General features: G+C 57.3%; 131 protein-coding genes and 3 pseudogenes (1 of these 134 cut by a window edge). 64 read left to right on the forward strand and 70 right to left on the reverse strand.

Translation table 11 applies throughout. The features are described from left to right. A protein-coding gene (cobA, locus tag Poly21_RS22890; protein WP_302120258.1) for a uroporphyrinogen-III C-methyltransferase crosses the window boundary here: on the reverse strand, positions 1-475 show its 5' end (the start). 1,055 nt of this gene lie to the left of the window's left edge; the window shows 475 of its 1,530 coding nt (coding positions 1-475); its start codon is at positions 473-475; the stop codon falls past the left edge of the window. Positions 476-831: 356 nt separating this feature from the next. On the opposite strand from cobA, the gene rpsT reads away from it, so the two are divergent. The 6 genes from rpsT to Poly21_RS28495 all read left to right on the forward strand — a co-directional run bounded on the left by rpsT (position 832) and on the right by Poly21_RS28495 (position 6,766). After that, positions 832-1,104: a 30S ribosomal protein S20 gene (gene rpsT, locus Poly21_RS22895; protein WP_146409335.1), complete on the forward strand. Its 273-nt coding sequence runs from the start codon at positions 832-834 to the stop codon at positions 1,102-1,104. A 154-nt stretch (positions 1,105-1,258) separates the two neighbouring features. After that, a complete protein-coding gene (gene ispD, locus Poly21_RS22900) occupies positions 1,259-1,972 on the forward strand; it encodes a 2-C-methyl-D-erythritol 4-phosphate cytidylyltransferase (RefSeq protein ID WP_146409336.1) in 714 nt (237 codons plus the stop codon). Positions 1,973-2,047: 75 nt separating this feature from the next. Next, a complete protein-coding gene (tyrS, locus tag Poly21_RS22905) occupies positions 2,048-3,436 on the forward strand; it encodes a tyrosine--tRNA ligase (RefSeq protein ID WP_146409337.1) in 1,389 nt (462 codons plus the stop codon). Next, positions 3,420-3,677 (forward strand): DUF4404 family protein, encoded by a 258-nt coding sequence (locus Poly21_RS22910; protein WP_146409338.1) that lies wholly within the window; start codon positions 3,420-3,422, stop codon positions 3,675-3,677. Before tyrS ends, Poly21_RS22910 begins: the two co-directional genes overlap by 17 nt. Before the next feature lie 95 nt (positions 3,678-3,772). Then, positions 3,773-4,597 carry a GntR family transcriptional regulator gene (locus Poly21_RS22915; protein ID WP_302120260.1) on the forward strand — a complete coding sequence of 275 codons (825 nt, stop codon included), beginning with the start codon at positions 3,773-3,775 and terminating at the stop codon, positions 4,595-4,597. A 3-nt stretch (positions 4,598-4,600) separates the two neighbouring features. Then, a complete protein-coding gene (locus tag Poly21_RS28495) occupies positions 4,601-6,766 on the forward strand; it encodes an adenylate/guanylate cyclase domain-containing protein (RefSeq protein ID WP_146409340.1) in 2,166 nt (721 codons plus the stop codon). A 270-nt stretch (positions 6,767-7,036) separates the two neighbouring features. On the opposite strand, the gene Poly21_RS22925 is transcribed toward Poly21_RS28495, so the two are convergent. Then, positions 7,037-7,231 carry a hypothetical protein gene (locus tag Poly21_RS22925; RefSeq protein ID WP_146409341.1) on the reverse strand — a complete coding sequence of 65 codons (195 nt, stop codon included), beginning with the start codon at positions 7,229-7,231 and terminating at the stop codon, positions 7,037-7,039. 64 nt (positions 7,232-7,295) lie between these two features. Continuing rightward, positions 7,296-8,462 (reverse strand): DUF1559 domain-containing protein, encoded by a 1,167-nt coding sequence (locus Poly21_RS22930; RefSeq protein ID WP_146409342.1) that lies wholly within the window; start codon positions 8,460-8,462, stop codon positions 7,296-7,298. Between the two features lie 335 nt (positions 8,463-8,797). On the opposite strand from Poly21_RS22930, the gene rph reads away from it, so the two are divergent. Continuing rightward, entirely contained in the window at positions 8,798-9,547 is a 750-nt protein-coding gene (gene rph / locus Poly21_RS22935) for a ribonuclease PH (RefSeq protein WP_146409343.1), read from the forward strand. 30 nt (positions 9,548-9,577) lie between these two features. After that, on the forward strand, positions 9,578-10,942 hold the full coding sequence (locus tag Poly21_RS22940) for a hypothetical protein (protein ID WP_146409344.1): 1,365 nt from the start codon (positions 9,578-9,580) through the stop codon (positions 10,940-10,942). Between the two features lie 119 nt (positions 10,943-11,061). Here the strand turns inward: Poly21_RS22940 and dapA are convergent, their stop codons facing one another. Next, positions 11,062-11,964 (reverse strand): 4-hydroxy-tetrahydrodipicolinate synthase, encoded by a 903-nt coding sequence (gene dapA / locus Poly21_RS22945; RefSeq protein ID WP_146409345.1) that lies wholly within the window; start codon positions 11,962-11,964, stop codon positions 11,062-11,064. A 252-nt stretch (positions 11,965-12,216) separates the two neighbouring features. Here dapA and rpsL point away from each other — a divergent pair, with 252 nt between their 5' ends. The 6 genes from rpsL to Poly21_RS22975 all read left to right on the forward strand — a co-directional run bounded on the left by rpsL (position 12,217) and on the right by Poly21_RS22975 (position 21,017). Beyond that, positions 12,217-12,582, forward strand: a complete 366-nt coding sequence (gene rpsL, locus Poly21_RS22950; RefSeq protein ID WP_008676202.1) for a 30S ribosomal protein S12 — start codon at positions 12,217-12,219, stop codon at positions 12,580-12,582. An 86-nt stretch (positions 12,583-12,668) separates the two neighbouring features. Then, positions 12,669-13,142 carry a 30S ribosomal protein S7 gene (rpsG, locus tag Poly21_RS22955; protein ID WP_146409346.1) on the forward strand — a complete coding sequence of 158 codons (474 nt, stop codon included), beginning with the start codon at positions 12,669-12,671 and terminating at the stop codon, positions 13,140-13,142. 373 nt (positions 13,143-13,515) lie between these two features. Continuing rightward, positions 13,516-15,609, forward strand: a complete 2,094-nt coding sequence (fusA, locus tag Poly21_RS22960) for an elongation factor G (protein WP_146409347.1) — start codon at positions 13,516-13,518, stop codon at positions 15,607-15,609. 86 nt (positions 15,610-15,695) lie between these two features. Next, positions 15,696-17,054, forward strand: coding sequence for a 3-keto-disaccharide hydrolase (locus Poly21_RS22965; RefSeq protein ID WP_302120268.1), 1,359 nt, complete (start codon positions 15,696-15,698; stop codon positions 17,052-17,054). Between the two features lie 277 nt (positions 17,055-17,331). Beyond that, on the forward strand, positions 17,332-20,625 hold the full coding sequence (locus Poly21_RS22970) for an LPS-assembly protein LptD (RefSeq protein ID WP_302120270.1): 3,294 nt from the start codon (positions 17,332-17,334) through the stop codon (positions 20,623-20,625). A 23-nt stretch (positions 20,626-20,648) separates the two neighbouring features. Next, positions 20,649-21,017: a diacylglycerol kinase gene (locus Poly21_RS22975; RefSeq protein WP_146409348.1), complete on the forward strand. Its 369-nt coding sequence runs from the start codon at positions 20,649-20,651 to the stop codon at positions 21,015-21,017. A gap of 216 nt (positions 21,018-21,233) precedes the next feature. On the opposite strand, the gene Poly21_RS22980 is transcribed toward Poly21_RS22975, so the two are convergent. From Poly21_RS22980 to Poly21_RS23000, 5 genes are all read right to left on the reverse strand, one after another. Then, positions 21,234-22,523, reverse strand: a complete 1,290-nt coding sequence (locus Poly21_RS22980; protein ID WP_146409349.1) for an alkaline phosphatase family protein — start codon at positions 22,521-22,523, stop codon at positions 21,234-21,236. Next, complete coding sequence (locus Poly21_RS22985; protein WP_146409350.1) at positions 22,523-22,750, reverse strand: hypothetical protein; 228 nt, start codon at positions 22,748-22,750, stop codon at positions 22,523-22,525. Before Poly21_RS22985 ends, Poly21_RS22980 begins: the two co-directional genes overlap by 1 nt. Next, entirely contained in the window at positions 22,747-24,522 is a 1,776-nt protein-coding gene (locus Poly21_RS22990; RefSeq protein ID WP_146409351.1) for a sodium:neurotransmitter symporter family protein, read from the reverse strand. Before Poly21_RS22990 ends, Poly21_RS22985 begins: the two co-directional genes overlap by 4 nt. 138 nt (positions 24,523-24,660) lie before the next feature. After that, the gene (locus Poly21_RS22995) at positions 24,661-26,325 is read right to left on the reverse strand and encodes a putative porin (protein WP_146409352.1); all 1,665 of its coding nucleotides are present in this window, start codon (positions 26,323-26,325) and stop codon (positions 24,661-24,663) included. Between the two features lie 94 nt (positions 26,326-26,419). After that, positions 26,420-28,267 (reverse strand): cupredoxin domain-containing protein, encoded by a 1,848-nt coding sequence (locus tag Poly21_RS23000; RefSeq protein WP_146409353.1) that lies wholly within the window; start codon positions 28,265-28,267, stop codon positions 26,420-26,422. A 784-nt stretch (positions 28,268-29,051) separates the two neighbouring features. On the opposite strand from Poly21_RS23000, the gene Poly21_RS23005 reads away from it, so the two are divergent. The 5 genes from Poly21_RS23005 (at position 29,052) to Poly21_RS23025 (ending at position 35,463) form a co-directional block, all read left to right on the forward strand. After that, complete coding sequence (locus Poly21_RS23005; protein ID WP_146409354.1) at positions 29,052-31,721, forward strand: NHL repeat-containing protein; 2,670 nt, start codon at positions 29,052-29,054, stop codon at positions 31,719-31,721. Positions 31,722-32,326: 605 nt separating this feature from the next. Further along, complete coding sequence (locus Poly21_RS23010; protein WP_146409355.1) at positions 32,327-33,358, forward strand: DPP IV N-terminal domain-containing protein; 1,032 nt, start codon at positions 32,327-32,329, stop codon at positions 33,356-33,358. 73 nt (positions 33,359-33,431) lie between these two features. Further along, a complete protein-coding gene (locus Poly21_RS23015; protein WP_146409356.1) occupies positions 33,432-33,887 on the forward strand; it encodes a hypothetical protein in 456 nt (151 codons plus the stop codon). 162 nt (positions 33,888-34,049) lie between these two features. After that, a complete protein-coding gene (locus Poly21_RS23020) occupies positions 34,050-34,856 on the forward strand; it encodes a DUF4062 domain-containing protein (RefSeq protein ID WP_302120274.1) in 807 nt (268 codons plus the stop codon). 118 nt (positions 34,857-34,974) lie between these two features. Beyond that, entirely contained in the window at positions 34,975-35,463 is a 489-nt protein-coding gene (locus Poly21_RS23025) for a molybdate metabolism regulator (protein WP_302120276.1), read from the forward strand. A gap of 407 nt (positions 35,464-35,870) precedes the next feature. On the opposite strand, the pseudogene Poly21_RS23030 reads toward Poly21_RS23025, so the two are convergent. Together Poly21_RS23030 and Poly21_RS28500 are read right to left on the reverse strand one after the other, a co-directional pair. Further along, positions 35,871-36,107 (reverse strand): annotated as a pseudogene (locus tag Poly21_RS23030) (IS91 family transposase); the annotation flags it as partial. Next, a pseudogene (locus Poly21_RS28500) lies at positions 36,100-36,198 on the reverse strand (transposase); the annotation flags it as partial. The pseudogenes Poly21_RS28500 and Poly21_RS23030, both read right to left, overlap by 8 nt. A 733-nt stretch (positions 36,199-36,931) precedes the next feature. On the opposite strand from Poly21_RS28500, the gene Poly21_RS23040 reads away from it, so the two are divergent. After that, on the forward strand, positions 36,932-38,053 hold the full coding sequence (locus tag Poly21_RS23040; RefSeq protein WP_146409359.1) for an ROK family protein: 1,122 nt from the start codon (positions 36,932-36,934) through the stop codon (positions 38,051-38,053). Positions 38,054-38,066: 13 nt separating this feature from the next. Here the strand turns inward: Poly21_RS23040 and Poly21_RS23045 are convergent, their stop codons facing one another. Together Poly21_RS23045 and Poly21_RS23050 are read right to left on the reverse strand one after the other, a co-directional pair. Then, a complete protein-coding gene (locus Poly21_RS23045) occupies positions 38,067-38,984 on the reverse strand; it encodes a hypothetical protein (protein WP_302120278.1) in 918 nt (305 codons plus the stop codon). 123 nt (positions 38,985-39,107) lie between these two features. Then, complete coding sequence (locus Poly21_RS23050) at positions 39,108-39,671, reverse strand: type 1 glutamine amidotransferase domain-containing protein (protein WP_146409360.1); 564 nt, start codon at positions 39,669-39,671, stop codon at positions 39,108-39,110. A gap of 123 nt (positions 39,672-39,794) precedes the next feature. Here Poly21_RS23050 and tatC point away from each other — a divergent pair, with 123 nt between their 5' ends. Then, positions 39,795-40,940, forward strand: coding sequence for a twin-arginine translocase subunit TatC (gene tatC, locus Poly21_RS23055; RefSeq protein WP_146409361.1), 1,146 nt, complete (start codon positions 39,795-39,797; stop codon positions 40,938-40,940). A gap of 73 nt (positions 40,941-41,013) precedes the next feature. Beyond that, positions 41,014-41,415: a hypothetical protein gene (locus Poly21_RS23060; RefSeq protein ID WP_302120280.1), complete on the forward strand. Its 402-nt coding sequence runs from the start codon at positions 41,014-41,016 to the stop codon at positions 41,413-41,415. A gap of 29 nt (positions 41,416-41,444) precedes the next feature. On the opposite strand, the gene Poly21_RS23065 is transcribed toward Poly21_RS23060, so the two are convergent. Next, positions 41,445-42,023, reverse strand: a complete 579-nt coding sequence (locus Poly21_RS23065; protein WP_302120281.1) for an NYN domain-containing protein — start codon at positions 42,021-42,023, stop codon at positions 41,445-41,447. Positions 42,024-42,358: 335 nt separating this feature from the next. Between Poly21_RS23065 and Poly21_RS23070 the strand changes: the two genes are divergently transcribed. After that, positions 42,359-42,649 carry a hypothetical protein gene (locus Poly21_RS23070; RefSeq protein ID WP_146409363.1) on the forward strand — a complete coding sequence of 97 codons (291 nt, stop codon included), beginning with the start codon at positions 42,359-42,361 and terminating at the stop codon, positions 42,647-42,649. 3 nt (positions 42,650-42,652) lie between these two features. On the opposite strand, the gene Poly21_RS23075 is transcribed toward Poly21_RS23070, so the two are convergent. Further along, on the reverse strand, positions 42,653-43,906 hold the full coding sequence (locus Poly21_RS23075) for a hypothetical protein (RefSeq protein WP_146409364.1): 1,254 nt from the start codon (positions 43,904-43,906) through the stop codon (positions 42,653-42,655). A gap of 834 nt (positions 43,907-44,740) precedes the next feature. Here Poly21_RS23075 and rho point away from each other — a divergent pair. From rho to Poly21_RS23095, 4 genes are all read left to right on the forward strand, one after another. Further along, a complete protein-coding gene (gene rho / locus Poly21_RS23080) occupies positions 44,741-46,159 on the forward strand; it encodes a transcription termination factor Rho (protein WP_146409365.1) in 1,419 nt (472 codons plus the stop codon). Positions 46,160-46,245: 86 nt separating this feature from the next. Beyond that, complete coding sequence (gene ribH, locus Poly21_RS23085) at positions 46,246-46,716, forward strand: 6,7-dimethyl-8-ribityllumazine synthase (protein WP_146409366.1); 471 nt, start codon at positions 46,246-46,248, stop codon at positions 46,714-46,716. A gap of 20 nt (positions 46,717-46,736) precedes the next feature. Then, positions 46,737-47,672 carry a thiamine-phosphate kinase gene (locus Poly21_RS23090; protein WP_146409367.1) on the forward strand — a complete coding sequence of 312 codons (936 nt, stop codon included), beginning with the start codon at positions 46,737-46,739 and terminating at the stop codon, positions 47,670-47,672. Next, on the forward strand, positions 47,665-48,153 hold the full coding sequence (locus Poly21_RS23095) for a glycine cleavage system protein H (protein ID WP_146409368.1): 489 nt from the start codon (positions 47,665-47,667) through the stop codon (positions 48,151-48,153). The genes Poly21_RS23090 and Poly21_RS23095 overlap by 8 nt, the downstream gene beginning before the upstream one ends. A 184-nt stretch (positions 48,154-48,337) precedes the next feature. On the opposite strand, the gene Poly21_RS23100 is transcribed toward Poly21_RS23095, so the two are convergent. The 14 genes from Poly21_RS23100 to Poly21_RS23165 all read right to left on the reverse strand — a co-directional run bounded on the left by Poly21_RS23100 (position 48,338) and on the right by Poly21_RS23165 (position 68,767). Then, positions 48,338-49,183 (reverse strand): hypothetical protein, encoded by an 846-nt coding sequence (locus tag Poly21_RS23100; protein ID WP_146409369.1) that lies wholly within the window; start codon positions 49,181-49,183, stop codon positions 48,338-48,340. A 35-nt stretch (positions 49,184-49,218) separates the two neighbouring features. Then, positions 49,219-50,268: a hypothetical protein gene (locus Poly21_RS23105; RefSeq protein ID WP_146409370.1), complete on the reverse strand. Its 1,050-nt coding sequence runs from the start codon at positions 50,266-50,268 to the stop codon at positions 49,219-49,221. Further along, positions 50,265-51,998 carry a M56 family metallopeptidase gene (locus Poly21_RS23110; protein WP_146409371.1) on the reverse strand — a complete coding sequence of 578 codons (1,734 nt, stop codon included), beginning with the start codon at positions 51,996-51,998 and terminating at the stop codon, positions 50,265-50,267. Before Poly21_RS23110 ends, Poly21_RS23105 begins: the two co-directional genes overlap by 4 nt. Continuing rightward, the gene (locus Poly21_RS23115) at positions 51,995-52,378 is read right to left on the reverse strand and encodes a BlaI/MecI/CopY family transcriptional regulator (protein ID WP_146409372.1); all 384 of its coding nucleotides are present in this window, start codon (positions 52,376-52,378) and stop codon (positions 51,995-51,997) included. Before Poly21_RS23115 ends, Poly21_RS23110 begins: the two co-directional genes overlap by 4 nt. Positions 52,379-52,398: 20 nt before the next feature. Next, positions 52,399-54,921, reverse strand: coding sequence for a hypothetical protein (locus tag Poly21_RS23120; RefSeq protein WP_146409373.1), 2,523 nt, complete (start codon positions 54,919-54,921; stop codon positions 52,399-52,401). After that, on the reverse strand, positions 54,918-58,400 hold the full coding sequence (locus tag Poly21_RS23125) for a DUF4175 family protein (protein WP_146409374.1): 3,483 nt from the start codon (positions 58,398-58,400) through the stop codon (positions 54,918-54,920). Before Poly21_RS23125 ends, Poly21_RS23120 begins: the two co-directional genes overlap by 4 nt. Before the next feature lie 148 nt (positions 58,401-58,548). Beyond that, a complete protein-coding gene (locus tag Poly21_RS23130; protein ID WP_146409375.1) occupies positions 58,549-60,609 on the reverse strand; it encodes a BatA domain-containing protein in 2,061 nt (686 codons plus the stop codon). Between the two features lie 3 nt (positions 60,610-60,612). After that, positions 60,613-61,518, reverse strand: coding sequence for a DUF58 domain-containing protein (locus tag Poly21_RS23135; protein WP_146409376.1), 906 nt, complete (start codon positions 61,516-61,518; stop codon positions 60,613-60,615). A gap of 73 nt (positions 61,519-61,591) precedes the next feature. Then, positions 61,592-62,638: an AAA family ATPase gene (locus Poly21_RS23140; RefSeq protein WP_146409377.1), complete on the reverse strand. Its 1,047-nt coding sequence runs from the start codon at positions 62,636-62,638 to the stop codon at positions 61,592-61,594. After that, positions 62,635-64,221 (reverse strand): CREC-EF hand family protein, encoded by a 1,587-nt coding sequence (locus Poly21_RS23145; RefSeq protein ID WP_146409378.1) that lies wholly within the window; start codon positions 64,219-64,221, stop codon positions 62,635-62,637. The genes Poly21_RS23140 and Poly21_RS23145 overlap by 4 nt, the downstream gene beginning before the upstream one ends. After that, positions 64,218-65,528 (reverse strand): DUF1501 domain-containing protein, encoded by a 1,311-nt coding sequence (locus Poly21_RS23150; RefSeq protein ID WP_146409379.1) that lies wholly within the window; start codon positions 65,526-65,528, stop codon positions 64,218-64,220. The genes Poly21_RS23145 and Poly21_RS23150 overlap by 4 nt, the downstream gene beginning before the upstream one ends. Beyond that, a complete protein-coding gene (locus Poly21_RS23155; protein WP_146409380.1) occupies positions 65,519-67,033 on the reverse strand; it encodes a DUF1553 domain-containing protein in 1,515 nt (504 codons plus the stop codon). The genes Poly21_RS23150 and Poly21_RS23155 overlap by 10 nt, the downstream gene beginning before the upstream one ends. Positions 67,034-67,241: 208 nt before the next feature. Continuing rightward, on the reverse strand, positions 67,242-68,165 hold the full coding sequence (locus Poly21_RS23160; protein ID WP_146409381.1) for an SMC-Scp complex subunit ScpB: 924 nt from the start codon (positions 68,163-68,165) through the stop codon (positions 67,242-67,244). Next, positions 68,162-68,767: a sigma-70 family RNA polymerase sigma factor gene (locus Poly21_RS23165; protein WP_146409382.1), complete on the reverse strand. Its 606-nt coding sequence runs from the start codon at positions 68,765-68,767 to the stop codon at positions 68,162-68,164. The genes Poly21_RS23160 and Poly21_RS23165 overlap by 4 nt, the downstream gene beginning before the upstream one ends. Positions 68,768-68,977: 210 nt before the next feature. Here Poly21_RS23165 and ruvB point away from each other — a divergent pair, with 210 nt between their 5' ends. Continuing rightward, a complete protein-coding gene (ruvB, locus tag Poly21_RS23170) occupies positions 68,978-70,162 on the forward strand; it encodes a Holliday junction branch migration DNA helicase RuvB (protein ID WP_146409383.1) in 1,185 nt (394 codons plus the stop codon). Positions 70,163-70,245: 83 nt separating this feature from the next. Here the strand turns inward: ruvB and Poly21_RS23175 are convergent, their stop codons facing one another. From Poly21_RS23175 to Poly21_RS23185, 3 genes are all read right to left on the reverse strand, one after another. Continuing rightward, positions 70,246-71,493, reverse strand: a complete 1,248-nt coding sequence (locus tag Poly21_RS23175; RefSeq protein ID WP_146409384.1) for a DUF1559 domain-containing protein — start codon at positions 71,491-71,493, stop codon at positions 70,246-70,248. Positions 71,494-71,755: 262 nt separating this feature from the next. Then, on the reverse strand, positions 71,756-72,199 hold the full coding sequence (locus tag Poly21_RS23180; protein ID WP_146409385.1) for a hypothetical protein: 444 nt from the start codon (positions 72,197-72,199) through the stop codon (positions 71,756-71,758). 290 nt (positions 72,200-72,489) lie between these two features. Then, positions 72,490-75,075 (reverse strand): protein kinase domain-containing protein, encoded by a 2,586-nt coding sequence (locus tag Poly21_RS23185; protein ID WP_302120286.1) that lies wholly within the window; start codon positions 75,073-75,075, stop codon positions 72,490-72,492. A gap of 186 nt (positions 75,076-75,261) precedes the next feature. On the opposite strand from Poly21_RS23185, the gene Poly21_RS23190 reads away from it, so the two are divergent. From Poly21_RS23190 to Poly21_RS23205, 5 genes are all read left to right on the forward strand, one after another. Then, positions 75,262-75,870: an RNA polymerase sigma factor gene (locus Poly21_RS23190; RefSeq protein WP_146409387.1), complete on the forward strand. Its 609-nt coding sequence runs from the start codon at positions 75,262-75,264 to the stop codon at positions 75,868-75,870. 393 nt (positions 75,871-76,263) lie between these two features. Further along, positions 76,264-76,440 (forward strand): DUF6800 family protein, encoded by a 177-nt coding sequence (locus Poly21_RS27860; RefSeq protein WP_302120288.1) that lies wholly within the window; start codon positions 76,264-76,266, stop codon positions 76,438-76,440. Positions 76,441-76,604: 164 nt separating this feature from the next. Next, entirely contained in the window at positions 76,605-77,324 is a 720-nt protein-coding gene (locus Poly21_RS23195; protein WP_146409526.1) for an ABC transporter ATP-binding protein, read from the forward strand. 95 nt (positions 77,325-77,419) lie between these two features. Then, a complete protein-coding gene (locus Poly21_RS23200) occupies positions 77,420-80,299 on the forward strand; it encodes a Gldg family protein (RefSeq protein WP_146409388.1) in 2,880 nt (959 codons plus the stop codon). Between the two features lie 138 nt (positions 80,300-80,437). Continuing rightward, entirely contained in the window at positions 80,438-82,675 is a 2,238-nt protein-coding gene (locus Poly21_RS23205) for a DUF4340 domain-containing protein (protein WP_146409389.1), read from the forward strand. 88 nt (positions 82,676-82,763) lie between these two features. Here the strand turns inward: Poly21_RS23205 and Poly21_RS23210 are convergent, their stop codons facing one another. The 4 genes from Poly21_RS23210 to mnmA form a co-directional block, all read right to left on the reverse strand. Next, on the reverse strand, positions 82,764-83,819 hold the full coding sequence (locus Poly21_RS23210; RefSeq protein WP_302120290.1) for a ThuA domain-containing protein: 1,056 nt from the start codon (positions 83,817-83,819) through the stop codon (positions 82,764-82,766). A gap of 308 nt (positions 83,820-84,127) precedes the next feature. Further along, positions 84,128-84,343 carry a dodecin gene (locus tag Poly21_RS23215; RefSeq protein WP_146409390.1) on the reverse strand — a complete coding sequence of 72 codons (216 nt, stop codon included), beginning with the start codon at positions 84,341-84,343 and terminating at the stop codon, positions 84,128-84,130. Positions 84,344-84,599: 256 nt separating this feature from the next. Beyond that, positions 84,600-85,514 carry a PEP-CTERM sorting domain-containing protein gene (locus Poly21_RS23220; RefSeq protein ID WP_146409391.1) on the reverse strand — a complete coding sequence of 305 codons (915 nt, stop codon included), beginning with the start codon at positions 85,512-85,514 and terminating at the stop codon, positions 84,600-84,602. 395 nt (positions 85,515-85,909) lie between these two features. Next, positions 85,910-87,091, reverse strand: a complete 1,182-nt coding sequence (gene mnmA / locus Poly21_RS23225) for a tRNA 2-thiouridine(34) synthase MnmA (RefSeq protein ID WP_146409392.1) — start codon at positions 87,089-87,091, stop codon at positions 85,910-85,912. A gap of 76 nt (positions 87,092-87,167) precedes the next feature. On the opposite strand from mnmA, the gene prfB reads away from it, so the two are divergent. Further along, a protein-coding gene (prfB, locus tag Poly21_RS23230) for a peptide chain release factor 2 (protein WP_367302566.1) occupies positions 87,168-88,293 on the forward strand; the annotation gives its coding sequence in 2 pieces (ribosomal slippage) (positions 87,168-87,236 and positions 87,238-88,293; 1,125 coding nt in all). Positions 88,294-88,334: 41 nt separating this feature from the next. On the opposite strand, the gene mqnC is transcribed toward prfB, so the two are convergent. The 7 genes and pseudogenes from mqnC to moaC form a co-directional block, all read right to left on the reverse strand. Then, positions 88,335-89,498 (reverse strand): cyclic dehypoxanthinyl futalosine synthase, encoded by a 1,164-nt coding sequence (mqnC, locus tag Poly21_RS27865; RefSeq protein ID WP_436967521.1) that lies wholly within the window; start codon positions 89,496-89,498, stop codon positions 88,335-88,337. Positions 89,499-89,540: 42 nt separating this feature from the next. Beyond that, positions 89,541-90,284: pseudogene (locus Poly21_RS27870) on the reverse strand (menaquinone biosynthetic enzyme MqnA/MqnD family protein); the annotation flags it as partial. 41 nt (positions 90,285-90,325) lie between these two features. After that, a complete protein-coding gene (locus tag Poly21_RS23240; protein WP_146409528.1) occupies positions 90,326-91,351 on the reverse strand; it encodes a polyprenyl synthetase family protein in 1,026 nt (341 codons plus the stop codon). 712 nt (positions 91,352-92,063) lie between these two features. Beyond that, the gene (locus tag Poly21_RS23245) at positions 92,064-93,509 is read right to left on the reverse strand and encodes an IS4 family transposase (protein WP_146409395.1); all 1,446 of its coding nucleotides are present in this window, start codon (positions 93,507-93,509) and stop codon (positions 92,064-92,066) included. A 368-nt stretch (positions 93,510-93,877) separates the two neighbouring features. Further along, positions 93,878-96,832: a CRTAC1 family protein gene (locus Poly21_RS23250; RefSeq protein ID WP_302120293.1), complete on the reverse strand. Its 2,955-nt coding sequence runs from the start codon at positions 96,830-96,832 to the stop codon at positions 93,878-93,880. Between the two features lie 81 nt (positions 96,833-96,913). Continuing rightward, positions 96,914-98,128: a DUF1559 domain-containing protein gene (locus tag Poly21_RS23255; protein WP_146409529.1), complete on the reverse strand. Its 1,215-nt coding sequence runs from the start codon at positions 98,126-98,128 to the stop codon at positions 96,914-96,916. An 830-nt stretch (positions 98,129-98,958) separates the two neighbouring features. Beyond that, the gene (moaC, locus tag Poly21_RS23260; RefSeq protein ID WP_146409397.1) at positions 98,959-99,471 is read right to left on the reverse strand and encodes a cyclic pyranopterin monophosphate synthase MoaC; all 513 of its coding nucleotides are present in this window, start codon (positions 99,469-99,471) and stop codon (positions 98,959-98,961) included. Positions 99,472-100,315: 844 nt separating this feature from the next. Here moaC and Poly21_RS23265 point away from each other — a divergent pair. The 10 genes from Poly21_RS23265 (at position 100,316) to Poly21_RS23310 (ending at position 111,162) form a co-directional block, all read left to right on the forward strand. Further along, positions 100,316-100,888 carry a helix-turn-helix domain-containing protein gene (locus Poly21_RS23265; protein ID WP_007329551.1) on the forward strand — a complete coding sequence of 191 codons (573 nt, stop codon included), beginning with the start codon at positions 100,316-100,318 and terminating at the stop codon, positions 100,886-100,888. Positions 100,889-101,149: 261 nt separating this feature from the next. Next, on the forward strand, positions 101,150-102,247 hold the full coding sequence (locus Poly21_RS23270; RefSeq protein WP_146409398.1) for a M24 family metallopeptidase: 1,098 nt from the start codon (positions 101,150-101,152) through the stop codon (positions 102,245-102,247). Positions 102,248-102,306: 59 nt separating this feature from the next. Continuing rightward, positions 102,307-102,891, forward strand: a complete 585-nt coding sequence (gene accB / locus Poly21_RS23275) for an acetyl-CoA carboxylase biotin carboxyl carrier protein (protein WP_146409399.1) — start codon at positions 102,307-102,309, stop codon at positions 102,889-102,891. A 3-nt stretch (positions 102,892-102,894) separates the two neighbouring features. Further along, entirely contained in the window at positions 102,895-104,241 is a 1,347-nt protein-coding gene (gene accC, locus Poly21_RS23280) for an acetyl-CoA carboxylase biotin carboxylase subunit (protein WP_146409400.1), read from the forward strand. A gap of 142 nt (positions 104,242-104,383) precedes the next feature. Continuing rightward, positions 104,384-105,223, forward strand: coding sequence for a sugar phosphate isomerase/epimerase family protein (locus Poly21_RS23285; protein WP_146409401.1), 840 nt, complete (start codon positions 104,384-104,386; stop codon positions 105,221-105,223). Positions 105,224-105,478: 255 nt separating this feature from the next. Next, the gene (locus tag Poly21_RS23290) at positions 105,479-106,606 is read left to right on the forward strand and encodes a Re/Si-specific NAD(P)(+) transhydrogenase subunit alpha (protein ID WP_146409402.1); all 1,128 of its coding nucleotides are present in this window, start codon (positions 105,479-105,481) and stop codon (positions 106,604-106,606) included. A gap of 17 nt (positions 106,607-106,623) precedes the next feature. Next, positions 106,624-106,920 carry an NAD(P) transhydrogenase subunit alpha part 2 gene (locus Poly21_RS23295; protein WP_146409403.1) on the forward strand — a complete coding sequence of 99 codons (297 nt, stop codon included), beginning with the start codon at positions 106,624-106,626 and terminating at the stop codon, positions 106,918-106,920. Then, the gene (locus tag Poly21_RS23300) at positions 106,917-108,302 is read left to right on the forward strand and encodes an NAD(P)(+) transhydrogenase (Re/Si-specific) subunit beta (protein ID WP_146409404.1); all 1,386 of its coding nucleotides are present in this window, start codon (positions 106,917-106,919) and stop codon (positions 108,300-108,302) included. The genes Poly21_RS23295 and Poly21_RS23300 overlap by 4 nt, the downstream gene beginning before the upstream one ends. A gap of 134 nt (positions 108,303-108,436) precedes the next feature. Next, positions 108,437-109,786 carry a magnesium transporter gene (mgtE, locus tag Poly21_RS23305; RefSeq protein ID WP_146409405.1) on the forward strand — a complete coding sequence of 450 codons (1,350 nt, stop codon included), beginning with the start codon at positions 108,437-108,439 and terminating at the stop codon, positions 109,784-109,786. A 20-nt stretch (positions 109,787-109,806) separates the two neighbouring features. Beyond that, positions 109,807-111,162 carry a right-handed parallel beta-helix repeat-containing protein gene (locus Poly21_RS23310; RefSeq protein ID WP_302120300.1) on the forward strand — a complete coding sequence of 452 codons (1,356 nt, stop codon included), beginning with the start codon at positions 109,807-109,809 and terminating at the stop codon, positions 111,160-111,162. 195 nt (positions 111,163-111,357) lie between these two features. Here Poly21_RS23310 and Poly21_RS23315 read toward each other — a convergent pair whose 3' ends face one another. Further along, positions 111,358-112,962 carry a 2-isopropylmalate synthase gene (locus tag Poly21_RS23315; protein ID WP_146409406.1) on the reverse strand — a complete coding sequence of 535 codons (1,605 nt, stop codon included), beginning with the start codon at positions 112,960-112,962 and terminating at the stop codon, positions 111,358-111,360. Between the two features lie 561 nt (positions 112,963-113,523). Between Poly21_RS23315 and Poly21_RS23320 the strand changes: the two genes are divergently transcribed. The 9 genes from Poly21_RS23320 to Poly21_RS23360 all read left to right on the forward strand — a co-directional run bounded on the left by Poly21_RS23320 (position 113,524) and on the right by Poly21_RS23360 (position 121,784). After that, a complete protein-coding gene (locus tag Poly21_RS23320) occupies positions 113,524-114,993 on the forward strand; it encodes a sulfatase-like hydrolase/transferase (protein ID WP_302120301.1) in 1,470 nt (489 codons plus the stop codon). Positions 114,994-115,157: 164 nt separating this feature from the next. After that, on the forward strand, positions 115,158-116,123 hold the full coding sequence (locus tag Poly21_RS23325; protein ID WP_146409407.1) for a sugar phosphate isomerase/epimerase family protein: 966 nt from the start codon (positions 115,158-115,160) through the stop codon (positions 116,121-116,123). Beyond that, the gene (locus Poly21_RS23330) at positions 116,120-116,689 is read left to right on the forward strand and encodes a DJ-1/PfpI family protein (RefSeq protein WP_146409408.1); all 570 of its coding nucleotides are present in this window, start codon (positions 116,120-116,122) and stop codon (positions 116,687-116,689) included. The genes Poly21_RS23325 and Poly21_RS23330 overlap by 4 nt, the downstream gene beginning before the upstream one ends. Before the next feature lie 172 nt (positions 116,690-116,861). Then, a complete protein-coding gene (gene argB, locus Poly21_RS23335; protein ID WP_146409409.1) occupies positions 116,862-117,725 on the forward strand; it encodes an acetylglutamate kinase in 864 nt (287 codons plus the stop codon). Further along, complete coding sequence (locus Poly21_RS23340) at positions 117,722-119,101, forward strand: aminotransferase class III-fold pyridoxal phosphate-dependent enzyme (RefSeq protein WP_146409410.1); 1,380 nt, start codon at positions 117,722-117,724, stop codon at positions 119,099-119,101. Before argB ends, Poly21_RS23340 begins: the two co-directional genes overlap by 4 nt. Next, entirely contained in the window at positions 119,098-120,054 is a 957-nt protein-coding gene (gene argF / locus Poly21_RS23345; RefSeq protein WP_146409411.1) for an ornithine carbamoyltransferase, read from the forward strand. Before Poly21_RS23340 ends, argF begins: the two co-directional genes overlap by 4 nt. A 472-nt stretch (positions 120,055-120,526) precedes the next feature. Then, on the forward strand, positions 120,527-121,246 hold the full coding sequence (pgl, locus tag Poly21_RS23350) for a 6-phosphogluconolactonase (protein ID WP_146409412.1): 720 nt from the start codon (positions 120,527-120,529) through the stop codon (positions 121,244-121,246). A 42-nt stretch (positions 121,247-121,288) separates the two neighbouring features. Next, positions 121,289-121,582 carry a hypothetical protein gene (locus tag Poly21_RS23355; protein ID WP_302120304.1) on the forward strand — a complete coding sequence of 98 codons (294 nt, stop codon included), beginning with the start codon at positions 121,289-121,291 and terminating at the stop codon, positions 121,580-121,582. A 10-nt stretch (positions 121,583-121,592) separates the two neighbouring features. Then, entirely contained in the window at positions 121,593-121,784 is a 192-nt protein-coding gene (locus Poly21_RS23360; protein ID WP_146409413.1) for a hypothetical protein, read from the forward strand. Positions 121,785-121,834: 50 nt separating this feature from the next. On the opposite strand, the gene Poly21_RS23365 is transcribed toward Poly21_RS23360, so the two are convergent. After that, entirely contained in the window at positions 121,835-122,053 is a 219-nt protein-coding gene (locus tag Poly21_RS23365) for a hypothetical protein (protein ID WP_146409414.1), read from the reverse strand. A gap of 208 nt (positions 122,054-122,261) precedes the next feature. Here Poly21_RS23365 and Poly21_RS23370 point away from each other — a divergent pair, with 208 nt between their 5' ends. Together Poly21_RS23370 and Poly21_RS23375 are read left to right on the forward strand one after the other, a co-directional pair. Next, the gene (locus Poly21_RS23370; protein ID WP_146409415.1) at positions 122,262-122,468 is read left to right on the forward strand and encodes a DUF542 domain-containing protein; all 207 of its coding nucleotides are present in this window, start codon (positions 122,262-122,264) and stop codon (positions 122,466-122,468) included. Positions 122,469-122,602: 134 nt separating this feature from the next. Further along, entirely contained in the window at positions 122,603-122,941 is a 339-nt protein-coding gene (locus tag Poly21_RS23375) for a cupin domain-containing protein (RefSeq protein WP_146409416.1), read from the forward strand. 81 nt (positions 122,942-123,022) lie between these two features. On the opposite strand, the gene Poly21_RS23380 is transcribed toward Poly21_RS23375, so the two are convergent. The 7 genes from Poly21_RS23380 to Poly21_RS23410 all read right to left on the reverse strand — a co-directional run bounded on the left by Poly21_RS23380 (position 123,023) and on the right by Poly21_RS23410 (position 129,631). Beyond that, positions 123,023-123,691, reverse strand: coding sequence for a hypothetical protein (locus tag Poly21_RS23380; RefSeq protein WP_146409417.1), 669 nt, complete (start codon positions 123,689-123,691; stop codon positions 123,023-123,025). Between the two features lie 77 nt (positions 123,692-123,768). Continuing rightward, positions 123,769-124,209, reverse strand: coding sequence for a molybdopterin synthase catalytic subunit (locus Poly21_RS23385; protein WP_146409533.1), 441 nt, complete (start codon positions 124,207-124,209; stop codon positions 123,769-123,771). A 1-nt stretch (position 124,210) separates the two neighbouring features. Beyond that, a complete protein-coding gene (locus Poly21_RS23390; RefSeq protein WP_146409418.1) occupies positions 124,211-124,495 on the reverse strand; it encodes a MoaD/ThiS family protein in 285 nt (94 codons plus the stop codon). A gap of 2 nt (positions 124,496-124,497) precedes the next feature. Beyond that, entirely contained in the window at positions 124,498-125,511 is a 1,014-nt protein-coding gene (gene moaA, locus Poly21_RS23395) for a GTP 3',8-cyclase MoaA (RefSeq protein WP_146409419.1), read from the reverse strand. Continuing rightward, complete coding sequence (locus Poly21_RS23400) at positions 125,490-126,524, reverse strand: SMP-30/gluconolactonase/LRE family protein (RefSeq protein ID WP_146409420.1); 1,035 nt, start codon at positions 126,522-126,524, stop codon at positions 125,490-125,492. The genes moaA and Poly21_RS23400 overlap by 22 nt, the downstream gene beginning before the upstream one ends. A gap of 287 nt (positions 126,525-126,811) precedes the next feature. After that, complete coding sequence (locus Poly21_RS23405; RefSeq protein ID WP_146409421.1) at positions 126,812-127,723, reverse strand: TIM barrel protein; 912 nt, start codon at positions 127,721-127,723, stop codon at positions 126,812-126,814. A 153-nt stretch (positions 127,724-127,876) separates the two neighbouring features. After that, positions 127,877-129,631 carry a hypothetical protein gene (locus Poly21_RS23410; RefSeq protein ID WP_146409422.1) on the reverse strand — a complete coding sequence of 585 codons (1,755 nt, stop codon included), beginning with the start codon at positions 129,629-129,631 and terminating at the stop codon, positions 127,877-127,879. Positions 129,632-129,972: 341 nt separating this feature from the next. Between Poly21_RS23410 and rpe the strand changes: the two genes are divergently transcribed. Together rpe and Poly21_RS23420 are read left to right on the forward strand one after the other, a co-directional pair. Next, positions 129,973-130,668 (forward strand): ribulose-phosphate 3-epimerase, encoded by a 696-nt coding sequence (rpe, locus tag Poly21_RS23415; protein ID WP_146409423.1) that lies wholly within the window; start codon positions 129,973-129,975, stop codon positions 130,666-130,668. Further along, positions 130,668-131,252 (forward strand): histidine phosphatase family protein, encoded by a 585-nt coding sequence (locus tag Poly21_RS23420; protein ID WP_146409424.1) that lies wholly within the window; start codon positions 130,668-130,670, stop codon positions 131,250-131,252. Before rpe ends, Poly21_RS23420 begins: the two co-directional genes overlap by 1 nt. Here the strand turns inward: Poly21_RS23420 and Poly21_RS23425 are convergent. Further along, the gene (locus Poly21_RS23425; RefSeq protein WP_302120308.1) at positions 131,249-131,998 is read right to left on the reverse strand and encodes an OB-fold-containig protein; all 750 of its coding nucleotides are present in this window, start codon (positions 131,996-131,998) and stop codon (positions 131,249-131,251) included. The genes Poly21_RS23420 and Poly21_RS23425 overlap by 4 nt on opposite strands. Before the next feature lie 267 nt (positions 131,999-132,265). On the opposite strand from Poly21_RS23425, the gene Poly21_RS23430 reads away from it, so the two are divergent. From Poly21_RS23430 to Poly21_RS23440, 3 genes are read left to right on the forward strand one after another with little or no spacing between them, the layout of a single operon-like run. Beyond that, complete coding sequence (locus Poly21_RS23430; RefSeq protein ID WP_146409425.1) at positions 132,266-133,300, forward strand: hypothetical protein; 1,035 nt, start codon at positions 132,266-132,268, stop codon at positions 133,298-133,300. Then, complete coding sequence (locus tag Poly21_RS23435) at positions 133,297-133,830, forward strand: ATP-dependent metallopeptidase FtsH/Yme1/Tma family protein (protein ID WP_146409426.1); 534 nt, start codon at positions 133,297-133,299, stop codon at positions 133,828-133,830. Before Poly21_RS23430 ends, Poly21_RS23435 begins: the two co-directional genes overlap by 4 nt. Before the next feature lie 15 nt (positions 133,831-133,845). Beyond that, positions 133,846-136,008 (forward strand): Tex family protein, encoded by a 2,163-nt coding sequence (locus Poly21_RS23440; protein WP_146409427.1) that lies wholly within the window; start codon positions 133,846-133,848, stop codon positions 136,006-136,008. 5 nt (positions 136,009-136,013) lie between these two features. Here the strand turns inward: Poly21_RS23440 and Poly21_RS23445 are convergent, their stop codons facing one another. Further along, positions 136,014-137,474, reverse strand: coding sequence for an SLC13 family permease (locus tag Poly21_RS23445; RefSeq protein WP_146409428.1), 1,461 nt, complete (start codon positions 137,472-137,474; stop codon positions 136,014-136,016). Between the two features lie 220 nt (positions 137,475-137,694). Here Poly21_RS23445 and Poly21_RS23450 point away from each other — a divergent pair, with 220 nt between their 5' ends. Next, positions 137,695-138,909, forward strand: a complete 1,215-nt coding sequence (locus tag Poly21_RS23450; protein ID WP_146409429.1) for an alkaline phosphatase family protein — start codon at positions 137,695-137,697, stop codon at positions 138,907-138,909. A gap of 46 nt (positions 138,910-138,955) precedes the next feature. Here Poly21_RS23450 and egtB read toward each other — a convergent pair whose 3' ends face one another. The 4 genes from egtB to Poly21_RS23470 all read right to left on the reverse strand — a co-directional run bounded on the left by egtB (position 138,956) and on the right by Poly21_RS23470 (position 145,044). Continuing rightward, a complete protein-coding gene (gene egtB / locus Poly21_RS23455; RefSeq protein ID WP_367302567.1) occupies positions 138,956-140,245 on the reverse strand; it encodes an ergothioneine biosynthesis protein EgtB in 1,290 nt (429 codons plus the stop codon). Then, positions 140,229-141,236 carry an L-histidine N(alpha)-methyltransferase gene (egtD, locus tag Poly21_RS23460; RefSeq protein WP_302120311.1) on the reverse strand — a complete coding sequence of 336 codons (1,008 nt, stop codon included), beginning with the start codon at positions 141,234-141,236 and terminating at the stop codon, positions 140,229-140,231. Before egtD ends, egtB begins: the two co-directional genes overlap by 17 nt. Before the next feature lie 188 nt (positions 141,237-141,424). After that, on the reverse strand, positions 141,425-142,600 hold the full coding sequence (locus tag Poly21_RS23465) for a CynX/NimT family MFS transporter (RefSeq protein WP_146409430.1): 1,176 nt from the start codon (positions 142,598-142,600) through the stop codon (positions 141,425-141,427). Next, complete coding sequence (locus Poly21_RS23470; protein ID WP_146409431.1) at positions 142,597-145,044, reverse strand: heavy metal translocating P-type ATPase; 2,448 nt, start codon at positions 145,042-145,044, stop codon at positions 142,597-142,599. Before Poly21_RS23470 ends, Poly21_RS23465 begins: the two co-directional genes overlap by 4 nt. A 273-nt stretch (positions 145,045-145,317) precedes the next feature. Here Poly21_RS23470 and Poly21_RS23475 point away from each other — a divergent pair, with 273 nt between their 5' ends. Further along, entirely contained in the window at positions 145,318-145,668 is a 351-nt protein-coding gene (locus Poly21_RS23475; RefSeq protein WP_146409432.1) for a hypothetical protein, read from the forward strand. 268 nt (positions 145,669-145,936) lie between these two features. After that, positions 145,937-146,749: a hypothetical protein gene (locus Poly21_RS23480; RefSeq protein WP_146409433.1), complete on the forward strand. Its 813-nt coding sequence runs from the start codon at positions 145,937-145,939 to the stop codon at positions 146,747-146,749. 162 nt (positions 146,750-146,911) lie between these two features. On the opposite strand, the gene Poly21_RS23485 is transcribed toward Poly21_RS23480, so the two are convergent. The 6 genes from Poly21_RS23485 to Poly21_RS23510 form a co-directional block, all read right to left on the reverse strand. Next, a complete protein-coding gene (locus Poly21_RS23485; RefSeq protein ID WP_302120315.1) occupies positions 146,912-147,772 on the reverse strand; it encodes a DMT family transporter in 861 nt (286 codons plus the stop codon). Positions 147,773-147,940: 168 nt separating this feature from the next. Beyond that, on the reverse strand, positions 147,941-148,882 hold the full coding sequence (gene cysK, locus Poly21_RS23490; protein ID WP_146409434.1) for a cysteine synthase A: 942 nt from the start codon (positions 148,880-148,882) through the stop codon (positions 147,941-147,943). A gap of 83 nt (positions 148,883-148,965) precedes the next feature. Then, positions 148,966-149,976: a 2-oxoacid:ferredoxin oxidoreductase subunit beta gene (locus Poly21_RS23495; RefSeq protein WP_146409435.1), complete on the reverse strand. Its 1,011-nt coding sequence runs from the start codon at positions 149,974-149,976 to the stop codon at positions 148,966-148,968. 143 nt (positions 149,977-150,119) lie between these two features. Continuing rightward, positions 150,120-152,009, reverse strand: a complete 1,890-nt coding sequence (locus Poly21_RS23500) for a 2-oxoacid:acceptor oxidoreductase subunit alpha (RefSeq protein ID WP_146409436.1) — start codon at positions 152,007-152,009, stop codon at positions 150,120-150,122. 159 nt (positions 152,010-152,168) lie between these two features. After that, positions 152,169-153,671, reverse strand: a complete 1,503-nt coding sequence (locus Poly21_RS23505; RefSeq protein WP_146409437.1) for a hypothetical protein — start codon at positions 153,669-153,671, stop codon at positions 152,169-152,171. A gap of 12 nt (positions 153,672-153,683) precedes the next feature. Further along, complete coding sequence (locus Poly21_RS23510; protein ID WP_302120318.1) at positions 153,684-154,346, reverse strand: gluconolactonase; 663 nt, start codon at positions 154,344-154,346, stop codon at positions 153,684-153,686. A gap of 360 nt (positions 154,347-154,706) precedes the next feature. Between Poly21_RS23510 and Poly21_RS23515 the strand changes: the two genes are divergently transcribed. Then, on the forward strand, positions 154,707-155,720 hold the full coding sequence (locus Poly21_RS23515; protein WP_302120319.1) for a site-2 protease family protein: 1,014 nt from the start codon (positions 154,707-154,709) through the stop codon (positions 155,718-155,720). A gap of 568 nt (positions 155,721-156,288) precedes the next feature. Here the strand turns inward: Poly21_RS23515 and Poly21_RS23520 are convergent. The 6 genes from Poly21_RS23520 to Poly21_RS23540 form a co-directional block, all read right to left on the reverse strand. Beyond that, positions 156,289-156,885, reverse strand: a complete 597-nt coding sequence (locus Poly21_RS23520; RefSeq protein WP_146409438.1) for a hypothetical protein — start codon at positions 156,883-156,885, stop codon at positions 156,289-156,291. 286 nt (positions 156,886-157,171) lie between these two features. Then, positions 157,172-157,855 (reverse strand): iron-containing redox enzyme family protein, encoded by a 684-nt coding sequence (locus Poly21_RS23525; protein WP_302120322.1) that lies wholly within the window; start codon positions 157,853-157,855, stop codon positions 157,172-157,174. 2 nt (positions 157,856-157,857) lie between these two features. Continuing rightward, a complete protein-coding gene (locus Poly21_RS27875; RefSeq protein WP_302120324.1) occupies positions 157,858-158,808 on the reverse strand; it encodes a hypothetical protein in 951 nt (316 codons plus the stop codon). Beyond that, the gene (locus Poly21_RS23530) at positions 158,805-159,911 is read right to left on the reverse strand and encodes a DUF3419 family protein (RefSeq protein ID WP_146409440.1); all 1,107 of its coding nucleotides are present in this window, start codon (positions 159,909-159,911) and stop codon (positions 158,805-158,807) included. The genes Poly21_RS27875 and Poly21_RS23530 overlap by 4 nt, the downstream gene beginning before the upstream one ends. Next, positions 159,892-160,749 carry a phosphatase PAP2 family protein gene (locus Poly21_RS23535; protein WP_302120325.1) on the reverse strand — a complete coding sequence of 286 codons (858 nt, stop codon included), beginning with the start codon at positions 160,747-160,749 and terminating at the stop codon, positions 159,892-159,894. The genes Poly21_RS23530 and Poly21_RS23535 overlap by 20 nt, the downstream gene beginning before the upstream one ends. Beyond that, the gene (locus Poly21_RS23540) at positions 160,742-161,731 is read right to left on the reverse strand and encodes a fatty acid desaturase family protein (RefSeq protein WP_146409442.1); all 990 of its coding nucleotides are present in this window, start codon (positions 161,729-161,731) and stop codon (positions 160,742-160,744) included. The genes Poly21_RS23535 and Poly21_RS23540 overlap by 8 nt, the downstream gene beginning before the upstream one ends. Between the last annotated feature and the right edge of the window lie 772 nt (positions 161,732-162,503).

Raw genomic sequence — 162,503 nt, forward strand, 5'->3', positions numbered from 1 at the left:
CCTCGTGCCCGGTCACCAAGGCGACTGCGGATGCGATTCCGCGATGGGTGATGGGGATGCCTGCATAGGATCCTGCCGCCAACGCGGCGGTGATCCCGGGCACAATCTCGTAACGTATTTTTGCGGCGACGAGCGCGTCGACCTCTTCGCTGGTCCGTGCAAATACCGCCGGATCGCCTCCCTTGAGCCTCACCACGCACTTGCCCTCAGAGGCATGACGGAGTGTTTCGGCAATGATCTCGGGTTGGGTCCAGATTCGAGTTTGCCCATGCTTGCCAACACAAATGCACTCAGCTTGAGGTGCATGGGCCAACATGTCGGCATTGGTGAGCCCATCGTAGAGCACCACGTCGCAGCGGCGCAGCCAGTGTTCGCCGCGGAGGGTCAGCAATTCAGGGTGGCCGGGCCCCGCCCCCACCAGAGCGACGAATCCGGGAGCGGTGTGGGCGATGGGATTTTTCTGAGGTGAGATCACGAAAGGTGGTTTCCAGACATAGGTTTTCCAAAATATCGGGGGAGCGGGCGGGCGACGTGCGAACCCTACACAGCAGGTAGGTCGCTTTGACCGTCCCCCGGGCTGTGTTGCGGGCGAGTATTCGCACATTCAGACCGATTCCGCCATGCACGCAGCGCCGAGGGGAGCGGGGACGATGCATTCATCACTCCTTCCGGTGGCACCGATTATGGAAGTTTTGCTTGGATCTGGACAGCCGCCCGTCCGATGGGCATAATACGCCGCTTGCCAATTCACTCGCAGGCGGACGCCCGCCGCGAAATCAACATTTTCTGTAGTCTCCAACGGGGCGGCGCGCGATTGCCGCTGCCAAACACATGCCAAATACCCAGAGCGCCAAGAAACGACTCCGTCAAAGCGAAGTCCGCCGTCTCCGAAATCGCGGCGTCCGCAGTAACATGCGTGGCGCTGTCCGCCGTGTCCGCGAAGCAGTTGCTGCTGGCGAGCACGAAAAGGCTCAGAGCGAGTTTCGGTTGGCGTGCAAAAAGCTCGACCAAGCTGCGGCTCGTAATGTCATCCACCGCAACGCCGCCGCTCGGACCAAGAGCCGACTCGCTGCAGCGGTGAAAAAGGTCGCACAAGCCGCCTAATTGGCCCACCGATTTCGTTGATCTCCGCCATCGGTAGCTTGGAACACCGTCCCGAGCGTGCCCAATCGCAGATCAGCTCAATGTGGTGGTATCTCGGACGGGAGAACGCTCCCATCCTACGGTCGCATCTCGGGAACCAGTGAAAACGAGCGACATGACATCACTCCCGGTCGCGAGCGTTGCTGTCGTCTTGCCCGCCGCTGGCAGCGGCCAGCGATTTGGTGATCACGCCAATAAACTCTTTGCTCATTTGGACGGGCGTCCGCTCTGGACGCATGCCGCCGAAACGCTGCTGCGCCGAGTTGAGGTGAACCTCATCTGGCTGGTCGTGTCCCCACAGGATCACGATCGTTTTGCGGATCAGGTATCGAGTTTGTCGCAGCCCGACAGGGTTCGGCTTGTTATTGGCGGTGCCCAACGCAGCGACAGCGTTGCTGCGGCGCTCGCGGAAATCAATCGCTCCAGTAGTGAAGCGACTCGTTGGATAGCGATCCATGACGCCGCTCGCCCGTTGCTGAAGGACTCCGACGTATCGGCCGTGTTCGAGTGTGCGGCGCAGACGGGTGCGGCGATCTTGGCCACGCCCGTGACCGGAACACTCAAGCGTGGCTCTGGCGACAATTCCGCTTGCCAGACCATCGATCGCAGAGGAGTATGGGTAGCCCAGACACCGCAGGTGTTTGCCGTCGACGTTGTGAGTCAAGCATATGCTCGCCATCGGGGCCGGCCTGCGACGGACGACGCGGAGTTGGTCGAGCGAACAGGTCATCCCGTTTCGCTAATCAGCGGCGCTGCAGACAATCTAAAAATCACTTATCCCGAAGACTTGGCGGTCGCCGCAGCATTGATGCAAACCCGGTTATCGTAATTCCCCACTGACGCAACGGGGTATCGTTCTTGCCGCCCGAAGTTATCCGAATCAACAACACAAAAACTAATTAGCATGACGCAGTCGAACTCCGAAGCGGTCGCCGAGACATCAGCGGGAACGTCCTCAACTGAAAACCTGCTTGAGGAACTGCGGTGGCGTGGCTTGATCCACCAGACCACCGATGAAGATGGACTTGGCAAACTACTAGCTTCGGGGCCGCAAAGTATCTACATCGGTTTTGATCCGACCGCCTCGAGTCTGCACGTGGGTGGGTTGATGCAGTTGATGATGCTGCGTCGGTTCCAGCGAGCGGGGCATCGCCCGATCGCATTGGTCGGAGGTGCCACAGGGATGATCGGCGACCCGAGTGGCAAGAGTGAAGAACGCAATTTGCTCTCTGCGGAACAGTTGCAATGCAATGTCGACGGGGTCGCTGCACAAATGCGGCGCTTCCTGGACTTCGCGGGCGAGGCGGGGTTCAGCGGCCAGAATGGCGCGCTGTTGTTAAACAATTTTGATTGGATGAAGGGCTACTCGTACCTCGAATTTCTGCGGGATGTTGGTAAGAACTTCCCCATCGGCACGATGATGGGCAAAGAATCGGTGCGGAGCCGTATCAATAGCGATGCGGGATTAAGCTACACCGAATTCAGCTACATGTTGTTGCAGGCGTATGACTTTGTGCATTTATCGCGGACTCATGGCTGCCGTATCCAGGCCGGCGGTAGCGACCAGTGGGGCAACATTACTGCTGGCATTGATCTGGGTCGGCGGATGACAGGTGACCAGCTCTTTGGGCTGACCGCACCGCTGCTGACGACCAGCGATGGCAAAAAAATGGGTAAGACTGAGAAGGGTGCGATTTGGTTGGATGCGGATCGCACCAGCCCCTATGCGTTCTACCAGTACTGGGTCCATGTCAACGACGAAGATGTGATGCGATGCATCGCTTACCTGACCGAGATCGATAAAGATGAGTACGACGAGTTAGCTGAGCGAACCGACAAGGCAGCTGGAGAACGGGCGGCTCAAAAACGCTTGGCCCAGTGGATGACCGAGTTGGTGCATGGCAGTGAGGGTCTGCAGTCGGCCGAGCGAGCGACGACCATTCTCTTCGGCGGTGACATTGGAAATACGCCCGATGCGGAACTGCAGGAAATCTTTGCTGATGTGCCCAGTTGTGATGTCACGACGGAGCAGATTGCCGGTGATGGATTGTGGATCATCGAGGCGTTGCAGCTGGCTGGGCTATGCTCGAGCGGCGGAGACGCACGTCGTAGCGTCAAGGAAAACAGCATCTCGCTCAATAGCGTTCGCGTTGGAGATGAACAGAAGCGGATCTCACGCGAAGATTTTGCGGGGCGAAGTGTCGTTGTGCTGCGTCGTGGGAAGCGAAAATATGCACTGTTAAAACTCATGCCCGATGCATCCTTAGGTGAAAAAAATGCGAACGCAACTTGAAGAAACGCTCCAGCAGCTCCGCGCTCAGCTTGCTGGTCTCGAAAGCTTAGCTCCCGAGCAGCGGCGGCAACTGCAGACGACCGTTGATGAAATCGAGCATAGTCTCGACGAGCAAGATGTCAGTTCCCACTCGATTGCTACTCGATTGAGCGATGCCACTGCGGAGTTCCAGGAGTCGCATCCATCGTTGACCAATAGTGTCGGGCGCATAGCGGACATGCTCGCGCAAATGGGAATCTGAATTTCCTGGCGATCGGTTGCTCGGTGACTCCTGCCACCGCCTTTCATAGCGGTGGGTGGTCGGTGGGGGACGCTCGTCCCACGCTAATCCACCCCATGTTGATACGCAGAGCGTCGAGTACAATCAGTCGCACTCCGATCCAGATGGGTGCATCACAGGATGCGAAACGCAACGAAGTATCTGCTAGAACGAGAGAGCCCGTGGGCCAAGAGATTCATTCCATTCGTGCGTATCAGTATCTGCGCAACCGATTGATTTCGGGAGATTTTGAACCAGGAACTCGGTTGCTCTATGGGCCCATCGGAAAGGAACTCGGTGTCAGTGCAACGCCCGTGCGTGAGGCTGCCGGGCGACTGGCTAATGAAGGATTGGTCGATCTCGTTCCTCAAATCGGTGCCGTGGTCCGTACGATTGGACGCGCCGAACTGATTGAGATTTACGAGGTGCGCGAGATTATCGAACCTGGTGCAGCGGCGATTGCTGCTCGCAAGGCGACCGCGGACCAAATCGCGAGCATCGAAGCGGAGCTCACGAAAATGTACGCCGCGGCCGCTGATCAGGAGCGTTCAGGGACTGACGTTGCGGGGCGTGAAATCAAGCGGGAGTTTGACCGTGCCGATTTATCGTTTCATATGCGATCTCTCGAGGCGACAGGCAACCGCGCGATCGTGCAAACGGCCACGCACTCACATGCCTTGATCCGCGTATTTGGAATTCGGAAGAATATTCACGACGCCGACTCAATGAAATTGACTTGCGCTCAACATCAAGCGATCTTGGATGCCATCGCCAGCCATGATGCGGACGCGGCAGCGGCGGCCGCGCTCGAGCACATCCAATACGGGCTGATGCTGTATCTGAAATTGATGGAACAGCTCGGTATGGAATCTGATATTGGCCAGGCATCCGAGGTCGAGTGATTCATGCCTGACCTCATCGCGCAAGGGGCTGTCGAATCCCAGGGAACCACGCCCGGCTCAGGCCGTTGGCGACGCGGGTTGCCGGAGATCGCCGCTGGTCGCGACGTGTTGCTCGGACGTCAGCCGCAGTCGTCTCCACCGCCGGAGCGGTCATCTTTGCTGGGCGGTCCCGCCCATGTCGATGTGCGTGCGGCCACAGCGCCGGGACAGCGTCAGAAACGCCATGTTGCCGCGATCCCATGGGCGGTTCCTTGGGACAGTTCCATCTCGCGGCACCATGCGATCCTGACACCACTGAGTGGTGATCGATTGCAGGTCGAGCGTGATCCGCGTGCCCGCAACCCGATCTTCTACCGCGGTAAGCCACGCGATCAGTTTGTCCTCGTTCCCGGCGAGCACTTTGTGATTGGGAAGACCACCTTCACACTCGCTCGCCGTCCAGGGTTTTCTGTCGAACCGAACCGAGACTCCCGGCCTGCTGAGCTTGCAGGAGGTCCCGCAATTTCTGATTCATCCACTTCACCGACGCCTGACTACATGGTCGGATCCGACAGCGGTGAGGTGACGGAAATGGCGTTTGCTGAGTCGGCTCTCCGACAGAAGAACTTTTATGATTCGCAGGCCCGCATCGAACTGTTAGCTCGACTGCCTGATCTGGTTGCAGGAAGTGTCAGTGACGATGAGCTATTTGCTCGGGTCACCGATGTTTTGCTGCGGGCGACTCCCTCTGCATCGGCTGTCGCAATTGTGCGAGCAAATGTCCGCGACCCAGATTTGCAAGCATCTGAGTCGATGTCGGACGCATCTGCCATGCAGATCCTGCACTACGATGTTCGTGACAATCAGTCGAACTCGCACGACGTGAGCACGAAGTTGGTCAACGCTACGCTGCGCCGCCGTGATAGCGTCCTGCATCTCTGGGAGACGTTGCCCTCGCGGCCGTCCGCCGGCCAGCACGGGGCGGAGGCTGAGGTTCCTGAGTACACCGTGAACGAGAACGTTGATTGGGCGTTTTGTGTTCCCCTGCGGAGCGAGGCGTGCCGTGGTTGGGTGCTCTACGTGACCGGCAGCCGAGCGGGCGTGATGGCGGCCGGGACCCGCATGTCGGGAAGTTCGGCGAGCGATGCGAGAACGCTTGTCGATCGACTGAGTGACGACGTCAAATTCGCTGAAGTCGTCGGCTCGCTGGTGTCGGGAATCCGTCAGGCCAATCAGTTTCAGCAACGGCATGCGGCGATGCGCCGATTCTTTGCGCCGGTCGTACTCGATGCGATCGCTGGCACCGATTCAGAGAATTGGCTGCAGCCGCGTGAATGCAGTCTGTCGGTCATGTTTTGTGACCTGCGTGGGTTTTCTCTGACGTCCGAAATTCAGGGCGGCCAATTGCTCACGTTGCTCGAACAGGTCAGTGATGCTCTCGGCGTGATGACCAAGCACATCCTTAATACCGAAGGGGTCATCGGCGATTTTCACGGGGATGCTGCGATGGGGTTTTGGGGTTGGCCATTGCCCCTGCCACACGGCACCGATCCAATGATTGCTGCGAGCGCTGCGGCCGCTCAAGCAGCAGCCGATATTCGTCGCGATTATGCCAGAGGCGAGACTGAGTTTCGCTGTGGAATTGGGATCGCATCGGGTCGCGCGGTCGCGGGAAGGATTGGCACGGTCGATCAAGTCAAGGTGACGGCGTTCGGCCCCGTGGTGAATCTGGCCAGCCGACTCGAAGGGCTGACGAAGGTGTTTGGTGTCGAGATCATTGTTGATCACCTCACGGCGAAACATTTGCGAGGTCCAGCGTCGGAGGCTCAGCCGATCGATTCGAGCGTTTTATCCGTAGCGGAGGGGCCTGGTGTGATCCATGGTAGCTCCGGTGCAGGGTTTCGGTTGCGAACACTCGGCCGGGTGCGTGCGGCAGGGACGCGGACACCCGTCGAGATCTATCAGCTGATTGTCCCGCTCGAAGGCCATCCACAGCTCAGCCAGGATGAACTGGAGCTATCGCGTGCCGCCTTTGCCGCATTCGGAGAGGGGCGGTGGGACGATGCCTATCAGCAGTTGCACGAATTGCCTGCGTGGGATCGACCGAAAGATGTGCTATTGCAACGAATTCTAGAGCATCACCGCGTCGCACCACCAGGCTGGGATGGCGTGCTCGCTTTTGCGAAGTAGCGAGTTCAAACGCGCCGACCGGCTACTGCGGTGATTCACGCCACGTCAAACTGTTGGGTTGCCATGACTTGACGGGCTTCTCTGCGTCGCGGGGCACGTCCATGTTCTGAATCTCAACAGGCAAACGCAGGTTCATAATAAAAGAGAGCGGAGACTCATGTCGCCGCTCTCTTTGTGTTCATGTTTTCGAACAGAGGATTGCACTCCGGCGTGGGTGCTGCGCTGGGGTGTGGTGTCAGCGCATTGGCTTACCCCGAACGACCCGTTTTGTTACGCACCGCTCGGTTTTACCGGCGTGCGCTCTTCTTCGAGTTGTTCAGGAGTCATGGTCGCCGGTGCGACTTTCTCCGTACTGTTGTCTGGGCCGCAACCGACCATTGGGACAATCAATCCGCCGACCAGCAGAAAGAGGGCGAGCGGGAGCGAGGTTGCGGGAGATGCGCTGCAGGTTGTCGTTATCTTCATTCAAAAAATGCTATGGTTGAAAGGAAGGTTGAAGAGGTGTGAGATTCCAATCGGAAAGACTGGATCAAATCTCGCTTTCGAGGACTTCGTTGGAAGCTCGCGTGCCGATGCTCCCGAATAAGCCATAAGGGCTGGCCGAACCAGCTGGTAGCGCGGAAGCGTCCGTCGGCATGATTGCGGGCGAATTGCTGTTACCGCAATCGACTGAATCGGTAATGAATTTAACAGCGCCGTCGCCCATCACGATATGGGCGCCGCCTTGGTGGTGGCTGCTCGGTGGGCACTGGCCCGAGTTTTCCCAGTCGGCACCGAAACACATTTCTCGGTTCGGGCCCGTTGAATAGCTCACGCTCGTGAAAAGCGGCAACGAATACGCCCAGCGGGCGCCGCGGCTGCGGGACGCGGTCGTGTCGAGCGTGACACCAGTCGTCCGCCAGAACAGCGGACGGGTGGGGTCGACGTCGTCGCTGCAAGCGTGCGAGGTACCGCGTGCTCCGGCCGCTCCGCCCCAGCCCTTGCCTAGGCTGGGGAGCGATCGTTTGTCGCGGTCTTGCAATCCATTGATCATTTCGCCCAGCATCGCCGTGTTGCTCAAGCCGTCGAGGATGTCCCGGAATTTGCTGGCGTGTCGCGGTACGAAGAAGCCGCGGCAGCTTCCCGTGGCAGCTTGGATGAATTTCCATTGCCCACCGTTGAATTCGTGATATCCAGCTTGACCGTAGCTCGGTGAATCGCCCAGCGCATTGGCTCCATAGTTCGTGGTTCCCAATCCCCAGCTCGACACGGCCGGGTCGCTGGGGCACTTGAATGCTTGCAACTGCGTTGCCCAAGGATCGTAGGCACCCTGCCAGCCCGCACAGCCCATCGCAGCCCAGCCCTGGTGAGGGTTGCTGATCTGTTGCCATAAGGCCTGCTGCTCGATGAAGGGAAGCATGCCGACCAGAAAGCTCAGGCGACGTGCATTGTGTCCCGGTGCGACGTCGCAGGTTCCCTTGTCAACGTTCTCTAGATAGGTACCGCCTGCCTGCATCGGCAATTGGTCGTACGCCGAATGGTAATTGTGAACGGCAAGACCCAGCTGTTTCAGATTATTGCTGCAGCTCATTCGCCGTGCTGCTTCGCGGGCAGCTTGAACGGCGGGCAACAGTAAACCAACCAACACGCCAATGATAGCGATGACGACGAGCAGCTCGACAAGCGTGAAACCACGCCGAGCAGAATGGAATTTCATGAAAAGAACTCTAAGAGAAAGAGGCGGTAGACGAACAGCGCAAGTGGATTCTCACGCAGCGCATGTGCAGCGGTGGGGAATTCTACACCACGTTCCAGACTCGGTCTACGGCAAATAACAGCGCGTTGCAGTGGTTTTCGGGGGCGTCCGCTCGCCAAGCAGGGCGTGTCTCCTGTCCGTCGCCCTTTCCGTGCCTCTCCCTGGAGATAGCTTGGCGGCGCCCCGCTTGGACCGATGAGTCCATCTAGCGATGACCCCCGTCTGAAAATAGACTGCTTCACCCCCGACGACTCCACATCCAACAACTTCACTCTTTGTACAGCGATCCTATTCTTATGACTGCAGCCGCATCCGAATCCATCAAGTCCCGCCCTCACGATGCCCTCCGTGATGTGCGGGTTGAGTGTGGCTATCTGGAGTCGAATCCCGCCAGCGTGCTGTATCGCAGCGGCAAGACGATCGTGCTGTGCACGGCATCGGTGGAGACCACCGTGCCGCCGTGGATGGCCGGTCGTGGCAAGGGCTGGGTAACGGCCGAGTACAACATGCTGCCAGGCAGTACGAGTCCGCGCAAGAGTCGCGATCGCGGCGGCAAAGTGGACGGCCGAACCACTGAAATTCAAAGACTGATCGGACGCAGTCTCCGTGCGGTCGTGGATCTCGAGGCGCTCGGCGAACGATCGATTACGGTGGACTGCGACGTCTTGCAAGCCGATGGCGGCACCCGCACCGCATCCATCACAGGCGGGTTCATTGCCTTGTCGCTCGCCGTCACCAGGCTGGCGGCAACGCCACTGCTCGATCCGCCGATCGTTGTCGCTGATGTCCTGCCACGTAGCGTTGCAGCCATTAGTGTGGGAGTGATCGGAAGCGACGTCGTTTTGGACCTCGACTATCAACTTGACTCTGCCGCCGATGTCGACATGAATGTTGTGATGACGGGGGACGGTCGGTTCATCGAAATCCAAGGCACTGGGGAAGAGGCCACCTTTGACGACGATCAGCTCGCCCGCATGCTGGCGTTGGCAAAAAAAGGCATCCGCGAATTGACTCAAAAACAAGTGCATGCAATCGGGGTACAATGAGCCCTTTGTGCTCATACTCAGGAGTGTTCGATGTTGCGTCTCCCTGGCTCGAGGGTCACGTGGTTGTTGGTGAGCTTGGTCGGTGTCGCTGCAGGCTGTGCCCGCAAGGAATACGACCTGCGTCTGGTCCCGGACGGCGGATCGATGCAGCGAACCTTGACGGTCACGGCCAAGCCGAGCAGCGAGGGCAGCGATCATTCATCGTTGTCGGATGCCGAGTTGGCTCACATGCGGGAGTTCTACCAGCCTGCCTTGGAGCAGATTCAGGACGGCTCGCACACATTCGTGGGCACCTTTCATGGCGAGATGCCCGCCGATGTGGGAGGCGCAGGTGAATATGTCTGCTTGGCATCGCCTCTCGGATCGGCCTCGCTCTACGTCGAACGGTTTCGCGGTGAGGACGATTTACAGCAGAGCGAGAGGGATCGTCATGCCGCGATCGACCAATCCGTCGACTTGCTGCTGAATTGGGCGCACGAGGAATTTGCTGGTCAGGCAATCCTGGCTCGCCTTGAGAGGTTGATCGACCAGGACATCCGTCGCGATTTGAAAAACGTCTCCGGCTACTGCTGGGCCTATGGGATGGTTTTCGACATGGGCGGAGAGCTGGGCGGGCAACGATTGATGGCCCGCGTGGGACAGTATCTCGTCGAGCGAAATTACTTCTCCCTTGCCGACCTGCCGAACATGGTCGCGGTGTTCCAGAGCGAGGACCAGGCGGCGATGGCCGGCTTGCTTCGCGACACCGTCATCCGCAAACTGCAAGTCGAGGGAGACGAGCCGGCGGTCGCATCGCTAGCTATTTTCGGCAATGCTAAGGAGCTGGGGGCGTCGCTGCGTGCATCGATTCGGAGAACAGAGTTTTATCAGTCGGAACTCACGAAATATAAAAGCACACATAATCTGGACGATGGTACTGAAGTCAGCGACCGCGACTTTGATCCGCTGGGTTTGCTTGTCGAGGGGGCGTTTCAAGCGATGCTACCTACTGCTTTCAGGAATGCGAGTGTCAGCGTGACGTTGCAGAGCAAGGTCGAACCGTTCGCCACCAATGGGTCGTGGGACACCGGGGCGGCGGCAGTCCAGTGGTCGTCGCCGATCGCCGACAGCGACATCCCGGCGGTGTTCTTCGCTGCCTGGAGCGAGCCCGATCACGATGCGCAGCAGCGACATTTTGGGGAAACGATTCTCACAGGAGAGCCGCTGGCTCAATTTGCGTTGTGGTATCGCGGTCTCGCCGACCCGCACCGGCAACAATACGCTGAATTCCTCCGCACGCTCACGCCCGGGAGAACCTTGGTCGAAAAAATCAACGCATTCACCTTCGTTGGCGACGATCAGCCGGTGGAGTTGCCTCGCTCGTTATTAACAGAGGCAATTGACAGGGCGCGTTAGGGTGAGAGGCAGCTGTCCCTCGGACGGGACCATCGTCCCGTCGCTAACCTAACTTTTGCACACTCGGGACACACCCTCAGTGCAATGGTCTCGAGCTACGAATCCAAGCCACCATGGGCTCACACCACGGCGGAGCCGATGCCAAATTTGAGCAGGGTCTCCTGTAGGATGCTGCGTTCGGCATCATCGAGTGCGACCATGGGCAGACGCAGTTCCCCGGTGTCGCGGCCAAGCATCTGCATCGCGGCTTTGACAGGAATCGGGTTGGTCGAGAGACCAAGCATGGTGTTGCAGAAGGCATAGAGGCGATGATGGAGTTCTGCGGCCGTGGTGTAGTCACCCGCGGTGGCGGCCTGGACCATCTCCAGCATCACGCTGGGCACGACATTGCCGGCGACAGAGATCACGCCTTCGGCACCAACACTCATCATGGGGAGAGTCAGGGAGTCGTCGCCGGAGAGCACTGTCAGATCGGTCGTACCTAAAATGGCGGAGCATTGGTCGAGCGATCCGGTAGCTTCCTTGACCATCGTGATGCCTGGCAGCTCAGCGAGTCGTTGGATCGTTTCGACCTCGATGTTTTTCGAGGTACGGCCAGGAATATTGTAGACGCAGACGGGAATATCAACCTCTTCCGCGATCGCGCGGAAGTGCTGGTACATGCCCTCTTGAGTCGGCTTGTTGTAATACGGTGCCACCTGCAGGACGGCGTCGGCTCCCTCGGCAGCGGCACGGCGGGAGAGTCGCAGGGCTTCGGCGGTATTGTTGCTGCCAGCGCCCGCCATGACCTTCACCCGCCCCGCGACGCATGCAATGGTCTCGGCAATGACCCGTTCGTGTTCTTCGTGCGAGAGCGTGGGTGATTCGCCCGTCGTGCCAGCAGGCACGATGCAATTCGTACCGGCATCGATTTGAAACTCAATTTGCTCTCGCAAACGGGACACATCGAGTTGATTGTCGCGAAATGGGGTAATAATGGCGACGGCCAATCCAGCGAATTGACTCCCTTTTCGTTGACGCATGTGCGGTGGACCTTGATGTGTGGAGAGGGTATTTGCGGCCGCCAGTGTAACCGTTGGTGGGTAAGTTTCACGAGGGCTAATGGGATTCCCAAGGAGCGAAAAATCTCTATGCAGGTTCGGACTTGACAAATCTGCCTCACACGCGATACTTCGCCCCTTGCCGCATTGACGTGCGTCATACTGCAAATAAGTTGCCCGTGTCACCCTTTCGTTGTCGATCGCCTTGGCGGTCTTACGTTCTGACTTCTATTTATGCCCACAATCAACCAGCTCGTCCGCAAGAATCGCAAGCTCAAGAAGAGCCAGAGTAAGTCGCCGGTTCTCGAGAAATGCCCTCAAAAGCAGGGCGTTTGCCTGCAAGTTCGGACGATGACTCCGAAAAAACCGAACTCGGCACTGCGAAAAATCACGCGGGTGCGGTTGAGCAACGGCAAAGAAGTCACCGTGTACATCCCTGGCGAAGGTCACAACCTGCAGGAGCACTCGATCGTGCTCGTTCGCGGCGGTCGTGTTCGCGATTTGCCGGGTGTGCGTTATCAGGTCGTTCGCGGATCGCGTGACGCCCTGGGCGTTGATGGCCGCAAGCAATCTCGCAGTCGTTATGGTGCGAAAAAATAATTTTCGCCCCGTTTGCGAGTAGTTTTTCCTGCCGCACCCAGCATTCCCCCACCCAAAAACACTTTTTTTAAACCGACGTATCTTTCATGGGACGAATCACCTCCAGTCGCTCGCAGCTCAAAGGCGACCCACGGCACCAGTCGCTGTTGGCGAGCAAGTTCATCAATTGCCTCATGCTCGACGGCAAGAAGACCACGGCTCAACGAGTTTTCTACGATGCACTCGAGGAAATCGGCAAGCGGCACGAGGGCGAAGAAACGCCCTTCGAAGTCTTTGAAGCCGCGCTGGAAAATATCAAGCCGTACATCGAAGTTCGCAGCAAGCGAGTGGGTGGTGCGAGTTACCAGGTGCCGATGCAGGTCAACAAGGCTCGTCAGCAAAGCCTCGCCATTCGCTGGGTTCTGATGGCGGTGCGTGACAAAAAAGGACGCCCGATGCACTTGAAGCTTGCTGATGAGTTTTTGGCGGGCTTTAAGAAAGAGGGTGCCGCCTACACCCGTCGCGAAAATACGCACCGGATGGCCGACGCTAACAAGGCGTTCGCTCACTTCGCATGGTAGAGACATAGCGATTGGTGGTTGACGGCTAGCCGATCGCCATTTCCTTGCTCTGGCTGACACTGTTAAGAATACCTGAAACGCTGGTGACCCGTTGGGTTAGCAGCGTTTTTGCTTAGGTGGTAGCGAGTAAGTCTCCCGCCGCACTGCGTTTGCTAGAACGTGGATTCCACGCTTTCGCGCACCTCGCTACATTTGTTGCGACCGCCTCGGACGGGCCAAAGGTCACCATCTGCGAGGATTCTCACCGCCGGCAGGCCCATTGCCCGGTGGCAAACCGCATTTTATTGTTTGGCCTGTCCTCTCTCTCGTCGCTTTCAGCTAGTAGCTTTCAGCTAGTGGCTTACCGCTCACCGCTAACCGCTGTCTTCCACTCATGGCCGCCGACATATCCAAGCTCCGCAATATTGGCATCATCGCTCATATTGACGCTGGCAAAACCACTGTCACCGAGCGGATGCTCTATCTCAGCGGCCAAAAGCACCGTGTCGGCCGCGTCGATCACGGCACCACGGACACCGATGATGATCCTGAAGAGCAGGAACGCGGGATCACAATTTTCAGTGCTTGCGTGAAGTACAAGTGGGGCGATTACAACGTCAATCTGCTCGATACGCCCGGCCACGTCGATTTCACGGCTGAGGTGGAGCGATGTCTCCGCGTGCTCGATGGCGCCGTCGTGGTGTTTTCTGCTCGAGAAGGTGTCGAAGCACAGAGCGAAACGGTTTGGCGACAGGCGGATCGGTACGAAGTGCCTCGCATTGTGTTCATCAATAAGATGGATCGAGAGGGGGCGAGCTTTGACGATGTCTTCGGCGACATCGGACCGCGCCTCGGCGGACGACCTGTGGCAGTGGAGATCCCCGTCGGCCAGGGACCGACCCACGTTGCCGATCCGTTTCGGGGGGTGATCGATCTGATCGATATGAAATTGTTGCAGTTTGATCCCGAAACCGAAGGCAAAACGGTGACGGAAGTCGAACTGCCCGATGAGCTTCGCGACGACGCAACCATTTGGCGGGAGCAGTTGATGGAAGTTGTCTACGAGCTCAGCGAAGAAGCGATGGCCTTGGCGATGGAAGAAAAGGAGGTGCCTCGTGAAGTCGTGATCGCAGCACTTCGTAAGGGATGCATCGAGCGGGCTATCCAGCCGGTGTTCTGTGGCTCGGCCCTGCACGGCATCGGCGTGCAGCCGCTCATGACCGGCGTCGGTAATTTCTTGCCCAGTCCACTTGATCGGCCGCCTGTCGAAGGGATCACACCGGGGAAGGAAGACAGTTCACAAACGCGTAAACCGGACGTTAAGGAACCATTCTGCGGCCTGGTATTCAAGATTCTGCCGGCCAAAACTGGGGATAATTATTGGATTCGCGTCTACAGCGGCAAACTCGAGCAGAACTCACGGGTGTACTGTCCTAATCGAGATAAAAAGGAAAACGTAGCGCAAATCTGGCAGATCCACGCGACTAAGAAGGAACGTGACGGCCAAAGCGACACCGTCGGCGCAGGCGACATCTGCTGTGTGATTGGGCCTCGATTCGCGATTACAGGCGACACGGTCTGCGACGCCAAGGCGCCCATCCAGCTGCCCACTATTCAGTTTGCTGAAACGGTACTGTCGATGGCGATCGAGCCGGAGAGCACGGCCGATCGGAAGAAGCTCGAAGAAACGCTCGACATGCTCCGCCGGCAAGATCCCACGTTCCGGGCTGTTGAGAACGAGGAACTCGGGCAAACCATCATCAGTGGGATGGGCGAGTTGCACCTCGAGGTGATCCAGCATCGACTGACACGAGATTTCAATCTCAACGTGAAGTTTTACAAGCCGCGGGTTAACTACCGCGAAACGATTGGTGGCACCGCCGATGTGACGGGCCAGTGCAACCGGATCGTTGGAGCCAATGCGATGTTTGCCCGCTTGAAAACCCGCGTTCTCCCCGCGGACGATCCTGCTGCACCCGTCGTTGTCTTTGACCGCTTGCCGCCCGATTGTGGATTGCCCAATGCCGTCCGAACGGCAGCGATCGAGGAGATTCGTGAGCGGGCGAACGGGGGCGGGGTCATCGCTGGGTTCCCGCTGTCGGGAGTTCGGTTCGAAGTCTACGACGCCGAGATGCACGAAGATGGCAGCGACGAAGTCGCTTTTCGAATCGCGGCGGGTGATGCGTTTGAATCCGGCATCGAGGCCGCCGGCCCGGTCTTGCTCGAACCGGTGATGCGGGTGGAGGTCACGACGCCGGACGACTATATGGGTGAAATTGTCGGTGACCTGCAGCAGCGACGCGCGATCATCGCGTCGACCGAAACACGCGGTGCGATGACGGTGATCGTCGCCCACGCGCCGCTCAAGGAAATGTTCGGGTATAGCAGTGCGGTCCGCAGCCTCAGCCAAGGACGGGCCGGCGGCAGCATGGAACCCTACGGGTATCAAGCGGCGCCAAAAGAAGACGCCGAGAGCTTTCAGTTCTAAACGCCGACAAGGGCCTGGCAGGCAACTACAATAAGGGACGTTTTCCGTCTCTGTTCCCCCCAGCATGTTTGTGCAACCCTATGACCATGAGTTTTTCCCTTTCCCAGAACAAACGCCCGACCGCCGTCTCGGCGTTGATTTTGAGCGGCAGTCTGCTCGTATGCTCCATGATCCTGCCTGCTCGTGCGACGTTCGGGCAGGATGATCAGTCCGCCGAGTCGCCGGCAGCCCCTGCCGACGAAAAGCCAGACGCCAGCGCCCCCGAGTCGAAGGACCCGGCGCCCGAAAAGCCTGATGCGGATGCTAAAAAAACTAACGCCGCGCCCGAGCAAACGGATGCGGACCCCGCCACTGAGCCCGCTGAGCCTGCCGCGCCCGCTGCTGAGCCCGCCGCCGACCCCGAATGGGTTGCCAAAGGTGTGTGGACGCTGCCGCCGACCGAAGGTGAAGTTGCCGTCGATTTCTCGCTGATCGGCGAGTACGTGGGGGATCTGAAAGCGGGGCAATCGTCCCAGGAGGATGATGCCTCCGGCGACGAATCCGACGACGAATCCGAGGGCGAATCCGAGGGCGGGCGCCGTGGCGTGCAGATTCGTAATCTCGGTGACGGCGAATTCGAGGCGCGGGTTTATGTCGGTGGATTACCCGGCCAGGATGGATATCAACCCAAGAAGCCGATGGTTCTGCTCGGCCGGCGCAACGGGCAGACACTCGTACTCTCGGGTGGACCGTGGGCCATGTTCGTAACGCCCGAGAGTTGTCGAATCATCGATGCTTCGGGAACCTCACTGGCGACCTTGGAGCGTGCCCACCGCGAGAGTCCAACTCTCGGAGCGACGCCGCCCCAAGGGGCAACGGTGCTGTTTGATGGCAGCGACACGTCCGCGTTTTCCAATGGTGAGATGACCGAGGACGGATTGCTCAAGCAGGGTGCCGACATCCGCGAGATGCTGGGCGACTTCGATTTGCATGTGGAGTTTCGGATCCCCCATATGCCCAACGCCATCGATCAGAAACGAGGCAACAGTGGCCTGTATCTGCAGAGCCGCTACGAGTGTCAGGTACTCGATTCGTTCGGTGACGCCAATGTATTCAACGGTCTCGGTGCGTTGTATCGATACAAGGCTCCGAAGATGAATATGGCGTTCCCACCGCTGACCTGGCAAACCTATGACGTGCACTTCACTGCCGCTCGCTTCGCTGCGGACGGCACCAAGGTGCGGAATGCTCGCGTCACCTCGTGGGTGAATGGCGTGATGGTACAGGACGACGAAGAACTACCAGGTCCAACAGGTGCAGGGAAAGAGGAATCTCCCACCTTGCTGCCCACGAAGATCCAAAATCATAACGATCCCGTTCGTTATCGTAACATTTGGGTGATCGACCGTGGGCTGACGAGCGGCATTGAATTCCCGCAGCTGACAAAGCCCGCAGAAAAAGAGTAGCCCGACGCGACAGCATGCCCCGCCGCCGCTGAAAAATAGTGGACAGAGGTGGGTGGAATTTGGCTTGTGGACGAGTGGCTGGCTTTCGTAATGTCGCTTGCGGACGGTCTACCCTGGGGTGGACCGTCCGCGCATCGAGTGCCTTTCGACCACCATTGTATTGCAAAGTCGCCTGTTGGCTGCTGTTGTCCACTCCATCGTTATGCCGCCGCGTCCCCTGCAAAAGAATTGCTTTGCCAGGACGCGGTTGGTTGCTGCGCTACCTGCACTGGCCAGGATGATGGGCATTTGGCTGGTGCTGGCGCTGCACGCGCTAACGAGCCATGGCCAAGATTTTGCTGCTGAGCCCCCCGATACCCCGCCTCTTGCCGCGCATAGTAACGATCAAATATTGCGGGTTCGCGGCGGCACCGTGTTTCGATGGGAGCGTGATCAAGCGTCGCTCCAACCCACATCCGGAGCCGCCACGGCGACAACCATTGGGGCCCAAACACCCGTCGCAATGGCTCAGGACTGCACCGTGCTGCGAGGCGACTGTGTGCTCGAGTATCAAGGCAAGCGATTCGAGGCGGAGTCGATTCTATTGGTCGTCGATGGCTATGGAGATGCCATTAACGTGCGGTTATTAATGGATCGGGTTGCGCTCGGTTCAGGGAAAGCGACGCGTGAGCCGATTGTGGCAACTCTTCGTTTGTCAGCACCGCCCGAAATCCGGGCCCAACAGTACCGCGGCAAAACCGATGTCCCAGCGCAGTGGTGGGTCAAGTGCGGTTTGACGCCGTCCGACCGTCAACAAGCAAGCGATTCTCCAGTCATCGCCCCTGTGCAGTACAGCGAACCGATTCCGCCGGGCGAGCCGATGCAATTGGTCCAGCCGTTGCCTATGCCGGCACCTGATCCAAACACGCAGACGGTGCCCCCGTCTGGATTGATCTGGGATGAGTCAGGAGTGGTCTCCGACCCGTCATTGCGCACACCTTTGACGCTCGAGGATCCGGTGACGAGTTACTCGTCCCCGTCGCTGACTGATTCGATCGATCTGGGGCCCGCGATGTCGCTGCCGGAGCCGCCAATCATGACTGATAGCGGTGGCACGACAGGCGGATGGGCCTATTCCATCGGTGGCGGCAGCAAGAGCATTGAGCTGCTCTCGCGCGGGACATCTCGACCAACTGATTTTCAAACGATCGCTCGCGCTGAGAACAACGAAAATATCGTGGTTGCCACAGGCGGAGTGACCGTTTTGGTGCGGGACGTCATGGCCCAAACGCCGACGGGACTGCGAGTGCCGATCGGAACGGTGTCATTGTCGGCTGATCGCATTGTCGCGTGGACGCCTCCACTCGGGGATATCCTCACCGGTGCCGCCAGTGTCTCAGACGCCGAAGGCGAGCTGTACCTTGAGGGCGACATTGTCGTTCGCCAGGGCGACCAGATTGTTTATGCCAATGCGATGTACTACAACGCGGCCCGGGAGGTAGGCGTGATCCTAGACGCCGAGGTAATCGCCACCATTCCGCAAACCCACGGTACCGCACGAGTCAAAGCCGAGGTAATGCGGCAAGTCGCTCGTGGTCACTATGTTGCCAATAATGCGGCCGTCACGAGCAGCCGGCTCGGCGTGCCTCGTTACTGGCTGCAGAGTAAAGAATTGTCGCTGACTCAGCGTCCGATTGCGACGGTAGACCCTGCCACAGGTCAGGTCATCCCAGACACTGAGCCGTATGTCTCAAGTAGCGGGAATTTCGTCTATGCCGGAGGATTTCCGGTGCTGTACTGGCCTCGTTTCTCCACGCCCCTGCGCAAACCAACATCCTATCTCAATGGCGCGAGCATCAAGAGCGACCAGATTTTTGGTCGACAGGTGATGCTCCAGTGGGACACGTTCCAACTCCTCGGTTGGGATGCTCCCGCAGGTGTCGAATCGAGCTTGTTGACGGACTACCTAAGCTATCGCGGACCGGCACTGGGGTCACACACGACCTATAGTCTGCCGAGTCTGTTTGGTGTCTCCGGGCCCGTCGTGGGTAGCTATGACAGCTACATCATCAAAGATCACGGCCTCGATAATCTTGGCAATGGTCGTGATAACTTGGTGCCCGAAACCGACGTGCGCGGGGCCGCCGTGCTGAGTCATCGGCACTACCTACCCAACAACTGGGAATTCATTGCTGAGGTGGGATACATCAGTGATCGCAATTTCCTGGAACAGTATTTTGAGAACCGTTGGGATCAACGGGCAAATCGAAACACCGGCATGCGTCTGCGGAAGTACGCGGGCTCGCAATTGTTTGATGCGAACTTCAATGTTCAAGTCAATGATTTCTTTGAAGAAACCGAACGGCTACCGGAAGTCAATCACTATGCTCTGGGTGGCTCACTATTGGGCGACCATTTAACGTGGTCGATGCATAATCAGGTTGGTTATGAACGGCTCAACCCTGCCGACCCGCCAACCGACCCTGCGACCGCGGCGGTCACGGCAACGTTGCCCGGCGAAATCGCCAGCGAAGGGATTGTAGCGCGATCGCGGCAGGAATTAGCGATGCCTATCCAGGCGGGCGTATTCAAGTTTGTACCGTTTGCGATCGGCGAAGCAGCACAGTACGGTGAAGATATCAATGGAGACAGTCTCACCCGGTTGTGGGGTGGGGGCGGTCTGCGCGTGAACCTGCCGCTCTCACGCGTCGACCAGACGATCCAGAGCAGTCTGCTCAACGTTCGCGGTCTCGCTCACAAGATTGATTTTTCGGCGGAATATTTTTATGCCGACAGCAACACCAACTATGATGAGCTGCCGTACTATGATCCGCTGGATGATCACACCCAAGAGCAGTTTCGCCGGTCGTTCATTTACACGACCTTTGGCGGTTCACTACCCACTCAGTTCGATCCACGCAGCTACGCGCTCCGGCAGGGTATTCAGCGCAACGTAACGAGTCCAAGTGATACGGTCGTGGACGATGTCAGCCAGTTACGACTGGGGATGAACCATCGCTTCCAAACCAAGCGTGGACTACCGGGACGTGAACGGATCGTAGATCTATTTCGTTTTGACATGCAAACGATCCTGATGCCTCAGGCCGACCGTGATAACTTTGGCGAGACTGTGGGCCCGACGCTGTTCGATGCCCAGTACAATTTGGGAGACCGCGTGACACTGCTAGGCGACGGGTATATCGATTTCTTTGATGAGGGATTGCGATCACTTAGCGGAGGTGTCCGCACGAGTCGGCCTGGACTCGGGGATCTGTATGTCGGTCTGTTGTCACTGGAAGGTCCAATCAGTAGCACGGTTCTGCAAGCGAAGCTGGACCATCGCTTGAACGAGAAATGGATCGTCTCGGCTGGCACCGTGTACGATTTCGGCCCCACCGGCAGTAACACGCAAACGTTTGGGCTGACTCGAATCGGCGAGTCGTTCCTGTTCCAAATCGGGGCGAATATTGATGAGGGTCGCGACAATACGAGTATTGGGTTCTCGTTTGAACCACGATTCCTGCCATCTTCGCGGTTGGGACTCCTGGGCGGGCAGATGATCCCGCCGCCTGGTGTGGAAGGCCTGGAGTAACTCGACATGCTTCAGACACACCAATGAGTCAAACGTGGTCCAACAAATTCCGAGTCGCTGTGGGAGGGTTGTTGTGGGCGCTGCGTGATCAGACCAGTTTTCACGTTCACTTGGCCTTCACCGCAGCCGTGATCACCCTGGCGGTATTATTGCGATTGCAACTCTGGCAATGGATCGGTCTGGTCTTTGCCATTGGCTTGGTTCTAGCCGCCGAACTATTCAATACTGCGATGGAGCTACTCGTCGCAGTTCTTCATCCCGAATATGACCCACGTATCGGCCGCGCCCTTGACGTTGCCGCTGCCGCAGTTCTCGTCTCCGCATTGACTGCCGCTACTATCGGGATCGCGATTCTGGGCCCTGAGCTCTACTGCTGGCTGATGCAGGTTTGAGTATTGCCGCACGTTACAAAGGCGAGTCACCACACTGCTTGTTTGCGGCTGGATGGGGCGCGAGGAACGCTGAAATGCGCAGCCGTTACATGCTAATCCCATTACCCCACGCACCCCATCGAGACGCAAAGCGAAGCAGGTTTGCTGGTGATGTGATTGACAGTGTAACTAGGCGTTACGCAGGTGACATCAGGAACCCAGATAAAATTGCCGAATCTAGGGAGACGGTGATAGCAACGAGTGGACGTAGTCGGCGAAGCCGGTCATCGCACCTGGCGGTTCGCCGGGGCCGATCACCAGTGGTCCGCTGCCCGGGTCGCTGGCGAGCAGACCATGGCTGCCGCGAACGAGCGTCGAGTCGAGCGGGATAACGTCCATTTTATATCGCAGGCCGAGTTTCTTTTGCAGCAATCTCGCTGCCGCCCGTGGGCGACTGGTCATGAACAGCTCACAGGGGTCATAACCCGGTTTGCGGTGGATATCGACCGTACGTGCGAAATCGGGGGCGTCGAGATCATCGTTCCAGTAATAGTACGTGAACCATGCGTCTTGGTCGGCCAGCGCGATCAATTCACCGCTACGTGGATGGTCTAATTCGAGTTCCGCTGGCGTAACGACAGCCGCCACGCCAGGCACGCTGCGTAAGCATGCTGCAACGTCATCCATCATGGCAGGATTTCGCACGTAGACGTGGGCGACCTGGTGATCGGCCACCGCGACGGCATCACATTCGCCCACCAACAAGACTTCACCAAATGGTCCTCGGCGAGTGCGGAGGAAACCGCCTGCTCGCAAGACGCGATTCAGATGCACCGGGCGTTGCACCTTCGTCAAACCATACTCACTCACGACGACGACCGTGGCTCCGATGGCGTCCGCGGCATCGATCACACGGCCAGCGGCGGCGTCGACTTCGGCCACTCGCTCCGGATCCTGATGATCCAACCGCTGAAAATCATAGTCCAAGTGAGGGAGGTAGCAGAGTGTCAGCTGAGGCTGTTGCTGGCGTAAGACGATCGCCGTGGCATCGGCAATCCAGTCGCTCGACGCGATACCGGCTCCCGGTCCCCAAAACGCGAAAAACGGAAATGGACCGAGGCGTTTGGTGAGCTCGCAGCCGGTCCAGTCCAGGACGTCGAAGACCTTGCTGCCGTCGCACCCATAATGCGGTTTGGGCGTGGCCCCGTACTGTGCGGTCGTCGCTTGGTTAAACCACCAGAACATCTTGGCGGTTTGATACCGTTCGTAAAAGAGCTCGCCCTGAATCAAAGTGCGAGACTGCTGCCAGAAGCGGATTTCTTGGGTGTCGCGATACAGCCAGCCATTGGCGACAATCCCGTGCTCCCGCGGCGGCAGACCCGTCAGCATGGTCGCCTGACTCGTTGCCGTCACCGCAGGCACAGGGCTGGTCCAGGGCTGAGCCGTACCGATCTGTGAAAGGCGTGGTGCGTGCGGCAATAGTTCTGGCGTCAGTCCGACGACGTTAAGAATGCATAGTCGCTGCATCAAAGATCTTTGTCTGGGTCGATCGTCGTTCTCGCGAGTTCCGCTTCACTGACCTCCTCTACCGGCGGTAGGGAGAGAGTCGTGTACAGGCTGAAAAATAACAGAGCTAACACAGACGTGATGGAGATGACCATCACGCACCATCCTGCCGGCGTCATATTGTTTTCAGCAATCTCTTCGGGAGTGAGTCCGAGTGCCAGTAGGCATGCCTGAGCGATAACGATCATTTTTCTACTCCCGAGTCATGGGTAACATCTGACTGAACCGCGGTTTCGGGCTGCTCCGCACTAACGCCCTGCCCTGATGCATTGAGTAGTGGATCCTCGGGCGCGTCAAGGAAATCGAACTTACCGTCTCGGATCCAGTTCTCGCCTGCCAAGTGAATCAGCACCAAGAGTAGGCCAGTGACACCGATGATGAATAGCACCGACATCATGACTACGGGGTCGTCCATGATTTGATCCCAGTAGCCCGGGATGTATTCCCCTGTCTTGGGATCGTTCGATCCCAGCACATTCAGATAACAGAAGGCGATGAAGATCGCGCCGAGATAGACCGGAACGACGTACTTGAGGAGCAATTGGACGAAGTGAGGAATGCGAATGTGAGCACCCACGTGGGCCTCGCGCTCACCGCGATCGATTCCAAGGACCCAACCGTAAATCACTGCTTGGATCATCGCGAGCACGAAAATCAGCACCGTACCGACCCAGAAATCCAGCGTGTCGAGCGCCTTGAGTTCTTTTGAAAAATAGATGACGAAGAAGGAACCCGTCAGGGCAATGATGCCCAGCACGGCGGTGGAGGCGTGCCGCTCCAGATTGAATCCATCTTCAAAGAACGCGAGCACCGGTTGGAGCATCGAAAGGCTACTGGTGATCGCCGCCAGGAAGAGCATGAAGAACCATAGGAACCCAAAAAACTGACCCGCTGGCATCTGGGCAAATACATTGGGCAACGCATTGAATCCCAGCCCGAACGTGCTAAACGTCGCCACGCTCACACCGAGGAACATGAACGCCGCTGGCAACGTGATCAAACCACCCAAGCAGACCTCAAAGAACTCGTTCATGCTGCTCGCCGTTAAGCCACTCAACACCACGTCATCCTTCTTCGACAGATAACTCGAGTAGTTGATGATGACTCCAAAGCCGACCGATAGGCTGAAGAAAATCTGACCGGATGCTGCCAACCAAGTCTTAGGATTGAGCAGCGCTTCGGGTTGGGGGTTCCACATGAACCCCAATCCCGCGACGACCTTGTCGCTCGGTAGCGTCAGCACGCGTACCAACACACAGAGGGCACATACGACCATCAGTGGGATGGCGATCTTGCAGAACTTTTCGATCCCGCCGGCGACACCACGATAGATCAGGATGAAGTTCAATATGAATGTGATGCCGATAAAGATCAGCAACGATGAACCTCTACCGAAGACGTGCCCGTCAGCTTTCGCTCCAACGGTGTTGTCAAAAAATGCGTTGTAAGCGTCCGGGTCAGCTCCGAGCATTAAGTCGCCAGTTAAATAGCTCCATGCATAGCTCAAACACCACGCCTCGATCACAATGTAATACATGTAGATCACCAGCGGGATCAACAATGCGAACACGCTCAAATAGCGAGCCTTGGGGGTCCGGCAGACGACACTGAAAACGCCCGGCGCCGAATGAAAACCACGCAACCCTGCGAACCGGCCCATCGTCCACTCCGCCCAGCACAGCGGGATGCCGAGCACGAGTAGCGAGATAAAGTAGGGCAGCAGGAACGCCCCGCCACCATTCTGGGCGGCTTGGCCAGGGAATCGCAGGAAATTCCCCAACCCGACGGCGCTGCCCGCGACCGCCAGGATCACGCCGATGCGGCTGCCCCACTGTTCTTTGGAAACATACTCTCCCTCAGTCGCCGGCGACCCCGTTGGGCCGGAATCGGTCTCGCCGAGTGGCGAGGGTGTTTTGGCGGCTGACTGATAAGGATCTGGGGCGTCGGGTGACTCATTCATCTCGTTGCCTCGGTCTTGCGTTCGGCGGTAGCGTTTTCACAATGCCCTTACCGTTGTAGGGATTGCGACGGATTCAATCGACCGTGGGGAGGCCACTTTATACCTAAAAAAGCGGAAAAAACCTAGAGAATTGAGGCATTAGAAGCTGAATTGTAGCTGCGTGCGATAGAGCCACCCATCATCGCCAGGGGCAATATCGAGCGTCGCGGAGTTAATCGAAGCCCCGTTCAGATGAGTGGCGTCCATCGTCAGCTTGATATGCTGGTTGCGGAAGTAGCGGACGAACCCAGCAGCCACTTCATCGCTGCTCTGGTCACGTGCTCCTAAGGTTCCCGAGTTTCCCTGCACGCGCGACCATCGGGCTAGAACCTGCCACTCGTGTGGGGTGAGGAAATATCCTGCCTCCAGCCAAAACCCTTGGTCGAACAACGTCGGCAGCAGCGTGCCTTCGATGTTGCTGATACTGCGGAAATAGTATTCGCTCGTGAAGGACAGGCCGCGATACTTCATCGACGCATCAATGCTATAGAGCGATGCCGTGTAGCTGCTGGCACTCGCCGGGAGAAGATTGGCCAACGGTAAACCGGAATCAACGACCAGTGGCTCGGAGAACTCGGTCATGCCAGTGCGATCAATGGTCGAGACCGCAAATCCGGCACCGACTCGCGTCGCCAGCTGCTCGTGAAATTCGAGGTCCGCAATATCGTTGGCGCCCCACGTGCCGATGGGGAAGCTGCTCAGGCGGATGGAGACGGCCGGATTATTGTCCAGCTGTCCGCTGCTGCCCGTTTCCGCTCCACCGGTCACCAAGCCGTTGAAAAGCGCCACTTCCCAGTCCAGCGGTGCCAGCGGGGTATCGATGCGGCCGTATAGCCCCCACGCAAGACTTCGGTTGACATCGAAAAAAGCGCTGGCCATCGAGCGGTCGGCAAATTGAAACTCCTTGCCGCTGGTCCACCGCGCAAAGGAAAACGGCATTTTATACAAACCGGTCTTGAACCCGAGCCTGTGCTCGGTCAACCCCAACCAGCGGTGGCCGATGTCGAAGTCGAGATAGTAATCCAGTAGCCGCAACGCATCGCCAGCGGTACTACGGCCGTCGAGCTGGACGAAGTACGTGAGATCGGTGGAAAATGCGTGGCCAGACAGAATGATCCGAGCGCGTTTGAGTTGCAGTTGATTCAAACTGGGGTTGGTACTGCGGGAATCAAACACGGTGTGTCGCAGTTGACCGTAGCCGTTGATCCGTAGACTGTACGGCTGGCGATCGACGTCCAGTCCCGTATTGGCTCCGCTGGCGATCACAAACCCGTCGTCGTAGCCCGCGTACACACTCGGTAGCGGTTGCAGCTCGTCACCAGCGGCGTTCGGCTCAGGCATTTTTCCTGCCTCCCAGTCCTGGCCAGACCAGCCGTCCTGTCCAGGCCGGTCATGTTTGGCGACCCAGTGATCGTCCTCATGCCAGCCACTCACCTCAGGTCTGCCGTTTTGCCAGAGCCAGTCATCGCTGACCTCCTCGGGCTGCTGCAGCAACATTGAAAAACTCGACTCCGGACTCGTTCCTGACGGGCTCTCCAGTGAAACCTGGCGAATTGGCAAAATCTCTCGAGAAATAGTCAAGTCTTCCGCCGATACGGTCGGTGCCCAGAGAATCGGCGCAGCCAACAACCATTTGGCGATGGTGCCTCTCTGCTGGATGTTCCGATCTGCCCGCATGGCCGTTCGTCGTAAGATTGTCGCCCCCGTTTGGCGGATCACAACCGACGCGACCGCTACACACTCTTCTATCGACATAACCGTCATGGATCCCCACTGGGGATTTGCGATTTGTCACAACGAATTCGGCCATCACGGTTGGGGCAACGACGTTGAAGGTCTCTGTTTTGAATTCCAAGATTCAATCCACTGGCACGCCTCCGGTGATGCGAATGTCCAGTTGATTCGACTCGATGGGAACTTCGATTCGAGACCGATTGTTCTCAACAACCTGTCGATTGACAGTCATCGTAGCATTTCGCAAGTCGAGGTCTGGATGCGTGAGTCTCACGACTTGGTCCCCAATCGGCCATTGACGCAGGCGGGCAACGCCGTCGGCGTCCGTTACTGACACCCAGCCGTGATCTTGCACGACCAGATAGCCGACTTCATCGTCGTGGATGTTGCACGTCATCGGAATCAATCCCGGCTCTGGCTTTCGAAAACGGCTTCGATGCTTGAGCGAATCTGCTGCAGGAAGCATCAGCCCCGGCGGAGAATTGGCAACGCAGGCAACATTCACGATGTGATCGAGTACCGAACGCTCGCCATCAATCGCAAGGACATCCAGTGTATCGCCGACACGGGCGACGCTCACTCGCGGAACAAACCCCCCATCACCCAACATTGTTTTCACTGTTTGACCTCGATACGCGTCAATGTTCGGCGTCGGCGGGGGGCTGTGGCGCTCGTCCCAGATCAAAACTAGGTCGCCTAGCGGAGCAAAGGGGGCCATCCCGAATGGACGGTAAGACACGTCGACGACAAGCGTTTCAAAGTCTTTCCCCCAACCTTTTGATCGACGGTACCACGGATGCTCGTGCGGAAAATCATGGACCGTCAGCATGTTCGACTGACGCACAAATTCAGTGCCATCAATCAAGCGAAACGAGTCCTCCGAGAACTTCGCCACTTTTTCATCGAGTAGGTCCACGGGCCACTGATTCCACGACCAACCTGGATGCCTGGACCAACCGCTGATGGAGTGCGTCAAATTAAGATCAAGCTTCGTATCACTGCCACGCCAAATGCCCGCGCCCAGTCCGACTCCAGCAGGCTTCGGCAAAGATTCACCCACAAAATTTTTCTTGGGCTCGATCAATGTCAGCAGCGTTCCACGGGGACCCATTGCGATGGTCATGAAGCGATCCTCCCACTCGGCTCGCCAAGTGCCCAGGTATCGAGATGGCTTCAACGGTGGTGGATCGATCGCGCGGACGCGTTCGAAATAGATTGAGGGAATGCTCAGGTACCGCTCGTCAAGTACGCGGATGATGCGGTGATCGTCGGCGGCAGATTCCGGGACATCGCTGGGGACAAGCAGCGATGTAACAAAGGTATCATGATCCTGCCCGAGCTCGTTTGCTTCGTCCCACAGCTCAATATTGACGGCCAGCAATTTTCCGCCGATCCGAGAGGCGATGGGCAGGTGATTGCTGGAGCGAGTGATGACTAGCTCGTCCGTCAGATCCGCATCACAGTCGATCGGAATGGTGTGATGCTCAGCGATTCGCTGTTGAACAAAAGCCATGATCGCGTCGGCATCCTTCAGGACGCGCTGGTCGGCTTTCGCAAATGCGGTGATTGCGGCGGTGGCCCAAGCATGCGTTGGGTATGTCAGGTTGACCGCACCTGAGACCCTGGCGTTCTTGGCCGAACCACGTACGAATAACAGCCATTGGGTACCCACCCCGTCGAGTTTCGCGAAAGCGCCCGGTCGGAAGAGATCCACAAGCAAGCATTGCTGGATTGTTCCTGCTGGAAAAGATTCGAGATCGCGATTGCCTTTCAAGGCTTTGAGCGGTCGAAACCGAATCGGTTCGGAGTCGGCACCGACAATCGCCTCGGCCAGGAAAATCTCATCCGCCGAATCGACCTTCCATTCGATTGACATCGCGGCGGTTGTGTACAAGTCGGCGAGTATGTACTCGTTCACCGTCAAGTTACCAACAACGAACAGAAAGCCAATCAGCAGCCGGTAAAACATCATATTAATCTCAAACGCCGTTTAAGGTATCGAATGCGGACGGAACCCAGATGCTGTCTTCGCAAGATGATACCTGCGCTGGACGAGTGAAGCACTCAAGGTCCGTTGTGACGATGCGAATTAGATGGCCCCACACGGTGCGTCGTTCCCTCAACGTGCAACTCGGCTATCACTTGATCCAATTCACCAGCCGTGAAGGCTAACGATCGTGTAGGAAAGAGAGGTCCCTCCGGGTTGGGCGTCGGTGCATCCAGCATGTTGGATTTTAGAGGCGATGCTTGGAATGGAGTAGACTCCAGCTGACAAAGATGTGAGCCGAGGGCCGTCAAGCACCGGGCGACACGGCTAGCCCGGCCGCCACCACGTCTCGGCTCGCCAAGTCCACGCTGACTGCAATTGCTTCCGTCGCTCTCGACACAACGATGCTACTGTAATTGCACCAGCTTGACGAAAATTGCGGATTCCACCGCCATGCCATGAAAATCCCGCACGCCTGGCTTACCTTTGCGAAACCCACGATCAACCCGGACGGACCATCATTCGGCATCCACGAAAGCAGTTTGGTGAAGTGTGCGTGCAGCGGTACAATCAACAGCAATTGAGCTTTCGTCCGAAGTGGTCTCCTCTCCAGTTGACGAGCGATCCTACCGTGTCTTTCACCCAATTTCGGAACGCGACCCGAAAAGATCTTGCAATTCAATGCGGTTTTGCTCTGTTCATTTTGATCGGTATCGCAGCGGCTTTTTGGGGGATGGCAGGTACGAGGGGTGTTTCTCAGACTTCAAGCGTGCAGTTTCATTCGCTGGACCGTAGCGGTGACACGCCCAGCGTCGACCCGACATGGTATCTGTCGCATTCGGATGAGTTTAAGCTCCATGTTGATCCGTCAGATCGCGATGGGAAGGGTGCCGCAGAGTATCGGATGCAGCGTGGGGAGGAACTCCTGTGGTCGGTTCGCTTGCCGATGACGCTCGCCGAAGCGGTGGTCACCGATCGCGGAGAGACGATCGGTTATTACTACAGCACGGGATTCGAGGGACTCGACGCGGGCGTTTCGAAAGGTGTCTTTGGCGTCATGATTCTGGCTGCTGACGGAACCCTTCGAACCAACGAATCGACGCCACGCTCGTCGAGCCGATATCTCCATGAGGCTCCGAACCCTAAGTGCAGCGGTCTGATCGCGGACGAGGAACACGATCGAGCGATTTTTCGCATCGTTGATCCAGACGTGAATCGCCGCCAGGAAGCTTGGTGGGTCTATCAAATCTCAACGGGCGAGAAACGGAAGACGCTTTTTCCGCTAGAGAAAATGCCCGCGTCTGAACACGTACGCACCCTTATCGCGGCACGGCCGATCAAGGGCACTCCGCTGTTGGCGCTGCATTGGTGGAGGCATGAATATCTAAACCCTCAAGTATCGACTGACTCAATCGCTGGTGCGGCACTTACGGTAGTCGATGACGACGCGAACCCACTGTGGCAGGTGGCGTTTCCAGACGACTACGAGGGCAAAGATGGCAAGGACTTTTCCGATGTTCTACGCAATCGAATCCTGCAACACGGCGCGTTATTGGAATCAAATGAGCCTGGAGGGATTGAGTTTCTCGTCGCGTCAGAAATGCAAGCGGTGAGATTCCAGGTGCGGCAGGAAGCTGACGCATGGGATGTAACGCGATTAGGCAGTCGCGATATTTCTATGGCAGAAGCGTTCCCTCCGAAACGGAACGGGATACAGGCAATGCCATTACCAGTGGAGATTCCGGAACCACTTGAGCGACTTGCTCCGATCGATTTGGAACTGGCGGGCTCCGCTCCGGTAGTGCGGAAAGTTTTTGACTTCACCATCGACGATCAAAATCGGATCGCATGGATACGTGCCAGTGATCGAGAGGCCGATGAGTTTGTGCTGATCAACGAGCAGGGTGACGTGCTCGTTGAGATTCCCATGCCCGTTGGCCCTGACCCGGTTGCCTCAGACAATGGTCCTGAGCGTCAATTTACATGGTCGGCTTGTGTCTGGAACCGCAAAAATCGATTTATCGTGACTCGTTCAGAGTACGGCACTGAAACCCAATCGCAAGCGTGGTGGGTGGATGTTGATACGAGGTCCGTGACTCCGATCGATAAGTTGGCTGCCCCGTACGTCGAGCAGATCGCCTGCTTCTCAGATGGCGGTTTTGTCGTTTTGGGAACAATTCATTACCAGCACACCATCACGGATTCGATCGTCGGCTACGATCCCCAGGGAAGTCCGACATGGCAAATCGTTGCCGATCGCAACAGAGACAAAAGTGACGTCTTCAGTCCCGTGTCTATCGCCGTGACGCCCGACGATCAGATCATCCTCCTTGACAACATTCGCGAAACGCTGCAGTGGTTTGACCGGCGAGGACAGTTCATTCGTAGCATTAATTTAGAAGAAGCTTGGGGGCGACAACCGAGTTATCCCACAGGCGTTTTTGCGATCGCCGACGGCAACTATTTTGTGCATGATTTTCGCGGGAGGCCGCCCTATGTTTTTATGGGCCAAAGCGGCAAAGTGATCGGTGAGTTCAGTCCGAAGTTCGATACCGGGCGTGCTGTCAATGACAACCGCGTCGTAGTCGCGCCTGACCAGCGAGTTTGGATGACGGACTTTGCTGCGATATATCGACTGGGGACAACGGGGATAGTCGACCTGGTTCTGGGGACTGACCCCCGAAACGATCCGATGACTGAAATGTCCGGAAGTGCGGTCGGTCACGGTGGGTGGATATATCTCGTCGACGGTCGGACTGCATCCACTCATGTGTTTGAATCGTCAGGACGCTACGTGCAGACAAGGAGCATGCCAGCGGAATACTACCACGGGCAGATCCATTTCCCCTCGATTTCGATCGATGGCCAAGGCGACTCTGCGTTGCTCGCCCGAAAGGACAGGAATTCTTCGGTACTGGTCCGGTTCAGTCACGAGGGTCAATTGATCGAACCGTTACGGTTTCCCTTAGAAATTGAACAGTTTCAGTACTTACCAGGCACCGACCATCTTGTCTTGGCTCTGTACAATGAGGTCAAGATCATCGATGGAACTGGACGGGTACTACGTACCATTCGGCGTCGCTCAGACGATCGGTGGTTGGAACGCATCGACGATTTGGCAGTCGCGACCGATGGATCATTTGCTGTTTTGGTCAATGGAATCGTATCGATTTACGATGTGAATGGTGATTCACTCGGTGTCGTGCCCTTGCCGACCACGGTAGATGGTTATGTGAACATCGCGTTAAGTCCTACCCATGTCGCTGCGATCGGGAATGGCAAGTTGGTGGTTCTCGACCGGCAGTTTCGAACAATGCGGTGGGGGATCCTCGAAGACGAGATGCAGTATGGGCTCATTCATTTCGTGGCCAAGGACAGTGAGCTACTTCTAATCCCGCAATTCGGACGAGCGCTGACGCGATACCGAATAACAAGGTAAGCATTTTCGCAGCACGCCTCGAGGACTCTCATCCGAGAGCACAGGAGGGAAGAACACATGAGGGACACGACCACATGTGAGGGACAAGCACTATCGTGCCGAACATTGGTGCCGAACATTGGGACACGGTGCCGAACATTGGGACACAGCACTCTTGCGGATAGTTTGACTCCATTCATGCGGGGGAACGGCGACTAACCTGACAAGATGCTGTGTCCCCAGGGTGGCGGGAGCACCCGACTCCAACAACATGCGAGAAAAGTGCAGCGTAGTATCGCGATTCACAGCTAAATCGTTCACCGTGCCTTTGGGGAACATCATCGCGTAACGTCGCAGCCACTTCGGGAACCAAACCCGGTCGCTCTCCCCCCCCGCCATCGGCAGACGCCACCGCGATCTCAAATTCCAAAAGTGTCATCAGAATGATCCTTCGAGTTAGCGAGGTTGCTTTTGCGTCCCGAGAAGACTATCATCGACTACCACCACAGCGGCCTGCGGGATATTGGTCAAACACCCCAACTCACTCAGGTCGTATTGGCAAAATTCCCGAATACGACCCTACTGACAAGGGTTGAAACTATTGTTCTGCTCATCAAACATCAGCCATGCATCGTTGCGTTACTGTAATCGCGATTGTCAGCTTGGTATTGATGCTCGGTTGTCCGAGCGTCGAAAACGCTGGCGTTGAGCACAACAACGTATGCATCGATTTGTCGCCAGACGGAGACACGCTCGTCTTTGCTTCCGCTGACGGTGATCTCTACCTTTTTGACATCGCCGAATCGATCGCAACGCGATTGACCGCTACGGACCGTATCGAGAGCTATCCCTCATTTTCGCCCGATGGAACGCAGATTGTTTTCGCAGCCACTGAGGACGAAATGGCACCGTCGCGGATCTACATACGTGATTTAGGCGATCATTCAATCATTGCCGTAACGGAGGACAACGAACAATCCGACATCCTGCCGCGATTCACACCGGACGGTAAACGGATCGTTTTTGCACGTGCCTACCGGCACCGGCCGTATAGTCTTGGGGGCTGGACTTGGGATATGTGGGATGTTTGCAGCATCGGCACCGATGGTGCGGGGTTTGCACGACTGACCGAGGAAGGTTACTACCAGCTTTACCGAATTGTTCCACGCGCAGATGGAGATTTCGTTTACGCCGCTGATCGGATCGGACTTGAAAATCCAGCCGCCCTGTACACGGTTTCGCCGAACAACCAACCCACTCAACTCATCCCGAAAGCCGGTACGAACAACACGGATGTTCATGCTTGGGTATCGGACCCGATGGTAGGCCCAGACGGCAAAACCCTGACTTTTTGCTCTGACTTCACTAAGCCATTTTGGTATGACGTCTGTATTAAGATGGGCGATGCTAAATCGCAAGGTCTTGTAGGGTCGAAGTCACGATACAACCGGTACCCAGACTTCTTCCCTAGCGGTGAACGGATCGTGTTCCTCGCCGGAACTGAGTTTAATGCTGGCAATCGGGCAATTTACAGCTTGTGGGAAGTGTCCCTATCCGGTCAAACCAAAGAGCTCGCCACGTCAGACCTGTTCACGAATCCGACCAATTGGCTGGCACCGAAAAGAGCAGAACCATCCGATGCAACCGAGTCGCGGTAGCCAGGCGTTTCGAAATGGAAGGTCAACCGCCGCGACCGGCTGATCGGCAACGTTATCCGACTGAAACTCGAGCATGGCCGTAAGCTCCAAGCGTCGCAATCGAATCAACGTTGACGATCGGGGCTACCTTTGGTGGGTCGTTCCCGACAACGATTCGCTCGACGTCGTCTTGCACGTCATTTCCGAAGACAAACGTTTCAACGTTCTCTATGTGCTTGGGCAACCTGCCGCGACACGTTACGTCACCGTGATTGGCAACGAATTTGGGACGATCGTGACTGGTGGTTCTTGGCGGCGGTTTCTATGCCCTCGTTTTGACACCGAGGGTCAGGTGACACCACGACACATTCGTTTCCTTCTTGAATGGGCGGCCGCGGCTGACCCCACTATCCACGAAGTCGATGCTGCTGGATTGCCGGTCCCATTTGGAGGACTATGCGACGCTTGCGGCCGTGATCTTCGCGGCATGCTCCGTCTCGATGCTGTATCTTGTTGCTACTGCGATCGCCCTGTGGCCGGACGAACTTAATGCTGCGGATAACCATGGCATTCACACGGAGCGGGGCTTGCGGCCGAATTTGAAATGGACAACTTTACTCTCCCCGCCCGGTGATGCCGGCCGTTATCCGACAGAGGCCAATACGCGAGCAAATCGAAACCTATGTCATACACCGCTACGGTCTTCAATATAATGATCGCTTCGCCAGGCGATGTTCAAAGTGAACGCAATATAGTGCGCGAAGTTGTACACGAATGGAACGCAACACATGCTCAATCGCGAAATGCCGTTCTGTTGCCAGTAGGCTGGGAAACACATTCAACACCTTTGATGGGCGCTGAACCACAGGCGATAATCAACTGGCAGGTTCTTGAGCAAAGCGATTTGCTTATCGCCGTTTTCTGGACACGGTTAGGAACTCCAACTGCCAGTGCAAGCAGTGGAACTGTAGAAGAAATAGACAAACATATTGCGGCTGGAAAACCAGCCATGATCTATTTTTCCAGTGCACCTGTTGCACTCGATAGCGTCGATCGCGACCAATATGATGCGCTTACTGCATTCAAGAAATCGTGTCAAACGAAGGGACTTTACGAAACTTACGAATCACCGACACAGTTTCACGATAAAGTCCGGCGACAACTTTCCCAAACCTTGAACTCTAATCCTTACTTTACAAATCTCTTGTCGCCTTCTTCCGAAGGCACAATGACAGGTGCTGCGACCCCTATTGTTCCCGAACTTTCACGAGAGGCCTCGGAACTACTTAAATCTGCCGTTGCCTCCGGTGGAGATATTATGGTTCTCGCTTTTTTGGGCGGGTCAGCTGTTCAGGCCGGTGGTCGCAATTTCGTAGAGCCCGGCAATCCAAGATCACGAGCGATTTGGGAAGGAGCGGTTGACGAACTGGAACGAAAGGGATTTGCTCAATCTTCAGATCCGAAACGGCAGGTTTTCAGAGTGACCCGCGAGGGATACGATGCGGCAGACTTGATCTGAATCGCAACGGGAACGGATAACTATCCCGATGCACGGGAGCGGGCCAGTGACCGGATTGGCCGTTAGAGACTTTTTCACCGCCCGCCCCGTGATCGGCGGTGTTCTGCCACTGAATCATATGACTGAACACGACCCATTCAACGAACCGGAGATCGCCCATCCTCGCGCACGCGAACTGATGCGTGAGCCATTGTTCTGGGACTGCGTTGACGAGGGTGCGCCGTTTGGGAGTGACGAGGGCAGCGACGCTTACTATGAATGGCGAAATTGGCGATCCGAGAATCCGGATGCTCCTCTTACCGACTGCTTCGATTGGATTCTCGATGGGAATCTCGATGCCTACAATGAAACTCTGGCATCGGACGCCCAGATCGAGATTGACTTGGCTAATCCGGATGATGCGTTTCTCAGCGACCAATTCGATATGTTCACATTGGACACGACAATCATCGCAACTGGGCTTGGACAATTGATGGACGAGGGAAGGATCGACGAGGACGCAAAACCATTCATTTACGTGGCAATTAAACGGCAACGTAATCCTAAGGCTGGCCACTACGATTCAACAACGCTTGATGCCATTGCTCGCGTGGTGGACGAATCATGACCCAACCAAACGTGGCAGAACCAATGAGGATTTGACTTCGCGTAAACGCGACGGTTGAGTCACTTTCTGATTCGATTTACTTCGTTCGTCGCAGGCGGAATTGCGAATGCCTAGCCGAAGCTCAAGTCCTTTGTTCAGGAAGCCCGGTGTTTACCCAGCGCCCCTTGAACTTTGCTTCCACGCGGACAGCCCAGGTGCAGGCGGTGGTGCGGTTTGCGAGTTCCGTGCGACGGATGACGACACCAATAATCGCCTCCCGTCTGCTTTGCAGATCGGTGATCGTCGGTTTGTTCCTTGATATTTGCGCTCCTGTGACGCCTTCGGATGTGATTGGCGCATCGCTTCATCGATCGCCCTCCCGCAGACGTTTCGATTCTCGCGGTCTTGTCAACTCGATGCCACATCGCTTACCCGCTGTCGTAGAAGGTCTGTCCGTGTTCGGGTCGAACGCCCATCGAACCGAGTGAGCGGTAGGTCACTTCGGTCACCCGCATCTCGCCGCCACAATCGATGCACTTCATCGGTGCCGTCAACTTCTCAGGCTGCGGCGCGTAGCCGCTGGCTAGCCAGAACGTCCAGCCCAACAGGATCCATGCGAGCCGCTTCACTTCGTCAACCGAGATCTTGCTGTTTCCGCTCATCCAACTTCACTCCGCCACCAGGAACGACGCAGTGAATGTGTGGATGATAGACCGCTGGATCACGGCCCCAATTATGCAGGACTCCGAAGGAGCCAAAATGGTTCATCCGACGGAAGCGTACTCCGTGGTGACTGGGGCCATCTAATTGGTCCATCCGAGATTGTCGTGGGTAAATCCAGCATGTTGGAGTTTAGAGGCATGGCGGTGGCGTCCGAAATGAGCGATGCCGTCCCAGGATAAATGCCGACGGCGGACGCATCCGCCGCCAGCCGAAGGCACCTTTCGGCTCACCCCGACCGAGATATTCCTCGGCAAGTTGCTTCCCAGCAGAGCTTGCTTCCGCCTCTCCCGGCAAAACGATCCTACCACCGTTGTATCAGCCTGACAAAGATTTCGGACGCCACCGACATGCCTTGAAAATCCCGCACACCTGGCTCACCGCTGCGAAACCCACGATAAACCCGGATGGACCCTTTTTTCAGGCATGACTCAGGTGTTCGATCATTTTATGTAAGAACGCCCTCGGCGAACTGGAATCCGCCGGGGACCGGCCACGCTATTCGAGCATGACGCCATTTGTCCCGGCAGTGCGCGTCGAGGGTCAATGGAATTCACGTGCAAATCATCGTTGGGCACTTGCGTTATCCGTCGCGAGCTGCCGGCGCAAGGTTCCGTTGGATGAGCCCCGAAAGTGACGCTTTTGAAACGGTCCCGCCGTCCTGACCAGATCACCAGCCCCCCGGGCCTGGAAATTCACTGCCAAATCGCTAGTCTCATGCCTATTCTGTTTTTTGGCTGTGACGGTTTATTTTGGGAGACGACGCGACGTGGGGATATTCATAGGAGTGGATGTGGGCGGAACGACGTCCACGGTGTGTTTGGGTGATGCCAAGGGTCGCTTGCTTGAAATCACACCACAGTTTGCCACCCGCAGTGACGAGGGGCCTGCGGCGACCATCGCTGACATTGCGGCCGAGATCGTGCGTGCGCTCGGGGCCCATCGCCGACAGCTCCAGGACGTGAAAATGGTGACGATTGCGACGCCTGGGCCCGCAACGAGTGAAGGCGTCTTGCTGTCCACGCCGAACCTAAAGCACGCCGACTGGAACAATTGTCCGGTGCGAGAGTTGCTCGAAACAAAACTGCGTGCTGAGGCTCGTCAGGATCCCCGAGTGGATGCGACGATCGATGAACTCGCTGTACGGTATCTCGGCGATGGCCAGGCGGCGGCGCTGGGGGAATTCGCGGTCCGCCGGGGTGACATTCAAATTCGTCCTGAGTTGGCTTCGAAATACAATATTCAAATTCAAAGTCCGGAGCCCGAGCTAAACTCGCTATTCATGGTGGCCGTGGGCACGGGCCTCGGTGGTGGTGAGGTTCGGAATCGCGAAGCGGTTCGTGGTAGCGAGGGCCGCGCCGGTCATGCTGGGCACTTGATGTTGCCGGCCGATGCGTTCCGTTATCCCCATGACCAAGAATTGCAAGTTGGCAATGCATTTTGTACCGTGGAATCCGCTGTCTCCCTGACCGCGTTGACCCATCAACTCGGTTATCGCCTGGAACTCGAACAGTGGAAGGATCACGCGCTGCACCAGGTGGCCGGGACCTCGAAGGATCGCGCTAAAAAGCTCCGTGAGTTGGCGGCAGCCGGCGACGAACTGGCATTGGAACTGTTTGATGATCAAGCGACGGCGCTGGGCATCGCTTTGTTGATGATCCAGTACATCGGTGATTATGACGAACTCGTTATCGGCGGCGGTGTGTGCGATATGACGCCGAAGATGCGCGACCGTTATCTCGCGACCGTCAAGGCTGCGTTTTTCCAGCGAGCGTTGAACGGATTTCGCAGTTTTGACTCAATCACGTTTTCGCATTGTGGCGATCAGGCGTCAGTCATCGGGGCGTACGTCGACGCCTTGGTGCAGACAGGCGCAGGCTCGTGCGTGTGAACAGCGGCCGGGCTCATTCGATTTGGAGAAATGCGACGATGTGCTGATCATCGACAAGATGGTCAGTATCTCGCAGCATTTGGCGGCCTAAACCAAACGTGGGCTCGCTCTCGGAGGGCTGAACCACGGGCGCAATGACGAGCGTGGCTCCCGGTTGGGCCGCCCAAGTTAGATTCAGCTCACTGAGCTCCCACCGATCGCGACCCGCTTGGATGCGCACAGCAGTGTCGCTGCTGATGAATTTTTGATGGACGGCACCGTGCTGGATTTCGGGACGAATCTGTATTTTCGATTGTCCGTGTCGAGGTCCTTTCTCAGCCGTCAGGGCAAGGAGCAGTTGAGGCGCATCGAGATCGCGACCCATCAAGCCTCCGGTGTCCTGGAATAGCACAGTTTCAGTATCGCCAAGTGCTGGGGCCAACGGCAGTTCATGTCGTCGGGTGGGACGCAGCGGGATGACCTTACGTCCATCGGGCTGGCCGCCGAGAATCTTTGCGCCGGCAAAGAGCTCATTGACCGGGTCGAGTTGGGCGTCGCCATCCAATCCCGTGGGATTCGCTCCAGCGGTTTCGGTCTGATTGAGCACGCCGATCCGTAGACCGTTGGTCAGCCATGCTTGACGAACTCGCGCGTCGAATACGGTTTCATCAATGCTCCGCCACATCGATTCGCCCAGCTCCGAGGAGGGCACATGGCGAAACTCGACAGCCAACGAGACGGAGTCGCGGGATTGATGGGTGAGCGTAGAACTATTGTGTGTTGCCGCGATCGGCTGCTGATCGGCCTCATCGGATGGTTCGCTGGATCCTGGTAGGAACGCCGATTCCGACCATGCGCCGGAACTCCAGATCGAGCAGCCGCTGCCTGCCGACACAATGAACCAGACCGCGATGAGCCCGAGGAATTGCATTTCGAACGTCGAAGATTTCATCGCGGAGGGCTTCGTTGGTCGAAAAGGAGGGATGGAGGATGGAATGGGCCGTCCGGGCGTGGAGCAAACCTGGGCCCATGTGCGAGCGGATGAACCGTCTATACGAGTCCCCCTTCCCCTGTGTCAACGTCCAGCGGCGAGCAGGGCAAGGAATTGCGCACAAAAATCAGGTAAATCGTCCGGTCGACGGCTCGATACGTGATGGCGATCGACAACCACGGCAGCATCCTGGAAGATCGCCCCAGCATTCACCAGATCATCTTGGATCCCCGGCGAGCCTGTGACGCGGACGCCTCGATAGACACCTGCCGAGATCGGGATCCACCCCCCGTGGCAGATCGCCGCGATCGGTTTGCCCGCGGCGTCGAATTCCCGGACCAGCCGCAGAACATCGGGATCACGTCGCAATTTATCCGGCATAAAGCCACCTGGGACGAGTAATCCGTGAAAATCATCGCTACGAACGCTCGAAATCGCGACGTCACTTTGACACGGGTACCCCAGTTTTCCCTGGTAGGTTGTCGCGGCGTTCGGCCCCGCGACGACGACGTCGGCGCCCGCTTCGATCAGCCGCAATTTGGGGTACCAGAGTTCAAGATCCTCGTAGATCTCGCCAACAAAGGCGAGAATTCGGCAGCCTTGGAGGGTGACGGGGGATACGTGGTCAGTGGCGGGGAGGGCAGTCATGGATTGTTTTTTCAATTCGAAGACGACGGAATCGCAAAGTGATCGTGCGACTTTGCCGGAAACAGTTAAACTAGTAGATTCGTGAGATACAAGTCGACCTTCCTTTTTTCGATAAAGACCGCCGTGGACGCCCTGGCTCGCCCCAAAGACGACCTGTTTGATAATTCGACCATGACTGTGCGTGAGCACCTCGAAGAGCTTCGTGGTGCACTGGTCAAAGCCATTATTTGGCTGGCGATTGGGCTGGCTTTTGGATTGATGTTCGCCAGTCAGGTGGTCCGGTATGTTCAGGAACCACTCAAGCAGGCGATTGTCAAATACAACGCTGATCGCGATCTCGTGTTGCTCGGTTTGCCCAACCGCGACGATCCGGAAATCGAGCGTTTGCACGCCTTTTTGAGCCACAATGCTCTCGTGGCTGAGTTGGTCTATGCGTTGCCCGAACCCATCAGCAAATCCGCAGCTGCCGAATTGATGGAGACGGGCAAGGCGTTGCCTGCCGGATCGGCAAATGCCGCAGAAAAAGATGGGGAGGAACGTGATGGAGGGGTGACCGACACCGCGTCGCCGGAAGCACTCGATTCGACGCGTCGCATCTTTACGGCGGACCTGATTGCGGCAATTGGGGCGGTTCCTAATCCAGAGGTGATGGTGCCGACGATCCAATTCCGGCGGAGCGAACGGGGGGTTAGCGCGTTGAAGGTCGAAGAGACGTTCATGATTTGGTTCAAGGCTGGATTGATCGTCGGCGCTGTGCTGGCTTCCCCTATGATTTTCTATCACCTATGGAACTTCGTCGCTGCGGGTCTGCACTCTCATGAGCGACGCTACGTCCACGTCTACCTCCCTTTCAGCGTGGCATTGTTTGTTGCCGGTGTGTCTCTCGCGTTTTTCCTGGTGTTGCAGTATGTGCTGAAGTTTTTGCTCGATTTCAATAGCAGCATGGATGTTGAGATCGAACCGCGTCTGTCGTACTACATCAATTTCGTGCTGATGTTGCCGCTCGGATTTGGCGTCGCGTTCCAGTTGCCGTTGGTAATGTTGTTTCTGCAACGCATCGATTTGATTCAAACCCAGGACTACATTAGCAGTTGGCGAATCGCCACCCTGGTCATCTTCGTCATCTCGATGGTCGTCACGCCTGCGGACGTCACGAGCATGATTGCATTAGCCATTCCGCTGATGTTCCTGTATTTTCTCGGGATTGTCCTGTGCACGTACATGCCGCGGGGGCGAGGAATGGGCCGTGGTGCCTATGACCCCACGTAAGATGGCGCATCGCATTCGATTACGGAAACCTTGGCAACGGTACGACGAGACGGTAAGCCGGGATGATCAACGCATGGTCGCTATTTCCCGGGCTCAAGCAACTCGCGTGGACGTGCCGGATTGTCTTGCCGACGACGATGGGCCCGCAGGTGTCGATCGCATCCACCGGGCTGTCTATCAGCGTCAGTTTCATCGGCCCAGCGGGATCGAATTGGGCCAGCGGGTGTTGCTTGAGGTAGGCGAGGTGGTGGGGGAAATTGTTCAGATCCGCGTTAACACGTTCGCAGTCAGCGCCGTAGACGATGGCCACGCGAACCCGTCGACCGCTGGAGGGGGCTCTTCCCTACGATTGGATCTGAGCGGTCGTTTAGCGGACCACAATGAGTTGGAGATTGAGCTGGAGTCGACGCTGGATGCGGAGGGTCGGCCCCGCTTAGTCGGTGGAGTGAATTTGTGGATTCTCGAGTCCGAGTGACTTCAGAATGCGGAATCGACAGCGCCAAACTATTTGAGCTTGCCGAGCAAGTTTTCGAGCAGATCATCGCTGATCATGGACTCGACTTGCACATCAATGGGGTCGGCTCCATCGTTGTGGGCATCCGTGGGTGGACTGCCTGCAAGCTCGGGGGCGGCAGCGGATGCCCGCTTTTTTGATTTTGGAACCTTGATCAAGGGTGGCCTGCCGTCGAGCAGCAGGTCGAGCCACGTGTCGGAGTCAAAGCAACCTGCCCGGCGTCGCCGGGCTGACGTGGCGATCCGGTGGTCTGATGACACCACACTCAGGGTCTTCGGCGCTGCATGTTGGGCGATGATTTCTTCCAGGAGATCATCCGCTTCGGGGTAGTCGACTGCAAATCGAACGTCGATGCCTTGATACAGGTATTGCGAGGCAAGATGCGTCGGTGCGTCCTTGGCATCAAAGACCACACAGGTCCGCAGCCGGACATTTTCATCGAGATGTTCGACAAGTCGATCGAGTAAACGCTGACGCTCGACATCGAGCCAACGCCGGCTTGCTCCCCGACCCGGCGGCGCGACAGGCGCAATCACGTTATATCCGTCGATCAGTAGGACGACCGACACGGGAAGATCTCCGGAAACGCGTAGTGAGGTGAGGGCGTTAGGATCTGAATAAACGATCCAGCCTTCATCATAGCAGTAAACCAGAGAATCGCGACAACACAAATTCGGTGAGCAGAGTTGTGTCGCGATGCGGTCCTGCGTCGATCTCACTGATTGAACCGCGTGCCCATTGGGAGGCGTTTCTTCAATCGATCGCGGGGCGTAATCCACGCGGTTTACCGAATCCGTCGCGGGACGATGTTCCGGCGGCGAAACGTATTGATCGTGGGGTATCGCCCGCGTGACTAAACGAAGTTGCTACTCGCCCAATCGCTCTTCCCGGATGGATCGACCCCATGAAATTGAATCGCAATCGCTGCTTCCTCGTCGGTCTGCTGCTCGTTTTGCTGGGTGTTCAGTTCCGGATGATCGATTCCTTCGTGCTCAATGAGAACACGACGCGAACCTTGGCAAAGGTGAGCCGCAAGGCGGCGATCACGCCCGAAAACTCGTTGGATAACATGATGCTTCAGGTTCATCCCAATCCAACCAAACGTATTCATCCACCACGCTGGCTCGGCTTGGCGATGATCGCCGTCGGCAGTGTGGTCAGCCTGCACGCCGTGGCGATGCCTCGCCATGAGTGAGGGCTATCGATTGAGTTCGATTCCGAACGTGTAGCCGAAGGCAATGTAGCCTTGATCTTGGCGTCCAGTTTCGATCGAAGGAGTCACGAGGCCCCCGGTCTGCTCGACCAGGTTGTGGCTCGAACGCCACACCCCGCGGGCAATGTCAATGACTTGGAGACCGCATCGTACGTTGATCATTTTCGTCAGTTGGTACCCAAGCTCTGCACGGGCATCGAAGCCGATCACAAACTCTGCGTTACTGTCGAACTGAGTGGTGCTGGCGGTCGTGGTATCCAAAATCACGTCAGCGGATTCTTCGAAGCCGTCATAGACCGTCGTCGCTTCGGTGCGTCGATTCGAGTAGGCCTGGGAGTTGACACCGGTAAAGCCACGGAATTCAGCCGAATATCGCCACCGATTCTGGAACTTGAAGTACCGGAAGCCGGCTTGCAGTGCATAGATATCATTCTGAATTTCCACACCAAACGTGTTCAGACGGTCCAACGGCGTGGGGTCGGTTCCAGGCGGATTGGGAATCAAGTACACGTAGGGTGACGTGCCAATGCCGATATTCGCCAGATTGGGATCATCGAAGGTGTAGCCATAGGTCTTCAGCGAAGCTTGATCCTGAGCTCGAATGAAACGAGCGCCTATCATCGGTTCGAGGATGCCACCGTAGTGGTAGGGTTCCATTCGCCAGGTCTTGCTCAATTCATAGCTTCGCATCTGCATGGAGTTGAGCGTCAACCCGATGTTATAGAATCGAGTTCCATATCCCAACACGTTACCGTCAGTGTCGCGAAACACGGACAAATTGAAACGGTTAGGGTCCGGGTAAGTCGCGTTTCCCGTGAAGTCGTCGCCGTTGATGCGGTTGAGCCGGTCTACAGTCAGCGAGTCGGCTGCGGTGGCGTCGTTGCGGAGATACGTGAACAGCATCCCAGTGTCCTGATCGGGTCGCATGTACCCGACTTCGTAACGCTGTCCACCACCGGAGTCCAGCCGATTGCCGTCACCAATGTCATCACTGTTGGACGGCCGTGAGCCGTACAAATTAATGCGATCGTAGGTTGCAAACCATCCGGTATGAGCCCGTTTCTTGGGCTTCATATCGAGGATGTCCGCATCATAGACCGGCTCGAACCATTGAAAGTCCGGGTCAAATGCGAACGGATCCGCAAGTGCATGGTTGTGCTCTTGTGCCGATGCGGAAACGCCTCCGGTCGCCAAGACCAGCAACATCGTCAGTTTCGTCGTCAGCTTCCGTACCGACATCGTATTTCCACCGTCATGCTAGGAGTTGCCGCCCGCGCCTTGAGAACCGATCACGAGGTAGTTCCACCGGTATGGTGGCTGCTACTCACGTCATCGACTCTACCCCGCGTGGCTGCGGGTCGCTTAAATCAAACCACAATCCGGCACGCTGTTGTGTGCCTTTTATATCGGGTTGTGCAGGTAGTATCGGCCAGGACACCCCCGTAGGCTTAGCCGGATTACTGGAGGAAACCGTAAATCCGCCAAAAAGCTTAGAAGCCGAATAATCACCGCCAATCCCCATATTTTACGCTGCCTGCATGTTCGGATTTCCGCCGCGAAATTCACGGCGCTCCCTGCTGGAGCGAAAAAGTGGCGTGTCGCCGAGGCACTTGGCCCTCCGCCGCAGTTCTTCAATGGGCCCGCCACAACCTCTGTTTCGTGGTGTGCCGCCATGCTGCGATTCCGCCGACGCTCGCCAGAGCATGAAATTTGACGTACAGAGGGGGTGTTCCCCGCGCGGTGACCACCGAGGACAGCACACCAGGGCCGCATGGCCCCCCCCACAGGCAAAAACGGGCTGGATTTCATCTTATAAGGGCGTATGAGCGAACCCAGCCAGGAAGAACCCAAAAAAGAGGCTGACGAACGGCCTCTGGTCAGGTAGACTAATGTTAATGTGCTGGGGGTCCGTATTCGGCCCGCCCTGAACCCCTCCCGGATGCCGCCTGTCTTTTCCAAACTAGGCATCTGAAACACTCCTCTCTCCTCGCCCTCCTCCGACCGGTTCTCCTCCTCATGGAACCCTCCACCCCGCCTCGGTCGGCGCGCGACTCGCGTCGCAAGCCGCCCCGCATGCGCCATCCCGATCAAGCCGTCGATCAGCGCGTGCGCGAACTGGACGCTGAACGCGATCCGCTCTCACTGCCTGAAGAAATTGTCAGCGAAGTCACCAAGGCCGGTGGCCGCGTTGGGATTCCACAGCCCGACGCTAATGGCACAGCGGTCAATCTGGTCCAATTGCAGCAGATGTCTCACCCCGAGCTGATTGCAATGGCGGAGCAGGCGGGGCTCGACGATATCGCTGGCATCACTCGCCAGGAGCTCGTGTTTCGCTTGCTCAAGGCGAAGATGAGCGCAAATGGTTTGATGTACGGTGAGGGTACGCTCGAAATACTGCCCGACGGGTTTGGCTTTCTGCGCAGTGCCCAGTACCACTACCTGTCTTGTCCTGATGACATTTACGTCTCGCCGAGTCAAATCCGTCGTTTTGGATTGCATACCGGCAGCCATGTGGCCGGCCAAATCCGACCGCCCAAGGAGAACGAACGATACTTTGCGCTGTTGCGGATCGAAGCGATTAACCACAGCGAGCCATCGCGTCGCGGTCGGCAGATTCCGTTTGATGAACTCACGCCGCTGCATCCTCGCACCCGCATTGTGATGGAACATGTCGCCGATGAGATGAGCACGCGAGTCGTCGATCTGTTTACACCGATCGGTTTTGGCCAACGAGGTTTGATCGTCAGCCCACCACGGGCTGGTAAGACAATCTTGATGCAACAACTCGCCCATGGCGTGTTGGCGAACTACCCGTCGGCCTATGTGTTCGTGTTATTAATTGACGAGCGGCCGGAAGAGGTCACCGATATGGAGCGGGAGATTCGCTCGCATCAATGTGAGGTGATCAGCAGCACGTTTGACGAACCGGCCTCGCGACACATCCAAGTCGCTCAAATGGTCATCGAAAAAGCGAAACGGATGGTAGAGTCTGGCACGGACGTTGTTATTTTCCTCGATTCGATCACGCGTCTGGCAAGAGCCTTCAATAGCGACGCGGAATCGGCGACCGGGAAGATTTTGAGTGGCGGTTTGGACGCCGGTGCGATGCAAAAACCCAAATCCATTTTTGGCTCGGCCCGCAAGGTCGAAGAGGGCGGTTCGCTCACGATTCTCGCAACCGCCTTGGTCGATACCGGCAGCCGGATGGATGATGTCATTTTCGAGGAATTCAAAGGTACGGGCAATCTCGAGATCGTGCTCGATCAAGAGCTCGTGCAGCGGCGGGTGTGGCCGGCGATCGATCTGTATCGCAGCGGGACCCGGCGGGAAGAAATCCTGTTCGACGACGACGAGTACCAGCGGATTCAAACGCTCCGCCGCTCGCTCGCCGAACTCTCGCCCACCGACGCCATGACGACGCTCACTAAGAAACTCGCTGCCACTCAGAACAATGTTGAGTTCCTGATGAGTATCCCACCTGAGTCACTCTGACCAGTTCGATTTCCCAACTCCCGTTTGGGAACGAGTCAGAATTCTGCATCACCACACAATTGATACCCACCGAGAGATCTTAATTCGTGTCAGCATCTATTGATGGAACTACCGGTTCGCTGCCTTCCGGCCGGATCGCAATCGTCGTTAGCCGATACAACCCAGGCATTTGCGATTCGATGTGTGAAGCCGCAGTTGAAACCTTGACCCAAGCCGGCATTGCTCCGGAACGTCACTGGATCATCCGCGTCCCCGGCGCATGGGAATTGTGCTGGGCGGTCGAGCAAGCCCTCCAGCACGCCGACGTTGCTGCAGCGATTGCACTGGGCTGCGTCATCCGCGGCGAAACCACCCACGATGAACACATCAACCGTACAGTGAGTGCCTCGTTGATGAATCAGAGCATCTGCAGCGGCCGGCCCGTTGGCTTTGGGTTGTTGACCTGCAACACTCTCGAGCAAGCAATCCAACGCAGTGGTGGCAATGTCGGCAACAAGGGGCATGAAGCCGCCGACGCCGTGCTGGAACTTTTACGTCTCGCCCCGAAACTCCGCTGATTGACGACATCGAAGCCAACATGGAACAGTCCTTTCTTGCGTATTTACGCGGTCGTACCCGCAGTCTGCCCGCCGTCGCGGTCGGCATCGGTGATGATGCTGCTGTCATGGATCTGCCGGCAGGCGATGCGGGGATTCAGCAGGTCGCATGCACCGACCAAATTATTGACGGGGTCGATTTCGATAGCCAGTCCCAACCGCTCGCATCGATCGGCTATAAGTCCATCGCAATCAACCTCAGCGACATCGCGGCGATGGGCGCGGCACCGACAGCGGCTCTCGTCACGTTGGCGCTCCCCGCCGATAACGCGACCGAAATCGCTGGCGAAGTCTACGAAGGTATTCTCGAGGCCTGCGGGCAGTTCGGGATCGCCATCGCGGGTGGAGACCTGTCGACCTACGACGGCCCTCTTGCGATCAGCGTCTGCCTACTCGGCACTGTCACGGATCCGTGGCTGCGTAGTGGCGCCGCGGAAGGTGACGTGATCTTTGTCACCGGCTCACTCGGCGGCAGTCTGCTCGGCCGGCACCTGCGTCCAACGCCACGCGTCGAATTCGCAAAACGCCTGCGTCAACACGCCCAGGTGCACGCCGCGATCGATGTCAGCGACGGATTCAGTCTCGACCTCGATCGGCTGCTCGCCGCCAGCCGTGTGGGGGCCGAACTCGATCTCGAATGCATCCCCATTTCGGACGCTGCTGTCAAAATGTCCGCTGACAGCGGCCGTACTCCACTGCAGCACGCGTGGAGTGACGGAGAAGATTTTGAGTTGATCTTCACGGTGAGCGAGTCCGACGCAGCAAGCATCGAGAAACTGTCTGCTGATGAACTGACAGTGGAGATCACCCGCGTCGGTACGGTGGTCGGACGTACCGGACTATGGAAGCGGATCACCGGTAGCAAACTCGAGCGTGTCTTCCCCCAGGGTTATGTGCACGGCGAAACCGATGCCTGAGTCGTTCACATTCGCCATGGGAGAGTTCGATGCCGAATTCCCCACCGATTATCTTTACGCCAAAAACCACATGTGGGCATTGCCAATGCCCACCCAGGAGAACGTGGTCGGGCCCCTACGATACCGCTTCGGCCTCACGGCATATGCAGTTCGGTTGCTTCAAGATGTGTACTTTCTGGAATGGACCGTCGATGCACCGGCGCCGCTCACAGCTCGCATGCTGATCGGCTCCATCGAGAGCAAGAAGGCAGAGAGTGATCTCTTCACACCGCTGCCCGGCCAACTCACCGAGATCAACCAGGATGTGCTCAGCGACCCATCGCTTATCAATGCGGACCCTTATGGTGCCGCGTGGCTGATTGAAATCGAAGCCAATCTCGCAGCAGCAGCGATACTGCTCTCGCCCTCGGAGTACGCTGATCATCTCGTCGAAGCCTGGGAAGTCGCCCAGCGAACGATCAAAGGCCAAGCCAACACGTAGCTGGGGAACATTGTCCCGAGCGGGCCGTTTCGTGAATGTTCACCGCAACGCAGCCCATGGCGAGATAATACGCTCGGCATCCATTAGCTGATCTGTGTGAGCCCTCGGGAGGTGCGCGGTACCCGATGTTTGACGGCAGCGGGCTCACCATCGCCGGTCGAGCTTTGATTGAATCAACAGCTCGTTAAGGTACAGGTTCGGTTAAACCGGTCAGGTACGGAGTGGTTTGCTGCGGTGAGTCGCGTTGAAAAAACTCTCCTTGCTGCCAAACGTCCTGGCCATTGTGCTGTAGTTTCAGTGCACGCCATGTGAAGCGGATGGGTTGGTAGTTCCAGGTGGGAACCCCGTCTCGGGTTACCGATTCAACTCGCAGAACCAACTCGGGATCCGTGCCGTTGTCCCATACGAAGGCAAACAATGCTCCGTCTCGTTCAGGCGTTGAATCGGAGTAGCGATAGAGTGGATGAGGCAGTAGACGCAGTTGGTTGGTCTGATTGTTGTGGATCATCTGCGCGGTGAACTGCCTCGCTAGCGAACGCATCTGCGTTAACCTCATGCGCGCATTGGCAGCGACCGCGGGCGCCTCGTCAAGCGGATTGAGTTGCAGTTCGTCGATATTGGGATCCCAGCGTTTGACTGGAAAACCGGGTAGGATCAGCGGCGAAATACGCTCCGGTTTCAACAGATGCAGTTCCACGAACTGGATGTCGGTGCCGTTGATGGGCAGCGAGCCAATCGTGCCGATCAGGGCCAGTCGTGAGTCCGCATCGTGCCATACAAACACGCTGCCAAAGACGGTCCCCTCTGTGGCAAATCGAAACAGGGGTGTGGGAGCGAGTTTGAACGGTTTATCGCTGTCGATAGGCATGATCTCAAGTGATTCGGCCTGCTCCAAGAACAGGTTCGAGAGCTTCTCGGCACGCTCATTCGTAGCGTCGGCTGAGGATGATTCGGTGGCGTCCTGAGCATGACAGATTGTCATCAACGACAACACCGTTGTGACAATCCCGGTCAAAAGGAAGGATTTCATCGTCGTTGTTCCGTATTGGAAGGATAGTGGACGCGTTACTGGTCGGCAGGTTCATCCAGGAGGACCTGGCGAGCCCGGTAGCCGTCCATGGATTCATTCGTGATTGGTTTGGGGGCGGTCAGCGACTTGGGCTCGGTGGGAAGGACTTGTTCGCCATCGACCGGCACCACTTCCTGGGTGACGTCTTCATCGTCGGGCTGGTCGTCCGCGGCTACCTCTTCGGTCTCCACTGGATCGGCGGGAATGTAAGGTGATTGGACTTCACTACCGCGACCGTCACCGTTGTCCTCCAATTGCGCATGTTCGGTCTGTAGTCGTTCGAGCGATTTAAAACGTCCGTGAATTTCGAGATTCACGATGACGTATAAATCAAACAGCGAGAATTCGCCATCACCGTCGGCATCCCTCAATTTCTCATGCTCGCCACGGCCAGTCAGCACATCCGCCAGAGCGTAGGGCATCTCCGTGCCCGTGTATTCCTGATCGGCTTCGGTTGCGCTCACTACGATCCGATTTGCGCCAGCGAGAGGTTTCAACCAAAAGCCGCTGACGGGCATGGTGACTAAAACGATTTGGCGTTTCGCCTGTAGCGGTTGTAGCCAAGCCGCCATGTCTGTCTGGTCTAAATCCGGACCTTGGACGTTGAAGCGACTCTTTCCAGCGTACAGATCGGCGTGGCCGAGCAGGATTATCCAGCAATCCGCATTGGCTGGGACGGTTTCGCAAAGCGTGGTGACCGCGTCTTGAAGAGATTCGCGAGTGCAGATTTCCAGCGTTCGATCAAGCGTCGGTTGCAGTGTTTCCTGCATCGCTTCGTCACCGACCAGGGCTGTCACGTTTTCCGCAGGAACCTGTAACACGGATGTCGCTGCCGACATGATTTGTTCGACCGCGCCACTCAGGCGTTCGCGGTGAGCATCGTCTCCCGGCAGTCCACAGACGACGAGCAACCACGATGGCTTGGCCGAATCTGCGACCGCGGACGCTGCGTCGGCAGCTAAGCCATCGACCGTCGCCGTCGCATCGGTATAGCCCGATACGCTCGCCAGGCAACAGGCTAGGAAAATCGAGCGAGAAAACATCACGGTAGAACCTCGGCGTTGGGATGAGTGTCCTGGGACAAAACCAGGGACGAAACGTCGTCTTTGGACAGCATGGCCGCGAGCGTTTCGGTTTCCAGTCGGCGGACGTGCCCCGACCAATCGACTGCCACCCAACCGCACTCGGGCCGTTCGAGCACGACTGCCGCTGGACCGTGGACGGGCCACGATTGGATGAGCGCGAGCGATCGACTGTCGACAAGACGAGCGGTTTGCTCGGTTCCACAGTGACGCCATCCGCCTGAAAGAATCATCATCGTTTTGCCGTCAGCGGCATAGCGGATTGATTGAACGCCGGAATCTGAACCAGACCAGCTGGCCAGAATCTGTCCGGACTGCAGATCCCAGCGGTTGACGGTCCCCGATGAATCGCCAGAGACCAATCCATGGGTCGGATGGTAGGCCACGCTTGTGACCCCGCTGGCATGCTTGCCAATCAGCGAGACTGGCATGCCCGCAGTTAGATCCCATAGGCGAAGATTGCCTGCGGCGGTGCCGATCACGACCCGCTGTGTCGACGGTATTTCTGCGATTGCAGACACGTCTGAGTTTGAGAACGAAATCGTGGGGTAGCGACCGCCATCGACGCGGATGCCATGATCGACATCGGCGACCAAATGAGCACCCGGCAGGCTAAGAGGAATGTTCGCCCAGCGGCGCGGCGGTGGTTGGTTCCAAAATCCACGTGGCGTTCCCGGCAAGGGTTCTGGCACGATCATCAACGACTGGCTTCCTGACGCCGAGCTGGCGATCGATGGTTCCAACGTGTCGGCACCAAGCTGGTGCGTCGCGAGCGAGTCGACGCGAAAGGTTCGGATCCGTCGCTCAGCAGGATGGACCAGCATCAGAGCCACACATCCAATTCCCACGGCCATGTTCAGCGGCGCGGTGGCATGCTCGAGCCCTCTTGCGCACATCAGTAACCGGATGCGTTCTTCCAGCGAATCGGTTGGACGCATACCGTTGGCGAGTCGCGGCATTCCGATCGAGTGTTCGCTGATAAAATCGACCACCCGCAACAGCGCTTCGGCGTATTGACGCGGCGTTGAGTTCAGTCGTGCGACCGCCCAGGCATCACAACAAGCTTCCTCATGCCGCTCGAGTTGGCGATGAGCGAGATGGACACCTGGGAACCACCAATAGATGCACCCGACCAACCATTCCAGCCAGCGAACCCAATGATCGTGGCGATGGTAGTGAGCGGTTTCGTGTGCCAAGAATGCGTGCCGCTCGGGATCTGACAAAATGGCCCATAGCGACTCCGGACAGACGATGACAGGACGCAGCGCGAAGCCGAACAACATGGGGGATAGACGCAGCGGCAGTCGTACGACTTCGGGGGCACTCGCTCGTCGACTGTCGGCCAACAGCGAGGCGACGAACGCAGTGGCTTCCGGATCGGAAGTTCCTTCTCGCTTGATCAGCAGATGAAAACGTATCGAACGGACCAGGCCACGCGCGACGAAGAAGGCGAATCCTGCCAGCCAGAGAACGCCCAGACCAATCCACCAATCCATGTCCATCGCCGGGCCCGCCTGACTGGGCAGAATCCGCAATTGCAGCAGGGGTGGAGTGATCAGTTTGATCAGAAAGGCGACCCATAGCAGGTGCGCCAGAACCGCTCGCCGACCTGAGCGACCCACGCTCCACGCGAGCCCGCCGATCAGTGAAGCAATCAAAACATTGCTAACAATCGTCTGCGCGGCGAACATCATTGGGCGTCTAACTCATCGAGTAGTTTGCGAAGATGGTCGCGCTGGGTCGAGGTGAATTTTTTCGAACCGACCAAGTGGTTCAATAGCGACGACATCGTTCCATCGCACAGCTCGTCGGCAGTCGTTTGCAATCGCTGGTTAATTAACTCTTCACGTGCGACGACGGCATGAAAAAGATGTGGCCACTCGTTCCGATCCCGTTCCACATGCTTTTTCGCTTCCAGACGCGACAGGAGTTTTTGCACGGTCGCAATATCCGATGGTGTGGAGGCACCGTACAAAGATTGCGAAAGGGTCTTCACACTTGACGGGCCATGTTCCCACAGTTGCTCCAGAATCGCCAGCTCCGCAGCGGTGGGTTCTTTGGTGGTTTTTACCATTTATCAATTTGCCTCAATGCTCATAGTCCAATTGCCTTACGCCAAACCCACTCTGCGGTCAGCAACCCGAGTAAAGTCAACCACAACCACCATCGACTCCACGCCGGAGTGAGATCGCGATGGGGCGGTCCCGAGGTCACTTTACGGTCTTTCAGTAATTGTGCTAGTTGTCGTGGCTGGTTTAAGACGTCGCCACCGGAGAGCGATGCCAGTCTCGCCATCAACTCGTGATTGGGCAGTGGGTTTTGCAGTTCGAAGGGATCGCTCAAGATTTGAATCGCCAGCGAGGTACTATCAACTTGCGTCCCATGGTCGAAGGCGTTTTGGGAGCCGGTTCCTTCGTAAGCCGTCATTTCGATTCGTAAACCGCCATCGCCGACTCCCCCACTTTCGCTGAGCAGCAAATCGAGACGATACCCTTCCTCGGTGCGGTCAGTATCGAGCATCAGCTCTTCACCCCACGCCAGCTTCGGACTCACTTCGCCACTGTCGCGTACGACATTGTCGGGCCATAGCAATGGCGAGTAGAGCGATAGATCCTCTAAGGACGCTGGTTCGAACATGGCCCACACGGAGTACTTGTTCGTCCGCCGGGCACCCTCATCGTACGCCATCGCCAGGATCGACAACGGTTCCCCTGGGCGATAGAAACGCTTGTCGGAATGGGCCACCAGTCGCCTACGGCCGGTCGAGGACCCCTCGGTTACCCAGTAGACGAGATTTCGCCAGAACTTGCTTGCAACGCGTTCTGGCTGCGGTCCCCAACGCTCGCTCAAGTCCGTCAAGGCGGTGCCCCCGAGGGAGGCCGTCGACACCAAGACGCGCCCGCGGCCGACACGATGGGCGACTATCGTTGGTGTTCCATCGTCGCGATTTTTTGCCAAGACATCGGCGGTTGATTTGGCACTGGCGACTGCACCGCTTTCCGCCAGGGACGGCAATGCTCCCAGGAGCTGGTCGTTGGACGCCTGCTCCCAACGCAACCGCCAGATCGGATGTTGCGGCATCGTGACATCCACTTCTCGCGGCTGCGGGTAGCTGCGCGGGCGATCCAGTAGATTCGTCGGTAGCAACGGCAGCAAGGGGGAATCAGACCAATCCGCGAGTATCAGGGCGTCCCCACCGGCGACAATCAAACCACCGCCGCGGCCCTCGATCCACTGTGCCAACCAACTGACCTGCTCTTCATCCAGGACGCTGGGACTGACGTCGCTGAACACGACGCAGTCATATGCGAATAGCTCCGCGCGAGTTTTCGGAAACCCGACTAGCTCTGAATTCGACGTGCTGTCTCGGAGCCCGCGAGGGGCGCTGCCTCCCGTGCTCGTGAGGACGACGCATTCGACATCTTCATCAGACTGCAATGCATTTTGAACCGTCACGATGTCCGCCTCCGCAGGCGTCGACGCGGAGCCTCCAAAGGATAGGATTTGGTTCAGAAAACTGGGGGTCGATCGAGTCGCTGTTGCGGCATTTTCAACATACAGTACACGAACCTTAGTGCGGTCAATGTCGACATGGGTTTCCACACGATTGTTTCGCTCGGTGACTTCACCTTCGAGCGGGTCGACGACTACGACTAGGTCTTCGGGATGCTCATCAACACGAAACTTCAGTGAAACGGATTGGGCGCCGCCACTGAGGGTGATCGGTACAGTCGCCAACGTCGCCGAGTCAAGGTCCGAGATTTTGCTGCGGCTGATAATCCGCACAGTCGTCTGCTGTTGTGTGAAACCGTAACTGCGCAAGAACACCTGCAGCTCATTTTCGGTGTACTTGCGGACGCGAGCTGGGACCACCAACGAGACCACCGCGATATCGCCATTCCCACTGGCCCGCCCCACGGGGACGACATGCAGTGGAACTCGCGCCGCGGCGAACAGCTCGGCTAAACGTTCGACCGATTCGGTTCCCCGTACTCGTCCATCGGAGAACATAACGACGCCTGCCGTTTGACGTTCGTTGACCTGCGGCAATAGCTGACGGAGTGCTTCGCCCAAACGCGAATCGGAAGCATCTGGCGGTGCGATCGAGCCCACTTCGCCGGCGGTCGCCGAATTCGATGTCAGCGTGAGGGATTCAGGCGAACTTTGGGTATTGTCATTAGGTTTCGCTAGCGGTTCCAAGCGATGTCCGAAACGGAATGCTTGCTCGTCCCCAGTCTGCAGCGCACCGGCAGTGGATTGTGCTTCGGTCAGGAACCGTAAACTCTCTTCCCAGCGAGTTTCGTCTTGTCCGAGCTGCATGCTCTGCGAGCCATCGAATAGGTACAGCATGCTCGGCCGCATGATCGCACCGCTGCGTTCATCGATGATGGTGGGCCCGAACAGAATCAACACCAGTATCACCACGGCCGCGGCGCGGAGAGCCCACAATCCCCAGTGCCGATGCACCTGCGATGCTCCCCAAAAATACCGCACGCAGGCCCACATCAACAAACACGCTATACCGATCGCGATGAACCCTTGGATCTGCCATGCGGGCAGCCAAGTCAGAGAGACGTCGGCCGGTATCAACCGGTTCAATAGCATGCAGTCACTCATGGCGTCAGGGTTCCTGTCATCTCTCCGTTGTCGTCCGAGATGGCGCGAAAGTATTGATCGACGGCGCTCCGATACTGCACCGGAACGGGCGCATCGCGATCCGTGGAGACTTCCAATAAAATCATTTCCTGGATTCTACGCCGCAGTTCGCGCACCACCGTATTTGCCCTCCCAGCGAGCGTATGCTGGTCAGCAACTGAAAACCGGCCGGCCCCAGATCCGTCACCGGGCTCCGGATCGGTGACATCGCTACTTCCACCGCCGGGCGGTTTACCTGCTAACGTTTCGGCCAGTTCGCTCATCCCTTCTTGCTCCAGTTCTCGTTCCAGGACGCCCGCTTCCGCCTTGGCTTCGGGCGTTTGCTCAGCAGCCTTTCCACCCTTGCCCAGTGCTTGGGCGAGTGCGTTAGCACGTTTTTCAATTGCCTTGAGTCGCGCCAATCGGGGCTCGACCAGTTGGCGATACAACGTATCAAGTTGCAGAGCCGCGTCAGCGTACGCACGAGCTCGCTCGTAGCCCTCATCGTCTATGAGCGATTTACCGCCAGGCGTATCCTGCAGTACCTCCTGCGCGGCCGATTGGGTCGCATCAAGTTGTTCGAGGAAGCCGTTCTCCTCGATGAATTCGGCGAGGTAGTCGCTAACCTCACTGCCTTCGACATCGCCCGCACTGATGGGCGCCTTCAACACGTCTTCGATCGTCTCGGCACGTCGTTGGAGCTGACGACCGAGCCGTTGGGTGTCTTCGCTCAACTCCCGACGCTGATCGGCAAGTTCCGGTTCCATGTTGGCAAGTGACGTTGTCATGTCACGTAGCGCCGAGACTCGATTCACCGGTTCGGGGGCCGCGATGGCATCGAGCTGAAAGCCCATCTCGCGCAGTTGATCGGTAGCATCCTGACTATCGGTGGCGAACGACTCGAGTGATCCGTCACGAGCGGACAGTGCCAGTCCATCGAGTGCTTTTTGCGCGTCCTGCATGCGTTGTCGTAGTAACGGCGAGTCCGTCAGCCGATCTTGAATTCGTTCCTCAATTGCACTCAGACGTTCGAGCAGATCCAGCTCAGCCGCAAACAATTCATCGCGACGTTCTTGTTGGCTGAGTTGGTCAACCCCGCCGTTCTCCATCGCCTCGTTGGCTGCGGTGCTACTCTCGTTATCGGCTGGTGAGGCTTGCTCGGCATCCGATTGATCGGTCGGTATCGTTTCGTCACTTGCTGTCTGTGACTCGCCTGAGGTTGGTGCAGCGGATGGATTACCGGAAGTCTGGCCTAGTCCGCTGCCATCGGTTGCGGTGGCGTTGGAACTCGTCATCTGGCCTGCTGATCCCTTTCCGGTTGGAGGGGATGTCATCCGCTGCGCCTGTTGACCCAGTTGGGACTGGGCCGCGGCGATCTGTTCGAGTTCGTCGGCCAATTCCTGCTCAGTCGCACTTCGCTCTCGGCGAAGCTTCTGTTGCATCTGACGCGAGAACTGCTGCATTGCACGTTGCTGTGCGGCAGTGGGGTTTTTAATGAAAAAGATCTCCAGAGTTCGTCGTGCTTCGGCGAGTGAGCGGAGCGCGTCTTCCTCCTGTGCGAGGGCGAGATCAAAGCTCGCCGCCGCGAGTGAGTCGGCCGCTTGCAGCATCGCCGACTCGGCCTGATTGAGAGCCTCCACATCGTCGTTGCCCCGTGACACGAGGAACTCAGTGAGGAACCGCGTTAATCCAGCCAGCTCACTCTGACTGGAGACCATTCGATCGAGCGTGCCGAGTTGCGACGCCAAGTCGATGCTGGACCGACCCCCCATTCGTCGCGTTCGATTGATCAGAAAACGCTGCCGCCGAATCAGTTCGTCTAACTGGACGAGAATGCGACCGCCGCCCGTTCCCGGCTCAAGTTCTATCTCTCCGAAAAATTGGCGCAGCGGGCGAATGTCGATGTAGCGAATATCGCTCTCAGCACGCTGCGGATGCGGGTCTCGATTATCAACGGCGAACGCGTAGTAGCTGATGTAGTCTCGCTCTGATAAGGCGAAGGATTCCAGCGGCAGGATCTCTTCCAATCGCAAACGAGTCGTGAGGGCAGCCTCTCTAGAGTCTTGTGTCGACACGTCCCAATCGGTCAAGACATACTCATCGTTGTCGCCGATCTGAAATACGATCCCCGCCGACGTCACGCCATAGTCGTCAGCAATCTGCGCTCGCATCGGCAACTCTGCCAAGGGCTGGACGCGGATTTCGTCGTAAGGATCACGCCAGGCAATTCGCGGTGCCGCGTCTTGGCGAACACGCACCCTTCCTGTTACGGGCTTCATTGGCGTTTCATCTCGACCATCACCTGAGAATCTCCATACCAATGAATCGTCGCTCGGCAGGGAAAACGTCCAGAGTGTGGGATCGTCACCTGCAGCAATTGACACACTTTGCAATCGAGAAGCCTTGGGGCCGATCTCGAGCTGGGCTCGACCGAGTGGGTGATTGGTTTCAATGACGACTTGCACATCGGAAGATTGCAAGACGGCGACATCTGCAGTCCCAAACTTTCGCTGCTCCAATTGCGTATATGCGGGAGGTTGCACCGTAACTTCGATGTGCTGGGCCTCGATGAGTGGTTGAACATCGATGCGATAGACGCGCGTATCACCGATACTGGTCAGAAACTGATATTCAATTGCACGATTCGTCTTGCCCAAGTTGAGTTGGAACAGCTCCGGTCTGGATTCCGTGGGTGACAGCTCTGTTTCCACCCAAGCCGATTCGGACTCGGATTGACTATCGGTCTCGGCGGCAACTGGAGCGTCTACTACCGGCACATCTCGATATCGCAGAACCACATCGCGATCGAGCCGCCCCTGTAGTTCCAAGGACACGCTGACGTCACTGCCTTCGAGCACACGCGTATCTTCTGGACTAACCGTCATCGTCGTATAAGGAAGATTCATCCCGAGCGAGCGCAACAAGGCTGTTCGCCATTGGTTACTGGCAAAGAACGTACACACAGCCGCCATCGACACGAACAGCAGACCGCAGCCACCGATCACCAAGGCTCTCGATGGGATCAGCGTGGTGGGTGTGAGGGTTTCCCAGCGGCCGAGGGTTTGATGCCCCAGGGCCGCTAGCATGGCTTGCGGTCCTTGAACGCGACCCTCGACGGTATCGAGTACGGTTCGAATGCGCTGTCCAAAGTCACCGAAGACGTGTTCGAGCCGGTTGGCAAAAGGACGTTCACGCGTGCCGATAAACCCAGCTATCAGGCGGCGGATCCACCATGCAAAAATCACGAGACCTCCCCCGGCGAGTCCAATCATGCGTACTCGCTGGGACCACTCCCAAACATAGTCGCCCGCAGCCAGCAGCAGCCAGAGACAGCCGATCATGATCCCAGCCAAGACGGTTGCAATGGCGGTGTCGACAGCAAAGTAACGTCGCCGCAGGGAGTGAAAACGCTCAGCGACTTCCCAGGAGACTGGAGGGATAGAAACCGGAGAGGTACTCATGAGGACTTCCGTTGCATAGGAGGGAGCTCAGAATAAAGGAAGTCATCAAGACTGTCGTGTTTTCGATGTCGAACGAAGCACTGCCGAACCTCTTGGTGAGATTCGCTACGAGTGGACTTTCGATGCAGGGGGATATCACTGCTGACCATCATGACACCGTTCGATTTGCGAGCGCGAATTCGCCAATCAATAACACACAGGCGGCAGCAGCCAGCCATGGCCACAACTCATTTGGTTTTCGCGTTGCGACCGATTGGCTCTGAGGTCGATTCGTGGCATCAGCAAGGTTGAGACCAAAGTGGTTTGCCAACGCGGACGCTTCCATACGCGTTGGATCCGATTCACGCGACGATCCATTGATGACGTACAGCGCGTGGGGCTGTTGCTCGAAACCGGCATGTTCAAAAACAGGTTCCGCGATTGGTGGTGACGCTGGATTGAGGGCCGCCTGGGTTACTACCAACCGGGAAGGTCGTTCAAAATCGAGTGGCTCCCCGATGCGACGAAATCGAATGGGGCCCTCTCCGGTGAGATTCAAAAGGTCGCCCGCCATCTGTTGTACCAGCGGTAGATACAACGGATTGGTCGTCCAGTTACTCCAACTTGAATCGGCACTGGACAGAAACCACACGACACTCCCTTGTCCGACAGGTTGTCGGGTCATCGCAGGTCGATCACCATCAAATCTCGCCAGGACTTTGGTTTGATCCGCGACGCTGACAGGGAGTAGCTTTCGAAATGCCAACCGAGTCAAGTCGCCGTGCTGAGGATCCGCAAAGGGTGATAGCATCTCGGTGCGAGTTGCTAGGGTCTTGATGCGGAATGGGGTCACGCCGCTGGGCTGCGGTAGCCGCAGCGTGCCGGGCACCAACTTAGATTGATTCCATGCGTCCAGCGTCGCGGTGTCGACAGCGTCGCCAGCGAATACCAACAGTCGACCACCTCCACTGACGTACGATTCCAGGTCCGCGATCAACTGGGCCGATAGGGCCCCAGCGTCGGAGACCACTACCAGCGGATACTGGTGCCCGTCCAAGCTCGACATTGATTGATCTTCTAAGAACAGCACCTCGACCGCAAAGCGACTCGGTGGAGCGGATTCACGGGCAGCGTCTCCCTCAATGCTCGATGGTGGGCTCGATTGCCGGCCGAGCGCAGCGGCCAAGTAGTAACTCGCGGAGTTTGAACCGTCCTCGGCGGCCCCTCCATCGATGACCAGCAAGTTCAGCGGTTGGGCGACTTGTACGGCGGTCAATCGGCGATTGTCGGCGGCCAAGTCATCGGCCACGTCGATCGAGGCGGTGACCTGCCACAATCCTGCATCCAAGTTTCCTAAATCAAATTGAACATCTTCGGCTTGGCCGCTGGGCACACTGATCGACTTTTTCAAGCGGACCTGACGAGTGCCATTGGATGCTGACACCACCATCGGCACCTCTTCTTGAGGGAGGTTGCCAAAATTAAACAATGTGGCGCCGAAGCGACTGGCTGTTTTGGTGTCCAACCGCGTTTGGAGCGGTGCAAACTGGGTAATCGCCAAATTGTTTGCCGCAGCCCGACCGACATCGACAATGCGAACAGGAACGTTGTCAGAAAACCCCAGCGACTCGCTAGCCGATGGAGCCATGGCGAGGCCGCTCTGCTGGAGGTCGGTGACGATCATGACCTCCGCCAGTGATTCTGGGAAGGCTCCGATCCGGTCCCGAGCCCACTCGACTGCGGCCTGGTAATTGGTATCGCCGTCGAGAGCACGCGGGACTGTCGGCCGCGTCGTTGACGCAGGCAATGGCTCGACCTGGCCATCAAACCAAGCCCACAACACCGTGGCTCCCTCGCCATATTCGGCAACGCCATCGGCAGCCGCGGTCAGAGCATCGTCAATCACGCGGCCACTATTGCCAGGCATTCCCATACTCGCCGAGCGATCAATGAGAACAATCTGCAAGTGGTCGCCATCACGCTGGGATCTTCCAGGCAGAAACGGTCGTGCGAATAAGCATGCCAGGAGGGCCACCAACGCCATCCGCGTCAGCAGCAGCAGCCAGCGACGGATCCGTCGACGCTGCGCGCCATCGCGAATGACTTCGTTCAGGAATCGCATCGTTCCGAGCTCAACGCGTCGTACCTGCCAACGATTCAATAGATGGATGATCAGTGGAATGGCAACGGTGGCCGAGCCGATCAAGAATCCCGTTTGGATGAAGTTCATGGGCTATCGAGTCCGCCTCACTAGGTAGTCGACCAAGGCACCTGTTGGCGGCTGGTCCGTGGTCAGCTCCAAGCGATCGACGCCCTGGTGTCGGCATACGTCCTCCAGCTCATCGCACCACTGCTCGATCCGGTGGAGGTAATCGCCGCGGATGCTCTCCACATCCGTTGTCACGTCGGCGCTCCCTTCCATATCTAGCACCCGCACACGACCCTGTTTGGCGAGATAACGCTCGAACGGATCGAGGATATGAAACAAAACAACCTCATGGCCGCGATGCCGCAATTGCTGCAGTCCGCGTTGGATCCCAGCGACGTCGTCGACCATGTCGCTCAACACAATCACGATGCCTCGATGGCGGGCAACCGCAGCGGCCTGCTCGAGCGACTTGGCGAGTTCCGTGACGGGACGCTCGGGCGTCTGCGCCAGCATCCTCAGGCAGTCCTCCCAACGTCCTGGTTTGACCGACGGATCGAGATACTGTCGGACGCCATCGTCCATCAAACCCAAGGCCACAGCATCGCGTTGTTTCAGCGCCAGGAATGCCATCGCGGCAGCGAGTGTGGCGGCATATTCATACTTGGTCATCGCTCCATCAATTTTGCACTGCATCGAACGACTGGCATCGACGAGCAGGTACAGATTTAAATTGGTCTCGGCATCGAATTCTTTGACGTACAGCTTGCGTTGACGGGCGAATACTTTCCAATTGACGTGCCGCAAATCGTCGCCGGGACCATAGCGACGATGTGACGAGAACTCGACGCTGTAGCCCACGAATGGACTGCGGTGGAGACCCTGCAGAAAACCTTCCACCACACCCCGCGCGCGCAATTCCAACGAACTGAGTCGTGCCAGTTCATCGGGCCGCAGCCAGTTCGGTGCCGTTGTTTGCGGAGAGGATTTCATGGAGCTAAGCGTGCTTGCCACGTATCGAGTTTTCGTTCTGGTTAAATGTTCATGACGACTTCAAGGCAGCGGATCATCGACCCGCTACTTCGTCTTTGACATTCTCTAGCAGCGCATCGACCACGTCATCTGAATCCACATTGTCGGCCCGGCCGTGAAAATTCAGCACCAACCGGTGCCGTAGGACGGGATGCGCCAGCGCCCGGACGTCTTCGAAGTCGACGTGATAGCGGCCTTCGAGCACGGCGCGAGCTTTCCCTGCGAGGATCAGCGATTGCCCCGCTCGGGGACTCGCCCCATAGGTGACATACTTGCTAACCATGTCGACACGCGACTGGGAGTCGCCAGAGTTTTTCACCGGTCGGCTGGCGTTGACCAATCGGGCCGCGTACATGACCACATCGTCCGCCACCGGCACACTCCGGACGATCCCCTGAAGTTTCAAAAGGTCGGCCGACTCCAGCACTGCGGCGGGTGATGAGATGTCGGTACCCGTCGTCCCTCGGATGATTTCGGCCTCCTCCTGGACCGTGGGATATCCCACGCGGATGTTGAACATGAAGCGGTCAACCTGGGCCTCTGGCAAGGGGTAGGTGCCCTCCATCTCAATTGGGTTCTGCGTCGCGACAACGAAGAACGGTGGATCAAGCGAATAGGTCGTATTGCCGATACTCACCTCCCTTTCCTGCATCGCCTGCAGCAGCGCGGCTTGGGTTTTGGGAGGCGTGCGGTTGATCTCGTCGGCGAGTAAGAAATTGGTAAAGATCGGGCCGGGGACAAATTTGAGTCGATACCCACCGCTCTCTAATTCCTCCATCACGTCGGTACCGGTGATGTCCGATGGCATCAGGTCGGGCGTGAACTGAACTCGTTTGAATTTCAGATCCAAGGTTTGCGACAGCGTCCGGGCCATCAGGGTCTTACCCAGTCCCGGGACACCGTGCAGTAAAACGTGACCTCGACAGAGCAGTGCGAGCAACAGTAGGTCGACAACATCCTGTTGGCCGACGATGACTTTGGCGACCTCCTCACGCAGTTGCCGTCGCGCTTCACGAAGTTTTTCGACCTCCTCGAGCAGTTGCTTGTCATGGTTGACGGTCGAGTTCATCGTGGTGCTCATGTTGCATCCTTCGTGGCTTGAGTGGCTTCGGCTTCGTCAATTAAATCGTCGTGATCGGCATCGGTTTGATGAAACACATCTCGCGGGCCGAGAAACTCGTCCCAGGTCAAGTCGCCGTCTCCATTGCGGTCCATCCGTTGGAACCAAATCGGACCACTCGGCGGTTTCAGGAATGCCTCAGGCGTATCCATCGTGGGCCGGTCAACGCGTCCGAACAGCCCCACGCCCCCACGTTGAATTTCAATCCGGTATGACTTGGTCAATCGCGACGGATTGATCGCAGATTCGTTCCCAGCGACGTTCAGTAATTGAGTTTCACATTGTCGCAGCTCGCGAATTGAGATGCGACCGTCGGCGTTGGTATCGAGAATCTGAAAAAAACCATTGCCATTGTCGAGCAATGTCACCTGGCACGTTGTCGATGCGGGTTCGGTGTACTGCTTGACATACGACATCATCTCCTCGGCAAACACTCGGTCGTCGTCGTCTTGATCCATCGCGTCGAAGAGGTAGCGAGCGAAACGCTGGTGTTCGGCGATTTCGTCGCGGTCGAGGTATCCGTTGGCATCAACATCGATCGCGTTGAACGTGTCTGCTGCGTTGGCGTTGGCTTCGGCCATGGGGTCTCGATGCCGGTAACTGACGCTGAGCGACAAGCCGCCGCGTTGCAGGCGGATCAAATCGGATCTCGCTACTTCCACATCAGCTGCATGGGCTGAGACGAGCTGCATGGCGTCGCTGGAGGATTGATGCAAGTCGACCGTCAAAGACATGTCGGGTTCAGCGGTCGCGAGCCGACTCATCTCTTGCATGCTCAGCTTGCCGTCCTGGTCCACGTCGAGCGACTCGAGCCGCTCTGCCTTCCAGCCCAATTCGTCAGCGGTGAGGTGGGCATCGCGATCGGTGTCGTACCGGCGAACCAAGCGGGCGGCCAGAATCGGCTCGGTGGCATCGCGAAGCATCTCGGAGTGCACCGCCCCAGGGGGTTCGTCAAGGAGAGGGCTAACGAGAGCACCTTGCATGGTCGTCGGTGCGGTGGTCAAGAATTCGTCGAACGTCACGCATTGATCAAAATCGCTGTCACGCTCGGCGATTCGCGCGGGGGACAACTGCATTTCAACGCGGTCGATCAATCCTGACTCGTCTCGGTCGAGTACGCGAAAGACACTCAGGTCTTGGTCGGCGAGCGCATTATTTTGGCGGTAGGTTACCAGCTGTCCCGCGGCGCGATCGACCGCCAGTTCGAGGTCTTGAGTTGTGTATGGGCGACTCGAGCGTAAGGAGTCGAGGAACTTGTTGCCTTCAAATCTTCGTCCGCTGACGAACAACGGATGCTTTTGAGTTTCAGTGCGACTGAGTTTTCCATCCTGGTCCGTGTCCAGCGACGCGACCAAGCGAGTCAAATAGTCCGCGCGGGTTTGTTCCAATGTCTTGGCATCGTCCATGATCTGGACACGCAGATGTACGGGACCACCGGGTAACAACAACAGCATGTCGTGTCGGCCTGCATCCTCGGCTTGCACGGTTGACGAGCAGACGATCGTCAGGAACATCACGGAAAGTCGCCGCGGATATCGCATCATCCCACGAGCTCCTTGATCGGGGTGCCTCCTTCATCGACAATCGGGATCGGCCGATCGCCCAATGAATTACTCGATGATGATGAGATACCGATTGATTCCAGCACTGTGGCAAATAGATCTGCGGCACTGACAGGACGATCCTTGACCTCCATCGCATCCGCGGTTGTCTCACCAATCACCTGCCCGCCCGCGATCGAGGCACCCGCCAGAGCGACGCTCCAGGCATCGGGGAAATGGTCGCGTCCGCTATTCGGGTTGATCTTGGGGGTGCGCCCAAACTCGCCCATCCACACGACCAGGGTCGATTCCAGCAACCCGCGCTGACGCAAGTCGGTGAGCAGTGTTGACCACGCCGGATCGAGCGTGCCGCACATGGATGTCACCGCCCGGAAATTGTTTAGGTGTGAGTCCCAGCTGGCGTCACCGGTGGCATCGAGCGAGACCTCGACAAAGGGCACTCCCCGTTCGACCAACCGCCGAGCCAGCAAACAGCCTTGCCCGAACCGACTGCGGCCATACGCATCACGCAGTTCGGCAGGCTCTTCGTCTAAGTTGAAAGCGCCTTCGCCCCGGGTTTCCACCATCCGCATCGCTTGGTCGTAGACGGCAGCGTGCTTGAGCGCCGATGCCGATTCCCCAGCCATGCCCGCACGCATCAATTGGAGCAATTGCTGGCGATTGTCCAATCCGTCTCGTGGGATGCCGACCGGTTCAAGGTTTTCCACAGTCAAATTCGCACGTGTGGTCGGGTTGTTGCTCGCGCCGGAAACCAGCAGCGGTGAGTAACGCGGTCCCAAAAAACCGCTCCCTAAATTTCCAAACCGGAAAGGTGCGATCGACACGAAGCCGGGCAACGGTGAGTCATGGGGCGCATTTCGCTGGGCAACCAACGAGCCGAGAACGGGATATTCGGTCCCACCGCCCATCGGTCGGTAACCGGTCTGCATCAGTTGGGTGGCCCGGCCGTGGTCGCCTTCGCGCGTTTTCATCGATCGAATCAGAGCGACGTCCCGCATCTGTTTCGCGAGCAGAGGCAGATTGTCGCTCAGTGAGATGCCCGGTACCGCAGTCGCAATGGCCTTGGTCGGCCCGCCGTTACGATGCCCCGGCTTCGGATCGAGTGTCTCCAGTTGGCTAGGCCCACCCGACATCCAGAGCAGAATGCATGCTTTGGGAGGTCGTTTGCCGGCAGCAGCGTGAGCCAATCTTGGCAGCCATCCCGAGCAACTCGTCCCCGCCAACGACGCCGCGGCGATTCGCATGATGTCGCGGCGTGAATAATGATCGAACTGAAACCTTATCGACATAGCACAAACTCCGGGCTGTTTAACAAGGCCCAGAGAATCTCGCCATAGGCGTGCTCCCGGGCCGTCTCAGTGGACTGTGTTTCCAAATAGTCGCTCAGCGATGAGAGCTCCGCCGCGGACGGCTCCCGCGTCAACACCGCTAAATACAATGTTTTGATGCGATCCTGCTGATTGAAGAAAGGTGAGTCGAGCACGGCGCGGAGCAACCGGCTACGCTCCGAGCTGATCGCGTCACTGGTCATTTTGCCGTTCATCAGCATCAGCGCTTGCGGAATACCAGCGGCATAGTCTTCAGGAGTCGTGCCGGTTGTTTCGCTCAGTCGGCTGACTAATTGCAGGCGATCGCCGGACCACCGCGACGAGGCAGGATCGATCCGACTGACAGGTAAGATCAGAGACTGTTCGAGAGAGTCGAATACCTGCTCGGGACTGATCACTTTCAATGTCCGTGTGAACCTCTGTGACGTAGGTGCGACTTCACTCGCCGCACTCTCAGCTTGGTACCACGCCGATTTGCATATGGCTGCCGTCAACTGATCCACGCTGAAACCGGTTGCGGCGAACCGCTGACCGAACTCGTCCAGCACTTCACGTTCGTCTGGCATGGCCAAATCGAGGTTTTCGACATCAGGGAATAACCCACGGCCCACCAAGAGCTGCCAAAAACGATTGACCGCCGTTGCCGAAAAGTTCGGATTCGCTGCCGATGTCAGCCAGGCGGCAAACCGCGTTCGCGCTGCTCGTTCAGGTTTCTCGATCGCGGCTGGATCCCAGAGGAACTTGGCAGCATATTCAGTCCCTTCATACCATATCGATCCAGGCGTCTTCGCTTGCCGCGAAGCGTTCGCAACGTCTCCCACGCGAGGCATGTCACCATAGAACGCAGCCAGACCCCAGAAATCAGATTGCTTCCAATCCACGAACGGATGGTCGTGACACTGGGCACATTCCATCCGCACGCCGAGGGCGACCCGTGAGATGTGAGCGGCATAATTCTCCGGCAGACTCCCCAGTAATTGGTAATAGCCGGACGTGTCCGCACTGGTCAGCCGTCGCATCATTTCGTCAAACGGTACCTTTCGAGCGAAGGCGTCTTGCAACCAGAGTTCGAGCGTCTCCGGCGCACCGTTCACCGTCGTTCCCGGCGGCAGCAGGACACGGCGCCACTGACGAGCAAGATTGGCAGCCGCGAGTCGCTGATAGACCTCCGCCCGGGTTCCTTCGCCAAAGACCAATTGATCGATCAACGTGTGCCGACGCCGATCGCCCAACGCCTCAAAATCCCGTAGCTCCGAGACACTCGGTACCCGCCCCAATACATCCAGATAGACTCGCCGCGCAAACGTCAGGTCGTCACATCGTGTGGGGAGCGGACCAAACAATTCCTGGCCGCGTTGATCAAGCCAGGCCGCTAAATCCTCGCCCCGTGAGTCAGCCTGGGCCAGTCGCGAGGAGCCGAGCACACCGCTCAAGACGACCAGTAGAAGGACTGCCAACGATCGCATGCTTCGCTCTCCTGTCACAGGGATCAACTCATCACGATGGCCAATATAGACATTGTGTCTAAGTAAGTCAAGCTTTCGTGTCGAGATTCCTGAGCGGCGCTGACCTCGCCGAGACGACAAGCGATTCCGCAAAGGTGTCGGTTGTCATGATACCGTTAAAAAAGGAGGCGTGACGCGTGTCGTCGCTTTGCGACCTAGGGGCAATGTTCTATTGGAGGTGTCCTTCTTCGACCTGAGGTAGATCGTCAAGTGAGTCCAATCCGAGGAGCACGAGCAGGCGTTCGGCGGGGTAAAATCTGGACACCAGTTTCGGCTTCTTCTTACTCGAGGCCGAGTTTGCGTCTGTGGAGCTGTCTGGCGCAGCGACTGGTTCACGTTTCATCTCAATTAGCCGGCGGCGAACCATTTGGTTTAGCAAAGGTCCGCTATCACGACCGCGTTTGTCGGTGCATTCGACGGCGGTGATGCCCGGTTGGTAGGCGACCATGGCGAGCACCTCGATCGCGGGTTGGGCGAGTTTGGTCTCGCGAACCTTGCCTGTGAACACGTGGCGGATCGATTCAACCTCCGGTGCAACGACGAGGCGATATCCCGATTCGTCCTCGGCGATTCGGATGCCTTGGCGGTGTTCGCGATAAGAGGCTTGGAGGCGATCGAGGGTTTCGATTACTTCCTCGGGGGTCATGCCTCGCATGATCGACGCCAGGCGTGCTGCGGTGATCCCATTGCCATTGGGGTTGCCCACGAACAGCGCCGCTTCGATGATCGCCTCGGGTGACGCGGCAATCTCTTCTGCTGGCTGCTCGGCGACGTCCGCCTGCCAGGCCTCGTCTGTGTCTGGGGCGTCATCGTCGGGTGCGTCATCGGTGTTTTGACGGCTGTTAGTTTGAGCTGCAACCAAGTGTTCACGCTGGAGCACTTCGCCGATCTCCAGTCCAACGCCGTGCTCATTGGATTCGCCGTCACCGACAAGGTGTTGATAGGCCGCCCCGAGTTCCTCAAGTGAGAACGCATCCTCGTCGTCGTCGAAATCCGCGTCAGGGTCGAGTTCCTCATGTTCGAATGGCTCGCGTTCCTCGCCTGCCACGGCATCGGGATCGGCTGCATTCTCGTCACCGGTTGGATTGCTCATGTGGCATCGCCTCGGAACTGAGACGCGGTCCAGTCGGCACGCAATTGTTTCATGCCGCGGTGCAGTAGGCCTGCGACAGCGCCGGTGGTTTTGTCGAGTACCTCGGCCACCTCGGCTAATTTCAGACCTTCGAGGTAGTGCAGTTCGATCGCTTGGCGTTGGCCTTCAGGCAGTCGTTCTACGGCCGCGGCAAGAGCGGTGACATTCTCGCCGACGACTGCCACCTGGCTCGGCGTGGCTTGATCGGCCGCTAAGAGTCCCTCCAGCCGCATCGATGACTGGGCGAGTTTCTGTTCCATCGACCGCTCGCGGCGGACATCGCGTTTTTCGCGGTGCAAATCGCGGTCAAGATGGCAGATTTGCCGTACGAGTATTTGACGCAGCCACGCTCGCAGTTCGGCCTCGGTACCGCCGCGAAACTGATCGATGGCACCGACGGCGTTGAGCATCGTCTGTTGGACAATGTCGGAGTCGCCGATCTTGGCTCGGTACGCGGCCCGCATGTGGGTCCGAGCCAGCATTCGCAGATACGGCTCGTAACGGCCAATCCACTCGGGGTCAGACAGCGATGGCGGGGGATTGGAGGTGGCGTCAGATGACATGATAAGACTCAAAAAAGCAACGATTTGAGCAGTCTGGACGAGGTCCAGGCGGCACCCCTCTATCGTACCACAAACTCCTGCTCGCGAACTGAACTACCACCGATCGGGTCTGGCCCGCTACAGTAAATAGAGCCGAGCGGCGAAGTTTGCTCGGTACCACTCGTGGCGTCGAGGCAGTCGCTCAGCGAGAACGTCTATACGGAATTCAGCATGGCACGCGAAGCAATCTACCAACAATCCGATCCTGAGCGACGCGGTGACGCGTTGGGGGACCACGTGTCGGGTGGGCGAAATCCATCCCATGCGGGGACCGACCGCTCGGCACGCCCCGATGCCGGCGCGGCCAGCAAACGCCCCGGTACACTGCCAAATGGAGATTCTCGGGTCCCCGAGGGCCCCGTCTCGGAGGATCCCGAGGGTCAGGTTCCGGGACGGTCGGAAGCGGACGGGAGGCTGCGTCCTCGCCGCATGGATGAAATGGTCGGGCAGAAGGATGTGATCGAGCGGCTGAAGATCGCCATTGACGCGGCTCAGTCCCGCGGCGAGCCACTCGGGCATATCCTCTTCGATGGTCCACCCGGGCTCGGTAAGACGACGTTTGCCACGGTCATTCCGGCCGAGATGAACACCAGCGTGCAGATGGCAAATGGCGCTGGTCTCCGCGCCCCCAAGGATCTGTTGCCGTATCTCACCAATGTGTCTGAGGGGTCCGTGCTCTTTATCGACGAAATTCACCGGGTTCCCAAGGCCGTCGAAGAGTACCTCTATACGGCCATGGAAGACTTTCGAATTGACGTGGTACTGGGCGACGGCGTCAACGCCCGCACGCTCAACCTCGAGCTGAAGCCATTCACGCTGATCGGCGCGACGACGCGGGCGGGCATGCTCAGCGCGCCGCTGCGAGATCGCTTTCAAATTCGTGAACATCTCGGTTGGTATACCCCACAAGAACTTGCCGAAATCGTTCATCGCAACGCGAAGAAACTATCGATCGAGGTCGACGACGCGTCCGCCTCCGTGATCGCAGATCGGTCCCGCAGCACGCCCCGACTGGCTAATAATCGCCTGCTCTGGGTGCGTGACTATGCCCAGAGCAAAGCGGGGGGGAAGGTCGACCGGGAGATTACCCGCGCCGCGTTGGACATGATCGGGATCGATCACCTCGGACTCGACAAGCAGGACCGAAATTATCTCGACACGCTGATGCGGGTGTTTTTGGGTGGTCCTGCTGGGCTCGATGCGATTGCGCACACCATGAATGTCAGCGGCGACACGCTCGAGGACGAAGTCGAGCCGTTTTTACTCCGCAGTGAACTGCTCGTTCGCACCCGTCGCGGTCGACTGGCGACGCCCAACGCCTACGAGCATATGCGTCGTCCGCTGCCAGCGAGTTGAACGCTGATCGGCTGGCTGAATGGAACGTGCTGAGTAGAAAGTGTCTCGAAATCCGCTGGCGGGATCGGCGAGCCGCGGCAAGATTAAAAACCGTCGCTGACAATTTCGTGCGACGCTCGGGTTCCCAAGGCGCCCCACAAATCGTACGGGCTCGGCGAGCCAGGGGCGTTGTCTCCAGTGCCACCGAGCCACACGTTGCTGTGGTGATGGACGCCGCCCACGATCGACTCCGTGATGAATTTGATCGCGCCGTCGCCCATCAGTACGTGGACGCCGCCCTGGTGTCGACTACTCGCCGATGCCACACCGTGCGAGCTCGCCGAGTTGCCACCGAAGCAGACCTCTTGGTTCGGTGGGCGGATCGTGTTGAATCCACTGAATGCTGCGCCGCTGGCGGCCCAGCGAAAACCGCGTCCCTCTTCATTCGGAGCGAGCGTGATCGCACCCGGCAGCCAGAATTGCGGTCGTGTAGCGTCATTAAAGCCTTCGTCGAGACAGGCATCCGGATCGTCCCGGAGCATCTCGCCGGGTGGGGAATCAAAACCAATCCCCGGGCGTGTGCGAATGTCATTGTCGCCGAGATCGGTCGCGATCTCGCCGACGAAAATCGTATTGGACAGCCCGTCGAGCACATCGCGAAGTCTCGTCGATTGATGCGAGATAAACGCTCCCCGGCAGGCCGCGGCAGCCTGTTGAGCGTGGGTGCTCAAATTGCTCATCGAGTACACGGTGCGATTGACGATGCCGAGCGGGCCTTGATCCATGTAGTGCAGCGAGTCGCCCAGGCAGGCGGCATAGTTGGTGCGTCCGAAACTAGGCAAACCGACACCCGGATCGCTCGGGCAACGCAGAGTGGCAATCTCGGTGGTCCAGGGTGCGTAAGCTACCGCAGTTGTTTCGGGGCCCATCGCGGGCCACGGATTGGGCGCCCCGCCATTGTTTGCCAAAGGATTGCTGATTTGTTGCCACAACGCCTGTTGTTCCATGAACGGGGTCAGCCCGACCCAGATCGAAAGGTCCATGCGATTGGTGGTATTGGTGTCCAACGCGGCACCGTCACGCCAAGTGCCGCCGCCGTGCATCGGTAGTTGCTGATAGGCGGATTGATAGTTGTGGATGCTCAGCCCGAGTTGTTTCAGATTGTTGCTACAGCTCATCCGCCGGGCCGCCTCACGTGCAGCCTGAACGGCGGGCAGCAGGAGACCGACGAGGACGCCAATGATGGCGATCACGACCAGAAGTTCGACGAGCGTGAAAGCGCGGCGAGATCCGGTGTTGATGGGTTGAGCGGGCTGGTCAGGCACCTGCAAATGGGGAAGCGACGTGTGCATAAAATGGCTCTCTGATGAATATTGTGTGGATAAATGTTCAGGTGATTGGCGGTCGATCGTTCGACTTTGTTGCCGCAGTCGTGAGCCGAGTGCCGTCAGGCACCGGGCAATAACTCCTGCCCGGTCGCTTACGCATTTCGGTTCACTCAATCGATGTGCCCCTAGCCATGGGCAATAAAATGGGCCGGGCTAGGCCGATGGGGGCGGATCTCGAATGCACGCGGCGCACGAACATCCAGCAATCACTCAGGGCAGCGGCGACTCAAACCGCAGCAGGTGGTCCACGCGAGAGTGCGAAGCCATAACGCTCCGCAGGCAGCCAGCAAGACTCAGCCAAGACGCCCGACTTAGCGTCAACGTCGAAGCTCCAGGCGGCTTGATCGGTGATCTGCGACGCCACCAAGCTCTGAGCCACACAGCCAGCACAGAGTGCAGCGCAGTGATGTGAATGGGTGCGGGATTGTTCGATGAAGCCATCGGCATCCGTTGGATGCTCGGCCGCATCGTGCTCGCAACCGCAGGCGTGCGCCGGTTCGCATTTACTAAGAACCGGATGGAGATGCTGGTGAGCGAGCGAATCACAACATGCGCCACCAACGGCGTGACTGTGCGTCTCAACCTGACTCGCATGATGGTGGGCGGCTGGCAATAACCAGCCCCCGACCAGATAGGCGATGAGCGTCAGGTGGGTGAGAAACCGCTGCACGAAAGGTGGCCTGTCAGAACTCAGGAGAGAGGGATTTTTGCGGGTGCGCGCAGGTGCAACCCGCGCAACCCCCACAATATGTCACGCACCTACTACGACGAGAAGTCCAAAATCGTTCTAAATCGTGAGGATTTACTAGATTATCACGAAACAACGATTCCTCTAGCAGGTGCGAGGATCTCCAGTTCTCAGTAAGTCTGCGGGCCAAAGGTCCAGCAATTTGCCTGGCCCCGTCTGCAGCCCCGTCTGCAGGGCTGAGGAAATCTGAACACGTTTCCTGCGACGGCGAATCACCGCTCACCTCCATCGATCGTGATCATATTCTGAATCTGCTCGCGGTCAGGTTGCTCTTCTGAGTTCACACTGCCGTCGGCCCGAGCGTACATCGCGGGTGAAAAGAATTCGGGGTATTCATTCAGGTCCTCAGGGGCCGTCCAAGGAACGGTCTTTTTTGATTCCACGACCAAGATCGTGTTTGAGGTGCCGTCGGTGATGTCCCGCAGTTTGGTACCGCCTTTCTTTTCCATCAACGCATTCTCGGTGGTGAGGCCGAGATAGTTTGTGTGGCCCTGGGGTTGGTCACGGGGGGCCCGGGGGCTGCGGTAGATTTCCGGCATTCTATCCAGCAGGGTGAGGTTATACGTGCTGTCCCACGGTTCGGTGAATCGATAGGACTCAAATAGCTCCGCTTGATCAATTAAGGGCAGGATCGCCACACGCCAGCTGAACGGCTGGATTTGTTTCCCTTCCTCCACCGGACCGGCTCCGAGCACATTCTCCGTTCCAGGAAATTGATCATATCTGGCGGTGAAGTTATGGAAGCCAATCGCGATCTGCTTCAAGTTGTTTGAAGATCTTGTGGTTTTGATCGCAGCGTCGGACTTGCTCACAACGTCGCGCATCTGCTTGGGCCCCATGGATTGTGACTGGACGATGAACATCAATGCTTTGACATAGGGATCGTTGTAGTTGAGGCGGTGGTCCCCGAGTACGGCGCGATTATCGGCTTGCGTTACTGGAAAATGGCCGACGCGTTTGAAGTTCAGCGTGTTGGGTCGAACCGTCTGCGCTGGGGGCAGACCCATCACATCGCCATCGGTTTTGACGGGCTGCGTGATGACCGAAAAGGACTGATCGATATCCTGAGGGGTTGGTTGGCTCAGTATGAGAGGCGTCTTCGCGGACTCAAACTCGAGGCGAATCAACGTGTCGCGACTATCGTGTTGAGTGCCGAAGTTACCATAGGAAAAATCTTGCAGGTCCGTGCTGACTGTCGCCACGTAGAACTGGAAACCATCAAAGTAGGCGAGTACTGCTTTCTCCGTTTCCGGCGTCCTGTCGCTGGGGGAGGTAATTCGCCAGATGCCCTGCAGTTGGTCGGTAAGTTGTTGGGCCGCGTTCACGCCCCGCGAAAGTGTATCGTTCCCGGAGTGCGGTTTGGGTTGCGGGTGCGGCACCTCCTCCGCATCCGGTTGGATGGCCTGCTCGTCGGCGGCTATATCCGTCCCTGCCACAAGCTCGATATTTGTGCCCGGTCCGATGGGCAGCGTGACTTCGCTTCCGTCGGGATATTTGATCTTGAGGAACATGCCCAGCATGAGCCCTGCCAAAAGTCCGAAGAATCCGCAAGCGATCGCCATCACTCGCGGAACAGGACGGCGCAGCCAAGATTGGGAGGCGGCTGCAGTCGAAATTGGTAGTGGACGTGGGCTCGGTAGGGAAGCGTCCGCTTGCCTGACGAGTTGCTGCAGATCACTGCCGCGAGCGAAACGAGAAAGGGTCTTGGCGACTTCGCCGGGTGTGCTTGGCCGTCGGTCAGGTGATTTTTCCAACATCGTGTCGACGAGCTTGGCGACTTCGTTTGGGCAATTCGGCAATCGCGATTGGAGACTCGGTGGTCGCGCCGAGACGTGTGCGGTCAGCTTGGCAAACGAGGTCGGGTATTCTTCGGATTCAAATGGAGCGTGTCCGGTCAGCAGCTTGAAGAACGTGCAGCCGAGGGCGTAAACGTCGCTGCGACTGTCGGCATCGTGAGCATTGGCAACCTGTTCGGGAGCGACGTAATCCGCGGTTCCCATTGTTTGACCAGTGGCCGTCAGCTCGACTTCGGGGCCCACATGAAATCGTGCTAAGCCCAGGTCGAGGAGTTTCACTTCGCCACTGCGACTGATCATGATGTTGGATGGTTTGACATCGCGATGCACAAAGCCTTGGTCGCTGGTGTATTCCAGAGCGGCGGCTACTTTCAAAATCACCTCGGACGCATTGGCAAGTGACAGTGGGCCCGTCCTCGCGACGATTTGATGCAGGTTTCTGCCATCAATGAATTCGGTCACCAACACGGCCAGCCCGTCGACTTCTCGGGCATCGTGGGCCGTGACGATATTCGGATGGCTGAGTTGTCCGACTGCGCGCATTTCCGCATCGAACCGGCTGCGGGTCTGGGAATCGGTAAAACGATGATCGGCGATGACTTTGAGGGCCACTTCACGCCCCAGTTTGGTGTGGCGAGCCAGCAGGACGCGGCCCATGCCCCCGTGCCCGATCTGCCGAATGATTTCATATTCGCCGAGCTGCGCGGGGAGCTCCATCAGCGGCAAGCCGTCGTCGGTTTCATCGGCTTTTGCGAGTGCGCCGAGCGCCTTGGCCAAGGCGATTCTGCATTCGGGTTCGCGGCCGAACTCCGCGTGCTGGTCGTCGGCGCGAAGATCGACAATCAGCGAATCCTTCCCGTCATCGACGGCGTTCAGCTCCGATTGGCACTCCATACAGTCCTGCAGGTGCTCGTAGATCAGCTGGGAATCGTCGTCCGGCAGACGCCCGCAGGAATACGCGTGGAGGAGATCGTGGGAGGGGCAGTGAGTGGCGGTCATCATGGTATTCTCCAGGGAATGCGTGTCGAACTCAAGCGACGGGGAAAACCGTCTGGATGATGAACGACGGGCGCTGACACCACTTTTGCAAGAATTTCGTAATCGAGGTCTTGAATTAATCGAGGTTGTGATCCCGGCCGCTGGCCCGTCGTGACTCACTCCAGCAACCGTCCGTGTTAGGATCTCGGTATGAGTGACACCCGATTTCCAACGCCGCCCGAGCATCCGACGCTGTCGACGTTCTGCTTGGACGGTGTTCAGCAACTCGATCCGCGGCAGTGGAGCCGTCTGGTGGAGACATTTGGACCGATTGTCTATCGTTGGTGCCGTGTCGCCGGCGTCCCCGAGTCGGAGGCCGCTGACTTAGTCCAGAACGTCTTCGTTTCGGTCGCCCGCAAGATCCCAGCGTTTGAGCGGCAAAAAGATGCGGGCAGCTTCCGATCCTGGCTGGCCACGATCACACGCAACCAAGTCCGCGATTTTTTTCGCCAAGCATCGCGGCGAGCGGATGCTCAGGGCGGCACCGCCGCGCAGCGGTGGATGCTCGATCAGGTCGATCACCTGGGTGACTCGATCGATGGCGGTTCCATTAGCGCACCCCTGTTAAAGTCAATCTTAGAGACTGTCAGAGCGGAGTTTGAGGACGTCACATGGCAGGCCTTCTGGCTGACGACGATTGAGAATCAACAACCGTCGTTGGTGGCCGAGCGAACGGGGCTCTCGTTGGTGAGCGTGTACCAGGCAAAGTCTCGGGTGCTGAAGCGTTTGCGAGCGGCGGCTAGCCAGTGGCTGGAGTGAGCCGAGACGCGTAAGCGGCCGGGCCGACCACCTTACCCGGTGCCTGACGGCACGCAGCGCAATCTACCCAGTGCCTGACGGCACGCAGCGCAATCTACCCGATGCCTGACGGCACGCAGCGCAATCTACCCGGTGCCTGACGGCACGCAGCGCAAAATCACAGGGAATTGGCGGGGCCGGGCAGCGAACAAAATGGCAACGGCCTGCGTCCACTGGAAAATCGGATTTGGTTGCAGGGAAATTGACACGTGGGCAAAAACTGTCTGGTGGGAAGCGGTTGCTGCCCGCCTCCCCCCTTCCCCAATCGCCCGATCGCATGATAATCCTGCACCGAAGGCGCGATCGGAATGCGCCTGCAACCCATTTTAACCCCACTGCTGATCGATAAAGACCATGCCTGGAACTGAACGTCGTCGTGAAATCTCCCGCTTGCGGGCCCGTCGCAAAAAAACCTCCCAACTGCTCAATCGCGTCAAGGCAGGCACGATCGATAAGGCGGAAGCGGCTCGCAAGCTCCGGCGCATGACCCCTGGCGCCGATGCGATCATCAAGCGTGAAGGCCTGGCGTAACAACGCGGCCCAGTTTCATTTCATCTGATCCTCTTTCCCCTTCGGACATCGACTCGATGGCAGAACCTGCACGCCAACCCGATTCGGCCGCAATCGAGCTTTCCAAACAATCGTCTCCCACTGCCGGGGCCTCGGCAGCGAAAACGGCATCCCCGTCGACCACGATGATCGAGGCGGTGGGGCTGAGCAAGTTCTACGGCCCGTTTGCTGCCGCCCGTGACGTATCGTTTAGCGTCAAGCAGGGTGAGCTGGTTGCTTTTCTCGGCCCCAATGGGGCGGGCAAGAGCACCACGATGAAAATGTTGACCGGCTACATCGCCCCGAGCGAAGGCTTCGCCAGGATCGCTGGGCATAACATGATGGACGACCGCATCGCCGGCAGCCATCGGTTGGGGTACCTGCCCGAAAACGGGCCGCTGTATCCCGAGATGACGCCGATGGGCATGCTGGAGTTCTTTGCCGATGCTCGCGGGCTGCCGAGTGCGACCAAGAAGGATCAAATCGACAAGGTCATTGATATTTGTGACCTCAGTTCAGTGATCTACAAGCCCATCAGCAAGCTATCCAAGGGCTTCAAGCAGCGCGTCGGGATGAGCCAAGCATTGTTGCACGAGCCCGATGTGTTGATTCTTGACGAGCCGACCGCTGGACTGGATCCCAACCAAATTCGCGGTGTTCGCCGAACGATGCGGAAGCTCAGCGAGACCAAGACCATCCTGCTCTCGACCCACATCCTCCAGGAAGTCGAAGCGATGGCGGACCGCGTTATCCTGATCAACGAAGGTCGCAAGGTTTATGACGGTGAGGTGGAAGGCCTTCGCGCGGCCGGTCACGGTGACGTCAACGAAGCCTTCCATGAACTGACCGGTCACAGCGAGAGCTGACCCCGGCCTGGTCTCTCGCAGCGAGTTTATCTCTCGTTCGCAGCGAGTCGTTGCTTCTCATTCGATCCCACCTCTCCACTTTTTCAATCGTCCCCATGGCGCTCAACTACGTTTCGATGTCCCTACTCAGTGTACTGCTCTACGATGCAGTATTTCTGTTGTTGTTGCTCGCGATCGTCCTGCTGCTGTCGTACACCAACCGGGCCGCCTTTGCGGTCATGAAACGCAACTTTGTTGGTTACTTCAGCAACCCGACGGGGTATGTTTTTCTGTGCATTTTCGTCTTCCTGACCTCGGTTGCCGCGTTCTGGCCGTACGAGTTCTTCAATTCGAATCTCGCGACGCTCGACCAGCTCAACTACTGGTTTCCGATGATCATGCTGGTGTTCATCCCCGCGATCACGATGAGCATTTGGGCGGAGGAAAAACGCCAAGGGACCGACGAATTGTTGCTCACGCTGCCGGCGAGCGATTTTGATATCGTGATTGGTAAGTACATGGCGGCGGCGGCAATTTTCACGTTTTCGCTGCTTTTCAGCCAATTCAGCACCTTCACAACCCTAGCGGTGTTAACCGAGGGTTCGCTCGATGTGGGGCTGATTTTCACGACCTATCTAGGCTATTGGTTTGTTGGTTTGGCGATGATTGCGATCGGGATGATCGCGTCGTTCTTGACTGGCAACCTCACCGTTGGCTTCATTTTGGGGGCGTTGTTTAACGCTCCCTTGGCCTTTGCCTCGTTGGCTGACTCGGTTAGCCCAAGCCGGCGGTTTGCCGAATGGGTCAAGGACAGTGGTATCGCTCGGCCGTTTGATGATTTTGGACGTGGCGTGATCAGCTCTTCTTCGATCATCTACTTTTTGCTGGTCGCCGCCGTGGCGTTGTACGTTTGCATGATCTTGATCGGACGTCGACATTGGACCGGCGGGAAAGATGGCAATCAAATGGCCTGGCAATACGTGGTCCGTGCGATCGCGTTGGTTGTGTTCACGGTCGGCGCAGTAATGCTCTTTCGTGCCCACGAGATCGGCCGCAGGGACATGACCGAGGGACACGTCAGTTCGCTCGCCGGTGCGACCAAGGATCTGATTCAGAACCTCAATGACGATCGCCCGATCGTGATCGATGCTTTCATCAGCGATGAGGTTCCCGAACTCTACGCCCAGACTCGCTATGAGCTGATTAATTTACTGAAGGAATTTCGCGCCGAGGCAGCCAAGAAGAACCGTACCATTGAAGTGAACCTCCACGACGGTATCGATCTTTCGAGCGATGAAGCGGCTCTGGCGGCCAAGCGATTTGGAATTGAGCCGGTGACGCGCACGTTCCGCGAGAAAGGTGCCTACACGCAAAAGAAATTAATTCTGGGGGCCGCATTCCGCTCGGGGCTGGAGAAGGTCACCGTGCCTATTTTTGAATACGGCATCCCGGTTGAGTATGAACTGGTCCGTTCGATCAATACCGTCGCCAGCGGCACCCGCAAACGGCTCGGGATTGTTAAATCCGATGCCAATTTGATGGGCGGCGTCTCGATGGCGGGCATGCAGATGCAACGAATCGATAAGCACCGGCTGATCGACGAGTTGGCGAAGCAGTACGAAGTCGAGGAAGTGGATTTGAGCGGTCCCGTGTCACCCGACATGTACGACGCGTTGTTCGTCGTCCAGCCGTCCTCGCTCGGGCCACCGGAATTTGATCGGCTCGTGACCGCAATTCAAGCTGGAATTCCCACTGCTATTTTTGAAGACCCGCGTCCGGTCGGTGCCTCGTACATCACCGCTACTGGCGATGCGAAGGAAGCTGGCGGCGGTTTCATGGGCATGGGCGGCGGTGGTCCTCAGCCCAAAGGTGACATCCGTCGTCTGTGGGATGTGCTCGAACTCAATGTCCCCGGTACGCCAGCGGCACAAGGACTCTACGATCCCGACCTCGTGTGGCAGCAACATAACCCGTACCCAGCGCTCGAAGCAGCGAACGAATTGTGGCTGTTCATCGACGAAGCCATCGCGCAGAAACCGGGCGAATGTCTGAGCGATGAGAGCCCCATCACGGCCGGACTCAAACAGGTCTTGGCAATCTTTTCGGGAGGCGTTCAAGCCAAGCCCGATAGCACGCTGAAACACACCCCGCTGTTACGAACCGGCCCTCTTTCGGGCACCCTCGATGCCAATGCTATCCGTCAGATCCTATCCGGTGGTGCCACGCTCGCGCAAGAAATCCAGGGGCTCGACCCTTATATGCCAATCGCAATGTCGATTGAGGGAGCAACTCTGACCGCTGATGAAGACGCGGCAGCAGCGACCAGCGAGAATGCAAACAAGGCAATCAAGGTCGTCTACGTCGCCGACTCCGACATTATCTTGCCGGAGTTCTTGGTCATTCGCGCCGACCCCAAGCAGATGGAACTGCGATTGCAACTGCAGAACGTCACCTTTGCACTGAACGCAGTGGACTGGTTGACCGGCCAGACCGATTTCATCGACGTGCGAAGCCACCAGATGAACTTTGCTAGCCTGAAAATGATCGATGCCCGCCAAGAACAAGCCAATGAGCAGGTTCGCAAACGCAGTCGTGAGTTCCAGAAGGAATTTGATGAAACGATCCGGACTGCTCAAGAAGAAATCGATCAGGAACTGCAGTCGCTTCGCGAAGACGTCGAGAAACTGCAGGAAGAGCGTGAGGATGGCACGGTGCCGCAAAGCGTGCTGCAAGAAAAGCTGATCGCGTTCCAGATCAAACAGGACAATCAACAGCGGATTCTCAATGTGCGTCGCAAGAGCATGGAGAACGAGCGTGACCAGAAAATCGCCACGGTTCGCCGCGAAGCCGATCGGGACGTGACCGCGATCCAAAACCAAGTCAAGACTTTGGCTGTCGCGTTGCCTTGTATCCCACCGCTGATTGTCGGGATCATGGTGTTTGCCTCGCGCCGACTGCGTGAACGCGAGCACATCAGCAAGAGCCGACTCAAGTAAAGATTCGATTCCACCTTTCAATGAAGGCGACTCGCTGTGAATTCAGTGTCCCCAGGCACCTCGCGGCGTCGCCAGCCCGGTCGCTGACGCGGCTGGTCTCAATCTCCCTGAAACTCTCCTCATAAAAACGATTTCAAAGTGAACGAAGGACAAAAAACCGGGCTGTTCTGTGTGATCGGTGCCGTCATGCTGGCCATCGGTCTATTTGTTTCCTGGCCCGATTCGCCCACTGGCGAAACTTCCATTGCCGCTGGCAAGCCGCTGTTTCCAAGTTTCAAAGATCCGTTGGCAGCCGCCAGCGTGAAAATCGTTTCGTTTGATGAGGCCCAGGGCCAGGTTGATACGTTCGAGGTGCGGAAGGATCGCGAATCGGGCCTGTGGACGATCCCGTCCCGCAAAGGATATCCAGCCGACGCCGTTGAGCAGATGAAGGACGCTGCCAATGCCTTGGTGGGGCTGCAGATTCTCGACGTGCAGACCAGTAACCCGGAGGATCACGTGGCCCTCGGTGTGGTTGAACCCAAACTCGAAGTTCTCGAGGCTGGTGACATCGGCGTCGGTCGCTTAGTAACCTTCCGAGATGAGTCGCAAAAAGACCTCGCCTCGTTGATCATCGGAGAGCCTGTCAAGGACGAAGAAGGTCGACGATACGTACGCAAACCCGGACAAGATCCAGTTTATGTGGTCGAGCTCGACGAAGCCGCCTTGTCGACCAAGTTCCAAGTCTGGATCGAGAACGATTTGTTGCAGCTCAGCAGCATCGACATCAAATCCATGCGAATGGAAGATTACGCTGCGTCGATGACCGCGCGAGGATTTTCGCTTGATCGTAACTACACCGCCGAAGTGCTTGCAGACGGCAGCGATTGGAAACTGGAGCAATTGCTCGAGTACCCGTCGGATGATCCGTTGGCCGATCCCGTCGAGGTGAAGGTGGGTGCAGATCAGGTTGTTAACAAAGAAAAACTCAACGACCTCAAGAACGCTCTCGATGATTTGAAGATCGTCGATGTGGCACGAAAGCCTGAAGGCATGAGTGCCAACCTCCGGGCTGACAAGGACCTGGTTTCGGACAATGAGGCGGTCACGTCACTTGCGACGCGCGGCTTCTTTCCGGTGCAGCGAGGGACCGGTTCCGAAGTCGAAGTATTGTCCGCCAATGGTGAGCTCGATGTTACCCTTGCCGATGGTGTGCAGTATGTGCTGCGTTTCGGCAACGTTTTTGGATTGGCCGATGAGGATTCGGGAGATATCGAAGACGAGTCGTCGGACACCGCGGTCAATCGTTATCTGCTCGTCACCGCTCGGGTCGACGAATCGCAATTCCCCGCCCCCGAGCTGAGCGTCGTCCCTCAGACAATCGAAGAGCTCGCCGCGATGCTCGACGAGTCTGCCAGCGGGGAGGGACAAGATAAGGAGTCGGGACAAGCTGAGTCGGGCGAGACAGCGGATGAGCCGGCGGCTGATGAAACCGAAATGACGGAAAGTGCATCTGCTGAACCGGTTGATTCCGGCGAAACCCCCGCGGAAACCGCAGAGCCCGCCGAAGCAGCAACCGGTGAAGAGATGACGCCCGCCGAGGAACCTGCCGCCAGTGAACCTGCGGCCAACGAACCTGCCGCCGAGGAACCTGCTGAAATGAATGATGCCGGTGACGGCGAGCAGCCTGCCACCGCGGAAGACGCCCCCGAGAGCGAGACGCCAGCCGACGAGGGCGAGACGCCAGCGGACGAGGGCGAGACGCCTGCGGAGGCAGATGAGGCCATGCCTGCTGAGCAAGCCGAATCCTCGGAAGACGCACCTGCTGCGGAAGAGAAGCCTGCCGATAGTGGTGATTCCGCCGCCGAAAGTGAGGATTCCGATAGCGAGACGCCAGCGACGGAGGAGGTCGAAGTGGAAGGTGGTGGTGAGGCCACCGGTGAAGGTCAAGGGCAAGCGGCTGATGACGCCGCCGCAACCGAGACTGCTGACGAGCCCGCAGAATCCGGTGACACCACCCCCGAGCCGGCTGCTGCCGCGACAGCGGCACCCGAGTCGGCGGACAACGAGTCGGGAGAGCTCGCCTTCGCTGATCTGACCCAGGAAGAGAAGGTCGAACGGCTCGAGGCCGAGCAAGAGAAAATCCTCAAAGCGAACACGCGTCTACTCGACGCTCGCAAGGATCGGCTGAACGCTGCGAAACGCCGTGTCAGCGATCTCAATGCCCGATTCGCCGATTGGTATTACGTGATTCCCGAGGCCACCTATCGCGAGTTGCGGATCAGTCGCGACGAGTTGCTGACGGCACCGGAATCCGCCGCCGCAGCCACCCCGCCGGCTGGCCAGGGCGGCCCGAGCATGCCATTTCAAATCCCCGGCCTGAACGCACCTCGCTGAGTTGCGAAGCGGCTAGGAAATCACCATCGGCGTGTGCCGATGGTGGGCTGGATTCAATTCTGCCTGGAGTCTCGCAGGCTCCCGGCGATTAGGGCCACTCAGGGCTGCCAGGTGGATCGGGCAGCTCAGGTGTCTTCCCCAGTCCGTAATCGCTCGGCTGGCGATCCGCGTTCTTCCAGAAGTCTGGATCTTTGATGAAGCCAAAGAACGTGGGATGAAAGGGATCCACAAATTCCACGTTGGCCTTCGCGGGAACGTCATGTCCTGTCAAGAAAAATGCTGCGTTGACGATCATCCGCCGGAGGTCCTCGTTGAGGAAATCGACCGAGGCACCCGACGTAGTCGCGAACGCTTGTCCGTGATTTCCGCTGGGTGATTCATAGGTGTGCAACCAAGCAAAAGGTTGCATTGGATCGTTCTTGGCACCTGTGATGTTTTTGGACTGAGGATCCAATGACTCGGTGACGGCTGCTCGCAGCAAGATTTTGTCATCGTCAGTCAAGTGAATCACGCCATAGACGTCACTCGGTGCAAAGACGTCCTCGACGGAGTTCAAAATAGGGTGATCCGCGTTGGCGTCAACGATCACACCTCGGGCTCCTTGCGATTTGTGGCGGCCGTGGTGGCTGACCCACTGCTCGCCAAGAATCTGACGTCCCCATTGTCCAAACGGGATCTTGCCGCCGAACTCACCCTTTCCGGTGAACGCGTGTGTGGCGGTGCGAATGCCGATCACTGGCTTGCCGTCATTGAGGAATTTCGTGATGTGCTCCGCTTCGTCCTTGTTGGGATGGCGGAAACGGGTGCCGATGATCATCAAATCGGCATCATCGAGCGCCGCCAACCCTCGCAATCCCTCGGCATCATTGGGGTCAATGTAGCTGCCATCTGCCGAAAGCGAGAAGATTACCGTGCATTTGAAACCATGCCGTTGGCTCAGGATTTTACCGAGCATCGGCATCGATTCTTCGCTGCGATATTCCTCGTCACCGGAGACCAACACGATGTGTCCGATGGCTGGCGATGATGGTTCGAAGACAAGTGTCGTGTCGTCGCCCTGGGCGATGGAAGCGGTGCAAATACATAGAAACAGCGTGCTGAGTATGCTGGTTCGTATTCGCACCCACATGGAAGTCGTTGTCATGAATGTCCTTCAGAGTAGAGGTAAGTTTGGTGGTCACGTCACACCAGATGGGTCGAGTATTCTAACCCAAATGAAGCTCGCTCCTGATCGAAGCGATGGACGACACCAAAAAAACGCCGCATCCGGTATGCCTGAGAGTTCCCCGGCGTGAGCTGGATGGGCCGAGCAGATGCTCGATTCTTACTCTGAGCGACGCACCAACTTGGCGACGTCGTGAACAAAGATTGCGATTGCCGCAAATGTGCTGATCATGGGCGGTTGTCGTCCGCCAAAGCGCGAGCGTTTCGCACGCAAACCCTGGGTTCAGTTCACGAGTCCGATTCCAATGTGAATCCGACTTTCAGGGTAACCTGCCAGTGCGCCACCTTTCCGTCGACGATATGACCGCGCGTTTCGATCACTTCGAACCATCGCATGTCGCGAATTGACTTCGAGGCGAGCGAGATGGCGTTGGTGGTGGCTTCCTCGATCGAGTTTGGCGATGTGCCGACAAGTTCAATCTTCTTATAGATATGATCCGACATGACAGACTCCTGGTGAATGCGGGGAGGTACGATACTTGAGCGGTACTTGGGCTAGCCTGGATCTACAAAGGCTCTTGCGATCAAAGCGATGTTACCACAAACCTCTCCACCGTTCCGCCGTCAACGCTACCTCCCGCACCCAAGTGGCTCCACCGTCGCAGGCGACTCGGTGCTCCCAGCATGGTCGCCAATACGGCGCGTCGATACTCGGTTCGCGACGTTTACGGCGACCATGCGAAAACCTTAGGCAGTGGCTCTAACTCGCAAGAGTCAAAGCTGTTTTCTGTTTTACCCGACGTCGCACCCAGACGCCGCCCGCACACACGAGGCTCAGCAAAATTGCCGACGAGGGCTCGGGAACTGCCGAAGCCTGAAGGCTAGCAGAAGTTGGACCGACCGTGACGGTGCCAGTGAGGGCACCGACAAGGTCAATGTTGATTGCGCTAACATCAAGGCTGATCGCATTTGTTGTCAGCGATAAGCTATTGATGCCATCGCCCGTCTCGATTTGTTGGTTCAGAATTAGCGACGTCCCTAGCAGCGGGCCGGTGAGCGCTACGCCGGTGTTCGCCGCAATAAAACCGGTGACACCGAGACCGCCATATCCCGGAATGGCGATTCCAGCCACGGAGATGATCAGATCTTCCACGTAGAGCGACCCGACCGATCCTAGCCCCCCATAGTCTCCCGATACTTCCGACGAAACCTCAAGGGTGGTTGCGGAAATCGAAAGAAGATCAGCAACCCCCAGTGTTTCGACAATCGATAGATCCAGGCCGTTGATGACGTGTTCGCCCGTAGCCGTTCGAGAACCAGATAGCCCGTCGACATTGGACGTAGCCGTTGAGGTTACTAGTCCCGTCTGCACATCTGCCACTGTAACGAGGGGGGGAGAAAATGGGACCGGATTTGCTAAGACCCCAGAGCTAATGTCAACAGTCAGCACTGAATCTGACGCAATGTAGGGCGCTGGCGCAGTTCCCGATGCCGGAGCCACGTTGTCGATACTAGCATTGAGAATGATCCCCCCTCCAAGTTCGGGCACAAGATCCAACGACAAACCCAAATCAATCAAATCAGCTGAACTGCTGCCGGTGACGACCTCCCCCCTGGCCGTTCCACACAATGCTAGCAACACACACGCCAGAAAAGTACTCCGAGTCAAAGTCATGATTCATCCTCTAGATTGAGATACATTAAGCCCGGCAGGGAAGCCCACAGGGAGACCTGCGTCACATTGTAATACCTTACCGTGACTTATGGCCCCGTTGTTGAAAAAAATATAAAATTCCCGTTGCGCACCCAGTTTTTTTTGTTAAGTGGAGCGATCCCGCTAGGGAGACTAGTGCTATGGACGTTCAAAAACCGTAGCAGTCACGCAAAATCGTGTGACTTTCCGGATTGCGTAAGCCTGGCGAGAAGATCCACGCGTTTTCTGAGGCTCAATTCGGCGCGCGAGTGTCCTGAGTTTGCTAGCATTCTGCCGCCACCGAACCCGCTGCGACGTTTTAGTCACCCGTGGCACAACTCAAGTTCACAAGAGAAGCGGCTACCAGCAGAGGCATTTCATCTGGTCGTAGCAGCTACGATCCAGCCACCGCCGAGAACTCGCGCGCCGTCGTAGACGACGGCGGCTTGGCCGGGTGCGACGGCGGATTGAGGTTCACAAAAGTGAACGGCGAATTTTGCCGGGTCATCGGCATGGAGCTGTATGCGGGCGGCGTGCGGACGGCCGTTGTAACGAATCTGCACGCTGACCAGGCCGGGAATATCATGCGGATCGATCAACCAATTCGCTTGGTCGGCTTCGAGTCCCGGGGCGAGCAGTTCGTCCGGGCTGCCGAGGACCACGCGTCGCGTGTCGGCTTCGATCCGGACGACGAAATGGGGGGTCCCTAACGCGATCCCCAATCCTTTTCGCTGGCCGATCGTGAATGCTTCAAAGCCGTTGTGCTGTCCGACAATTTTGCCATCGGTGGTCACGAAATCGCCGGCCGTGGTGCCAATTCGGTCAGGCCGCCGCGACTTCACGAAATCGCTGTGGTGTCCTTGGGTCACGAAGCAGATTTCCTGGCTATCCTTCTTCTCTGACACGCCCAATCCCAGCGACGCAGCGATTTCGCGAATTTTGGATTTCTCAAAATCTCCTACCGGCAGCATCATTCGGGATAATCGCTCGCGGCCGATCCCGAATAGCGCGTAGGACTGATCTTTGCCGTCATCGAGTCCCCGCAGCAGGTGCTGTTTGCCATCCTCGTGCTGCATTCTGGCGTAGTGGCCGGTGGCGACAAAATCGGCATCGATGCCGTCGGCGTAGTCAAATAGCTTGCCAAATTTGATCCAGTGATTGCATTTGACGCACGGATTCGGGGTGCGAGCGTTGAGGTAGTCATCGACAAAGTAATCGACGATTTTACGAAAGTCTTCCTGCAGATCGAGCGAGTAGAAGGGAATGTCCATCGACATCGCCACCCGGCGGGCGTCCGCAGCGTCAGTGGCGCTGCAGCAACCCTGTTTGTGATCTGCTCGTTTGCCCGCTGTGGCGGTCCCCGCTGGGCCACTTCCGAGCACAGGCAAGCCGAGTGGATTGGGGTCGGAAGCATCGTCGCTGCTGATCCGGCAGGCCGACGCGGAGGCCTCCCCATGCCGCATGAACACGCCGATCACCTCGTGACCAGCCTGGGTGAGCAGGTGGGCCGCGACGGACGAATCCACCCCGCCACTCATCGCAAGAACGACACGAGACATGTATAAATAACCCGGTGAGAGAACCACACAAACATTGAAAAACTATCCCTATCATACCCACTGAGCCTGATTCGTCATGGACGCTGAACTGACCCAACGAAGTAAATCGATCGTCGCTCGCCTGAAACAACTACAGGACTCTCTTTGACCACGCTGGCAAGAATGAGAAGATTCGAGGGATTGAGACTCAGATGGCGGCTCCCGATTTCTGGGATAACAGCGAATCCGCACAGAAAGTCGTGATGCAGCTGAAGGCGCTCAAAGGCATCGTAGGACCACTCGACGACCTGTCCGCATCAGCTGCCGACCTCGGTGCATTGTTTGAGATGGCAGACGAAGACCCCTCCGTCGAGCAGGAGGTTGCCGCTGAGGTCAAGCGGCTCGAAGCCGTGCTCGATGATTTGGAGCTGAAGGCCCTCTTGAACGGTCCCCACGATGCGGCTGGCGCGATCCTGCAGATCAATGCCCGCGATGGCGGCACCGACGCCAACGACTGGGCCGACATGATGCTCCGGATGTATTCTGCGTGGGCCGTCGGGGAGGGCTACAAAATTGAATTGCTCGACCGACACGAGAATGAGGAGGCGGGCATCAACCGCGCTTCGATCGCCATTCGGGGGCCGATGGCGTACGGATACCTCAAGGGCGAAGAAGGTATGCACCGACTCGTCCGAATCAGTCCGTTCAACAGCGAAAGCAAACGCCAAACCAGCTTTGCGGCCGTCAGTGTGTCGCCAGAAATCGATGACTCCATCACGATTGATATCGAGAAAAAGGATGTGCGTGAGGATACCTATCGGGCTGGTGGTGCGGGCGGACAACACGTCAACAAAACCGATAGCGCGGTCCGTTTGACCCACATTCCCACCAACACCGTCGTGCAGTGCCAGAACGAACGTAGCCAGCACCAGAACCGTGATACGGCGTGGAAGATGCTGCGTGCGAAGATGGCACGTATCGAAGAAGATCGCCGTGAAGCCGAGGAAGCATCGAAATATGCCGGCCAAGCCAAGACGGGGTTCGGCAGCCAAATCCGCAATTATTTTCTGCATCCTGATCAACGCGTCAAAGATTCTCGCACCGGACACTATGTCGGGAATTTCGAAAGCGTGATCAATGGCAGCGAGCTACAAGGATTTCTCGATGCATTTCTGCGACTCAAAGCCGGTAAGACCGAAGCAGTGACGGACGACGACAATTAGGCAGGCGTATCGACCTGCCAACCGACTACCCTGCAAACCGACTATAGCGACATTTGGACTAACTCACGGGCGCTGGCGTTCGCGTTGGCTGTGATCGCTTTCTGCTCGAGTTCCTCGTCAACGAGGTTGTAAAACACGTCGCGTTGGCGTGCTTCGAAGCCATGTTCTTCAATCGCCTCGCGGATCTGTTGCAAGGACAGGTAGTGCACCGTGCCAGCTTCGGCGACGACGTTCTCCTCGATCATCAGGCTGCCCATGTCGTTGGCACCGAACATCAACGCCATCTGACCGATCTTCATTCCTTGGGTCACCCAGCTGCTCTGCAGATTCGGAATGTTGTCGAGATAGAGTCGTGACACGGCCAGCATCTTCAAGTACTCGAACGAGCCGATCTTGGGGAGTTCGCTCATCTGCGTATGTTCGGGCTGGAACGTCCAGCAGATAAAGGCAGTGAAACCGTCGGTTTCATCCTGCAGATCGCGTAGTCGACGCAGGTGCTCGACACGTTCGGCAAGGGTTTCAACATGACCGAACATCATCGTTGCCGAGCTGACCCCGCCGAGTTCATGCCAAGCTCGCATGACGCCCAGCCAATCGTCCGTCATCACCTTGCCACGCGTGATCTCGCCACGTACCCGATCGGTCAGGATTTCCGCACCGCCACCGGGGATACTACCCAGACCCGCTGCCTTTAGGCGGGTCAGGACTTCCGTGATCGACAATCGATTGAGCTTGGTAAAGTGATGCAGTTCGGGCGGAGAGAACCCATGAATGTTGACGCTGGGGAACTTGGATTTGATATCGCCAAGCATCTCCTCGTACCAATCGAGTTTGTATTTCGGGTGCAGACCGCCCTGTAGCAAGATCTGATTGCCGCCGAGATCGACGGTTTCCTGGATCTTCTGCAACAGCACTTCTCGGGGCAGCACATAGCCCTCATCGCTCTTCGGGCCACGATAGAACGCACAGAAATCGCAGACGGCCGTGCAGACGTTCGTGTAGTTGATGTTCCGGTCGATATTATAGGTTCGATACGGCTCAGGATGCTTTTGCCGCGACACCGTTTCGGCGGCCGCGCCCAGGGCGGCGAGGTCATGAGACTGCAGCAGGGCGATGGCATCGGCATCGTCCAGACGCTCACCCGCAACGGCTTTATCGAGGATGTGACGAACCGAGGAAGAATTGGAGACGGTTGCGATGGTCATAGGTGGGGTCGGGATCAATCCCGTGGCCTCTGATTTCTGGCGGAAGAGGTCAAGCCCCGCTCGCTCGCGGGGGCCAAGGTGGAAATGCAAGTTTTCAGCAAAGTAACGGTGTAGGTCTTCGTTCGTCAAACCATGACCGGCCGCTTCGCGAATGGCAATGGCTTCCAGACACTGACCGCCCTCGTCACGGGACAGGTCAAGCGCTTCGGCGATGCGATCACACGCGGTGGCGTCGGCGGTAATCTCACGTCGAGCGACCCACATCGCGAACACGAAAGGCAGTTCGGTCCACCGGCACCAGCGATCCCCTAGATCCCAGATTTCGTGATAGACGCCATGGGGCGGATGCATCGCTCGATCGCCAATCACGAGTACCGCATCCGCATCGACATCCTCCGCTGCGGTTCCAATTGGGAATGGGACCGTGGTGGGGCGCACGCCGTGCATCTCCCAGAGCAGGACTTGCGCCATTGCAGCGCTGGTGCGGCTGCCTTCATCCAACGCGAGCGTGCGGATGTCCTGCATCGCCACGCGGCTGAGCAACCGCACGCTCCAAACTGGGCCGCGGCAGGCGATTGCCGCATCGGAGACGATTTCGTACTGATCGCGATGGCGAAAGTACTCGACACTCGGAATTAACGCCACGTCGAGCTCGCCGCTGGACAGGTCTGTGGCCAGCCGGGAGGGAAGATCGAGGCGGAGCGAGCCCCAGCCGGCCAAACGCTGCGGCAGCGTCTCGATCAGCGGTTTGGTGTTGAGATAGGAAACGGCACCGAAGCGGAGCATGGGAGATTCAGGAGTGGGAGTGAAAGCGGGGTTGCATCGGCTTAAATTCGCCGTCCGACGGAGAAGTTTGCAATTTCGATCAGCGAGTCCCGGGCGGGTGAGGGGTCGAGATGCTCGATCGCGGAAATCGCTGAGCAGCGGAAACGATTGGCGACTTTGCGAGTATATTCTGCCGCATCGCTGTTGCTCAACAGCGGGAGAACTCTGGCCAGACGCTCCGGGGGGGCGGCTCGCAGGGCCGCCCGCGCCTCCGCAGCGACGGCGGGGACGTCGCTGTGCAACAGCCGAATGAGAGGCAGCGTGAACTTGCCTTGGACCAAATCCGTGCCGAGGGTCTTGCCAATCTCATTGGGATCCCCCCACAGATCGAGATAATCGTCGGCGATTTGGAAGGCGATCCCCAGGTCATTCCCGTAGGAACCCAAGGCGGCGATTAGCTCAGGATCGCCGCCGGAGAGGCTGCAGCCAAGCTGGCACGATACGCTTGTCAGCTCGGCGGTTTTGCCACGCAAAATATCGAGGTAGGTCTCCTCGTCGATGCTCTCCTGATCGCGGCTGAGGACCTGTCGCAGTTCGCCCTCACATACCTGCTGGGCAGCCTGACCGACCCAGCGACAGGCCTGCGTCGAAGCCACCGCCGAGGACAGCGTCGTGGCGAGCGAGAAACTCTGGGCGAAGAGATAGTCACCCAACAAAATGCTGGTGTCACGATTCCACCGCATATTAACTGTTGGCGTGTGCCGCCGTGTAGCAGCGTTGTCCAGAACATCATCATGGACGAGCGTCGCGGTATGGACCATCTCGATAACAGTCGCCATCGTGATGTGATCATCGCTGATCGCGGGCAGGCGGTTCCTGCCGCGGGGCCTCGAGACGACGGAGTCGAGGTGCTGCTCGGTCACGAGAGCAGAGAGCAGCAGCAGGGCCGGCCGCAATCGCTTGCCGCCCAGCTGAGTGCCATGTCGCAGAATCGGTGTGATGGCCTCATAGCGAGATTGCAGCTCCTGACGCAGCCGCGCATTGACGGCAGCGAGGTGATCAGAGATCGGTGCGTAGACCCGCCCCATCTCAGCGCTGGCTGGGCTCGGATGCTGAGGATGGCCGGTGGGTGACGGGTCAGCGGCAACGAGTGGTTTCATGGCATGCGGTTGGGTTCGAACTTGAGGAGGCAACAGTGGCTCTAACCGCATTTCTGCTCAGCGGGGCAACGCGGAACCGCATCCAGCTCGTGAAAAAACACCCGCTGCGTCTCCCCCCTGCGATTCCAAACGGGACCAGAAGTTTGCCAACGCTCGATCGTTGCCTTTGCTTTCTCGTTCGCTTCGAGCAAGCACGGCCGAGACGTCGCTGCGAACCTCGTCGGTTTGCTGCACCGGCGGATCGCTCTGTCCACGCCAGACCCCCACGGGCGCGCTGAGCCGCTAAGGTCTCAGGATCGGAACTCATATCTGATAGCTGGTAGAAGTGTCAAAGGCGAGAACGCCAACTGATCAAAGTCAGGATGTGTTTTTGCGTTCATTCCAAGAACGACCAATGCCAAGCCCACCTCGTGCTGATATGCGCCCGTGGTCACGATCCGTACGCTAGTACCCTAAGAAGTTTCAATCCACGCGTCCCGTGAAGGACGCGACAGCGGTGGTCGCGGAACGCGTTCATCGCGACTTTCAAGCGTAGCGATTCGCGAACCTGGTGGTTAGAACGGTATCGCCCGGCTTCGCGAGCCAGTAAAACCACAGGGAAGAAAGGGGCCACCCACGAATGGCACAGTCATATGCGCAACTACTTCGTCTCAAAGGAATTGTCTCCGTTGGCAAGTCGGGCTTTGAGCTCTCCTCGCGGTTGCATCATGAGATTGTAGTTCTTTTGTCGCTTCTTCAGGACTCGGGGTTCAAACCTTCCAGGACGATTGCCAACTAGGCAATTTGAAATCTGTTTCAATCGGCTCAAGCAGTAGCCAAGTACTTTTTCGATCGCCATCAGTCCACTGGCCATCATGTCCCACGCTGAAAGTACGAACTGGCAAGTGCTCACGAAACTGATGCGTCTTGGACTGACGTTATTCAATGCAGCACTACAAGCGGCGGTCGTTCGGATAGCGTTGTACGCCAGGATCGTCGTCCAGAATTCGCGACGAACCATTTCTGGTGATTTGCAACGCAAGTGATGTAAGTTCAGATGCGTTTTGATACTGCGAATATCGAGCTCCGAGTTCCAGCGATAACCGAACAGTTCGGCAATGTCATCGATCGTCACCTCCTGCTTAACTTGTTCGCAGTTATACAGAGTTGTGACAATCACGAACGGGTCTTGTTTTCGACCGGGTTCGTCAATGATATAGCGAATCTCTCGAAGGACGATTTCCAGTGGCATCGTGTCATACATCTCTGGGCTCATCCAAGCAGGCCGTTTCGGGCGCGTCCATGTGACAAGATGGTCATTTTTCCCCAATCGCTTGCCAGTTCGGAAGTCAGTGCGTCTGGCTTGATGCTTGCGGAAGCAGACGTCGACTCCACGGGCTATCAACAACGCGATCATCCAATAGTTGCCGTAGAATCTGTCGGCAACGGCGATATCTCTACATTCGAAGCAGTCAAGTAGTTGGCGTAGAAGCGCAGTCTCACCGGTTGCCTTGCCCTTGTATTTTCCGATGGCAACATCAATGACACAGGCAGTTGCCAATGAGAGGACAACGACGATGCGAGCGATCGGAAATCCAATCCCTGGTTTCTGCGCTGTGTTCTGGGGATATGCAATTTGATTTTTTATCGTGTCGGGCATCATGAACGTGGAGCCGTCAATCAGCTTGGCATGACGTCCCTTGAAAAGATGCTTTGAATCGACTTGCACCTCCGCTTCGATGGCGACGTCAGAAGCCAACTCATGGAGTGCAGTTTCAGGAAGCTTGGCTCGTGCTCGACAGTAATCGCGGGTATCGGGATCAGCCTCATCGTCCCCAGCGATTTGCAGAAAGCTGAGGATCCGAGATACGGCGGACTGGCATGCGGCCTCTTTTCCATCTCGTAGAACTTGGCCCATGAACGCCCATAATACGATGGCCGTGGTGTAGGTGCGTCCAAAGGTTCCGCCGTGCCGAGCAAAGACTCGTGCGATCCGGTCCTGCGTGAGGATTTGCGAAAACGGAAGTTCGGGCTGTAAAAGAAACCCAGCAACAGCGTTGCCCAAGTTGAAGCTGCGACGAGGTGCGCTGTTCGGTATAACGGACATAGAAAACCCTCCCTGGTCTCGCGTAGCAGCATTGACCAGAGAGGGCAATCACATCATCGAGGCCGAGAGCGCATCGAAGCAAGATCAACGCCCAGGCGACCTGCAAAATTTACGAAAAAACGCAGATTGCCAATAGACGAACTGCGCAAGTTCACTGCACAAAATTCAAATGACTGTGCCATTCGGGCCACCCACTTTTCGACGTGTGATGGAGAGTGTGATGGTAGCGGCTCCTAGTTGCAATCGAACGCACTACAGTCCCTTTGTTCGCCGATATGTGACTGTATCGACTTGATGCCCGAAGTGGTTTTTTTGCCGATTTGTTTGCAGCTCAGAAGAGTGAGATTGCATGCGTGGCCGAGATGATCTCAACGCGTCAATTCGAAAACGATGGGAGCGTTGGGCGTGCTGGACTCGACGCACAGGTACTCCCGGTTCTTTTCCAAATCCCCAACCTGATCGATTTGGCCGGATGGCCATGTGATCTTGACGTCATGGAATGTACTCGCCTGCCCTAAGCCAACATGAATGACACTTTCGTTCGATCCCATGTATCCATTGCCCGAGAGTAGGCAATGGGTTCGTAGAGCACCCTGTACCGTTCCGGAGACAGTGGCACCGACGGCGTCACGTGATGAACGAGTGCCCTTCAAGTAGATGCGAATGTAGGCGCCTTCATCGGCGACTTTCTCGGTTTGGTTGACCAACAGCGCCGACGGCGTGGAGGCGTGGGTGATTGCCAGGTCGAGTTGCCCGTCTCGATTAACGTCGGCGATGGCTACCGACCGTCCGAGGTGGCGCCCTGTAAAATATTCTCCAATTTCGCTGGCGGTTGATTCGTCCCATCGCCCCGTCTCGGTGCGCTGAAAGAGTTGCGGTGGCATCTCGTAATCCTCGTCGCCACCGGCGGGCCGGTTGACATGCCCATTGGCGATGAAAAGATCAAGATGTCCGGAATTGGTTAAGTCGAGAAACTGCGTCCCGAAGCCGAGCCAGGGCATGGTTGGTTCGAGGAGGCCGGATTGATACGTCCGATCCGCCCAATTTCCTGGTGAGACCTGCTCATAGTAGGTGTTGTAATCCCGCGAGAAATGGGTCACGTAGAAATCCAAGTCACCGTCTGCATCGGCGTCGGCAACCGCGACACCCATCGAGGCTTGCGCTAGCGAAGTGCCACTGAGCCCGAGCCCGCGACTCGTCCCGGTCTCCTGATACGAGAGTTCCTCGTGTCGATAGGTCCAAAGATGATTCGCAGACATATCATTGGCAATGTAACAATCCAGCCCGCCTGTTCCGTCGAGCTGTCCCGCGACGATCCCCAAGCCGCGCCCGACCGTTGATACGTCAGCGAGAAGTTGGCTCTTCTCGACGACCCGTCCATCAGGCTGTACTGACCAAAGGACGTCCGGCTCAGCAGGAAACTGCAACGGGGGGCACGTGACGAGATGGCTGTCGCCGCCGCATTGATGATGAAACGGTTCCTCGCCGCCACAATAACAGACCTCGAAAATTTCGTTCAGTCCGTCCCCATCGAAATCCCCCATGGCCGCCGATGCCGACCAACGTTTGCCTTCGAGCCCCACCGCATGAGTGACGTCGACAAACGTCCCATCACCCTGGTTTTGATACAAACGGTTCTCGCCAATATTGCAATCAAACAGGTCTGAGAAACCGTCTTCATTATAATCACAAACCAAGACGCCTTGCCCAAAACCATGATCGGCGTAACCTGCCTCGACGTCGCATCGTAAAAAATTGCCATCGACATTTCGGTGCAAGGTGTTCGCGAAACTATTGGATTTCATCGGCGCTCCGTTGAGCACGGAGGAAGCCAGGTCAGGCCAACCGTCAAGGTCAAAGTCGATCACCCCCACGCCCCCGCCGACGGTCTGATAAATCCACAGCCACCGCTCCTCGTCGGATGATCGAGGCAAGGCTTCATGGTCATAGCTCAACGCAAAGGCTCGATCATTAAGCTTTGGAACCCGATTCGGCTGGAACGCATCCGGCCTCACCAATTCGACATCGAAATGCCAGTCAAAGTCACCAAGTCCCGCAAGGTCGAGTTGTTCGGGCAAGCTCGATCCTAGCATTTGCCAGGGCGTTCCAGAAGAAATGTGTTGGGCAACGTGTGCCAAGCGTTGATCGAGGTTTGCCACTGGGTCGTGAGCAACCTCACTTGCTTTGCGCGCCCAACCATATGCCTCCCAAGGTCGGCCCAACTCGACAAGCTGATCGGCGATTTCGAAACAGAATGTTTGCGACTGTTGCTCGGCCTCAAAAAAACGCCCCAACGCATCGCGAACGGCGGTTTCCTTTTCGATTCGGTCGGCCACCAGTTCCACTTGCGACGAGAGTCCGAGTTCCGAAAGGCTGTGGTGCAGGCCTCTCATGGCGTGGAAATGACTGGGGTTGATTCGCAGCGTTTCAAAATAAGCTCGACTGGCCGCTTGGTGATTTCCTGTCCGCAGCGACCAGTCACCTGCGATCGCCCAATAGTCCTCCGTTTCCCGAAGATGGGCAGGTATGCGTTTGGCCCAATCTTGGATCGCCGAACCGTCCTCGGACTCAACAATCGCGTGGCCGTATAGTACCCAAGCTGGATCGATATCGGGTCGAACGGCCAGTAATTGTGACAGTTTCGTTGCCGCCTCATGGTACTTTAAATCAGCGAAATCAATCGCCGCCAAGCCATACTGCAGTTCGTGACGTTCTGGGTGAGCGCGTACCAGCTCATAGATATAATTCCAATCCGGCTTCACGCGACCGGGATCCATGGCAACGGCAATGGTTTCAAAATCTCCTTGGCCATGTTTGATCAGCACACGCATTGCGAACAGAGATTCTTCCGCCATTCCGATCGCTGAACTGATGCCGGCGATATCATAATAAAACTGAGTCGCGGACGGATGTTCGGCAATCGCACGCTTTAGTAGCTGGACCGCTTCGTATGGCTGGCCAGAACGCACGTAAGCTTGCAGTAACTTATCGTAGAACGACCTGGACGAGCCCGGCCTCATCTCCATTACTGCACGATAAGACGCGATGGCGTCATCGACGCGACCCTTTTTCAGGTATGCGTCGCCGAGACGCTCAGCGGATTCCGCGGCCTCATCGCCGCCCACAATCAACAAAGAATTCAGTTGTTCGCGAGGCGTTGATAAAGCCTCTGTGACGCTTATGGGTGGTTGCCCTGCGGCAGACTGGGCGCTGGCAGACTGGGCGCTGGCTGATTGGCCGAGGGCAGATGGAGGTGTCGAGGAACTCGGGTGTGGCTCACATCCGAGCAACGCCAAAACTGTGAGCAGGAACAACAGCAGCATCAACTTTCTCCACTCTCGGCGGTGAAAGGAGATGCTGTTATCGTAAAAAAGATCGGGATACACAATCATGTCCAGTGAAAATCAAAAGTCGGACGAGATCACTTCCCTACCTGCTTTGGTACCCAACGCTCCCCACAGCCCGTAGGGGCTCGCGATTCCGGACTCAGTAATCTTTCCCGAGGAGTCAAATCCGATGGTGGGTCGGTTCTGGGTTCCCGCTTCGATGGACTCCGTCAGGAATTTGATCGCCCCATCTGCAAACGCCACATGCACACCGCCAGGGTGACGACTCGAAGGTGGCAGAATCCCACGACTGCCGTGAGCTTCAACAATGCAGGCGGAGTTAGGCGGCGAGATGGTTACGAACGCCGAGAATTGCGGGCGACCATCTGCCCAACGTCGCCCGCGACCGTGTTGCGGTGCACCCCCACCTCCTGGAGTTCCGTTATCGACGTCCAAATTCTGCCCGACGGCCCAAAACTTAGGCCGCGCGGGGTCGATGTAAGGTGATTGAGTGTAAGCGGCCGCGCCATTTCGTTCGACCGCAACATCGCGGAGGGGCGATGTCATGACGGCGCGGTCGCCCAGGTCACAAGCCACCTCGCCCGCCATCAGGGTATTGCTCAAACCGTCCTGGAAATCGCGGAACCGAGTGAAGTGCCGCGCTCGAAACGCACCCCGCGCGTAGGGCTGCTCTGCCGCCGATCCCCAGGTCCAACCGGCTTGGGAGGCGTCTCGCCCGTCATGCCAAATCCCAGAGTGATGCTGTTCGCGAATCGCGTCTCCCGTGCAAGCGGCATAGTTACTAAACGCCACCTCACCACCGCTGGCGACTGCGGGGTCACTTGGGCAACGCAGGCCTGGGACCTGTGTCAACCAAGGCACATAGTTCGCATTCCAAGGGCCGTTGCCCATTGCCGGAAAAGGCGGGACCTGGGGTGTCAATAAGTCCCGCTGAAACGCAAACGGATTGGAAATCTGCTGCCAGAGCGCCTGCTGCTCCATCATCGGCAAAACACCCACGCACCAACTTAACCAGTGCTGGTTCGTAATGTTCGAATCCGTTCCTTTTGTACCACCCGCTTGCATGGGCAGTCTGTCATAGGCCGAGTGATAGTTATGTAGTGCCAAGCCGATTTGCTTGAGATTGTTTGAGCAGCTCATCCGCCGGGCAGCCTCGCGAGCTGCTTGCACTGCGGGCAACAGCAGGCCCACCAAAACACCTATGATGGCGATCACGACTAAGAGTTCCACCAGGGTAAATCCATGGTGTCGGAATTGGTTTCTTGAAACAATGCGAAACACAGTCAAACCTTAATGAGTTGGAGATGCAGGTTGTAGAAGGAGGAAAGGCGACGTCGTCACCTCAAGCAATCGAGTGGGAATTAGGCCCCTGGCCGTTTGGACATTTGCTCGTTGTAGGCTTTTGCGGCCTCCTCCTCTTCTGCCGTCGGGAGGGCAAGCGGCTCGTATGTCGCCTGCTCATTCGAACTACATCCGGAGCAGAGGAAGGCGAGAAGAAAAAGAACGGGAAGCCGCATCAGTTTCATGACGATCAGACTCGAAAAGGGGCAGGAGTGAGAGGCAAGTGCAACGACAGCGAAATTCGTTTCGCTTCAACTTGCTAGTAGTCGCACATGCAATCGTTGAGCCAAGTGAAACCTGTGCTGCCTCCGCGATGCTTTATGCCGCCCTGCCCGCCGTCATCGAGTTCAAAGGCGCGTCATTGAGCTCACAGGTGGAACAACGCACCTCGAACTCTTGGCCGCGTGAGCTTCGCATCTCCAAGTCCATTACCGCATCCGCCAACAAAGTAGGCTAATCTGCGGCGACGCGTGCCTGTTTCACAGGCAGACGCTCCCACGTGTGGGTGGCAGACCCTCGGTCTTGGTCGCTGGAAACGCTGCTTCTCCTGTGCAGTGCCAAGCTCTGTATTTCAAGCCATCGGTGACTGCCGTGGGGGACCGCTTGCCGCTCGTTCTTCCGCACGATATTTCGGGAGTGGTGAATGGAACCGTTTTTTGCCCCCGCTCTCGTCTTGGTGCGACAAATCTCCGCGCTGTTGGAGTGAAAGAGCGAATGCTGGAAGGGGCATGCCAAGATCGTTTTCCGGCGCGGAGCTCACATCATGCTCGTGAGAACGTACCGGACTTGCCCCCTGACTTCGATTCCAAACGGGTTGCGACGATTACCATCGTTCGATCGACGCTCTTAAGCATGTCGTAGACCGTCAGCGCAGCGACCGAGGCGGCGGTGAGTGCTTCCATTTCGACGCCGGTCTTGGCCGTGGTCCGCACAGTCACCGAACACAGCAGCGATTCTTGGGATGTGGATGCCGCATCGACTGGAGCGAGCCACTGGAAGTCGACCTCGACGCCCTCGATCGGGATGGCATGACAGAGCGGGATCAGGGTTGCCGTCGCCTTCGCTGCGCCGATGGCCGCGATACGGGCGATGCCCAGAACATCCCCCTTGCGGCTGGTGCCGGCCCGAATGGCTTCGGCGGCGAGTGAGTTCATGCAAATTCGCGAGGACGCCGTAGCGATCCGCGCGGTGACAAGTTTGCCGGTCACATCCACCATGTGAGCTTGGCCAGCATCATCGAAATGCGTCGAGCTTTGCGAATCCGAGCGGTTCATGAACTCCATCCGATTTGTGAAAAAATGATGAAATAATGCAGTCGCGAAAGTTGGCGTGAGGGAACCGACTGCGATTGGAACACGTCGTAACCTGCGGTGGAAAAAAATTTCCGTGTGTCGATTGATCTTGACTTGCAAATTACGGCAATTGGCCGCTTGATCCGCTGATAGTGGTCATTCCTGCTGAAACGCATTAAAGAGTTACCCCGGTTTTGCTCGACACTAAGCCTTGGAAGGACACTTTCACTTTTACTTCGATTTTCTGCCCCGGTAGGTTATCGAAGTGAACGGCGAAGGTCGACGGACACCCAGGGGGGAATTCTGGGAAACGTGTTCGCGTTGCTCCGCATCGCCAATCCATACCATCAGACGTTGGTCTGACCGGTTGGTGGTCGATGCGGAGAACCAGAACGCGGTCGATGAGCGATCCTGTACGGGTTGTTTCGATCGGAGTCCTGTTTTCTTGCTGCGTGGAATCTACTGGTTAGATTGCCAACGCGGTCGAGAACGCAGTCTCCATCGAGAACAATTCGAAGACAGGCACGCGACAAGCGGCATCTGATTTTTTCCCCCGACATTCACGTACCCGCGTGGATGAGCCACCTCATATTTACATTTATCAACAGCGAGGATCCCACTTCGGCAAAGCGTTCAGCAGGATGCGAGCCGGCTGGCCCAGACCCAGCGTTTTGAGAATCGTTTGGTGCAAACTGATTGCGACCCACCGCAAAACCCAGTTTCACTGACAAACGATTGGACGAACGACCACGGGCCATCGAGGACATGGTTACCGACGCACCATGTTTTCAAGGGATGAATCAACGAGGCGTTTGGAGCACCTAGAATGAAGGTCTTCACAACTGGTCAGGTCGCCAAGATCTGTAAAGTTGCCCCGAGAACCGTTAGCAAATGGTTTGACTCGGGGCGTTTAAAAGGTTACCGGATTCCCGGATCGCAAGATCGGCGGATTCCGCGAGAATATTTGATCAAATTCCTGAAAGAGCACGGCATGCCGCTGGGCGATCTGGAAGACGAAGCGATGGCGAAATGCCTGATCGTCGCCCAGGATCAGGTGTTGATCGAAAACTTGAAGCGAGAGCTTCCCCCTGAAAAATCGTTCAAAGTCGCTGTCGCGGCGAGCGGTTTCGAAGCCGGGATTCAAGCCGAAAGCTTCAACCCAGACTGCATCATCGTGGACTTCTCGATCGGCAAGATCGAAGCGGTCCAGATTTGCCAGAACCTGCGGAAGAACATCGACTTCACCGACATTGTGCTGATCGCGTTGTTGCCCGATGACGGCCAACCGATGAGCTTCGATCGCAGCAGTATCAACGAAACGTTCAAGAAACCATTCGACGCGCACTTGCTCGCCGAACGTTTGCGAACTCTCGTCGGTGCCAAGAAAGAGTTGGTCTAAGGACTAACCGATTCATCGCCTCGCTCAAAAACGCCACTGACGCTTGCCCGCTCGCGTCCGTGGCGTTTTTTTATGGCTACTCGTTATCAATTCGCTTTTGATACTCTGCTCCCGGCCCTGTCTTTCATGAACACTGTCAGGTCGGCTACAACACACGGCCTCCTCTGCTACCATGCATCTGGCGACACCGCGTGTATCTCACCAGCCACCCCTTCTCTCGAAAACTAGCAGCCGATAGCTGAAAAGCTAGCAGCTTCTCTTATGACTGATCGCATCTCTCGCTTGTCCACCTCGCTGGCCGACCTCGACGTGGACGCTATGTTGATTGTCAACGACGTCAATGTTCGCTACCTCAGCGGTTTCACCGGCGACAGCTCGTGGCTGTTGGTGCTGCCCACATCGGTGACGATCCTCTCGGACGGGAGGTATCAAGTCCAGCTCGAGCAGGAGTGCCCGTCGATACCTGCCGCCATCCGTCCGCCAGGACAACGAATCGGTGAGCTGTTTGCCGAAGTGGCCTCGTCTTACAATCTGCGTCGGATCGGCATCGAATCGGGGCACGTCTCCATCGCGATGCTGCGAGATTGGGAAGCCAGGCTGCCTGAGATGACCTGGGTCGAAACGTCGTCTGTCGTCGAAAACTTTCGCGCCATCAAAGATGATTTTGAAATCGCGACGATTCGGCAGTCAATCGCAATCGCCCAGCAGGCTTTTCGGACGGTCACGGCGAACTTCAAACCGACCAAGACCGAGCAGGATATCCACTATGAACTCGAGGCCGCGATGCGGCAGCTCGGCGCCGAGGGCGTGTCGTTTCATCCGATCGTTGGGGCTGAGCCCAGTGGGGCGCTGCCGCACTATCGGCCAGGTGACATGCCGCTGGGCGAGTGTCGCACTTTATTGATTGATTGGGGGGCGAAAGTCGACGGGTATTGCAGCGATCTGACCCGCACTCTGCACCGCCCAGGCTCGAAATCTGCCAATTCCGACCGGTATGAAGCCGCTTACCAGGCCGTTCTCGAAGCGCAGCTCGCAGCGATTGCCACCATTCGCGACGGCGTCGCGGCCGTTGAGGTCGATGCCGCCGCCCGCGCCGTCCTCGCCAAAGCCGGTTTCGCCGAGGCATTCAGTCACGGACTGGGGCACGGTTTTGGACTCGAAATTCACGAAGATCCCCGCATGGGTCCAGCCTGCACCGAGACGCTCCGCAGCGGAATGGTGCTGACCGTCGAGCCAGGTGTGTATTTCGAGGGGGAGTTCGGTATTCGCATCGAAGATGATCTGTTGGTCACCGATACTGGCTGTGAATTGCTCAGCGACCTCCCCAAGGGTCTCGATGATTGCCCGCTGGTAATGTAAAACACCGGTCTGAATCCCCACGCACACCACCCTTTCGTTTTGAAACTCAGGCTTTTCGCATGACTGCTGATTCGCCCAAACGCGGCTCGACCACCAAGAGCGTTGGCTCGAAATCCCCTCAGGGGGCAAAATCTCGCTCAGCGACTGGACCGGGCGACGTTTTCGACATCGATCGCATTCGCCAGATCGTCGAGTTGATGGAGCAACACGAACTCAGCGAAGTGGACCTGCAGCAGGCCGACGATCGCATTCGATTGACCCGTGGCGGCTCGCAGCCCGTACCCGCCGCGTACCCCGTTAGCGCACCTGCCCCCGCCCCTGTCGCTGCGGCGCCAGCCCCGGCTCCGGCGGCCGCAGCCCCCGCTAGCGGTGGATCCGACGCAGCAGCATCGACCGCCGGTACGATCACGATTAATTCGCCCATGGTGGGGACATTCTACGCTCGAGCGAACCCCGAGGCGCCGGCGTTTGTCAAAGTTGGCGACCGGGTCAGCGAAGACACCGTCGTGTGCATCGTCGAAGCGATGAAGGTGTTCAACGAGATTCCCGCCGAATGCAGCGGCAAAATCGTCGAGGTGCTCGTGGGTGATCAGGAACCCGTCGACTTCAACAAGCCCCTCTTCCGCATCCAGACCGGTAGCTGAGCGATGTTTCAACGAATCTTGATCGCCAATCGTGGCGAAATTGCGCTGCGCATCATCCGTGCCTGCCGTGAAATGGGCATTGAATCCGTCGCGGTTTTTAGCCAAGCGGATGCCGACTCCATGCACGTCAAGCTCGCCGATCGGGCGATTTGCGTCGGTACCGCCCGCAGCGCCGATAGTTATCTTAAAACCGACCGGATCATCGCTGCGGCAGAAGTCTCCGGGGCGGATGCGATTCACCCCGGCTACGGTTTCTTAGCTGAGAATGCTCAGTTTAACGAAATGTGCCGGAGCAGCGGCTTTGAATTCATCGGTCCTTCGCCCAGCGCGATGGAAAAACTCGGAGACAAGAACACCGCCCGCAGCATGGCGGTTGCCCAGAACGTCCCCGTCGTGCCCGGGAGCGATGGGTTGATCACTGACTTTAGTCGCGCCGCGGCAGTAGCCCAGGAGATCGGGTTTCCGGTGCTGATCAAAGCCACCGCCGGTGGTGGCGGCAAAGGCATGCGGGTTGCCGAGAGCGAAGAGGTGCTCGTCAGCCAACTCGAAGCTGCGCGAAACGAAGCCATTGCAGCATTTGGCAATGGCGGTGTGTACCTCGAGAAATTCGTTGCGAACCCGCGTCACATCGAGGTTCAGGTCATCGCCGATACCCACGGGAACGTCTGCCATTTGTTCGAACGGGATTGCAGCGTCCAGCGGCGACACCAAAAACTCGTCGAAGAAGCTCCCAGTCCTGATCTGCCCCAAGAACGCCGCGAGGCGATCTGTGATGCCGCCGTCCGTATGATCGCCGGCGCCGATTACGCGGGTGCGGGCACGGTCGAGTTCATCGTGGACAAGGACTACAACTTTTACTTCATCGAGGTCAACGCGCGTATCCAGGTCGAGCATCCGGTGTCGGAGATGATTACCGGTGTGGACCTGATCCAAGAGCAAATTCGCGTTGCTGCGGGTGAGACCCTGTCTTTCGCCCAACATGATCTCCACGTCAGCGGCGTGGCGATTGAGTGCCGGATCAATGCGGAAGATCCCAAGAAGAACTTTCAACCTTGCCCCGGCAAAATTCAATCGATGTTCGCTCCCGGCGGATTGGGTGTGCGATTTGATTCGCACGTGGCGACCGGTTATACGGTGCCTCCCTACTACGATTCGATGATTGGCAAATTGATTGTCCATCGGCCCACACGGGAACTCGCCATCGCCACGATGCTCCGCGCGCTCCGCGAACTGCAGGTAGAAGGAATTTCGACGACGGTCCCGTTCCACGAATGGATCCTGCGGGACGAAGCGTTCCTCGGCGGCAGTGTCGACACCAAGTATGTCGACCGAGCATACAAAGGGCAGTAGTCGGATTGCCGACCGACGGTTTCGCCGGTCGTGAGAATTGAGCGGGGAAACATTTGGTGTCTGCGTAACTCGCCACCACGATACGTCCGGGTTATGCTGGTGGGGATTCCCCACTTCGTATTTTACCCGTATGAGATCTCCCATGGATTTTCCTTCATTCTCACGACGACGATGGCTCGCTGCTACGGCTGCAACGGTGGCTGCGGCCACACTGCCTCGGCCAGCATGGGCCGCCGGTGCCCCCCAAGCAAAATTGGGCATTCAGCTCTATTCCTTGCGGGGTTACAACGTCAATGATGCGTTGCAACACGCCGCTGATCTCGGATTTGATGAGGTGGAGTTCTACAGTGGGATGCTGCCAATCAACTCGACGCCGGAGCAGATCGCGGAGATTAAGAAACGCGTGTCCGACTTGGGTATGTCAATTTCTGCGCACGGCGTGAATCATTTTGGTGGCGACGCTGCTGCCAATCGCAAGCTGTTTGAATTTGCCAAGGCACTTGGTGTGCCGACCATTACGGCAGATCCAGAGCCGGCCGCTTTCGATAGTTTGGACGACCTCGTCGACGAGTTCGACATTCGCATCGCCATCCACAATCACGGTCCGTCGGCGCGTTACAACCAAGTCGTTGATGTGCTCAAGGCGATCGAAGGTCATGACGAGCGGATTGGGGCGTGCGCAGACCTCGGACACTACATCCGATCTGGGCAAGAACCCGTCGAGGTGATCCGCTCGCTGAAAGGACGTCTGTATGGCGTCCATCTCAAGGACTTTGCTGAGATGAAAGAACACACCAAGGGTGTGGTCTTGGGCCAAGGGCACCTCGATGTCGAAGGCGTCTTCGTCGCCATGCAGGACGTTGGCTTTCCCACCAACGGTGCGTTGTCGCTCGAGTACGAAGAAGACCCGAGCAATCCGCTCGCTGAGATTCGCCAATGCGTCACCATTGCCAATGCCGCCATGGAAAAGGTGTCTACCTAGACGCTGACGACAATCCTGTAACGGCAGTTGGGCTGAGTGGTGAGCCGCATGTGGCGAGCCACGCATGCCCGTCGATACCTTCCACGATGCGCAGTACGACGCAAAAGAAACGATCACGCTGGCGTGCTCAGCACGCTCGGCCGCGGTCGCGGCGCATGATTGTTCACCTTCGCCAGACTTTCTTTTCTCTCCGGCTCAGCTTAGGCTGTAGTCTCAGTTTGGTGGGATCGTTGTGACAAACCGACGGGAAATGAAATGCGAATTGGTGTACCGGTCGAGACCTGGCCGGGCGAACTCAGAACCTCGCTCGTGCCGAGCAACGCGAAAAAGCTGATCGGAAGTGGGTTCGAGATAACTGCGGAGTCCGGTCTCGGGCTCGCGTCGGGCTTCTCCGACGAGGAGTACACCGAGGCAGGAGTGTCGGTTGTGGCCGATCGGGATGAGGTGCTCTCGCAAGCGGACTTGGTACTGCGAGTTCGCCAGCCCGAAGCCCGCGATATTGAAACGCTCAAAAGTGGCAGCGTGCATGTCAGTTTCCTCGATCCGATGAATCGCCGGGACTTGGTGGACGCGATGGCCGCCAGGCAGGTAACGGCGGTTTCCATGGAAATGATTCCACGGAGCACGCGGGCGCAGAAAATGGATGCGCTTTCCTCTCAAGCAAACTTGGCTGGCTACGTGACCGTGATCGCGGCCGCTTACCATTGCCCGAAAATTTTCCCGATGATGATGACGCCTTCGGGCACGATCCGGCCGGCCCGGGTGTTCGTGATCGGTGCGGGGGTGGCCGGATTGCAGGCCATCGCGACAGCGAAACGGCTCGGCGCTCGCGTCGAAGCATTCGATACGCGTCCTGTGGTTGCCGAGCAGGTGCGTTCGCTGGGGGCAAAGTTTGTTGAAATTGACTTGGGTGAGGTCGGCCAGACGGAGCAGGGATATGCGAAAGCTCTCACTCCAGAACAAATCGAGCTTCAGAAAGCCGGGCAAGCTAAAGTGATCGCTGAGTCGGACGTCGTGATCACGACGGCCCAGTTGTTCGGTCGGCCCGCCCCGCGGATCGTCACCGCAGAAATGGTGGCCTCGATGCAGCCGGGCAGCGTCGTGGTCGACATGGCGGTGGAGTCGGGTGGCAATGTCGAAGGCAGCGTGCTCAACGAAGTGGTCGATGTCGGTGGTGTGAAGATCTTCGGACTTGGCAACTTGCCCTCTCACGTCAGCCGCAGTGCCAGTGAAATGTACTCCAACAACCTGTGCAATCTGATCGAGGAGTTCTGGGACTCCGAAGCGAAAGCATGGAACATGTCGCCCGACGATGAGATTGTTCAAGCTGCCGTGATCACTCGCGACGGCACGATTGTCCATCCCATGATTCAAAACAAATAAACACCCAAGGCCCCAACATGGAAACCGTTTTTCTAGGTTTCGTCTTGATGCTCTCGATCTTTTTAGGTTTTGAGCTGATCTCGAAAGTCCCCGCGACGCTGCACACCCCGTTGATGTCTGGCGCCAACGCGATCTCTGGTATCACAGTGGTCGGCGCGATCACGTTAGCCGGTGGCGAACTCGCTGGCTGGGCAACGGCGCTTGCTGCGTTAGCGGTGTTCTTCGCGACGGTGAATGTTGTCGGTGGCTACATGGTGACCGATCGCATGTTGGCCATGTTTAAAAAGAAAGATGAACCGGAGGCACGTTCATGAGCGAGGAACTGATCGGTGCCGCGTACATTGTCTCGGCAATACTGTTTATCTTTGGATTGAAACTGCTGGGTTCTCCGGCGACCGCCGTGCGTGGCAACCAACTTTCAGCATTGGGCATGCTGGTGGCCGTGGTCGTCACGCTCGGGTCTCACGAGATTATCGACTACCGGTGGATCGGTGTGGCTGCCGTACTCGGTGCGATTGTGGGCGTGGTCTCAGCGCAGCGCGTCGCGATGACTGGGATGCCCGAAATGGTCGCGTTGTTTAACGGATCGGGAGGTTTGGCGAGTCTGCTGGTCGGATGGGCGGCACTTGATATGAGCGGCGGCACCGGTGAGGGTGATCCTCAGTCGGCCTTCACCGTCGTGACCGTCCTGCTATCGATCCTGATCGGTGGTGTGACTTTTTCGGGGAGTATTGTGGCGTGGGGAAAACTGTCCGAAACGATCCCCAGCGGGGCGATTCGATTTCCCGGCCAACAGATTGTCAGCCTGGCGATGCTGGTCGCTACGATTGGCTGTGGTGTCGCGATGGTTGCCCAGCCTGAGGTTTGGACGGGCACACTGATTTATGTCGTTATTGCACTCTCGGTATTGCTCGGCGTGATGGCGGTCATTCCGATCGGCGGTGCTGACATGCCAGTCGTGATCTCGTTGCTCAACAGCTATTCCGGACTCGCTGCCTGTGCCGCTGGATTGGCTATCAACAATACGATCTTGATTGTGGCGGGGGCGCTCGTGGGTGCGGCCGGCATCATTCTGACGAATATCATGTGCAAGGCGATGAATCGCTCGCTCAGCAACGTACTGTTCTCCGGGTTCACTGCCGCGAAGGCCGCGACAAAGGTAGAAGGTGAGGTCAAGCCGATCAATCCAGACGATGCGTACCTGATCTTAGAAGCCGCCTCATCGGTGGTGATGGTGCCGGGTTACGGCATGGCGGTCGCCCAGGCGCAGCATGTGGTGTGCGAGCTCGGCGAATTGTTGGAGGAAAACGGCGCTGAAGTGAGCTACGCGATCCACCCCGTCGCTGGACGAATGCCGGGGCACATGAATGTGCTATTGGCCGAAGCGAACGTTCCCTATGATCAGCTCATTGAGATGGACGACATCAATCGCCGGATCGAGAATGTTGATGTCGTGATCGTGATCGGTGCCAACGACGTCGTCAATCCAGCGGCGCGTGAGGATGAGAACAGTCCCATTTATGGAATGCCGATCATCAACGTCGACCAAGCTCGTACGGTGTTTGTGCTCAAACGGTCGATGGCATCTGGTTTCTCCGGTGTCGACAATCCACTGTTCTTCAAGCAGAATACGCGGATGCTCTTCGGCGATGCCAAGCAATCACTTTCCAAGGTGATCTCGGCGTTCAAGAGCTAACGCACCGTTGATTTGCAATCGCGAACCGCCAGCGAGATAGGGGCATGCCCCCGCGGCGGTTCGTCAGCTTACGTTGGGCGGTATATCTTCGTGAACAGGATTGACGCCATCGTCCGCCAGCACAGATTTTTCAATTGGTAAATACGCTTCTGCTGCCGGAACTTCGCGAGATGCTGGCGCTCAGCCAGGATTTGGAGCTGCGAGAATTCTGCACGGCCTTGAACGCGGGCCGGACAGCCGAGTTCATGGAAGGCCTCGATGACGCCGACGTCTGGCGGGTGCTGCAGTTTGCCGAGCCAGAGCGGCGGGCGGAGATCTTTGGCTATTTTGATGAAGACCGCCAGCTCGCCATGCTCGCCGATGAGCCGGCTGCCGAAACGGCGAGGTTGATTGAAGAGATCCCGGCAGATGATCGCGTCGACCTGATCCAAGGATTGCCGACGCAGGCGGTCGATGAGATCCTCCCCCTGCTGCCCACCAGTGAACGTCGCGACATTGAACGATTGCGTTCCTATCCTGAGGGGACTGCCGGCGCGTTGATGACGACGGAGGTTGCCAAGCTAGCAGAGAAGCTCACCGTCAGTGAGGCGTTCGATGAACTGGCGGCGATCGCACGCGATCTCGAAACAATTTATTACCTCTACATCGTCGACGATAATAATCTCCTTCGCGGGATCGTCTCAACTCGGCAACTCGTTTCATCGCTCAAGCATAAATCGCGTACGTTGGGCGAGCTGATGGAGACCGACGTCGTCGCCGCATTGGCCGGTGAGGATCAAGAATCGGTGGCTGAGAAGGTGGAGCGATTCAACCTGCTCGCGATACCCGTGATTGACTCAGGCCGCCAGATGCTCGGTATCATCACGCATGATGACGTGATCGACGTCGTTCGCGAAGAACTGACCGAGGACGCGCAGCGGATTGCTGCGGTTGAACCCTTTGACGATGACTTTTTGCGCATCGGACTATTCACTCTTTCCTACAAACGGGGGCTGTGGTTAACCATTCTGTTTTTCGCGGCCTTGTTAACCGCCTTTGCCCTGCGGCACTACGAGAGCGAATTGGCAGTCAATGCCTGGTTGGTATGGTTTATTCCCCTGATCATCAGTTCCGGAGGTAACTCGGGCAGTCAGTCGGCGACCCTGGTGATCACCGCGATGACGGGCGGTGAGGTTGAGTTGTCAGACCTGCCCAAGGTGTTATCGCGTGAACTGCGTGTCGCGTTCATGCTCGGCGGTTTTCTGGCAGCGTTTGGATTTTTGGTGGCCCTCTTCGTGGCCCCCTCCGCAGTCGCCGCCATGGTGATTCCTATCACGCTTCTCGGCGTGATCATGTGTGGTTGCTTATGCGGCGTCACGCTGCCGATTCTCTTTAAACGCCTTGGCCTCGACCCGGCCTTGATGAGTAATCCGTTCGTGGCCGGGATTGTGGATATCCTTGGCATTGTGATTTATATCAATGTCGCCCGACTGATCCTGGGCTAGTTCAGCAAGAGGTGAGATCGATGAAATTCATGCCCCGTCGTGGGATCGGCTACACGCTGATGGTATTCCTGGCCGGCATGGCTGGCGTGACGAATGTCGCGGCATCTGAGTTTTACGTCGCTACGGACGGGGATGACAATCAACCCGGCACGCTCGAACAACCATTCGCATCGATTCATCGGGCGCAGGAGGTCGTCGGGCCAGGCGATACGGTCTTTGTGCGCGGTGGGACGTACCACGTGCAGGAATCGCAGATCTCCCGGACCGAGCGTATTTGGGCTTATGTGACGTGGCTTCACAAAAGCGGTACGCCGGACAACCGAATTAATTACTGGGCCTATCAAGACGAGCAGCCTGTGTTCGACTTCTCCGAAGTCAGGCCGCGCGGCAAGCGAGTGCACGCCTTTGAGGTCACTGGATCTTGGATCCATCTGCGCGGACTGGAGGTGGTAGGCGTGCAGGTCACGATCCCATCGCATACTCAGTCGATCTGCTTCGCTAACAATGGCAGTCACAATATTTTCGAGCAGCTGAGCATGCACGACGGCCACGCGATCGGAATCTACAGCGTTCGCGGTTCAGACAATCTGTTTCTCAATTGCGACGCGTATCGTAATGATGATCCCGTCTCCGAAGGTGGTCGTGGTGGCAATGTCGATGGATTTGGGTGCCATCCGACACCGGGTAGCACCGGCAATGTTTTTCGAGGCTGCCGCGCCTGGTTCAATAGCGATGACGGATTCGACTGCATTTCAGCGTCGGAATCCGTCACGTTCGAACATTGCTGGGCGTTCTGGAATGGGTACTCGCCAGGATTCGAGCGCCGTGCCGACGGGAATGGATTCAAGGCTGGCGGGTACGGGTCTTTGTCGGTGCGGCGATTGCCCAGTCCGATTCCTCGACATCGAGTACAGTTCTGCGTCGCAGCTAAGAATAAAAATTGCGGTTTCTACGCGAATCACCACATCGGTGGTGTCGACTGGTTTAACAACACCGCTTTTCGAAACGGTGCCAACTTTAATTTTCTTTCACGATTGCCTGACAACGTTACCGATGTGCCAGGATACGGGCACCGCATTAAAAACAATCTAAGTTTCGGCAGCCGCAACTCGGTCGTTCAACTGAATTACGAGGAATGCGAGCTATCGCATAATTCATTCGACATCGATATGGAACTGTCGGAAAAGGATTTCGTTGGGCTCGATGAAAGTCAGCTCGCAGCTCCGCGCCAAACCAATGGTGAGTTACCTAGGATATCGCTGCTGCACCTCACGCCCGATAGTCCCCTGGTGGACGCGGGCGTGGACATTGGATTTCCGTTTCACGGCCAGACGCCTGACTGTGGCGCGTTTGAATTCGTTCCCAGCGAGGGATAGTCGCGTCTTAGTGAGGCCGGGCTGGTGCCTCAGGGCCAATACCACAAAATCGACCGCCGGGCGGCTTGCGCCGCTCCGCTAAGAGTTTACCGGGCGGTTTGATTTTGGGCGCCGCGAGGAGCCAGCGGCCCGGCCGGCGACGGTGCTGACGGCCTCCTCAACAAAAGCCACCTCAATCACATGTGACGGCAGCCATTACGGCTGAGGCAGGTCGCTTTCTTCGCCGACTTCGTCTCCCGAGACGATCCGATCGATCGCATTGAGAATGGCGAAGATGGTGCTTTCGACGCTATCGGTGCTAACTCCGACCCCGCGATAGGTGCGTCCTTTGTGCTCGACCTCCAAATTGACTTCCGCAATGGCGTCACGACCGAGCGTAGCGCTGCGGACGCGGAAGTCCTTGCAGACCAGCTCAATTCCTGTGATCTTCTCGACGGCCCAGAAGGCCGCGTCAATGGGACCATCGCCTTGCTCAACCTGTTCGGTGAACTCCTCGCCGCCGTGGCCCAGGGTCACACGCACTCGCGGCGTCTGGCTGCGAGAACTCGTGACTTCATAGTCCAGCAAACTCCATTGCGAAATCTCCGGTCCACTAATTTGTTGCTGGACCAGAGCCACGATGTCTCCGTCGTAGATCTCCTTCTTTTTGTCCGCGAGTACTTTGAAGCTATCGAAGACCTGCTGTAACTGCTCACCACTGATCGTGAAACCCAATTGTTTTGCCCGGTCGGCCAGAGCTGCCCGTCCACTGTGTTTGCCCAGCACCAGGTCGGTCTTCGCGAAGCCAACTTCCTCCGGTGACATGATCTCGTACGTGCTGCGTTCCTTCAGCATCCCGTCTTGATGGATTCCGGATTCGTGGGCAAATGCGTTGCGACCCACAATTGCTTTATTGCGTTGCACGTGGATGCCGGTCGTTTTACTGACCAAGCGACTGACAGGGACGAGCCGACGAGAATTAATACCAGTAGTCAGGTTCAAGCAATCTCGCCGAGTTTGAATCGCCATCACGATCTCTTCCAAGGCAGCATTCCCAGCACGCTCGCCAATCCCATTAATCGTGCATTCGATTTGGCCGGCTCCGCCGGCGACGGCCGCCAGCGAGTTGGCAACGGCCATTCCTAAGTCGTTGTGGCAATGCGTGCTCAAGACCGCTTTGTCGATATTGGGAACACGATTGCGAAGCATCTGGAAACGCTCGAAGACCTCGGCGGGCGTGGCATAGCCCACCGTGTCGGGAACGTTGATTGTTGTGGCGCCAGCGTCAATTGCCGCCTCCACGACGCGGCACAAGAAATCGTGCTCGGTGCGGCAGGCGTCCTCAGGAGAGAACTCGACGTCATCACAATGCGACACCGCTCGCTTGACTCCCGCGATCGCCCGCTCGACGATTTCATCGGTCGTCATCCGCAATTTAAATTGCCGGTGGATTGCGCTGGTAGCCAGGAACACATGGATGCGGCTGCTCGGGGCGACCTTGAGGGCCTCCCATGCGCGGTCGATGTCCTTTTCATTGCACCGCGCCAAACCGCAGATTGTGGCACCGCGAATCGTTGCGGCAATCTGCCGAACGGCTTCGAAATCACCTGGCGAGGCAATCGGGAAACCTGCCTCAATCACGTCGACGCCCATTTCGGCTAACGCCGCCGCCACCTCGAGTTTCTCCGCCAGGTTCATGCTCGCCCCGGGCGACTGCTCGCCATCGCGAAGCGTGGTGTCGAAAATGCGAATGTGACGCGGTTCGGTGGCGGGGGTTGGTTCGGCTGCGGCGGAATCCGCAACGGGCATGGGATCGGACATGGCAGTTCAAAAGGTGGTGAGAATGGAAAACGAGTGGCAAACGGTGGCGGACGACGAGCACATAAAAAAAGCCCGAGACGCAATTTCAGGCGGCTCGGGCTAATTCGTGTTCAGCTGTGTGCGGAAAAGCGACGCTCTACGGTCACACGACGAATCGGCTCGAGCTGCCGGGAAGCAGACCGAGGTCGAGGAGTAGTCGTAGGGCTAGTCGATTTCGCATGTTTTGCAGAATAAACAGTGGTTCCGGTGCGCGTCAAGTGGTGCGTAAAACACCCCGCTTGCCACCCAAGACGGGCGATGACCTTACCGGGTTCGCATATGCACTGGTCCGCAACAAAGTTTTTTCACGCGGGGTTGCTTCTGGCTTGATTCAACGCGATAGCGGTTCACGCCGGACTAGGGTCGGCGAAGTCCTCCACGAGCAGGTTCTCCGCGGGGTGCATGGGAAACATGGTCCGGAAAAAATCCATTAAGCTGTTGGCCGAACGTAACCTTTGCGTAATGTCAGCTCACTGACATCCGCACCGACCATCGCCCACTTTAACTGGTGCGCAGCCAATCATGCTATCGAATCAAACGCACGCCCTATTCCATCGTCTGCTGTATATGATCGTCGTCCTGTGCGGGTCGGCGGCAGTGCCCTGCTGTCATGGCGATGAAACGGTAGCGAGCACTCCCCATGTGGCACCGCCGGCGCACGTGGTGTTGGTCATGAGCGACGACCAGGGTTGGGGCCAGACAGGGTATTACAACCATCCAATTTTAAAGACTCCGCATCTTGATGCGATGGCAGCCAATGGGCTGCGTTTGGACCGCTTCTATGCCGGTGGACCGGTGTGCTCACCGACTCGCGCGAGCGTGCTGACGGGGCGGACACATGATCGCACGGGGGTTCTATCTCATGGAGATGCGCTCCGACATCAAGAGAAAACTCTTCCTCAAGCAATGCAGAATGCCGGATATGCTACCGGACATTTTGGTAAATGGCATCTCAATGGCTTGCGTGGCGCGGGCGCTCCTATTCTGGCAAGTGACACCCATCATCCTGGAACCTTTGGCTTCGATGAATGGCTCTCGGTTACAAACTTTTTCGATCTCAACCCGATTCTAAGTCGGCAAGGAGAGTTCGAAGACTTTCGCGGCGACTCCTCTGAGATTATCGTCGCCGAGGCGCTCGATTTCATTGGGCGGCAGCAACAATCCAACCATCCTTCCTTCACTGTCATCTGGTACGGGTCCCCACATAGCCCGTTCTTGGCCAACCCTGACGACACCAAAGGTTTCGACCACCTCAATGCGAACGGGCAACAGCATCACGGTGAACTGGTCGCCATGGATCGAAGTATCGGTACACTGCGTGCTGGCTTGCGTGAGCTGGGGATCGCAGACAATACACTGGTGTGGTTCAACAGTGATAACGGTGGATTGCCCGGTGTTGGTGCGGACTCCGTCGGCGGGTTGCGGGGGTTCAAGGGATCCGTATACGAAGGTGGGCTGCGTGTGCCGGGAATCGTCGAGTGGCCAGCGGGTATCAAGCCACGGATCTCTGAATATCCCTCGGGCGTGGTCGACATATTCCCTACCCTGGCCGAATTGGTGGGAATTCCAAGTGACCGCATGGGCCTCCCAGTCGATGGCATCAGCTTGGTACCGCTCTTTACTTCCGACCTCACTCGGCGTGAAAAGCCGTTACCATTTCAGTACAACGACAAGACGGTTCTGATCGATAATGACGATAAACTGATCCTCAATCGTAAAACGGGCCGCCTCGAACTGTACGACCTCGACGCCGACCCGCACGAGTCCACCAACCTTGCCAGTTCCCAACCGGAGAGGGCTTCCGCGTTGCAGCAGCAGACGATCGAGCTGAGCAAATCGATCGCCCGCAGCGCTACCGGAAAAGACTATCCCGAAGGCCAGCTGCTCAAAGAAAAGCCCAGTCGCCGCTATTGGGTGCAGGACCCTGCTTATCAACCGTATCTCGATCGCCTGTTTGCACGGCCTGAGTATCAGCGTGAAAGCCAACGTTGACACTACGATCGTCTGCATTTCCGATGGATGCGATGCCTGCCGTTTCCCTTGGTGGTGACCCCCATTCGTCATCGCCTCGGCAGACCCGATCTACCTCCAATTGACTCGCCCTTTCCCTGTGTCACAAAAATGACAGGGTACGTCACCTGCTAAGAGGAAAGCTGATGAACCGACCTGAATCTCCGCCCTCGCTATCGCGTCGCCAGTTCTCGCTCGCCTCTGCGGCCGCAGTGGGGTCGCTGGCAATCCAAGCCAGCAGTTCGCCTGCTCGAGCAGCAGAGCTGGAAGCTACTCCATTTAGACTCAACTACCTGCTCGCGTCGAGCATGTATGGGCATGTTTACCTTGGTGATATACTTCCCGAAGTCGCCCAAACAGGTGCCACGGCAATCGACCTCTGGCCGCGTCCTCACGGCAGCCAGCGGGAACAACTCGATGCGATCGGCGAAGAAAAACTGATTGCGATGTTGGGTCACTACAACGTCACCGTGGGGTGCTTATCACGATTCGATCTCAGCGCGGCTGATCGACAGGGAGAGATGCGTCGCGAACTCAAGCTGGCCGGTCGCCTGGGGTGTCCCTGTGTGGTGACGGCGGGGCGGGGACCTAAGAATCTATCAGGCGGGGAACTCAAATCGGCCGTCAAACAGTTTGTCGAGGACCAGAAACGAAACATTGATGTCGCTGAAGCCAATAACGTCCGGCTCGCGATTGAAAATCATTCTAATAACCTGATCGATTCCCCCGACTCACTTAAATGGCTTGCTGAGTTCGCACCTTCGTCAGGTTTGGCGATCGCCTTGGCTCCCTACCACCTACCTCAAGACCCAGCACTGATCGCAGGTTTGATTGAATCGCTCGGTCCCTCTATTGCCTTGTTTTATGCTTGGGAGCATGGCATGGGAAGCATGAAACGCTTGCCCAAAGAACAAGAATTGACGCAGATGCCCGGACGTGGCATGCTCGACTTTCGGCCGCTACTGGCGGCACTTCAGAAGATTCAGTTTTCCGGATGGACGGAGATATTCATGCACCCCGTGCCACGGGGGATTCCAATTTTGGAAAGCGAAGCGAAGGTGACTGAGGAAATCAACGTTGCCCGAGCGTACTTAGAAAGGCTGCTCAGATGAAACCTAAGGTGCTAATCGTTATCGGCGATGCTGCAGAAACACTCGATACAATGTATCCCTATTACCGATTGATCGAGGCTGGATTCCAACCCATTGTCGCGGGGCCCGAAGTCCATCGTTATCAGATGGTTTTGCACGAAGTGAAACCCGGATGGACGATTACGAAGGAGTGGGAAGGTTACACGATTCAGTCCGACATCGCGTTTCGCGATATCAATCCAGACGAATATCTTGGTATCTTCTTCAGTGGTGGACGTGCACCCGAGTATATTCGCGAGGATCCTGATCTCATTCGCGTGACGAAGCATTTCTTTGAAGTCGATGCGCCAATCATGAGTGTTTGTCACGGCGTCGAGATCCCCGCCCGGGCCGGTTGCGTGCAGGGTCGACGAATGGCCACGGTAGCGAAGTGTCAGTTCGACTTAGAGGTTTGCGGCGGCATCTACGTCGATGAGCCCTGTGTCATTGACCGCAACTTGGTCTCCGGTCGAACTTTTCACGACAACGGAGTGTTCGTCGGTCCGTGGATCAAGCTGCTTGAGGAAAGACACCGCCAGCAATCTTAACCCGGCCAATGTTTGACATGTCCGCAAGCTAATATGCGGTTGGGTCGCCCGACTCACCGCTGAAGCGGTCTCGAAGCCAGTTTTTGGGTGTCACCTGCGAAAATGCGTCCCGAATTGACCCGGAGACGCGGGGGGCGTAAAATTCCCCGCTTTTCTTGCGGACGAGCATTCCATGAATCAAGCGATCGCGAAAGCGGACACCCTCATCGAGGCGATGGGGTGGATCCGTCGTTTCCGTGGCAAAACGACCGTCATCAAACTCGGTGGCAGCTTGCTCGAAGACCGGGTGGCGTTGCATCATCTGCTGCTCGATGTGATTTTCATGGAAACCGTCGGCCTGCGCCCGGTCGTTGTCCATGGCGGCGGGAAAGCAATCACGCAGGCAATGGCTGACGCTGGCATTCAAGCTGAGTTCGTTCGCGGTCGACGGGTAACCGATGCTCCATCTCTGCAGGTCGTCGAGCAGGTCTTGGCGGGTGAGCTGAATATTGAAATCACGCAGATGATGGAGAAACTCGGCGGTCGGGCGATGAATCTTTCACCGCGTACCACCTGTGTCCTGCATGGCGAAAAGCTGCTCGATCCCGACGGCGCTGATCTGGGATTTGTTGGCAACGTCACCAGCGTTGATCGCGACGTGGTTGAGAGCCTCGCTTACACCGACCAGGTCCCCGTGATTCCGTCATTGTGTTATGACGCCGAGGGCCAGCTCTACAACGTTAACGCCGACACCGCAGCGATGGCCGTGGCCCAATCGTTAGGGGCCGACAAGCTGGTGTTTCTCTCAGATGTCAATGGCGTCCGTCGCGATGAGCAGGACCCCCATTCGATCATTCCTGCGATGTCTGCGGGCGAGGCACGCCAGCTCATCACCGATGGGGTAATCCGCGGCGGGATGATCCCGAAGGTCGAAGCCTGCTTGGAAACGCTCGACCGGGGAGTTCAAAAAGTACACATCATTGACGGTCGCCTACGCCACTCACTCCTATTGGAAATCTTCACCACCGATGGTGTGGGAACCGAGATCCACGCATGAGTGAGTCGCAACACTCGACGCCATGGCTCAATGCACTCGCTGGAACGATTTCCGCAACCGGACGCGACTGCGAGTATCTCACCGAGGCGAGTGCACGGTGGGCGCAGTCACAGTGGAGTGGTGAGGATAGTGGACTCGCGATCGCCGCCTCCGATCTGGCTGAGCGGCTGCGCGTCCTCACCGGTCAAGACGAACGCGGCATCGCAACCTGTCTGAACTCAGCCTCGGTCGAGAGCTTGTTGCAATGGGCCGTCGTTCTGTGCCGCCTTCATCACCAGTCGGCTACAGAATCTAGTGGATCAGGTGAGACAAACCGTGCCGGTGCACGCTGCTTGGCTGCTGTTGGTAGCGATCACGGCGGTGGCATTGTCGGTCGCATGGCGAGCGGACGGGCGGATTCCCGATCACCGGCATGGCCGCTCGTACCAGGGTTCACCCACTCGCCGCTGGAGTCACTCGCCGAACGCATTGATCACAACGTGGCCATGGTGCTGGTCTCGCCAATTGACGTCCACGACCGGATGCTGGCGATTCCCGGTGACCAACTTTTGGCCATTAGCGAGGCCTGTCAGCGCCATGGGGCGTCTCTGGTTATCGATCACAGCCGCATTCCGCCGCAGGGTGGTCAATTTTGGGTGCATGAGGCAATTGCACCGGTCACGGCCGACGCCGTCCTAATGTCTGCTGGGCTGACTGGTGGGGCCGAAGGCGGACTGCTGACGCTCAGCAGTCCACTGGCGAAGCAGGTCACAACTCTCGCTGCGAGCGTGCCGGAGCTGTCGAGCAGTTCGTGGATTGCAGCCATCGCCGCCGCCACTCTCGATCAGTGGATCGAGCATTCATGGTGTGATGCGGCAATGGATGGGCTGGCCACTGAGCTGGCGGGCAGAATGGCGGGCCGCGAATGCGTGCGAGATCTGCACGTTACCGGCCGGGCGATCGGCATGGAACTGGACATTCCAGCAGTTCAGTGGGCGGAGGCTGCCGCAGAACATCAGCTCGGCGTCGCGACCGCGGGCGAGTTCGCGGTCGCAATGCAACCTCCACTGATTCTCAGTTCAGACGACATCACCACGCTGTGCAATCGAGTCGATCAGGTCTTCGATTGGATCGAGATGGAAGAACAGCAACCAGCTGAAGCTCCATCTCAGTCTGTTGAATCTCCACCCGCGGAGTCTCCAACGGATGAGTCTTCGTTGGAGGAGTCCAACACAGGTAAATCGGTCCCCGAGGAATCGCCACAACAAACCATCGACGATTCAGAATATGATGTGAACGAAAACGACTCGCTCGACGATGATTTCGATGAAGAGTTACGCCCAGACGATGAGAATCACTCCCCGGCTATGAATATTGAACCGGAAATCCAATCATGAGACACCTACTCACCCTGTTCGATCTCGATCCGAACGAACTTAACTCCATTCTCGCCACCGCGCGATACCTCAAAGACGAACTCCGCAGCGGACGCCGCCCACCGATTTTGGAGCGTCATACGTTGGCACTCCTGTTCGAAAAGCCGAGTCTGCGGACGCGGGTGAGCTTTGAAACCGGCATGACCCAACTCGGTGGGGGCAGTCTTTTTTTGGGTGACGACGTCGGCTGGGGCAAACGCGAGTCACCTGCAGATTTCACGAACGTACTAGGCCAATTCGTTGACGCGGTCGCCTGCCGCTCGAAGAAGCATGAACGCGTCGAAGAGCTGGCCAGCTTCAACGCGATGCCTGTAATCAACAGCCTGACTGATCTGTCGCATCCCTGCCAAGCGATCGCGGATGTGCTGACCATCCAGGAAGCGTTCGGCTCCCTGACCGGGCGACACGTCGTCTTCGTCGGTGATGGGAACAATGTCTCTCGCTCTCTGGCCCTGGCCTGCGCTATGCTCGGTATGCATTTTACGCTGGCCCGACCCGATGGATATGAACTCGATCAGCCCTGGCTGGACCGGATCGCAGCACGCTATCCCGATGCGAAGATCGATCAGGTGTGTGACCCGTCGGCTGCGGTGAAACATGCTGACGCGATCTATACCGACGTGTGGACGAGCATGGGCCAGGAAGCTGAATCGAAGATCCGCCGGCAAGCATTCGCAGACTACCAGCTCAATGCCGATCTGATGGCGGCGGCTCCGCCTACTGCGCGCGTGCTGCACTGCCTGCCCGCCGTTCGTGGCCAAGAAATCACCGATGACGTGATCGATGGCTCGCAGAGCGATGTCATCAACCAAGCTGGCAACCGGATGCACGCCCAAAAAGCGTTGCTCGTGTTTCTGTTACGACCGCAGTGGATCGACGAGAACGTGCCCCAGGCCGACCTGGCGACGCCGTAGGCTACGACTGACTGTACATGGGTGGAGTGCGGACGTGAAGAGTTGTCTTCGTGCTCGCCAGAACGCCGATTTTAGTTGCTGGCTCGTCTATCTTGACGGCCGCTCGAGCGGGTGCAAACCTGATTAAATCAGGTGCTTGGATGATGCAAGCACTCGGGGCATTGCCCCTTGCTACGGAGCATTTGCGAGACCGCCGGCCAGCAACGGGCTGTTCGTACCATCGCGGCGGGTGGCATTCCCGCAGGCGAGCGAATCCTCTGAACTCCGCATCGCGATGACACGTCATCTCCAGTGTTGATTTCGCTTTTTATGGCCCGGCCATCTCGCAGGCCTTTTTCGGAGGGATTTCACGCCGCTCGCTGTACTCAGGGCCTGCGTACCAAGCGTACCGATTTTTATTAAAGTCCGTTATACTTTCGCCCCTTGCCGATGTGGGCTCAACCGCTCTTTTCAATGTTTCCAACAGATCAACATGGCCGTATCAACTAAAGTTCTTGCCGATCCCGCCTCGCTTGCCGAGACCTTCGCCGCCGATTTCGCAGCATGGGTGGATGCCCAGTCGGGCGATGCCATCACGGTAGCACTCTCGGGAGGCAGCACCCCGAAGAGATTGTTCGAGTTGTGGGCAGATCAGTATGCAGATCAAATTGATTGGTCACGAATTCAGTTCTTCTGGGGCGACGAACGCTGCGTGCCACCCGCGGATCCCGAGAGCAATTTCGGCGTCGCCAAGCAACTGCTTTTTGATCGGATCACCATCCCGGCGGAGAATATCCATCGCGTGCGAGGGGAAGCATCCGCCGAGCAAGAATGCAGCCGCTACGAGCGAGAGATCCAGCAGGTCGTGCCTACCGATCAGGATGGAAACCCGGAGTTTGACCTAATCATTCTCGGCATGGGAGACGATGGACACACCGCGTCGATCTTCCCCCATCAGAGTGAATTCTTGAGTTCCCAGGCCGTGTGCGAAGTAGCCACGCATCCACAGTCCGGCCAACAGCGGATCACGCTGACAGGCCGAGTGCTTAACGCCGCGAAAAAGGTATCAGTGCTCGTGACAGGCGCCGGCAAAGCAGATGTGCTGGCGGACGTGATTGGTAGGCAGGGCGCCTTTGCAGAATATCCCGTATCGCATGTTGAGGGTGACGACGTTTGTTTCTACATCGACCAGGCCGCTGCCGCAAAGCTGTAGCACACGGTCAAGAAGAGCGGTCTGTTTACTAAGGAATCTACGATGTTGAAGTTTCTGTCGGGCCTCGTTGTGGGGGCGATTGTGATGTACACCGCGATGCACTTTCATCTCGTTCGCGGTCAAAACGGTGTCTTCGTGGTTGCGAAAGTAACCAGTGATCTGTCGGACGTCTTCGTCGACATTCGAGGTTTCACGGTCGAGGACTGGAAGCAACACAAGCCGCTCGCCGCTGCGATCATTCAGAGCGACCGCTCCGAAGTGCTCGATGACGCGACGCTTGATAGCTTCCGCGAAGGCGTGCATTCCGTGGTCGACCATCTCTTCTCAAAAGATTGAAGCTGATTCGATGGATTGCGATCTCGACACCAGTATCCCGGACTGGATCATCGAACACCCCGAAACAACGGGTGTCTTCAGTGGGCTTGGCCTAGATATCAACTGCGCGGGCAAATCTCTGGAATATGCCTGTCTTCAGAATGACCTCAGCCCCACCGTGGTGCTCGAACAACTGCGAGACGCAATTGACGGCTCAGCCTGATCGAGTTGAACATTTTGAACGCAGGCACCTGTGTCCGCCAGCGAATGGAATCAACTGGGCGATTGCCAGGAAATTGCGAGGGCAGCCGCCTTCGCGACCCGCTCGAGTAACTCTGGATAGCGACTGGGCGGTCCATTACTCGCAAAGTCGCTCGCAGCCTTCTGCCGATCAGCGGAGTCGGCACCGTCGGAAGTGTCCATCTCTTCGGCGCAGCGCGCCAGCCGCTCGCAAAGGTCGTCCCACTCGTTCTCGATCCAAGGGTCATGCATGCTGAAATGATTGTTCGGGCAACTATTGGGGGCTACAAATCCGCCGCCAGTTTACCAAATTCGATGCCGCTTCGCTGGCGCCAACTCGAAGGTGTGAGGGAGCCCCGCACTTGCCTTTCTCCCACTGCGCATATATACTATACATTCAGGTAGAGTTTATGTGCTCGGCCAGGAAGGCGCCAGCGAAAGTTTCTCGCAGAGACCAGTCATGTCGGAAGTCAACTTGGGTAGCAGTGTCGGGCAGTGGGTGGTGGAATATCCGCAAACCGCCGACGTTTTTGAAACACTCCAAATCAGTTATTGCTGCGAGGGAGACCAGTCGGTCGAAGAGGCGTGCTGGAAGAATGGACTATGGCGTGCACCCAGAGGCGAGTTCGAGTCATCGCGAGATGCTCGCAGCGTTGCACCGATTTGAGATCGACACGCATCACCATCTCCACAAAGAGCACTACCTACTATTCCCGCGGGCGATCGCATTGGAGGCGGAGTTAATGACTTCGCCCCTGACATCGCAGCCCGCCCATTAACCCTTTCGGAGAAAACAGAACGATGGCGATTCCTCATGCTCAGGCCGGCCAAGTCATTGATATTCGGCCGCTGGCCGACAGGCTACGCGATACGAAAACGCATACGTTATTGAAAACGGACCACGTTGAAGTATTGCGACTGGTGCTACCAGCAGGCAAGAAGCTCGCCGAGCACAAGGCTCCTGGCGAGATCACCGTTCAATGCCTCGAAGGTGAGATCGTATTCACCTCGCCCGCCGGCCCCCACACATTGCATGCAGGCGAGATGTTATTTCTCAACGCCGGCGAACTCCATGCGGTCGATGCCATCGAAGACTCTTCGGTATTGGTAACGATTCTCCTGCACAAAAAGACGATTTAGATTTACGCGAATCGTGTTTGGGATCGCTCCGCCGGTATCAGCGTCCTGGTTGTAATGCGGCCAGCGGCGTTCCCAAGATCGCTACTTCTTTCTGCATGAGATCGCGGAGTTCGTCAGTGCGGTCAGGGATTCAGAATTTCCCGCCGGGTCTTTGATGTGCATGGCGGAGACAACGAAAGTGGGAAAGTCGCCGACATTCGCGACAACGATACCCTCGACAGCCGCGTCATCATTCGTCGTTGCGGAAAACTCAAACCGTAGCGCCCGCCGTCCATTCCACTGCCCATGCTTGATCGGTGTGCAAACCGCGCTGGGCCATCGGGCCTGGAGGGAATCGAGCATGCCTTTAAAAAAGGCTTGGTCGCTCTGGATTTCCGATTTCAGCTTAGGTAATTCCATGATCGAGATCGCGGGATGGAGGGCAACATCCGCTTCGTGGCTCCATACTGCCACTTTAATACCAGCCTGAGTAAATGCCTCGGTGTCACCCAAATCCGCCCGCTCAAATCCCTTCGGGGGTTGGATCGAAAACCACTCCCCATCGACACGTGGGGCCAGTAGAGCGGCTTCCGCAGGAGTTATCGACCATTCCGGGAGCTGTTCAGGGGGACCGTCCTCGGCCGAAATGTTGGCCGGTAGCACTGACATCGCGATGCAGAGAGCGAGCGATGTGATCACGCCCGATAGCGCCATTTGCCCCCACCGCGCTTTCGTGCGATTCGGTGAATCGAAGATTGAAAATAGCAGCATGTCGATACTCCGTGGATATCCGATAAACGAACTTTCAAATCACTGGCTCCGAGAGCACGTACCAGATTGGTGCCGAATCAATGAACTGCGGATTTACGAGGCAATTTCCAAATCGGAACATGGCGTTTCATTTCGTCAATGAACTCCTCGACGTAGGTGATCGCTTCGCGTCGGTGTGCCGCGGCGACCTGCAGCACGAACGAGCATTCACCGTTGCCAACAAAGCCGTAGCTGTGCTCGACGTCTACTGCGATGATGCCGTGTTTGATCGCATGGGTGTGCGCAAGACGCCGCAGTTCGCGTGACGTCATCGGTTCGTAAACTTGATATTCCAATCCAAGGATCGGTTCCGCCTGTGTCTCCTCGTTGATTTCGCTACCCCGCACACAGCCTTGAAACACAATCACAGCTCCCGCTGTCGCGGCTTCACGCGATTCCGACGCAAACTTGGAGGGTGCAAAAATCGGTCCGTCAGTCAGGCGAACAAGCACGAGCGGATCACGGTTGCCTGCCTGCATCTCAGCCACCGCTAATCAATCCTACCAACGCAATTTCGTCATCGAGCGAAATTAATTGCTCCGGTGCAGCGAACTGGTGATTGATCGCAATTCGACTGAGGCCGATCGACGCCGCGAGATCGGGATAGGCATCACTGATCTTAGACAGCAACGAGCTGGCGGTAATCGGAACGTGGACATCAGCAATGTGCAATCGGTCGGTACCCACGCTGTGCGCTTGAGGGCCAAACACGAGGACCTGTAAATCACCAGTGGATTCATTCACTCGGGCAGGTGAGGGATGCATCGTCATCCTCCGATCGCATGCATGGGACGTGATGGCCGCAGGAAGGACAAGTCATCGGTGCCGTGGCCACGTTTTTTAAACGCCACCGCACTTTGAATCGCTGCGATAATCCTATCGTCACTAGCGCCGGATCGCATTAGCTCTCGAATATCGCCGGAGTCCTCACCGAATAAACAGTTGCGCAGCTGTCCATCGGCCGTCAGACGAAACCGGTCGCAGGTATTACAGAAAGGTTTCGTCACCGACGCAATGACGCCCACCGTGCCGAGTCCGTCGTTGAAATGATAGTCTGTGGCCGGAGCCGAACCGTGATTCGGGACAGGAATCAGCGGGCGCACACGATCACTGAACATCTCAATGATTTCGGCACCTGAAAGCACCGCGCCCGTGTCCCAATGTCCATCACTATCCAAAGGCATGAACTCGATGAACCGAACGGGGATACCGGTTCGCCTGGTGAATTCACCGAACGCGACGATTTGGTCTTCGGTAAGTCCCCGCATCGCAATCGAGTTGATCTTCACGTGCATGCCGGCAGCGACAGCAGCATCGATGCCGTCGAGTACCCGCTGCAATCCACTGCGCCGGGTAGCGATATGAAACGTCTCCTCGTCCAAGGCATCTAAGCTGACGTTGACGTAGCGGAGGCCGGCGGCGAGGAGTTCGTCCAACTGAGCTTCTAGCAATACGCCGTTGGTCGTCAGGGCAACTTTGTCCAAACCATCAATGGCACACAGGGATTCGACCAGGTGATGCAGTTGCGCACGAACCAGCGGTTCCCCGCCAGTCAAGCGGACGTCGTGGACTCCCTGTGAGACAGCAATCTTTGTGAAGCGAACAATTTCCTCGAACGTCAATATCTCACTGCGAGGTTGATACTGCGGCGTGTGCTCCGGCATGCAGTATGTGCAGCGTAAATTGCAGCGGTCGGTGACGCTGATTCGCAGGCTCCGGTGCACGCGACCAAAACGATCAATTAACGCCGGCTGGCGAGTTACTCCATCTTGATTCGGCATAACTCTTTATCGGCGGTGATGTACAACCATTCCTCATTCTGATCAAACGTGCAGTTACTGACTCGGCCGCCGGTGATCAAACGTCCGAGTAAATCTCCGTCGGGAGTGATGACGTAGATACCGCCCGGCCCACTGCAGAACAACGTGCCATCGGAATGGACCGTCATGCCATCGAAGGCACCGGGAAGTTTGTCTTGAAATGATTTCGCGTTCACCAGTTCCCGTAGCGGTCCCAGCTTCCCGTCTGCGTCGATGTTGAACGCCACGACGACCGGGCGTTGCCCATCGCTCTGGGCGATGTAGAGCGTTTTCTGATCGGGGGAGAGTCCGATGCCATTGGGCCGAACCAGTTCGGTCGTCAGTAAAGTGAGCTCACCCTCGGTGGACAGGCGATAGACACCACAGTGCTTCAGTTCGCGGCGAGCATCGCTCTCGCCACCGGGCAGCCCATAAGGCGGATCGGTGAAATAAACGTTCCCGGATCGATCGAACACCAAATCGTTCGGGCTATTGAGGCGTTTGCCTTCGAATCGGTCGACCAATGTTTCCTTACCACCATCCATGCTCAGCACCGACAGCCGGCGGTCACCATGTTCGCACATCGTGAGCCGGCCGTTTGAGTTCAGGGCGAGCCCATTGCTGCCGGGTTCCCCACCATAGTACGCGGTGCCGGTGTAACCGCTTGGCGTGAGGAAGGTGTCGATGCCACGACCAGGCGTCCAGCGAAAAATCGTGTTGCGAGGAATGTCCGAGAACAGCAGGCAGCCGGATTCGCTGTCGCAGCCAGTGACATTGGCACCTGGTGGCACCCACAGGGGGCCTTCTGTCCAAGTAAACCCGTTGGCCAGTACTTCCGCCTTGGCATCGGACGCCAGGAATTTGTTGAGACCAGGCTGCATCGTTTCGACGCGTCCGATCATACGTGGGGAGTCAGCCGCCGCCCGCGAGAAGCTCAGTTGCGGACCGGCACCAAACGCAACGCATAGAAAGGCGAGCGTGGGGATGATTTTCATGTTGTTTGTCTCGGTAAGATCGATATCGGAAAGCGTGAGGAGATCACGCTGCGGACTATCGACAAGTTTAACAACATCGGTCCGTTGGTGGTTGCCAGCGAACCGTGTTTTCGCGTGACGCTTGCCAACGCGCTGCACACACCATGGCGTTTTCAGCCGCCTAGTGATGGCGATTATCGGGTGCCATTGCCCCTACCGTCCGGTGACAGGGGTTCAGACGCACCCATCGTCAAACGCCGATGGGTGCGTAAGTTGGTGCGGGATCATGATCCCCAGCCAAGTGCTGCTTAGATCATCGACGTCGGTTCGTAAGGAATGTCCTCGATCAGTTCCATTGGCAATGGAGCGACAGTCAGGCCGGCCTCTTTGCAGATGCCGTCGATCGCTTCCTGAGCACTCTGGACCAAGAACTCACGGGTCTGGCCTTTGTACTGCATGGTCGATGCGGTCGGGCTGAGCGGTCCAGAAAACTTGCCTTGATCGAGGTGCTTGACCACTTTCACATGATCGAGCGGGCCATTCATTTCGGGCAGGATCCGGTCGTGTGTGGTCGCTTCGCTGGGGTCGACGTTCTCTGGAATCGAGCCCAATCGTACCGCCACGATTTTGTCGCCAGGGATTTCGCTGAGCTGATCCATGGCGCCCTCGCCGACGACCCAGTCCCAGGTGTCGATCAGGTAGCCCACGTTCGGGATCGCGTCGACGAGAGCGCGGAACGTCTCGACTTTGGACACGAACGGGAATTGCTTTTTCTCAAGGTGTTCTTTGCCGGCACGGAAACCGACTCCGAGCTTGATGTCGCGGGCGCCGAGCACTTCGGCAATTTGGCTGATTCTTTGACGCTGAACGTCAAAAAATTCATTGAAAGGCAGACGATCGGTCGCCGCCGGTACGCGGATCAGGGCGCGATCGACTTCGAGTTGCTGGGCAACTTCACTCAGGGGGTGAAGGGTGGCCACGCCGGCGGTGAAGGCGTCGTCGTCGGCATCGAGATCGATTGCAAGTGTGAACGTGCCAATGCGAATGTCAGAAGCGCGAAGATATTTCGACGCTTCTTCAAACGACGATCGCTGTGAACGACGCAGCATGTCGTGCATGTCGATATCCATGCCACGGAAAGCATAGGTCAGCGCCAATTCGATCAGTTCGCTTTGGCGTCCATTGATGCCAAGTGCTTGCGGGCAAAAATTCTTAAACACGTCGGTTATTTCCTTGACTGAATGAATGTAAGAGTTTGTGTTGTACGGTTTGCGAGCCTATCCGAATACCACCAGGAAAATCGCCGGGGGGGCTATCGTCCGGGAGTTTCCGAAAAGGCCGCCAATCGGCGCGGCTGACGCGCCATCACGGGGCTAGCGTCGGCGTCCACGCGAGTTGCCGGACGATCCGCCCGAAGACCCGCCTGAGGAGCCACCGCGTCCACTGCCGTTGCCGCCGCGGGAATTCCCGCCACCGCCACCGCGACGACCGCTGAGGTTCTTGTCGACCATGGAATTAACGAGCGCGTCCCAGCTTGGGAAGTCTTGGTTGGAGGCGGCGGTATCGTGTTGCGATTCCCGCTGCCGGCCGCGACCTCGCCCGCCACGACGTCCACGCTCACGCCGGTCGTCGTCATCATCGTCGGAGCGACGAGAATCGTCGGACCGTCGGGACTCATCGGATCGGGGGCGATTGCGGAGAGTTTCGACTTCCTCATCGTCTTCGAGGTCATCATCGAAAGCAGAGCGAGGCAAATCATCCGATTTCAGCGTGTCGCGGGAGCTCGGTTCCACATCCGTGGTTTCGTTGCCGCCTGCGCCGCGACGTCCACGCCGTCGCCCACCACGCCGTGACCGGCGGCCAGCCCGAGGGCCGTCGTCGTCGCCTTTCTCTTTCGATGAGGATGCAAGGTCGCCACCAAAATCGGTGCTCGAATCGTCGACTTCCTCAAACAGATCGGCGGCGAAACCGACGTCACCATCATCATCCTCATCGAGAATGGGCTGGCGAGTTCTCGCAGCGCGAGGCTGTGACGAATCCCGCTCGCTGCGAGGTGGTTCACTGCGGCGAGAGTCATCGCTGCGACGCGATTCGCCACCGCGACGCGATTCATCGCCGCGACGCGATTCGCTACGCTGCCCGCCGCGTCGACCACGCGATCGACCGGGGCCGTCATCGTTCTTGGCCGTGACTTCATCGTCGCGGGAGCTGGTTCGGTCTGCAGGGCGTGGCGAGTCCACGGCGACTTCGTCTTCGGACATTCGCTGGCGTTGTCCGCGGCGTCCGCCCCGACGTGAACGTGGAGCATCGTCTGGCGTCGGTTTGCCCTGTGTTGAACGTTCGGCTCCACCATCGTCAGCATCGCGCGTTCGCGGACCGCGAGGACCTTCGGCGACCGCTGCTGGGCCCTCATCGGCATCTTCGAGATCATCATCGAGATCGTCGTCTACGAAACCGACGAACTCTTCTTCGTCATCGTCAAGATCGTCGTCGCTGCCGAACGCGTTTCGGCCCAGTTCACCGGCGAACCCGGAACCTGCCCGTGGTCGCTCTGACTGATCACGGCGACCTGACTTGCCGCCACGCTGGGGCTTGTCGCCGCGTTTCTGTTTCTCACCGCGTTCGGGTGTTTCGTCGCGGTCACTGGCACGGCTGGACGTGGTCGCCGAGCGTCGTCCGGCACCGAGTTGGGATTCTCGTTGCTGGATATCCTTTTCGGCCACGCCGAAACCGCTGGCCGAAGCCTTGGATTCGCGAGCGGGGGCTGGTTCATCGTCCGGAATCCCGAAACCAGGCAGCTTCGGCGGTGGTTGGACCGCCGTCAGAGCGTTGAGCACGTCGGAATCGACATCACTGGTGCTCCCCGTTTGAGTTGCCGGTGCAGCGTGCGAGGACCGTAAGCTTGATCGGCTCGAATCGCTACGAGCGTCGTCGGAGTCCGCTTGCTGTGACGCAGTCTTGCCTTGGTTTTCGGCAGTGCTGTCACGGGGGGAGTCCGCTGCTGGTGGGACCGAGGTTTTTTCGGCTTGAGCGGGGGCCGCAGGGGCCTCTTCCTTTTTAACTTCGACCGGCTCAGGGGGGCGAGGAGTTCCCAGGAGGCTGGCGAGAATGTTCCAATTGTCGGGCATGGGGAGTGGAAATCCGATGAGAATCGGGCGGTGGAAAATACACAGCCGATCTGTTGTAGGGGGTTGTTTCCACGTAGGTATAACCTGTTCGGGCATATCTCCCAAGGGTGAATGTCTTCCCGATTGCCCGAAGCGTGTTTTTTTAGCGGCGGCATTTTTTACCAAATCGGCATTTCCGATCCGTGGTTTGGCGTAAAAAGGCGTTGTATACGCTTCAATCGCTCCATTTCATGGCTCACCATTGAAAAATCAAGCGATTGACAACGGCGCCGTCACTGTCCAATCTTGATCGCCACACCCGGTATTACTTACCGGATTCAATTCTCGTTGGAATGGACTTTATGAACCGAGCCAAGCTCGATTCGATTCGCGACGCAGGCCCGGCGATCTTGCCAAGCCTGCTGCAATGTGATTTTGGTAATCTCCAATCGGAGGTCGAGCGGCTGAGTGATGCCGGCACTTCGGTGCTGCACCTCGACGTCATGGATGGGCATTTCGTTCCCAACTTGACTTATGGCATGCCAGTGGTCGCCGGGTTGCGGAGACACACAAACTTGCCGCTTGATGTTCATATGATGATCAGCGATCCGCTAGCTTACGCCAAGCCGATGGTCGATGCTGGCGCCGATATGCTGACGTTCCATGTCGAAGCGGTCAGCGATGCAGTCGATGTAGCGGGGCAAATTCGCGATCTCGGCGTAGGCGCGGGTCTGGCGATTAATCCAGACACCCCCATGAGCCAGCTCGAACCGGCCCTGGACTGCGTCGACATGGTGTTGGTCATGAGTGTTCAAGCCGGTTTCGGCGGCCAGTCATTCAATCCTGTCGCTCTCCAACGGATCCGCGATTTGCGTTCTCGTTATCCCGATCTGCTGCTGGAAATTGACGGCGGAATCAATTTGGCGACGATTGGTGCCGCCCGGCAAGCTGGCTGTGACCTGTTCGTTGTCGGCTCCGCGATTTTTTCCAGCGACGATTACGGTGTCGCCCTCGCTGGACTCAACGAGGCGATGGCGTCCGCACAAGGAGCCAAATAATGATGTCTTTGAAAGCAGCAGCCCGCGCCAAAGTAATCCTCGTCCGCCCCGGTGCGACCGCCTTCGACGAACAGGGGCGCATGAAGGGCTCGCTCGACATGCCGATGTGTCAACGCGGCCGGGAACAAGCTGAGAATCTTGCCGAAGAATTGGCAGGCGTTCGCCTTCACGCCGTCTATCACGCGCCCTGTGAATCGGCCGGTGAGACTGCTGCCCTGCTGGTCGAAGGCCGTGAGCTGCGTCCCAAAGCGATTGACGCGTTCCGCAATATCGACCACGGTCTGTGGCACGGAAAGCTGATCGACGAAATCCGCCGAAATCAACCGCGTCTGTATCGCAGCGGTGCTGAGAATCCGGAGACCGTTTGCCCTCCCAACGGTGAGTCGATGCAGGTCGCAGCCGCCCGTGCGATGAAAGCAATTAATCGCGTGCTGCGCAAAAGCCGCAATCAAGTCATCGCCTTGGTGATCCCCGATCCGCTGGCCAGCCTCGTGGCCGCTCACCTCAATGACGAAGCCATGCCAGATATCTGGAAAGTGCAAGCTGACGCTGGGCATTGGCAGCTGATCGAAGCGGAGTGCTAAGCGGATTCGACGTGATACACGTTCTGCGCGGCATCAAAACGGATGATCCGAACGCGGGAACCTTTGGTGATCGGCGATCCAGTGGTGCGAATGTCGATCAGGAGGGGCGCCGCATTGGTCGCGTAACGAGCGCGGCCAAAGGTGTCGTCAACCACACTGGTTTCGACCACCGCCGTGCCACCGACGAGTGTGGCGGGATGGTGATGGGTCGGTGGGATCAACAATCGATGGAGCGGTGCGGTGGTGAATCGCGTCAGCACGACAGCAATCACAGCATTGCGGATCGTCAATAACGCACAGGTCCAGAGCGTGGGCTGATAGTGGTGCACATCAAACTCAAACCATAGTACATAACTGAGTACCCAATAGAACAACGCGAACATCGTCAGCCACACCATCAGTGGCACACGGTCGAGGTGGACGGCGCGCATCGTCGCGGCGGTGAGACCACCTAACATGTCTCCGGAGACGTGATGCCCATGTCCCTCGACGCTGGTGTCCAGGGACGCCCCCGCATCGACCTCCACGCTGGGGTCCAGGTCGACGCCCGGGTCCAGGTCCACGCCCGCATCCACATCGGGGCCGCCGAACCCGAAATCGGGTGAAAACGCTCCGAGCAGCGAAATCAGTACCAGGGCCAGTACGATTGCTCCCAGAATGCTTGCCGGCAACATGGGACCGACGAACAGATGTTCCAGCAGCGCGCGGGACCACGAGACGCCATCGGCGACCAACAACACAGTCACAGTGCGGACCTCTGTAAAACGAGAAGATGTAACGATCGACCAACGGGATCTCCAGGAAGTCGATCCAGGCCTGAGTTTTGAGTATAAGCTTAGGCTTGATTGGCTGGGTGTCCGGGCGCAAATAGACTCGAACGAGGAGACATCCTTCGCCGACCGAGCAAGGTCGTGGTGCCGACGGTAAGTATGCTTGCCGCTGAGTATGATTGTTCGCTCGGCGCCTGCGTGCGGTCATTAGCAAATTTGCCGCCATTTCAACACTGACATGCAATGAACAACGCCCCCTATCCACAAACTTTGCCCCAGCAGCTTCGTGAGCTGGGCGAGCGATGGGACGCCGGACGTCTCAAACGTGTGTACACCACACCGATCGGACGATTCGTGCTGTGCTGGATGGCACTGGTCGTCCTCTTGCAGATTGGGGCCGAAATTCTCAAGAACGCGACTGCCCGGGGATGGATCAGTGGTACCGGTTGGGGATGGGCACTGCCGACCATGTTGTATGAGTGGCGGTATGCTGCTGCCCAAGTTGGCGCGGTCGCGCTGGTGGTCTGGTTCCAGTGTCGTTGGCCCCAACGACATCGCTGGGGATGGTTCGTTGGTTTCACGCTTGGCTACGTCGTGTTTTTGAGAATCGTCGGAATGCTGGGGACTTATCGGAGTATGCAAATGTCTTGGACGAATCTTTGGCCATTCGTCGTGCAACTTTTCGAGATCGGGTTGCTGACGTTTTTCGTACGGGCAGGGAACGTCGTTATCCGGATTTTCCTCGTCGGTTGCAGCGTAAATTACATCGCGTCGGACGATTCAGAATCAGCATCCCATCCGCTACCAACGCACAATTCATGGTCTCTCGGCGGGATGTTTCTGGTCGTGTTAGGGGCTGCTGGTTTTCTGGCAATTCTACGACCTACCAAGGAGTTGTGGGCACCCTCTGAGTTGTTTGGCTCTGACCCAGCGATGATGGCATTTTGGTGGATCGGCGTTTTTCTAGAGCTGCTAATCGTGTGGGTGCTGGCATATGCTGTTGCGGCCCAGCGGGTTCGAGGACAACCGTGGATTTTACCTGCTGCGTTGGTCTTCGCCGTGGCCATCCCCCGACTTGCGGGGTGGATAGTTTGGCAAATCTCGCCACCGTCGGGACTGGCTCCTCACCATTGGTATTTTGTCTATCTTGGGATCGATACCATCGGGGCGATCTTCACAATAGCATTGTTGGCATGGTTCTTTGTCGCCTGTGAGCGTTCGGGGTTGCGTTTGGCGATGTGGATTCGCGGGTCGGATGATGCTATACCAACCCCATGAAAACGCCCGACTCCAAGACCCCGCCTACGCAACCCAGTCCAGGGGCCGATGACGCACTGGTCGCGACTGCCCACCATGAAGCGGGACATGCCGTGATGGCGGTATCGCTAGGCAGGCACATCCATAAAGTTACGATCGCGCCCGGGAAAATGGCGTTTGGCGGAACGCGGTTGGGGCACTGCGAGATTAAAAAGGGGCGTGCCAAAGGGGTCAACGACCGACTCGAGGATGATGTCTTGATACTTTTGGCAGGGATGGTTGCCGAAGCCAGGTTCACGGGGCAATATTGCCATCGTGGCGCTGGCCGTGATTTGGATGATGTCGCCAATTTGCTATGTACGCGGGCCGCCTCCCCACGGCAACATGAAACGCTGCGGCGACGGATGATCGCCAAGACCGAGCACATCCTCAGTGACGATGCACACGTCGCGGCCATCCGTACGATCGCCGGTGAGTTGCTCGACAAGACGACGATCAGTGGCCGCGCCGTGCGACATCATTTCCAACAAGCCCAACAACGACACCCTTAACGCCAACAATCCTTCATGGCCACCACTTCCGCTACCGATCCAATCATCACCGAAACCATCGCCCGTGAGCTAGCCCTGCCGCTTGCCCAGGTCAGTTCGGTGGTTGAGCTGCTCGCCGCTGGGAATACGATTCCGTTCATCGCCCGTTACCGCAAGGAGGTCACCGGCGGCCTCGACGAGGTCGCGTTGCGGGCGATCGAAGACGCACTGGAAAAAGCGACCGCGTTGGCGGCTCGCAAAGTAACGGTCCTCAAGACGATTGAGGGTCAGGGGCAATTGACCGACCGACTCCGGGCCGAGATCGAAGCCTGCGGGGACTTGCGGACACTCGAGGCCATCTATCTTCCCTTCAAGCCCAAGCGACGCACGCGGGCCACGATTGCACGCGAGCGAGGCTTGCAGCCACTCGCTGACCTGCTGCTCCAGCAGTCTCAACTCGATCGGTCCAAAGACTCCGTGTTGGCTTCGTTTGTCAACGCTGAGGCCGACGTGCCGGACGCAGAGACCGCCATTGCTGGAGCGATCGACATCATTGCCGAGCAGTGGAGCGAGGACGTGCCGACGCGCGAGTGGATGCTGGAGAAGGGAATGAAGTTTGGCCAGATCACCTCCAACGTCAAACGCGGCAAGAAGGAGGAGGCGGCCAAATTTGAACAGTACCTCGATCGACATGAATCGGCCGCCCGGATTCCTGGCCACCGTTTGCTCGCGATGTTGCGGGGCGAAGCTGAAGGTGTCCTGCGAGTCGCTCTGGCCATGGAGGACGATCGGGCAATCTCGCATCTGAAATCCACCTTTATAAAAAATCCCCGTTCGACGTTTCATCGTGAACTACAGACCGCTGCCGAAGAATGTTTTGAGCGACACCTACAACCGGCGACACAATCGTCAGTATTGCAAATCCTCAAGGAGCGGGCCGACGAAGAAGCTATCCAGGTGTTTGGAAAGAACCTCCACGAACTGTTGATGGCGGCACCTGCAGGGCCCCGGGTCACGATCGGTATCGATCCCGGTTTTCGTACCGGTTGCAAGGTTGCGATCGTCGATGGCACCGGCAAATTCCTCGCCAATACGACCATCTATCCCACGCCGCCCAAAAGCGATACGGTCGCCGCGGGCAAAACGCTACTGGCTGCGATTCAAAAATATGGGGTTGAGCTGATTGCGATCGGCAACGGCACTGCGTCGCGAGAGACGGATGCCTTCGTGGGCGATCTTATCCGCGAACACCAACTCGATGTCACGAAAGTCATGGTGAGTGAGTCGGGGGCGTCGATTTACTCGGCCAGCGAATTGGCAGGGAAAGAGTTTCCCGATCTTGATATTACCGTGCGCGGGGCGATTAGTATCGCCCGCCGCCTCCAAGACCCACTGGCCGAACTCGTCAAAACGGACCCCAAATCAATTGGGGTCGGCCAATATCAGCATGACGTTAATCAAACGCAGCTTCGGAAGTGTCTCGATCGGACGGTGGAGACGTGTGTTAATCGCGTCGGCGTGGATCTCAATATGGCGAGCGTGCCGTTGCTTTCGCACGTCGCTGGCATCGGCCCCAAGTTGGCTGAGAATATTGTCGCCTTCCGCGACGCCAACGGTCGTTTCGAGAGTCGCCGGCAGTTGACCAAGGTCCCTAAACTCGGCAAGAAAGCATTCGAACAGGCCGCAGGTTTCTTGCGAATCCGTGGCGGCGATGAACCGCTAGACAATTCGGCCGTGCACCCAGAAAGCTACCCCGTCGTCAGCCGCATGGCGGGATCACTCGCCGCGGACGTCAAGACTCTCGTTGGCAATGCGGGATTAAGTCAAAAGCTGCAACCGGAACAGTTTGTCGACGCCCAATTCGGCTTGCCTACCATTCGCGATATCATCGCCGAACTGGGGAAACCAGGCCGTGACCCGAGAAGTGAATTCAAGGTCGCTCATTTTGACGAGTCGGTGAATTCGATGGAGGATCTCGCCGTTGGGATGGTTCTGGAAGGTGTGATCACCAATGTCACGCATTTTGGCGCGTTCATTGACCTCGGCGTCCATCAAGATGGATTGATTCACGTCTCGCAGTTGGCGAACACCTTTGTCAAGGATCCCAACGATATCGTATCGGTCGGTGATGTCGTCAAAGTGAAAGTCTTGGAAGTCGATATGGACCGTAAACGGATTGCGGTCACGCGAAAGTTTTAAACTCGCTACGACATCAGCCCGATGCACATCCCCGTGATCACCACGGCAGCGATCAAGTTGAGTACCAGCCCCGTGCGGGCCATTTCTTCGGTGCTGATTCCTCCTGCACCAAAAACAATCGCGTTGGGTGGCGTCGCGACAGGCAGCATGAACGCGCACGAACAACTGATCGTGCCCGGTACCATCAACACGGCAGGCGGCAATTCAAGTTGCATCGCGAGTTCACCCAGAATCGGCAGCAGCAGCATTGCCGTCGCCGTACTGCTGGTGATCTCGGTCATGAATGTTACCAAGCAGCATACGGCTATGATGATCACCCAGGTTGGCGCTCCAGCCATGAAGGTCAATTGGTTTCCAATCGCGGCACTCAGCCCGGAGTTCTGAAACCCGCTAGCCAATGCCATCCCGCCACCGAACATCACCAAAATTCCCCACGGAATCTTGGCAGCTGTTTCCCAGTCGAGCAGTCGCTCACACCGGTGGTCCACCGCGGCGGGTGGTTGATCGGCGGCTCCGTTCGACGGCAGCGACTCAATATGCTCGTCTCGCCGCCGACCGCTTGGACAAAGAAACATCATGAGGGACGCGGCGAGTGCGACCGTCGAGTCGCCCACCATCGCCCTGTCGGTGGGCAGCAGTGCGGACCATCCGCCCAGCGGTCCGGCGCGAAAAATCCATAATAACGCCGTAACGAAAAAAATCACCAGGACGCGCCGCTCATTGCTCTGCATGGGACCGATCGACGGCATCGCAATGGGCTTCATCTCGCCTACTCCTCGCGTCAACCACCACCAGATGATCGGTAGCAAGATCAACGTGATGGGTAGGCCGATGGACATCCATGTCGCAAAGGGCATCTCCTGTCCGGTCCGTTCGTAGAATTGCCCCATGAAGACGACATTCGGCGGTGTACCTATCGGTGTCGCCATCCCACCCACGCTCGCCGAATAGGCGATTCCTAGCAGCAGCGGTGTGCGCAGACGCGGGTCACTGGATTGCTGTAGCACTGCCATCGCGATCGGAAGCATCATCAGTGCGGTCGCTGAATTGCTGATCCACATTGACAGCCCTGCCGTTGCCAACATGAAGCCCAGAACCAAACGTTTTCCGCTGGATCCGCCGACTAATCGCACCATTGCGATCGCGATACGGCGGTGCGCACCGCTACGTTCCATCGCTGCGGACAATAGAAACCCACCGAGTAGCAGTAGGATGACGGTGTGACCGTAAGATGAGGCGATCTCCTGATGTCCGACGACACCCAGCAGAGGCAACAACACAAACGGCACCAAGCCCACCACCGCGAGTGACAGGCATTCAAAGATCCACCACACCGCGCAGATAATGGCAACGCCTGCACAGGCAGATGCTTGGGGAGGCAACCCTCCGCAGTAGCAAACGACTGCAACGAGAATCGCGAGCACCGGACCTCCTGGTAACATCCATCGTGAAATCGCTGCGTTCATGAAGTGAATCTGGTTGGCAACATCGGGGAAACGACTGCGGCTAGAATGGTCGGTCGGTCAACGGAGATCGTTCAGGCCGGCACGAAGCGAAAGCCAGAGCTCGTAAGTTTAATCCGGTGGTTAGACCAGATTTCACCATCCCTCGGGGAGGGTGAACACAGGAGACGGAAATTGCGGGTTCTGGCGCTAACACCAAACCATCTCAGTGATCTCGCCCAACATGATAGCCAAAGTAACAATGACCTACACTCGACTGCACTTTCTAAACTTCATTCGCTGCTGGATCGGATTGAGCATGTTGGGCTGCGGGCTGGCGGCGATGGCTCAATCGCCCTCATCGGCCTCATCGGCGTCTTCAGCGGTCGACACCGAGCGAAAATCGGATCGCAATGTGTTGCTCGTAACGCTCGATGGCATGCGTTGGCAGGATGTCTTTCGCGGTGCTGATCGTCGCTTGGTCTCGACGGAGGCCGGCGCCAAAAATATCCGCGAAACGCAAGAGCGGTTTGTCGTCGAGGACCCGGTTGCCGCTCGCGAGAAACTCATGCCGTTCCTGTGGTCCAACGTGGCGGCAGAGGGTGTCCTGTATGGCGATCCCGCGCAAGAGTCCTCCGTTCGTGTCACGAACAATCGGCACTTTTCCTACCCCGGCTACAGTGAACTGCTGTGTGGGCGAGCCGATCCAGCGATCGATTCCAACGCGAAGGAGTACAATGAAAATGTCACGGTGTTGGAGTGGCTCGATTCTCAAACTGACCTTCACGGTCGGGTCGCTGCGTTTTGTTCGTGGGACGTGTTTCCTTTTATCATCAATGACAAACGCAGCGGCGTACTCGTCAATGCGGGCTGGGCACCAGTGGCTGATATCATCCCCGCAGGCGACCCCGCCGATCAGCACGCGCATGCTGAACTGCAGCGACTCGATGCACTGGCGGCGGAGATTCCGCATTTATGGAGCAGTGTGCGCTACGACTACTTCACCTTCAAAGCCGCCCAGGTCTACCTCCAGACGCAGCGCCCTCGCGTGATGTACGTCTCCTTCGGTGAGACGGATGATTGGGCGCATGAAGGACGCTACGATCTATATTTGGAGTCGGCTCAACGCAACGATGATTACATTCGCCAGTTGTGGGAAACGATTCAGACGATGGATGGTTATCGAGATAATACGACTCTGATCATCACGTCGGACCATGGTCGAGGGGACGACCGCACGTCTTGGAAATCCCATAGCACCTCGATCCCAGGCTGTGATGTTATCTGGGCCGCCGCGATGGGGCCTGGAATTCAACCAGGACACGCGGGCCACCTCCAGCTCACGCAGTCGCAAATTGCCGCTACCGTCGCTGCAGTGTTGGGGTACGACTTTACCGAGTCTAACCCAGCGGTCGCAAAGCCCCTGCCCTGCGTGCCAGGTCTAGCGAAACAGGAGTGAGAGATGGCGTGGGCCGCGCACGACGGTCTCGTGAAGGTGTGCTCGCTCAATGATCCGCCAACCGAATGCCGCTGAACTGCCAACGGGTTTCCGGTGGAAAGAAATTGCGATACGTCACGCGAATGTGATCTGACGAGGTCGCGCAAGAACCGCCTCGCAAAACAAATTGATTGCACATGAATTTCCCGTTGTATTCACCTAACGCCCCTGCCGCCGGTGCGTATCCGGGATAGGCTTGGTACTGGCTCGAGGTCCACTCCCATACGTTGCCTAGCCAATCGCTGATTGCTTGCTGGTATGGGTGAATCACGTGGTTGCTAGCGAGCAGCCGATCTGCCAGTGCGTTCCCCGGCGAAGCGTCCCGCGCTGCAAACTCCCATTCGAATTCTGTGGGCAGCCGCTTTCCCGACCAGCGGGCAAATGCGTCGGCTTCGAAGTAGCTGACGTGACAGACCGGATCGTCCAATCGCAAGGGAATGCGCCCTGCAAGCGTAAATTGGTCATAGCGATCCTCAAGCGATAGCCAATACAATGGGGCCTGCCAACCATTGCGGTTGACGGCGTCCCAACCTAGCGATAGCCAGAGCATTGGATTTTGATAACCACCGTCCCGTATGAATTCCAAATACTCACCGTTGGTGACACAGCGAGATCCGATTTGATGCCGATGAATCAACTCGCGATGACGCGGCCCCTCGTTGTCATAGGCGAACGCAGTGCGAGATGCGTCGTGACCAATATCGGTGATGGTTTCGCGCTCCGTACGCCATTGCATTGGCGTCGCCTCCGCGGTGTCCGCAGCGTCAGATGACGACTGATAGGCGGGGAGATCTGGATTGCTGAACAGCACATGTTTGATGTCGGTGAACATCAATTCCTGGTGCTGCTGCTCATGATTCAACCCCAGAACCAGCACCTCACGTTGGTACTCGGTGAGTTCGTTTGCTTCAAGCCAATCGAGAACGAGGCGATCGACGTGGCGGCGGTACATCCATACTTCGTCCAAACTGGGACGCGAGATCTGACCGCGTCTGTCACGGGGAAAGGCATGACCAACGCTGTTGTAGTATGAGTTGAACAACGACTCATACCGCTGGTCGAACGCTTCATAGCCACTTCGCTGTTTCAGCAAAAATGTTTCGAAGAACCAGGTCGTGTGGGCGAGGTGCCACTTCGTTGGACTGGCATCTGGCATGGACTGGACCGAGCAATCTTCCGCTGAAAGTGGCGCGGCAATCCGCTCGCTCAGCGAGCGGATTCGCTGGTAGTAGGCCCCCAGCGATGGCGTCGGGACGGAGGCAGACGTGCGATGATTTAAATCAGTTTGCATCGGCATTACGGTTCTCCAAGTACATGATTGCGAAGTAGCTCTGATCATCTGACCAGACCCGTCGCACAGCCAGTCCCGCGTGCGAAGCCATCTGGGTGAAACCCGCGATCGTATATTTGTGAGAATACTCGGTATGAATCCGCTCGCCCTTCTCGAACGAAATCTCGATCTCGTCGATCCGGACAATCTGGTCGCATTCACTCTCGAGAAAGATTTCGATGCGTTCGGCGGTCGCGTTGTAAAACGCCACGTGGCGGAACTGACCCGTATCAAAGTTAGCCCCTGCTTCCCGATTCATGCGATCGAGTAGGTTCAGGCTGAATTCGGCAGTGATGCCTGCGGCGTCGTTATAGGCGGCTTCCAAAACTGCGATGTCCTTTTGCAGATCAAATCCGATTAGCAGTCCACCGCAGACTCCGCAGCAGTCACTGATTTTATGGAGTAGCCGTTGAGCATCGTGCGGCGGGAAGTTGCCAATCGTTGAACCGGGGAAATAGACACACACTTGATCGCCCGGGAATCGCTCGGAATTCTCCAGAGCAGCGCAGAAATCATCGATGATCGGATTGATTTCGATTTCAGGATATTCGCTCCGCAGTTGCTGCGCTGTGGCCAGCACATGATCCTCGGAGATATCGATCGGTATGTAGGAACGCGGTTGATCGAGATGATCTAACAGCAGTCGTGTCTTTACGCTGCTGCCGCTACCGAGTTCAACGACGTTGGCGTGCGGGCCGATCTCGCGTGTGATTGCCACCGCGTTCGACTCCATGATCGCCAGTTCTGTTCGAGTTGGGTAGTATTCGGGAAGCTCACAGATCTGATCAAACAGGGCCGACCCACGCTCATCGTAAAGATACTTCGAACTCAAACGTTTCGGTGTTTGTGACAAGCCTGCTAGGACGTCGGCGAGAAAAACGTCGTCTCGCAGGGAAGCATTTCCCATATCACCATCAGGCTTTTGCAAATGTTCCGCAGTGGGGGGATTTGTGGGCATCAAGACCAATTTCCATTCGGGGAAGCGGAGGGCTGGAGTAAACAGGGGGCTGGATTAAACAGCACCGTGGCTCCGATTAGCGTTCCGCCGGCGGAGAGGAGCGTTCGCTGCCTGCCTACGCACTTCCTGCATGCAGGAAGTCTGCGAATCGCAATCCCATTGGACAGCAAATCGCATTCCCATTGGTCTCAGTCGACGGTTGCGGGTGATCCAGCTCCGATACCCACGTACAGCTTGACGAACGTGGTCATGAATAAACAGAGTAATGGGATCGTCCAAGAACCGGTGAAATCAAAGAGGCTGCCAAACAGAGTGGGGCCCGTCGCCGCAACCAGATAACCAATGGACTGGGCCATCCCCGAGAGCTCCGCAGCGGTCTCGGCGTCTTTGGAACGAACGACCAGAAACAATAACGCCAGTCCGAACGAGCCACCCAACACGAATCCGATGATCGATACCCACAGAATGATCGAGGTGCCCGGGGCGACGAGAAGTCCGCCGAGTCCTGTGAGCTCAAGGACCGCCAAGGCCACGACGATGCCGCGTTGATCCGTGGCTCGCCCAGCGAGGATCGGGATGGTCAGCGACCCGAGAACCCCGGTGGCTTGCGATAATGACAACATCCAGCCAGAAAATGTCGCGTCAAATCCACGATCCATGACAATGGCAGGCAACCAAGCCAGGACGATATAAAACGTGAGTGACTGCAATCCCATGAAAAGCGCGACCTTCCACGCCAGCGTGGAGGTTCCCAAGTCTCGTATGGCCTGTAGAAAGCTGCGTTTCGGTTCCGATCTTCGCAGTCTGCTGAGCTGGGGAAGCCACACCACAAACGCGATCAGCGCGGGAATTGCCCAAAACCCAAGTGCTCCCCGCCATCCCAGTTCGAGGTGAGTCGCCAGTGGCACGCTTAGGCCTGCTGCGAGTGACGCGCCGAGTCCCATCGCACTCGAATAAAGACTGGTGATCAATCCGGAATGAGCTGCAAAGTTGCGTTTGGCGAGACTGGGCAGCAGTACATTGCCAAACGCGATTGCGATGCCCGCTAAGATCGTCCCTAAATACAACGCGGGTACTGAAGCAATCGCACGCAAGGCCGTGCCGAGGGCTAGCAAGCCCATCGCGCCAAGTAACGTGCCGCCCATGCCGAACCGACGTGTGAACAGTGGCGTCACCGGTGAGATCACCCCGAAGGCAATCAGCGGCAGCGTTGTCAGCAGCCCGACCATCGAATTGGTCAGACCGGTCGCCAGGCGGATATCATCAACAAGCGGCCCCACGCTGGCGAGGGCCGGTCGAAGATTGACGCCGATGAGCAGAATGCCTGCGAGCAACAAAAATTTTTCGAGTCGCGTGGAGGTCATTCGCGATAGGCCAGTAGTCGTAATGCATTGAGAACGACTACCAAGGTGCTGCCTTCATGAAGTATTACGGCAGGCCCGATGTCGAGACCAAGAATGGTTGCGGGAACGAGGAAGACGACCATGCCGAGGCTCATCCAAAGGTTTTGCCGGATAATGCGGCGGGTCGCCCGGCTGAGGCCGATGGCCAGTGGCAGGTGCGCGAGGTTGTCTGCCATCAAAGCTACATCTGCGGTTTCCAAGGCGACGTCGCTGCCTGCCGCACCCATGGCGATCCCGACCGCTGCGGCAGCCATCGCGGGCGCGTCGTTCACGCCGTCACCCACCATGGCTACGCCGCCAGCGCTCTGTAGCTTCAGGATTTCACTGACCTTGTCCCCAGGCATTAGGTCGCCGCGGGCCTCGTCGAGTCCCACCTGACCGGCGATCGCATCGGCAACGCGTTGGTTGTCACCTGAGATCATGATCATGTGCTTGATGCCGAGATCTCTTAGCTTGGATATCGTTTTCGCAGCGACATCGCGAGGCGTATCCATCAGTCCAATCACGCCGAGATATCGCTCACCGGCGCGAATGATCATGGTGGTGCGGCCGTCGCGTTGCAACGACTCGTCAAGTGCGCGGACCGACTCGGGCAATGCCGCTCCCTCGACTTCCGCGAATAGTTTCGCGTTGCCGATATGGATGAGTTCGCCCCGGACGACCGCTCGCAGACCACGGCCGGTGAGACTGGTCAGATCGGTCGCTGGCAAATGCTCCCGTTCGGTCCCGTTTGAGATCGACGCCAGTCGCTCCGTCGCACCCCGCACGACGGCTTTGGCGAGTGGATGTTTACTCAAACTCTCGACGGCGACAGCGATTTGCAGGAGCTCGGATTCGTCGACGCCTGGGGCGACTCGAACGTCTGTGACCTTCGGCTTGCCTGTGGTCAAGGTTCCTGTTTTATCAAAGGCGATCGAGTCCAGGCCGCCGAGACTCTCCAACGGCCCACCGCCCTTGATGAGGATACCGCCTCGAGCCGCCCTGCCGATCCCGCTCAGGACGGCGCTCGGAGTCGAGATTGCCAGTGCACACGGACTCGCCGCTACTAACACTGCCATGGCTCGGTAAAACGAATCGTGGAACGGTTCCTCGATCACCAGCGGGGCGAACAGCAGCAGGATCACAACCGTGATCACCGTCGGGACGAAGTAGAGTTCAAACTTTTTAGTGAACTTCTGCGTTGGCGAAACCCGCGTTTCCGCTTCACGGACCATCGTAACGACACGCGCCAACGCGTTGTCGGCGGCGAGCTTGGTGACTTCGATCTCGATCGCACCGGCTTGGTTGATCGTGCCCGCGAACACGCGATGTTCCGCAGCGAGCGATTCCGGATCAGCCGCCGCCGCAACGGTGTCGCCGACAGGATATTTGTCCACCGGCACACTCTCGCCGGTAATCGGTGCCTGATCAATGCTGGTTTCACCCCCAATGACGAAGCCGTCGGCGGCAACTCGCTCATCCGGCTGGACGACGACGATGTCGCCAACGACCAAATCATCCACGCTGATCTCGATGTCAGAGCCATTGCGCCGCACCCGCGCAGTCGAGGGGGCAATCTCTGAGAGCGCCTCAATCGCCCGCTTGGCTCGGCCCATCGCGTAGCCCTCGAGTGAATGACCAATGCTGAATAGAAACAGGAGCAACGATCCCTCCGCCCACGCGCCCAATGACGCCGCCCCCGCTGCGGCCACAATCATTAAGAAATCAATCTCAAACTTGCCCGATCGAATCTTCTCAATCGCTTCGCGTGTCGTGTAGTAACCGCCGCAAAAGTACGCCGCGACGTAACACGCAATCGCAATCCGGTGGTCGGCCGATGCGAATGTAGCCAACAGCCAGCCCACCAGTAAAAACACTCCGCAGAGAATCGCGAAGATCAATTCGCTGCGCGGGCCGAAGATGCCACCGTGATGGCCATGACAGTGAGCATGGTCATGTCCGCCACCATGTTGACCAGGCGCGGCGGTTGCCACATGAGACGTCCAGTCATTCAACGCCTCAGCAATTTTCGCTTCATCAGCCCGTTGCCGATCATACTCCACCCGGACCGCTCCGTCAGGCGAAACCACTGCCTCGAGGACCCCCTCAATACGTGATAAACGCGACGTAATCGCGGACGCGCGACTGGCGGCCATGGACTCTATGCGAGTGTTGAAGTGACCATACCTCAGGTCGAGTTGAGCACCTGTCCGCCGGGCCAACTCGCGCACCTCTGACAGAGATATCTGTGACGGGTCGTAGTGAATGCAGAACTGACCTGCCGACCCATCCTCACTGGCGGTGACGTGGACCCTGTCGATCCCGTCGCGTGTATGAACCAGACGCTCAAAGCGGGCGCAGCACGCATCGGTGGGATCGTCGATGCCGGGCACTACCGAGCTGACCGTGATCTGTATTTTTTCCATGCGATTGAAGCCGTTTGTGCTGACGTCGGTTCGAAAAGGCCTGCCGATGGTCGCCAGTTATAGCCTGCGATTCCACTCCCAGCTGCGACGAGCACCTCAGAAAAAGGCAAGTGTTGTCCAAGTGACTGCGCTGGTGTAGTCGATTTGACTTCGCAGTACATCGTTTTCGGCTGGGAATACCAAGGTTTAACGATTGGCACGACGTGTGCTTAACTATTTATTTCGGTGGCGGAATACTTTCGCCAATCGTTTTACCCCCCGCAGGACAATCCGATGAAACGCATGCTCGCAGTCGCCGCCTTGGCGGTATCCTTCAGTTTTCTTGCCCCCGCTTCCAGTGTGTCGGCCGCCGACCGCCATCACGGCGGACACGGCCACCCGAGTAGCCACGGGCACCATGGTAACCACAGCAGTCATTACCGTGGCGGCTATGGGCACGGCAGCGGTTATCGGTACGGCTTCCCATCCTACGCGCCGAGTTACCGATATCGCTCAGGCTATGGGGCCCGACCGTACGGCTACGGTTCGGGGTATCGTTCCGGATACTATCCCGGCTACCGCTCGGGTAGTGGTATCCACTTGGATATCAACGGCGTCCACATCCTCGGTCGGCACCATTTCTAATGGGGCAGCTCGCCGTCCACGAGAACGCTGTCAGGCTAAATCCCTGGCTGTACGAGGCTATACGAGGGCATCGTGCCCTCCGAGGCTGATGGTGGGCGCAACGGTGTAGACAGGTGGGGCGCAGGCTTGGCGGACGCAATCGGAATGGATCGGGAAACAGATGTCACGTTTCCAGGCAATCTGAGTCGCGATTTCTCCGCGTCGGTTCTAAATCCAGCACCGGTGCGGTATAACCAGCGGCGCCTTTTAGAACCCCGCACGCACCATCATGAACGACGTCATGGCCTCCGATTTTACTGCCGCTGACTTGCCTACGCTCGATCCGCCGGGCACGATCGTTGTGATCGGGACGACGCCTGTCGGGATTGAAGCTGCGTTGTATGGTCGATACCTCGGCTACAACGTCACGTTGGTCGCCGGTGTAGATGCTTGGGCCTTTACGGCTGACATCAAGCACCCTCGCATCGGTCCGACATTCGACCGCGATTGGTTTGCGCGTCACTGGCTCGGCGATCAATCGATTGCCTCTCGCTGGGACGACGCGATGCCGATGCTGCCCGACCAAAGTCTTTCACCGCTGGCCATCGAAGCGATCATGGCGCAGCGGGAGGATGCCGCATTGGTTTTGCCCATCACGATGCGGCAGTGGATCGAAGACGGTTTGCAATCGGTGCTGGAGACCGATCTGTTACGCGGCCGATGCTTCGCCAACACCTTCGTGGATTCAATCGAACTGGTCGGCGTGACTGACGAGGATGACGACGAAATTGGCGATGCGCCTCAGGCGGAGGAAGACGATAGCGACATCCCACCGGATTTCTTGCTGACCCTGAGTGGTGAAGCCATTGGCGAGAATACCTCTCGTCAGCTTCAGTGCGAATGCGTTATCGTTGCCGATCTTCCTCTCGAGTCCCTGCGGCTCGATTTTGAATTGCCAGCCGACTACTTTTATCGCATTGAATCCACCGGCCAGACAGAAGCGGCTGACGAGCTGCGGGCCGGTTGGCGAAAGATCGCTGAGATCTACTCGCAACTAGCCGGACGGGCTGAGTTAGACCTCTATCGACCACGCAGGCTGTAGGGATTTCCTAGCATTGAAAACGCATGCGGGTAACCATCTTCTGATCATGGTCCGACCCTCCCGAAATTGCGTATGAGGAGAAGGAGGTGATTCTATCAATACGACGTGCAGAGGCATTCTGCAAACGGCGCTATCGCTGTCGTCAGTTGCTGGGAGGAGTCATCAACCGATCGTCAATCGCTTGCGGCGTGACATCCGCGTGTGGGCCAACACCAGCACAGCAATCAGCGCCGCGCCGAGATAGAAACCAGCACCGAGATGGTGATAGTCTCCGAGTATCAGTCCGCCTAGGATGATTCCATAAACGGGTTCCAAGTTATTGGCAAAGTTGGTTGTGAACACCGATAAACGCTTTAGCAACGACACGTATTCGCTGTAGGCGTAGACCGTGCATACTTCCGCTAGCACCACCAGCCAGACCCAATCCATGGGCCCCGGCACAAGGTCCAGCCCGCGTCCTTCACTCAGCCAACGTGCTGAAATCGGCAGGCAAAGTGCGCAGAATACACACGCGCCCGTCAACTCGTACCAAGCGATCACGCGGTGCGGTGTATGTTTGGCGAATGCACCGTTGATGATCGAGAACACCGCCGCAGCGATAGCCGCCGCAATCGCCACGAGGAATCCCACGGCGTACTGCATTTCACTTTGAAAGATAATCGCGACTGCAGCGATGACGAGTGCCCCGAAGGCGAGGTCCATGCGTTTGAGCACCCGCCCCGGGACCATCACCGGTTCGAGCAGCGCCGTCCACAACGAAATCGTTGCGGCACCCACCATGCACACCGAGACATTGGCGATCTTGACCGCTAAAAAGAACAGCACCCAGTGCAGCCCTATAATGCCGCCGGTGGCGAACATGGCGACGGCCCGGCCGATCGGCACACGAAGTTTGTGGCGGAGGATGACGCTAAGGGTGACCGATGCCAGGAGGCAGCGATAGAACACGAGTTCGACCGATGGTAGATCGATCAACTCGCCCAGCACCCCGGTAAAGCCCCACAGGAAGACCAGAAAGTGCAACTTCAGATAGTCGCGTGGTTCACCGTGGTCTTCCAAGTAAGCACGCGCGCGTAAGTTGTTTTATGAAAATGCGTGGTCATCGCCCCGCGTGAGACAGCGAAACGCGGCACAATAGGCACGCGGTTCAACGAGGTTGCAATGGTGTTCTCGACGCGGTTGCTGATCCGCTTACAGTCCGAGATCGCCAAACAGAGGCGTGCTGAGGTAGCGTTCGCCCAGGCTGCACATGACCGTGACGATCCGTTTGCCTTTCATCTCGGGACGTGCCGCCACTTGGGCCGCGGCGTACATATTAGCCCCGCTGCTGATCCCCGCAACGATGCCCTCTTCCTTTGCCAACCTTCTACCCCAGGCAAAGGCGTCTTCGTCATCGATCAAGACAACATCATCGATGAGCGACGTGTCCAAATTCTTGGGGATGAAGCCGGCACCGAGACCTTGGATTCGATGCTTGCCAGGGGATCCGCCACTGATTACGGCCGAGTGGGTCGGTTCGACAGCGATCGCCTTGAAGTCCGGATTCATTTTTTTGAGGTAGCGAGCCACCCCGGTGATCGTGCCCCCGGTACCCACGCCCGCCACAATGGCATCGATTTGATGGCCGCTATCTTCCCAAATTTCTGGGCCCGTGGTGGCTTCGTGAATCGCTGGGTTGGCTGGGTTTTCAAACTGCTGAGGCATGAACGAATTGTCGGTCTTGTCGACGAGACTTTGCGCTGTCGCGATCGCTCCGTTCATGCCGTCGCCAGCAGGCGTGAGCACCAAATTGGCGCCCATCGCACGCAGTAGTGCCCGCCGTTCGACGGACATGGACTCGGGCATCGTCAGGGTGAGCTTGTAGCCCTTCGCTGCACACACGAAGGCCAACGCGATGCCGGTATTGCCGCTGGTCGCTTCAACAATGTGGGTTTCCGAATTGATCTTGCCGTCGCGCTCGCCCGCTTCAATCATCGAAACACCGATGCGGTCCTTGACGCTATTGAGCGGTTGAAAAAACTCACACTTCGCAAACACGGTCGCACCACCGTTGGGAACCAAACGATTGATTTGCACCATCGGGGTATCACCGATGCTACGGGCGATACTGTTATAAGATTTTCCACGAGCCATGATCTAATCCTTTAAGTCAAATTTTCAGTCTGGAAACCCATCCCTCGCCGAACGGGCCGGGCTACTCGGTCAACAGCAAACCGCTAGGCGACTTGCCAGGTATCGCCCGAGTGGAACAGATCGTTCAGGTCACCTTCACCCTTCTTGGCTTTTGCAGCGGTAACCTGTTCGTTGATTTGGTCATTGTAAGTCGCGATACCCTCAACGCAGCGCAGCACACCGATCGGTTCAGGCATTTCCGGATATCGCATTCGAGCGAGCATCATCTGGATAGCCGGATTGGGTTCGTGTGCGTCATGAATCAAAAGATCGTCGGTGGGCACATCGGCGGTATCGACAACTTCCAAGCGGCTGCCCGTCATGCGGACGCCTTTCTCCCCGTTGGCACCAAAAATCAACGGCTTGCCGTGTTCGAGTTCGACGACGTTCTCCACTCGCTGTTTCTTTTCCTGTGCATAAGCCATCGCACCATCGTTGAATACGTTGCAGTTCTGATAAACCTCAACGAGGGAGGTGCCCTTGTGAGCCGCGGCGGCCTTCAGCGTCTCACCGAGATGCTTGACGTGAGCATCGATACTGCGCGCTACGAACGTCGCTTCGGCGGCGAGGGCTACCGAGAGTGGGCTGAGCGGATGATCGATCGCGCCCATGGGTGTGCTCTTAGTAACCTGACCCTCGACACTCGTGGGGCTGTACTGCCCCTTGGTCAAGCCATAGATGCGGTTGTTAAACAGCACGATGTTGATGTCGAGGTTGCGACGCAAGCAGTGAATGAAGTGGTTACCGCCGATCGACAAAGCGTCGCCGTCGCCGGTAATGACCCACACCATCAGCTCGGGGCGAGTCGATTTCAGGCCCGTGGCGAACGTCGGTGCGCGACCGTGAATGCTGTGCATCCCATAGGTGTTCATGTAGTACGGGAATCGGCTGCTGCAGCCGATCCCGCTGATGAAGACTGTCTTCTCGCGTGGATACCCAAGTTCCGGCAGGATTTTCTTCATCTGCGCGAGGATCGAGTAGTCGCCACACCCCGGGCACCAACGGACGTCTTGGTCGGAGGCGAAATCGGCAGCTTTGAGAACGGGTAGATTCATGGGGAAAGCCAGAGGGATATGGGCTTTGAAGTGAGTTGGGTGAGGGTGGGCTGCGAGTCGAGTGAAACCCGGCTCAAGAGGTATCCGATTGCGGACCACGACTCGGTGTCATGGACATCGGTGTCGCCGTTCGAATCGAATGGCTATCCGGCTTTGACCTGACGACGCGTCGCAGCGTGGTGGGTGATTTCGTCGACCAGTTCAGAAACCGAGAACGGTTTGCCTTGGACCTTGTTGATGCCGATGCAATCGACCAGGTATTCCGCACGCAATAGCATGCGGAGTTGCCCTGTGTTGAGTTCGGGCACGAGCACGGTGCGGAATGAACTGAGCAACTTGCCAATGTTTGCTGGCATTGGATTCATGTACTGAATGTGTGCGTGGCTGACGTCGTGCCCCGCATCGCGGCAGCGAGCCACGGCGGTCAAGCAAGCACCGTAAGTACCACCCCAGGAAACGACGAGGACGTCGCCGGAGGTTTCGCCAAAGACTTCCTGTTGAGGGATTCGCTCAGCGATCTTAGCGACCTTAGCCGCACGGGTATTGGTCATGTGCTGGTGGTTGTCAGGATCGTACGACACGTTACCGGTGCCGTCTTCCTTCTCCAGCCCACCGACGCGGTGCATCAACTCAGGTGTGCCCGGAATGGCCCACGGACGCGCTAGATGCTCGTTGCGAGCGTAGGGCAGGAAGGTTTCCCCGGACTCGCTCGCGGTGGGATGGGAACACTGGATCTCCGGCAGCTCGCTGATTTCGGGGATCTTCCACGGTTCGCTGCCGTTGGCAATATAACCGTCCGAGAGCACCATCACCGGGACCATGCACTCCACGGCAATCCGCCATGCCTCGACGGCCATCGCAAAGCAATCGCCAGGCGAGCGGGGAGCGAGAATGGGCATCGGTGCTTCACCGTTGCGACCGTACATGGCCTGCAACAGGTCACTCTGCTCGGTCTTGGTCGGCAAACCGGTGCTGGGGCCACCACGCTGCACGTTGATAATAATCATGGGCAATTCGAGCATGATGCCCAACCCCATCGCTTCTCCCTTGAGCGCGATCCCGGGGCCGCTGCTCGCCGTCACCGCCATCGAACCACCAAAGGCAGCGCCAATCGTGGCACCGATCGCTGCGATTTCGTCCTCGGCTTGGAACGTTCGCACCCCAAAGTTCTTGTAGCGAGTCAGTTCGTGCAAAATGTCCGAAGCGGGCGTGATCGGGTAGGTTCCATAGAACAATTCCTTCTTGCTGATGGATGAGGCGGCAATTAAACCCCACGCCAGGGCTTGGTTGCCCATGATGTTGCGGTACGTGCCAGGTGTGAGCTTCGCCGCTTCGACTTGATAGCTTTCCCCGAAGACCTCTGTTGTTTCGCCATAGGCCCAACCAGCCCGCAGGGCCGCAATGTTGGCGTTCATGATGTCGGGCTTCTTCGAAAACTTCTCTTCGATGAAACGCAGCGTGGGGTCGAGTGAACGACCGAATAGCCAGTACACAAGTCCCATGGCGAAGAAGTTCTTGCAGCGATCGGCAAACTTCGTGCTCAACCCAAACTCACTGACGGCGTCCCGGGTCAGCTTGGTCATCGCGACGCGAACGACGCGGTAGGACTGCTCGATCACATCGGCTTCGAGCGGATTGCTCTCGACTTTGGCGAGTTTGTATTCCTTGTCGTTGAATCCGTCTTCGTTGGCAATCAGGATTCCGCCTTTGCGCAGATCACCAATATTGGTGACCATAGCGGCAGGGTTCATCACGACGAGCGCGTCGAGAGTATCACCAGGGGTGAAGATTTCGCGGCTGGCGAACTGTACCTGGAAACCCGACACACCTGCGCGAGTTCCGCGCGGGGCGCGGATTTCGGCAGGGAAGTCGGGGAAAGTCGCCACGTCATTGCCCGCCAACGCCGAAGTGTTGGTTAACTGGGTGCCGAGCAACTGCATCCCGTCACCCGAGTCGCCGCACAAGCGAACGGTAATGCCCGCAACGGTTTCGATCGTCTTGGTGGTGGCCGGGGGAGTGCTGGAGTCGATCATGGGAGGGCGGGGTAAAGGAAGCTGATTGGAGAAACGACGGTGCCGCAATCCGCTGAGAAGGCATCATGGCATCGACTTTAGCGATTCTATCGATCGATAGGGCGCGTCAAAATCACCCTAATCGTATCTTTTCTACCGATTTCTGGGAATGGTCAACGTTCATTCACGCGTCATTTCTCGCGTGTAAACCGCTAACACCGTCTCGAAGGTGGATTTTTCAATCTTGAATTGCGGTTCCGAATCGGTGAATCGATTGCAGTGCTCGGACACCACCCGGTAGAGAAAACGGAACAGATGCCGTGGCACACGAAGCGATTCAAACGCCACCAGCATCTTCTCGTATGAAAGCGAATCTTCAAATAGATCACGCGGCTCGGGCGTTTCGCCCTCAGCGGCACAGGCGCTCATCCGTGCACGAGTCAGATCGTAAAGCGATTCACCAGTCCACTGAAACGCGGGGATCACATTCTGTTTGTCCAGTCGTGCCCGCTCGTGGAATTCGCGAGTTTCACGCTCGGTATCGCGATACAGCTCCTCGGGCAACATCATTTTGAAGCCCAGCCCAGGGTGCTTGAGCAATTTATTGTCGAGCAGCGGCCACACGAAACGTCGCATCAATTCAGGCTTGCCACCCGTCATGTGCGGTTCGTCCACGCGGTCCATCAGCACGATCATGCCGTCAAAGCCCAGTCGGGAGAGCACGCCCTGGAATTTCCGCAGTAACTCGTAGCGATCGTCGGTGCGATCGTAACGAGGCATCGGCTGACTCTCGAGTTCCCGGCCAGGGAACTGCATCAAGACCTTCCGAACGGCGGCAGTCTCCCGCTTGCCCACCCGCATGTGCCGATGAATCCCGGCGGCGGCCAAATGGTTCTTCACCAGGCGGATGACGTACGGCAATTTGCCGAAAAAGATCAAAATGGGGATCAACCACAGCAGATTCCAAGTCCGGATACCCTCCTCATCGGCCGAGTTCCAGAACAACGTGCCAATCACAATCGTGACCAGGATGGACCATGCCACCGCAAAGTAAAAATCAATCGATGCGGTCCAATTACTGAATCCCAGACGTTGACGAAGTTGCGCGAACCGACCGGTGAACGTGGACGTTGTCGACTGATCGTAGCATGCTGCCAACAACAGCAAATCGCGAGCATCGTTGCGGTCGAGCTGCTTGACCCGTTCGGGATCAATCCGGTTGCCATCGTCTTTCCGTGAGCGATCCGCGTCGGACAGCACCTGGTCAATCAATTCGGTCACGCCGAGACACATGATCGCATCCATGTGATCCCACAGCCGCCACGCATCGAGCGCTTTTTCCGGCTTGCGCGCAGCCCGTTTGCCCAGTCGCTCGCAGAAATGATCCAGGAATGGATTGAAGTCGTCGTAGCGAATGATGTAGTCGCGGTCGCCGGGGTGCTCCGCGTTGAACTGAACCAAATGTTGATCGATCTGCAGCCGCATCGCGGTTTTTCCAGACCCTTTGGGGCCGAAAATAATTGCGGTCGCCGGTTCCGTCGGGTCACCGTAGACCTTGTCCCACGCGGGGTGGTAGGCGTTGCGGATGCAGTGCTGCTTGAACACCGGGTCGGTTTGCGCATCCTCCTCAGCAAAAGGGTTGCGGACGATACCGTGGTGATCGAGAAAGGATTGAGTATTCACACGCGTAGTTGATTATTGACCGACGGAATTGACCATTTTCTTAAACGCCTTGCCATGGGCGTCGATTACCGACTCGGGGCCGATCATCTTGACGAAGTACTCGCGGCGGTGGGCGAATTCGGGCTGCTCAGGGGAATCCTGGTCCGGCTCGATGAGGATCGCTCCCATCATGGCGTAATCGGACCGTTTGACAAATCGCCCACCTGCGAACGGGCCGCCTCCCATCCGCTCGGAATAATCACCGGAGATTTTCACTACATAAACGTCCCACTTCCCACTGACCGTTTCCTCGGTGGGGACAACCTTCTTTGCCGTACCGCTGAATTGGCCGATCCAGCGCTCGATATTCGCCTTCACGCCGCCGCTGGCCGGCATCATCGTCACGCGTGCCGTTTGCACGTCAGCCCCCTCCCCCACGCTGACGGCGAATTCGTGGTCAATGATATTGTTGGCCTTTTTCGCCGGTTTGAACTCGGCCGGTACGACCAGCGTGCCAGCACCAAAAATTTCGATTTTTGTCGTCGGCGCGGCAGACGGCTGGGTGTCGACCTCGTCGGCGGTAGCGGCCGGTGGGGCCGCGCACACTGATTGAAATGACAGCAGCACACCAGCGGTGATGCCACAGCAACAGGCGGCCGACAACAGCGATGTGCGGCGAGACAACGTCAAACTCATTTTTTAACCTCGGTCGTGGGGCTGGTTGCGGAAAACATACGTCCGCAGTCGTCAATAATAGTATCACATCATTGCCGACAGTATCACATCGTTGTCTGCGGAGGTCGAGCAGCGCCGCAGTGCGGGTGGTGTAACAGGTTTTTCACCCGTCTGGCAAACGGGCAGCGTCCGACATCGAGTTTCCAGCTAGCTTTCCAGCGGGGACCAAATCACTCTGGCAAGAGCGCGACCTCACCGGAACATAACGAGCGTGGCCACAGGCTTCGGGATCAATTTTGAAATGACCGCTCATTTCGCAGACGTCCATCTACTGCGGCGGGTTTAGTGGCGGGAGACGCAGTCGGTTGGTAGCTTGGAGGGATGAACTCTTCCGACGACATCCTCCCGATCTTGCGGCCGTCGACTGCCTTGCCAATCGTCAATCATGACGAGAGCGTGGTCGGCGGTGCCACCGAGGTGTCAGGTGACCGGAAACTGATCGCGGCGGTGCGGGCGATCGAAAACAAATCGACCGCAGGCGTTGCCAAACTTCTCACACTGATCGTTTCCCTGGCCGTATTCATCGCCGTGGGGGTGGCGTGGTGGGATGCGTGGATGGTGACCATGATCGTGATCGTGCTGCTGTTCCACGAAGCCGGGCACTACATTGCGATGCGGTCGTTTGGTTACCGCAACGTGAAGATGTTCTTTGTGCCCTTTCTCGGCGCTGCGGTCAGCGGTCGGCATTTCAACATTTCGCCGTGGAAGAAGGCCCTCGTCTATTTAGCGGGCCCAGTCCCAGGGATTGTGCTCGCATTGCCCCTGCTCGCCGCCGGGTTGATAACCGAGCAGAACTGGATGTTTGAGCTGGCCGCGATGGGTCTGCTATTGAACGTACTCAACCTGTTGCCAATCATGCCGCTCGATGGTGGTTGGATCGTACATCTGACGCTATTGAGCCGTTCACCAGTCTTGGAACTGGTCGCGAGACTCGCAGGCATCGGCCTGATGTTCGCGTTTGCAATCTTCACAGGCAGCCCGGTGGTCTTGATCATTGCAATCCCGTTGATGATTTCCCTGCCAACAACGTTTCGAGTTTCCTCGCTCATCCAGCGACTACGCGATCGACCACTACCGCAGCCCGAACGTCACGAGATCCCCGACGAGGCGATCGGACTGCTCGACGACGCCATGCAGACCACTGCTCTCCACACGATGCCTTTGACCAATCGAGCGGGACTGATTGTGCAGATCTATGAGTCCCTGATCGTCCGTCCGCCAGGATTGGCGGCGACACTGGCAATCTGGTTCGTCTACGTCGGCGCGATCGTCCTGGGAGTGCTCGGTGGCTACTCGATCCTCCTGAGTCGCGATTTGTCGGACGGCGTTGGTTAAGCGAATGAGTAGCCGAGTCTCTCCGAGACTCGGAGGCAACCGTTTGACCCTGACACCCGATCGAGCATTCCATCAACCGCGGCATCAGATTCGATATCAAGAAATCCTGTTAAGGATTCCTCAAGCAGTTTACTTTCAACTCTTTCGCACACCAGGCCTCATCGGTTGACATCAGTGTGACAAATATTCGGACGCCATCGCGACCTTCCAAAATCCCACAAACTTGGCTCATCGCTGCGAAACCCGCACTCAATCCGGATGGACCTATTAATCTCTCACAGGGTCTGAGATTGGATTGCGTTCGTCAGAATACTTTTGAAGATCGGCTCCGTACTCTTGCTCTTACGTCAGTTGAAGACCCGCAAATGGGAGTTGTGTAGCCTCGCCATTCCAAGCTAGGTGGAATAGCGACCCGTTGCTCAATTGGTAGCCTGTTTCGTTGCCCTTGATCATTGTCGCGTCGGACGACGCCACATGCCACGATATCGGGTGAACCATCCCAGCCGTTGAAAAAACATGGCTTCACAAATCACGCCATCGGGGGCGCCGGTTCAGCATAGGTTTGTTTCTATTCGTTTTTACTGTCCAGCGTGACGCTCGCGCGAGGTGGCGGCCCAATCAGGATGGCCACATAAGCCAGCGGCTTTTGACCTGGAATCGCCTTGCTTTTTCCGTGGGCGGAATAAGGCAGCACCGGCTCCACGGCTCGAGTGCCAGGTTCGTCCACCAGTGTGACCTTTGTCTCATGTCCTCCGCCTGGATCCCAGCCACCGACGAGAATCATCACGCGGCCATCTTTGCGTTCGGGAAGGTCGCCGCCGACCGGGCAAAAGGCGCTGGCGTTCTTGCCGACAAGGCTACCACTCCAGACGTGGTTGTCGACGTCATCGTCGGCCAACAGCCCGTCACATACAGGGACCCAGTCCGTGACAGCGAAATACTCCGATTCGCCCAACTCACTGAGTCGCTCTGCAACCCAGGACTCGACGGCGGGGCCATCCTGCTTCGGAGTACGAAGGGTGACCGGCATGATCACTTTGACGAACACCTGATTGAATCGCTGCCGGGCGATCGACGCTGGCGTCGGATTCTGGGCGGGTAGCTCAGAAGCAAAGCTCGTGAGCGTGGAGAAAATCAGCAGTAGTGTGAATTTAAGACGTGTCATTCTGGACCTCATCACCTGTCAGTGTAACAAAACCTTGGCTGAGCAGTTGGCGTCACCGGGGCGTGTCAAAAAAGTTGGCCATTACCAAGACAATCGAGACGCGTCTCCGGTCTACGGTATCGCCATCTACTGCTGTTGGTTGCTCGCGACGACGACGCAATAGTAATCATAAACGCGATGGTTGTCGTGACTTCGAAATCGCACTGTCGAAGCAACCTCGCGAAGTTACTCCGATTCACCGTTTGATTATTTGCTTCAGTGGCGTTCGAGGTTCGAATCAAACCCATCAATTCGTCAGGTCTCGGTACAGACGATCGAACAGATAGACGCCGAGTTGAAGTCCTTGCTCGATACTTCTTCGCGTCTTCGCGTCGGCCCACTCGGTGACGAGCAACTCAAAAAATTCCGCAGCGTGTTTTTTGTCTAACTCAGCATGCACGCTGTAGTGAACTAGTTTGCCTTCGGGTACCCAGCCTCGATCAATCACCGCTTGCCCGATTGCCGACGAGATCTCGGCAAAGGCATATTCGATTACTCCCAGGCACGCGATTCCAACGGCCAGTTCTCCCTGACTGCACGCACTCATGATCGCAGTGTTGAATGCATGCACAGGCGGTCTCATTTCGATGTCGCGAGAACCTGCCGATGGGCTGAGTTGTTCTAAGAAGGCGCGAAAGGTAGTCTCGTGAAAGCGATTCGGTTCAAAGCCACCATGCTCCTCGACAATGTTTTCCAGGATACTCAACCGACGACGTGGACAGTCCATTCGCATGACTAGCGCCGACATCGGTCGTGAGAAGTAGTCGACGGCAAAATAGAACTGTTGTTGACTCTTCAAGAAAACAGGCAACGTCATTTCGCCCGATCGTAGGGCACGAAAGTAGGGGTTCTCCAAGATGCCCGATGCGGTAACGATCGCCGACGCTCGCTCGACCAAGGCTACAGGTGACTCGTTCGTCGTATCATTCATGTTTAGATTTCTGCTGTGTTGACGTACCAATCCAGTGAATCGGGCAGACCGGTCCCGAAGATGGTTGCCGGGGCGGTAACGATATCGTTTGCACTCCCTAGTCTGCGGACGATCGAATCGCTGTCGGCGCGTGGGACCGCAACGAACATCGCTGGCAATCCTCGCAAGTGGCATTGGTTAGTCGCAAACTTTAACAGGCTTACCGCGTCCTCGGTGGATTGGTAGCCGAACAAAGAGAGGTGAGCCGAAAGCATTTCGTTTCCATCCTGGTCAAACAGCCGCTTGCAGCGAAAGGTATCTTCCAGGACTCCGCATGCGCGACCGTTGGATAGTAAGAGCCCGCGAGGTTGCCATGCGCTGCGCAGAAAAGGATCACCACCAAGAATCGCAATTCCGCGATCTGTCAACTCTTCAAAACACCGCTGAACTTCGTCCAGTGGTGAGTCTCTCACGCCAGACTCGGGAGCGGTGCTGAGAGCAGGAATCCGCAATATCGTCAGTCTTGCTAATTCACCATACGTGGGAATACCTAAGCGTCCGGTATAGGAAGTCGGCCGTCGATTGGTGCCGTCCATCACGATCGAGAATCCGGCCTTGCTCGCGCCCCCGCGACCCCACTGCACCGCTTCTCGCAACAGGCCCAGCAAAGTGCGACCGACCGGTGGTTGGCGTAATTTTAGGTCCGCGATGTAGGCGGCTTCGATTCGATCGCCACCTTGGATTCGCAACCCGCATCGGGCGATGCTGATCACTCCACCCACGGCTCCGTCCCGGACCGCAACGAAGCAGCGAGTATCACCGATGGCACGAAAGAATTGCGTGTAGTCATCTCCATGCGAGATCCGGAACCATTCGCTCTCGCCAAGCGGGTATCGAAACTCGGATTCAAACGTACGCAGCGCCGACGCGAGTTCGGCTGATGGCGCTTCCTTCAAGGCATGCACGACATTCATGTTTTTTGACCTACATGGAGATGTCGGTAAAAGAAACTGCGATCGAGTTGATGCAACCGATCAGAATCATGACCCAGCCACTTGAATCCGCTTGGCATCTTGCGGATATCCAGCCGTGAATTTAATTGCCGAATCACAACCAATCCATTGATCGCAAGACAGCGCCGTGCATCAACAAGCATCTTGTTGGCGTCAGCTGGATCGCACCAGTCAAGAATGTTTGAGAGATGAACGAAGTCGTAGGATCGATCGGGAAGTTCTGCCAGCACCCGATCCATCGCAGCGTGAGTGAAGCAAATTTTTGAAGTTTCCGTGTTTGGCGACTCGGGATGCCACTCCCACAGCGAGTTGAGGAACGATCCAAGGAATATCTGGTGCAAAAATGGGTTCTTACTCGCCGCCTGACGGCGCAGCACATCACGCGTCTGCCGAAAGAAGTGTCCGGCAAACGACTGGGCTCGATTCGCGGTGGCTCCTTCTCCAAATATCTGAATCAATCGCTGCAAATCCATGACTTGCACGAACGCGTCCTGAATTGCGGAGGCAAGTTCGGTGCCATCTTCGATCAAGCGTGATTGCTCGATCGGATCGTCCAAATGCATCAGACGCTCGATCTGTGGCTGCTGCTTCCGGAGCAAGTCTCGCATTCTCGCGAACAACCACTCGTACCGGCCGCAATGATCGGCGCCGTAACGGGCTAGCAACTCAATCGGCCCCAATGAGTCAGTGGGAAATTCCAATTCAGCAAAATGCAGCTGCATCGCTTGCAATCGTTGATTCGCCGCCAGCGGACGATGCCCCAGTAGCTCTAGCCGCCGTTGGGTTGTTTCTGTACGCATCAGGTGAAGCTTGAAGCGTGCCAAATTCAGCTGCGACAAATTGACGTCAACCAAGTGCAATTCACCCAGGGGCATGGTTGCGAGATGACATGCTGTATCGCCACCCGATGCCACCATCAGAATGCGTGCTGGTTGCCGCAGACGACGGACCAATTCCAAGTCAATCGCTGGGTCTTCGCGGACCTGCGCGAACGCAATCGGCAACTGGGCGGTTGCGGCGACCCAGTCGTCGGATTCGCGACACTCATCCTCGGGGTACCACATCCGGCTGCTCCTGGTGACGAAAAACTGGCAGACAAAACGATAGCACAACGACGCTGGCCAGGAGATCGACCATGTAGTGATAACGTAGATAAACGGTGGAAACGACGATGCCCAACGACGGGACAACCATCCACACGAAACGCCGCCGGCACCCACGAAAATCGAAGACCAACAGAGCCCAGGATATCAACGCGTGAAGGCTCGGAAATGCGTCGTAGACCGTGGACCCTCGTTGGACCACCCAGCGGTTGAGCGCCGTGACTGGGCCACCCACAAGCGGCGTCTCAAACAATTCGGGAAACGCGAGCTGAGGCCCTTGAGCGGGGACCAACAAGTAGCCAGCCAAGCCGATCGCAAACACGCTAAAAATCCAGTTGGCAAATCGCTGAGCTTGGCCCACCGACTGAAAAACAACACACAGCAATGCCGCATGCAGATAGACCAAGTAGGAGAAGTAGAAACCGCTCATCAGCTCGGTTAGATAAAATGACTGGAGCAATTGCATGCGGACTGCCGGTGTCACTCCAAACATCGCCTCGTCGATCGCCAACAACTCCGCGTCACGCGTCGGCAATCGCATCGCGACCACGAACGATCCGACCGACAGATAGAACCACAGCACAAAGACATAACCGATCAAGTATCGCAGTTTCTGAATGCGGTCACTTTCCCGCTCTCGCAACGCCCAGCAGGTAAGGAAGAAAACGAGCGTCACGACGAATGCATGGAGCGTCGCCGGGTGAAACCAACCCAGACGCAGCGCTAAGGCGAGTGCGGTACCGAAACCAAGCGTAACCAGCAGCAACTCGTATCGTTCCAAGAGACGGCAATCACGCACGTTTTCCTCGCCGTCCCCAAGGGCTGCGAGCCCAACTCTTGCCAATGAACTCGCGGACAAAGGCGAAGTAGGAATCGATAAAAGGTGCTTGGCGAGCAACCAACTGGTCGCGGACCTCGACATGCAGACCTTTCAAATGGTACCAAGGCACACGTGGAAACAAATGATGTTCGAGATGGTGGTTCTCGCTGCACATGAAAAACTCGGTGAGCGGATGTGTGAGAATCGATCGAGTTCCTTGGATCGGGTCGACGGGGTTTTCCAAGAACGTGTGCTGGCTCATGCCGCGGATATTGACCATGGTATTGATCAGCAACATCGGAATCAGCCAAACATGCAATAACAACGACCATGGCAGCGGTGAAGCGCATACGGTCGCAATCAAGATCGCCAACAATCCGACGTCGGCCAAAATCCAAAGTCGATCGCCGAGTTTTCCCTGACGAAAGCCCAGGATTGGGATCATCACAATGTAGACGGGATAGCCGATCAGCAGCCGGACCCAGTGCATCGCGAAAACTAGCCATGACCAACGGCTATAATTGTTGTAATGGTCCGGATCGCCCTCGTGACCAAGGTGCTTGTGGTGCTGCAGATGCAAGACCTTGTAGGCCGAATAGTTCTGCAGGACGGGCCATGCGCAAACGATGCCTAGCAGACGGTTGACGGTGCGGTTGGTCGACAGCACGCCATGCACCGCCTCGTGCGTGAACAAGCTGATCCCGTGAAGTGAAGCCGCACAGACCAGGTAGAGCGGCAAGCTGGCCAGCAATGCCCACCATGAGAACCCCTCCCCAGGCTTCGATCCGAAAGTCAGCTGCAGTTGCCAGATCGTCCATCCTGAGGCGATGTACAAAGCGACAAAGATCGCCGCTCGCGTCGCAGATTCATGCGACCGTCGGTGCAGCCGATGATACGATCCCGCATCCAGCACAACACCGTGTGATGAGAATTCCTCAGGCCGAATTGCGGGGGGGATCATTGTTTTTCGCCGAAAATTGGAACCGTCATGATAGGTGCTTAGAGCCCGCTCATTGCCAATGATTGCAATATTTCGGTGGGAAAAATATTTCGGTCGGACTCATCCGGTGAGCGTGAGTCGTCGGCATTTTCGTCCACCTCGTACAGCCTAAATCATGACGTGTCCTCACGGCAAGATACTATTCCGCTGGCTGAGCCACTTTTCATAGGCGTCGACCGTTCGTACTACACTCAATTTGTATTCGCGTTCCCAATCGGAACGAGATTGTAGTAGTTCCGTTCACGAAAGAACGAATCGCCGATGAATGCACACGCTGCTGTTGCAGCAAATTTATCGGAAGTCTGAAGCGACCTGGGCGGGATTCCCGTCTCGCGAGTGTTAGCGGAGGCGAAACCGGCACAGGCGACCGTTGAGGATTTGGTTTGTCTGAACGGTCAAGGTGGAATGTTTAAATTGGTCGATGCGTCATCGGTGGAGAAAGCGATTGGCTGGCGTGAATCTCGACAATGGATCCCTCCGAAACGCGGACGGGCTGGAGTACATAGGCTTGGAGTTTGACGGCTACAGCGGCCAAACTCGTGTCAGTAAGAAGAGTCTTGCTAAATTCCACGAGACAGAATCGGTGGTTTTTAGCCGCAACCGGGGCCCTAGTATGTCTCATGTTGGCAGTTTCAACCATCTTGAATCAGGATGTTGACTGTTGATGCCCCGCAGCAGCCTGCAGCCGTTGCGAGGCACTGCCGCGTAGATCGTATTTGCCCCTAGGTCGCTT

This window comes from Allorhodopirellula heiligendammensis, assembly GCF_007860105.1.
In the GTDB taxonomy this organism is placed as follows: domain Bacteria; phylum Planctomycetota; class Planctomycetia; order Pirellulales; family Pirellulaceae; genus Rhodopirellula; species Rhodopirellula heiligendammensis.

Bases quoted from the DNA above. Each gene is read 5' to 3' on its own strand.
- rpsT (WP_146409335.1), top strand. From the start codon at position 832: ATGCCAAATACCCAGAGCGCCAAGAAACGACTCCGTCAAAGCGAAGTC.
- ispD (WP_146409336.1), top strand. From the start codon at position 1,259: ATGACATCACTCCCGGTCGCGAGCGTTGCTGTCGTCTTGCCCGCCGCT.
- tyrS (WP_146409337.1), top strand. From the start codon at position 2,048: ATGACGCAGTCGAACTCCGAAGCGGTCGCCGAGACATCAGCGGGAACG.
- Poly21_RS22910 (WP_146409338.1), top strand. From the start codon at position 3,420: ATGCGAACGCAACTTGAAGAAACGCTCCAGCAGCTCCGCGCTCAGCTT.
- Poly21_RS22915 (WP_302120260.1), top strand. From the start codon at position 3,773: ATGTTGATACGCAGAGCGTCGAGTACAATCAGTCGCACTCCGATCCAG.
- Poly21_RS28495 (WP_146409340.1), top strand. From the start codon at position 4,601: ATGCCTGACCTCATCGCGCAAGGGGCTGTCGAATCCCAGGGAACCACG.
- Poly21_RS22925 (WP_146409341.1), bottom strand. From the start codon at position 7,231: ATGAAGATAACGACAACCTGCAGCGCATCTCCCGCAACCTCGCTCCCG.
- Poly21_RS22930 (WP_146409342.1), bottom strand. From the start codon at position 8,462: ATGAAATTCCATTCTGCTCGGCGTGGTTTCACGCTTGTCGAGCTGCTC.
- rph (WP_146409343.1), top strand. From the start codon at position 8,798: ATGACTGCAGCCGCATCCGAATCCATCAAGTCCCGCCCTCACGATGCC.
- Poly21_RS22940 (WP_146409344.1), top strand. From the start codon at position 9,578: ATGTTGCGTCTCCCTGGCTCGAGGGTCACGTGGTTGTTGGTGAGCTTG.
- dapA (WP_146409345.1), bottom strand. From the start codon at position 11,964: ATGCGTCAACGAAAAGGGAGTCAATTCGCTGGATTGGCCGTCGCCATT.
- rpsL (WP_008676202.1), top strand. From the start codon at position 12,217: ATGCCCACAATCAACCAGCTCGTCCGCAAGAATCGCAAGCTCAAGAAG.
- rpsG (WP_146409346.1), top strand. From the start codon at position 12,669: ATGGGACGAATCACCTCCAGTCGCTCGCAGCTCAAAGGCGACCCACGG.
- fusA (WP_146409347.1), top strand. From the start codon at position 13,516: ATGGCCGCCGACATATCCAAGCTCCGCAATATTGGCATCATCGCTCAT.
- Poly21_RS22965 (WP_302120268.1), top strand. From the start codon at position 15,696: ATGAGTTTTTCCCTTTCCCAGAACAAACGCCCGACCGCCGTCTCGGCG.
- Poly21_RS22970 (WP_302120270.1), top strand. From the start codon at position 17,332: ATGATGGGCATTTGGCTGGTGCTGGCGCTGCACGCGCTAACGAGCCAT.
- Poly21_RS22975 (WP_146409348.1), top strand. From the start codon at position 20,649: ATGAGTCAAACGTGGTCCAACAAATTCCGAGTCGCTGTGGGAGGGTTG.
- Poly21_RS22980 (WP_146409349.1), bottom strand. From the start codon at position 22,523: ATGCAGCGACTATGCATTCTTAACGTCGTCGGACTGACGCCAGAACTA.
- Poly21_RS22985 (WP_146409350.1), bottom strand. From the start codon at position 22,750: ATGATCGTTATCGCTCAGGCATGCCTACTGGCACTCGGACTCACTCCC.
- Poly21_RS22990 (WP_146409351.1), bottom strand. From the start codon at position 24,522: ATGAATGAGTCACCCGACGCCCCAGATCCTTATCAGTCAGCCGCCAAA.
- Poly21_RS22995 (WP_146409352.1), bottom strand. From the start codon at position 26,325: ATGACGGTTATGTCGATAGAAGAGTGTGTAGCGGTCGCGTCGGTTGTG.
- Poly21_RS23000 (WP_146409353.1), bottom strand. From the start codon at position 28,267: ATGATGTTTTACCGGCTGCTGATTGGCTTTCTGTTCGTTGTTGGTAAC.
- Poly21_RS23010 (WP_146409355.1), top strand. From the start codon at position 32,327: ATGCATCGTTGCGTTACTGTAATCGCGATTGTCAGCTTGGTATTGATG.
- Poly21_RS23015 (WP_146409356.1), top strand. From the start codon at position 33,432: ATGGCCGTAAGCTCCAAGCGTCGCAATCGAATCAACGTTGACGATCGG.
- Poly21_RS23020 (WP_302120274.1), top strand. From the start codon at position 34,050: ATGATCGCTTCGCCAGGCGATGTTCAAAGTGAACGCAATATAGTGCGC.
- Poly21_RS23025 (WP_302120276.1), top strand. From the start codon at position 34,975: ATGACTGAACACGACCCATTCAACGAACCGGAGATCGCCCATCCTCGC.
- Poly21_RS23045 (WP_302120278.1), bottom strand. From the start codon at position 38,984: ATGAAATCTTCGACGTTCGAAATGCAATTCCTCGGGCTCATCGCGGTC.
- Poly21_RS23050 (WP_146409360.1), bottom strand. From the start codon at position 39,671: ATGACTGCCCTCCCCGCCACTGACCACGTATCCCCCGTCACCCTCCAA.
- Poly21_RS23060 (WP_302120280.1), top strand. From the start codon at position 41,014: ATGGTCGCTATTTCCCGGGCTCAAGCAACTCGCGTGGACGTGCCGGAT.
- Poly21_RS23070 (WP_146409363.1), top strand. From the start codon at position 42,359: ATGAAATTGAATCGCAATCGCTGCTTCCTCGTCGGTCTGCTGCTCGTT.
- Poly21_RS23075 (WP_146409364.1), bottom strand. From the start codon at position 43,906: ATGTCGGTACGGAAGCTGACGACGAAACTGACGATGTTGCTGGTCTTG.
- rho (WP_146409365.1), top strand. From the start codon at position 44,741: ATGCGCCATCCCGATCAAGCCGTCGATCAGCGCGTGCGCGAACTGGAC.
- Poly21_RS23090 (WP_146409367.1), top strand. From the start codon at position 46,737: ATGGAACAGTCCTTTCTTGCGTATTTACGCGGTCGTACCCGCAGTCTG.
- Poly21_RS23095 (WP_146409368.1), top strand. From the start codon at position 47,665: ATGCCTGAGTCGTTCACATTCGCCATGGGAGAGTTCGATGCCGAATTC.
- Poly21_RS23100 (WP_146409369.1), bottom strand. From the start codon at position 49,183: ATGAAATCCTTCCTTTTGACCGGGATTGTCACAACGGTGTTGTCGTTG.
- Poly21_RS23110 (WP_146409371.1), bottom strand. From the start codon at position 51,998: ATGATGTTCGCCGCGCAGACGATTGTTAGCAATGTTTTGATTGCTTCA.
- Poly21_RS23115 (WP_146409372.1), bottom strand. From the start codon at position 52,378: ATGGTAAAAACCACCAAAGAACCCACCGCTGCGGAGCTGGCGATTCTG.
- Poly21_RS23120 (WP_146409373.1), bottom strand. From the start codon at position 54,921: ATGAGTGACTGCATGCTATTGAACCGGTTGATACCGGCCGACGTCTCT.
- Poly21_RS23125 (WP_146409374.1), bottom strand. From the start codon at position 58,400: ATGAGTACCTCTCCGGTTTCTATCCCTCCAGTCTCCTGGGAAGTCGCT.
- Poly21_RS23130 (WP_146409375.1), bottom strand. From the start codon at position 60,609: ATGAACTTCATCCAAACGGGATTCTTGATCGGCTCGGCCACCGTTGCC.
- Poly21_RS23135 (WP_146409376.1), bottom strand. From the start codon at position 61,518: ATGAAATCCTCTCCGCAAACAACGGCACCGAACTGGCTGCGGCCCGAT.
- Poly21_RS23140 (WP_146409377.1), bottom strand. From the start codon at position 62,638: ATGAGCACCACGATGAACTCGACCGTCAACCATGACAAGCAACTGCTC.
- Poly21_RS23145 (WP_146409378.1), bottom strand. From the start codon at position 64,221: ATGATGCGATATCCGCGGCGACTTTCCGTGATGTTCCTGACGATCGTC.
- Poly21_RS23150 (WP_146409379.1), bottom strand. From the start codon at position 65,528: ATGTCGATAAGGTTTCAGTTCGATCATTATTCACGCCGCGACATCATG.
- Poly21_RS23155 (WP_146409380.1), bottom strand. From the start codon at position 67,033: ATGCGATCGTTGGCAGTCCTTCTACTGGTCGTCTTGAGCGGTGTGCTC.
- Poly21_RS23160 (WP_146409381.1), bottom strand. From the start codon at position 68,165: ATGAGCAATCCAACCGGTGACGAGAATGCAGCCGATCCCGATGCCGTG.
- Poly21_RS23165 (WP_146409382.1), bottom strand. From the start codon at position 68,767: ATGTCATCTGACGCCACCTCCAATCCCCCGCCATCGCTGTCTGACCCC.
- ruvB (WP_146409383.1), top strand. From the start codon at position 68,978: ATGGCACGCGAAGCAATCTACCAACAATCCGATCCTGAGCGACGCGGT.
- Poly21_RS23175 (WP_146409384.1), bottom strand. From the start codon at position 71,493: ATGCACACGTCGCTTCCCCATTTGCAGGTGCCTGACCAGCCCGCTCAA.
- Poly21_RS23185 (WP_302120286.1), bottom strand. From the start codon at position 75,075: ATGATGACCGCCACTCACTGCCCCTCCCACGATCTCCTCCACGCGTAT.
- Poly21_RS23190 (WP_146409387.1), top strand. From the start codon at position 75,262: ATGAGTGACACCCGATTTCCAACGCCGCCCGAGCATCCGACGCTGTCG.
- Poly21_RS27860 (WP_302120288.1), top strand. From the start codon at position 76,264: ATGCCTGGAACTGAACGTCGTCGTGAAATCTCCCGCTTGCGGGCCCGT.
- Poly21_RS23195 (WP_146409526.1), top strand. From the start codon at position 76,605: ATGATCGAGGCGGTGGGGCTGAGCAAGTTCTACGGCCCGTTTGCTGCC.
- Poly21_RS23200 (WP_146409388.1), top strand. From the start codon at position 77,420: ATGGCGCTCAACTACGTTTCGATGTCCCTACTCAGTGTACTGCTCTAC.
- Poly21_RS23210 (WP_302120290.1), bottom strand. From the start codon at position 83,819: ATGACAACGACTTCCATGTGGGTGCGAATACGAACCAGCATACTCAGC.
- Poly21_RS23215 (WP_146409390.1), bottom strand. From the start codon at position 84,343: ATGTCGGATCATATCTATAAGAAGATTGAACTTGTCGGCACATCGCCA.
- Poly21_RS23220 (WP_146409391.1), bottom strand. From the start codon at position 85,514: ATGACTTTGACTCGGAGTACTTTTCTGGCGTGTGTGTTGCTAGCATTG.
- mnmA (WP_146409392.1), bottom strand. From the start codon at position 87,091: ATGTCTCGTGTCGTTCTTGCGATGAGTGGCGGGGTGGATTCGTCCGTC.
- mqnC (WP_436967521.1), bottom strand. From the start codon at position 89,498: ATGACCATCGCAACCGTCTCCAATTCTTCCTCGGTTCGTCACATCCTC.
- Poly21_RS23240 (WP_146409528.1), bottom strand. From the start codon at position 91,351: ATGGGGCGGGTCTACGCACCGATCTCTGATCACCTCGCTGCCGTCAAT.
- Poly21_RS23245 (WP_146409395.1), bottom strand. From the start codon at position 93,509: ATGTCCGTTATACCGAACAGCGCACCTCGTCGCAGCTTCAACTTGGGC.
- Poly21_RS23250 (WP_302120293.1), bottom strand. From the start codon at position 96,832: ATGCTGCTGTTGTTCCTGCTCACAGTTTTGGCGTTGCTCGGATGTGAG.
- moaC (WP_146409397.1), bottom strand. From the start codon at position 99,471: ATGAACCGCTCGGATTCGCAAAGCTCGACGCATTTCGATGATGCTGGC.
- Poly21_RS23265 (WP_007329551.1), top strand. From the start codon at position 100,316: ATGAAGGTCTTCACAACTGGTCAGGTCGCCAAGATCTGTAAAGTTGCC.
- Poly21_RS23270 (WP_146409398.1), top strand. From the start codon at position 101,150: ATGACTGATCGCATCTCTCGCTTGTCCACCTCGCTGGCCGACCTCGAC.
- accB (WP_146409399.1), top strand. From the start codon at position 102,307: ATGACTGCTGATTCGCCCAAACGCGGCTCGACCACCAAGAGCGTTGGC.
- accC (WP_146409400.1), top strand. From the start codon at position 102,895: ATGTTTCAACGAATCTTGATCGCCAATCGTGGCGAAATTGCGCTGCGC.
- Poly21_RS23285 (WP_146409401.1), top strand. From the start codon at position 104,384: ATGGATTTTCCTTCATTCTCACGACGACGATGGCTCGCTGCTACGGCT.
- Poly21_RS23290 (WP_146409402.1), top strand. From the start codon at position 105,479: ATGCGAATTGGTGTACCGGTCGAGACCTGGCCGGGCGAACTCAGAACC.
- Poly21_RS23295 (WP_146409403.1), top strand. From the start codon at position 106,624: ATGGAAACCGTTTTTCTAGGTTTCGTCTTGATGCTCTCGATCTTTTTA.
- Poly21_RS23300 (WP_146409404.1), top strand. From the start codon at position 106,917: ATGAGCGAGGAACTGATCGGTGCCGCGTACATTGTCTCGGCAATACTG.
- Poly21_RS23310 (WP_302120300.1), top strand. From the start codon at position 109,807: ATGAAATTCATGCCCCGTCGTGGGATCGGCTACACGCTGATGGTATTC.
- Poly21_RS23315 (WP_146409406.1), bottom strand. From the start codon at position 112,962: ATGTCCGATCCCATGCCCGTTGCGGATTCCGCCGCAGCCGAACCAACC.
- Poly21_RS23320 (WP_302120301.1), top strand. From the start codon at position 113,524: ATGCTATCGAATCAAACGCACGCCCTATTCCATCGTCTGCTGTATATG.
- Poly21_RS23325 (WP_146409407.1), top strand. From the start codon at position 115,158: ATGAACCGACCTGAATCTCCGCCCTCGCTATCGCGTCGCCAGTTCTCG.
- Poly21_RS23330 (WP_146409408.1), top strand. From the start codon at position 116,120: ATGAAACCTAAGGTGCTAATCGTTATCGGCGATGCTGCAGAAACACTC.
- argB (WP_146409409.1), top strand. From the start codon at position 116,862: ATGAATCAAGCGATCGCGAAAGCGGACACCCTCATCGAGGCGATGGGG.
- Poly21_RS23340 (WP_146409410.1), top strand. From the start codon at position 117,722: ATGAGTGAGTCGCAACACTCGACGCCATGGCTCAATGCACTCGCTGGA.
- argF (WP_146409411.1), top strand. From the start codon at position 119,098: ATGAGACACCTACTCACCCTGTTCGATCTCGATCCGAACGAACTTAAC.
- pgl (WP_146409412.1), top strand. From the start codon at position 120,527: ATGGCCGTATCAACTAAAGTTCTTGCCGATCCCGCCTCGCTTGCCGAG.
- Poly21_RS23355 (WP_302120304.1), top strand. From the start codon at position 121,289: ATGTTGAAGTTTCTGTCGGGCCTCGTTGTGGGGGCGATTGTGATGTAC.
- Poly21_RS23360 (WP_146409413.1), top strand. From the start codon at position 121,593: ATGGATTGCGATCTCGACACCAGTATCCCGGACTGGATCATCGAACAC.
- Poly21_RS23365 (WP_146409414.1), bottom strand. From the start codon at position 122,053: ATGCATGACCCTTGGATCGAGAACGAGTGGGACGACCTTTGCGAGCGG.
- Poly21_RS23370 (WP_146409415.1), top strand. From the start codon at position 122,262: ATGTCGGAAGTCAACTTGGGTAGCAGTGTCGGGCAGTGGGTGGTGGAA.
- Poly21_RS23375 (WP_146409416.1), top strand. From the start codon at position 122,603: ATGGCGATTCCTCATGCTCAGGCCGGCCAAGTCATTGATATTCGGCCG.
- Poly21_RS23380 (WP_146409417.1), bottom strand. From the start codon at position 123,691: ATGCTGCTATTTTCAATCTTCGATTCACCGAATCGCACGAAAGCGCGG.
- Poly21_RS23385 (WP_146409533.1), bottom strand. From the start codon at position 124,209: ATGCAGGCAGGCAACCGTGATCCGCTCGTGCTTGTTCGCCTGACTGAC.
- Poly21_RS23390 (WP_146409418.1), bottom strand. From the start codon at position 124,495: ATGCATCCCTCACCTGCCCGAGTGAATGAATCCACTGGTGATTTACAG.
- moaA (WP_146409419.1), bottom strand. From the start codon at position 125,511: ATGCCGAATCAAGATGGAGTAACTCGCCAGCCGGCGTTAATTGATCGT.
- Poly21_RS23400 (WP_146409420.1), bottom strand. From the start codon at position 126,524: ATGAAAATCATCCCCACGCTCGCCTTTCTATGCGTTGCGTTTGGTGCC.
- Poly21_RS23410 (WP_146409422.1), bottom strand. From the start codon at position 129,631: ATGCCCGACAATTGGAACATTCTCGCCAGCCTCCTGGGAACTCCTCGC.
- rpe (WP_146409423.1), top strand. From the start codon at position 129,973: ATGAACCGAGCCAAGCTCGATTCGATTCGCGACGCAGGCCCGGCGATC.
- Poly21_RS23420 (WP_146409424.1), top strand. From the start codon at position 130,668: ATGATGTCTTTGAAAGCAGCAGCCCGCGCCAAAGTAATCCTCGTCCGC.
- Poly21_RS23430 (WP_146409425.1), top strand. From the start codon at position 132,266: ATGAACAACGCCCCCTATCCACAAACTTTGCCCCAGCAGCTTCGTGAG.
- Poly21_RS23435 (WP_146409426.1), top strand. From the start codon at position 133,297: ATGAAAACGCCCGACTCCAAGACCCCGCCTACGCAACCCAGTCCAGGG.
- Poly21_RS23440 (WP_146409427.1), top strand. From the start codon at position 133,846: ATGGCCACCACTTCCGCTACCGATCCAATCATCACCGAAACCATCGCC.
- Poly21_RS23445 (WP_146409428.1), bottom strand. From the start codon at position 137,474: ATGAACGCAGCGATTTCACGATGGATGTTACCAGGAGGTCCGGTGCTC.
- Poly21_RS23450 (WP_146409429.1), top strand. From the start codon at position 137,695: ATGATAGCCAAAGTAACAATGACCTACACTCGACTGCACTTTCTAAAC.
- egtB (WP_367302567.1), bottom strand. From the start codon at position 140,245: ATGCCGATGCAAACTGATTTAAATCATCGCACGTCTGCCTCCGTCCCG.
- egtD (WP_302120311.1), bottom strand. From the start codon at position 141,236: ATGCCCACAAATCCCCCCACTGCGGAACATTTGCAAAAGCCTGATGGT.
- Poly21_RS23465 (WP_146409430.1), bottom strand. From the start codon at position 142,600: ATGACCTCCACGCGACTCGAAAAATTTTTGTTGCTCGCAGGCATTCTG.
- Poly21_RS23470 (WP_146409431.1), bottom strand. From the start codon at position 145,044: ATGGAAAAAATACAGATCACGGTCAGCTCGGTAGTGCCCGGCATCGAC.
- Poly21_RS23475 (WP_146409432.1), top strand. From the start codon at position 145,318: ATGAAACGCATGCTCGCAGTCGCCGCCTTGGCGGTATCCTTCAGTTTT.
- Poly21_RS23480 (WP_146409433.1), top strand. From the start codon at position 145,937: ATGAACGACGTCATGGCCTCCGATTTTACTGCCGCTGACTTGCCTACG.
- cysK (WP_146409434.1), bottom strand. From the start codon at position 148,882: ATGGCTCGTGGAAAATCTTATAACAGTATCGCCCGTAGCATCGGTGAT.
- Poly21_RS23495 (WP_146409435.1), bottom strand. From the start codon at position 149,976: ATGAATCTACCCGTTCTCAAAGCTGCCGATTTCGCCTCCGACCAAGAC.
- Poly21_RS23500 (WP_146409436.1), bottom strand. From the start codon at position 152,009: ATGATCGACTCCAGCACTCCCCCGGCCACCACCAAGACGATCGAAACC.
- Poly21_RS23510 (WP_302120318.1), bottom strand. From the start codon at position 154,346: ATGAGTTTGACGTTGTCTCGCCGCACATCGCTGTTGTCGGCCGCCTGT.
- Poly21_RS23515 (WP_302120319.1), top strand. From the start codon at position 154,707: ATGAACTCTTCCGACGACATCCTCCCGATCTTGCGGCCGTCGACTGCC.
- Poly21_RS23520 (WP_146409438.1), bottom strand. From the start codon at position 156,885: ATGACACGTCTTAAATTCACACTACTGCTGATTTTCTCCACGCTCACG.
- Poly21_RS23525 (WP_302120322.1), bottom strand. From the start codon at position 157,855: ATGAATGATACGACGAACGAGTCACCTGTAGCCTTGGTCGAGCGAGCG.
- Poly21_RS27875 (WP_302120324.1), bottom strand. From the start codon at position 158,808: ATGAATGTCGTGCATGCCTTGAAGGAAGCGCCATCAGCCGAACTCGCG.
- Poly21_RS23530 (WP_146409440.1), bottom strand. From the start codon at position 159,911: ATGTGGTACCCCGAGGATGAGTGTCGCGAATCCGACGACTGGGTCGCC.
- Poly21_RS23540 (WP_146409442.1), bottom strand. From the start codon at position 161,731: ATGATCCCCCCCGCAATTCGGCCTGAGGAATTCTCATCACACGGTGTT.